We start from the raw sequence: 192,096 nt of genomic DNA on the forward strand, positions 1-192,096 counted from the left end.
TGTCACCCCGAGCGCAGTCGAGGGGCCGCGCGGCAGCAACCGCCAGCGCGAAGCCACTACAAACCACCAACCACAAACCTCTCTTACGCCATCGCGAACTTGTTCGCGTTGCGTTTGCGCTCGTTTTCGTCGAGGAAAATCTTACGGATACGCATCGATTTTGGCGTCACTTCGAGGTATTCGTCTTTCTGGATATACTCCATCGACTCTTCCAGCGAGAACTGGATCTTCGGCGCGATCTTCACGTTATTATCTGAACCAGACGCCCGCATGTTGGTTAACTGCTTGGCAGTCTGCACGTTAACCACAATGTCGTTCTGACGGTTGTGTTCGCCAATAACCTGACCGGCGTAGATTTCATCACCCGGATCGATAAAGAATACGCCCCGATCCTGTAGTTTGTCAATTGAGTAGGCCGTGGCCGAACCGCTTGTCATCGAGATCAGCGACCCGTTGATCCGCTCAGGAATCGCGCCTTTGTAGGGTTCGAAGCTCTTAAACCGGTGCGTCATGACAGCCTCACCGAACGTAGCGGTGAGCACGTTAGACCGCAGCCCGATCAAACCCCGCGACGGGATTTCGAACTCCAGGTGTTGCAAATCGCCCTTCGGTTCCATGATCAGCAGTTCGCCTTTGCGCTGCGTGGCCAGTTCAATCACCTTACCGGCGGTCTCTTCGGGCACGTCTACTACCAGGGTTTCTACCGGCTCCAGTTTCTGGCCGTTTTCGTCTTCTTTATACAATACCTGCGGCTGACCCACTTGCAACTCGTATCCTTCGCGACGCATGGTCTCGATTAGGACCGAAAGGTGCAGAATGCCCCGGCCAAATACCAGGAAGCGGTCTTCGCTGTCGGTGGTTTCTACGCGCAGGGCCAGGTTTTTCTCGATCTCCTTGTAAAGCCGGTCGCGGAGGTGGCGTGATGTCACAAACTTACCTTCCTTACCGAAGAAGGGCGAGTTGTTGATCGTGAACAGCATGTTCATCGTCGGCTCGTCAACGGCAATGCGGTCAATGGCTTCGGGGTTTTCCAGGTCAGTCACGGTATCGCCGATCTCGAAATCTTCCAGGCCTGTGATGGCGCAGATATCGCCGCAGGGTACCTCGGCGGCTTTCACCTTGCCCAGGCCCTCGAACGTCTGCAACTCTTTGATTTTCACGCGCTTCACCACGTTTCCTACTTTCACCAGGGCCATGCTGGCGCCTTCTTTCAGCGTACCGCGCGACACCCGGCCAATGGCGATCCGACCTACAAAGGCCGAATAGTCGAGCGAGGTGATCTGCATTTGGGGCGTACCCTCTACCACCGGCGCGGGCTTGATATGCTCCACGATGGTATCGAGCAGGTATGTGATGTCAGTGGTTGGCGTTTTCCAGTCGGCACCCATCCAGCCTTGTTTCGACGAGCCATATACGGTCGGGAAATCGAGTTGGTCTTCGGTGGCACCGAGGTTAAACATCAGGTCGAACACCTCTTCGTGTACTTCGTCGGGGCGGCAGTTTTCTTTGTCGACTTTGTTAATCACCACGATGGGCTTCAGACCGAGAGACAGAGCTTTGCCGAGTACGAAACGCGTTTGGGGCATAGCACCTTCAAAAGCATCGACCAGCAGACAAACGCCGTCGGCCATTTTCAGTACGCGCTCTACTTCACCGCCGAAGTCGCTGTGGCCGGGGGTGTCGATGATGTTGATTTTTACGTCGTTGTAGCGCACCGATACGTTTTTCGACGTAATGGTGATGCCACGCTCACGCTCCAGGTCGTTGTTGTCGAGAATCAGGTCCTGGAATTCCTGGTTGTCGCGAAACAGTTTCGAGGCGTGAATAATTTTGTCGACCAGCGTAGTTTTGCCGTGGTCAACGTGGGCGATAATCGCAATATTGCGGATGGATTGCATACGATGTCAGAAGTGCCTGAAAGGGTGCCTTTCCCGTCAGGAACAGCACCGGCTAATTTTCCCGCAAAGGTACGAAATCTTACACTGAAAAACAGTTATTTACAATTTATTAATCTGATTTCGCGCGTAGAGGCCCATGCGACTCGTATAAGTACAATTTGTTCCGGTAACCATCCAGTAAGCATAGAGCAAGTGGTTACTTAATAAGAGCAACCTCGCCGAACGAGTTGATTTTCAGTCACTCACTTGACTTGTTACGTCACTTGCCGTAGTTTTCGTCACCTACCGAAACCTACCTGCTTTTGAGACGACCGTTTTACCCAATTCTGGGTCTGCTGGGTTTATGTGCCCCCGCCGCCACAGCCCAGTCTATTTTCCCTGTCCTACCTGTTCAAACCCCCGGCTCAGTCCGCCCTGATGAGGCCCTGACGCGGCTGTTTCAGGTCTTATTTCCCGTACAAACCGACGGGATCGATTACGCTGCCGTGTTCGACAACCTGGCGCAGTTCTACACCAACCCGCTCGACCTGAACAGGGCCACCCACGACGAACTGGCGGCCACCTACCTGCTCACTGAACGGCAGATCAACAGCCTTATCAGCTACCGCACTGCCTACGGCGATTTGCTGGCCGTGGCCGAATTGCAGGCCGTACCTGAGTTCGACGTGGGCACCATTCAACGCCTGCGCCCTTTTGCCACCATCCGCACCGGCACCCTCACCGCCGACCTGCCCGCGCCCACCGACAACTACCTGATGCTGCGCTACGAACGGGTGCTGGAAGAGCAAAAAGGTTTTTCACCCGCCACGCCCGACTCAAAAGGCAAGCTGCCGCTACGTTATCTGGGCAGTCCGGGGCAGTGGTACGGGCGGTTTCGGCAAAGCAGGCCGGGCGTCTACAGCGTAGGCGTTACGATGGAACAGGACCCCGGCGAGGCTTTCCGCTGGAACCCCGATGGGCGGCAATATGGCATCGATTACGTCTCGTTTCATGCCCAGATCCAGAACCGGGGCCGGTGGCGGAACGTGATTGTCGGTGATTTTCAGCAGCAGGTGGGGCAGGGGCTGGTGTTTTCGGCGGGCTTTTCGCTGGGTAAAAACGCCGAAACCATCCTGACCGTGCGCAGGCCCACGCTGGGTGCCCGGCCCTACACCTCGCTCACCGAATATGGCTACCTGCGCGGTCTCTCGGCCACCTACGCCCTACTGCCCAACCTCGACATCACCCTGCTGGCCGCCCGCAACCGCCGCGATGGTAATGTGATTACGGGGGCCACCACCGCCGACGAAGACGTAGTTAGCTCGTTCGGCACGTCGGGTCTGCATCAGACACCAACTGACCTGCTCGATCTGCGCTCGGTGCTGGAAACGAACCTGGGCGGGCACCTGCATTTCCACCGAAATGGCTTACAAATAGGCCTCAGCGTACTGCAAACGGCGTTTGATAAGACCCTGAAGAAGCGCGATCAGACCTACAATCAGTACGAGTTTATGGGCAAACAGAACCTGGTGGCGGGCCTGCACGGGAGCCACGCCTGGCGCAGTATGAACCTTTTCGGTGAGGTGGCCTACAGCAGCGGGTCGGTGGTCAACAGCGGGGGCATCGGAGCCGTGGGTGGGGTGCTGGCCAGTTTGGGGCGGCGGGTAGACGTGGCGTTGCTGGCCCGGCATTACGACCGCAATTTTCACTCGTTCTACGCCAATGCCTTTGGCGAAGCGAGCAAAACCAGCAACGAAACGGGCGTGTATGGCGGGGTGAAGTACAGTATCTACCGTAGGCTGACCCTCAGCGGTTTTGTAGACTGGTTCCGGTTTCCGTGGTGGAAATACCTTATCGACGCACCCTCCGACGGGTTCGATTACCTGCTGTCGGCGCAGTATTCACCAGATCGGCAAACGCATTTTGCCTTGATTTTCCACGATGAACACAAAGAAAAAAACCGTCCGGGTGGCCTTCCGTCTGGTAGTAAGCTGACGCCCAAAGAAGTGGTGAACACGGTGCGCCGCAGCCTGACCCTCACCGCTGAATGGACGCCCGCGCCGGGGCTGACCCTGCGGTCACGTCTACAAGCTGGTTTGTACGGATATACCTCATCGTCAACGAGTTCGCAGGGGTTTGCCGTGGTGCAGGATGCCACCTACGAACGCGGACGGCTGAGCCTGAGTGGCCGCTTGGCCTATTTCAACACTGACGATTACGACAGTCGGCAGTACGTATACGAGCGCGACGTGCTCTACGCCTTTTCTTTCCCCGCCTACGCCGATCAGGGGTTCCGGCATTATTTACTGGCCCGCTACCAGGTCAACCAACACCTCGATGTCTGGTTCCGCTATGCCCGCACCGACCTGCTAAACCAACCCGACATCGGCTCTGGCCTGGACCTTATCAGCGCCCCCCACAAAACGGACCTGACCGTGCAGGGGCGGTGGCGGTTTTAGTGATTGATTGTATTGGTTGATGAGGTTGTAGTCTGGCTTGGCTTCGCGCTCTAGGCCCCGCGGCGGCGGACCGTCTCGACTGCGCTCGGAGTGACAGGCAAATAAGAGCATTCTCAAAGAGTTGATTCAAATTCGTTGTCACCCCGAGCGCAGTCGAGACGGTCCGCCGCCGCGGGGCCTAGGGCGCGAAGCCAACAACCCGCTTAGTCACTTCAACTAATCACTACTGCGCAGATATAATCTCTATATCAAACGCCAGCGGGGTATAGGGCAGAATGGCTCCGTTGGATGTGCCGGTTGACCCGTATCCGAGTGATGATGGGAAGATGATTGTCGCTTTTTCGCCCACTTTTAAGGCCTTGATACCCGCTTCGAAACCGGGTACAACCTGATTTCGACCCAGAGTCACGTCGTAAGGCAGCTTGGCGTTGTCGTCGAAAACGTTGCCCGACCGGAGGAATTTGCCCGAATATTTTAGGGTCACTTTTTGGCCATCGGTGAGAGCCGCGCCGGTGGTGGTGCTCACGGTTTTGCTTACCCGCAGGCCGGTAGTTTGCTTGTCAACGTTGGTCAGTTTGTTGCGTTTGATATAATCTTCAATCTGCGCATCTTCCGAACGCACCGCTTTCAAAAATACATCGAACCGGACGGGTGAATTGGCGAGTAATGCGCCCACCGGCCGGTCGCCGAAGGCCACGTAGGACGGAAACAGGAAAATGGCTTTTTCGCCTTCCCGCAACTTACCGAAACCGATTTCAAGCCCAATCAGCATTTTGCCCAGCCCAAACGGAAAATAAGCCGACGAGTCTTTTTTGGTGCTGTCGATCTTGGTATTGCTCAACGAGCGGATCACGTACGAGAACTCCAGTTCCTCGCCCTGGGCGGGAGCTTTACCCGCGGGGTTGGCCTGGGTAATCTGGTACCGTACGCCATAGGATGCCGACTGCGTGACAAGGCCGTTATTCTTGACGTAGACGGCAATGTCGGTGGTGTCTTTCGTAAAATTGGCTATGGCCGGGTCGATGTAGGTGTCTTTACACGACAAAAAGCTGGCAGCAATACATAGGGCGGCTACCAACGCCAAACTGAGATTACGCATAAACAAGAGTGTTGATTCCGGCCATCCTACCTGGTGAACAGAGCCATTGAGTGATACAAAGAATACCCCGTTTTCTGGCTAAACGTTGGAACAGACTTTAAAAATTTACGCTTTCCCCATTTTTCAGCGCCCGAAAACGAGCCGGGTCGATGCCGTTGGTGGCCAGTGCCCGCGCCAGGTCGGTAACGGGTTCGCCCTCACCATCGTCGGCGAGGGGGAAGGTGCCGAAGTGAATGGCCACGCTCTGCTGTGACTGTACGTCCTGATGCACCTGCACGGCCTCAGGCGGGCCAATGTGCACCGGCGACATAAACCAGTTAGGCTTGTAGGCACCAATGGGAATGAGCGCCAGCCGCAACGGACCAAACTGCTGCCCGATGGCCTTGAAGTGCGGCCCATAGCCCGAATCGCCCGCGAAATAAATCTTGCCAACGGCCTTATTATCAAGCACATAGCCCGCCCAGAGCGTGGCGTCGCGGTCGAACATGCCGCGTCCCGAAAAGTGCTGCGCCGGTACGCAGTGCAGCGTGGTTTGAGCGTTGATGGGGGCCGACTGCCGCCAGTCCAGCTCGGTGATGTTGGTGATGCCCTCGCCCTCCAGAAACGCCTTGATACCCAACGGGCAGTAGATCAGGGGTTTGTCGCGGGCGGCGAGCTTCTTGACGGTGCCAATTTCGAGGTGATCCCAGTGGTTATGACTCAGCAGCAGCACGTCAATGTGGGGCAGGTCGTCGAACCGGATGCCGGGGGGGCTATTGCGCGCGGGGCCAATGAATGAGAACGGACTTACGCGGTTTTCGTAGATCGGGTCGGTGAGGATGTTCAGCCCGTCGAACTGAAGCAGCACCGTGGAGTGGTTCACGTAGGTGACGCGCACGGGACCCCGAACGGGACCCTTCCGGGTCGAATCGACGGCTACGCGGTCGGCGGGTTTGGCCCCGGCGGCTTCGGTATGGAAGGGGGGCCAGGGTTCGGAGATGTCGTGGTTTAGCTGCCACTTAATCACGTCCATCAGGCCACGGGGCTGGGGAGCGCCGGGGGTAAAAAACGTTTTGCCGTTGAAATGGTCCGACACGGGACCGGTGTATTTGGGGGCCGAGATAAGATAGCCTATGAGCAGGGCCACCAATACGAACACCACAACAAGTACTAGCAAACCAAGCAGTATTTTTGAGAGCATAACTAGTCGGACATTTTTGGCCCAATGGGCTAACAGTGGCCTTTGGTTGGCAGTTCATCAGACAGAACCCCTTACGATGTAGTTATCCTCGCTATGGCCAATCACTCTATAGAAGCATTAGAAGACGCCCCCAAGTTTAAGTTCTGGAAAAAACAACTGGAACAAAACGGGCTGAAGATCAACAAGATAGATAACCATTTTATCCGTAGGCGGCACAATGGCGAAGTGCTGTTTGCTATGCTCACCGTAGATGCCGACACGCCCGAAGGCGACAAAATCCCGCCGGTTTGTTTCCTCAAAGGCCACGCTGCCTCAGTACTCGTCTGCCTCATTGACGACCAGACGGGCGACAAATTTGTGGTCCTGGTTCGGCAGCGCCGCATCTCCGACGGTTCGCACACCTACGAACACCCGGCCGGCATGGTCGACACCGACGACGACCCCACCGACACCGCCGCCCGCGAGGTAGGCGAAGAAATTGGCCTCGTCATCACGCCCGACGAACTAACGAAGCTGAACCCGCAGCTATGGTTTCCCAGCACCGGCACCAGCGACGAAGCCATGCATTATTACTTTGTGGAGAAGACCATGCCCCGCGCCGAGATCATGGCATTTCACCTGAAGAAAATAGAGAGTGATTCTGACTATGAGCGCATTACGTCGGTGATTGCCACCCTGCCCGAAGCCCATAAGCTGGTCACGAACGTCAACGGCCTGCTCATCCATTTCCTTTACCTTCACAACGTAGGCGACTACGAGACGATGAAGAAGCTGTGAGCGATTGCTTAGCGACAGACCACCTGGACAACGTTAAACTCCCCACCCTTGACACGCACCACTTCTTTCTACGCCATCATTGTGGCGGGCGGCAGCGGGAGCCGCATGAAAACCGACGTGGCCAAGCAGTTTTTGCTGCTACACGGTAAGCCCATTCTGCAACGCACCATTGAACAATTTCTGGCCTATTCGCCCGATATCCCCATCCGCCTGGTCCTGCCCGAACGTGACCTGACCGTTTGGGAATCGCTCTGCGTCGAACACGAATTTCATCCCGCCAACGTCACCACCGTTATTGGCGGGTCCACGCGGTTTCAGTCGGTGCGTAATGGCTTGGCGAATATCCCGACAGCCGCCGATGGTACGGGGCTGGTGGCGGTGCATGACGGCGTAAGGCCCTATGTATCAGCAGATACCATTGCCATCAGCTTTGCTACGGCCTCGCACAAGGGCAGCGCCGTTGCCTGCGTGGCGGCCAAAGATTCGGTCCGGCTCGTGGGCGAAAACGGCCACTCGGAAGCTGTTGACCGGGCGCGGGTGCGGCTGGTGCAAACACCCCAGACATTCCGCCTCGACTGGTTCCGACAAGCGTTTTCCGGCCCAGAACAACCCCACTTCACCGACTGCGCCAGCGTGCTTGAATTCGCAGGTTACCCCATCACCCTCATCGAAGGCGACTACGAAAACATCAAGATCACCACGCCGGACGATTTGACGTGAGTTCAAGGTTTGAACTCACCCTTCTATTGCATCCAGCAACGCTGCCAGATGCCCCGCCGTCGTAAGCGGATTCATGAGCGACACGCGAAGCCAGACGCGCTCCCGCAGGGTGGTCTGCACGATATAAAATTGGCCTTTGTGCAGTAAGCGCTGCCTGATCTGGCTATTTAGCAAATCGATCTGGGCGGGGTCTGATGTCTGGCCTGCATAGCGAAAACAGACAATGTTGCTCTCCGGCTCAACGGCCAGTTCAAAGCCCGCCCGCTCTCGAACCAGCGCGGCAAACTGTCGGGCCAGACCATAAAGTATTTCCACGTTTTGGGCGAAAAGCCCTTCGCCATAAGTACGCAGCACGGTGTATACTTTGGCGCTCATCATCAGCTTGGTACACTCGAACGCCCGCTTCCCCGAATTGAACCAATCCTGGGCATCGGCGTCGGCCCAGAGGTATTGTGCTTTCTGCTGAAACGTGCGGAACGAATCGGTGCCGCGCTGGTAAATCAGGGCCGTCACCAGCGCCGGAATCATCATCATTTTGTGAAAATCGACCACCACCGAGTCGGCTCGCTCTATACCCCGCACCAGCGGCCGGTAGGTATCGGATAAGGCCGCCACGCCGCCGTGTGCCCCGTCGGCATGAAACCAGAGGCCGTGCGCCTGGCAGAAATCGGCAATGGCCGTCAGGTCATCATATGAGCCGGTAGAGGTGGAGCAGGCCGACCCGATCACGGCAAACACGGTGAGGCCGTCAGCACGGGCTTTGGCCAGGTATGGTTCCAGCAAATCGGTACGCATCTGGAAGCGGTCGTTGGTCGGAATTTTGATGATACCCGCGCTACCCAAGCCCATAATCCGGGCGGCCCGGTCTACGCAATAGTGCGCTTCGTCAGACACCATAATAGCCAGCCGGTTGGTGGTGCCTTCTGTCCAAACGTCGGCTGGCGCAGCCACAGCGCGGGCCGTGAGCAGGGCCGTTAGGTTAGCCAGCGTACCGCCCGATGTAAGCAAACCGCCCGCCGCAGCGCCCAAGCCCAGTTTTTTGGCCAGCCAGCCCGTCACGATGCGTTCCAGCGCGTTGGCGGTCATGCCCATTTCATACACGGCCTGCCCCTGGTTGAGCATCCCCGTCAGCAGGCCCGTCAGTGCCGCCAGGGGCAAGGGCGGGGCCACCTGATGCCCCATAAACGCCGGATTGTGCAGGTGAATAGACCGCTGAATCATATTGGTCAGCAGGGGCAGCGGATCAGCGTTGGTGGGCTGGGCAAAGTCGGCTTGCCAGTAGGCAAGTTGCTCGTCAGGCTCAGCATATGTCAACACGGGCGCAGTTCCCGATTCGGCCTGAGCTAAATGGTCGGCCAGGAGGTCGACCAGCGCGTGGCCCTGTTGGCGGAACAGGTCGGGGTTGTAGGCATCGGCAAGGTTCATGGAACAAAGCAAGCCGTTAATATTGACACGTGGAAATGCTTATTTGTCATGGGGCGCTGTGTCAGGCGCACGGCTTTTTACCCCAAATTGCCTACTGCCACTGCCTACTGCTACCAAACAATGCGCCCCCGTCAACACCCCTCCTACTACATTGATGGCCTCCGGGCGGGCGACCGGCTAGTGCTAAGCCGGGCTATTACATTGGTAGAGAGCCGATTAGCAACTGATCAGGCGTTGGCGCAGGCAGTGCTGGAAGGGGTGCTGCCCCACGTGCCGCCAACGTCGGTGCGGGTGGGCATTACGGGCGTGCCGGGCGTGGGCAAGAGCACGTTTATCGAAGCCTTTGGCAAGCACCTCACGGGCCTGGGCAAGCAGTTAGCCGTGCTCACCATCGACCCCAGCAGCCAACGGTCGGGCGGAAGTATCCTGGGCGACAAGACCCGCATGGAAACGTTATCGATGGACCCGCTGGCCTACATCCGTCCCTCGCCCGCCGGTGATTCGCTGGGGGGCGTGGCCCACCGCACCCGCGAGACTATGCTCCTCTGCGAAGCCGCTGGATTCGACCTCATCCTGATCGAAACCGTGGGCGTGGGGCAGTCCGAAACGCTGGTGCACGGCATGGTCGATTTTTTCCTGCTGCTCATGCTAGCCGGTGCGGGCGACGAGCTTCAGGGCATGAAACGCGGCATTATGGAACTGGCCGACGCCCTGGCCATTACCAAAGCCGACGGCGACAACGCCGCCGCGGCTGACCGCGCCCGGCTGGAATACCAGCATGCGCTGCATCTCTTCCCCCCCACCGGCACCGGCTGGCAACCACCCGTATTGACCTGCTCGGCGCTCACTGGTATGGGTATCAGCGCGTTATGGGAGTTGATTGAAAAGCACCAACGGCTCATGAGTCAACCCAACCACGACGGTACGTCGGTGCGCACCCGCCACCGGCAACAACAGGCCCTCGACTGGTTCAAAACCCTGCTGCGTCAGCGGATCGAGCAACAGTTTTTTACCCAAAATGGACTGACCGATAAATTACAAGCTATTGAAAAACAAGTGATTAACGGCGATTTATTACCAAGCATAGCCATTACAAAATTGTTTCTATAACCAATTTATATTCTTACATCTGAATTAAATGTAGGCACATGTAAACCCTTTTCAATGGCTCTGTTGTTGTGCTTATGTCTTTGTACATACAACCAATAACGCATGGCAACGCAATTGTTTTCTCCAACTACGCTTGGTGCTATTTCATTGAAAAACCGGGTGGTGATGGCCCCCATGACGCGCAACCGCGCTACAGTCGGGCACGACGTAACGCCCATTATGGCCACGTACTATGCCCAACGGGCCTCGGCGGGGCTAATTATTACCGAAGGTATTGCCCCCTCGGCCAACGGCAACGGCTATGCCCGCGTACCGGGTCTGTATACTTCCGCACAGGTAGAAGGCTGGAAAGCCGTGACCAGAGCGGTACACGAAAAAGGGGGTAACATCTTCGCCCAACTCATGCACACGGGCCGCGTTGGTCACCCCATTCATATGGAGGCCGGTGCCAAAATAGTAGCACCTTCGGCCATTGCGGCGGCGGGGCAGATCTACACCGACGAGCAGGGCATGCTGGATCACCCCACGCCTGAGGTCATGACCAAAGCCGATATTGAGCAGGCGATTACGGAGTTTGTAACCGCCGCTCAAAACGCCATCGAGGCTGGTTTCGACGGGGTTGAAATTCACGGGGCCAATGGCTACCTGGTGGAGCAGTTTTTGCGCCCAACCACCAACCAACGCACCGACGAGTACGGCGGCTCGACCGAGAACTACGCCCGCTTTGCCGTGGAAGTAGCCACCGAAGTATCGAACGCGATTGGTGCTGACAAAGTAGGTATCCGCCTGTCGCCCTACGGTGTGTTCAACGATACACCCTATTCACCTGAATATGACGCCATTGCGCTGCACGTGGCCAAAAAACTGAACGGTATAGTAACGTACGTTCACCTGGTCGACCACCAGTCGATGGGCGCACCGGCGGTGGCCCAGAGCATTGTCGACGGTATCCGGGCCGCTTTCAAGGGGACATTGATTCTGAGCGGTGGCTACGACGCCGATCGGGCCGAAGCTACCCTAGCCGAAGGCAAGGCTCAACTGATTGCCTTTGGCCGTCCGTTTATTGCCAACCCAGATCTGGTAGAACGTATGGAAGCTGGCACCGACCTGAACCAGCCCGATTTCAGCACGTTCTATACTCCTGGCGAGAAGGGCTATACGGATTATCCGTCTCTGGCTGAAGCGACTGTTTAGGGGGGTAGGGGTTTGTAGTTTGTGGTTTGTGGTTGCTTCGCGCTCTAGGCGTCAGCAACTACAAACCACAAACTAAATTCTACTTACTGCATTGAATTTGTCGGGTTTTTTAGCAAAAATCCCTCTGCTCAATTATTTCTTCTGATTATCCTATATTCTATCTTTGTGGCCGTACAGTTTCCTATTCCTGACCCTTTCCTTTCTTTCTTACTGTCAGCCTGTTACTGCTTAGATTGACCAAACGATATTAAAAAACGAAGCGGATAGGGCAATGCCCTATCCGCTTCGTTTTTTCAGAGGCTAGCTTTAGAAAGCTATGCCCAGCCGAACAGCCAGCCGGTTATACACCCGGCTTTCGTCGCGGCTGATGTCGTTCCATTGCAGGGGTTTGGCAGCTTGCACAGCCTGCCGTTTGTAGCTCAGCGACAGCACAAAGGCACCTTTGCCGGGCTTACCCAGCCGCAGGCCAATGCCGGGGTTCAGCATCAGCCCGCCCTTGATTTCATTGTTGGTGCTGGATTTATCTAACCACGTGAAGCCATAACCCGCATCGGCCGACACAAAGACCCGTACGTTTTTGTCGTTGGGTTTGGCTAGGTCGTAGCGCAGGCCTGCTCCTACTGGCATAAGTAACGCCGCCGAATACCAGTCTACGGCCACCACGCCCCCCACCGCCAGTCGGGGGCATAGCTGCACCCCGTTGAACGTCTGGATTGTCAGGCTGATTTTATTGTCGACTTGCTCGCCGTTGTTGCCGTTCCAGGTATTGACGGTATAGGCTACGCGGCCAAATAACCCGCCCACTTCGGTGTAATTGACAAACGGATGACCCTGTTTAGTCACCGGAAACTGGGCCTGAGCAGCCGTCATACTGACCAGTAATGCCCACACGCATAAAAGCATTCGGTTGGGGTGCATGTCAGGTCAGGCTTGGACGAGTGACGGGTAGCTTGCTCAACAGGCGCAACCGACCAGCGGCGGTGTATTCGTACTGGTAAAAGCCATCGCGGCCAATGAGCAGTAACGTTTTCTGCCCCGAAACGCCACCCAACGGGATCACATCGTAGGCCTGTACGTCCTCGATGTGCTGCTGCAAATTCTTGTCGATCTGCATGGGATCGGCGACGTTGAACGACTTGACACCGTAGGCACCCTCACAAACAAACAGATTCGGAAAATCGACACCGAGGCCGTAGGGGCTGCGCATGGGGTAGCTTTTCAGCAGTTTAGGATTAGTGAGGCTACTAATATCGACCACGTCGAGTTGATTGCTGGCCCCGCCACAGCCGCCGCCACCCCGCAGCGTCACGTAGGCCGTGTTGTCGTTGACCACCACCGGGTCGCAACGGCGAGCGTGTTGAAAAACAGCTAATTGCTTCGGTTGCGCCGGGTTGGCGTTATCATAGATGAGCATGCCCGTCTGCGACCCCAGGAACAACTTGTCTTTGTAAGGAAAAATGGTTTCGATACCCCAGCCCAGGTTAATGGTGTTGCTGAGCGTGGGCGCGGCAGGGCTGCTGATGGTAAACAGCTTCATGTCTGATTGCCCCACGGCATAGAGGTAGTCATTGTAAAGAGCAAACCGGGCCATAGAACCGCTGGTGCCGCTGGTTGTGGTACTGCCGCCTGATCCCGTGCTTTTATCGGCAGAGGCCGACAGAAAACTCACCGGCCCCCACCAGCCGCCTGTAGTGGGCATGGCTTCGCAATTGGTTTTTACCGATTGGGTGATGTAGTCAACGCGCTGATCCTGAACGAGGTCATTATTGTTTTGGGGATTGTAGTACCACCAGCCCCCGTCGAACTGCCCCTGAACGAACACGTTTTTCGAGCGGCTCACCTCGTGAATGTCGGCGAGGTTGCTGATGTCGAACGTGACGAGATCCATGTAGCTGTCGGCATACAAAAAATTATTGCGGATGGCTACGTCACCATTGCCGGGTATGCTGATGAACGCCAGCGGCTTTGGGGCCGAGGGGTTGCGGTTATCAATGACGTGGATACCCTGCTTTAGCTCATTGATAAACAGGTAGCCGTCTTTCGTATAGATTTTTCCGGGGTTGACCATCCCGCGTGCCTTGTCGACACCCACCCCCAGACGAATCTGCGAAGTGGTTAGTGAAACGGGCGTAAACTGCCGGAATGTGCGGGTTTCGGTGCACTGATCCGTACACGACGAGTCGATCCAGATCAGGGGCAGCAACAGGAGAAAATAGATCAGTTTTTTCATGGTAAGGCGTTTTAACGTTCGTTAACACCATGAGCCTTAACGCGTGCTCATCGTTGGAACCGGGCACAAAAAAAATCACCCGGCAGCAAGGCCACCGGGCGATTCGGTCCTACACAAAATGTTGTTGAAGTTTCTGATGACTCAATTGACTCGCTGAAAAATCAGCCGTACCTGCAAATCTATACACCCCCCCAGCGTGGGCTCGCTGCGCAAATACAGTGCTCCCTCTTTCGTGATTGAGCCGGTTTTTACCCGACCAAGACGAGTCAAATAATCGTTAGAAGCCTGCGCCTGCTGAGGCGTCTCGGCAACTTTTGACGTCCAAAACACGGGGCTGAACTTCATATCAACTTCAGTGGCACTACTGGGCGCATAGTCGAGCGATGAGGTGTACCTGTTTACGGGGCCTTTTCCACTGACGCCGTAACTGTTTTTAGTGCCTGTACCAAAGGCAGTTGGCTCAATCGTCAGCGTGATTGGATAGGTGGCATCAGGCGCAACCAATACCCAATTACCAACAAATTGCGCTACCCTATTGGGGTTGACAGGCTCAACAGAGAAGGCCTGCTTTTTGGAACAACCTGCGAATCCAACCAAGGCTGTGCAGGCAATCAGCAGCGTTTTCATAGCGATTCTGTTGGGTTAGCGATTTTTCCCATGAACAAAATCGTGCCGGATGCTTTCTCGTGAATCACCACCACAAAGGGCCGGTCGCAGAGGTACGGTTGCGGCCCCAACGACGTGACGCCCACGCCAACGCTCGTAACAGCGGCTGCCGTAGTTCCTTTTTCATCCACAGCCACATAGGCTTTTTGCTTCACCGACGTCAGCAGCAGCCCGCCGTTGGGGTTAATACCCGTGAAATCGGCGCGGGGGGTGAAGGCGGTAGGCATACCCATCTGGCTCAGTATGTCGTTGAGTTCGGTTTCATATCGCAGCTTGAACCGGGGTAGGCCAATATCTATTTTGCCGCCCGTCATATCCGTTTGCAGTTGCGTCCAATCGGCGGGGGTAAGTGTACTCAAGAGCTTGTCGGCGGTGTTTTCGGGGGTGGGCAGCAGCACCGTCATGGCCGTGTTGCCACTACCGTAGGGCAATTCAAAGGCCGTGTAGGTGGGGCGAAAAGCACGGCGCAGGTCGGTGTCGAGGCGCATCATCTTCACCTGTTTCTTGCTGCCATTGGCCAGCGTAAAGGGCAAATCGACGGTTTTGGCGGGGTCGAACTGCGCTTTCCAGTCGCCTTTGAAATAAATAGCGTTCAGCAACAGCATCACCTCATCGGGGCGGAGCGATTCTAACACTTTCGGAATCAGGCCGTTTGTTTTGCTGCCAGCCCAGTCATTGATGATCCCTACGCTGGCCGGGGCGTTGAAATCGAGGCCACTTACGCTGGCCAGAAAACTAGTGGTCAGCGTGTTCTGAAACGCGGGCGTTACCGTAAATCCGTTGCGGTACCACACCGAGTTAGCCAGTTTGATTTGCACCTGCGGGTCCAGCAACGGCAGGTCCTGCATCAGTTGCGAATACGCCTGGTTCAGATCCATCAGCGACTGCCCGTCGGCGTTCAGGACCTTGAGCATCTCGGTTTTGGTAGTGCCGTTAGCACCGTTCAGCACCATGCCGAGGGCCATGTGAAGGCTCAGCGGCGAAAAAAACACGTCGCCACCAGTTGCCGACTGGTTCAACCGCTTAAAGGCATCGAACGCAAACGCCGACGTCTGTTGCACCAGTGGCGCAGCAATGCGCAGCTGCCGGGCCGACGGCGCAGGGCCGCAGCATTCCTTCACGCTGCACCCCGTTACCACCCACAGGCTTAGGCCCACGGTGGCTACCAATAAGAAACGCAACTTGTTCATAACGTGGGGGTTGGTCATTCGCTTCGCTGTCATTCATTGCCTTCACAACTAATGACGATTGAATGACAGCGAAGCGAAATGACTAATAGTTTAAAAATGCCTGTCAACGCTAAAACATACACCCATATTTTGGGGCAGGGCCTGCACGCCTACTTCGGGTTTGGTGATTGAGTGCAGGCTCTGCTGGAACGTACCGGCCAACGACGCCGACCAGTGTTTGTCGGGCCGGAAACGGAGCCGCATCCCGGCAGTGCCCGCCACCGTAATGGGGCGGTAGACACCGTCCTGCGTTTTCACGGTGATGGCATCGGCCACGGTGTTGCGCACAAACAGGTTCGAGACCATACCCGTCAGAAATGCCAGACCAAACTTGCGGCGGGGGCGCAGTTCATAGCTGAGCTGTACCGGCACCTGCACAAACTGATAGGTGTTGCTAACCCCATGAACCACTGCCCGGTCATAGCTGGTGCTGGTCACAAATGCGTTGCGTTGCGCGGTGGCCGTATAGCCATTATTACCATCCAGGGCACTATTTGCCACCATCTGATTGGCGCTGTTGCCCACCAGATCAGTATAGAGCGTAGGAGCGTTGGCAAAGGCAGCACTGTTTTTATCAGCCGATAGGGCCGACGAACGAACCGGACTTTGCACCACCGATTGCCCGTTGAGCAAGCCCACACCCGACTCCACCGTCCAGTGGTCGGATAGGGGTATGCCCACGCTCATTTGTAGGGCAATGGCCCGCCCGGCACGGCTATCAAGGGCCAGAGCAGGCACGGGACCGGCACCCGACGTCAAGGCGTTTGTTGGTGCGTTGTTGGTGTAGGCCAGGCCACTGACCGGCCGCATGGCCACCGACGGGTTAAACGACGACGCAGCCATACCAGCCGAAATCCACGCTTTCTGGCGGCCTTTTCGGGCGGATTTTGGGGCTTCATCCAGCATCTTTTCCGACTGTGGCAGTTCCGGCGAAAACCAGACAATGCGCTCATTGCCAACCACTTGCTTCGGCAATTCACGGATAGCTAATGACTGAATCATGGGCGTAAGCTGCTCATACAGTGCCACTTGCTCATTGGTTATTGCTGGCGCAGGTACTACGACCAATGCCGGGGCAAGCTGTTCTGCGCCATTCGGTACGGTTGGCATGGGGGGCACCACTGTTCCACCTGTTGCTGACGGCACAAAGCGTGAATGCATCGACTGCGAAAAGGCCAGTTGCGTCTGCATGTCCGAGACCGGCGCGGGCTGGTTGGCTGCGGCGCGGGTCAGTGTAGTGGGGCGCACGGCCTGATCCATGCCACTGGCCAAACGGGTGGTCTGTTGCACCGACACCTGCATCGAAATCGTCACTGATTCGCTCGACTCAAACTGGCTGATGGTGTCGGCCGACGCAGCAGCTTCGGAAGCCACTACCGAAGCCAGCACGTTGGGTTTTTCGCTAGCAACAGGTGGAGCTATCCGAGCAATATGGCGCGGGCTGGCGGGCCACTGAACGCCTGTCTTCGCCGCTGCGTGCGCATCTGATCGCGCCACCGACTCAGCCGCTGTAGAGCCAGTAGCAGGCGCGGGTGGAGTAGTTGGCGAGGTTGCCGGGGTAATTGCCTTTTGTTGCTTTTCAGCAGCCAACTGATTGCCATTCAATCTATTAGTGTCAGTAGTACGTAGACTCCACCAGCCCAGCAAGGCCAGGAGCAAGGCCGCGGCTATGCCCGCCACCCACCGCCCAAACACTACCGAACGGCTGGGGGCATAGGTCAGTAAGGGCAACACGCCGTCCTCATCGTCGAGGTCGAGCTGGCGTTCAATACCACTCCAGACGCGGGCGGGCGGGGCTTCGCTGGCGTTCTGAAAAGCCGATGCCCACGCGCTGTCGGGCGTGCCCGATGGCGGTGGTACGCCGGGGCTGCCCGATGGGGGGTTGTTAGACGAAAACGTGTTGGAACGATTCATGGCAAATAATCGGTACGAATAGGTTGGTCGGCCAGGAGCTTCTGTTGGAGCAGCCCCCTGGCGCGAAAAAATTGCGATTTCGATGTCCCTTCCGAAATACCCAGCAAGGCGGCAATTTCGGGGTGGGTATAGCCTTCTACGGCGTATAGGTTAAAGACGGTCTGGCAACCCGTGGGCAACTCCTGCACCAACTGAAGCAGGTACTGGTAGTTGAGCGTGGGCAGCACGTCGGCGTTTTGTGGCAAAAAATTCGCCACTTCCTCCACGTCTGTCATGTGATCGAAGGGTTTGTTTTTGCGGAGGTGTTTCAGCGCCGTGTTGATGGCAATGCGCTTCAGCCAAGCCTCCAGTGGGCATTCAAACCGAAACTGGTCCATATGCCGAAACACTTTCACAAACGAATCCTGCAACACATCGGCAGCTTCGTCGGGGTCTTTTATGTAGCGTTTACAGACGGCAAAGAGCTTTCCGGCAAACCGCTCGTAGAGCAGTCGCTGCGCAGCCCGGTCCTGATTCCGGCACCCGTCTACAAGCGTTCGTTCATCCAGCATACTGTGTAGGTACGTTAAAGACCCACCGACTACTGATTGCGTTGGAACGGTGGGTAAAAAAAGTTTGGTAGCCCTTTCTCAAGGTTAGAGCCGACAGGCAATAGCATAGAGCCAAGAGGTGAGAAGCAAGAGACAAGACGAAAGATTAGTTCGAACCAAACAAGTCTTGTCTCTTGCTTCTTATTTCTTGTTTCTTGCTTCTCATCTCTTGCTTCTTGTCTCTTGCTTCTCATTTCTCACTATGAAACAGACACGACGCCACTGGCTTAGTACAACGCTGAACATGAGCGCTTTAGCGCTTGCTACTCCGCTACTGGCCGAACGTGTAGCCACCCGCCCCGCCGTGCGCATTGGTGCCTGCGACTGGTCTATTGGTCCCGCCGCCGACATCGCCTGTTTCGACGTGGCCAAGCGTATTGGCCTCGACGGCGTACAACTCAGCTTCAACACGCCCGCCAAACCCCAGCACTTACAACAAACTGCCGTACAACAAGCGTACCTGGATGCCGCCAAACGTACGGGCGTTCGCATTGGCGGGCTGGGCATTGGCGCGCTCAACGAGGTACCCTACAAGTCGGACCCGCAGACCGAACAGTGGGTGCATGATAGTATTGGCGTGGCCAAAAGCCTGGGCGTGAAGGCCGTATTACTGGCATTCTTCGCCAAAAATGACCTCCGCAACGACCCTGCGGGCATTACCGAAGTGGTGCGTCGGCTGAAGGCGGTGGCACCCGTAGCCGAACGGGCGGGGGTGCAACTCGGCATTGAAAGCTACCTCACCGCCGAACAGCACCTCGACATCATTGACCGGGTGGGGTCGTCGGCTATTAAGGTCTATTACGACCCTCGCAACGCCACCGACGCGGGCAACGACATTTTCCGGGAAATTGCGCTGCTGGGCAAACGACATATCTGCGAACTACACATCAAGGAAAACGGCGTCCGCCTGGGCAACGGCACCATCGACTGGCCCCGCGTGCGGCAGGCACTGGCCGACGCGGGCTACGAAGGCGACGGCTGGATGCAGATTGAGTGGGCCAAAACCAAAGACGACGATACAGTGGCTGCCTACCAGCATAATCTGGCCTATGTAAAGCGTAACTTAGTGTAAACAAACACAACCATCATCCGTGAAAAAGTCTGTCAATCCGTTAGTTGCGTTTCTGCTGCTATCCTTGACCAGTTTGGCCCAAACAACGACACCCGCTGCTGGCATGGAGCAGGTAATCAACAGCCCATTCAACAACCAGACCCTTCGCCGGTTTGACCTGAGCGAAACGGGACTAAAAGGCACGCCTATGGCCCTGCCAGACTGGGCACCGGGTACGCTCACCTTCAAATCGGGCAACACCATTGCCAACGCGCTATTTAATTATGATGCCTTGCATCAGGAGTTATGGGTGAAGCGGTCACCAAAAGATTCGGTCCGCTATGCGGCGGCGGGTGTCAGGCATGTAATGATACAATTACCAAATGCGCCTCAACCAACTCGTTATGAACAGCTTACCGGCTTAACCACCGACGATGTTGCCCTAAAAACGGGTCTGGTCCGGGTGGTGTATCAGGGCGCTTACTCACTGGTGCAGTTGCCCGTCAAGCAGTTCTACAAAGCCCCGGCCAAGCAGGCATACGGCGAGACGCAGGTGTTTGATGAGTTCCGCGACGAGTCAGTCTATTATATTATCCGCCCCGACAAAACCGCCGAACGCGTGAAACTCAACCGGAAATCGCTGACGGCAGCCCTGCAAAGCAAAGGCCCGGCGTTTGAAACCGTATTGAAAGACAAGAAGTTAGACCCCAAAGTAGAAGCTGACGTAGCTACGGCGCTAACGGGACTTTAAACAAGTTTACTGTTTGCTGTAAACTAAAAGATATGAAACTCACCCTCCCCTTGTTCGCCGCCTGGCTCTGGACACTGCCAACGGGACAGCCGGAACCCGTTGACCCGAACCGGCTCTTCCTGCCCGACGACCTGGAGGCGACGCTCTGGGCTGAGGGGCCAATGTTTTATAATCCTACCAACATGGATCTCGACGCGCGGGGCCGCGTCTGGATCACGGAAGCCGTTGATTATCGGGACTTTAACAACAAGCCCGACACCCACCTGACCCACCCCAACGGCGAGCGCGTGATGATTCTGGAAGACACCGACCACGACGGCAAAGCCGACAAGTCGACGGTGTTTGTAGAGGACAAAGAACTGGTGTCGCCGCTGGGCATTGCCGTGCTGGGCAACAAAGTGTACGTCTCCTGCGCTCCCAGCCTGGTGGTCTATACCGACGAAAACGGCGACGACAAAGCCGACAAGAAAGAGATTTTTCTAACTGGTTTCGGCGGCCTGGACCATGACCATTCGCTGCACGCGCTGGTGGCAGGTCCCGATGGCAACTACTATTTTAACACGGGCAACGCCGGGCCGCACCATGTTACCGACAAGGCAGGCTGGACCCTGCGGTCGGGGAGTTTGTACGTGGGCGGCACACCCTATAACAAGCTCAACAAGGGCAATCAGGTAAGCGACGACGGGCGCGTGTGGGTGGGCGGGCTGGCGCTGCGCATCCGCCCCGACGGCACCGGCCTGAAAGTGATGGCGCACAACTTTCGGAACAACTACGAAACCGGCATCGACTCGTATGGCAACCTGTTTCAGAACGATAACGACGATCAGGTGGTGGCCTGCCGCACCAGTTTTCTGATGGAGGGCGCCAACGCAGGCTATTTCAGCAGCGACGGCACCCGCTACTGGCAGGGCGACCAACGCCCCGGTCAACCCATTCCCACTGCGCACTGGCACCAACAAGATCCTGGCGTGATGCCCGTTGGCGACATCAGCGGGGCGGGTTCGCCCACGGGCGTGGTGGTGTATGAGGGCGACGAACTGGGCGAGGCGTACCGGGGCACGCTGCTCAGCGCCGAGGCGGGCCGCAACGTAATTTTTGGGTATAAACTCAATCCGCAGGGAGCCGGTTACGACCTGAGCAACCGCCGCGATCTCATCAGCACCTTTCCCAAAGTAGATGAGAATTACAAGTGGAACGACGTCGGCGACGATCCGCGCAAGTGGTTTCGTCCGTCCGATGTGTCGGTGGGACCAGACGGGGCCATTTACATTGCTGACTGGTATGACCCCATTGTGGGGGGCCACGCCATGCACGACAAAAAAGGGTATGGACGCATTTTTCGTATTACGCCCAAAGGCAAAAACCTGACCGTGCCAACGCTGAATTTGACAACCACCAAAGGCCAGATTGCCGCGCTGCAAAGCCCGGCCATCAACGTTAGGCTGCTGGGATTCAATGCGTTGCGGATGCAGGGCGACAAGGTAGCTAAGCCCGTTTCCGAACTGCTCAACGCACCTAACCCCTACCACCGCGCCCGCGCTGTTTGGCTACTGAGCCAGCTTGGTCCCAAAGGCCATGAACTGGCAACCAACGCCCTGACCAACGCCGACCCGCAACTTCGGCTCACAGCGTTTCGAGCGTTAAAAGAGCAACCGGCCACTACCCTCGTTTCGCTGTGTAGGCAACTAGTGAATGACCCCTCCCCCGCTATGCGGCGCGAAGTAGCCATTGCCCTCCGCGACGTACCCGCCCCCCAGGCGGTGCCGCTGCTACTAACGCTCATGAACGGCTACGACGGCAGTGACCGCTACTACCTCACCGCCCTCGGCATTGGCGCACAAGGCAAGGAATCACCTATTGGTCAGGCAATTACGGCTCAGCTATCACCCGACCCTGCCAGCTGGAATCCCAAACTGGCCGATCTGCTTTGGGAACTGCACCCCGCCGAAGCCACTGAGCTATTCACGAAATGGGCTAGTAATCAAGCCCTTACCGCCGATGCCCGGCAGCAGGCCCTGACCGGGCTGGGCTTTGTGCGTACCCCCATGGCCGCCCGCGCTATGGTCGAACTGGCCAAATCGAGGGATACGACGCTGGCGAAGCAGGCTGCCTATTGGGTGGCCTTCCGGCGGGGAAACGACTGGGCTACGCTCGTGAATTGGGACGAATTGCTGCCCAATAAACTATCTGACGCTGAGCAACAGGTGTTGGCCCAACGCCAGCAATTGCTGGATGAATACGTATCCATAGCCGACAAGACCAAACTAGCCGTGAGCATGGCCCACACTCCCGAAGGTGGTCGTTTGCTGGTGGGCCTTGTAGCCGACAGAAAACTACCAAAAGAGCTTGTGGGGCCTGTTTCGGAGGTGATTTTCACCAATCCAGATCAGAGCGTGCGCACCATGGCGAGTGATTATTTCAACAAACCCGGCACAGCCCGCACAGTATCGATTCGGCAGATTGCGAGCCTCACCGGCAACGCCGAAGTGGGAAAGGCTGTCTTCACCACTAACTGCGCCACCTGCCACAAACACGGCGCGGCTGGTGCCGAAATTGGGCCGGAACTGACTAAAATCCACGAGAAATTCGACCGCAACGGTCTGCTTGATGCCATCGTGAATCCCAGCGCGGCTCTGGCGTTTGGCTATGAACCCTGGCTCATTACGACCAGAAACGGGCAGACCTACTATGGATTCCTGATCTCTGACGGTGCCCAGGCTATCGTAGTGAAAGACGCCGCCGGCCAAAAACACACCCTGCCCACGGCTCAGGTTGCTTCGCGCAAGCAATACACCACCAGCCTTATGCCCGACCCCGTTGCTATGGGCCTCACCGACCAGCAACTCGCCGATTTATCCGCGTTTTTGCTGAAGCGATGATTAGTAAAGGACAAATTGGTTGCGCCTTGTGGGTTGGCGCTCTAACGCCTGGCCCTTCGACTGCGCTCAGGGTGACAACGACCTTGAATCAACTTTACTAATCTGAATCAACTGCCCTGTCACCCTAAGCGCAGTCGAAGGGCCCGGGGCGCGGAGCCGTGCGACAGCAACTTAGAGCGCCAACCTACCAAAATTAACCCCACAAAAAATGCCCGCTCCTAATTCAGAAGCGGGCATTTTTTCATGGGAAATAACGTCTCTATTACGCCGTAACAGGCTCAGCGTGAGGCTGCACCATTTCGAGGTCTGGCTTCGATTGGTCGTCGAGGGTGACGCGGCCACGTTCTTTACGCACAATGCGCGAGTAAAGCGATACTTCCTGGCTAAACAAGAACGTAAACAGCAGCTTCACATACGAGGTGTGGTATTTCAGCGTGTCGTAATACTCTGGTGCCGAGTGCTTCACCTGGGGTAGTTTGTTCCAGGGGATTGAGGGAAAATCGTGGTGCTCGTTGTGGAAACCTACGTTCAGGTTCACGCCGTTGAGCTGACCGTAGTAGCTGTAGGTCTCCTGTTCAGGGTCAAGGGTAAGGTAGTGTTCCTGAATCCAGCGGGCACCCAGCGGATGCAGCCCTACCGAAAAGAACAAACACATCACCATAAACGCCAGGGCTTTCCAGCCGAAGAAAACCACAATCAGGGTATCGAAAATCAGTTGCGCCACAATGTTGGCTACTACCCACTTGTCAATCACGGCCAGCTCAATGCAGCGCAGGGTGCGAATGCCCTGGAAAACAGGAAATAGCAGCAGCCAGATAGCCTTACCAATGGCGTAGTTGTTAATCAGCTTGGCCTCGTACCAATCGGGCAGGTCGGCATCAAGCTCATGTACCCCCTGGAAGGCGTGGTGCTTGATATGGAAGTTTTTGAACGAAATAGCCGTGGGGAACACCGTAGGCAAATTGGCAAAAATACCCGTCCAGATGTTGGCGGCGGGCTTGCGGAAAATCAGGTTGTGGGCCGCTTCGTGAATACAGATAAACAGCGTATGGGCCGGAAACGCCCCAACAAACCAGGCAGCCGCCACAATGAGCCACCACGACTGGTCGCGCAGGAGCCACGCCATACCGATGAGCATAGCTACGCAGCCCAGGGCCACCCAAAACGTGACGGGATTTTTCTGACCAATCAGCTTTTTCACCTCCGGGTGAGCCTTCATGATCTGCCGGGTCCGCATCCGGTGCGGTTCCGCTTTGGTTGAATAAGTAAAGTCGTTCACTAATGTTGCCATATTCAGGGATTGATGAAAATCAGGGCTAAAGGCCAGGATTATAGTTTTTGCACTGTTACGAATAGACAAAAATAAACAGAATTGAGTGCCCCCCAACCGTCTGCTAGTCAAGATTTCAAATCTTGACCTAGTTAACATCTCAAAAAAAAGACGCACCAGCCAGGAGCCGGTGCGTCTAACCATTGGTTCGTAATCAAGACATTTATAGCGTAAACGCATACCCTACCGAAACGCCCACGGTGCGGTTGCGCACGGGGAGGTTCACGAGGGGCACTTGCAGTTGGCGCGTGAAACCGTAGTCGTAGCGGGCCTCAACAAAGAATTTGCCCGCGCCCATATCGGCAGAGAGACCTAGCCCACCTACGCCGCTGAAGTCCCAGTGGTTGATGGCCCCGCCAATGCCCAGGGGCACGTCCATGTTTTTGGTGGTAAACAGAGCTGTAGCGCGGGTACGAATACGGCCATCAAACGCGTAGCCAACGGCTGGTCCGGCGAAGATATAGGGCTTAACGGGGCCGTCGGACAGGTTTACTTTCAACAGCAGCGGCGTCTGGATAGACTGAATCTGGTAGGCCACCCGCGCCCCAATAGGAATGTCGAGAATGCCGAGATTGAGACTGGTACCTTCGCGCAGCAGAAAACCTTTTTGCACAAAAGCTACTTCGGGACGGAACGATACGCGCTCACTCAGGGGCACTTCCAGGAAAATAGCACCGGTAGGGCCGGGCGAAAATTCGGGTTGCACGGGCAGGTTTTGCAGCAGCGACGGCTCGGAGACGTTGCTCCAGGTGGCACCGCCCCGCACCCCCACCTGAACCTGGGCGAACGAAGCTGTGGTAACGAAGAAAAGGGCGACAAGCGAAAGGGCGGAAGCAAACAGACGGTTCATGGTATACTGAGGGTTAAATTGGGATGACCCCGATGAAAAACTGGGGAAGTAAACGGTCTGGTATAGGCGTCTTTCGGTTAATACATCGGTTGGATGCATTGACGAGCGCAGGGATTAATGACCCCGCCAAATTATTTTGGTAGGGCTTTCTGCTTTACTTGCACCCACCATAGCCGCCAGTTGCCTTCATCGCCTTACCTAACCCCATGAAATACGTAAAGCCTACCAAATTCAGCTACCTGCCCAAACCCCTCGACCGGCTCGATGTGATCGGCCTGTTTGAGTGCGATCCTTTTGGCAACTGGCTGTTGTTCAGGCGAATGATTATTGCTGTGGTAGGTTGGTTTACCTATTTCCGCTATACCACTGTCAACCGAATCAAGATTGAGGGCACCGAGCACCTAGAGACCCTACCAATCAACAATGTGCTGTTTCTGTCGAATCACCAGACCTATTTTGCCGACGTGATTGCCTTCTTTCACGTGTTCTGCGCCGTGAAATGGGGGTTTAAAGACACCATGCTGCCGCCTGTTTACCTCTTTGCCCCCCGCGCCCGGATGTATTATGTGGCCGCCAGCGAGACTATGCAGAAGGGGATTCTGGCCAAGATTTTCGCCCTCGGCGGTGCCCTAACCATCGAGCGGTCGTGGCGGGCCGACGGGCGTGATGTGAAGCGGGCCGTTGATACATCAGCCGTCGATAAAATCGGGACGGCCCTGCAACATGGGTGGGTCGTGAGCTTTCCGCAGGGCACCACCAAGCCTTATGCCCCCGTGCGCAAGGGTACGGGCCACCTCATCAAAGACAATGACCCCATCATTATTCCGGTGGTGATCAATGGGTTCCGCCGGGCATTCGATAAGAAAGGGCTGCGGTTTAAAAAGCGCAACACACAACTCTCCATCCGGTTTAAGCCCCCTATGGTCGTCGCCCCCGATGAGTCCGTAGAGTCCATCGTCGAACGCGTCCGCGCCGCCATTGAGCAGGACATCCCCGAAGAAATGGACTGGCTGGGGGAAAAAGAAGGGTAATGTACAATGCATAATGTACATCACCCTTCTACGTCTGCATATTCCCCACGTTAAATGACTTGGTGATGGGGGCATGATTGGCAGCTTCAATGCCGAGGGAGATATGGCGGCGGGTGTCGAGGGGGTCAATGACGGCGTCGAACCAGAGGCGGGCAGCGGCGTAGTAGGGCGATAGCTGCGCGTTGTACTGATCCGTAATTTTCTGTAAGAGAGCCTGTTCCGCTTCGGGGGTGATCACTTCGCCTCTGGCTTTTAATGAGGCCACTTGTATCTGCAACAGTGTTTTTGCCGCCGATGCACCGCTCATAACCGCCATTTGGGCTGTGGGCCAGGCCAGCATCAGGCGGGGGTCGTAAGCGCGACCGCAGAGGGCGTAGTTGCCCGCCCCGTAGGAGTTGCCGATGACGACCGTAAACTTCGGCACGACGGAATTGGCCATGGCGCTCACGAGCTTGGCCCCGTCTTTGATGATCCCCCCCTGCTCGGCGCGGCTGCCTACCATAAAGCCCGTTACGTCCTGAATGAACACCAGCGGAATATGCTTCTGGTTGCAGTTCATGATAAACCGCGCGGCCTTGTCGGCGGCGTCGCCGTAGATTACGCCGCCCATCTGCATTTCCACCGCCTGCCCCGCCGTAGCCCCACCCGGACCAACCCGATTTTTGGCTTTTACCACCTTTCGCTGATTAGCCACAATACCTACCGCCCAACCGTCGATACGGGCATAGCCACAGATCAGCGACTGGCCATAATCAGGTTTGTAAGGGTCGAAATCGGAGTTGTCAATGAGGCGGTTCAGTATCGCCATCATATCATAGGGCTTCACGCGGTCTTGTGGCAGGAGCGTGTAGATCTCGGCGGGGTCGAGGGTAGGCGGAGCGGGTGCTACGCGGCTGAAACCAGCGGTGGGGCTGCTGCCCGTTTTGTCTAAAATGCGTTTTATGGCGTCCAGACAGCTTTTATCGTCGGGATATTTATTGTCGATCACGCCCGAAATCTCGGTGTGCATGGCCGCGCCGCCCAGCGTTTCGGTGTCTACATCCTCGCCAATAGAGGCTTTCACCAGGTACGGTCCGGCCAGGTAAATGGAGCCGGTGCCTTCTACGATCAGGGCTTCGTCGCTCATGATGGGCAGGTACGCGCCCCCCGCCACGCAGCTGCCCATGATGGCCGCCACCTGCAACACGCCCATAGCCGAGAGGTGCGCGTTATTGCGGAACATCCGGCCAAAGTGGTCTTTATCGGCGAATACCTCATCCTGCAAAGGCAGATACACCCCCGCACTGTCGACGAGGTAGATGATGGGCAGGCGGTTCTCCATCGCAATCTCTTGCGCCCGGAGGTTCTTTTTGGCCGTAATGGGAAACCAGGCCCCAGCTTTTACGGTGGCATCGTTGGCTACAACCACACACAACCGCCTCGACACATACGCAAGCCCCGTAACCACACCGCCCGACGGACACCCGCCATGCTCGGCGTACATACCCTCGCCCGTAAACAGGCCGATTTCCAGAAACTGAGTATCGGTATCAGTCAGATAATCAATACGTTCGCGGGCGGTGAGCTTGCCTTTTTTGTGTTGATCGTCAATTTTTTTCTGCCCGCCACCCAGTTGTGTCTGGGCCGTTTTTTGGGCAAGGTTATCAAGGAGGGTTTGCATGATGAAGGTTTAGAAGTTGATGAAAAATTGAAATGACTTTTACTTATTGACGTACTTTTTCAAAGCAAATGACCCGTTTTGGGCGGGTCATTCGTTTATTATTTCGTGAAAATCTTTTTTGGAAAGGCCCAGTGAACGAAGTGCGTTCTGAATAATGAATTCTGGCACCGGATCAATGTGTGTCTGAAAGGTAATTGGTCGCGTTAATCCTTCTTTCCGCCAGTGTTCATGACCACTATTTATCTTATAAAAAGTACAACCAACCTTTTGCAGAAACTTGCGGTATTCACTTATCGAAATATTAGACAGTTTTTGCGTACCCATAACACTCAGGCAAAAGCTGGAATATGGGCAGGCTGATCAAATTTTTTAAATGGTCTGTTGGTAACGATATCTGTTAAGTGCTCATTCCCAGTCAATAAACTAGTCCAGAGCGGTACAGCCACGGTATGCGTTTGAGGGTCAACAAACCATCCTAAACGACGCAAATCGGCCAACAGCGTGTTTTCTTTTGTCGTATAAGAAAGATATTCTTCTAACGTAATAGCGAAACTCGACCGAGCTTCGAACTCGTCATTGCCATAGCCATATAGATCCAGCGCAGGCGAGTAAACGACGTGAACATCCTCTTCGATATATGACAGCAGCGCTAGCCGAATATCAGCACCCTGATCTGATTGATTCATGTGAGCAACCATTCTTGTTTGCGTAACAAAAATTTAAGTCCGTCAAATTAGAGCAAAAACATAGTATCACAATCCACTATTTCGGCGGAATCGAATCAACCTTCGTTGTGGTGGTCGTGATGACCGTGCCGGGCTTGGCGGCGGCGGGCTTGTCTTTCTTGCCGAATACGGAAAACGACACGTTGATGTATTTTTTGGGGTTTTGCCGGAAATCGGTCAGGAGCTTTTCGAGGCCACCCGCCGTGCGGCTCACGTTGATGTACAGTGAATCATCGGTGGTGAGTTTGCCCAGTGAGCCTTGCCCCTTTTCGATGTTGCCCAGTAGCTTCTGCAAATTATCAATCGACTTGTTGGCGTTGTTGAGCGTCTGCTTCAGTTGCAGCGCATTCAGCGAGTCGGCGAAGGTACCGGCCTTGTTCAAAATCGGCCCCAGGTCGCGGGTGGTTTTGTCGAGGGATTGTGAGAGGTGGTTTACGTTGGCCAGGGCGGCTTTGAGACCGGCGCGGTTTTCATTCAAAGCCGAATTGAGAGTACCTGTTACGCCATTGGCCCCACGCAGGGTCTGGTTTAATAGCCCGCCCGTCTGGTCGAACTGGGCCACCACATAATTGAGCCTGCGGGTAAGCGAATCCACGTTATTCAGTACCGGCAAGGTCTTTTCTTTAATCAGACTCGAAATGCCCTGCTCAGTCGAAGCAACCAGTGCCCCTTCGTCCATGACGGCCCCGGCGGGGTTTAGTTCGAGGCGGATGATCTTGCCACCCAGCAACCCACCGTCGGCCAGCATGGCTTTTGACCCCTGCCGGATCACCACGTTTTTGTTCATGTCGAGCGTGACAAGCAGCTTGTTCCCCCGGTCGGGCATGAGGTCAATTTTGGCCACCCGCCCCACGTTCAAGCCATTGAGCAACACGGGGTTAGAACTGGTCAGCCCATCGACGTTGTCGTAGATAACGGTGAATTGCTTATTCTTTTTGAAGATGTTGGTTCCCTTCAGGAAGTTGAACCCGAAGAAGAACATCGTGAGTGTGACGAGGGCCAGCAACCCTACTTTCGCCTCCTGTGAAAATTTCATGTAAAGTTTTGAATAATCTATGCCCGGACACCTGCGTTTCCGGCGCTACACTCTATAACCGGATTGGGGCAGGAATTGTGCCAAGACAGTATGCAGTTCGACAGTATGCAGTGGGCTGACGCACGTGTAGTTCGCGTCAGCCCACTGCATACTGTCGAACTGCATACTGTCTCACTCCCCCTCCATATCATGCTTATATTGCTCGAAAGCTTTGTAGACGGCGGTGGTGATGCGGTCGCGGCCTTCTTCCGAGGCCAGGAAGTCTTCTTCGTCGGCGTTGGTGAGGTAGCCGGTCTCAACCAATACGCTGGGCATGGTGGTGCGCCAGAGTACCAGAAAGCCCGCCTGCTTCACGCCGTTGCTCTTGCGGTCGGCGGTGCGGCGGAAGTTGCGCTCTACTTTTTCGGCAAAATTGATGCTACTACCCAAAAACGCGTGCTGGTAATTGGCCAGCATAATGTAGGCCAGCGGCGAGTTAGGGTTAAAGCCCTTGTAGGTCTCCTGGTAGTTGGTTTCTTTCAGGATAACGGCGTTTTCCCGCTTGGCCACGTCGAGGTTACCTTCTGTTTTGTGCAAACCCATAGTGTAGGTCTCGGTGCCGTGAACGGCCTTCGAGACGGGGTTGGCATTGCAGTGGATGGAGATAAACAGGTCGGCGCGGTTGCGATTGGCAATGGCCGACCGTTCGGCGAGTTCAATAAACCGATCAGTGGTGCGGGTGTAGATCACGCGCATACTGGGCATCTCTTCCTTGATCTTGCGGCCTATTTGAAGGGCAATTTTCAGGTTGAGGTTTTTTTCTTTGGCATAGCGCCCGTGAGTACCAGGGTCTTTGCCGCCATGGCCTGCGTCGAGCACGACGGTACGAATCTGGTTGGCCCGCCCAGCCTGCCGGGGTTGCCCGCTGGCAACGGTGTCGTCCTGCCAGGCCGGTTTGGGTAAGTTGGTGAGTGCCAGCAATGGGCCGAGCACCACCAAAAGTAGGACAATCTTAACAAGCCAACGGGCCATGTGTGTGTGGGGTGATTTAATAGTATTTAACAGCAAAATGCGATTCGGGGCAGTATTGGGTACCTGATCGTGGGTAACTTTGTCGAAGCCGCGTTTAGTAACCGAACCGGCAAATGTAATTTTTGATAGAACCCAAAATACGACTTATTATTTTACGGGTCATAAAATACACGCTGATTCTGTGGCTACTACCGTCGTTGGTGGCCGGTTTATACGCGCAGAATCAGCCCGTCAATCCCATTCGTTCGGCCCCGCGAACGGTGGCACCGCTGGCGCCCAAAGCCCCCCGGTCTACCACCGGCGTGGCCCCGCTGACGCTACCCCGCAAAGCGCTGGCCAGCACCGACACCAGCCGCCGCGACACCACCAAAGCCGCGCCCGACCAGTTTGCCACCGCCGTGAAATACGCCTCGCGTGACTCCAGCCTGGTAAGCGGCCAGATTGTAGAGTTGTGGGGCGACGCCCAGGTAGTATACGGCGACATTTCGCTCAAGGCCGACTACATCAAGCTCAACCAGGCTACCAACGAGGTATTTGCGCGGGGACGGTACGATTCGACGGCCAAAAAAGTGGTGGGTACACCCGTCTTCAAGGATCGCAATGAATCGTACGACACCAAGGAGATTCGCTACAATTTCAAGACCAAAAAGGCCCTGGTGTCGGGCATCATTACGCAGCAGGGCGAAGGTAACATTCGGGGGAAGACGGTGAAGAAAGACGCCGAAGATAACCTCTATATCCGGGGTTCGATCTATACCACCTGCAACCTCACCACGCCCCACTTCCACATCAACGCCCCCCGGCTGAAGGTGGTGCACAATAAACAGGTGGTGTCGGGGCCGTTCAACCTGGTCATCAACCAGATTCCGTTGCCCATTGGGTTGCCCTTCGGGTTCTTCCCGTTTCCGAAGAAAAAAGACATCGGCGTGTCGGGGATCATTATGCCGCAGTATGGCGAAGAACCCAATGGGCGGGGCTTCTACCTGCGCGACGGGGGCTACTACTGGGCGGTAAATGAGAACATTGGTATGCAGTTTACCACCCAGCTTTACTCACGCGGTAGCTGGGGCGCGGGGGTGTCGGGAGCTTACAACAAGAAGTACCGCTACGGCGGGTCATTCCAGCTTCGGTTCAACCGCAACTTACCAGGCCTACTCATCGATAAGTTGAATCAGGAGCAGGCGCGGAATGATTTTACCATCGCATGGTCGCACGCGCCGCAGAACATTGGGCGGCGGAGTTCGTTTTCGGCCAATGTCAACGTGTCGTCCAACAGCTATAACCAGTTCAACACCTACAGCGTGCAGCAGGTGAGTCAGAACGTGGCGGGGTCGTCAGTGCAGTACAGCCGCACGTTTGGGCAGTATGTGCGGGCGGGGGCCAATTTCCGGGTGAACCAGCAGTTTGGGCAGGTAAACCAGATCACGGGTGTCCGCGAAAACGGCAAAACCGACGTCTCCACAGATTTCAACCTGGCCGTAAACCAGATTGCGCCGTTTGCGCTGAAGGGTGGCACGGGCCGGTGGTATGAGAGCTTCCGCGTAGGTTTCCAGTTCGATGCCTCAGCGCAGGTGAACAACACCGTCCGCAACCGGATTGACACCAGCGGCCTGGGTTTTGCCATTGCCGTGCCAGTAGGCGTTACGCTCAACAACCGCGAGCAAATCGTGCGCGACAGCCTGGCCAACGCGGCCATTGTGAGGGCGGGTGGCACCGTGCCCGACCCCAACCTGATTGCGTTTTCGTTTGCCAACGCGGCCCGCATCTGGGACAACCGAAACGTGACCATGCGCTACAGCATTCCGGTGTCGCTGCCCAACTTCAAACTGGCCCGGTACATCAACTTCACCCCCGGCTTCAGCATCAACGGCGACATCTACAGCCGAAAGCTGTCTTATACGCTGCTAGATGATCAGAAGACGGTAAGGATCGACACTGCACGCAACTTGTTCCCGACCTACACGTTCTCCACCAATGCCAGCGTAAATACCCGCCTCTACGGGACGTATTTCATCCGCGGGAAGCGCATTGAGGCCATTCGGCATACGGTGGCTCCCTCTATAACACTGAGCTACACACCTGACTTTTCGGGCGCAGCATTCGGGTTCTACACCGTGCTGCCTGCGGTGGGCGCACTGGCGGCCCTGCCCGAATACCGGCGCACCCTGTCGAACTACCGGGGGCTGGGCGGCACGTATGGCAGCAGCCCGCCGGGGCAGTCGGCGTTTTTGTCGTTTGGTATTGTGAACCAGCTGGAGATGAAAGTCCGCTCACGCGATGACTCATCGGGGCAGGAATTCAAGAAGATACCCCTCTTCGACAACATCAGCATCAACGGCAGCTACAACCTGCTGGCTCCCGAATACAAACTGTCGCCGATTCAGGTGAGCGCCAACACGCAGATTTTCAAGAACGTCAACTTCAATATCTCGTCTACGTTCGACCCTTACGCGTACCGGGAATACGCTACGTCCTATATCAATCCGTACTCGCTCTACTTCCCTACGGCATCGCAGGGGCAGATTCCGGGCTACATTCAGGCCGCGCCCAACCCCGACAATGCGACCTATCCGCGCTACAACCGGCTGTCTATTTTTGCCGGGCAGGGGCTGGCGCGGCTCACCAACTTGCAGGCGTTTATCAGCACCCGGTTTGCCCCGAAAAAGGCCGATGCACCCAAGAAATCGGCCAACGCCACTGACGCCACCATGAAGGCGATCAACCAAAACCCGGACCTCTACGTCGACTTCAACATTCCCTGGACGGTCAACGTGAGCTATACCTTCGGCTATAGCAGACTTACGCCCATCCAAAGCTCGATTATCCAGACGCTGCAACTGACGGGCGATTTTAGCCTGACGCCGAAGTGGAAATTCACGTTCCAGACAGGGTATGATTTCCAGTACAAATCGCCGTCGCTGACTAACATCGGCGTGAACCGCGACCTGCACTGCTGGGAGATGGCCTTCAACTGGACCCCCTACGCAGGCAGCGCCTTCCGGGGTGGCACCTACTCCTTCGACCTGCGCGCCCGGTCGGCCATTTTGCAGGAGCTAAAACTCAGCCGCCGCCGCTCCTTCTACGACAGCGGTGGCTTCGGCGGCGGCTACGCGCGGTAATTCGGTAAAACCATTTCATGAGGTAGCGGATTTAGTAAGGTACCCGCGCCCCCAGCTCGGGTTTATCTCGACGCTATGTATAATCCGGTTGCTACTTACCGCGTGCAGTTGCACGAAAAATTCACGTTTGCCGACCTCGAAAAACGGCTTGCGTACCTTCAGAAACTGGGCGTGACCACGCTCTACGCTTCGCCTACGCTGGCCGCGACCCCCGGCAGTACCCACGGCTACGATGGTATCGACCCGCAGCGCATCAACCCCGAAATAGGCACCGTGGCGCAGTTGCGGGCCATTGGCCAGGGGCTAAAAGCGCAGGGGATGGGCTGGTTACAGGACATCGTGCCTAACCATTTGGCCTACCACCCCGCCAACCCCTGGATCACCGACGTGCTGGAAAAAGGCCACCAGTCGCTCTACGCGGGGTATTTCGATATTCCCGGCACCAACGAGCTGATGAGCGGCACGCTGATGGCGCCGTTTTTGGGAAAGCCGCTGATGGCCATTCTGGAAGCGGGTGAACTGAAGGTAGCCTACGGGCATCAACGATTGGTACTGGCTTATTACGACACCCATTTTCCGCTGGCTCCGTATACCTATGCTACTGTCTTGCGCACGGATACTACGCCCCCCGCACTGTCCCACTGGCTTGATCAGATCGAAGGTCTATATAGTCCCGAAGCCACGCATCCGCTGCGGTCGTTTGATTATGATAGCCCGCAACAGGCCTATGAGCAACGCGATGTACCCGGCGCGCTAACCCAGGCCCAAACCCCGGCCATTGCCGCCGAACCCGCCACCCGCTGGGACGCAGCCAGGCTGGAACTGGCCGCCCTGATGAGTGATAACGAGGCCGTACGCACGTTTGTAGAAGGCCGTCTGGCGCAGCTAAGCCAGTCGCTGGACGACCTGCACGCGCTGGCCGAGGCGCAGCATTACCGCCTCTGCGATGGCGACGAAACCCGGCGAAGGATTAATTTCCGGCGTTTTTTCACCGTCAATGGCCTGATCTGCCTAGCCGTGGAGCGCCCAGAAGTGTTCACGCAGGTGCACTCGCTGATTCAGGAACTGGTAGACGACGGCACCTTTCAGGGTCTGCGCGTGGACCACGTCGACGGCCTGTTCGACCCGGCGGGGTATTTGGACAGTTTGCGGAAAACGATGGGTGAGGACCCGTATATCGTGGTCGAAAAGATTCTGGAACCGGGCGAAGAACTGCCCAAAACCTGGCCCATTCAGGGCACGAGCGGCTACGAATACCTGGCGCTGGTAAATAACCTTCTCACCGACCCACAGGGCGAAACGCCGTTTACCGATTTCTATAACAAGCTGACTCAGACCAACACGCCCCTGCACGATCAGATCCGTAGCCGGAAAGCCTATATCCTATATCACGACATGGGCGGCGAACTGGCCAACCTGCTCAAATTTTTCCACACCCAAGATCTTGTTTCGCCCGACGAACTGACCGACGTAAACCCCACTATGCTGATGCTGGCCATTGGCGAACTGCTGGTGCAATGTCCGGTGTACCGGTACTACGGCAACCAGTTTCCATTGACTGAAACGGAGGCAAACGACCTTCGCGCCCTGCTGGCCGACGTCCGAAACCGGGCTGTGGAATTGGAAAAGCCCGCTGATTTACTAGAAAAAATTTGGCTTGAAAAGCCACAAACGGCTGACGACGAATACAATAGCCGAGCGTTGCGGTTCTATCAGCGGTGTATGCAGTTTACCGGTCCGCTGATGGCGAAGGGTGTGGAAGACACCTTGCTCTATACGTATTTCCGGTTTATTGGGCATAACGAAGTGGGCGATTCGCCGGAGGCGTTTGGCATGAGTCAGGCCGCATTTCACCAGGCTATGCAGGACCGCCAACAGCACTGGCCTCTGGCATTAAACGGCACCTCGACCCACGACACCAAACGCGGCGAAGACGTCCGCGCCCGGCTGAACGTGCTCACGGCCCTGGGCGATGAATGGACCCAAACCGCCCAACGCTGGCTTGACCAAACCGCCGATGTACGTCACAGTAACATGCCCGACGTGAACGACGCCTATTTCATCCTGCAAACGGTGGTGGGGGCCTACCCCTACGCCGAAAGATCGACCGCTTGGGCTGATGAAGAAAACTTCGCCAAACGCCTCCGCGACTACGTGACGAAGGCGCTTCAGGAAGCCAAGCGCAACACAAATTGGGTGAATCCTAACAAGGCTTACATGGATGCCGCTCATGCTTACATCGACACCGTCCTGGACAAAAACGGCCCAATCTGGCCTGAAATGGCCGATTTCCTAGCTCTTATTGCCGATTTCGGCATCGTCAACTCGCTGGCGCAGGTGCTACTAAAATTCACTACTCCCGGCGTACCCGACGTGTATCAGGGCTGCGAACTCTTCGACCTCAGCCTGGTTGATCCCGACAACCGCCGCGCCGTAAACTACGACCTCCGCGAACAGTTGCTGGCTGAAGTTACTGACGCTGGGGCACAGCCCATGACCCTCTGGAACACCCGCACCACCGGCCAAATCAAGCTCTGGCTTACCCAAAAACTCCTCACCGAACGCCGTAGCCATCCTGACTTCTGGGCTAACGCAGCCTATGTTCCGCTGACGGTTTCAGGTACGTATAGCGAGCATATTTTAGCCTTCGCCCGGCAGCATAATGGGGTGCAGTACGTGACCATTGTACCGCTTCATTTACCCCGGTTAACCCGCGACAATCCACTGGCCATCAACTGGCAGGACACCCGCGTAATCCTCCCCAGCAGTAGCTTATGGACGGACATATTGACCGGAAAAATGGGTAACAGTGCCGAATTAAGCCTGTCTGAGTTGTTTAGCAATGCGTTGCCAATGGCATTGGTACGGGTTGGGTAGTATTTTGACGCGACTAAAAAGTCGCCCTCTGGTGGAGGGATAGGGGCGTACCGTAGCGCCAAGCTGAAGCATGGCGTTAAGCCTCCGGGCCTGAACAGTTGAACGCCATGCTTCAGCTTGGCGCTACGGTATGCCCCTACCCCTCCACCAGAGGGCGACTTTTTAGTCGCGTTGGACCGAATGCCGTGATGGTTTACGGAGCCAATCAGACCGTCTATGTGTTTTGTCATGAGAGCGTCAGGGGCATGAAATTTCCAAATCCCCGTTATTTTTACCCAGCCACCGAACGCATTGACTTTGAACACTGTAACCTCCACCGTAAACGAACGCCTTGAACTGGCCCATAACTACGTCCTGCACACGCACCAAAACGTGTTTCTGACGGGGAAGGCCGGGACCGGAAAAACCACGTTTCTGCACCAGATTCGGCAGATTTCGGCCAAGCGGCTGGTGGTGGCGGCACCCACCGGCGTGGCAGCCATCAACGCGGGGGGCGTCACAATTCACTCGCTGTTTCAGTTGCCATTCGGGCCAATCGTGCCGGAGGTGATGCAGGAAAACCGCAAGTTCAGCCGCGACAAAATCAAACTCCTCCGCACCCTCGACCTGCTCATCATCGACGAGATCAGCATGGTCCGCGCCGACGTGCTCGATGGGATCGACGCCGTACTGCGGCGGTATCGGTATAACCAGGAACCCTTCGGCGGGGTGCAGTTGCTGCTCATCGGCGACATGCAACAGCTGCCGCCCGTGATTCGGGATGAAGACTGGGCCTTGCTGCAACCCCACTACGACACCGGCTACTTTTTTAGCAGTCATGCCCTGCAAGCCACTGATTATGTGTCGATCGAACTAACGCACATCTACCGGCAGGCCGATCAGCGGTTTATTGACCTGCTCAACGGCGTGCGTGAAAAGACCATCGGCCCCGACGGACTAGCCGACCTAAACCAGCGCTACCTGCCCGATTTCCAGCCCGCCGACGACGCGGGCTACATCACGCTTTCGACCCATAACCAAACAGCGCAGGCCATCAACGCCCAAAAACTCGCCGACCTCACCACGCCGCTGCACACCTTCGAGGCCGCCATTGCCGACGAATTTCCCGAACAGCTTTACCCCACCGAGGCTACGCTGAATCTGAAAGTGGGGGCGCAGGTGATGTTCGTTAAGAATGATTCGTCGCGCGAAAAGCTGTACTATAACGGCAAAATCGGCCAGATCAAAGCCATTGACGACGATGGCGTAACGGTGCAGTGCCCCGGCGAACACCACGACCTAACCATTGGCCCCGAAGAGTGGCAGAACATCCGCTACACGCTCGACCCGGAGACCAAAGAAATCAAGACCGATATCATCGGCACGTTCACGCAACTGCCCCTGCGGCTGGCGTGGGCCATCACGATCCATAAAAGCCAGGGCCTGACCTTCGAGCGGGCCATCATCGACGCGGGACGGGCGTTTGCGCACGGGCAGGTGTATGTGGCCCTGAGCCGCTGCAAAACGCTGGAAGGCCTTGTGTTGCGCACGCCCATTCCGGCCAGCAGCATCAAAACCGAGCTGAACCTGGAGCAATTTCACGCCGACGTGCAGGAGAAAACGCCGTCGGAAGAACACCTCCACGACGCCAAACGGGCCAATCAGGCGTTGCGCATCAACGAGCTATTTGCCTTTGAACCAGCCGCTTACCTGCTGGGTCGCCTCCGCAAAGTGGCCGATGACAACGCCCGAAGCCTGCCCGCCATTTTGCAAACCAAGCTCACTGAACTGGGCGAACTGCTCACCGACAAAGCCCGCGCCGTGTCGCACCGGTTTCGGCGGCAACTGCCCGACTACGTGGCCGAAGCGCCCCTGCCCGAAGCCAACGAAGTGCTTCAGGAGCGCCTTCGCAAAGCCGGTGATTACTTCCACGCCCTCCTTTCCGACGAGCTGCTGCCCCGCCTGCGCCAGCTTTTCGCCGAAACCGACAACAAGCAGGTGCGCCTGGACTGGTGCGAAGCGCTGGACGAACTGGAAAAAGAACTGGTGGTGAAGCAGGCCGTTTTTGGACAATGTCGCACTGGTTTCGACGTGGTCACCTACGGCCAAACTCGCCACCGCGCCGAGCTTGACTTCGTGCCCGACCGCAAGAAGGTAGGGTCGCAATCGGCGCGGCCGGGCGTAGGCGCAGGCGACCGACCCAGCAGTTTGTATTTCGCGCTGATGAAATGGCGGAGCGAAATGGCCAACGAACATAACGCCACCACCTACCAGATCATGCCGCAAAAGACGCTGGTGGAAATTGCCGAAAAGCACCCTAACAGCCTGGCCGAACTTGCGAAAATAAAGGGTATCGGCAAAGCTAAAGCCAACCGCCTCGGCCCCATGATTTTGCCGCTGGTACGGAAACACCCACCCGACGATAAGCCAAAAACAGCCTCCGCAAGCCGCATTGGCCTGTTGGCGGGCAACACACCCCGGCCTGTAAAAGACGACCTGAGCGGCACTCATGAACTGACGCTGGATTTATTTTTGACCGGAAAAAGCCCCGCCACCATTGCCACCACCCGCGGCCTGACGCTGCAAACGGTAGAGACGCACCTGGCCAAGTGCATCGCAGCAGGTCAGCTCCCCGTCGAAGCCGTCCTCTCCGCCGAAAAGCTCGCCCTAATCCTCGACACTCTCGGCCCCGACCGCCCCGCCAGCCTCACCGATGCCGTCACGAAGCTAAACGGCCAAGTCACGTTTGCGGAGTTGCGCTATGCGTATGCGGGGAGGTAAATCGAGTGGCGGACCAGTCCGCCCCCTACCCTGGCCTGTAGAGACACAGATCAGGGTAATATTGGCAGGAATGTAGGGAAATATTTGACTGATTATACAGCCTTCATCACTCAGCCATATAGGTGTATTTTATGGAATTAGTTGATGTACTACCGGTAGTTTCGACAAGCGTTGGATATCCCTGATTATTTGCTTCTTTTACAATGTAATCATTGACACGTATTGTATTATAACTGTCTTTATATTTGAGTAACCAGTTTTTAGAAACACCAACAAAACCTTCATTAGTTGATAAACTCGTAAGAATACGAAGCTCGTAATTGCTTGACTTGGGGTTTATTCGAGTGGGATCGTATTCAATATATTGAGTCACTAAAGAAGTTGAGTTATCAACTGTCTTAATCACATTATCAGCGGAATCATACAGTATTTCTTGCACAGCATAAGATTTTGTTTTCTTAACAGGCAATCTAATGGTATTCAATTCGATGTATGCTATTTCTACCCTTTTATCAGCGAACGTTGTTGTTGTTTCAATTAAATTTTCTGTCCATTTACACGAAATAACTGTTCCGCTACTTACTACAATCTGACTTATTTTATTTTCACTATTATATTGAAGTTGCGTACTATAACCCAGAACAAGACTACCGCCACCATCTTGGCGATAATCCTTAATTTCTGTCAAATGACCTGAACTATTATATGAGTAAACGTGATAGGCTACTATTTGCTGTGGAGCTGAAGGTTTACCATAAGGTGTTGACAAAAACTCTTCTTTTATCAAGTGGGTTGAATTTGTAGAGATATCATTACCCTTGCAGCAACAAAGCGCGTAGACTATCGTCATAAAACACACACATTTTTTTAGTAAGTCCATAATTAATATAAGCTTATTTTGCTGAATGCCTACCGTATTTTGAAAGCTCAGCAAAGGTAAAACTATACAACTAAAGTAGATTGATTCTGCTCAAATAGTGACACTAATATCTATTATCTGACAACCAAAGACGTACCGACACCATCACAAAATTGAACGGCCAAGTCATATATGCCGAGTTGCGCTATGCATATGCAGTGAGGCAAATCGAGTTTATGGTTCAAAGTCCAATGTTTAAAGTGCCTTTGGGTGATAAAAGGGCCTGTGCAAGAACACTTTAAACGTTGGATTTTGAACCTTAAACTCGATTTACTCCCGCACAATCACCTTCGATGTGTGACCGGATTGAGTCTTGATGGTTAGGATATACACGCCGGGGCCGGTGCTGAAGTCGGTGGCGGGCAGGGTGCGCTCGAAGAGACCTTCGGGTTGGGCGGGCCAATGGTGCGACTGGACCGGGCGTCCCTGCATATCGGTGAGGGATACCGTCACGTCGGTGGGGGCGGGCAGGGGCAGTTTAAGGGTTACGTCGCCCACGGAGGGGTTGGGACCGAGGGTGAAATTGGGTTCCTCACGGAGGGCGGTAAGTATGCCAAACGGCTCGATGTTGATGTCCATCCACGTAAGCCGCTGATCGATCCAGCGTTTCAGAAAATCGGTTTCGGCTTCGTAGGTGCGGCCCACAAAGCCGTTGGGCCAGACGTAGGTGCCAATAACGGGCCATTTGGCAAAGTTGCGCTGCCGGGCTTCGGTCAGCACCGTGGCCGTTGAATCGACAAAGGAGCCGAGGCGTTCGGGGGTGAGTACGGTCTTGCGCAGGGCTTTATATTTCTCTTTCACCTTACGGGCAAAATCGAGGTCCTGCAACAACCGGTCCCACCAGAAAGGAATGGCGAAATCGTCTTTGGGACACACGCGGCTGAAATTAAACGCCCAGCCCGCGTAGCTGTTACCCTCGCAATAATCAGCGTTGCCGTAGGTCAGGTTATAGTCCCAAATTGGTCCCATGGTGATCTTGCCGCCCTTGCTGTCGCGCTCTTTGTAGAAATAAGCACTCAGCCGGTAACCGTCTACGTTCTTGCAGACTTCGGTCAGAATGAGGTAGTCGATGAAGGATTGCTCATCTACAAACGCCCGAAAACCCTTGGTAGGATCGGCAAAATCGGGGCCGGCTAACGACGCTTCAAAATCAGTCACATACTTTTTGATGTATTGAAACTGCTCTTCGGCCAGGTCTTCGGGCTTGGGTCGGTCAATCTGAATGTCGAGGTTAATGTTGCGGGTACCCGACGGGTACGGTGATTTCCACGTCCGCGAGGTAGAGCCAACCGTCTTGTCGATCTTCAGGATGTAGCCCCCCGTCACGGCATCGCCGGTGATGTCGGTTTTCTTGATGCTCGTGATCGGCACGCGGTTTTTGTCGCGCTTCAGCCGTTCCATCACGATATAGATGCCCCGATATTCGCCGTTGACCACCAGTTCGCAATACCGGAATCGTGAAGCGTAATATTTGCTCATTTTCCGATAGAAATCGTAGGTCAACGTTTCCCGAATCAGCGTCTTGTCGTTGTAAGTGGCGTTGAGTACCCAGTCGCTTTCGGCGGGCATGCCCAACACCGACTTAGCCACTGAATTAACCCCCGACGAGTCGCGGAGTTCGATGCCGTAGGGCTTCTTGGGGAAGAACTGCTGCGAGGTAGCCCCCCGGTATTCGATACCCATCACGCTGGTAAACGAAGCCTTGTCGGTCAGTTTATTACGCTTACCTGCGCCGTTATCGATAATGCTTAGATCGGCCAGAATTTTGGGGTCATCCTGAATAACACCCCCACGGGTGTCGATCACTACAATGGGCAAGTCGGAGGATGTAAATACCTGACCAAAAGCCAATAGAGGGCTAACCAGTAGCAGGAAAACAAGTAAACGAGTTTGCATAGCGGAGTAGGTGTCTTAGAAAGAGCAACTTACTCACAATAGCGTAAATAAACCGCGATTTTTTTGGACTGAATTGCTGCTTATGCACCGACTCACACAATGGCCAACCACTAGACAGATGGTATATAAAGCCAACGCCCCGAACCAAACTTGGCGGGGCGTTGGACAGCAATTGATCAAGTAAATGCGTTTGTAGTTGGCGCTTGGCTGGCCAACTATTTAGTCACTTTAAACGAGTCCAGTTCTTTGCCGTTGGCATCTATTTGTCTGATGAACAACGTTTTACCAGTCACGTCGGCGATGGTCAGGGAGTGAACGTTGGAGAAGAATTTCTGGGTGAATTTCTGCCATGAGTCGGGGTCGTTGTTTTGTTCGGGGTTATAAAGCGTCTGGCCACCCGCACCCGTTACAACATAGATAATGCCGTTGGGCTTGGTTTTCCGTTTTCCATCAAACGCCTTATCCAGCGTCCAGCGGCCATTGACAACCCGGCCACGGGCGGTTTTAGCCCCCATACTCGCTACCAGCAGTACGCCTTTCCGGTCAGGAACAAACGTCAGCGGGTACGACCGCTGGTAATTGTGCACATGCCCGTTGAATACCACGTCAACCTTGCCCGCCTCGAAAACGGGGGCCATCAGCCGGGTGTGTTGCTGCTCGTAATGCTCCCGCGCCGAGTTGAAACCGGGGTGGTGAAACATCACAAACCGCCAGGTTGCGTCCTTTGCTTTCGCCAGATCAGCCGCCACCCAGTCCTGAAACGCTTTGTCAGTATAGTCTACGTAGGGGTTCGAATCAATGACCGTCCAGTGGGCGTTACCATAGTCGAAGGAGTAATTGGCCATGTTGCGGGCGTAGGCGGCACCGGCGGCCGCTTCAAACGCCTTCCGGTTATCGGCAGAAGCCGTGAGCGTAGGCATTAGCGGCCCGCCTTCGGTGCTGGCAGGGCCATTGAGGGGCTGATGCCAGTAGTAGAAATACGACAGTGCGTTGGGGTATTTGTCCAGGTCGCGGGTGTCGGTATCGTGGTTGCCGGGGGCCGTAATCATCGGCACCGACCGCAGCAGGGGTGCCCCGGCAGTGTCGAGTTTATTGGCGTTGTAGATGGGCCAGAACTTGGCGCGGTATTCCGAAATCAGGCCGCGTTCATAGACGATATCGCCTGGCACGACCACAAAATCGGGTTTAGCCTGAAACGCCCGACCGGCCAGCTTTTTCTGGTTCGGCGTTTCGGCCCCAATATCGGCAAAGGCCACAAACCGGTACGGCTGCGTGGCCGATTTGATCGCCTGCCCCTCTGAGATGAACACAACGTTGCCATCTTTTAACACCCGGTAGGTAAACTTGCCACCCGGCATGAGGCCCGTCAGCGAGGCGTTGTATACCCGGTGCGGCGCGGTACCCGCCACGGCCACCTGCACCACAGTAGGCACCTCGGCTTTTGTCCAGTCACCACCCAGTTGGCGTTGGTACTCCACCTGCCAGTTGGCCGTCGAATCGGGTGCGTGCCAGAGCACCTGCATCGTTTGTGGCGAAGGCGTCCGGCCAATTTGCAGGTAGGGCTGGGCAATAAAAACGCCGCTCGGCTGCCGATCCTGCGAATGAGCCAATTGGCTCAACGTGATGCAGAACAGGAAGGGTAGGAATAGTTTCATGGGAGGGGTGGGGGTTTTGGTCCAAGGTCCAATGTCTAAAGTCCAAAGTTGCTCCGCGCCTTGCTTGTATGCGGAGCGACTTTGGACTTTAGACATTGGACCTTGGACCTTGGACCTAATTCATTAGTGCAAATTCCCTTTTCCACTGGCGGGGTAGCAGCCCACGTCGGTGCTGGGCGGGGTGATCTCCGACGAGCCGAAGCGTTCGCTGACGGGCACCACCTGCAACGGCGTGAAACTCGTGGTGCCTTTGCCCAACGCCGGTGAACCCGGCTGCAAGCGGAAGTTGAACGTACCCACAAAGCTGGCATCGCCCACCTTTTTGGTGGCTGTGTAGGGCAACGGAAAATTGACGAATTGCGGGTTGTTTTTCTGCACAATGGCCGCGCCGTCGTAGGCCTGCCCTAGCTTATAACCGGCGGGCAGGAACGATGCTGGGGCCGGGAAGTCGGTGGGCTGTGGTTTGGTGGTGAAACCGACCGGATAAATCTGGTTGGCCATTTTCAGCGAATCCACATAGTTGTAATTGTAGCCGTACTTGATGTTGGCAGTGTCGGCCATCAGCAGGGCGTTGCCGGAATAGGTAGCACTGGCCCCCACAATGCGCGGCCCATATTTGCTGTTCACAATCAGGTTGTTATAGAAAGCCCCTTTTGCCCCGTTCTCGAAGTTGATCGAACCCCCACGACCATCTGCCGACCGGCGGAATCCGTTGGCTACCAGCGTGTTGTTGTAAATCAGGATGTTGGTTTGCGGCTTTGTGCCTGCTCCATCGTTAGAGGGTTTTGGACCGTTGGTAGCCGCGCCAATGACCAGGTTGTAGGCGAAGTTGCCCACCGTACCGCCTTTCACGTTGAAGGCTTCGCCGCCGGTGAAACCACACTTTTCAAACGTGTTGCGCATCACGTTGTATTTGCCGCCAAACGGACGAATCGGATCATCGACCGAGCCGTAAACCCACGAATCTTCCAGCACCACAATCCCGTCTGCGTTGACCGACGAGATGGTGTAGGCCACGCCCCCGTTGGCAACAAAACTAACCGGCGACGTTACCACGCGACCACCGCCAAACTCAAGGTGAGTCCACTTAATGATGATGTTTTTGAACGTCGTTTCGCCCAAAATGCCGCCCCACAGACCCGTGTAGGCCGGGTCTTTGGTCACGTCGGCACCCAGTACGTCGGTTTTGGTGGTGTTGGCAACCGTGAAATAAATGGGCTTGGCCTGCGTACCGAGTGACAGCAGCGACCCTTTCACGATGAAACTCCACACGCCTTTTCCGTCGAACAGGATTTTGGCACCCGGCTGAATCAGCAGCGTGTCGCCCTCGTTGATAAATACATTGTCGGAGACGCGGTAGGTCGAATCGGCCAGGAGAGTGCCTTTCACAATACCTGCTAGCGGCGTTTTGGTGCTGATGGCCGCCCCTACTTTAAAAATAGGGGCCGATACTTGTACGTCTTCTGATTTAGTGCAGCTAACCAGTGTGGCTGTGAAGCCGACGACCAGAAACAGGGCCAGCGAACGGAGATAAAACATGGTTTTCATTGGTCGATTGGGTATGTGTTTTATGGTTAACAAAGGAGCTACCGCCTGTACCGCACGCCCAGCAAATAGCTTTGCTGGAAGAGGTCCTTTTGCACCAGAATGCGGTCGGTACGAGTTTGTTCGGGGAGGTTGGTCAGGGTATTGGGCTTCAAAATCTCGGCGATGATCGGGTTGTTGAGCAGGTTAGTCAGCTTGACAAACACCGAAAACCGGGAGCCCAAACCCCGGCTGCTGCCGAAGCGGGGTGCCGCCCAGCGTTTTTCTGCCGAAAAATCCAGTTGCGACGTTCCCCGCTGCCAGTAGTCGAGGTCGAGGTAGGGCGAAACAATGTTGATCCGCTTGCCAGTGTACACCCACGCCAGTTGCGCGTCGAGGCCGTAAGTCTGGTTTTTGTAGATCAGCGACAGGTTGGCGATGTGGTCCGACTGCCCCTGCAACGGGCGCGTTTGCTGGGTAATGCTGCCAACGATGCTGCCGTTGGCATCCCGGCCATAGACCTGCTTGTTGGTCGTGATACTCGACTTGGTAAAGGTGTAGTTGCCTGTGATGCCCCAGTTGTTCCAGAACTTGGTAAAGACCACCTCGGCCCCGAAGTTGGTGGCCGTACCAAAGTTAAGCGGCGAGTATACCGTCACATTTTGCGTAATCTGGTTGAAGCCAAATTCGATGGGGTTCTGAATATTCTTGTAGAAACCGCCAATGAGCAACTGCTCGCTGCCTCGCGGGAACAGTTCGTACCGAACGTCGATGTTGTCGGCCACGGTATGCTTCACATACGGATTGCCCGACTCTGTGAAGTAGTCGCCGGGGAAACTGGCGGGGACCAACTCAAAATAGCCTGGTCGGCTGATGCCCTTGAAATAGGAAGCCCGGACGTTTTCGCGGTCCGACAGCCGGTATTTAAGGTGCAAACTCGGCAGGATATCCAGGTAGTTGATCGTGCCGCTCTTACCCACTGACGTGATGGGCAACGCCGACACGTAGGCCTGATTGGTGAGTTCGGCCCGCACACCGCCCACCAGTTGCCAGCGGTCAGCGAGCGTGATTTTGCCCTGCACATACCCCGCCGTGATCTGCTCGTTGGCGGTGTAGTTGTTGGCATTGGCGCTGTCGGCTAGCGCAAACGAGGCGGGGCGAAACGACAGAATCGCCCTGTCGATGGTGGTGAACACCTGCCGGTCGCCACCGGGCAGCACCGGCGACAGGCTGTAGCTGTTGAAGTAGTTTTGGCGGTTTTTATCACGGTACATCCCACCCACCGATACCTCGGCGTTGGGGGCTACTTTATAGCTCAGGTTCATGTACACGGCCAGATCGCGGTCGGTGTTGCGCGTCCAGATATAGCTCACGCCGTTGATGTATTGCGCCCCCCGCACCGGGTTGCCGCTCAGGTCGGGTTCCACGCGGTACGTCTGGCTAACATCGGTCCAGGACGGCGTCTGGCTTTTGGCTTCCGAATACACCGCCGACCAGTTGAGGGCTAGTTTGTCGGTCAGCTGATGGTCGCCCTGGAGTGTCCCGTTGATGACGTTTTGCCGCCGAAAAACCGACCGATCACTGTTGCTGACGTCGCCGAATTTGGCCAGCGAGACGCCCTGTACGCTGCGGTGCTGCTTGTCGTCGAGTTCCATAAACAGACCGTAGAGACTCAACTTGTGGCGGGCCGACAGCGTGTAGTCGAGTTTCAGGTTCAGGCCAAGCCGCCCCTGTTCGTTGGAATACAGTCGGGTCTGAATAGACTCAAAAGCAGGCGAATTGGGCACTGGGTCGGGGTTGGGCTGCCCGCTTGCCTGGAAAAACGACGACGTGCTGCCCCGGTACGTGTGCTGGTAGCTGCCCCCCAGCAAAAAGCCCAGCCGCTTGTTCAGAACCCGATTACCCACCGATAAGCTGAACAACCCGTTGATAGGCAGGGCTACGTTCTGGTAGTTGAGCATCGTCCGCGAAAACTCCTCCGGTTTGGCGTAGTACGTGTTGCTGCCCGCCACCTCTGCCGGCGACCGGAGGTTGACATCCTTTGTGCTAAATCCTGAAAACGGTTGCGTACTAAACAGCTGGCTATACCCGCCCGATGCCGTGGCCGTCAGCACCAGATAATCCGGGGCCGAGCGCATAATCATATTCATCGACCCGCCAATGGCGTCGCCTTCCATGTTGGGTGTCAGGGCCTTTACCACCTCCAGCCGTTCGAGGAGGTCTGCCGGAAAAATGTCCATCGGCACGTACCGGTTCTTGTTGTCGGGGCTGGGAATCTTAATGCCGTTGACGAGCGTGTAGTTGTATCGTTTGTCCATGCCCCGGATAATAGCAAACTGCCCGTCGCCGGTTGCGTTGCGCACTACCGACACGCCCGATACCCGTTGAAGTACGTTGGCCACCGTGATGTCGGGCAGGAGTGATATGGCCTTTGCGCCAATGATATTCAGAACGTTATCAGCCTTCTGCTCGGTTTTGCGCACACTTTGGTCGCTCTCGCGTTCGCCTTTCCCCGACACCACCACTTCCAGCAGATCAGTGCCCGCGCTGACCAGGGCTACGTTGTGGGTTATGACACCCGCAATGGCAATTGTTTTGGTACTAGTCTGGTAGCTCACGTAGCTCACCGTGAGGGTATAGCTGCCCTCTGGCACCGCCTTGAGAGTATAGCTGCCGTTGAGTCCCGTCACTACGCCCAACTCTACCGAGCCATTGAGCATGACGGTAGCTCCCACCAGCGATTCGCCGGTTTGGGCATCGGTAATGGTACCTTTCAACGTAGCGGCATGGGCCACCGACACTACGAGTGTAAGCAACAAGAGCAGGTACAGATGCTTCATATAGATTGGTGTTCATTACCCCGCCACGATAGGACAAAGCCGTACCCGACAAGACCCAAAGAAGGCTTTACGAGGCAACCAGGAAGGTTTGCAGTCGTTTATTGCTTCGCGGTCAACCCGTAGACCGACACACCGAAGGTGCCGGGCAGGATATCGCGGGTGCCTTCTTTATACTCAGCGCCACTCAGATACAGGTGGTGGGTAGCGCCCCGGTGCACGATGGTCTTCTGCCCCGGTTTGGTGATCAGTGTCTGCACCACGCGGTAGCTATCGGGGCTATCCTGCTGCACCACCGTCACGTTGCCTTCGCCGTTTGAGGTTATCACACGCTTCAGTTCCTTATCGAATACCACGCCATCGACACCCCCGCCAATAGGCAGCGTCTGGATAATCTTGCCCGACGTGGCATCGAGCACCACCAGAGTTTTGGTTTTGCGGCATACCGAAAACAGCCGGTTTGTGGCCGGGTCAATGGTCAGGCCGGTAGCTACTTCGCTGGGGGCCAGCGAGAAACGATTTTTGATTGTCCGCGTTTTCGCGTCGATCTCGATTACCTCGTTGGTGTCTTCGTTGTTGTTGAAAATACTGCCCTTATCATTGGTGCAGGCAAATTCGGGTGCACCGCCCATCTCAACTGTACCTACTACTTTGTCGGTCTTTGCGTCGATCACCACGGCGTTGCCGCTGCCGTTATTGAAGACGAAAATCTGTCCAGAAAACTTGTCGTAGAGCACCGCATCAGCCTTTTTGCCGGGTACCATCAGCGTTTGCAACACTTTAAACGTGTTGTAATCGAAAATGGTAATGGCGTTGGTGGTGCCATTGGTAATGTAGCCTTTATTGAGGTCTTTGGCCAACCCAATGCCATGTACCCCCGACAGGCTCGTGATCTCACCAATGGCCTGGTCTGTCTTGAGGTCAACTACGTGCACGCGGTCACCGTGCGAGACGAACAACCGTTCACGTTCGCCATCCATTTTGAGGTAATCCCACTTGCCGTCGCCAGGTAGGCTGATCTTTCTGATGAATTGGTAATCGGTAGCCTGTTGCTGCGCCAATGCGTGCAGGCTGAACAATAAGCAACTGATTATCAGGCAGTACAGACGATCAACAAGCGACTTATACATCGGTGAGTTTATAACTTGACCGTCAAAAGTAGACCGGCTTACTTACGGATTTTCACCTACGCAAAAGCTTCACGATACCTTAACGGCTAAGATACAATGAGGTAACGCCCTGTTCACATTTGGCTAAGATTAGAGTAATATGCAAGCGACGGGTCAGGCATGTTGCATCATCCCGACTCATATGCTGTCAGGTTGGGGCACCTCACAGCACCGGCGACGAAACAGAAAACGGTAAACAGCCAACAGAAGACTAAAAACCGCTATCTTAGTGAAGCATGATTGCTGAAAAACCTTCCCAGACCCTCATCGACCGGATTCGTGACATTGGCCAGCCGGAGGCCGTACGGCGGTTTTTTGGCTTGCTCAAAGAGCTGATCGACATTGTCAACCTGCCCAACGGCGACCCGCGGCTGGCGTTTTCGGTGCGCAAAGACCGCAAATCCATCTCAGCCGACGTTAACTTCTTTCTGGCGCTACGCCTGCACAAACCCCGCACCGGCGAGGCCGAATACTGGCTTACCGTGAAGCGCGACGCCCAGGACAAACTTCGCTCGTTGACCGAAATAGACTTCGCGCCCATCACCGAAAAAGCCGATTACGTGTCGGTGATTGTGGGTCATTCCAGTGCGCATTTGCTGTATCACCCCGTGTTGCGCCGCTGTTGGGAAGACTGTCTGCTCGAACTGCTGGAAACGCCCAAACGAGGCCCCCACGTGGCCCGGCACAACACCGACATCTACACCGCCGCCGAAAACGAAGGCTTCCTCACCGATCTGCTCCGCGTAGCCGACAACCCCGACCTGGCCTATGGCGCCCTCCGCGACGAGGATGGCACCCCAGAGGTAGCCGAAGATGAAGTGCCCTACGTGCCCACCCGGCCCGATTTTGCTCAAAACCTGATTCTCTACGGCCCGCCAGGCACCGGCAAAACCTACCGCGCCCGGCAGTTACTCCAGGGCTTCGACGCCGACGTGGTCACGTTTCACCCATCATATGGCTACGAAGAATTTCTGGAGGGCATTCGGCCTGAGGTGCTGGGGGGACAGGTAAGCTACAAAGTTCGGAAGGGGATTTTCTACAAAGCCTGCGTGTCGGCGGTGCAAAAGGCGGGCTACGGTACGCTGGCCGACTGCCTTAACGACACGTCCGAACGCCGACAACGCCGACTGGCCAACGCCCCGGCGCACATCTTGTTAATTGACGAAATTAACCGTGCCAATGTGGCCAAGGTGCTGGGTGACCTGATTTCGCTGCTCGAACCGGGCAAACGCCTTGGTGCTGTAGATGAACTCTGGCTTACCCTCCCCTACTCGCAGGACCGTTTTGGCATCCCGGCCAACCTCTACCTATTGGGCACCATGAACACCACCGATCGCAGCATTGCCCTGCTCGACGTGGCCCTGCGGCGGCGATTTTCGTTTGTCGAAATGATGCCGCAGTACACCATGCTGGGCACCGTAGCAGGCGTTGACCTGGCCGCCCTGCTCCGTACCATCAACGAGCGCATCGAATTTCTGTTCGACCGGGACCACCTCATCGGCCATGCGTATCTGCTTGGTGTTCAGTCGCATAGTGAACTTTGCGTAGCCTTCCGCGATCAGCTTATTCCGCTGTTGCAGGAATATTTTTACGACGACTGGCGCAAGATTCAACTGGTCCTGGGCGACAACCGCGCCTGGGGCAAAACACCCGACCAACGCCTGATCTGGACCAAAAAACAATACTCCACCGCCATGGAGCGCGACCTCTTCGGCGAATCGCCCGACGAGCAGCCCGACGTAACGACCTACGAAATCAACCCCCACCTCGTGGCCGGTGAATATGAAAAAGTGCCAGCGGAGGCGTTTGTCCGGGTATATTCGAAGAAGGAGTAGTTTAACGTTTAATGTTCAAGGTCTAAACGGTCCGCCGTCGCGGTTGCTTCGCGCTCAGCCAGGTAGTACGCGAAGCAACCGCGACGGCAGACCGTTTAGACCTTGAACATTAAACTCAATACCATGAAAGCCCTCGTTCTTACCGAATACAATAATTTCGAGCTACAAGACCTTGATCAGCCCACGCCCGGCCCCAATGAGGTGCTCATTCGGGTGCAGGCGGTGGGTATCTGTGGGTCAGACGTGCACGGCATGGATGGCAGCACGGGTCGCCGGGTGCCGCCCATTGTGATGGGCCACGAAGCATCGGGCATTATTGCCGGAATCGGCTCTGACGTGCGCGATTGGGCCGTGGGCGACCGCGTCACGTTCGACTCAACGGTCTATCAGCTAGACGATTGGTATAGTCGGCGGGGGATGTATAATCTCTCCGATGGGCGCGAGGTGGTGGGTGTTTCCACGCCGCTGTTCAGGCGAAACGGGGCCTTTGCCGAGTTCGTCACCGTGCCACAGCACATTCTCTACGCTATACCGGAGGGGGTTAGTTTCACGCAGGCCGCCCTGGTCGAACCCGTAGCCGTGGCGCTCCATGCCCTAAGTCTGACACCCCTGCAGGTGAACGAGTCGGCGGTGGTGGTGGGGGCGGGCATGATCGGGTTGTTCGTGATTCAGGCCTTGAAACTGGCCGGTGCGAATCCTATTATCGCCATTGACCTCGACGATGACCGCTTGGATCTGGCCCAAAAACTCGGAGCCACCCACGCCCTCCGCGCCGATGCTGCCGATGTACCAGAGCAGGTACGTGCCCTCACCCACGGGCGCGGTGCCGACGTAGCGTTTGAGGTGGTGGGCATTGGCGCCACGGTGCAAACGGCCATTAGTTGCGTACGAAAAGGGGCCACCATTACGCTGGTGGGCAATCTTTCGCCCAAGATCGAGGTTCCATTGCAGGCCATCGTCACCCAGCAGCTGCGGCTGCAAGGCTCCTGCGCCATCAACGGCGAATACGAAGCGGCCCTCAGCCTAATCGCCTCCGGCAAAATCAACGTCGAGGCCATCCTGAGCGCCGAAGCCCCCCTCACCGCCGGTGCCGACTGGTTCCACAGGCTCTATAACAAAGAGAAGGGATTGATTAAAGTGGTGCTGAAACCATAAATTTGACGGAAATTAAGTCCAATGTTTAAGGTCTAAGGTCTAAAGTTGCTTCGCGCCCGTACACACCGGATGCGAAGCAACTTTAGACTTTAGACCTTAAACATTGGACTCCTCTACCATGACCCTACACGAATTTATCCAATCGGCACTGGCCGAAGACGTCGGCGACGGCGACCACACCTCGCTGAGTACTATTCCCGCCGATGCGCAAAAACGGGCGCGGCTGCTGGTGAAAGAAGCGGGTATTCTGGCTGGCGTAACGGTGGCCGAGGCCATTTTCGCCGAAGTAGACCCCCACTTTCAGGTCGACGTACTCCTTGAAGACGGGGCGGCCATCAAACCCGGCGACATTGTGCTGACTGTGGTGGGTAACGCCCGCAACATCCTCACGGCCGAGCGGCTGGTGCTCAACGTGATGCAGCGCATGAGCGGCATCGCCACCCAAACCCGGCAGATGGTGAACATACTGCAAGGCACCCGCTGCAAACTGCTCGACACCCGCAAGACCACCCCGAATTTCCGCCTGTGCGAGAAGATGGCGGTGAAGATTGGCGGCGGCGTCAATCACCGGTTCGGGCTGTATGACATGATCCTGATCAAAGACAACCACGTCGACTATGCCGGAAACTTGACCAAAGCCGTCACGCAAGCCGTTCAGTACCTGGCCAATACGGGCCGAAACCTGCCCATTGAAGTGGAAGTGCGTAACCGCGCCGAAGTAGAAGAGGCCCTGGCCGTGGGTCACCTGACCCGGATGCTCCTGGACAATTTCCAGCCCGCCGACCTCCGCGACATGGTACGCCTCATCGACGGCCGGGTCATCACCGAAGCCTCCGGCGGCATCAACCTCGACAACCTCCGCGCCTACGCCGAAACCGGCGTCGACTATATTTCATCGGGAGCCTTAACCCACCACGTCAAGAGTTTGGACCTGAGTTTGAAGGCTTATTGAACGTACCACGGACTTCAGTCGGGGACGCCTAGTCCGTTTTTGGGTAGAGAAAAACGGACTAGGCGTCCCCGACTGAAGTCCGTGGTACGTTTTGCGGAGCCATTATTCATTCTACATTGTTCATTGTACATTAATTCTACCACCATGACCGAACTCGCCGCCCAACTACTGGAATCGTCGCAGGCCCCGCGCATTATTCAGCAGGTGCAGGCGATTTTAGCCGAAGAGCAGAACCGCCGCCGCGCCTTCTACGAATGGATGGACGAAGACATGAAAACCGAATTCATCAACGGGGAAATTGTCGTGCATTCACCGGCGTTGGACAAACACAACCTGGTTGTTATGCACTTGGGTACGTTGCTGAACGTGTTTGTCAGTGAGCACGAATTGGGCGTTGTGCGCGTCGAAAAAGCGTTAGTTGAATTAACCCGCAATAGTTATGAACCCGACATCTGCTATTTCGGTCTGGCAAAAGCCGTGCAGATTACGCCTGATCTGCTCTACTACCCAGCTCCGGATTTGGTGGTTGAGGTGCTGTCGGAAAGCACCAAAAAAAACGACCGGAACGTAAAGTTTGAGGACTACGCTGCCCACGGCGTCACCGAATACTGGATCATTGACCCCATGCGCCAAACCATTGAACCCTTCAGCATTGATGCCGACACACAGGAATACGCCGCTCTCGGCACGTTCCGCGTTGGGCAATCGGTCAGCAGCGTTGTATTACCCGGCTTCACCATCCCCGTCAAAGCCATTTTCGACAACGCCGCCAACGTAGCGGCGCTACGAACGCTATTGAGTTAATCCCGCGTAGCCTCAGCGGCGGACCCCATTGTTCATTGTACATTATTCATTGTACATTAAACCTAAGTACCCCTATGACGATGCCCCTTACCATTGAAGAAGAAGTTCGCCAGATTGGCTACGTAAGCCGGTCGGCGCCGAAAGATAAACAGGAGTTGATCGACGGGATTCTGCGGATGAAGCAGGAGAAAAGCGCCGTCATCCTGGCCCACTATTACGTCGACGAAGATATTCAGGACCTGGCCGATTTTGTAGGTGACAGCCTTGGCCTGAGCCAACAAGCCGCCGCCACCGAGGCCGACATGATTGTGTTTTGCGGAGTGCATTTCATGGGCGAGACCGCCAAGATTCTCTCGCCCCACAAAAAAGTAGTTATCCCCGACATGAACGCGGGCTGCTCCCTCGCCGACTCGGCCCCCGCCGATAAGTTCGTTGCGTTTAAGGCGCAGTACCCCGACCATATCGTGCTGTCGTACATCAACTGTTCGGCGGAGATTAAGGCCCTGTCAGACATCATCGTGACCTCGTCCAATGCGCTGAAGATTGTGCAGAGCCTGCCCGCCGACCAGAAGATTATCTTTGCCCCCGACGCTAATCTGGGCCGTTTTGTGGCCAAAAAGACGGGGCGCGACATGGTACTCTGGGATGGTGCCTGCATTGTCCACATCGACATTTCGCTCGAAAAGCTGAACGACCTGCGGGCCAAATACCCCAACGCCAAGTTCATCGCCCACCCCGAATGCCAGGAGCACATCCTGATCCACGCCGACTTTGTGGGATCGACCACGGCGCTGCTGAATTACGTGGTCGAGCAGCCCGAAACGGAGTTTATCGTGGGCACCGAAGCGGGCATTTTGCACAAGATGCGGCTGGCCGTTCCCGATAAGAAAATCATTCCGGCCCCTGCCAACGAAAACAACACCTGCGCCTGCTCGGAGTGCCCGTATATGAAGATGAACACGCTCGAAAAGCTGTATAACACCCTCTATTACGAACTCCCCGAAATTCACGTACCCGAAGACATTCGAGTCAAAGCCGAAGCCTCAGTGTTGCGGATGCTGGAGATGAGTAAGTAGTTGCCTAACAAACCTATAAGGTTTTGAAAACCTTATAGGTTTGTTAGCCTTAACATCGTGCAACAGATAACCTTACAGCCCCATAACGATCAGGAGATGCGCCTGATCAGGCAATTGGCGAAAACGCTGAAATTCAAAGCAATAGTGCAAAAGGAAACACCAAAGCAAAAGCGGGAACGAGAGTTTCTTGATAGTTTTGATAAGCGCGCAGAAGAAGTGAAAGCCCACCTACGTGATGACATAAAACTTCAGTCCGCAAAAGATTTCCTCGATCAGCTTTAAGGTCAATATCATCTCTGAAGCTAAGCGAGAAGCAAAACAACTGAGTAAAAAATATCGCCCGTTCAAACCGGATTTAGCCGAACTCATTTCTTCCCTTGAAGAAAATCCCCAACAAGGAGAACCGCTCAGCAAAGACTGCTATAAAGTTCGGTTAGCTATTAGCAGTAAGAATAAAGGAAAACGAGACGGAGCCAGAGTAATAACCTGCGTTAGGATAGTGGACGAGAAAGTATATTTAGTGGCCATTTATGACAAGGCAGATTTAGATTCATTGCCTGATAAACTCATTGACCAACGTCTGAAAAACGCAGGCTTGTAATTCCTATGTCTCACAAATTTGACTAATTCATTATTGGCTCCGGTATTGCGGGGCTGAGTTCCGCTACCAAACTTGCCCAGCAGCAGTGAGACTCAAGAAATAAACTGACCACACAGTTAGTCATGAAGACATCCTACTCTTTGGTGAAGCAGCGTTTCTGGCGTAGTACGTTCGCATGGGTGTTTCTGGCTATCTGTACAATGCGGGCGGGGTGTGGCCCCCGCGATTGTGGCACGATTGAAACTGACATTCGTCGACTCATCGTTACGCTGCTTACAAACGGCGGCGGAACACCACAGTCTCTACCACCTGGTGCCACAGTGTTGGCCAATGCGTTCGCGATTGAAATAAGCGTTCGCGATTCGGTGGTACGTACTATTGGCGGAAGCGGTGCCTGCGACAACATTCAACCCCGGCGCACAGTCACGGCATTGGCCGTATCGAGCCTACCGGGTACGTCGGCAACGAAAGTACCCGTGGGCGGGCAACTGTATGTGAAGCAAGGGCAAAAGCTACCGGTATTGTTGAGCGATTTTCTGAAGGCCAATCAACCACTCTTTCCCCAAACGCTGCTGTTGCTTAGCTACGGCGAGTTGCCCGTCTATGGGCGGCAGCGATGGCTGGTTGAAGCCACCCTATCCGATAACACACTGTTACAGGTCACTACTCCCGACATAATCCTGGTACGTTGATGATAGCGCCCTTTCTGATAGCAAGCCTGTCATTGCTCCCATTGCTAACTCCCCCTGATTCTGCGAACCGGTTGCCCCGATTTTCAGTGAGGTTTGCTTTTGGAGGGGAGGTGCAACTCACCCACAACCCGCTGCCTCTGACCGTAGGGGGACGTTACGTCGACAAAGCACGAAAAGGGAGTGATTACTTGATCGGGCAGATCGGTTTTCGGCTAACGAAACGCCTGTCGCTGCTCGGTCAGGTTGAAACAATGTCGATCTATAGCGGAGACCCTTTATTGTTCGATAATTTGTACAACATAGGAGGACCTGGAGAGGTATTTACTCTACCAGACTACCCCAACTATTACGTCGAAAACACCACCAGTAATTTCACAAACTACTACTCTCACCGACGGAGTCTGTTAGTTGGTCTTGGCTATGACGTGCTGCTGAGGAAGCATTGGTACCTGCGGTTGGCTGCGCTGGGCGGCATCAATTCGCTTAGTCCCCTAAGACAATCTATTTTGCTCAAAGAAAAAGGCAGTAATTACCTTCAAGCCGTTAATTACATCCCTATAGAAAAAATGGGCTACGCCGCCAATACAGAATTGATGCTTGGGTACAGCCTGCGCGTTGGGCAGCGGCAGGAAATTCGGCTGAGTTTCGACCATGCCCTTACCTATAACCAGCTTGCTATAGATTATTTAATACAGACAGCTAATCTGACGGGGAAGACGAGTCAGACAAGTACCCATGAATCATATTCGCTGTGGCTTCGGCGGGTCGGGTTCAGTGTGCAGTATGGGTTTTGACCAACCCTTCACGAACGGACTAAACAGATGCCAACCCTTACCCTTACTTTTGCCACTAAAGGAATCGGCGACACCAAGCCCTGAATATGCCCCATAAATTCGACTACCTCATTATTGGCTCTGGCATTGCGGGGCTTAGTTACGCTACCAAACTCGCCCGGTATTATGGTGAGAAAAATCAGGCCGTCCGAATCGGCGTGATTACGAAGGTGCAGGCCGACGAAACCAACACCAAATACGCGCAAGGCGGCATTGCGGGCGTATGGTCGCCGGATGATACGTTCGAGAAACACATTGACGATACGATGGTGGCCGGTGATTTTCTGAGCGACCGCCACATCGTGGAAATCGTCGTGCGCGAAGCCCCCGAACGCATTCAGGAGCTGATCGACTACGGCACGCGCTTCGACAAGGAGGCCGACGGCGACTATGATCTGGCCAAAGAAGGCGGGCACTCCGACAAACGGATTCTGCACTTCAAAGACGTGACCGGGGCCGAAATCGAGCGGGCGTTGCTCTCGGAAGTAGCACGGCACTCCAGCATAGAGGTCTTTACGCATTACTTTGCCGTGGACCTCATCACGCGCCACCACCTGGGCGAAACCGTGCACCGCTACGACAGCAACAACGAGTGCTTCGGGGCTTACGTGCTCGACACCAACACGGGGCAGGTAGACCGGTTTTTGGCCCGGACTACCATGGTGGCCACGGGCGGCATTGGGCAGGTGTATACCAACACCACCAACCCCGTCATTGCCACCGGCGACGGCATTGCGATGACTTACCGGGCCAAGGGCATTTGTAAGGATATGGAGTTTATCCAGTTCCACCCCACGGCCTTGTACGAACCCGGCAAAAAGCCCAATTTCTTGATTTCTGAAGCCGTACGGGGCTTTGGCGGCATCCTGAAAAACATAAAGGGCGAAACCTTTATGGAAAACTATGACCCTCGCCTCTCCCTGGCGCCCCGCGATATTGTGGCCCGCGCTATCGACTCGGAGATGAAAAAGTCAGGGTCGCAGCACGTGTACATTGACGTGACGCACCTCGACTACGAGAAATTTGTGGAGCATTTTCCCAACATCACGGCCTACTGCAAAGACCGATTGGGCATCGATATTCGGAAGGACTTTATCCCCGTGGTGCCTGCGCAACACTATATGTGCGGCGGGGTGCGCGTAGACGAGTTCGGGCGCACGAACCTGCATCATTTATATGCCGTGGGCGAATGCGCCTGCACAGGCCTACACGGTGCTAATCGACTGGCATCCAATTCGTTACTGGAAGCTATCGTATTTGGTCATCGGGCTTATGAAAAGTCCATCGAGGCCTTTGAACAGACGAGTGTGCGCGACGATATTCCGGCCTGGAATGACAGCGGCACCACCCACCCCGAAGAACTGGTGCTGGTGACGGAGATCAAGCGCGAACTGGAAGCCATCATGTCGAACTACGTGGGCATTGTGCGCTCGAACCGGCGTCTGAAACGGGCGATGGACCGACTGGAATTGCTGCACATTGAACACGAGGAACTCTACCGGCAGTCGAAAGTATCGGTGCCGATTTCGGAGCTTCGCAACATGATTGAGGTGGCCTATCTGGTCATCAAAGCCGCCATGGCCCGCCGCGACAACCGGGGGTTGCATTTTAATATTGACAACGTGAAATGAATGATGTGATTGGTATTCTCGGCGGGGGGCAATTGGGCCTTATGCTTATTCAGGCGGGCATCGACTGGAACCTCGTCATCCATTGCCTCGACCCTGATCCACAGGCATCCTGCAAAGACCTCTGCACCCAATTCACAGTCGGGTCACTCACCGATTACGATACCGTATACCAGTTCGGGCAGGGGGTCGATGTGCTCACGATTGAGATCGAAAAGGTAAACGTCGATGCGCTGGAGGCACTGGAACGTGAAGGTAAGCGCGTGTATCCGCAGCCGTCCGTCATTCGGCAAATACAGGACAAGCGCGTCCAAAAGGCCTTTTTTCGCCAATACAACCTCCCCACCGCCGACTTTGTCCTGACCGACGACCGCGCCCATGTGGCCCGCATCGTGGCGGAACAACCCGATTTACTCCCTGCCTTTCACAAGTTGGGCCGCGATGGCTACGACGGTCGTGGGGTGCAGCGCATAGCCACCCCCGCCGATGCCGACAAGGCTTTCGGCGCGCCGGGTGTGCTAGAAAAAGCCGTCGATTTCGATAAGGAATTGGCCGTGATCGTGGCCCGGAATGAGCGGGGTGAGGTGCAGACGTTTCCTACCGTAGAGATGGTGTTTCACCCCGACCTGAACCTGGTGGATTATCTCTTCGCCCCCGCCGACATCGCGCCCGACGTGAACGAGCAGGCGCAGAAGCTGGCCCGCCGCACCGCCGAGGCGTTTGGCATTGTGGGGTTGCTGGCCGTAGAACTGTTTCTGGATAAAGCGGGCAATGTGCTCATCAACGAAGTGGCCCCGCGCCCGCACAACAGTGGCCACCACACAATCCGGGCCAACCGCACCTCGCAGTTCGAGCAGCACTGGCGGGCCATCCTGAACCTGCCCCTGGGCAACACCTCCGCCCACGGCCCCGCCGCAATGATTAACCTCCTGGGCGAACCTGGCCACACCGGCCCGGCCGTGTACGAAGGGCTGGAAACGCTATTGGCCATGCCCGGTGTGTCGCCGTTTTTCTACGGCAAAGCCCAGACTCGCCCCGGCCGCAAAATGGGCCATATCACGGTGTTGGATGAGTCGCTGGACGGATTGAGGGAAAAGGCAGAGGTAGTGAAAGCGAGTATACGGGTGGTGAGTAACTTGACGGCTTAAACCCATCCGTCATGCAATTTGATTCACTGCTAACCACCTTAACCGACGTACACACCCAACTTAGCCAACAAGCCGCTCGTCAGACCGATCAGTTGATGACCATCCGAAACTGGCTGTTCGGGCTATACATTGTCCAGTTTGAGCAACACGGCGAAGACCGCGCCGCCTATGTGCAAGGGCTGTTAACCCGAATTGCAGCAGACCTTGCCCAGCGTGGCATCAAAGGTTCTACTGATCGCAACCTCCGCCATTATCGGCAGTTCTATTTGACCTACCCAGAGATTCGGAAATCAGTGATTTCCAAATTAGGGCCAGCCTATGTGCCTTTAGCTCAGGCAGCATTACCAGATACCGATCAGCTTCCAAGTCTGGACTCAGATTATATGCTCAATAAGCTGACCTTCACGCACTTCCTGGAATTAACAAAAGTCAACAATCCGCTTTACCGCCGTTTTTATGAAGTGGAGGCGATCAAAAACAACTGGTCGGTGCGCGAACTAAATCGGGCTGTGACTACCTCACTGGCCGAACGAACTGGGCTTTCCACAGACAAGGCCACCGTTATTGCCCGCGTAAAGGGAGATAAACCAGTTGGGCTGGAAGATCTGATTCGGAACCCGTATGTGCTGGAGTTTCTGGGATTAGACGAGAAAGCTACTTACACAGAGAATGACCTCGAAGCAGCGATTATCGACCATTTGCAAGACTTTCTGATTGAATTAGGTCGTGGCTTTTGCTTCGAGGCCCGCCAAAAACGCATCACCTTCGACAATCGACATTACCGCATTGACTTGGTTTTCTATGGCAGCGGCCAACCGCACCGCGTCTTGAAATGCCATGTGTTGATTGACCTCAAAATCGGCGAGTTTGACCACGCCGATGCAGGTCAGATGAATCTCTATCTGAACTACTTCAGCGAAAACGAACGAACCAGTGGCGATAACCCGCCCGTTGGCCTTATTCTGTGTGCCAGCAAAAACGACTCGTTGGTGCGATATGCCACAGCAGGACTTGCGCAGGACGTGTTTGTATCGCGTTACCTAACCGAACTGCCCAATGAGGCACAATTACAGGCATTTATCCAACGCGAAAGTCAGTTATTGCCTTAAGGCGATCAGCGCAACCGATTAAGAAAGAAATAAGGATTATCGAGCGGAGTAATTGAGCAGTGATCACGCCATAAATATGACGTATGGAAACTTCTTCCAACTAACAATCGCCGTTAGCTAATAGCCTGGCGCCTGCGCTTCTGCAACGGTTGACAACCAGCGATGCCATTGGTACGATACAAGCTATACGAGACACCTATGCTACAAAACCTATCGAAACAAGCTGGTTCAGGTCCTTTTTTGCCAAGCCACCCGCCCCGCCTACGCCCAAACCGGGTGCCTACGCCTGGTTAACCCTGGCCGACTTGCTGGATGAACAGTTCGAGCCGCAACAGGTAGCCGACGCACACCCCATTCCCACCGATACCGATTACGTGGCTGAATTAAATGAGCTTGGCCGCGTATTACGCTGGGTGGAGCAGGCGGGTACAGTTGCCCAGTTTGAGGATCGGCTTGCCGAGTTGTTGCTTGGTATGGCCTATATGGCGGCAGAACACATCCGCGCCAACAATAACAACTATCCCAGCAACAGTATTTCGGCGAAAATTTGGATGGATGGTGCGTCCTTGCGTGGCTTTTGCCAAACGTTAACAGACTACAAACTCCGTCAGGACGATAGGCATAAGGCTATCGATGCTGCCTATTACAAAGCACGGATCACCCTGGCTATCATGGGCCATTACCCTAGCGAAGTAGGTCCAGACATGGTGCAAGTGGGGCGATTATATGAGCAATGTGACGACGCCGAAATGGCCGAAACCTTTTACCAGCCTGTCGTAAACGACTTTGCTTCGTTTCTGGCTGACTACGAAGCCTGGCCTGCTGTTAACCCGGCAAACTACAATGAAGACAGTGACGACGTTGGCCCACTTGGCGATAACGAGCGCCTGACGCTACAAGCGCTTATCGAGGCCTGTGAAGGCCTGATTCGTGTGGGCGTTTATGGAAACAACAGTGATCTAATTCGCCGGGCCGAGGCCGTTCTTCGTAAGCATACGTTTGATTGATCCCAGCGTTTCACACCGGAATAGCCACGACAAACTCGGTGCATTCGCCGGTTTCGGTGGTGACGGAAAGGGTGCCGTTGTGGCCTTTGGTGATGATGTCGTAGCTGAGGCTCAGGCCCAGACCCGTGCCGCTGCCGCTGGGTTTGGTAGTGAAAAAAGGCTGGTAAATCTTGTTCAATAATTCAGGAGCAATGCCTGTGCCGTTGTCTTTCACTACTAGCTCTACCCGTCCGTTTTTTAGCTGCGTCGTTACCCAAACCTGGGGTTGGTAGGCCGTGGAGGCCTGTTTCGCTTTTTCCTGCACGGCATAGAAGGCGTTATTGTACAGGTTCAGCAGCACCCGCGCTATTTCCTGCGGCATCAGATCGACCAGGCCCACGCCGGGGTCGAAATGGGTAGTGAGCGTGACATTAGCCTCGCCGTTTTTAGTCAAGGTAATGGCCCGCCGCATGCCCATGTAGGCCAGGCGCAGGTATTCGTCGGCCAGGGCGTTGAGGTCGGTGGGTTCGCGGTTGCCGCTGCTGCTCTGGGCATGTTGTAGCATCCCACGCACAATACCGTCGGCGCGTTTGCCGTGGTGGGTGATCTTCCGGAGGTTCGTCGTTAGCGAATCGGCGATATCCAGCACGTCTTGTTTGTGGTCGGCGGCCAGTTCGTCTTTTAGCTCAGCCAGCATATCGGCGCTCACTTCGGCGAAGTTGTTGACGAAGTTGAGTGGGTTCTGGATCTCGTGGGCAATACCGGCCATGAGTTCACCCAGCGAGGCCATCTTTTCGCGTTGCACCAGTTGGTCCTGTGTGCTGCGCAGTTGCACCAGCGTGGTTTGTAGGTCTTCTTTTTGCTCGTTTAGCTCCACCGTGCGCAGGGCCACCTGCCTTTCCAGCATGGCATTCTGGTTCTCCACCAGTTGCCGGTTGGTCTCGGCCAGCCGGAGTTGTTCGCGCACGGCTTCTTCCTGCTGCTGCTTCAGCAAGTTCACTTTGTAGGTTAAGGCCAGCGTGAAGAGGATAATCTCGATGCCCGACCCGATGTGCATACTGTTGTAGGTCCAGAACGAATGGGGCAGCTTGCCGAAGGCGTAGAGCAGAAAAAAGAAGATTGACAGGAAAAAAACCAGGTTGCCGATGATGTAGAACATGGCAGGCCGGAACCCCCCTCGGTAGGTGATCACCCCCGCCCAGACGCTAAAAACACCTTCGACCAGGGCCACTATCGGCACAAAATCAATTTGCCGCCCTTCTCTTCCAAACGCACTGATCGACAGCACGTTAATACCAATACTAACGGCATAGAGCAGCAGAATACCAACGCCTATTTTGTGAAATAGCGGTGCCTGTTGCCGCAGCCGCAGGAACGCTAGCGTAAAGAGCACGTGGGTCAGGCCCGTGATGCCTGCCAACACCGTAGCGTAGCGTTCGATGGACGGGTTTTCGGGCCACAGAAACTCGCCGGTATGCCCCCGGAAAAGGGCCATTTGCAAACCAATGATGAATACCCAAACGGCGTAGCGAAGGGTGTCGGTTTCGCGCAGCCGGAGAAACAGCAACAGGCTGTAGACCACAATCATCAGGATAAACCCGTAATACAGTCCGTAGAACAGGTCGGAATAATGCAGGTACTCCATCAGGTTGACCGCCGACCGGCAGTAAATGGGCCAAGTGGTGGTGTAGATGCCGGCTACGTATACATAGACCTGATGGGTCTGCCCCTGCCCTACCATCAACGGACAAACCTGGTTACTTTTCAGGAACGGAAACACGCGCTCGGGCTGTAGCATACCCGACAAACGACTATTTACCACTTGATTATCAGCCACTTCGTAGATTAAGATGCGTTCAGTACCGGTATACAGAAAGTGCATAAACAACCGCTCAGCTGTCTGGTTGGTGATAGTCAGCCGCAGCCAATAGCCATAGCGCCGGTCATAGGGCTTGATGAGGCTGTTTTGCGTAGGCACAAACCGGTACGCGCCCGGCTGCTTCAGAAGCTGGCCAATACCCACGCTACCCGCTGCCACCTCTAGTAACTCGCTCTTATTAAACAGGTTACTGGCTTCGGTGGGGTCAGTTAGTACGACTGGCGCACTGCTGGCGGGAGCGGCACAGAGGTAAAAAAGAAGAAGCAAATAGAGTTGTTTCATAGAAATAGTGCTGTCAGGTCGGAATGCCGCACCACCCCCTACACTACAACCGGCAGCATGGCGGTGCGGAGCATGACATCTACTTTGTTGGCGACGGTGCCGAACTCACTTTTGGCAATCAGTTCGAGCGGGATGCGCAGCAGGGCAAATGGTTCGGTGATTTGTTTGCCGGCTTCGGTGGCTTCGGCTTCCAGGGTGGTAATCAGTTGTTGCCGGTCAGCGTCGGTTTGGGCCTGTTGCAGTTGCTTTGCTTTCTGCCACGATACCGCCCGACTTTGCTGCATAATGGCTTTTTCTTTGGCTTTTAGTTCGTAGGCAAAGTGCTCTACAGCCACGCCAAACGGCTTGTAGATACGGCCGATGTTGTCGTTCATCTGATCGAACATGCCGTCGAAGAGGTCGTTCATTTTGTCGAAATCGGTGGTGAACGCGTCCATGTCTTTGCCAGCAAACACCTCGGCCATCACGATGGGCAAATCGAAAGCGATGTGGGCGTTGGCAGCGGCAAAAATGTGCTGATCGGTGGTGATCGTGGTTTGGGCCGCATCTATCGTCACCTGCCAGGGGCCAGTAGCTTTCGTGCCGTCGAAGAAGTGGTTGATGGCTGTGAAGTACCGGTTGCTGAACGCCACGTCTACCTGCTCCATATCGGCAGGGTTGGCAAACAGCCCCAGGCGGATACCCTCGGCCACACGCTGCGTCACGAGCTTATACACCGCACAGAAATAGCCCATCGGGTTGTTTTGCGACCGAAACTGCCGCGCCACTTTGTCGAGGTAGCTGATCACGTCGGCGATGTGTTCCAGCGGGGGGATGCGGAAGTCGGGCATGTTGGCTTCCCAACTGTCGGTGAGGGCCGAGGGCAGGTAAAACTGTTCGCTTTTGGCGGCGTTGGTGAAGGCCAGAATCTGCCCGATGAGGTTGCTGCTAAACGCCCGCCCCATGGCCGCCATCAGCAGGTTGGTGTCATTCAGCCCGCGCACACCGTTGTCGAACCAGGCTACAGCCTTCATAATAAGCGAGTTATCAGATTCCGCAGGCGGCACACTGAGCATGTCGGCATAGGCATCGCCCACGAAAAAGCGCACGAACGAGGGCGTTAGCCGTTTCAGCGGACCGATCACCAACTTACTGTTCATCAGCTCGATACAGGCCTCGGTCAGCTCCGCCCCCTCCATCGACGGGCCGGACTGATGCACCAAAATGGCTTCCATCAGGGCGCGGCATTCGTCCTCATCGTCGGTCAGCAGGTCATCGTCGATGCCCATCATATGGCCCACCACGCGCCAGAGGTGCAGGTAGGCGGCGCGTTGTTCGGGCGTGAGCGTGATGCCCAGTTGCGCCAGGCCGTCCAGGATCACCACGCCAAACGAGAGCAACGTGCCCACGAGGTCTTCCTGGTTGATGGGTACGCCCAAAGCGGCCGCGTCCCAATTCCGTTCCTGCGCAAAATGGCGGATGGTGGCGTGCATGAGCCGTACTTTCTGCGTGGCTACTACCGCCGTGCCGTCCTGCTCGAAATTGTTGACGGTCATCATATCGACCACAAACTGCGCCGTTTCCATCAGGCGGCGGCTGAAGGCATAGAGGCTGCCGTCGTGCACCCGCAGGCGACCGGTGCGGTAGAGCACTTTGGCCCCACGCCAGCAGGTGTAGCAGGTGGGCAGCGACTTGCAGAGCAGGATGAGCAGAATTTTGGGGCCGTGCTGCGTGAACACATCGGCGGCGGTCATGAGCTTGAACGGCTCGGCGTAGGGGGGCAGGTGGCGGGTTTGCACGAAATAATCCTCTACCACGCGCTTTACCCCGTCGGGCAGGACATCAAACGCGGGGTTTGGAAACTGCCGGTTGCGTACCAGCATCTGAAAAATCTGATCGACCTCACCCTTCTGATTATCAGCCAGTAACGTCGTGATCACGCCATCGGCCAGGGGGTCGCCCATACCGCGTTTGGTTTGCAGAAAAGCTTCCGGCCAGCGCGTCACCGGGGCAGATTCAGCCGATGTGGAAGGTGGCTGCCCCGCCGCCGCCCGGAGCGATTCGGGGGCCGTAACGGCGGGCGGGGGCACAGCAGGGAGCGGTGTTTTTTTGCCCGAAATAGCCTCGATAAACTTGGTAGACAGGCTCAGGAAACCCTTGTCGTTGGGGTGAATTTCGTCGTACCAGTAGTCGGCCAGGCGGTCGGTGCGACGCAGAGTGCCGCGCAAATCGAGGTAGGTGACGTTGGGGTATTCGGCGGCTATTTTCGCCAGTTCGGCGTTGAACGAGTCGATGATAAATCGGGCAATGCCTTCGCGCTCAGCCCCATCGGTAATACCCCGCTCCGTCAGCGTGTCGCCCATCCAGCTACTCGACCCCGGCAGTGCGGTATCGCCCCCCGACGGGATCACATAATCGTAGCCGTGTACCAACACCCGTACCTGCGGATGCCCCAGTTGCACCAGCCGCAAAATGCGTCTATACCGTTCACAGACAGCCGTTAACGTTTGAGCAAAGGCTTCCGTAAAGTAGCGTTGGGTGCCTGTCTGCACGGCGTCGGGTGTCTCGCGAATCAGGCCCGCGAAGGCTTCACCCAGCAGGTCGTTACCCCCGCCACTGAGCAGGAAAAATGCGGGTTTCACCTGGGCAATGGTCTCTAGAAACTCATTATTTTCCAGGTAATCGGCCAGCGTGGCACCCGCCGCCGCCACACTCTTCAGGTTATACACCCCCGACAAATAATCGAGAATGTCGCGCAGCAGAAACGGGTACTGAAACCACGAATCGCCTTCGGCCACAATCCGCAGCCGGTCGGGGTAGCGGATCAGGCTTTGTTCATACTGCCGGTTCTGCACTCGGTGCGCCACGGCGTTGACCACGCTCAGTTTCAGGTTGGTCCAGAAGCCGCGCTGCCCCTCGGCGGGTTCAATCACCCGGATGCCCTCACGCAGTTTCAGGCCCGGCCGCATGGGGTTGGTCAGGTCGGGTTGGTAGTAGAGACCCAGGGCAAAATCGGCCAGCATGTCTTCATACTGTATCCCGGCGGGGGCGGCCAGCATTTGGCTTAGTTCGTCGGCCCGGACGGTATTGTAGAGCGGGTTGACCAGGTGCATGGTCAGGGTCTGCGTACTCCAGTCGGGCAGGGGTTCGGCCTCGGCGGCAACGAGGCTGAAACCGCCCCGTGCGTTGGTGGGTCTGAGGGTGTCGGTCAGTACAGGCGGCGAGGGCAACGCAGCCAGGTTCAAAAACCCCAGCGTGGTTTCAGACAGCGGGTCGGTCGTGACCAGCAGTTTGATGTGTTCGGTGGCGTAGGGCCAGTTGTATTGCCGGATTACCTCTTCCAAACTCAGCCGAAACGTAGTCTGACGACCCGTAGGGGCCTTTTTGTCGGCCAAACCCAGGGTAACCGTCTGCCCCGGCTCGAGGCGGCAGTTGATGGGCAGAAAGCCCGGATACGCCATAAAATCCCGCGACAGATACAGCGCCGTGCAGTAAACGGGCTGGTTGGTGGGGTTGGTCAGTTTAACGGCCAGGGTGGTAGCCCATCTGCCGGTCTGGTTTGAAAACGTCACCGGAATAGGGGCCGTGTGCGAATCAGTCAGGACGCGGGGGGCGGCGTTTTCGGGGGTCAATTCCAGCGTCAGAACAGGCTTGCTGACGGCAGGGTTATTCAGGTTTTTGAGGTACTGCCACTGACTCAGATGATGCAGGTAATCGGCCAGGATATCAAACGCCTGCGGGTCATCGGCCCGGACCGGACGAATTAGGGGCCGGTTTTCGTTGTTGGGGTCCGGCGTTCCAGGGTGGGTGATATAAAGCAGGCCGTTGCGCACGTGGAGGGTGTAATCGGCTCTGATTTCATCGTCTTCGGGAATGAAGACCGTCTCTGGTTGCCCGGTCTGCTGCCCCGTACCTGGCCGCGAAATGAGCCGTTGCAGCAGGTCGGTCTGGTCGGCAGCGGGGCCGCCGTGGTTGACCAGGTGCACCCGAATGGGTTGGTATATCAGGCCTGCTACCGTGGCCCGATATACCAATGCTGGGTTCAGGTTTGCGACCACGTCGGCGGGTATGTTAAGCACCGTGTAGTCGGCCCCAACCTGACCCGTGCTTACGGGATACGTTGTTTTTTTGGCTGCGTCATAGAGCAAAACCGGCGCGTCGGCGGGGTGGGAAGCCATGCCATGAATGGCCCCCACGTCGAGCAGCCAGCCTTTTTGCGCGTTGAATGCTGCCGAAACGGTCAGGTTGTTGGCGTCGATGCTGGCGTTCAAAAAGCCCCGCATCAGCACCGTATCATCTTGACCATCAGGTACGTATACGCGGGGTCGCTGCTCATAGCCGAAGCGCATGTACTGCCGCACCCGGCTGTGCAGGTCGCGATACGACACCTGCCCGTGGGCGGCGTTGAGCACCGCCAGCAGGTTTTTGGTGAAGATGCCTTCGCCGTTAAACTCCTCGGCTAGTTCTTCGGATTCACAGGCGGCAAGCTGAATATGATTTCCAGGCGGCATCGCCACCGCCAGCCCCTGCGCCTGAATTTGACTGGCCGGTATGATGTCGTGGAAAATGAAGCCCTCATAAGGTCGCTGGGGGGCGGGGTCAACCAGGCGGCGTTCGCGGATATCCTGGTCCGGTTGGGTGAGGGCCAGCAGGTCAACGGCGCGGGTATTGTCGCCGGCGTGGCAGCAGTCGGCCATCACCACCACGTGGGCACCCGTAGCACAAACAAGAGACAGCAGGTAACGGAGTTCTTTGTCGGCCAGCAGGAATTCCCAGGGGTTAACCGTCCCGCCATCATAACACACCAGCGATTCCAACTGCCCGTCGGCTTCGTCAGCCCAAACGGTGGTGTCGGCGGCTTCCTGCGCCCCGTGGCCAGAGAAATAAAACAGCACGGTATCAGCCGGACCGGCCTGCGCCAGGTGGTTCTGAAACCCGGCGATAACGGCCGTTTTAGTAGCCTGCTGATCCGTGAGCGCCAGCAGTTTCAGGTCGAAATCAGTCTGTTTTTGCAGGTAGCTGGTCATGGCCTGCACGTCAGCCACTGGACCGCGCAGGGGGCGTACCCGTGTGTAAGCACCTACGCCCACGAGCAGGGCATATAATTTGGGCGTGTTGATAATAGAAGCAGGTGTAGTAGTGGCTGTCATAGGCAGGTAGGCGGCGGTATACTAGCGGTAAAGTAATTGACAATCAGCCAAAAGGAGGCATTTATTTGCTGTGCGGCGAATGCGTTGCAGCGCAGGCTCCAGCCAGAATGCGCCCCCTGTTTGCAGGATGTGGTGGGACTTTTAGCCGAAACTGCTGTTCTTGTTTCTATGAAGGCAACACCCCCCGCCATTGCGTTGCAGGCCGTCACCAAACGGTATCAGAATCGCCCCGTGGTCGATAACCTCTCGCTCACCATTGCCCCCGGCGAAACGCTGGTGTTGCTGGGCACCAGCGGCTGCGGCAAAACCACCACGCTGCAACTCATGAATCGCCTCATCGACGCCGATGCTGGCACGGTGCTCATCAACGGCGTAGACGTGCAGCAGCAGCTACCCCACGACTTGCGGCGGCATATTGGCTACGTGATTCAGGACGCGGGGTTGTTTCCGCACTATTCCGTGGCCCAGAACATCGCCGTGGTGCCGCGCCTGCTCCAGTGGGATACCGCCCGTATTACCCAGCGCACCCACGAACTGCTCACCCTGTTGCGTCTGCCCGACACCATCCTCGACCGCCTGCCCGATGCCCTTAGTGGTGGGCAACGGCAGCGCGTAGGCCTCGCACGTGCCTTGGCCGCCGACCCACCCATTATCTTGATGGACGAACCCTTCGGTGCCCTCGACCCCATCACCCGCGACGATATTCGGCGGGAGCTAAAAGAACTGGAGGTGTTCAGGCAAAAAACGGTGGTGCTCGTCACCCACGACGTGCGCGAGGCCTTCATACTGGGCGACCGCATCGTGCTCATGGATGCGGGCCGCATTGTCCAGACCGGCACCCCCGACCTGTTCCGTCAGCAACCCGCCACCCCGTTTGTGAGCCGCTTCCTCAAAGCCAGCGGCGAAGGATGATTCGCTCAGTAATGGTTAGCCATTCTGAATGACCTTCCGTATTTTTGCACTTTCCTAAGAAACACGCCGGGTGGTGGCATATTAGTTGCTGCCTGTAAACTGCAAATTGATACTTATGCAAACGTCAACGTACGTACCCTACAAGGTCGCCGACATTGCGCTGGCCGAGTGGGGCCGCAAAGAAATCCGCCTCGCCGAGGCCGAAATGCCGGGCCTGATGAGCCTGCGGACCGAATATGGTCCTACCCAGCCGCTGAAAGGTGCCCGCATTGCCGGGTGTCTGCACATGACCATCCAGACCGCCGTACTCATCGAAACCCTCGTGGCCCTCGGTGCCGACGTTACCTGGTCGTCGTGTAACATTTTCTCGACGCAGGACCACGCCGCCGCCGCCATTGCCGCCGCTGGCATTCCGGTCTACGCCTGGAAAGGCATGAACGAAGAAGAGTTCAACTGGTGCATCGAGCAGACGCTGTTTTTCGGCGAAGATCGTCAGCCGCTGAACATGATCCTCGACGATGGCGGCGACCTCACCAACATGGTGTTCGATGTGTATCCTGAGCTGATTTCGGGCATCAAAGGTCTGTCGGAAGAGACTACCACGGGGGTTCACCGGCTATATGAGCGCATGAAAAACGGTACGCTCCACCTGCCCGCCATCAACGTCAACGACTCGGTAACGAAGTCGAAATTCGACAACAAATACGGCTGCCGTGAGTCGCTGGTGGACGCCATCCGCCGCGCTACTGACCTGATGCTGGCTGGTAAAGTGGCCGTCGTAGCCGGTTACGGCGATGTGGGCAAAGGTTCGGCTGAGTCGCTCCGGGGCGCTGGTTGCCGCGTACTGGTAACCGAAATTGACCCGATCTGCGCCCTACAGGCCGCTATGGACGGTTATGAGGTGGTGCCAATGGACGAGGCCGTTAGCCGCGCCAACCTGTTCGTAACCGCCACCGGCAACGTACGGATTATCAAAGACCGTCACTTCAAAGCCATGCGCGACAAGTCGGTGGTGTGTAACATCGGCCACTTCGACAATGAGATCGACATGGCGTGGCTAAACGAGAACTACGGCCACAGCAAGAGCCAGATTAAGCCGCAGGTAGACATGTACGAGATCGACGGCAAGGAGATCATTGTACTGGCCGAAGGCCGGTTGGTAAACCTGGGTTGCGCCATGGGCCACCCCTCGTTTGTGATGTCGTGCTCATTCTCGAACCAGACCCTGGCACAGCTGGAGTTGTGGGAAAACCCCGATAAGTACGAAAACAAGGTGTACGTACTGCCCAAGAAACTCGACGAGAAAGTGGCTGCCATGCACCTTGCTCACGTAGGCGCCCGCCTGGAGCCGCTGGAACAGGAGCAAGCCGACTACATCGGTGTGCAGGTATCGGGTCCGTTCAAATCGGAACTGTACCGGTACTAAAGCAGTGATGAGTGATAAACGATGGGTGATGAGTTTGCTTCCGCAGGTGTAATCTTGCGGAAGCAAACTCATCACCCATCGTTTATCACTCATCACTAGTTCAACACTCCTCTGTCTACATACCAGAATGTGACTGGTGACCTACCTGACCCCACCCAGGTGTTCAGGTCGTAGGTGTCCGTGCCTTGTGTAGTGCCCTGAATGACATCGACCCGCAAGGCTTTTTTGTTGGCCAACCAAGTAAGCGGTTTTCCGAGAGTGCACTGTTCAGGGTTGGTTGTGGCAGCGGGAATGACAAAATAGGCTTTCCCTGAGCCAAAAACGGCCGCCATGCCGGTGTGGTCGATGCAAACCGCCGTTTTTTCACTTACACCAATACCCCGCCCAGTCACGTTCCAGTCGGTACGGATGCGGGCCAGAAAAGCCACCAGCCGCCCCTGCCTGCTGCGCTCGGCAAAGTGGGTGTCGGTGATGGTATTACCCAAAAAAGGCGCGTTGATAAAGTCGTTTCGGCCCAGCATCAGGTTGGGGTGGTAGGGGTCCGATAGGCCTTCGGCGGCAGTCAGGCTTTGGTTCAGGGCAGGGTAATACAATTGCCCCAGTATGGCACAACCCGCACTGGTGCCGCCCACAGGCACCTTTTTGGTATTGATCAGGTAGTTGATCGCCTCGGCCACCTTCGATCCTTTCCAGTAGTTGACATAATCGGCCTGATCACCACCCGCAATAAAGAGTGCCTCGGCGTTTCTGATTTTCTGAACCGTAGCCTCATCGTTCACCCACTCCCTTGAGTTGAGCAGTATGGTCTCTACGGAATTGACCGCTTCGCCCAATTCAGAAAATAGGTACGAGTTGTAGCCGCTTGAACCACTAGCTCGGAGCACCACCACGTCGCCCCCACCCGATTTTTTCAGCAGCCAGCGCATAGCCTCGTCCACGTCGGTGCCGCCCCCCGTCAGCACCAGGCCTGGCGTGGTTGCCTTGGTCACATCGGCGGCGTCGCCGGTGAGCCAGGTGGTGGGTCCTTTGGGTAGGCTCGGCGCAACGGGCGCAGGATCAGGTGTTTTTTGTCCGCAGGTGACCAGCACGGTACAGGCCAGCAATACAAAAGACAACATCGGTATGGAAGAAGGGCGGGTCGACATGAACAGTAGCGGTGTGTTGGGGTTGGCCATAAAGTTAACTACACACAAAAGCCCGACGCTAGTGAGCATCGGGCTTTCTTACTTATGTATCTGAATCAGCTTAGTCGCGGCTCCGGCCACCAAACAAAATGCTGGCGTAGTAGAGCAGCGTACCCAGCGAAGCCAATGCAGCCACCACGTAGGTCATAGCCGCCCAGTGCAGGCCGTCTTTAGCCATTTCGTGTTCGCGGGGGGTAACAATGCCCCGGCTGTCGATCCAGGCGAGGGCGCGCTTGCTGGCGTCGAACTCAACGGGCAGCGTGATAAACGAGAACAGCGTAGTGATGGCAAATAAGCCCACCCCGATAGTCAGGGGCAACGTGGTGGTCTGGATCAGCAGAATACCCGCCAGCAGCACCCACTGCAAATACCGCGACGACACACTCACAAACGGCACAATAGCTGACCGCAGTTGCAGCGGCGCGTAGGCCACCTTGTGTTGCACGGCGTGCCCGCATTCATGCGCGGCCACCGCCGCCGACATAATGCTGCGGCCCGCATACACGTCGGGCGAGAGGTTTACGGTCTTGTCCTGTGGATTATAGTGATCCGTCAGTTGGCCATCTACAGAGAGGACGCGGACGTCATAGATGCCGTTTTCATTCAGCATTTTCTGCGCCACTTCGGCTCCGGTCATGCCGTTACTGAGGGCAATCTGAGAATACTCGGTGAACTTGCTCCGCAGCCGCCACTGAATATACATGCTGGCGAGCATGGGAATAATAATGAGCAAAAAGGGACTGTTCATGGTCTTTGTTTCGGTGTTCGATCGGTTGGTTTAGTGAAGCAACCTACGAATAAAACAATGTGTTGGCTAAAAATGTCCCAATGGCCATACCACTCATCCACTACCAATGCCACTAGTCACCCCCGTAGGCCGCCACGATTTTCTGAATCAACCCGCTGGTTGAATACCCCGGCACCAGGGCCACGGTCTGCACCAATCCACCCCGCGCAAGTACCACGTCGGCCCCCACAATGGTAGCCACGGTATAGTCGTTGCCCTTCACCAGAATGTCGGGTTGCAGGGCGGTAATGAGTTCCAGCGGCGTGGGTTCATCGAAGAGCGTGACAAGGTCCACAAACTGGAGGGCTGCCATGAGCCGGGCGCGGGCGTTCTCATTCACTACGGGCCGCAGCGGGCCTTTTATACAGGAGACCGAGGCGTCGGTATTGAGGCCCAGCACCAGGACGTCGCCCAGGGCGCGGGCTTTTTCGAGGTAATCGATATGGCCCAAATGCACAATGTCGAAGCAGCCATTGGTAAACACCACGCGCTTGCCCTCGCGGTGCCACTGCGCTACTTGCTCAACAGCCTCAGCACGAGAGCGGATTTTATCGGCGGTCATTAAATAAGGTTTATTCTGCGCAAGATCTCATTTCTATCCTGACGTTGATGAAGTATACCCAATACAACAACAATCTGATCTAGTTCGTCAATTCTATAAAATATGGAATACGGGAATTTGGCTAATCTGGCACCTCTGATGAATACCAAATTTTCAGCATAATAAAACGGGTTCTTCGCAATTGTTTCCTCAATACGCTTGTAATCTGACCACCATTTCTGCCCTAAGCTTGGCTGAATGGCTTCGTACCAGTCAATGATTGCTTCTTTATCCTCATTTGCTCCTTCCGTTAGCAATACGCTGAATAAACCATCACCAGCCATATTTTGCCTTTATTCTGCGATCAGATTCTTCAGCCGACATAGCCGTTTCCGGCGACTGTTTATAGTGATCGTACCGTTTAGTCAATAGTTCTCCTACCAATCTTTCATAATCTGCTTTGTCTTCTTCAGAAAGTGGCGGTAGAAAACTATCATATTTTACCACAATGTACTGCATGAGTTCTACCCGCTCCTGTTCTGGTAAGCTATCAACTACTTTGTGCAATGTCTCGACCGTGCTCATAACCGTTTCTTTCGATTCATATTTTCAAATATAATCAATTATTGCCCTACACCCACCGGCTCAGCACTTACCGCTGGTCCCGCTTTTTTGCGCCGGTTGAGCACAATCAAAAACGCCAAACCGCCGAAGATGATGGTCACGGCCCACTGCGAGAGCAGCATGAGCGTAGCCAGCGTTTGTCCATCTTGCTTAGTGAGGCCATACAACGCCAGCGCCGACCCCACCATGATATTGAACGCCCCCAGCCCGCCCTGCGTGGGGGCCGCCATACCAATGCTACCCATCATCAGGATGGTGAGGCAAGCCAGCAACCCCAGTCCGGCGGTTTGGGGCATGGCAAAAAACAGAATGTAGGTAGAGAGGTAGTACAACACCCAGATCAGAGCCGTATAAACCACAAACAAACCCGGTTGCCGCAACTTACGTACGCTCAGCAGCCCGTCGATGAGGCCCAGCACGAAGGTTTCTACTTTGGCGAAGAGGGTGTTTTTGCGCAGGGCTTCTTTGTATTTCTGGTACAGGAACCACGCCACTACGGCCCCCGCTAGCCCCACGGCCAGCAACAAATAAAGCCCCGTGCGGCTTCCAGTGCCCCCTTTTTGGGCGAACATACCAAATACCAAATCGCTGATCCGGTCGAACTCGAGTACCAGCGTGAGGCCAATAACCACCACCAGCATGACCACGTCAAAAATGCGTTCGGCCACTACCGTGCCCAGGCTCACGTTGACAGGTACGCCCTCCAGCCGGTTCATGGTGCCGCAGCGCGTTACCTCACCCATACGCGGCACCAGCAGGTTGGCAAAGTAGTTGGTCAGCACCGACAGCATGGTGTTGCCGGGCGTGGGCCGGTGCCCCGCCACAGGTTCAAGCAACATGCCCCACCGCAAACCACGTATGTAGTGCGCCACCAGCAAAATAGCGGCATAGGCCCCCACCCACAGCCAGTTAGCCTGTCCTATAGCCGCAAACATGGCCTTGAGGTCGATGTCTTTAAACACGAACCAAAGCAGCCCCCCCGCCACGGCAAGGGAAATAACGTAAGTAAGGATATTTTTCATAGGGAGGAAGTTCAATGTTTAACGTCTAAGGTCTAAAGTTGCTTCGCGCATTACACACTAAGCGCGAAGCAACGTTAAACCTTAAACTTTAGACGTTGAACATAAAAGTTTACCCCCTTGCGGCTTGCCCACCCGTCACGAGCCGATTGTTGTCGTCGGGGAAGACCACGAGGGGTTTGTGAACTTTGGCTTCGTCGGGCGTGAGCTGGCAATACGCAATGATGATGATCACATCGCCGGGTTGAGCACGGCGGGCGGCGGCCCCGTTGAGGCAGATGATGCCCGTGCCCCGTTCGCCGGTGATGACGTAGGTGATGAGGCGTTCGCCGTTGTTGTTATTCACAATGTGCACCTGCTCGTTTTCCAGCAACCCGGCGGCGTCCATCAGATCTTCGTCGATGGTGACGCTGCCTACGTAGTTGAGTTCGGCCTGCGTGACTTTCACGCGGTGCAACTTCGATTTCATTAAGGTAAGCAACATGGTGTTCAGTTGATGATGGCAAAAGTAGGGCCTGCCCTGTGCCCCACAAAACAAGGAGCTATTTGGTAACGTTCGGCAGGGTTTTGCTATAAAGCCACGGTATGCGCCGCAAACCAAGCCCGGCACTCATCCAGGCTTGATTCGCCGGAGGCTACTTTGATAATGAAATCGTAGAGATCATCCTGCGGCAGTGCACGATTCAGTCGCCTGCCATTTAGCTTTAGAAAGGCGAGTGCAGCTTCTAGACCAGTACGTTTATTTCCGTCCGAGAAGATATGATTACCGATGATGTTGAAACAGTACACCGCTGCCCTGTCGGCCAGGGTTGGGTACATGGGTTCACCAAACAAATGTGCCTGAACGGCTTCAACTAGGAAGTCAAGGTTTTCTTCGTGAAGGAAATTGTGGGGCGGCATGAAGTTGCCGCCATGCGCTGCTACTGTACGCTGATTAATGAAGGCAATGTCTTCTTTTTCTAAATAGATCATGCCAACTTCCTGAACACGGCATCATACTCAGCGAAATCTTCAGCAACGATTCGCTCTAATTTCTGCCTTTTCGTTAACCCTTCTGTCTTATTTATCAGATGAGCGTGAGCACTAACAACCACTAATGCCTCATGATCAGTTGCCTGCGTCGCCTCGTTTTCGCCTTCCGAAGCGACCTCGTTCAACAGCGTGCGAAAAAAGTCTGGTTCTTCCTGCATAAGCTCCTTTAGAGCTTCTTTGACCATCTCTTTGCTAACTACAGTCATGGCAATCACTGGTTAAATACATTGTAATCTACTCAACACCGCCCGATTCTCAAAAGTTGATACTCAGAACGGCACCACCACTTTCAGGCTTATGTTGCGACCCATGTTGAACACGCCCACGCGGCCCGTGGCGTTGTTGGCATCGAGGTATTTGAGGCGGCTTTGGTGGGCCTGGTAAATCACGTCGAAGAGGTTGGTGGCCGACACGTAGACCGAAAACACAGTCCGTTTGGCGTTGTTGGTGATGTCGCCGCCTGCGCCGAGGTGCACCAGCGTATAGCCAGGTGTAGCCGTTTCGGTGTTCGAGGCCGCCAGAAAACGGTCTTGCTGTTGGGTGATTTCCACATCCAGCGTGGCATAGAGGTTGCGGAAGCGGTTGCCCCAGCGGTCGCGGCTGAGGCGCAGTTGCGTTACCCAGCGCGGGGCGGGCATGAAGGGCAGAAACTGAGCATCGTCGGTGGTGGCCGAGAGGTTGCGGCCAAACACCGCCGAGTAGGTCTGCGTCAGCGAAAACCACCGCGCCGCTGCCGGGTTGTAGGTCACGGTGCCTTCCATCCCCTGCAACCGGGCATCGCCCTGGGCGTAACGAAACACGGGTATGCTGCCCTGATAGAGCGAATCGGTACCCGCCCGGTTCAGCACCCGCTCTGAATAGATGTACTGCTCAATGCTATTCTGAAACAAACTGGCGTCGATATACCAGTCGCGGCTTTCGTAGGTCAGGCCCACATCACCTTGGTAGGCCACCTCCGGCACGGCATCGACCTTGCCGATCTCATACCGAAACGTGCCCGCATGAACCCCGTTCGACGATAGTTCGGGCACGGTGGGCGCCCGGAAACCCCGCGACAGGTTGGCCCGGACATTCAGCTTGTCGGTGAGCGAATAGACCGCACCCAGGCTGGCCGACACGTTGCGATAAGTTTTGTCTACGCCCGCAAACCGCTCAGAACCAGGCCCCTGCGGACGTACCTGAAACGCACCGTCGCCGTCGATGTAGAGTTTGTTGATGCCTAGCAGCCGAATATCGTAGCGTAGCCCGCCGCTGATTTTCAACGGGCCAATGACCTTTTTAGCAAACCCAAACACGCCATTATCAAACAGCGAATAGTTGGGATACAACGCCTGATATCCCTGATTGTCAAGCGATTGTAACATACCGTTGCTACCCATGGTGATCTCCCAGTTGCGGCGCACGGGCAGGTTGTAGCGCACATCGTAGTAGTTGGTGTGGAGCAGCAAACCCAGTTGCGCCTGAAACGGCCGGGCCACGTCGGCAAATTCGTCGCGGTTGTTGCGGGCGTAGCTCAGGTTTAGGGTGAGCGACCCGCCGTTTTTGAACTGCAACAGGTTGTTGAGCGACAGCTTACCGTTGATCAGGTGCTGCGAGTTATAAGGCAGAAAGACCCGGCTCGTCAGTTCATCGTCTGTAACGGGGCGGTCATTGGCCGAGCCGTCGGGCAGGAGGGTCTGGGTGGTGAAGCGGCCCGTACGCGCATCGCGGGTGCCGTTGATGATGTTGAACCGCTGCTCTGTGCGCAAAAAATACAGCCGCGAATAACCCCACCGTTTGTTCAGCCCGATATACCCACTGATATCGAACAGGTCGGCGTAGTTAGAGGAAAAAACACGCCCATCGGCCTGGTTTCTGTAGTTATTGGTCGATTTGGTCGAGGCTGTGGCCAGCCAGACAAACCCGTTTTGGTTGCCCGCCGCCTGTACTGACAGCCCCAGCAGGTTGTGGTTGCTCTGGTAGTTGGTCAGTACCCGCCCGCGCACCTTGCCTTCTTCTACCGGGCGCGGCGACAGGGCCGTAACCACCCCACCCAGGCCGTCGGAGCCATAGATGAGGCTGCCCGCCCCCCGGATAATCTCGTAGCGGTCTACCGAATATTCATCCAGTTGAATGCTGTGTTCTTCGCCCCATTGGTTGTCTTCCTGCCTGATGCCGTCGTGCATGGTGATGACCCGGTTGAACCCCAACCCCCGAATGATGGGCTTGCTCAGCCCCGCCCCCGTAGTCACCTGCGACATGCCCGGCATTTTGGCCACGGCGTCGATGAGGTTGGTGGAGCTTTGCTGCATCAGCCGCAACTGCGACATAGCCGCAATGGGCACCGGACTGTCGCGAATAATGGTCTTGGTCGATGCCCCCGACACGATGACCTCTTCAAGCATCTGGGCGGCGTTTTCCATCACAAAATCCTGGGTGGTGGCTTCGGCAACGGTAACCGTGCGCACCAGCGTTTTATGGGAAATGTAGCTTACCTGTACCGTGAACGTACCCGCAGGTAGGTTGGTGAGGCGGTAGGTGCCGTCGGTGAGGGTAGTAGCTCCCAACCGTAGATCGGGCAGGTAGATAGCGGCACCAATGACGGCCTCGCCCGATTCGCCGTGGGTAACGCGACCCGATAGATTGTGTTGAGCAACGCACGTAAGTACAGATAGCCCATAGCAGGCTATCACTACGCAGAACTGTTTCATAAATGGATTCCCTTTAATTAAATTGATCTATTGACATTCAATAGATTATATTCTGGGGGACCCCTGCGTGAAAAATAAACAAACGTGTGTATATATTTACCCAACAACAGTTTTGTCACCTGTTTGGCGGGCCAGCTAAAAATTACGTTCGGTATAAACTTGACTGCAGTTACTTCCTGAAAAAGAGCGGGTGTGTGGGCAACGGCATCAAGCCAAACCAGTTCTTGCCTACTATGGTCGAGTGGTTGAATTGGCCCTGGTGCTTTAGGCAGAAAGGGGTGTGCATGTACAACTAACGTTCCATTTGGCAACCGGTGTGCATGCCTGAAGACAACGGCATTGGTCAGCATAAACAGCTGAACTATCAGCAGTAGGCGGGCAATGATAGAGCGTTGGCGACGAACGTACTGCATAGTTAATACAAAAGTAGGTGTTGGTCCCCTACCTTTTGGTCCGTTCAAGCGAAGATTGAACCGTGTGGACTAGAATCACCCTATTATACGATTATTGAGTATTTCTCCAATTAAAATTTAGCGAAAGTCAGATTATTGAGCAGGCGGCTGTTGTTTTAGTATTAAGTCAAGATTAACTTTGATCACATTAAGACAACTAACCGTAACATAGTTGGCATGACATTTGTAACGGGACTATTAACTCCTGCTTATCCAGGTGTCTGACCCATAAAACTGACTGAGAGATGAAAACGATTCGGTTCTATATGATTCTGCAATGGGTACTGTTTCTGCCCGTTATTTTGCCCCTGTGCATGGTTTTCGGTGCATTGCGTGGCGCTGTTCTGATGGCCGAACGAGTTATCGAGCAGATGGGAACAGACATTAGCTACAAAGCAACCAACGCACCTGTTCAGCCCGAAGCGAAGGCCGGCTGGTAAGCCACTCGCTAGTAATTTACGTATATTCAGTAACGACTTGTCTAGTCAATAGATAGGCAACGAGGCGCATGACCAGACTGGTTATGCGCCTCGTTGCATTTTGGTGACAGCAGTGGGGTTTCTAACTAGTAGGTAGCCATTTCGGGTTCAATCTGCTGCGCCCAGGCATGAATACCCCCCTCCAGGTTGTAAAGATTTGTATAGCCACCCTGCGTATAGAGGTAATTGGCTACGTTGGCACTCCGAATGCCGTGATGACAATACACCACCACGGGCCTGTCGGTTGGAATACGCTTCCTGTTTGACGAATTGGCCGCAATAAGCCCCACTGGAATGAGCACAGCCCCCTCCAGATGACACACGTCATACTCTTCGCGCTCCCGCACGTCGAGCAGGAAAATAGCTTCTCCCTGCGCCAGTCGGTCGGCCAGTTCCCTGGCATTAATCAGCTTGGGCGCTTCCGTAGCCGATTTAGCGGGCAGGGTTCGTCTGGCCAAACCAGCCGTAGCCAGTTCCAGCGCGTCGGCGCGTCGGCGCAGGCGGATAGTGCGGCTGCTGTGAGTAAGCAGGTCGGTAACTAGCAGTTTGTCGGTCAGTGATTCGCCAATGCCGGTAAGCAGTTTCAGCACTTCGGTAGCCTGGTAGGTGCCAATAACGCCGGGCAGCACACCCAGAACGCCCGTTTCGGCGCAGTTTGGGATCTCCATCTGGCTTGGCTCTTCGGGAAACACGCAGCGGTAGGTGGGTCCCCGGTCGCCGGTGGGTAGCAGGGCGTTGAAAATAGCCACCTGACCTTCGTAGCGGTGAATAGCCCCGTAGACAAACGGTTTATCAAGCGTGACGCAGTGGTCATTAATAAGGTAGCGTACGCCGAAATTGTCGGTGCAATCAACCACCACGTCGTAGGCGTTGATGAGCGCACGGGCATTGCCCGCATCGAGCGCCTGCACGTGAGCATCGAAGCGAAGTTCGGGGTTAATGCGTTGCAGATGCCCTACGGCCACTTTGGCTTTGGGTTGCCCCACGTCGCCGGTAGTGTAGAGCACTTGCCGTTGCAGGTTGCTGAGGTCCACCACGTCGGGGTCTACTACGCCAATGCGCCCCACGCCCGCCGCCGTCAGGTACAGCAGCACCGGACAGCCCAGCCCCCCGGCACCCACCACCAGGACGCTGGCATTTTTGACAATAAGCTGCCCATCCACGCCCCATTCGGGTAGCTTCAGGTGCTTTTGATAACGCGTTTGTTCAGAGGGAGTCAGCATAGCAATGGTATAAGAACAGACTTACCAATGAACGCAAAAAGGGCCAATTATTTCGCCAGGCGGCCAACTATTTTTATAGACGCTAGACAGGGGACGCTGGACATTGGACGTTAGATGCTAGTATCCAGCATCCAATGTCCAATGTCCAACGTCCAGCGTCCAGCGTCCGATATCCAACGTCCATCTAGAATCCCAGGCCCAGCGCAAAGCCGCGCACAACAGGGTTACCTGGCAGCGAGGCACCGGCTGTGGCAGCACCGCTAGTGAGGTTGATGCTATACACGCGCGTAGTGCCGCCCACGCGCAGCAGCGCATAGGCTATGCCCGTTGTGCCGCCAATGTCGAATCCGTTGGCCGCTTCAGCCGTTACGCCCAATGACCCTACCGGCACCTGAGTGCCATTATTGGGTGGATTCTGTTGTGTCAGCATCGCCATAGCGCCCTGATTGTCAATATTATACAGCGTTGTAGTGGTGGCTCCGGCGAAGTTGTTGGTATAGGCCGAACCTGTCACGCTGGGTGTACCGGGGTTCAATGCACCATCTACGGCGGCAACGGTGCCGTCGTTGGGGTTCAACCGCAGGTTCTGCCCGGTATTGCTCACTACCCGAATCCGGTCGACGGTGGGGTTGAAGTCGAAACCAAAGTCAGTACCGGTCAGTGAGGTGGCAAATGCTGAGCCAACCACCGCAGCGGCACCCGTGGCGGTGTTGATGGTATAGAGTCGGCTGGTGCTGCCCAGCGCATACAATTGCCCGTTTACGGGGCGGAAATCAAGGCCATAAATCGTTTCGCCCGCCTGCAAACCCGTGATGGCTTTCGAGATAGGCGTGGGACTCATGGGATTGAAAACCAACAGATTAGGCGTGGCATCTACCGCATACGCAACGGGGTCGGTGGGGATAGCCAGGCCGATAATGGTGCTAGACAGATCGCCTAGTTTCTGCAACCGACCCGTGGTGAGGTTGATCTGCTGAAGCTCTGGTTTGCCACCAAAAATAACGGCTACCAGGCCCGTACCGTTGGGCGCAATGTCGAAGCCGGCGGCACCCGTAATGTCGAGGCCCAGCGGACCTACGTCGGTGAGTGTGCCGTTGTTGGGTGGGTTCTGGATGTATAGCCGGTCGGTGGCGGGGTCAATGTCGTAGAGGGTGGTAGTGGCTGCGCCCGCCTGGTTATTGGTATAGGCCACTTCCGAAATCATGGCCCCGGCCACGCCGTTGATGTTGCCATCGGTGGCGGCTACGGTGCCCGTTTCGGGGTTGAGACGCAAGTCCTGTCCGGTGTTTGTTACCAGCCGAAGCCTATCAACAGTGGGGTTGAAATCGATGCCGACAACGGCCCCCGAAATAGCGGGCGTAAACGGAGCAGTGCCGATGGCGCGGGCCGCACCGGTGGCAGTGTTGAGCACCACAAGGCGGCTTTGGTTAGTTACGCCGTAGAGCTGCCCCGTGGCGGGCCGAAAATCTATCGACAGCACCTGTTCACCCGCCTGAAGGCCGGTAATACCCATTGTTGCCTGGGGAGCCGAGGTGTTACGAATCGACAGCCGGATGAGCTGGTTGGCGTCGTTGATGGCGTAAACGGTGGCGTCGGGCAGGGTTTGTGGGTCGGGCACCATGCGGTGGTCCTGGCAGGCGTTGAGCGTCAGCAAAGCGCCAGCAGCCAACAAACGGAATGGTTTTAAGTAGCGCATAATCATAGTCTTTTTTGGTTGAGACAAAAGCCCCCCTGGGCGGGCACAGGAGACTATACGGTAATAATGGCTGGACGGATGTGGGTTATTAAAAAGAAATTAAACGCCGCTCTTCGCTGGCCATCAGGCCATTGGCCGCACTACCCACCGTCTGAAACGAGCCTGTATCTTTGCCCGGTTATCTACTAACCCCCTACTGTACCCATGCCCGCCCTATCTGCCGACCTGAAACGCGCCGTTGTCGAGATGCCCGAAAAGGAGAAAGACAAGCTCCTGCTGCGGCTTATCACCAAAGATCCCATCCTGACCGAACGCCTTGATTATGAATTGGTTGAAGAGAAATCAACCCTCGACCACCGCCGTCAGCTGATTCGCGATCTGACCAACCGCACCGCCAAACTCGACCCCGACACGGCGGGCTGGCTCATGATGGATATGCGCACCGTGAGCGGCTACATCACGCGCCACGTGAAGGTGACCAAAGACGCCTACGGCGAAGTAGACCTGACGCTCCACATGCTCACGGCGTTTCTCAACAACCACATTGGCCTGCTGAAAACACTGAACGGCCGCACCGAAAAATGCGCGCAGTACGTAGCCAAACGCACCGACATGCTGCTGAAAAAGCTCAACAAGCTGGACCCTGACTATTTCATGGAATTTGAGGAAAGCACGAACCGCCTCCTCCAACACGCGCACACCGGCGCCATAGCTCACTTCGCCAAACAGCTGGGCATTCCGAAGACGTGGGGCTGAATAATGTACAATGAATAATGTACAATGTACAATGGAGTCATACACCCGTCAGCTTTGCGCTCAAAATGTGCTAGCAGCGAAGCCCATTATTCATTGTACATTGTTCATTGTACATTATCCTTATCTACATGGAAACCGTACTCATCACCGGGGGCACTGGCACGATTGGCCGCCGCCTTACGCAACTACTTCAGGAACAGGGTTATGCCGTTAGCCTGCTGAGTCGTTCACCCAAACCACAGCCGGGCGTGACTACCTACGCCTGGAACGTAGACGCAGACGAGTTGGACCCCCGCGCCATTGAAACCGCCGACCATATTGTGCACCTGGCCGGGGCGGGCATTGCCGACGAACGCTGGACCGACGCCCGCAAACGCGAGATCATGGACAGCCGCACCCGCTCGACCGAACTGCTGGCCGAAGCTCTGCGCACCACCAAACACCATGTCAAAAGCTTTGTAAGCTCCTCAGCCATTGGCTATTACGGCGGCGACACTGGCGACCGGCCCCTGTCGGAACATAGCGCGGCAGGTACCGATTTCCTGGCCAAAGTGACGCGGGCCTGGGAGCGGTCTGTGGAGCCGATTGAAGCCATGAAAATCCGCACGGTGCGCATCCGTACGGGCGTGGTGCTGACCATGGAAGGCGGGGCATTGCCCAAGCTGGCGCAACCCGTGCGGCTGGGAGCGGGCGCACCCATCGGCACGGGGCAGCAGTACATTTCCTGGATTCATATCGACGACATCTGCGGCCTCTATATCCAGGCCCTGCGCAACCCCGTCTGGAGTGGTGTTTACAACGGCGTAGCCCCCAACCCCGTCACCAACGCCGATCTGACTCACCTGATTGCCAAGGTATTGAACCGCCCCATGATCCTGCCCAACATACCGGCGTTTGTGATCAAGCTGATGTTCGGCGAACTGGCTATTACGGTCCTGGGCGGCAGCTTCGTCCTCAACCGCCGCCTCACCGAAGAAACCACGTTCCAATACAAATTCCCCGACTTGCGCAAGGCGTTGGAAGATCTGTTAGGGTGATGGTCGGGATCTCGTTTTATAATTTAAGGTTTACAATCTCAAAAAATTCTTTCGGCGACACAATTTTTGTCCCTTTATATTCAGCTATCGTAAAATCATTTGTGTTGCCTGTGATAAGATAATCCGCACCGCAGGTTTCAGCAAGTTCCAAAAGTCGGTTGTCAGGCTCGTCCTTTATAATATCAACCTTTGTGGTTGGTGTAAACTTTACGCCGTAAGTCTCAATATCGCTCAACAGGGTTTGTGCTCTTGAATGAAAGTCCATGAATTTTGCAAACTTCTCACGGTTAAGCACGTCTACATACTCAGCGAAGAGTTGTTCAGAAATGCAAATCACAAGCTCAGGGTCAGTTAAAACACGGTCTACAATAAAGTAGGGATAACTTCTCTGAATAGTTGCTGAAACAAGCACGTTAGTATCAAGAATGAGCCGCATTTTTATTTCTTACGGCTTTTATCTCCTGGGAAATTTCATCCATTGTCATGTTAGACAGTCCGTAGCGTTCAGCAAGTTCTACCGCCTTGGCTAAATTCTGGCGGCTAAGTTCACGGCTTACCATATCCAAAAAATCCGAGAAAGAAAGCCTATCGGCTTTAAGCCCAAACTTTTGGTATTCAAGGTCTGAAATATCAATGCTGATTGTACGCATAGCCAAAATGTTTTTAAGCCTGAAAATTACAAAATTTTGCTGGTTTGACGTTACACTACCGCATAACACACAACGAACAGAGCTTGTGGTCAGGTAGGGGACTTGAAACTCGTCTGCCCGAACGTCTGCCGATATAAATTACTTATGCTGAGTCACTTACAAATGTTCAATAGGTTTCCGGCCGCCGAAAACAAAAGTACAATAAAATTCCTACTGTTCAATAACTTCCGTAAGTTCCCACTTGCCACAATACTATGTTGGGTGCTGTTTTTTCTTCGTCGTTAGTAATGAATTGTCAATTTAAGTGTTAAAAATTCTGTCGCCAGTCCTTGCTTTCCGTTGTCAAATGTTAAGTTCAACCAAGTCCTGTCCGACTTTATAAATTCAATATTTTGTTCTCGTTCAAAAAAGTTGATAAATTTTGCCTTAATGCTCTCTTGATGTTCAAAGGTCGTTTTAGTCAGTAAGCCAATCCCGTTTTTATGCTTCGTTGGTTCATTATTATTTTTCTTTTGCCCTTTAATAGGTAACCTAAATGTCCAAGGCAAACTTGACTGGTTTTCATTCTTCAAAATATCAATAGTCTGTCCTTGTGGAAAATAGTCAGGCTGATATTTAAACGCATTTTCAAAAAGTTCGTCTGTCTCGCTGGTATTTATTATGCAAAGTCCAAAAGGCGAAAAATTATTTATTTTGAATTCTGCTCTCTGCCAAAGCCCTATGGGTTTGATTTTTTCGCTTTCAATTTCGTTTGTGTCATGAACCCAAAGTATTTCTAAGAAAAAGTTGTCAAAATAGAATTTCCTGTTTGTTGTTCCTTGTCCAACGTGAACACGATTACTACCTTCTGTCAGTCCAAATTCAACAAGTTGGTCCGCCGTTTTGCCGTTGTCGTCTGTGAATATAAAAATATGGTCTGCGTCCACTTTGTCGTCAAATTTTCGGTGTTTTTTGGTCGTCAAAAATAGCACACAACTCGTAAATAAACGCGCTTTTTGGTACAGGTCCTAAAAGTAGCGCATAACAAAATAGGCTACTGTCAAAAACACACAATATACTGTTTGTCAGACGATTAGTAAGCTGCTTCTATGTAATCCTGTCGGCAAACAATACAAAATACGCCACACGCATGTTGTATTGTTTATCTCCCGCAGTTTGTATTGGCGCAACATCTATTTTTTCGTTAAAACCGACGCTTCAGAATTTCTACCAGTTCGCTTACCTCGTCGCTGTCCATGTTCCACATAAACTGGTTGGCGTAGCGGTATGAGATCAGGTCGAGGGCCTGCCCGTAGCTGGTCATTTGGTCGAGCTCGGCGAGGGCCTCGTTGTAGGCGTCGACGTTGCCGTTGAAGAGCTGGTTGATGAACCGGAACTTCTGGTTGAGCGAAATACTGCGCGACAAACTGCCCGTGCTCACTTTCTGGAGCGTATCATTCAGCGTAGCCACCGTTTCCGTTTCGGGCAGCAGGGCCGATGATCCCGCTGATACCGACAGCGACGGTGCACTAGACTCGGCGCTCACAATGTTGGGCACGTTGTTAGGTCCCGTCACCGCACTGCTCGACGCTTCGGGGTCGGCATCGGCGAAGGAAATGCCCGATGGCTGCTCTTCATCTACGGGCTGGGGCACGGGCATGGGCAGGGCTGGGGCGGGTGGTGGCGTAGGGGCGGCAGGCGCGGGAGCCTCAGCTACGGGGCGGGCGGCCAACAGTGGGGGTTTGGGTGGGTCTTCGTCCAGATCGAAAAACGACTTCGCCGCCGTCGACTGGTAGTTGTCCAGCGTTTGGCCGCGCAGCAAACTGGCCAGGTCGACGGCCACTTTTTCCGAGAACATAGCCACGTATTTGTCGGGTCGTTCCAACTCCTGCGCCCGCCCGCTCAGGATCTCGTCGAGGTAGCCAAGTGCCTGATTGACATACACAAACGGGCGACCGTTCATCTTCTGTTCCAGGGCCAGCGGCACAAATTTGTTCACCTGCGTGTAGCGCGTAATGTGCTTGAGGCTGTCGGCGGTGAGGGTGAAATCGGGTTGGTTGCGGAGCAGGTCGTCGTAGTAGTAGCGGGGGTCGAAGAGGGCCACCAGGGTGCGGCGGCTGGCATCGGCCAGGAGGGGTTCGAGGTGTTCGCGGCGCACGGCAATATGCTGCGATACCACATTCATAAACGCCCGCAAACCTTCTTCTACTTCGGGGTTGCTAAAGTCGAAGTAGGGGCTGCGAAACCGCTCCACTTCACCTTTCCACTTGTCGAATAAACTGCTGACAACGAATAAGTTAACCTGTTGAATAGGCGTCAGGTTCAGAATTTGTTTACCCGAAATGGTGGGGTGAGCATGGTAAAAATCAGCCGCGACGCGCCGGGCGTATGACTTGCTGTATTCGTTGAGGGCGTTGGAATTGAACTTGTTCGACATTGGTAAAAGTCTTTGCCTGTAAAGATATTGATTTCAGCCAACGTCGTAGATTTACGCCCTTAAATTTAAGCCAAAGGCGATTTTAAGGATTCACGAGCGGTCCGCCGCGGTTACGATTTGTGGCTGTCGCAAGCGTACTCTAGCCGCACCGGAATGCTGGTGGTGCGGCCGGGCCACAAATGGCATTCCGACCACGGCGGACCGGTCAGCAACAAATCGTAATTCGTAAATCGTACCTCGTAAATCCCTACTTTCTTGTTTATCGAACCTGCCCGCCGCCGCGAACCACCCCACCTCCGAACCGGATGGATTGAACTCATTTGTGGTTCTATGTTTTCGGGGAAAACAGAAGAACTGATTCGGCGGCTCAACCGCGCCCGCATTGCCAAACTCAACGTGGGCATTGTGAAACCCAGCCTCGATACCCGCTACGACGTCAACGACATTGTCTCGCACAACGCCTCGGTAATTCCCTCAACGCCCGTTGCCACCGCCGCTGAAATCCTGTCACTAGTGACTGACTGTGAAGTAGTTGGTATCGACGAAGCCCAGTTTTTCGACAGTGCCATCGTAGACGTTTGCCAGCAACTCGCCGACGGTGGTAAGCGCGTGATCGTGGCCGGCCTCGACATGGACTTTTCGGGTAAACCCTTCGGCTGCATCCCGCAGTTGATGGCCATTGCTGAATTCGTGACCAAAGTCCATGCCATCTGCGTAGTCTGCGGCGACGTGGCCCACTATTCCTATCGCCTCGTGCCCTCGCAGGAGCGCGTCCTCCTCGGCGAAACCGATTCCTACGAAGCCCGCTGCCGCCGCTGCTTCAACCTCGGCCCAAATGCGGTGGGCAAAGAGTGGGTGTATGAGTGATTTACGATGTACGACTGACGAGTTACGATTTGTTGCTGACGCCAGCGTAAACATGCTCTGGCGTCAGCAACAAATCGTAATTCGTCAGTCGTACATCGTAAATCCACTGTACGTTCATTCCTTCCCGCTCCAGCTTTCTGAAAAACGTCATCTGGCGTTTGGCGAACTGATGAATGGCGGTTTCCAGCTGCGTAACCACCTCGTTATATGTGAGTTGACTTTGCAGATATTCAGTCACGAATTTGTATTCGAGGCCGTAAAAGATCAGCTTTTCGGGCGAAATTCCCTGGCCTAGCAGGCGCTGTACTTCCTCCATCAGGCCATGCTGAAGGCGGTCGCGGAGGCGGCGGCTGATGCGCTCACGACGAACAGCCACGGGTGGGTCGAGGCCAATGACGCGGTAGGGCGGCAACGGCGGGCGGGGGGCGGGTTGTGCATCGGGATGTTCATTCAGGTACTGCCCAATCTCGATGGCACGGATCAGGCGTTTGCGCGTCGAGGTATCGGCGAGGGGTGAATAGGGCGAGGGGTTTTGGGTAAATAAATCCCGCAACGCGCTGTCTGTCAATGGTTCCAACCGGGCGCGAAGGTCGGCGTTGGTGGGCACGGCGAGCATGGCCGTGGGACGGAGAGCCGCTTCGATATACATACCCGATCCCCCGCACAGAATGGGCGTTTTGCCCCGACTCAGAATATCCTGCAACGCCCGATCAAAATCTTGCTGATACCGAAACACGTTATAGTCGTCGCCCGCGTCTACGATATCGATGAGGTGGTACGGAATCACCTGACCGTCAACAACATACTCGGCCAAATCTTTACCCGTGCCGATGTCCATACCCCGGTACACCTGCCGCGAGTCGGCGCTGATGATCTCGCCGTTATGCTGCTGGGCCAGCTGTACCGCGAGGCGCGTTTTGCCACTTGCCGTAGGGCCGATGATAACAAGCATTGATGAAAGGGCTAGTGTGGTCATTGGTCATTTCGCTACGCGCCCCGGGCTAATGACCGCGCAGCGAAATGACCAATGACCTAATACAGCGCAAAGATGGCCGATTTATAAGCAAGGCAGCGTGATTACGTGACGTTGTGTCTAGCTTCGCGCCGGATATCAAAATCAGAAGCCAACGCAAACAGGAGAACGCTAACTAGAATTGTCAATGCTACTCAACAAAAGTCTTATAATCAGTCTGTTAGTTGTTCTATCGTTGCCCCTACTGGCTCAGAAAAAGACACCCCGCTCAGCCCGGCTCAACCCCTACCGCCACGCCGCCGACAGCCGTACCCTGGCTGATACCCTGCCCCTGATGATGCCCTACAACCGCCTCATCAACGCAGCCGGTGCGGCCCTCACCTTTGGCGACTCCAGGCTGGAAAACCACGCGCTGGATGTAGCGGCCATGCCCGGCACACAGCTGGTGGTAGTTGAAGATCGGTATGGGGTGGCGGTGCTGGACCGGGCCACGCAGAAGATTACCTACCGCTGGAGTCTGCGCGACAATGCCGCTACAAAAGGCATGATGAGCACATTTTCAGGCATTGAGGCGGTGGTTTTTCGGGAGAAAACGTACCTGATCTGGGGAGCCTCGGAGCGCGAAAAAGGCAAGTCGGGCGTGGTGGTGGCCACCTGGGCGGGGGGTAAGATTGAGACCGTCGACGTGATCGCTTTTGCGCCCGTGGCTCCTTCGCCGCTGGCCCTGCCCAACGACGTGGCCGTGCAGGTGGAAGGCGATGAAGCTTTTTTATACGTAGCCCTGAACGGCAACAACCAACTTGCCAAAGTGCGGTTATCAGACCGCCAAACCGTCTGGACGGCCTCTGTGGGTGTGGCTCCCTACGGCGTGGCGCTGGCGGCAGGACGGGTGTTCGTGACCAACTGGGCAGGACCGGTGCCTGTGGTTGACTCGACGGGGGCAACCAGTCAGGCCGAAACGGCGGGCGTACCCTGGGGGCAGGCCTACATTGACCCTCGCACGGGGGCCATGTCGCGCGGAACGGTGTCGGTCATCGATCAGGCAACAGGGCGGGCAGAGGCCGAAATAAGGGTCGGACTGCATCCAAACGCGATTTTAGGCAGTGCCGACGGCAAAGCCTTGTACGTGGCCAACGGCAACAGCGACTATGTTTCGGTCATTGACCCGCAAACGCGGCAGGTGACAGACTCCATCTTCGTAGGCCTGTTCGACACCACCAAACAATACGTCGGCAGCACTCCCAACGCCCTGGCACTCGACTCGGCGGGCACCACGCTATACGTAGCCAACGGGCTTGATAATGCCGTGGCGGTGGTGTCGTTGACCGGGCCAAAAACGGCCAATCGGGTGCGCGGCTATATACCTACGCAGGCCTACCCGGCGGGGCTAATTTTACTAGACAACCAATTGATCGTCTGTAATTTAGAAGGCAACGGTGCTCGTGCATTGACGCCCGTTGAGCAAGGCGGGCAGGGCCGAAACCCGCGCATTAGTCAGGATGCCTACACCGCCCACCGGCAACTGGCTACGGTCTCGATGATTCCCCTGCCAACCGATGCCCAATTGCCTGCCTACACCGAACGTGTTCGGCAGTTGAGCCTGCAATTCCGGCTGGCGCTGGCGGCGCGGCTGCCCCGCCCCGGCATTCGGCCCCGGCCCGTACCAGAGCGTATTGGCGAGCCGTCGGTGTTCAAGCATGTGGTGTACATCATCAAAGAAAACCGCACCTATGACCAGGTCCTGGGCGACATGCCCGAAGGCCGCGGGATGCCCTCGCTCTGTGTCTTTGGCGACAGCATCACGCCCAATCAGCACCGGCTGGCGCGGGAATTTTTGCTGCTCGATAACTACTACGCCTCCGGGAAATCATCGGCCGAGGGGCACCATTGGGTCGACGCTGGCATGGTGACAGACTACACCGAAAAGAGCGTTCGGGCCTGGTTCCGCTCCTACCCGCACGTGCTGTATGATGCGCTGGTGTACAACAAAAATGGCCTGATCTGGAACAACGCCCTCGACCATGGTAAATCGGTACGCATTTATGGCGAAGCCTGCACCTGCCTCTTCGACAAGAAACAGTACAACTGGCAGAAGCTCTACCAGCTGCGCGAAGCCGGACAGCCGTTTTCCTACACCAATACCACCACCATCTCGCGGGTACGGCCCATCCTGGCCCCGAACTTCCCCGGCTGCGACGACGAGATCATCAACGACCAAATGCGGGCCGACGCCTTCATCCGCGAGCTAAACGAGACCGCCGCCAAACCCGGTGACACCTGGCCCAACCTGATGGTGATGTCGCTACCCAACGACCACACATCGGGCCTGAGTCCGGCCTTTCCCACACCCCGCGCTATGGTGGCCGACAATGACCTGGCCGTGGGGCGCATTGTGGAAGCGATTCAAAAAAGCCGTTTTGGGGCCAATACGGTCATTTTCATCACCGAAGACGACTCGCAGGCGGGTTGGGATCATATCTCGGCCTACCGCACCACGGGCTTTGTGATCAGTCCCTATTCACGCTTGAAACGCACCGTCACAACCAACTACAACCAGACGTCGATGCTGCGGACGATTGAGCAGATTTTGGGCCTGCCGCCCATGAACGTGATCGACGCCACGGCCCAGCCCATGTTCGATTGCTTCGGCGACCAACCCAATTTGGCCACCTATGCGGCCCTGCCCAACCGAGTGCCCCTCAACGAAATGAACAAACCCCTAACGGCCCTGCGCGGCAAGGCCAGACAATACGCCCGCGAGTCGATGGAGCAGGCCGAGGAGGGTATCGACACCGGCGAAGACGCCAAGACTAACCAGATTCTTTGGTTCTGGGCGCGGGGCAATAAGCCCTATCCAAGAAAGTAATACTACATAACAGGGCCACTACAACGCCCCAACTAATGCGGCACTAAAGCCAGGCAGGCTGTGGACACATTTTCTGTAAAACAATAGAGTGTATAAATACTCAATCAGCTTTGAGTATAATTCATTATCAGTTAGTTACGATTATTCGATAATCCATTTTTTCCGATTTTACTGAGAAGTATATCCGGTGGATCTGCGCACTTTTAATCACTAATTAATGCCTATTCATCTTAGCTTTTCTTTAAAACGGACTTGGAAAAGTCCTTCATGAATTATGCACAATTCTACGTTATCCAGTTGGAGGAACAGAGCGCCCAGGGCACGGACCACCCGGTTGCTGATGCTACTCATCACGGTCTGCATAAGGCTGACCTACGCCCACGCTTCGGTCGGTGTCACACCACCCACCTACCCCAGCGCAGTGATGCTTGACCGAACCATTTCGGGGCGCGTTGTCGATGAAAACAGGCAGGGGTTGCCGGGCGTGAGCATTGTACTAAAAAACACCACGCGCGGGGCCATCACCGATGCCCAGGGGCAATATAAGCTCGACATTCCCGATGCCGGGGCCACGCTCGTCTTCTCATTTGTGGGCTACGTGGCGCAGGAGATCGAAGTAGGTACACAGACAACGGTAAACGTGACGCTGGTTACTGACAACAAGCAACTGACGGAGGTAGTCGTTATCGGCTACGGTACCGCCCGCAAGTCAGACCTGACCGGTTCGGTGTCGAGCATCAAGGCCGACCAGATTCAGGAACGGCCCGCACCGTCGCTCAACCAGGCCTTAGCGGGGCGCATGGCCGGGGTACAGGTGAACACCAATTCGGGGCGGCCCGGTGGGCGCACTACGGTGCGCATCAGGGGCTTTAGCTCCATCAACTCGTCGAACAACCCGCTTTATGTAGTAGATGGTGTGCAATTGCCGGTGGGTAACCAGAACCAGTTTACCACAGCCATCGACTACATCAACCCTAACGACATTGTATCGGTGGAGGTGCTGAAAGATGCCTCATCGACAGCCATCTATGGGGCACGGGGTGCCAACGGCGTGATCCTGATTACGACCAAAAAAGGCAAAGCAGGTGAAGGCCGTATCTCGTACAACGTCGACGCGAGCATACCCACCATTGGCCCAAACCGGCCTCAGGTGCTCAACGCCAAAGAGTACCTGGCGGTGGAGGATCTGGCCTACGCCAATATTGCCAAGTATGACCCGGCGGGCTGGGCTAGTGGCAAGTACGCCAACCTGAACCCCAAAACCCGGCGTGAAGCCTTCCGGACACTCCACCCCGACGTATTTGATGCTAACCTGAACCCGCTCTACGACACAGACTGGTACAAAGAAGCCACCCAAAACAGGCCCTCGCAAAATCACCAGCTCAACTTCAGCGGCGGCAACGAACGTACTCAGTATTCGCTCTCGGTGGGTTACCGCGACGACCAGGGACTACTGAAAACATCGTACCTGAAACGCTATTCGGGTCGGTTCACCATTGACGACCAGGTGAAGCCGTGGCTGAAACTGAGCGGTACGCTGAGCTACAACAACCAGGGAGAAAACCTGGTCGACATCAACGACGCGGTGCCCCGGCAGATCGTGGAGGACTTCCCGTTTCTGCCCGTAACCTACCCCGACGGCACTTATGCCAACAACCGCGACTATCCGCAGGCTGAAGGCTCGTTTAGCTCTGTTCACCGGCTCATGGGCCGGAAGTACATCCTCAATACCCAGACCATCACGGGTAGCCTGGCGTCCAACATCACCTTCGCCAAGGGGCTGTACCTGCGCTCTATCGTAGGGACCAACGTGCTGACGCAGGAGAATAACCAGGTCACAACCAGAACGCTGGACATTGGTGGGCAGGGTAACGCCGCCGTGAGCAACCGCCGCGACAGCTTCTGGTCGTTCGAGAATTTTTTGAACTACGACCGGCAGTTTGGTGGTCGGCACTCCATCACGGGCCTGTTGGGTATTTCGTGGCAGGCGCAGACTATCTTCGGCATCAATGCCAACGTGCGCACCTTCGCCACCGACTATTTCGAGTATAACAACCTCGGCGCGGCGGCAGTATTGGGCGGCATTGGGTCGTTCGCGCAGCGCGAGGCGTTCAACTCCTATTTTGGTCGCTTTAATTACAGCCTCGACGAGAAGTATCTGTTTACCGTAACGGGCCGGGCCGACGGGTCGAGCAAGTTTGGGGAGAATAACAAGTTTGCCTTTTTTCCCTCAGCAGCCGTGGCCTGGCGTGTATCGGAAGAGCCATTTCTGAAAAATAATCAGGTGATCTCGAACCTGAAAGTTCGGGCGAGCTACGGCCTCACGGGTAACTCGGAGATTCCGCCCTACACCTCGCTGCCGCTGATTAGCTCAACCTACGCTACCATTTTCAACGATGCGCGGGTGGCAGGCACAGGTATTGCCCGCTTGGCTAACCCCGACCTGCGCTGGGAAAAAACGGCCCAAAACGACGTAGGCGTCGAGCTGAGCCTGTTTAAAGGACGCATTGGGCTGGAAGCCGACTACTATTACCGCAAAACCACCGACATGCTGCTCGATGCCCCCGTGCCGCAGACGAGCGGGTATGCCACGATTCGCCGCAATGTGGGGTCAATGGAAAACAAAGGCATCGAACTGACCCTGAACACAGTCAACGTGCAGACGCCCAACCTGACCTGGACCTCCTCGTTCAACATTTCGATGAACCGCAACAAAGTACTGTCGCTGGCCACACCGTCGGATATTTTTGGGGTGGGCGGACCTAATTTCATTAACCAGACCAACATCATTCGCATTGGTGAGCCGGTAGGGTCGTTCTGGGGTCTTACGCGCCTGGGCGTCTGGAGCGAAGCCGAGAAAGAAGAGGCCGCCAAGTTCCGCAGCTATCGCAATAACCTGACAATTCTGCCCGGCGACCTCAAGTACCTCGACGTAGACGGCGACAAGGCCATTACCGACGCTGACCGCAGCATTATTGGCAACGGCAGTCCCAAATCATGGGGGGCATTTACGAACACGGTCAGGTACAAAAACATCGATCTAACGCTGGAATTGCAGTATTCATATGGCAACCAGATCCTGGACATGTCGCTGCATTCCAGCGAAGACCGGCAGTCGATTGCCAACAGCTACAAGACGGTGCTGGGGGCCTGGACGCCCACCAATCAGGGGTCGCAGATTGCCGAAATTCGGGAAACGCGGGCAGGCTACGTCACCAACGTAGATAGCCATTGGGTAAAAGACGGATCGTTTGTACGGGGCCGCAACCTGCTGCTGGGCTACACATTCCCCGCCGAGCTAACCAACCGGCTGAAGATGAGTCGGTTCCGGGTATATGCCACGGCGCAGAACTTTTTCCTGGTAGTGGATAAAGCCGTTCAAGGCGACCCTGAGATAACCCCCACTAACCAGGGCGACGGCAGCAGCGCATTCTCGCAGGGTCAATTCTGGCACAGCTACCCCCGCCCCACTACCTACCTCGTAGGCCTGCAAATTGGCCTTTAAACACCAGACATGACCATGACACTTTCCATACACAAAAAGCTGAGTACGTTGCTGCTGGGAACTACCCTGCTGCTGGGCCCCACGAGCTGCTCTGATTTTCTGAGCGAAACCGCCCCCTCGAACCTAACGGCCAGTGAATTCTATACCCTCCCCGACCATGCCGAGGCCGCCATTGCGTCGGTCTATGCCGATTTGCGGTTTGTAGGCAACGGTAACGGAATTTTCTCGTCGAACTGGCAGTTGCTGGAAGCCCTGACGGGTACAACCACGACCGAAACGGCCCAAAACTCAGACCTCAACAACCTCTATTCGCTGGTGCAGGATGGCAACACGGGCCACGTAGTAGCCTGGTGGAATGGCCTCTACCGGGTTATTGCGCAGGCTAACCTGGTGCTCGACAAGGTGCCGGGGATCACTATGCCAGCCACGCAGAAAGCCAAAATCCTGGCCGAAGCGCGTTTCCTGCGGGCGTGGGCCTACCTGCACGCCGTGCGGCTCTGGGGTGATATTCCGCTCATTACCAAGCCGCAGGCTATCTATTCCGACGATTTCCAGCCAACCCGTGCGCCACAGGCACAGGTCTATGATTTGATCGTGGCCGATATGGTTGAGGCTGAAAAACTGGCTACCACGGCCAACCTGCCCTGGATCGATGGGTCGGGCCGGGTGGGCATGGGGGCTATCAAAGCGCAGTTGGCGCGGGCATACCTGACCATGGCGGGCTTTCCGCTCAGCAAAGGAGCCAGTCACTACAAACTGGCTGCTGACAAGGCGTTTGAGATTATCACCTACGCCAACGCCAACCCCGGCGTGATCAACTTGTTTCCAACCTACCTGGAGGTGCACCGCGAAAACCTGGAAAACCGGATCGAACACCTGTTTTCGCTTCAGTATAACACCGCGGTAGCCGCTAACCCGATGGACAATATGTACCCCAACTTTCAGGCCGTCACGTATGCCGGACAAGGCGGCACGGGCAGTACCGTGCCGACGTCGTCTTTCTACGAGTCGTTTGAGGCGGGCGATCTGCGGACAAAGGATCAGGAGGGCTGGTTCTACACGACCTATTTCACCAATGGCAACGGTGCCAGATTTAACCTGGGCAAGCCTTACATTTTCAAGCACTTCAACGTCATCGCCAACGGTACGTCGGGCGTGGCTGGTACGCGCCTCAATAACCTGAACGTGCCCCAGATTCGCTATGCCGAGGTGCTGCTCCTATTTGCCGAAGCCCAAAACGAGTTGGGTGCGCCCACGCAGGCGGCCTACGATGCCTACAAGCGCATCCGTGACCGAGCCAAGCTAACCACACCCGCCCTGAGTACGTTCTCGCAGGCGAGCTTCCGCGAGGCCGTCTGGCGCGAACGCTGGTGGGAACTGTGCTTTGAGCAGATCACCTGGTATGACATGGTCCGGCTGCGGAAAGTGTTCAACGAGAAGACCAAAGGCTTCGACAATTTCGTGGGCCACGTCAACCTTAATTCTAACGCGACCCTCCAGGAAAAGCACCTGCTGCTACCCATTCCAAGGCAGGAACTGCTCAACAACCCGAACCTGAAAGACCAGAATCCGGGCTACCCGAAGTAGAAGGGTCATAAGCCGTACCCGAAGAAGTGAGTAGTAGGCAGTGCTTGCTGCTCACTTCTTCATCCACTTGGCGGGGTTCACTATTGGCATGGGGTAATCTTCGCCGAGGGCCACGTCGTAGTCGGTTTGTTGCTGCCGGGTCAGGGTCGAGACTACCTGTATTTTGTCGGCGGGGACGTTGGCCAGTTCGGGGAGCCAGTGTTTTACATAGTCGCCGCGTTCGTCGTAGCGGCTGGCCTGAGTCAGGATATTAAAGTAGCGGTCTTCGCGGGGGTCATTGCCCACGCCCGCCACGTAGTTCCAGTTGCCCCAGTTACTACAAGGGTCATAATCGACTAATAAACTCTCGAAATAAGCCGCACCCCAGGTCCAGTCGATGCCCAGGTCTTTGACCAGAAAGCTACCCACGTTTTGCCGACCCCGGTTGCTCATAAAGCCCGTGTGGTTCAGCTCGCGCATGTTGGCGTCGATGAAGGGAATGCCCGTTTCGCCCTCGGCCCAGCGTTGAAAGAGGTCGAAATCGCGCCGCCAGTGTTTTTGCAGGTCGTGCTTGATACCGCTTGGTTTGAATAGCCGCGTCCCGAATTTGAGGGCTACAAACCGGAAAAAGTCGCGCCAGATCAGCTCGAAAATAAGCCAGTAGGTCGAGTCGTTGGCGATGCGTTCCTGCTCATAGCGTTTCACTTCGTGGAAAACAAAGCGCGGCGACAGGCAGCCGTGCGCCAGCCAGGCCGAAAACTTGCTCGAATAGTCTTCGCCCAGCATACCATTGCGGGTGTCTTTGTAGGTGCGGATCAGGTCTTTCTCCCACAAGTACCGCTCCAGCCGGGCCACCGCCGCGGTTTCGCCGCCTTTGAATGGCACTGCCGCCCGCACGTCGCTTTTCAGCGCATTGTCGAACCCAAACGTGCTCAGCGTGGGCATGTCGCCAGAGTCAACATCGTCGGGGAGTTGAAGGGCATCGGGCGTGGGCACCAACTCACGCACAGGGGCGTACTTCTCCACCCGATTCCGAAACTGGGTAAATATGTCGGGCAGTTTAGCCACGCCAAACGGCAAATCGCGGACATGGTAAAGGGTGCTGGTCCAGAAAAACTCAATGTCGATGTTGAGCGGTTTCAGCCGTTTGGACAGGGCCGATTCTACGTCGGTTTCTTCGGAGGTCACTTCCTTGCTGGCGTAGATGGCCTGTGCGTCGATGGTTTCGGCCAAGTCGGCCAGAATTTGGGACGGCTCACCTACCCGGATAATCAGGTCGGCCCCGCGGGCGCGGAGGCTGGCCCGCAGGTCGGCCACGCATTCGATGAGGAAATTGGTGCGGAAAATACCCGTCTTTTTCACCCCGATGGCGGCCAGTTCACGGAACTGCCGGGGGTCGAATACATAAACGGGTAGCACCTGGGTAGCGTCTTCACAGGCAGCAGCAAAACCGGCATTGTCGTGCAGGCGAAGGTCATTTCGGAACCAGTACAGGATACGGTTGTGGGTAGGCATAACGGGTGTTATAAGCTATGTATGCTCAACCTGGTCAGGTCCGAAATGTTGCGATTATGATACCATAAGTGGCCAAACAATACATCCTGCTACCGCTTGCTCATCAACAAATCACAACATACAGTTATAGCCTTTACTTTTAGCTACTACAATTTACTAACTACCAGACTCTTATGAGAATCCTTACCTGCCTATGCTTTAGTCTAGTTTGTTTCGTCGGCCGTGCTCAGGTGCGCATCTACGATCCCGCCCGCACCGTAGAGCGCAGCGTGGAATACCGCGCCAACAGTCGGGTGAACCAGAGCATAGACCGGGGGCTGGACAAAGTGGAGGAAGGCATCATCAACGCGTTTAAGAAGAAGCCCGCTAAGCCCCAGCCGCAAAACCAAAACGGCCAAACCAGCACCACCGACGCCGACAACCCACCCGCCGACGATACCTACGCCCGCCCCGGCAACAACCGGACCTCCTCGACCAACGCCAGTGAGGCACCTACCACGCTGAAAGCCTACAGCCGGTTCGACTTTGTGCCGGGCGAAAAACTCCTTGTGGCCGACGATTTCATGCAGGATGCCGTGGGCGATTTTCCGGCCAAATGGAACGCCACCGGATCAGGCGAGATCGTGACCATCGAAGGTGTACCGGGGCATTGGCTGGCCCTGGGCAAGAAAGGGCAATACCTGCCCGAATACATCAGCAACCTGCCCGACAACTTCACGCTCCAGTTCGATCTGGCCTGCTCCAATCCCTTCAATTTCTATTCAACAAGCCTGCATACAGCCTTTGCGGCCCTGAAAAATCCGGCCAAAGAGTTTGCCGGCTGGGGCGTTTTCAAGCATAACATCGGCACGGGCACGTCGGTATCTATGCACCCCATGGCGGCAGGTGCCAAATCGGGCAGCAGCCACGTCGAAGTGTTTGAAAACGGCGAACGAACCATGAATAACGACCTGTTGGTGAACCAGTTCTGGGCGGGCGGACGCAACCTGGTGAAGGTGTCGGTGTGGCGGCAACGGCAGCGGCTGCGCGTGTATGTAAACGAAGAAAAGATCTGGGACCTGCCCCGTGCGTTCCTACCCGACGTGGCCTATAACTCAGTAGTGTTTGCCCTGGGCGACATGCACCGGCCCGAAGACAGCTATTACCTGGGCAACCTGCGCCTGGCCGTGGGGGCACCCGACACCCGCAACAAACTCGTGACCGAGGGCAAGTTCGTGACGAGGGGCATCCTCTTCAACGTAGGGCAGGCCACGATCAAACCCGAATCGTTTGGTGCGCTGAAAGACATTGCCAACGTGCTCACCGAAAACGCCGACCTGCGGGTGCTCATTGTGGGCCATACCGATGCCGATGGCGACGATGCCACCAACCTGACCCTATCCAAACGCCGCGCCGAGGCCGTTAAGGCCGCGCTGAGCAGTGATTTCGGCATCAACGCCAGCCGCCTCACCACCGACGGTAAAGGCGAAACCCAGCCCGCCACGCCCAACACCACCCCCGAAGGCAAAGCCAACAACCGCCGCGTCGAGTTCATCAAACAGTGAGGGATTGCCCCAGCGGGGCAAAAGAGCGCAGCGTCGGTAGAGACGACACGGCATCAACATCAAAAGTCCCGTCAGGGACGAGACATCGTAGCAGCAGGTACAACCCAACGCTCCGTTGTCTCGTCCCTGACGGGACTTTTGATGTTGATGGCGTGTCGTCTCTACCGACGCTGCGCTCTTACGTCCCTGACGGGACGACAAATAACATCAATACGCCCTGACCACTTTGCCTTCCATGAAGTTGACGAAGGCGCGGTTAACGCTGAAAGTAGATTATTAACAATCAGGGTTAAATAACCTTACTTTTAGGAAACTCTTGTTTAAACGTTGTGGAAAGAATGAGTGCTAAGGCATTTACGGCTAGTTATAACCGTACCAATCCTAATTTTATCATTCAGAACCTGCCTAGTAACTACGTAACAGACGTTTTTACACCGACAATTTGTGTTCTCAAAAATCTGCTTCAACGTGGTAAACCAACTGGTCTGAGCCAGTTTCTTGAAGGCAGGTTAGGGAGTGATGCTCAAGACCAAAATCAGTTCGCACTCATCGACAGCGACCTACCTAATTGGGAGCGAACCATTCGGGGCGATGAGAAAAACGACTTTTATCCAGCCCGCGATTTCTACGAAACCATCATTCCCGGCTACCTGCCTGAGTACGCATTTATCAGGTCATTGATCTTACCAGAGGCGTTCATCAGCGACATAATACCCGAAAGCGATACAGACAAGTTCACCCAGCAGCAAGTTGATTTTTACCTTCCGCAGGCGTTTGTCGTCATCGAAATTGACGGTAGTCAGCACAAAGAGTCCGCGCAACAGTGGGATGACCAACAACGCGATACCTATCTGCAAGCACACGGGGTCAAGGTCATTCGTTTTGTCGTAGCTGACCTACTGGCAAAAAATGAAGCGTTTGCCAAAAGCATCAGCGACTTGTGTCAGCGGCTGGCTGAACACGAAAGTCGGCTCAGGCAATACCGCCTTAATGCCGCAATGCCACTTACCGAACAGCCCAAAAGAAAGCTCCAGTTGGCCGCCATCATGCGGTTTCAATTACTCATGCTGGAGTTGTTGCACCGGGGGGAAATCCGCCTGACCGATAAGCAATGGCGGTTTAATCTGCGTGAACATGACGCCACCGACTTTGCTAAACTTGCCCTCGATGATCTGTTTATCTGGTTCGGGCATCTGCTCAAACTCCAGGCTCCCCACAAAGTTGGCAAAACATACAAACTGAGATTTGATCCCGAACTGCGCCCTGCCTACATCATTAATCCGGTGGCTATTAGGGAAGCCTTTCCCGCAGATAATGGCATTAACATCGACTTTAGTGTTCTAAAACGGTGGACCGACGAAGCCGATACCAACTCCAACACGCTCTTTGTACGTACCGATTACATCGATGAGTACCACGCGGTTATAGGTAAGCAGCTTAGTTGTCCCCTTCTTACCAATCATTTCCGGGTTAGCACAGCCTCGCCGGTTCAGTACCATATCGTTTATGAGGGCAAACACAAAAACGAAAACAGTCTGGATTTTTTCCTGAAAAACCTCTTCGACTACCCCAAATTCAGATCGGGCCAACTTGGCATCATTGCCAACGCCCTGAATCTGCGCACCACCATTGGTTTATTGCCGACCGGCAGCGGCAAATCGATTTGTTTTCAACTGCCTGCGCTGCTTCAGCCAGCCCTCAGCTTTGTGGTTTGCCCCATTAAAGCCCTGATGCGTGATCAGGCACAGGATTTACAGAAAGCGGGCATCAACCAGATTGCTTACATCAATAGTGAGTTGAGTGCTACAGAGAAAGCACGGGCTCAACAACAATTTGGCGAGGGCCGCTATTTCTTCGTCTTTGTTTCGCCCGAACGGTTTCAAAGTCAAACCTTCCGCGATGCGCTTACAGCAGCCTATGCCGAAAACCCAATTGCCTACGGAGTGATTGACGAAGCTCATTGCCTGTCGGAATGGGGCCACGACTTCCGCACGTCTTACCTGAATTTAATCAAAACCATCAAGTCGCATTGTCCCGCCGCTACGCTAGTGGGTTTAACAGCCACGGCCTCACTAAACGTACTCAAAGATTTAAAGGCTGAAATGGGCGTTGATGACAGCAACGACGTTAAAACATTACCCGATTATGGCCGCGAGGAGTTGACATTTGAAGTTATCGACGATGGAGGAAAGAAACTAGACTATTTGACCAAACGACTAAAATTATATCAGGGGAAATCGTTAGGAAATTCTCAACGAGAAACTGCGGGCGAACTGAGCGATAAATTTGGTTGTGGCTTAATTTTTACCCCGAATGTGAACGGCGGAAAGGGGTGTTACAGCGTTGCCAATAGCCTGGCAACTACACTCAATGAAACTGTTAAATGGTACGCTGGTAGCATACCGACAATCACCAGTTATAGCAAAAACAGCGAAGGACAGTCTAAAAAAGAAGTGAGGGGCATTATGGCCGAGTCAGAATTTGATATTTATAAGCAGAACGTTCAGGACGAATATAAGAAGAATGGATTTTCGTTGATGGTTGCTACCAAAGCATTTGGCATGGGTATTAACAAACCCAATATTCGCATCACGGCACACTATGGTTTACCTGCATCAATGGAATCGTTATATCAGGAAGCAGGTCGGGCCGGGCGTGATAAAGGCGACGCAAATTGCCTAATATTCTTAACGAAAGAGAGATACCCTGATGTAATCAGTACAATTCTATCGAAGGATACGTTTTTGGAAGATATCAAATCAGCGTGTGATAATTTAGGACCAGAAGAACAATTTGACGTGTTTTCTCAATTATTTTTACTTACTAATGGATTAGGCACTGTACTTGATGACGTAAAAGACCTCAAAGAATTAACTCTGAAATTAATTGATAATCAAGATAAAGGAAGTATAGTTATTAGAGTCGACGGAGAAACTAATGCGGGTAAAACCGAAAAAGCAATATACAGGCTCATGCTGCTTGGACTAGTAGAAGACTGGACAGTTACCTGGAAATTCCCCGGCAGAACTTTTAAGGTCATTCTCAAGCCCGAATGGAACGCTGAGTACTGTCAGAAAGCACTTATGGAGCACATAGTGAAGTATGAACCTGATTTTCAGCTTAACCAATTCGCAAAACAATACCCGGCCTATTTCGCGAATTACGACGCTGATAAGTTTAACCAAAAAGTACTAAAACTATATATGAAAGTACTGGTTGTCTGGACGTATGTCAGCATCGTAGCCAATCGAAAACAGTCGCTTAAAACGGTTTACGAAAACTGCCTGAAAGAAGTGGAAGGCCATTACAAACCGGGTGAATTTAAGCGGGCGCTAGAAGATTATTTTAAGTTCGATGATGTCAGCTACGTGCTACAAGGAATCTCTGAACAAACACTTATCGACCTTACTGTCAAGCAGATACAAAGTTGGTTCTATAATTTCTTCCGGTTTACTGCCCCAGCGCGTTCATCGCTATCGACGGACAAAACCCGTTCTCTGATTCCAACGGATGAAGTAGAGTTCGGCAAAAGCCGTTTCATTTTAACAGATGAGATTAAAACAATGCAGGCGCAACTAAGCCGTGTTCTGGAAGCTCGCGGAAATAACACTGGCTTAAATATGATGAGTGGCCTAGTACGAGCATTAAATGACGATTACGAAGACAATGACGGACGCGTTCGTTTTGAAGAAGCTTTGAGTGCATTAAAGCAGACAAATATTGTGAACACTTTCTTCATCGGATGTCAGCGCGTAGCTAGTCATATCGCAAACAGAGAGGGGCGATATGAAATAGCGCAATCCATCCTCCGTGTCTTTCCTGACCAGCAAAAACATATTGAACAATGGGCCGACAGCCTGCAACTTCCCGAACTATTATTCACTGACTATCGGCAGCGACTAAACCAAATCAAACGCCTTAATCGGCAACTACATGAGCAAACTACACGAGTTAGATAAGCTAATCGGCGAATTTGAAAACGAATTAGTCCTGACTAAATCAATTAATCAGTTGGCTACCCGTTTGCAGCAAGAAAGTCGGGATCAGTCGGGCAAGCTCAACGAAGCACGGGAGCAATTGATAGCTACGTCTTCTTCACTTATAAAGGCAACTCAGAAGTTCAATGAGATTAGCTTTACGTCTGCCTCATCTACCAAAGAACAACTTGACAATTTAGAAAAGCAACAGAACGAAGGTAGAATCCAACTAAGCAAACAGTCAACCGACCAATTCAACAAATCGCGTGATCAGCAAGACAAGAATTTCGTTGAACTGTCTAACAACGTAAAAACAAAAATGGATGGCTATCATTTGGAAAATAGACATTTCATTACTCATCAAAAAGAGGCGCATAAGCAATTAAACGACCATCTCGATAAGTCGCTCAGTCAACAGAATAAACAGTTAGATAACCACTCAAACATTGTACAAATAAAACTGGATGATCAACAATTAGTATTTAAGCGGTTTGGTGAGCAACAAAACGAAGCAGTCAAGCAGCAAAATAGATTGTTTACTGACCAGTTCAGCGAACTTCATATTCGGCAAAACAAGCACTTTGTTGACCTGTCAGGCACCATACAAACGAGACTGGATAATCACCGTTCGGAGATCAGGCAGATCGTTGAACGCGAGGTGGAGAAACTCAGTAGCCTGTTTGTTGGAAGAGTAGGTGAATTGGAGACGACCCTCCAAAGTCAAAGTAAGACCCTGAAAATTCTGTCGTACACGGCCATCGTGCAAACAATATTGATCTCGTTTGCAGTGGTAGCTAAGGTGCTGCGTTGGTGGTGAGCATGTCTAATACGCCCGGACCACTTTGCCTTCCATGAAGTTGACGAAGGCCTTATTCACCACTTTATTGCCGCCGGGGGTGGGGTAGTTGCCCGTAAAATACCAGTCGCCGGAGTGGTTGGGGCAGGCCATGTGCAGGTTCTCAACGGTTTGGTAGATCACCGCTACTTCGGCTTTCAGGTCTACTACGTCGTTGCGGCGGGGGGTGATGATATCGGCTACTTTGCGCGAAATCTCGTCGTGGGTGAAGGGGGCAAACAGTGCCTTCACGTAGTTCTCCTGCATGGCATTACCCGACTCAATAGCCGCCACCGCCTGGGCATACACCTCGTCGGCGATGTGGTTCAGGCCGCGCTCATTCAGCAGTTGTAGCACCGCCCGGAAGGCCACAAAATCTTTCACCTTCGACATGTCGATACCGTAGCAGTCGGGGAAGCGAATCTGCGGGGCCGACGATACGATCACAATTTTTTTGGGTTCCAGCCGGTCCAGCATCCGCAAGATGCTCTTTTCCAGCGTGGTGCCGCGCACGATGGAATCGTCGACCACCACCAGGGTGTCTACGCCTTTTTTAATAACCTCGTAGGTCGTGTCATACACGTTAGCCACCATCTCGTCGCGGTGGGCATCGTCGGTGATGAAGGTGCGGAGCTTGACGTCTTTAGACACCAGCTTTTCTATCCGGGGGCGGAACGAGAGCACCCGTTCCAGGTCCTGCTCGAACAGAATACCCTCCATGATGGCCTTCTTGCGCTGCTTGGCCAGGTATTCTTCAATACCTTCCACCATACCGAAAAAAGCGGTTTCGGCGGTGTTCGGGATGTAGCTGAAAACTGTGTTTTCGAGGTCGTAGTTGACTTCCTCCAGAATCTGCGGCACCAGCAACCGGCCCAGTTTTTTGCGTTCGTTATAAATATCGGGGTCGGTGGCGCGGGAGAAATAAATGCGCTCGAAACTGCACGACCGCTTCTCGATGGGCTTAATGAACTCGTATTCGCCATATTCGCCGTACTTATCGATAACCAACGCATGACCGGGTTTAACTTCCTGTATCTCAGAATACTCGACATTAAACGCCGTTTTGATGGCGGGCTTTTCTGAGGCCACCACCACCACTTCATCGTCGGCGTAATAATAGGCGGGGCGGATACCGGCGGGGTCGCGGGCCACAAACGAGGCCCCAAAACCGGTCATACCCACCATGGCATAGCCCCCGTCGAAATCGCGACACGAGCGGTGCAGTACGCGCTGCAAATCGAGGTTGTCTTCAATGATGTCTGAGAGGTCAGGGTTTTCGTAAATACCCTTAAACCGGTCGAACACGCGCTGATTTTCTTCGTCGAGAAAGTGCCCGATTTTTTCCATCACCGTCACTGTGTCGACAAAGTCTTTGGGGTGCTGCCCCAACGACACCAGCTTGTTGAACAACTCATCGACGTTGGTCATGTTGAAATTACCCGCCATGACCAGGTTGCGACTGCGCCAGTTGCTTTGGCGGAGCATGGGGTGACAGTTTTCAATGTCGTTGGCCCCGTGGGTACCGTAGCGCAGGTGGCCCATCCAGACTTCGCCGGTGAAGGCTACGTTTTCCTGGAGCCATTTGGCATCATTGGCGCGGTCTTTATTTTTCTTCAGCGCCTTACTAAACTTCTTGTTGATCTTGCCAAACACGTCGGCCACGGGCTGATTTTCGACGGACCGGTAGCGGCTGATGTATCGATGGCCGGGCGGCACGTCGAGCTTGATGTTGGCGACGCCTGCCCCATCCTGACCCCGGTTCACCTGCTTTTCCATCAGCAAAAACAGCTTATTGGCCGCGTAGAGGGGTGTTCCGTATTTGTCGATGTAGTACTGGTAGGGCTTGCGAAGGCGTAGCAGCACAATGCCGCACTCGTGTTTAATGGCGTCGCTCATAAGAAGCTTTACCCGTTTGGCACTGGCGCAAACCAGCGCAGTTGGAAGTGTACGTAAGCAGAGGGGTAACGCCGCCACCCCCCAGAATCGTTCGGAACGGCGGTGGTGTAAAGGTAGAAGAAAAAGGAGGAAAGGAGGAAAGAGAGGAAAGGAGGAGGGTGCTGACGCAGGCATATTACTCTAGCGTCAGCACCTTCCTCCTTTCCTCCCTTCCTCCCTATCTTTGTATTATGATTGAGCAATTAGAAGCCATACGCGAACGCTTTAACGAAGTGGCCCAGCAGATTGTGCAGCCGGAGGTGTCGGCAGACCCCAAACGCTTCATGAAACTGAGCAAAGAATATAAAGAACTCGACAAGATGGTGCAGCAGTATATGGCCTACCGCCAAACGCTGACCGAAATTGAGAATGCCCGTGAGGTAATCGCCACCGAGAAAGACGAAGAATTTCGGGATATGGCCAAGCTGGAACTGGACGAGTTGGTGCCCCGTCGCGATGAGCAGGAATCGGTGTTGAAAGAGATGCTGATGCCCAAAGACCCCAACGACAGCCGCAACATCATTCTGGAAGTCCGCGGCGGCACCGGCGGCGACGAAGCAGCCATTTTTGCGGGCGACATTTTCCGCATGTACCAGCGGTTCTTTGAAAAAATGGGCTGGAAAATGACCCTCGTCGACTTCACCGAAGGCTCGTCGGGAGGGTACAAAGAAATTGTGGTGGAGGTGGAAGGCGAAGATGTGTACGGCAAGATGAAGTTCGAGTCGGGCGTGCACCGGGTGCAGCGCGTACCCGCTACCGAAACGCAGGGGCGCATTCATACGTCGGCGGCGAGCGTGGCGGTACTGCCGGAGGCTGAAGAAGTTGACGTGGAAATAAACATGAACGACATCCGCAAAGACACGTTTTGTTCGTCAGGAGCGGGTGGTCAGTCCGTCAACACGACGTATTCGGCAGTGCGGCTCACCCACATCCCCACGGGGTTGGTGGTGCAGTGTCAGGACGAACGGTCGCAGCTTAAAAACTTCGACAAAGCCCTGACGGTGCTGCGCTCGCGGCTGTATGAGATCAAGCTGAAAGCCCACAACGACGCCATTGCCTCGCAACGCAAAACGATGGTGGGCAGCGGCGACCGGTCCGACAAAATCCGCACCTACAACTACCCTCAAAGCCGCGTCACTGACCACCGCATCGGCCTCACGGTCTATAACCTCCCCGCCGTCATGGAAGGCGACATCACCCAATTCATCGAGCAACTCCGCATCGCTGAAAACGCCGAACGGTTGAAAGAAGGCGCAACGATTTAGGTTTAAGGTTTAATGTCCAAGGTCTCGGCGACCCCGTCCAATGTTGTCTGACGCGAGCGTACTCCTGCGTCAGCCAACATTGGACGGGGTCGCCGAGACCTTGGACATTAAACCTTAAACTGTTTTGCTTATGTTTCGGGTAGCTAATTCCTACCTGAACCATGTTATCTGAACCAACGCTACAGACTCCTGCTACTGCCCCCGTACGTTCTAACGGCCTACTAATCAACTCGATTGCGCTGATTATCCTGACCAGTTTGCTTACAACAGTGCTGCACGAATGCGCTCATTTCGTGCCCGCCTACCTGTATGGGTTCAACCCAGTGCTGCACCATAATTATGTGGCCTACGACTCGGCGGGGCGTTTGGTGAGCCAACAACTACTGATTGCCGCAGCCGGACCAGGGTTTTCGCTGCTGCTGGGGGTGGTTTGCCTATGGCTGTCTACGCGCCTGACAGAAAAGGGACTACTCAGCCTGTTTTTGCTTTGGATGGGTTTGCAGGGGGTGCTTGCCTTTTTTGGCTACCTGTTTGCCGCGCCCTTTTTCACCTACGGCGACACAGGGTTTATTTTTGCTAAACTGGGCCTGCCTACGTGGCTGGTCATCGTTATTTCGGTGAGCAGCTTTGTCGTGCTCAATGTGATTCTCAAGCGAATGGCCTTTGCATTTCGCTTTTATGGCAGTATAGGGCAGTCTGTTCAGCAACGCGCCAACGCCCTGATCCTGTTTCCAATGCTGGCCTCGGTGGCCTCGGCGGTGTTGCATCTGCCCGTTACTACCCCGTTAAGTATCATTGCCCCGGCGATTACACCAACTATATTCTTGAGCATCTACGGCACCTTCCGCCGTACTGACCCCGGCCAGCCCACTGTGCCCCTGAGCCAGATTTCGTGGCTTCTTATGGGCCTCACTGCAGCCATGATCGTCGTGTTTCGGCTACTAAATTAAGTGTAAAGTGTAAAGTCCAATGCCTAAGGTTGGCTGACGCGAGCGTACTCCCGCGTCAGCCAACCTTAGGCATTGGACTTTACACTTCCTTCTTACAACGACACCGTTACCCGGCCAAACAAGAACCGGCCATTGTAGCCGCCCTGGTTGGGTTGATAGAGCAGTCGGCCCCGGTTCGAGGCGTCGCGGCCCGACACGTAGTCGAGTGAACCCGGCGCGTTGCGGGGGTCGATGTAGATCTGATCGGGATACACGTCGAAGATATTGTTAGCCCCAATAGAGACGTTCAGGGTCTTGTTGAGGCGGTAGCCCAGCACCAGGTCCGTAATCCAGACGGGGTTAAACGTCTGGTCGATGAAGGCGCTGCCGTCGGTGTCGCGGGCGAACTGCGTGTTCCAGTAGGTGCCGTCGGCCTTTTTCACGGTGGGGTCAACGTTGTGGATATACCTGATTTCGCCAAAACGCACCGTCCGGGCCGTAATATCAAACTTACCAATGCTGTAGCTCGCGCTCAGGTTCAGCTTGTTCTGGGGCTGGAATACCTCGATGCGTGAGCGCTGCTGCCGGTCGAATAGCAGGGTGCGGAACCACTGATCCGGGCTGCGGCCGCTGGTTTCGTTCTGCTTCGGATCGTCAATGAGCGGGGTCGAATTGATGGCCGTTACTTCGTTTTTGTTGAAGTTCACCGCCCCCGTCAACGTCAGTTGGCCTTTGCCCAGTTGAAGCCGTTCGTTCAGCACAATGTCGATACCGCGGGTGCGGGTGTTGGCGGCGTTGGCGAAGAAATTGACGTTGTTCACGCCCACATATTCATTTGCCGTGAAGCCCAGCAATGCCCGCGAAAACGCCCCCGAATACACAATCCGGTTGGTGATGTCGATCTGGTAGGCGTCAATGGTAGCTGAGAACCGGCCAAACTTGGCCGTGGCCCCCACCGTCATGTTTACCGACGTTTCGGGCTTGAGCGCATCTACGCCAATAAACGTGCGGGCAATCGGGTTTTCGTTATTGACCGTCAGCGTGTTAGAGGGGTTTCCGCTCACAAACTGGGTGCTGGTATTTTGGAAATAGCGCTGGTGCAGGCTTGGTGCGCGGAAGCCCGTGCTGATGGCCGCCCGCAGGTTGATGCCCTCCAGAATACCAAAGCGGGCAGCCACTTTGCCATTAATGGTCGACCCGAAATCGCTGTAATTCTCGAAACGCCCGGCCAGATCAACCAGCAGTTTGCCGATTTCGCTTTCCACGTCTATATAAAGCGATTGGCTCGTGCGCGATTTGTCGATGGCATCACTTTTCTGGAAACCGGGAAACACCTGCGCACCGGGCAGGGCCAACGCCGTACCATTGGCGGGACCGCTGATGAGCAACGGGGCTGCTGGTACCGATTTCTTCAGGTCACCACCAATGTAGGAGTTTGGTTCACCTTCCGTAATGGCGTAATTCTCGAACCGCGCTTCAGCACCGAAGGCCAGGTTAATCGATGAAAATGCCCCCGGTCTCGCAAACAGCCGGGCAAAGTCGAGGTTGACGGTGTTTTGCGCAAAGCTCAGCTTACCCGCATCGAAGGTAGTTTGTGGCGTACTGGTATTAGGCAGTGAGGCATTGCCCGAATTGAAGACCGAGAACGCAAACGAGTTGTGGCCGTAGGTGTTGCTTAGGTCCATGGTAAGCGCCCCAAACCGCGTTTTAAACCCAGCAATCAACGACTGGTCCTGCACTGTAGAGCCAATGCCCGGCAAAAAACCGTCGGGGTAAAACAACGTCCCGTCGGCGTTGAGGGGTTGTTGCGCGCGCGACACCGGCACTCTGTTGTTGCCGTAGCCCGTGCCTTTGCGGTAAGTAATGCCACCAGCGGTATAGATTTCGCTGTTTTTACCCACTGGCAGTGAGCCGTTTATGAACAAGCCCACGTTTTCTGAGGCCGAGTTGCCGATGATCATGTTTTGCCGGTTGTAGTTGCGTTGCTGCACCAGCGTGGCATCGTCGGCAATGAGTTTGGTACGGAAATCATTTTGCACCTGTCCCGTGGGTGTGCCCGGAAAACCACCCGACGCGCCAAGGTAGATCGTGGGGGCGTTGTCGAGACCGCTGCGGTTGCTCCGGCCCCGGTTGTTGTATTGGCCGCTCACGGTGAGGTAGCCTTTGTCGCCCAGCCGGAACCCTTTCGAGATGTCGAATTGTAGCACCTGCCCATCGCTAATGCTCTGGCTTATGCTCCTCGATCCGCCACCCAGCACCGGCACGTTGTAGCTTAGGTTGGTCACATTCTGCCCGCCCGTGAGTGAAGCTGTCAGGCCAGTATAGTCTTTCTTGAGCACCACGTTGATCACGCCCGCAATGGCATCGGAGCCGTATTGGGCCGCTGCTCCGTCGCGCAGCACTTCGATGCGCTCAATGGCCGCCACCGGAATCACGTTCATATCCGTCCCCACCGACCCGCGACCTACCGTGCCGTTGATGTTGAGCAGGGCCGAGGTGTGGCGGCGTTTGCCGTTGACCAGCACCAGCACCTGGTCGGGGCCGAGGCCGCGAAGCGACGCCGGGTCAACGTGGTCGGTACCATCGGCCACGGTCTGGCGGTTGGAGTTGAACGAGGGGGCCACAAAGTTCAGAATCTGCCCCACGTCGATCTGCGAGAAGCTTTTCATCTCCTTAGCGGTGATTACGTCTACGGGGGCTACGGTTTGTACGTTGGTGCGGGCGGTGGCGGCACGCGAACCCGTGACGACCACTTCGGTCAGGTTACTGGCCGATTCGGCCAGGCTGGTGTTAATCTCGGTTTCGCCAGTGGCTGGCACGATGGCCGGCTGGGTATTGGTTTTGTAGCCGACAAAGCTGGTGGCAATGCTATAGGTACCGGCGGCAACCTTAATCTGGTAATTACCGTTGGCATCGGTGGTGGCTCCAATGTTGGTGCCCACCACCACAATAGTAGCGCCGGGTATGGCGACATTGGTGGCCTTGTCGGTCACGCGGCCCCGGATGCCCTGGGCCAGTAGCGAAGAAACGGTGAGCAGACAGGCAACCAAAAAGAGGCTTCCAGTCCTTATAGTAAATGAAACGTGCATAGGTAATATTGGTTAGTTTAACCCAAATATAAAATATTATTTGCCTTATGAGTAGATATACAAATTAATATGCTGAATAATATCATAAACAACCCATCTGTTTACTAAATTAATGCCAAAAACTTTCCCTATGCTTATAGCGTATATCTTACAAAAACGATCACTACTTATGAAGATCTTACTCGTTCTGGGCCTGGCCGTTGGCCTTTGCTTCGGCTTTGTTTCCTACAAAACCAATGTGAACCTGCCGGTAAGCACTGCCGCGGCCCCCAGCCATGCCCAATTCAGCAAACTGCTCAAAGAACATGTCGACGGCAAAGGCATGGTTGATTATAAAGGTTTTGCCAAAGACAAGGCCGAACTGAAAAGCTACCTCGACCTGCTGAGTAAAAATGCGCCCGCTGATAGCTGGAGTAAAGATGAACAGCTCGCCTACTGGATCAACGCCTACAACGCTTTCACGATTCAGCTCATCCTGGACCATTACCCTGTGAAAAGCATCAAAGACATTGGCGCAAAAATCAAGATCCCGTTTGTGAACACGCCCTGGGACGTGAAGTTCATCAAGATCGGCGGGGAGACCTATGACTTGAACAACCTCGAACACGGCATCATCCGCAAGAAGTTTTCAGAGCCGCGCATTCACTTTGCGCTGGTGTGTGCAGCCAAGTCATGCCCCCGCCTGCGCAACGAGGCTTATGAATCCGGCAAGCTGGATGCCCAACTGGACGATCAGGGCAGCGATTTCATGAACAACCCCGCCAAAAATTCGATCACGGCCAAGCAGGCGAGCCTCTCGAAAATTCTGGACTGGTACGGCGGCGATTTCAAGAAAATGAAAGGCATGTCAGTAAGGGATGTGGTGAACAAGTTCTCGAAAACCAAAATCACCGACGACACCAACATCTCGTACCAGACCTACGACTGGGCGCTGAATGAGCAGTAAGCAAAGAGGTGAGAGATAAGAGCCAAGAGATAAGAGTTAAGAACTTTTGCGTGAATGGGTTTACGTCAGTTTCTTGGCTCTCATCTCTTGGCTCTTGGCTCTTGGCTCTTAGCTCTTGGTTCACCGCGCCAATTCATTAGTCGACCATCGCTTCAGTAACGCTACGGCTACGGCGCAGATCAGCGTTTTTCGTTGGTCAGACAACCCATTATCTAACCACATTTTTCCGTCAAGGCTGTTTAAGTGGCCAATGAGCGTGTCGTCTTCATAAAAGTTATAGCCGATCTGCATACGCCCCATCAACCCTGGCAAACGGGCTAGCTCGTCGGTAGCCTGATTAACCACCTCCGTCCTCATCGACGGACTAATGAGGATCAAACTGCGTTCGTTGGTCAGGATACCTTGCTCCAGGGCCTCTTCGGGTGGCATGCCCGTTTGCCAGTTACTGGCCAACGCAAACTGCCATTTGGCGCTGGTGCTATCTGTTGGGTAAGCAACCGTACCGGCAAACTCAATAGTCTGTCGGGTATTGTCGGCCCACCGAAGCAAACCACCTGCGCCCGTTGGAATGATAAGCTGATTGATAGCCTATGCATTCACTTCGTCGGTAGCCACCACCCGAACAGGCAGCTCATCAAATCCAATAGCCTCAAAATCAAGCACCTGCGCGTATGTTGTGCGTATTGCCCGGCGGCGGCCCACCCATATGTTGCGTGGTCCAACTGCTGCCGTGCGCGAACGGCTCCCCCGGCGGTCGGTATGTACGGCGGTGAGGCGGAATGCCCCAATCTGCATGTTTTTGCCCGACGTGATGCCCCAATAACCTTGAACGGGAAAAGCGGTGCTGTGGCCAATCAGGGAGCGGGGTGGCGCAAACGTACCGGAACTGGTGCGGCAGCCAAGCAGCAACCAGAGGCCGCTTAGCACTAGCAGAGTCTGTTTCATAACAAGGTAGGGCGGGGGTTAACCGATATCAGGCTAGAGTTGTCGGATGGGCAGATTGGCAAACTCACAGGTTAAGAATAGCTGGTATGCTCCCTTCGATGGGCTATGTATTCTATGGATTAAGCTTAAAACGAAAAAGGCCGGTAGCTTTGAGTAAACGGTCGTTACGTATATATTATGTTGATTGTTGCTATTTTTTTGTATCCTCAACCAATTATCATTTAACTACTTATCTACGAAGATTCTTTATAGTGTGTGTAGGTCACTGCTGCTTTGTTCACAAAAGCGTCAAGCGTGGCATTAATGACCATCAGTTCACGGAGGGACCTGGTAGCAGGCAGTGATCGTTCTTCGCTATCCCTGGTCCCAATCCCCTACCGCTGGCTCGCTCACCCATTTATTTCTGCCATCTCATCTACACGACATAATCGGCTGCCCTCTGGCGGTTCGTTGTGCGGCTTAACCGGCGGGTCCAGGTTTAGGTCAAAACCCACATCATCTAATGATTAACCGACCATTTGTAACAACGCAACGCAGCACGAACTGTGTAAGCGGTAAGGTGTAGAGCGAAAAATACCCTGTTCAGGGGAGGTATGCCCCCGCTACCCTATCGAATTTTGACCTGTCCAAACAAGCTCTCGGCGGCAGGTAATCCGTAGTAGCGCTGTCTGGGCACCAAATCCACACCAACAAGAACCTGTTACCCCAAGTGCCCATTACTGCCGGGTTGTCCCCTTTTTATGGGACGCGGCAGCCTGCCTTTACCTAGTACGTTTGTCTTGAGCAAAGAGCAGGGGGCGAAGAGCCTGGAACGCTGATTAGCCCATACGCTTTGCCCCCTGCCCTACGCTCCAGGCTCTTTGCTGCTTTGCCCTTTGCCCAGTACCACACATCCACACCTTCAAGTCATTATGCTTTCACTCGCCTACACCGACGAACTACGTCAGGCTGTGCAAATTGCGCAGGCCGTGGCCCGCGAACATCAGCACCCCGCGCTGGCTCCGGGGCATTTGCTGACAGGGGTACTGCATAATGATGTGGGCCTGGCCTCACAATTGGTGCTCTGGGACGTTGACGTAGCCTACCTCCGCGACTGGGCCGACATTAGGGTGGAAGCCAGCCCCAAATCGGCCCGGCCCACCGAAGACCCCCGCGCCGACGAAACCACCCGCGCCCTGCTGGAAGTAGCCGATGTGGTGCGCATGAAACTCGGCGAGACAGCCCTTAGCCCACTGGCGGTGCTAACGGCTATGACCAAACCCAACCTGGCGTTTTCGGCCGATCAGCTTAAGTCCTTTCCCCTCACCGAAAACCAACTGCTCGAATTCGCCCTGCGCGATGCTGTGCTTCAACAGGCCGTGGGTAGTAATGGACATAGCAATGGTAAAGCCGCCCCCCATAACGGCGCAGTTGCGGCAGTTGACAAATCGGCCAAATCCATTTTTAAATACTGCACCGACCGCACCGCCGCCGCCCGCGATGGTAAGCTGGACCCTATTGTGGGCCGCGACCGCGAAACAGGGCAACTGTTGGAAATTCTAGGCCGTCGGCTGAAGCCTAACGTGCTCATTGTGGGCGAGCCGGGCGTGGGTAAAACAGCACTGGTAGAAGGCCTGGCGCAACAGATTGTGGCTGGCAATGTACCCCCACAGCTTCAGGAAGCCACTTTACTGCAACTGGATGTTGGTTCGCTGGTGGCGGGGGCCTCGTATAAAGGCGAGGTAGAAGAGCGGCTCAAAACCATCCTGACCGAGCTAAAGACGTTCGATAAAGCCCTGCTCTTCATCGACGAGATACACACGCTGCTGGACCCCAACGGCGGGGCGGTGGGCACCGTCAACCTGCTGAAACCCGAACTGGCGCGGGGTGAGCTGACCCTGATTGGCGCCACCACCAACGACGAATACCGGAAGTACATCGAGAAAGACGAGGCCTTTGCCCGGCGGTTCGAGGTGCTCACCGTAGACGAACCCGACGAGGCAACCGCCACTCGCATGGTGAGTAAGGTGGTGCCGGCTTTCGAGGCCTACCACGGCGTGAACCTGGCCCCCGGCACCGTGGCCGAGACCGTGCGGCTGGCGAGGCGCTACCTCAAAGACCGCCGCCTGCCCGATGCGGCCATTGACCTCATCGACCGCACGATGTCGGCCTTGAAACTGGCCAACGCTACTACTGCGCCCGAACTGGAACGCCTCCGCGCCGAGCTGCACAGCCTGACCGACGGGCAAACCGAGGCCCTGCCCGAACTAGCCCTGACCGACCTCCGCTGGTTTGAACGGCAGTTGAACCACCGCCTCAGCCCGGTGCTGCTGGGTAAGATCGAAGACGAAACCGACACTACCGACTTTATCCTGCCAGAAGCCCTTGCCGACCACCTGAAGGCACTTTTGGACCACCTCGACAGCCTCAGCACGGCCCTGGGCGAACAGGTTGGCTCCGCCGAAATTGCCGCCGTAGTGGCCCGCCGCACGGGTATTCCGCTGGGAAAAATCCAGTCGAAAGAGCGGGAGAAATTGCTGGTGTTGGCCGAACACCTGCGGCAGCGCGTGGTGGGGCAAGACCACGCCACTACCATCATTGCCGACGCCATTCTGGAAAACCGCTCTGGCCTGAGCCGGGCCGGTCAACCCATTGGGTCGTTCTTTTTCAGCGGCCCCACCGGCACCGGCAAAACCGAGCTGGCCAAGTCGATGGCTGATTTCCTGTTCAACGACGAGCGCGCCCTGATCCGGTTCGACATGTCGGAGTTCAAAGAAGAGCATTCGGCGGCGCTTTTGTATGGTGCCCCTCCCGGCTACATAGGCTACGAAAATGGCGGCTTGCTCGTTACCAAAATCAGGCAGCAACCCTTCGCCGTGGTGCTCTTCGACGAGATCGAAAAGGCCCACCCGTCGGTGTTCGATCTGTTCCTGCAAATCCTGGACGAAGGTCTGTTGCACGACCGCCTGGGCCGCGAGGGCGACTTTTCCAACGCCATTATCCTCTTCACGTCTAACATTGGCTCGGACTGGGTGGTGGAGAAAGCCGCCAACAACGAACTGGCCACTTCGGGCGAGTTGCTGGACATCATGGGTCGTTTTTTCCGGCCCGAATTCCTGGGTCGCCTCACAGAGATCATCCCGTTCCTGCCTATTTCGGAAGCGGCGGTGATGAGCATCTTCAGCATTCAGCTGAAACCCTTGCTGGCGGCGCTGGCCAAGCAGGGCATCACGCTCACGGTGTCGGACGAGGCGCGAAAGCAACTGGCTTTGGAAGGCTACACGCCCAAATACGGTGCCCGGCCCCTGCGCGGCGTGATCCGCAACCGCCTCCGCCGCCCCCTTTCGCGCATGATTATCGCCGGCGAAATCGGCAAAGGCAGTGTGCTCAATCTGACGGCAAATGAAGCGGGTGAACTGACATTTGAAACGGTTCACGGGATCGGGTAGTGGTTTTTACGATGTCAACTATATCCACACGAACAACATAACTGGTAGCTCATGGCACATTTCTTCGATGCAGTTTCATACTCCCCTCTGGTGACCTATGAAATTCACCCCGGCGAAACAAGAACAGTTGGCCTGTGGGGCGGCGATTTCCTAGGGAATGATCTCGGCGTAGTTGTCGATCAGGATCTGGTAAAAATGCAGGAAAAAAGACGGGTCAACGGCTCCCGTTACTTTGACCTGACCGGACTAAAAATCGGGCAAACCAGCCTGCGAGCTTTTGCGGGTCTCTACGACTTTGCCTTTCCTATTGAGGTTAAGGTGACCAAGAAACTCTCTACCCCACAAGGTAAACTGGCCGAGCGTAAAGCCATTGTCGACGAAGCGCTCAGTCACGTTGGCAAAGCGCACTACGTGTGGGGCGCCGCCGGTAACACGCCCGGCCTGGCCGACGGAGCCAGCTTCCGACGTGACCTGGTTAAACTATTACCCACCTCGTTCAGTCAGCAGGAGCCGCTGGTGCGAACGGCCTGGACAGGCATTGAGGGCGTAAACACCTGCGCCGGTTGCTCCAGCAAGTATTCACAACAATCGAGTCAAAGCATCAGCAACTACCTGAAGGCGGGCAAAGACGAGCCAGGTAAAAACGGCCTGTTTCCCCGAATATGGAAGTTTAAGGGTAAAGTGCAACCCCGTGGTGCCAGTGGCAACGGGCTTGTGTGGGGCGAGTCGTGTATTGGCAAAAGACACTTCGACTGTATTGGCTTTGTTGAATACTGCATTGGCAAAGTATGGAGTCAAACCACTGTCTTCCAGATAGATATCGCCGTTTTGTTCAATAATCCAGGCCACTATGGGTTCGCCATTGTCACTGACCCAACCGATATCCTGAACGCTGATTTGGTGAGTCACGATGACGGCGGTGGCAAGTGGCACCACATCGGCATGGTGTATCTGGATGAGAAAAATCAAGCCAAAATCGTGCAGGCTGCCGATTCAGACATCGGCGTTACGAGCGGCGAAATATACGTACCGAGGCAGTGGGGGCACCGGATTCGACTACTGGATTCAATGGTCAAAACGCCTGTAACGGCCAGGCGCTGATAACACGTAAACTCAATCAATAGCTATATGGCAGTCAATAAACCTCAGATCGGGGGTGTGATCATTCCCGAAGAAACCAGCGAGGCCATCAAATTCCTCCAGGAGAACAAAACCGCGATGGTCGGCAAGTTCACTACCGACTCGCTGAGTCAGGCCCCCGTTATGGGGGTGCAGAAATTACAGGAAGCCTTCGACACCTTTCAGCCGCAGGTGGAGGTGACCCACGAAACCGAAGGCGGCGAAGAAGTAAACGAAACCTTGTTTTTTCAGAACCTGACGGCCTTCAGCAAGCAGGGCATCATTGACCAGAGCGCGTTTTTGCAGGCCCTGCAAGCCCAGGAAGACAACTACCAGACCCTGATAAAGCGGCTCATGTCGAACAAGACATTCCAGAAAGTGCTGGCCGACCCGCAGGCGAAGCAGGCATTTATTGACGCCCTCAACGTGATGGCCGACGAGCTTGAGAGTAACGATAAAAACGCCAACTAACCTCTACCCCCTCACAACCTCTCCCAACGCAGCAAACCGATGGCACAGGAAGAACAACATCTGGCAAATGCGCCCCTCGTGAAAGAGCGGGTGGCGGCCCCGCCCACCCGGTCACTGGCCGAGAGCATTCAGCAACTGACGAAATACGGTGGTTTTGACTTCATCAAAACCGTGGTGGACGGCACCGAAAACATGGACCCCACCAAGAAAGCCCGCAAAAACATTTTCCTGTCGGAAGAAGACAACAAGGCCGACCGGAAGCAACTGAAAAAACGGCTGCGGGACTTCGCCCAGCTCTTGGCCGCCCACGACAACGTGGCCGATATGGTGGCCGAAGCCCAGGAAAAAGCCACGTCGGCCAGCCAGACGCTGAAGAAAAATGTGGCTAGTGCCCTCACCCACACCGAAGAGCTGGAAGCCTCGTACCGGTCGCTGTCGTTGTTTTTTGAAAATACCGAAGCCGAAAAGGTCAAAAACCTGGTGCTCTTCGATGCGGGCAACGACATGACCACCGATGCTGATGGGTTTAGCAACCCCACGGGCATTTACGAGCAGATTGCCAAAGAACTCCGCGACAATTACGACAAAATGGACCTCTCGGAGAACTATTCGCTGCTGGTGCTGCCGGGCTGGCTCAAGAAAAACGTCATCGTTGATAAATGGGCGGCGCTGGCCCACCAAAATAAGGTCATGCTGCTGACCGACTACCGCCACCTCGACGACCCCGACAGCGTGGAGGCCACCTTCGAGCGCGACAAGCTGTCGGGGGCCGATGCTCACAAAGCTAACGTAATGATGCCCTGCAACTGGATCGTGGGCCGCGAAGCTTACACCGAACTGGGGCAGGAAGAACACCTCTACGTATCGCCGGCCATGGCCCTGGCCGGCATGCTCTGGGGAGGCCACATTGCCCAGCCCTCGGCGGGGGTGCAGCATGGTAAGCTCAAAATGGCCAGCGGGGTGCGGTTCAGTATGCGCAAAGGCGAAATTGCCCAGCTTGAAGACAAAGGCCTCATTCCGATGGTGTATGAATATGGCCGGGTGATTCCGTTTTCGGCCAAAACGCTCTTCAACGGCGACAACGTGGGCCTGCAAACCTATAGCGTAGTCCGGGTTTTCGACTGGATCGGCAAGGTGTTTCAGGACTTTCTGAACCGCCGCACCTTCGAGAACATCGACAACAAAATGATCGAAGAAATCAAAGGGCAGGTGGCCAGTTTCCTGAGCCAGATTCGCGGGCCGGGCAAGATCATCGAAGACTTCAGCAACCTCGACATCCGGCGGCATCCCGACAAGCCCACGCACGTCATCGTCAACGTGAAACTGCGGCCCTTTTTCCCGGCCAAAGTGTTCGAGATCAACCTTACGGGCACCAAAGGCCAGTGGGATTCGGACTTAAAACAATAAACCAATTTCTGTCTCAAGTTAACCAACCAACACAATGGCACACAAATCCAGTTTGAAAATCGACGGCAAGGACTACGAAATCCTCTCTTGCTCGTACAGCTTCCACCAGCACGTGAATCCCAACACCAACGAAACTACGTCGGAGGTATTTGGAGGCAACATCGACGTATCTATTGAAACCCGCAACGCCGATGCCAAGATCATTGAGCTTATGGTGTTGCCCCACAAAGACGACATCAGCGGCAGTATCGAACTGAAAAACCAGAAGGGCGAAGAACTGCGCACGATCAAGTTTTCGCACTCGGCGGTCATCAATTTCAGCGAATCGTTTAGCCTGTCGGGCAGTGGCACGGGTACGCAGAGCTTCACGATCTGCTCACGCGATATGGACGTGAACGGCCAGAAGCTGAAACTCCAGCGGGAGTAGCGCGTAGGATTATGCCCCGCACTGCCTGCTGCTAACCAGCCAGACAGGCAGTGCGGGCTTAAGTTTTCACCTGTCAATAGCCAGCCAATGGTACTCAATGAAGATCTCCGCTTTGATCAACTCCCCGCCAGCGTACGTAACTCGTTCAACGGCTTGGTAGCGAAGCATGAACGTATAAAACCGGGCACCCTCCTCTACAAATTCACGGACTGGGACGTGTTCAATGCGTACACAGATAAAAACGGATTGCCAAGGGAATCAACGTCGGCCTTTTGGGGCACCATTGATGACCTGCTCGACGTGCTGGATTATTGTCAGGAAACTGGTAAAACATTGCCAGACTGCATTCGGCAACGAAACGCCGTACTGCACAACTGGAACGGCCTTAACTCGCTGCTGGTCATCCGCATCAGTCAGGATGTCTACGGATTCACGGGCAACATTGGTCCACAAACCGAGAAAGGGTACGCCCGGGAAGGCAAAGCGTATGCCCGGCCTTTCACCGCTCCCGTTTCCTTTTGGGGTGGTGCCAGCCAGGTCTACCTACCGGGCTTGCAACGCAGCCACATTTCCGAGGTAGTACCCGCCGAAACCGTACTGATTCGCGACGACACAACGGCCATTGTTGACTTTCTAACCAGTCTGGTACTGGTCTAAATCCACATGAGTCCACTCTTTATCATCGGCAAACAGACCCTTATTGCGCTGATAATCAGCTTGTTTCTAACAGAATCGGCCCGACCACCAGACGCACTCTTCGGCGATTATAGCCGTCGGCTGACTACCTCAGTCAAAGGCAGACATACCCATCAAAACAAGGTCGGTCAGCCAGATAGGGTACGTATACTGCGTAGTCAGGACGGCGATGCCAACGTGGTGGTGAGCCTCACCTTCGATCAGGGGCAGGTCTGCGAACTAGAGGGCAGGGCAGTATGGGCCAAGGGGCAATTGACACTAACGGCCGACGGCCTCGACGAAACAAAACCCTGCCAGCTGGTGCTGCGCCTGAACGGGTCGGTGCTGACGTTGCAGGACACCGAACTGCGCTGCCAGGGGGCCTATTGCGGAACGCGGGGAGCCTTTGACGGTGCCCGCTTTCAAAAAATCCGACGCACTCATTAACAGGAGTTTTCGGGCAGTTTACCACTCACACGATAAGCATTTACAACTATGCACACCAGCGTCAATCAGTCATTCCGGGGGTTTAACGAACCATTTGAAGGTGTAGTTAAGTACATGTATCTCGACATTCTGGGGTTGGTAACCGTGGGAGTTGGTAACCTGATAGACCCCATCAGTGCGGCCCTGAGCCTACCGTTCCAGTACCAAAACAAACCGGGCATTAAAACCCCGGAGGCCCCGGCTAGTCGGGCCGTTATTGAGGCTGAGTGGAAGTTGCTGAAAAGCCACCAGGAGTTAGCCAAACTAGGCCACCGGGCGTGCAAAAAATTCACCAACCTTGAACTGAGCGAGACGGCCATCGACAACCTGATTCAGCAGCGGCTGCTTCAGAACGAGGCCTTCCTGAAACGGCAAAAGCCATTCAGGAATTTTGATAACTGGCCCGCCGACGCCCAAATGGCTATTCTGAGCATGGCATGGGCCATGGGGCCGGGCAACTTGCACAAGTGGACGCTCTTTGCTGGTGCCTGCGAACGCATGGATTTCGACACCGCCGCCGAGAACTGCCGCATCCGCGAGGCTGGTAATCCGGGCGTGATTCCGCGCAACAAAGCCAACAAGCATTTATTCAACAATGGGGCTTCGGTGGTGGCGGGCGAGGCCGATGGCTTCTACCAGCTCAGCACGTTGTATTACCCCATTTGGGCCATGAAACCACAGGTCGTTTAACCATGGAAGAGTCAGGACATTACTATTCGGTGTATTACGTGTCAATTGCCGTTGGCTTTTTGAACCGCATTGCCCGGCAGCACGCTTTTTTCGCCCAAATGCCCGACGAGGTAAGCATGCTCGATGCCACCGACCTTGAAGTAAGCTACCTCTTTCGAACGGGCGACATACCGTCTTCGCGTTTAGTGCCTAACAGTTGGCGGCTTCGCGTTGAGCATGGCCTTCATGCACTCACCGGCCGCAGTGCTGCGGCTGAACAAGAACGAACCCGGCAATTGCTGCTGGCCACCCGCGACACTGATTTTGTCCGGTTGGGTTTGCTGCTCCACCGCTTTGGCGATACCTACGCCCATACGCAGATTGACCATCCAGACATACTTTATTTTGCAGACCCCGCCTTTCCGCTGACCGACCGGGCGGGGCACGGGCACCTACGGCACGGTCATACACCCGACGAACCCTGGGGCCTGGGACGACGGGCCTTGATGAGGCGTTACCTGACCGATTTGTATCAGCTCTTCGATACGATGGCACAACGTAATCCCATGAACCTACGGCCAACATTAGCCACGAACAAAGTATCGCTGGCGCAGGTGATAGACGATTTTTCAATGGCCGAACAAGCCGTTGATATCATGATCCGACGGCGGCAGGAAGCCTGCGTGGACTCCGTTTACGACGGACGGCGGAGCATTCCGATGGCCTGTTTTAACCAGGACGCCGGGGCGCAACGTGAGTACATCACCGTGCTGCGAAGACGGATTACGGAACGTACCGGCGGCATATCATTCGACCCTTACGAACCGGAAGATCAGGACTTGCTCACCTGGCAGGAGTTCCGGGAGCGATATAGAGCCTCTTACCCAGAGCTAAATCAGTACAACGACCAGACTATTCGGGACGCCGTTCGGCAGATAAATGCGGAAACGAACACTATTCCTTCACCTGCTTTCTAGGAAATGCCATGCCTGCCAACAGCAACACGTATATCGCCTCTGCCGAAATTACCAGTAAGGCTACCACCTTGAAACGGGTCAACTACGTGCAGATCAATCAGCAGTTCGACACGCACCACACGTTCGAGGTCAGCGTATCGCCCGATATGCTCCCTAACCCGGCGAGCAAGCTGGAGGAACTGGCCGACAAACTGGTGGGCGAAGAAATCACCATCAAGCTAAAGCAGGGGCGGGTGGGGGCCGCTGAGCAGACCATGACTTTCGTTGGCCTGATTATGAACGTCCGCTTGGTTAAAGAGCAGAATAATACCACGACCTATCTCATTTCGGGCCTGAGTCCCACGGCCCTGCTGAACGCAGGTCGCACCACCCGCTCGTTTACGGAGATGTCGCTGTCGGCCATTGTGGGCAACGTGCTTCAACCCTTCGGTTCGATGCAGAAAACGGTCTCACCATCCTTTGGCGGCACTATACCTTATATCACGCAGTATGAAGAAGATAACTTTCATTTTCTGCAACGGCTGGCCGAAAAATATGGCGAGTGGATGTACTACGACGGAAAGCAACTAGTGTTTGGCAAAAGTGGCCGGGCATCGGCACCCGCAGTACAACTGTGGCAAGGCGTCAACTTCTTCGACATGGAGTATGGCGTGTGCGTTACGTCCCTGAATTTTCAGGCCAATTATTACAACTACGAAACCAACATTGGCTCCGAACATCTCTCGAAAGATGCCGCTGTGGCTGGCCTTCAGGCTATGGCCCGTATTGGCTACGACAAATCGGAGAAGCTGTTCAAAGACGAACTCCAGCAATTTGATTTCCACGAAAGTGGCCCGGCACTTCAGCAGGCCGTGAAACTTAAGAAAAGCGAACAGGCTAACAAACTGGCTGTGCTACAGGGGCGAACCCCCGAAATGGAAATCAAACTGGGGGGCCTGATTAAAGTAAAAGACAATATCTACGCAACCACCGATGCCCGGCAGGGGGCTACGCTCCAGGACACCATCGACTACGGCACGTTTGTAGTAACCCGGCTCAATCACTCGCTCGACTCGCGGGGGGTGTACCGGGCTACCTTCGGGGCTGTTCCCCACGACGCTGACTTTGCACCGGTCGATTACCGCATTGTGGCACCCGTGGCCCGCCCGCAGGTAGCTGCCGTGAAAAAAGTGGCTGACGAAAGTAGCCTGGGCCGGGTGAAAGTGCAGTTCTACTGGCAAATCGCCGACGACAAAACCACCCCCTGGATCAGGGTTACCAACCTCATGAGCAGCCAAGATCAGGGGGTTTATTTCGTGCCTGAAATGGGTGAACTGGTGTTTGTCGATTTTGAACACGGTGACCCCGACCTGCCTTTTGTGACGGGGAGCACGTATAAGAAAGACGACGCACCCGGCCCACTCTTCAACAAAGACAACAACATCAAGGGCATCATTACGCGGGGAGGGAACCACATCATCATCGACGACACAGACGGTAAGGAAAACATCAGAATCTATAACAAAGCCAACAAAAACGAGATCGCGCTCTCACTCGACGGCGACACGACGATCAATATTAAGAGCGAGGGCACGATCAATATCGAAGCCAAAGACACCATCTCGATGAAGGCCAAAACCATTGAGATGAAAGCCGACCAGGCGATGCTGCTCAGAACCGGGTCGGGCGACCTTGAACTGAGTTGCGGCAAAGACCTCACCCTGTCGGCCATGTCAAACGCTACCCTGGGCGCTACGGCCAAGCTGGCGGTCAGTGCCGCGCAGATTGCTATAGAGGCCGACGCCACCGCTACCCTCAAAGCCAATGCACAACTGGCCCTGGAAAGCAGCGGGCAGGCCTCACTAAAAGGAACCGTCGTCATGATTAACTGACCGCCAACCCATGACCGACTACTATGCCATTCCGCCCTCCTTTGGTGCGCTCACCAAACAGCAGGTGCTCGACAAGTTGCCACTGCAAGAATCGGTGGCGCAAAATATTGCGCTCTACCTCGCCACGCGCCCCAACGAATACCACTACGACCCCACCTATGGCTGCGTACTGCACAACTACGAGTTTCAGGAACTCAACGACACGCCCAGCAAAGACCAGATCAAGCGGGCGGTAGAGGAGTTCCTCCACAAGTTCGACAAGCGCATTGAACCGGAGCGCGTGACGGTAGACGTGGCCGACGTAGAAGAGAAAATTGATGGGCGCAACCCTCGCATCTGCCGCTACGTGCAGATTATAGTGCGCTGCCGACTGGTGCAAACCCGCGAGTTGCTGCCCGACATGAAGTTTCGGGTAGTACGCTACTCTTAATCAACCCCGATGATGACACCACAACGCCAGCGATCACGCGAAAACATCCGTAGCGAAATGATTCGGGAGGTAGCCCGGCTCTGGAACTACGACGAAACCGACATGGCCGTCGAGCGGTTCGACCCGCTCGTGGGGTTGCTGCTGGGTGCCTTCGCCACGGGTATTGAGGGGTTGCACCACGAGTTGCAGAACTCCCGCAGCCGCATTATTCAGCGGCTGGCTCAGTTGCTTACGCCCGGTACGCTAACGGGTGCTCAGCCCGCCCATGCCGTTATGCGGACGCGCGTAGTTGACCCTCAGTTTACAGTGCAGCCTACCCACGTCTTTAGCTGCAATACGGGGGGGCGCGAGGTGCACTTTTCGCCCGCAGGCACCTTCCAACTCAGCAACGTAGCCCTTAAAACCAGTATCATCCAAAACAAAGTGCGCGACTATGGGGCGGGGGCTAAAGAGGCCTTTCTGAACCAGGTGCTCCCCGGCGATGCCTGCTGGCTGGGGCTGACCGTAGATGAAGACACGACCGCCCTGACCGATATGACGCTGTTTTTCGACTGGCGCAACGACCCGCTACGCCTGGCCCATGCCGACAAGATGGTGGACGCACGGGTGTTCATGGCCGATACCGAGCTTACCTGTCAGCCTGGTCTGCCCGACATGCCTCTGGCCGACACCAACTCGCTTGCCGGGCAGATGCACGAACACACCCAGCGGTTTTATGGCAGTCATTTCCTGACAATCAGCAGCATAGCCCAAAAGACCGGGCAACCCATTTCGCTGATAAATGGTCAGGGGTGCTTCCCGGCTGAATTAGACGGGGCATTCACGCCCGAAGAACTGGCCAAACACTTTGTCCAGAACCTGCTGTGGCTGAAGATCGTGTTTCCGGCTAGTCTGCCCGCCGAAACAACCTACCGCACCCACATCGAGGTCAACGCCTTTCCGGTGCTAAACCGGCGGCTGTGCGTAGACACGCATGAACTGCGACCGCTGTTCAACGTTTTTCCGGTTCGGGTAGAGGCACAGGAGGCTTTTTTGGAAATAGCCAGCGTAGAAACGCCAGGGGGCGGTAGCATTAGTCAGGCTCAGCAACTGGGCCGCGACAGCCAGTACCAGTACGTGTTGCGGCAGGGGGGCATCACCCGGTTCGACGAGCGCGACGGCTACGATATGCTGACCTACCTCACCACCCTGCTGCGCGACGAGAGTGCCATGTTTATGACGCTGGGGCGCAGCGAACTGGAAACCGAGATCGAAGAGATACGAAAACGGCTGGAAAAAATAAACGCGGCCATTGGCACCGGGGGCGAACAGCGCAGTTTTGTGACGGTGAAAACCCCCGAAAAAGCGGGGCGGCTCACTATTAAATTCTGGAGCACCTACGCCGAACAGGCCAACAGGATCCCTTTCGGCACCAAGCTGAGCAAAGACCGGAGCCAACTGGCATTTGTCGACGACGAATCGGTACTGCTGACCACCACCACCGGAGGCCGAAACGCGCTGACTCCCGACGACACCCTACCGGCTTTTCGGCAGGCCCTGCTCACCCGCGGGCGCATCGTGACCGTGGCCGACATCAGGGCGGTTTGTTTTGCCGAACTCGGCGATAAGCTCAGTGCCGTGGCCGTGACAAAAGGCGTTACGCCGGGCGTGTCGAAAAGCCAGGGGCTGGTCAGAACTATCGACGTGGTACTGACGCCCAACCCCGCCAAAGCAACCCCACCCGACCAATGGGACGAATACTGCCACCGGCTGAAGCATATCATTGATCAGCAGTCATTTACGATTTTACCCTACCGGGTGCTGGTATCTAAACAAGCGTCTCCCGTAGCTGGTGTCCGCCTAAACGAACGAGGTTATGATACCGGTCGATGAAGTAGAGGCACTCCTGAATCAGATGGCCACCAGGCGGCTGCGGTTCGAGACCATCGTAGACGACCTGCTGTCCAACGGGCTGATTGCCAGAACGGGGTTGGTGATACAGCCAGAAGCATCGTCGGCTTATCAGTTTGAGCGCGACGTGCTGACAGTGACCAACCGGGCGGGTGACCAAACCGAACCCCGCTGGCAGGTGACCATCCCCCGCGACGGGTTCTACGATACCCTGCCGGAACGCCTGTTTCACCGGGCCAAGAAACGAACGAAAGACGAAGATGAATGGGCTGAAATTCGACAGAAAGAAGAAAAACAGGAGCAGGAATCGCGGCATTTTTTCCTGCCTTTCGACAATGCATTCAACCATCAGAAAGTAAAGATTGCCCAGTTTGAAACCAATACACTTTCGGGCGATGACGACCAGCTACTCACTGATTTACTGCACGTTATGGCCCCTGAGATACATACCAAAACGCTAACCATGTCCCAGAAACTAACCCTCTTTCTGATTATCATCGGTGCCTGGCAAACCGTGGGCAACTGGGAGCAGACGGCTGCCTGCTTCAGCCAGTTTCTGGGGGTTCCAGTGCAGGTTCGGTTTGGGTGGCAGGCGGGCAGTGGAATGCCCGCCCCTATGCCTGTTGCCACCTGGAATCCGGCGCGACTGGGCAGCGGGCGGGTAGGTATCGACTTTGTACTTACCCAGCCTCCCAATGCCACCCTGGGCGGTCGTATTCACCTGCTCATTGGTCCGCTAACCAACAGCCAACTTACCCACTACCTACCGGGGGGCGTTGGATTGCAGCAGGTGCGTATGCTGGCCGACTACCTGCTGCCCGCCGAAGCCGATTATACCATACAACCCCTGGCCAACCCCGCTGCCACGGCCTTCCGCCTCTCGAAAGAAGCAACCACGGGACGGCTGGGCATGACAACTGAACTTCCATGACTACCGACCTCCTCCTCACCCTTGTTAGCCTGCTAAGCGTAGCGCTGGCGGCGTTGACAGTGCTGCTGTTGCGGCGAAAACCCGACGTGCTCAACAAAAAGATGGGCCTGTATCTGCTGGCCGGGCTGGTTATTGCTGGTGCGCTGGGGGCTGCCCTGGCCAGGGTAGAGTCGGTAACCACGGGGTTCTATTGGCTCGAAGGCATGGTGCTGGTGCTGGGGGTGGCCCACCTGGTAATGGCCAGGCAGCAGTTTGCCTGGTTGCGCGATGCCTTCATCGGCGACGAACTGGCTCTGCTTACCCTTACGGCCACGCTGCTGGCCATGGCCCAAACGCTGGGCTACGGCCTCCTGCGCACCACCGGCCCGTTTTTGCCCGCCATGTCGCTGGGGTGGCTACCGTTTTATCTGCCCACCGTGTTTATGCTGGCCTACGAAGCATTTGCGCTGATTCCGGCGCGGGTGTACCGCAAATGGTTCTACCCCGTAGACCGCGAAGTGCCTCTTATTGAGTTAGTTGACACCATCCGGCTGCATGTGCAGGTGAGCAAAGCGCCCGATAATCCGCAGCTGACCACCTACACCGTGAAGGCCCCCATAGACCGCACCCTGCACGATCTGTTTCACTACATGATCTATTCGCACAACCACGAAGAGGACCCCGAAAGTCCCATTCAGTACCACGAGGTAGACACAGAGGGGAGCCTGCTGGGCTGGGTCTTCTACCGACCCAAACTGCGCGGCCTCGTGAAATCATACCTCGACCCCAGCCTCTCCCTAAACCGAAGTCAACTCAAGTCAGACGCCGTTATCGTAGCCCGCAGCTATGTGAGCAGCGTAGAAAAAGAGCAAAGGCCGTAGGGCAGAGGGCGTAGAGCAATCCGCTCCCTGCCCTACGCTCCCTGCCCCGCGCCTAAAACTGAAAACTCCCTTAGAAAATGCTTCCCTCAATCACCCACTGGCCTGTAAACTGGGCCGACGGCATGAAGATCACCCGGGGCCACCTGCTGGCCACCGACGATGCCACCCGCGACATGGCCCGCGACGCAGCGGGGACCATGCTGTCGGGACTTGATTATGGCCTGCTACCGCCCGCCGCCGGGCAGGATACGCCCCTGCGTATCACCTGCGACGGGCAGTCGGTGGTGCTGTCGGTGTGCCGGGCTATCACGCCGGGGGGTGCCCGCATTGAACTCAGCACCGACCCTGCCGATGCCTTAACCCTGCCCCTGACCGCCGTGCGGGAGGCGTGGGTGCGCATGGGGCAGTCGGTGGGGTATGTGGTGGTGGAGGCCAACCCGTTTGATCCCCAGCCCCACGGGCAGCCCGACCCCGACGAAGAGCCGCTCCGCTACCCCTTTGTCTGGACGGGTCTGCGGCTGAGCGCCGTGCCCGTAGCCAGCCTGCACACGACCCTGGCGGCGGCCTATCACCTGCCTGTAGCCAAGTTGCTGCTGGCCAACGGGGTGTTCAGCCTGGCCGAAGGCTACCTGCCGCCCACCCGCATGGTAGGGTCCGTGCCTGACTACCGCGACCTCTACCACAGCCTTCGCAAGCGGCTGAGCGAACTGCTCACCCACGCCACGGCCATTTTGGTGCGGGTACGCACCAACGCCCGGTCGGGGCAGCCCAACGCCCTGGCTACCAGCATCGGCTACGTGGCCGAGGCCTGTCTGCACAGCCTCGGCAACCAGCTCGATTCGTTTCAGTTGCGGGGTATGCACGAGTCGCCGGTGGGGCTGGCCGAGGTGGGGAAACGCCTGGCCCGGAGCCTGCAAATAGCCATCCAGAGCACCCCCGACCGGGAGCGTGAGGCCATGTTCAACTACATCAAAAACTGGACGCCCGTAACACCCGTAGAGTGGGAAACGACCCTTCAGGAGATGCTCGACACTACCTACGAACACGCTGACTGCCAACCCATTATGGCGTCGTTCATCCGCATGAACGACTGCCTGTATCGCCTCTTCTCGAAGCTGAGCGACCTGAATTATCTGGAACGCTCGAAAGATGAATTTTTCGTGGAAAAACAAGACATCGTAACCCCAAAACCCGCCGCTAAAGTGGGCTTCTGGAGCAAGTAGTGAACGAGTGAATGGCGAAAGAGTGAAAGAGCGAAAGTTGCTGACACCAGCCTTTTCCGCACCCTGGCCTGTGGGGACACAGGCCAGGTGCAGAACCGTCTCACTCTTTCACCATCCACTCGTTCAATCTTTCACCATTCACTCGTTCACTCATGGGACAACCCGCTGCTCGCATTGGCGATAACCACCTCTGCCCGATGGTCACACCGGGCCTGCCGCCCATACCCCACGTGGGTGGGCCAATTTTGCCGCCAGGCACCCCAACGGTGCTTATTGGTGGCATGCCCGCCGCCTGCATGGGCGATATGTGTCTGTGCGTTGGCCCGCCCGATTCCATTTTGCTGGGGTCGAAAACGGTGCTGATCGGAGGTAAGCCTGCCGCCCGCATGGGCGACACCACCGCCCACGGAGGCACCATCATCATGGGGTTACCCACGGTGCTGATTGGGGGGTGAACAGAAAACTCAAAACTCCAAATTCCCCTTCTCCCATGAACGCATCATTTGTCAAATTTTTGCTCGTCACGCTGGTCCTGGGGGCGGGCGTGGTGGGCGGTATGTATTGGGTGGCCGGGCGCGGCAGCGGGGGGCGGCAGTCCATCACCGCCGAGCAGGAAAACCAGTATATCGCCGATGCCCAACTGGCCGACAGCCTGTTTCGGCAGTTGAAAAAGACCGACCCTGTGGAGAAAGCCAGCGAGTTTTCGTCGGTGCGGTTTCAGCTCGAAGAAACCATTGGGCGGCTAGGGAAAAGCTATGCCCCCGACAGCCTCTTTAGCCAGATAACCGGCACCACGGGCCAGAACTACCAGAAACTGCTGGACCTGGTGGCCCTGCAAACCACCAATCGCCAAAGTCAGACCTCGGCCAAAGCGCAGATAAAAAGCCAGCTCGACGGTCTCACCGCCGGGGTGCAGGCCCTGCAAACACAGGTGATGCTGAAACAGGCTAGCCTCGATAACCTCCGCGCCATGAAAGCCAGCCAACGCCCATGAAACCCGAGAACCACACCGAACGCCGCCGCCGACAACTCCGCTTTGGGTTGTCGTACCTGATGCTGCTAGGCCTGCTGGCCCTTTGTAGCTGGGTGTCTTTCCGCACCATCCCGGCCCTGTCAGACGCCCAGCAGAGCCAGTCGGCGGGGCGGCTGGCCATGTACCGCAACCAGCTCACACGGACCGACCTGCACCTGGCTGCGCTGAGCAAGGGTACCCCTATTGATGCCCCGTGGCTACGTACCTTCTTCGGGCAGGCCGACGCCCTCGACGGGCAGTTTACCGACCCCACTTTCCGGACCACTACGCTTAGCTACCGCCGACTGGTGGCCGAATATGAAGATGGCAAGCAAAACGGCGATCCCGAATTGCAACAGCTGGCCGCGCAACGTACCGAACTGCAAACCAAGCAGGCGGGTCTTCAGGCAGCTCTGGGATCGCTGAACAAGGCTATTGCGGCGGTAGCTGGTGGCGGCGGAGGTGCTCCACCCCCACCGCCACCTACGGGCAAGGCCACCAACCTGCACCCCGCCATTTTCACGGGCCATTATGGGCCATTCAAGCCGTTACTAGTTCGTGGTTCGGGCGAGTTTGGGGGTAGCAATCCGCAGGTGAACGCCTCGGCGCAGGTGATCGTGGTCGATGAGGCGCGGGTGATTCTGAGCGTCTATTTCGAGGTGGGCGACAACAGCACCTTCGCCAAAACCACGGAGCGTTATGAACTCTATACCGCCCCGCCAGGCCTGCGGATCACGGCTATCTCGGCACCGCAAAACACCCCCTGGCGCATCAACTACACCGACCGCACGCAACTGGACGACCTGTTTTCGGTGGCCGACGGGCTGTTTACGTTTCAGGTGCAGGCCAACACCCCTGGCCTCGACGTGGGTGGGCCGGGCGGCAGTGCGCTCACCATCAAACTCAACCGACCCATCCGAATCGACCTGGCCAAATAAGCCCTGTCGTTCAGCCTACTACCGTTTAATCAGTAGGCCGAAATATCCCCCTTTCGTGGGATTCGCCCGGTCGTTGATGCACCGACATTTGACCCATGCTTACCCTAATCAGCACCCCTGCATGCTGCCTGGCACTATCTACACCATAATCTGTTTTTACCATGAACCATGCCCGTACCCTACTGACGCTGAGCCTGTTACTTGGCGGCCTATTTGTGCAACTGACCAGCTATGGCCAAACCAGCCGCCGCCCAGACCAGATTGTGCGCTATGACAATACGGTGATCGACGCGCTGATCAATGAAATCAGCGAGACGTCTATTTCGTACCGCAAGGCGTCGGCTCCGCAAGGCCAGCTATATCAGGTAAAAAAGAGCGACGTCAGCTACGTGCGCTATGCCAACAACGATGTGGAGCGGTTCGACGGCAAAGGTAAAGCCAGCCCCAACGGCCGCCCCGTTGCCTCACCCGCCCGCAACCAGTCCACCGCCCGGCAGGCCACGCCAGCCCGGCAAGCCCCCGTGGCTTCCTCAACCGATCCACGCACCCGCTTTGGTCTCACGGTTGGTGGGGGTGCGGGGCTGTTCCTCATCCCGGCTCCGGGCGAAAACTCAGATATGGGTATGGTCCTGCGCGGGGGGCTTACCGCCGAAATTCCGCTGGGCAGCCGCGTGGCCCTGGCCCCTTCTGTCGAGTATATGCGGTTTTCACGCACCGAAAGCAAGATCACCACAGCCCTCAACTACGGTGTAGCTACCCTGGCCATTGTGCCGCTCTACAATGAAGCCAAGGGCGTCAACCTGTTCTATTCGCTGGGGGTGTATGGTGCCTATGGCTTCAACATAACGGCCGAAGGCGAAAGCGCCACGTTTAAAGAAGTGGGTCTGAGCGACTTTCACGCGGGGGGCGATTTGAAACTAGGTGCCCGCTTTAGCCAGGCGCTGACCGTTTATGCCCAGGGCGACTACGGCCTTATGACCATGATAGCCAACCCGCCGACGGGCGCACCCAAGGTTACCCAGGCTACGTTTGGCGTTGGCCTCCGCTATCTATTTGGCCAATAGTATTTCTCATACCACACCATGATCCGATACCTGTTTTTCGCCCTGGCGGGGCTGTGCTTCGTGTGCACAGTTCACGCCCAAACCACCAACAAAGCGCTCGGTGATGCCATCTATTTCGCCAATGGCGACCGTTTCAAAGATGCCCAGCTAGAATCGGTTACAGCCGACAAAGTGAAGTTTACCGTGAAACGCGGCGAGGTACTGACCAACTACACCTATGGCCGCGACAACGTGATTATGGCCTTTACGCAGGAAGGCAACTACTTGATTATCAAAGACCTCAGTAGCGATTTCGACCAGGCCGGGCAGCAACTCAAAGATTTCCTGATGGCCCCCGCCCGCACCGCCCCCACCGATCTGATGGTACGGCGCGTACCGCTGGAAGTGCTTCGGGGGGTGATCTCCTACGAAAGCGACGACGTGATCAACTACCAGCCCACCACGGGCGGCGCGGCGTCGATCAGTAAGACTGAACTCCTGGTGATCCTCCACCGCGACGGTAAGCACCAAATCCTGGGCGACCCCAACGAGATTGCCCCGATCCTGACCGAACTACGCCCGCAACTGCTGGCCCCCAACGTGGCTCCACCCGAACCGGCTCCGGCCCCGGTAGTGGCTCCTGCGTCCGAACCAGTGACGGTGGCCCCGGCAGCACCCGCTCGGCAGGCCAAAACAGCCCCCAGCCGCCCCGCCCCGGCTCGCCCTGACCCTGCGGCCACATCCACCCCTCCGCCCGGGGTGGCAAGTCCCGCCCCGGCAGCGGCCGCCAGCGGTGCCAAGGCATCGCTCAACGAGTCGGAGTACATCACCTACCGCGCCAAGGCCATGCAGCGGGTAGACGAGTTTGTATCGTACATCAACATCATCACCGACAAAACCCTGACGGGCGATGACAAAGACCGGGCCATTGACCAGGCCGTACGGCTGTTTATGCCCGGTGCCACGGTGGCGGTAACCTCGGCCAGCAAGCCCAATCCCCCCCGCACCCTCGACGTGCGCACGTACCTGACCCGGCTGAAACTGCTGCCCTACACCTACACCAAAGTGAGCTGGTCGGAGGTGCAGTATGTGAAAGAGCTGACCCAGGCCCCCGACGGCAATTACTACGGCGTCATCACGGGCCAGCAAACCTTCACCGGCTATGGCAAAGCCGACGCGGTGAGCTACAGCGACGTGACCCAAAAAAATGTCCGGGTGAAGTTGCAGCCCTACCAGAAAATGATTGAAGGCCAGGCCGAAACCAACTGGCAAGTCCTGCTCGGTAACGTCGGCGTGGGGTCAAACTGAGGCAGTGAACAGTGAACAACCAACAGCGAAGAGTTAGTAGTTGGTTGTTCACTGCTAACTCTTCGCTGTTGGTTGTTCACTGCTTACTGCTACTTCCTTATGCGACTACTGCTACTTTGTGGGTTTACGCTGCTACACACACTGGCTGTTCGGGCGGGGGTGTGCGTGCGGCTGGTGGGCGTGGTGCAGGACTTCGCCACGCACCAGCCCTTGTCGGCGAAGCTGTCGGTACGGGTGGGGGCCGGGCGCATGGCGCTGGGTACCAGTGCCGACGGTACCGGTCAGTTCACCGTCGACGTGGCGTGTACGGCTACGGCGCTACTGATTGAACGAACCGGCTATCGACCCCAGCGGCTGCCCCTAAACCTGACCATGTTTTCAGCACCGGCCGAGGTGTATGTGGTGATTCCGCTGGTGGCCGTAGACCGGCAGGGTACCGACCGCCCTTACCTACAGACTGAGCAAAAACACTACGTACAACCCGCAGGGGGCCTTTCGGCGGGGCAGGTGCAGCACAGCACCTTTGCCGTGGCCGATGCCCTGGCGGGCGCCCCCCTGCGGGCGCAGGTCTGTTTCTTCTTTACCAAAACCGGCAAAAAAACCTGCCTCGATACGGACGCTGCGGGCCTGTGCACCATTGATTTCACTGACAAAGACATCGTGGCCATAGAAGTGCAGGCGGCGGGTTATCAGGCCTATCAGGGCAACATCAGCGTAGAACAACTGGGTGGCCCGGCCCTTCGGCACGAGGTGCGGCTGCTGCGCGAACTAACCATCCTGGCGGTGCAGAGCGGGCCTGTTGGGCCGGGCCTGTTGCCACAGGGCGAACTACAGCGCGAAGGTACCTCTACCCCCCAACGGCTGCTGGCCGTGGCGGGCAGGGCGGGGGTGTTCACGGCCAACGACCTGGTGCCCGGCCGCTATGAACTACGGCTGGTAGATCAGGCATCCAATGTGCTTCAGCGCCGACCCATCAGCGTGGTGACCGGCCTGAATGTGCAGCCGGTTACGATGGCCACGCGGCCGGTTTCGGTCACGGCCGCACCTACTGCTCCCCTGGCAACTCCCTCTGCCGCCCCGGTATTGGCCGATAACCTGCCCGTTGTTTTTTTCGACGAAGGCAGCTATGCACTCACCGGAGCCGCCCGCGCCACGCTGCAACAGGTGGGGGCTTACCTCCTGCAACACCCCGACGTTCACCTTCGGCTGGTAGGCCATACCGACCGTCTCGGCGACGAAAACCTGAACAAATACCTCGGCGAGTTCCGGGCAAAAGTGGTCGCCAACTGCCTCCACTGGCAGGGCGTGGCCGACGACCGGCTGCACATCGAAGGCTATGGCAGCCGGTTTCTGGTAGGCGCGCAGGACAACGCCGAGAGCCGGGGCCGCAACCGCCGCGTTACGCTGAAACTGATTCCCGCCCAGCCGCAAACGGCTACCGTAAGTAATTATAAGTAAGCACGTTATGAACCGATCTGTACTTCTTTGTTTCGTGGGTCTGCTACTGCTTGTGGGCTGCCATCAGGAGCCGGAGTTGAGCGGCGCGGCCATACCGCAACTGTGCCGGATTGGGCTGGTAGAGGTGATACAGGAGGGCGGAAACGTGCGGCGGCAGGGGTACCTCTACAACAATTTTGGCAGCCTGACGCAGTATTACGAAGAAAACCAGAATGGCCGCATCCTGACCCAGACCTACACCTACGACACCACCCACTACGCCATCAGCCGCGAAGACAAAACCGCTGGTGGCACCGTGCGCTACACCTACGCCTACGAGGGGTCGCCGAAGCGGATCGTGAGCATCACGCCTACGCAGGGAAGTGGCACTACCTGGGCCTACGCCTACGACGGCGACCGGCTGAAAACCATTACCAAGACAGGCGGCGGTACCACCGAAGTACTCACCTACCAGGCTGACGGCAAGCTGGCTTCCCGCACCAAAACCGGCGAACGCTATGCCGTTGACCCCGCCACGGGCTACGTAACTTCCTACACCCATACCGACGGCGTAGTTGAGACGTTTACGGTCAACGCGCAGGGCAACCACCTCGTGAAAACGTATAACGAACCGGCCCTAAGCAAGTTCACCAGTTCAACGTATACCTATATCACTGACGACGATAAAAAGTTCTATGGCGAAACCCAGCTGCTGTTTCGGGGTATTCCCAACGTGACTGATGGCGGCGGAAAACCAGGTCTGCTCACGGCCTACGTACTCAACCAGTCCATACAAAATGTGCTCAGGCTAACGCAGCAGGGCCTATTTCGCTATACCTACAACAGCTCAGGCTATGCCCTGGGGTATGCCTGCACCACCGGCGAACGGGCCAAGTTTTATTACACCAACTGCCCCGCGCCATGAAGACCAACCCACGTTCCAGCGCAGGCACAACCATAAGCCAAATCAGCGGCATACTGCTGATTATCAGTTTTTTGTTGTTAAAAACAGGATCAGTACAGGCGCAGACACAGGCATTGACCGAGAGCGACAAACGCGAAATAAAACGGCAGGCGCTGCTTCGTATCTCGAAAGATCTGCCCGATAAAATAAACAACGTCACCTCCGACGCTATCACCGAAGCCGACATTACTTACATCATTCAAAACAGCTACCTGCCCAACAGTGCCGGGCAACAGCTGTTCGTCAATGACGAAGTCATCATCGAAGACGACGTTGACCCCACCCGCATCGATCCCGCCGGTCACGTAGACAAGCAGGTGGGGCAGTACCTGAGCGATCTGGTGAGTTTTTACCCGAAAAATGAGGACCCAATCCGACCCATTTTTACGGTTTCGGTGCCACGCACAATTGAACCTAAACCCCAAAGTCCTACCACCGCCACCATCGACGTGTTCTACAGTTCGGCCTACAAGGGCAACGACAAAAAAGGGCGTAGTTACCAGACTGTCAACCGGGTAGCTACGCTGCTGGCTACCAAAGTGGGCAAGAAGTGGGAGGTCTACATTCAGCAGATCATCTTCGAACGGCGCGGCGCAGGCCTGGCCCAGACCACGGCCCCCACCGTAGCCACCGTAGCGACTACTGATGCACCGCCGCCCCTGCTGGAGATTCGTGAGCCAACGGTGGTTTTTCGGCAGGAAGATTACGAGTTCAACGCCACCATCCGCTACAACAGCAAGGCCCTCGACGTGGTCAAATCTGAGCTGCCCCGCTTGCCGCTGGGGCAGTATCGCCGCCGCGACGATGGTGCCTACGAATTGGATGGCAACCGCATTGTTTTCGAGGGTAAAAACAAGTTTATGTTCACCAACCGCGACCGGAATCTCCTCATTTTTTCGCGGGTGGAACCGGCCAAGCCCCGGCCCGACACCACCCGCGCGCTGGCCACCAAACCCGCGCCCACAGTGGTGACACCCGGCTACCTCCCCCCCGACGAAAGCCAGCGCCAACGCAAGGTCAAACCCGCCGCCGACACCGTTAAATCAGCCCCTGCCCTAGCCATTGTCACACCAAAACCGGCTCAGGAAACACCCCGGCCAGCCCCGGAAACGCCAAAACTAGCTCCTAAGCCACAGCCGGAACCGCCAAAGACAGTGGCCAAAACGCCGGTTATCGAAGCGCCCACCCGCCCTGAAAACAAGCCCGTCAACGACCCACCTAAGCCCACTGTGGCCGAGACTAAACCCATAGCGATAGAACAAAAACCGGTTAGTTCCGACACGAAACCGGCGGTAGCTGAGACCAAAGTAGTTGAGGCCAAACCCGCACCGGCCCTGGCGAAGGCCCCTGAGCCAAAGCCGCCCAAACCGGTAGTGCAGAAGCCCGCTGCCCTGTCTGTCTCGCCCGCTTTAACGAAGTCGCTCAACAACGAACAACGCCGTCTTGTAGCTGGCATGCGGCTGCGGGGCTGGCTTCAGGTGGTGGGTGGCCTGGCGGCACTGGGCGGTAGCTACGTGGTGTATTCGGGCATCAAAAAAGACTACGACGTCTACCAGGCCAAAGCCAGCGTCCTCAACGCCAACTACACCATTTTCCAAAGCCTGTCGCAGCGGCCGGTACCCCCCGCCCCCGAACCCCTGTCGATGACAGCCTACGGTGCCCCGGCTATTTACGGGGTCTTTGGTGGCGGCGTTGTTGGCATTGGCCTCACCGTCAACGGCATCCGTACCCTGTTCCGGGCCGGAAAAGTTGGCAAAAAGAAGTAAGCATGCACTCTGTTACACCTCCACACCATGAAAACGATTATCGCCCTCACCATCACCCTTTCGCTACTGATTCCGTGGCGGCTGGCAGCGCAGCAATATCCCACCACCACACCCGATGCCCTGCCGTTCAGCACCATCTGTCAGGGTGCTGCCGTTGATTTCAACGCCACTGTAATTGATGACGGGAGGCAAAACGGCAAGTATCTGGTGGGTCTCTATTCGCCCGCCCTGCCCAACGGCCTTCGCATTGTCGAAAACGTGGGTACCTATACCGGTGTGGTTAGTACGCGGACAGCAGGGGTAAACTCGGCCACCAACCGTATCCGGGTGCAGTTTACCATGCCCCGAACCCTCACGGCAGGCAGTGGCTATTACATCCAGTTATTCGGGATGAATTTCGAAAAATCGGTCCCGGCCCAAAGTACCACCTTTACTATCAAACCCCTCACCACGCTGACCATTTCGGGCAACCCAACCATAACAGCGGGCACCCCTGCCCCTATCAATTTTACATTTACAGGAACGCCCCCTTTTACCGTCGACTACAACGATTATTCCAGCGAATATGCCAGCGTTGGCTTTCTGCGCAGCAACCAGACCTTCAACGCCTATACGGCCACGGTAACGCCCCGAATGCCCACGTTTGATGTGCAGCGGAACTATGACAACGTCTTTGTCAGAAACCTGCGCGATGCCAGTGGGTGCCCCGGCCCCAACACCGTTGGCGGCAGTGCCACTGTCACGTCAACCCCCCTGGAACTGACCACGTTTCTGGATAAATCGGCTGTCTGCGCGGGTGGTACGCTCAATGCACAATATGCCACGGGAAATAGCAGCATTCGCCTCCAGTCCGATTTTAAACCACTCGTTCAGCTATCTGACGCGAGCGGCAACTTCGGCAACCCTATCGACCTGGCAACGGGCGTACAAGGCACCGCTACTACCAACGTTACCATTCCGGGCAATGTAGCGGCGGGCAACGGCTACCGGATTCGTATTATTTCGCCCCGCGCCGATTACAATGCCCTGATTAGTCCACGTTCGGCAGCTGTTACCATCACCAAAGCCGACAAGCCCATCGTAACCAACACCAACCCGACGGTTTGCCAGGGCGACCCCAGCGTCACGCTCAGCGCCACGGGGTCGGGTACGTTGAGATGGTATGATTTTAATGGTACGCTTCAACCCGGCGCTCCCACGCAAGGGACAGGTAGTGCCGGCGACTACGGCTATTGGGTAAAACAGGTGGTTGGGTCCTGCGAAAGTGACAAGGTAGACATTACCGTCAAGGTGAAGACTAGGCCCGGTGCCCCCAGCGTATCACCAAAAGAGATCTGCCAGAACGGTCCCAGCTATACGCTGGAGGCGGGCGGCAGCAACCTGCGGTGGTACAACAGCAGCGATGCCCTCTGGAACGGCAACGGCAGCACCCCTGTGGTAAGCACCGGCAGCGCGGGGCCGCAGACGTTTAAAGTAGACCAACAAAAGGACGGCTGCTACAGCGACAAAGCCACCGTGACTGTCACCGTCAATGCCCTGCCCGGTAAGCCCGGCGTGAATAACCCCGGTGCCGTTTGTCAGTATACCGACGTGCCCAATTTGACGGCCAGCGGTAATGGTCTCAAGTGGTACACCGCCGCAACAGGGGGCAGCGGCCAAAACACTATAAAGCCTAATTCAGACCAGCCCGGCACGACCAGCTACTGGGTGAGCCAGTCAGACAAAGGTTGCGAAGGCCCCCGTGCCCAGGTTGACCAGGTAATCAACCCCGCCTCGCCCGACCCCGTTACCAGTACGGTGACGCTGTGTAAAGACCAGCAGGCCAGTTCATTAACCGCAAACGGGCAGAACCTGATCTGGTACGATGCCAACAACAATAAGCTGGGTGCCGCCCCTACCCCACCAACCAACCAGGTGCGCGACATCATCTATCGGGTAACACAGACCAGCAACGCGGCCAACTGCGAAAGCAAAAAAGTAGACCTAAAAGTGGAAGTGAAAGACCGCCCCGGTGCGCCGGTCGTAGCCACCATCAGCGCCTGCCACAACGCCACAGCCCCTGTTTTGTCGGCGCAGGGTACCGGTTTTCTCTGGTACCTGGCGGCTACGGGGGGCAACGGCACCGAGAGTCCCCCGCCTGTGTCGACGGCGCAGGTAGGCGATCAGAGCTACTGGGTGAGCCAGCGGTTTGGTGCCTGCGAAGGTCCCCGCGCTCAACTCACGGTAAAGATTATTGCCCTGCCTGACCAACCAGTTGTTGTGCCGCCCGCGCCTATTTGTCAGTCGGTGAGTGTGCCCACCCTGACGGCCAAAGGGCAGGACCTGCGCTGGTACCGGGCCAAAACGGGCGGCAATGCGGAGGGGGCTATTACCCCGGCCAGCGACAACGCGGGCACGACGTCTTTTTGGGTAAGCCAGTATGTAAACGGCTGTGAAGGTCCCCGCGCCCAGATTGACCAGGTTATCAACCCTGCCTCGCCCGACCCCACGTTTACCACCAACCCCGTGCTGCTCTGCAAAGATCAGCAGACAACGCCCCTGGCGGCGGGCGGGCAGGGTCTGAAATGGTACAATGCCAACAGCAACACACCCCTGGCCAGCGCCCCCACCCCGCCCACCAACCAAACCGGCGACTTTAAATACCGGGTGTCGCAAACCAGCAATGCATTCAACTGCGAAAGCAAGAAGGTAGACCTGCTGGTACAGGTACGCAATACCCCTGGTGCGCCAGGCGTGGTACCGGTGTCGCTCTGTCAGAATCAGACGCCCAAATCCCTTACCGCTGCCGGCGACGGCCTCCTGTGGTATGACGTAGAAACCGCGGGCACCTCTCAAACGGCCCTCACGCCCCAGACAGTTACCCTGGGCGAAAAAGCCTACTGGGTGAGCCAGCGGTTCGGCAGCTGCGAAGGCCCTCGCGCCAAACTGCTCACCACGGTCTTTGCCGTGCCTGCTGCCCCCGTAGCAGCGGGCAAAGACTTCTGCATTAACGACCCCAGCACCGCCCTAATAGCCGCAGGCGATGCCCTCCGCTGGTACACCACCGCCGACCGCAGCACCCCAGCCCAGGCCAGCATTACGCCCCCCACCGACAAAAGTCAGAACCTGACCTACTACGTCACCCAGACCAGAAATGGCTGCGAAAGCGCCACCACCGCCGTGGCGGTGCGGGTACGAGCCAAAGCGGTTGCCAAGCTCACCGGCGACGATACCGTGCTGGCCTACGACAGCACGGCCATCCGTATTAACCTCGAAGGCGACGGCCCCTGGTCGTTTACGCTCTGGAGTGGGCAGTCCATCACCACCAGCAACAAGCTCTTTGTGAAGTGGGAAACCCCAAACCCCACCGCCGCCACGGCCACCTACAAGCTCCAGGCCCTGCGCAACGACTGCGGTACCGGCGACGTAGGCAACACCTATACCCTTCGTATTCAGCAACCCCTGGCCACCCAGCCCGACCCCAACTCCACCCTTTCGCTGCTGGCGTACCCCAGCCCCGCCGCCAATCGGGTTACGCTGAGCTGGCAGGCCCCGGCGGGCGTGGGCGTTACCCTGCGGCTGGTTACGCTGTTGGGCCGGGTAGGCTGGCAGGCACAGCGCACCGGCACCGGATTCGGCCAGAAAGAAGAAGTAGACCTAAGCACCTTCGCCACCGGCCACTTATTTTTCGACATACAAACAACTGATAATCAACGAAAAACAAGCAGCTTACTCAAGCAGTAGGAGTCATTGGCCAATCTAAAAAACCACACCATGACCACACCCCAGCGTATTCTCATTGCCGACAATCACCAGCTTTTTCTGGATGGCCTGCGTATGCTCCTCGACCGTATCGACACCTGCGAGGTGGTGGGCGACGCCAAAAACGGTCGCGAAGTGCTCGATTTCCTGGCCGAAAACCAGGTCGACTGCGTACTGATTGATGTGGAAATGCCCGAACTCAACGGCATCGAAGCTACTCAGATCATCAAACGGCAATGGCCCGACGTGCGGGTGCTGGCCATTAGCATGATGGGCGACTACACCACCGTGCAGCAGATGCTGAAAGCGGGGGCCGATGGGTATTTGTTAAAAGACATGGGCAAAGCCGAACTGGTTCGGGCGCTGGAGAGCGTGGCCGTAGGGCGCATTTTTATCAGCCCCGCCCTATCGCCGGTGCTCGTACACGGCGTTGCCGAACGGCCCATCAACCGTCAGGCCTATGCCGAGCCGCTCACCCGCCGCGAACGCGAGATCATGCTACTCATTCTGGATGGACTCACCAACGAACAAATGGCTCTGAAACTCTGCCTTTCGCGCACCACTATCGATACCCACCGGAAACATATTATGGGTAAGACCGGCTGCAAGAACTCAGCCGCCCTGGTACGTTACGCCCTGGAACGGAACATGCAGATTTAGGAGCGAACCGCTTCTACTACGGTGCCTTCGTTAGCATAAATGCGGAAATGACCGCCCAGCTCTTCGGTGCGGCGTTTCATGTTACTAATACCGTAATGGCGTTCGCCCGTGTCGGCATCATCGGGCGAGAAGTTAAGGCCCTGCCCATTATCTTGGATCGTGAGGCAAAACGTGCCGTCGTTTTGAGTTTTCAGGCGTACGGTGGCCTCAGTGGCGTGGGCGTGTTTCACCACGTTGCTCAATGCCTCCTGCACAATACGAAACAGGTTCAACACCTGCGCCGACGTAAGCGGCTGCCCCGAATCGCCCTCAATCTCGATGTCTACCTCCAGACCGTCGGTTTGCTGAACGTAGCGGTTTACGTACTGATTCAGGCGTTCGTCGAACTCGGCCAGGGTAAACCGCTCCTGCTGAATGGCCCAGATCGTTTCGCGCAGGGTGCGGATGGCATCGCGGGCGTAGCCCACGATGGTGCGCAGTTGATCGGCCTGGTTTTTCCCGTTCACGATGGGCTGCTGTTCCACCTGCCGGCCAATGTGCAACAGGCTGGTAATCATGAATGCCAGTTGTGCCCCCACGTTGTCGTGCAGGTCGCGGGCAATGCGTTCGCGCTCTTCCAGCAAGCTGTTTTTCTGCGCCAGCGTCTGTACCTCAGAGGCGTAGGTGGTGCGTTCCTGCTCGCGCTGACTACTCAGCAGGCGGTCGGTATGGTCGCGCATGAGCTTGTAGCGGAAGGCCAGCCCGAAGGTGAGGGCCAGCACTTCAAACAGGCCCATGGCGGCGTAGATGTCGAAATTGACCAACGGCCTGTAGGTAGGAATCAGCCCGAAGTTGGCTATCACCTGCCCAAAATTAAGCACGTAAAACGGGGTAATGGCTACCAGGTAGAGCCAGGCGGCACTGCGGTAATAGCGCCGGTAGAGGCTCATGAACACATAGGCGGCCATCACGGGCATGGGTAGCCAGTAGAACAGGGTAAACAGCCGCAGAAAAACAGTCTCAATCCAGGGCGACAGCTGCACCCAGTTTTCAATTACCAGCAGCAGTACACAGAAAAGCCCCGCCAGCAGTACGCCCGCACTCAGCCGGTGCAGCCAGCGGAGGGGTGTTTTCTTAAGCGGCAAAAACGTGCGCACAAACACCAGGTTGGAATAGAACAGCAGCAGCGGAAACAGGAAGTAGCAATTTTGGCGGGGCACCCAAAACTGCATCGATGGGGCAAACTGGTTTAGAAAGCCGTTGTTGATGACCATAAAGCCGATGAGGCAGATCACGCACAGCAGGTAGGTCCAGTAGATAGAGTCGCGGGTGGTGGCGAAGAAAAACAGGCTCATCAGGGCCACAAACAGCAGTGTCATGAGCACACCACCCCAAAACAGGTAGTCGCGCTGCATCCAGGTTTCGTAGGCGCCCTGCCGGAGCAAGGTGATGGGCACCACCTGCGCCCCCCGCACTTTCACCACCCGTAGATAGATGGTATAATCGGCACCAGCGGGCGCGGTAAAGGGAAAGAAAAAGTGCCGGTTATGCACCGGTCGCTGAGCCACCGGCGTACGCCAGCCCACCACCGGCGAGGCCGACACCAGCCCCGGTAAGGCGCTATTATCCGGCAAAAAAATGGCCTGCGTAGCCCCACCGCCCGTTTGCGTCACAAACAGTTGCAGCGACTCGAAGCACCAGAAATTAACGCGCACATACAGGGGCACGGGCTGACCCGTCACGTTCTGCACCCGAAACCGCAGCCAGATTGGGTTGGCCTGCCGCTGTTCGCTGGTGTAGCCTGCGTTGGGCACGGTTTTGCCAACGGGGCTAAACGTTAGCATCTGTATGTCACGCAGGTTGCGATGATGCAGCGAGTCGATATAGACGCTCAGCGAACGCTCGATGGGCAGGTCGGCCAGTACGTCGTCGGTGGGGGTTAGGGTGACTACGTCTGTTGTCTGAGCATACATATCGGGGCCGCCTGCCAGTAGCCACAGCAACAAAATCAAGATCATTCTCCCCTTCCGTACCATTCCCGCACTGGGCTGCTTTATCTGATAAACGAACATGTGTGGACCAATTGGATACCCGCCCGCCAGTGTCTTGCAACCGGTAACTGTATTGTCAGCTTAGGCCGATAGACTTAATAACAGAATTAGACGATCAGGCCTTGTTAAAGTAATGACAACCAATTGTTGAGGCCCATTTTTTTATGTAAGTGGCACACAAACACCACCTTTCACCCACAGCCGCACATTCCCGGCCCACTTTTTGCCGTTATTTGGTTGATAGTCATTTTGCTGCGCGGTCATTTGCCTGCGGCGTCATTGGCTTCGCGTCATTCAATAGCCACAACGAATGACCACCCAATGACGCCGCAGGCAAATGACCGCGCAGCAAAATGACCAATACCCCAACCATAAATCCGTATGCGCCGTTTTGCCCTGCCCCTGTTAGTTATCTGCCTGTTAGCCACCACGTTGTCGAGCTTCAAATCAGGTTTCGTGCCCAAACCGACCGCGTCTAAAATCAACTGGATCACGTTTAAAGAGGCTTATGAGCTAAACAAAAAAGCCCCCCGCAAAGTGATCGTCGATGTCTTTACCGACTGGTGTGGGTGGTGCAAAGTGATGGATCAGCGCACGTTCAGTCAGCCCGCCATCATCGACTACGTCAACGCGCACTATTACGCCGTGAAGCTCAACGCCGAAATGAACGAAGACGTAACCATCGGCGACCACACGTTTAAGAAGCAGGGCAACGCCCACGAACTGGCCATATCGCTGCTGAAGGGACAGATGGGCTACCCCACCACGGTGTTCATGAACGAAAAGATGGAGTTGATTCAGCCCATTTCGGGTTTTCTGGAGCCGCGTACGTTCCACCAGATCATCACCTATTTCGGCGGCGATTTTCAGACCAAAGAGAAATTCGACGATTTCAAGACCGGCACCTACGTCAAGGATTTTCAGCCGGCCATGCCCACGCCCGGTACGGGAAAATAAGTCAGGGTGGGTGAACGGCGTCTGTCGACTATTTTTGCCCCCCTTATGCTCGAGTTTTTCAAAAAGCCGCTCTTCAGCGATTTTCGTTTCATTTTCGGTGTGATCGCCGCGTTGGCCCTGTTCATCAGCATCCGCACGGTCTTTATCAGCCAATCGAACAATTACCTTATTTTCTACCACACCCTCGACCACCTCGTTGAGGGCACCGACCTCTACGCCAAGTACCCCGCCGAATACGAAGACCGCAACCATTACGCCCCCAGCTTTGGGGCCTTGTTTTCGCCAATTTTTGCGCTGCCCTATTCGGTAGGGCTGTTCGTCTGGCATTTTCTGTTTGCCGCCGTCTGGGTATATGCCATCTACCGCCTGCCGCTGACGCACCGCCAAAAAGTGGTTTGCTACTGGTTTTGTCTGCATGAGTTGTTTACGGCCCTTGCCAACAGCCAGACCAACCCGCTCATTACGGCCATTCCCATTTTCACGTTTCTGAGCTTCGAAAAACGGCAACCTCTGTGGGCGGCTTTCTTCCTTATCCTGGGTTTCAACATCAAGATATACAGCCTGGTGGGTGGTGCGCTCTTTTTGCTGTATCCACAGAAGGGGAAATTCCTGCTCAGTATGATTGGCTGGGCCGTGGTGATGGCCTTGTTTCCGCTGCTCTTTACTACGCCCAGCAGTCTGCTCTGGCAATACCAAAACTGGCTCACCGAACTGCTCAATAAAAACGACGTCGACAAGTGGGTGAACACGTCTACCCACCGGCTTGTGCACCAGACCATCTCGCCCGACATTTCTGGCTCGGTCATTATCGGGGTGGGCGTGGTCATTTTTTGTTCGGTGTTTGTGCATGTGCGGCACTACGGCGAACGTTGGTTCAGGCTCCTGCTGCTGGCCTCGGTGCTTATTTTCCAGGTCATTTTCAACCCCGTAGCCGAGTCGCCCGCCTACATTATTGCCGTTACGGGCGTGATGATCTGGTGGTCTGTCGGCCCCAAAACCTGGTATGACCGGGTGCTGCTCATCAGTTGTTTCGTGTTTACGGTCCTCTCCCCATCCGACCTGTTTCCGAAGACTCTGCGCGATGAATTTGTGCGCCCCTATGTGTTGAAAGCACTGCCCTGCGTGCTAATCTGGTTCCGACTGATTTATTTAGTACACACGTACACACCCGAACGCCAATCGTTGCAGTCGGCTTAATATCTTAGCGGTTTCTATTAAGTAGATTCCGTTTATGACCGAAACCGCTACCTGGATTGATTTTTGGCAAGGTGAGAACGCCTTCGACCAGTCGATGTCGATGAATTACGCGTACTTCCTCGACCGTGTTGAACAATACATCACCCTTACGCCGACTACCTCCGTGCTCGACGTTGGTTCTGGCCCCGGCCACCTGGCCGATGCCTGGCACCACCGGGTGGGTCGATTAACCGGCCTCGACATCGCCAAACGCTACAATGATATTGTCCGCGCCCGCCATGCCGACCACCCCAACGTGACGGTGCATGACCTGCCCGCCGACGACTTCCTGCACTTCCCGATGCTCGACGGCCACACCTTCGACGTAATCATCGTGATGAGTGTGTTGCAGTATTACCCCAACATCGAAGCGGTGGAAACGCTGCTCACCAACCTGAAAAGCCTGGCCAAACCCGGCACGAAAATCCTGCTTTGCGACCTCATCGTGGGCGAGGCCATGCTGAAAGACGTGGTCAGTGCGCTGGGACAGTCGTTGCGGCAGGGGCGGCTGGCAAAGATGCTGTCGCTACTGTTCCGGTTGCGCTTTTCGGCCTACTACGGCGTTCGGCAGCAGAATGGCTTTCTGGTCATTCCCCCCAACGAGTGGCTGGCCCTCTGCAAGCGCCTGGATCTGAAAGCCTACTTCCTGCCCGAACCCATCACGCTACAGCATGACCGCATGACGCTGCTGATCGATTTTTGAGGTGCCAGGGTCAGGGCAACGACAGGTATTGCGCAGATTGACGATATTGCTGTATGCAAAAATTTCTCCGCTTCACCCTCCTTTGTGCCGTATGTTTCATGGCTGGTGCCTTTTTCAACGCCCACAACGACCCCAAGCAACCCCTCACCGCCGAAGTCGCCGACGTAGCGTCGCGGCTGATGGACCTCTCGTTCTCCCCCGCCGAGCGCGATTCTATGCTCGACAACCTGAACGAACAGCGCCGCGACTACGAAACCATCCGCACGGCCAAGCTCACCAACGACGTTGCTCCGGCGCTGTATTTCAACCCATTACCTACGGGCTTTCAGCTACCACAGGGCACCGACTCGTTTGTGCCCCCCCTACCCACCGGTATTAAGCTACCCACCAACCGCGACGAACTGGCCTTCTACACCGTAGCCCAACTGGGCGAACTGATTCGGACGAAACAGATCTCGTCGGAAGCACTGACGCAGTTTTTCCTGAACCGACTGAAGACCCACGGCCCTAAACTATTCAACGTCATCACGCTCACCGAAGACCTGGCCCTGAAGCAGGCCCGCCAGGCCGATGCCGACCTTAAGGCCGGTAATTACCGGGGGCCGCTGCACGGCATTCCCTACGGTGCCAAAGACCTGCTGGCCCAAAAAGACTACAATACTACTTGGGGTTCAGTGCCTTATAAAAACCAAACCCTCAACTACGACGCTACGGTGATCCAGCGCCTCCAGGCTGCCGGGGCCGTACTCTGCGCCAAACTGGCCATGGGTGAACTAGCCATGGGCGACGTCTGGTTTGGGGGGAAAAGTCGCAATCCCTGGAAGCCCGAAAACGGGTCGAGCGGGTCATCGGCGGGGTCGGGGAGCACGGTGGCGGCAGGATTGCTGCCCTTTGCCATTGGCACCGAAACGCTGGGATCAATCGTCTCACCCTCAACGGTCTGCGGCGTCACAGGCCTGCGTCCTACCTACGGGCGCGTGAGCCGGCACGGGGCCATGGCCCTGTCGTGGTCGATGGATAAGATTGGCCCCATGACGCGTTCGGTAGGTGATTTGGCCCTGGTGTTCCGCGCCATTCAGGGACCCGACGGCTTCGACCCTACCGTACTGAACGTGCCCTTCCGGTATGCCCCCAAAGCGTCGCTCAAGGGGGTTCGGGTAGGGGTGGTGCAGAAAGCGTTCGACGGCGAATACCCTAACAAAGCCAACGACAAAGCCACGCTCGACATGCTCACCAAACTAGGTGCCACGCTCGTACCCATCGAACTGCCCGCCTTCCGTTACGGTGCCCTGACCATGATCATCGGCGTGGAAGGTGCCGCCGCCTTCGACGAGCTTACCCGCGACGGCCGCGACGACATGCTGGTGCGGCAACAGAAAAACGCCTGGCCAAACCGGTTTCGCTCGGCGCGGTTTATCCCCGCTGTTGAATACGTGCAGGCCAACCGCATCCGTACCCAACTCGTCAACCAGATGTATGCCGTCCTGAAGAAAGCAAACGTTGACGTGTATATGTCACCGACCTACGCGGGTGGCAACCTCACGCTCACCAACCTCACCGGCCACCCCTGCGTGGTGCTGCCCAACGGCTTCAACGCCGAAAAAACGCCCAGCAGCATCACGTTCAACGGCCAGCTCTTCGCCGAAGGTCAGATCCTCGCCGTGGCCAAAGCCTACCAGGAAGCCACCAACTGGCACAAGCAACACCCGGCTCTGTAATGTGGGCAAAAGAGTAGCGGAGTCTGGCGGCTAGCCTGATGGCATCATCAGACTCCTTGCCAGACTCCGCTACTCTTTTGCCCAACCCCTTACTTCCGCGACATAGTCACGGGGTTACTGGCGGCTGCCTGCGCATTGATCGACACGTTTTGAGCGGCGGTCAGGAGCCATTTACCGTCTTTTTTCACGAAAACAAGGGTAGCCAGATCGTCGCCTTCGGGCCGTTTGTTGGTGCCGTGGTCGATACCGTCGGGTGGGTAATAAGCCCCGATATGCCACAAAAGGTGCCCAATGGCCACTTCGGGCGTGACGAAGCGGATGGTCAGGCTTTGCTGAGTCAGGGGGGTGGTCTTGAAAAACATGTCGTGAAACACCTGGTGAGCCAGCCGTACTTCTTCGCGGCCTTTCCACCACATCCCTACCACGTTTACCCAGTCGGCATCGGGCGTGGCCCAGGTGGCAATGTCGTTGTAATTGTGCGTATGCCAGCTTTTCAGCATGGCATCTACGGTGTTTTGAATGGCCTTTTCATCGGCCGCCATGGTACTTTTCTGGCCGTAGGCCGTACCGAAGAGCAATGTCAGGAGCGCCGCTAGCATGAGGTATCGGTTCATAACCGGGTTGGTTTTTGTTCGGCACAAACCTAGCGCTACCCAATGGGCCACCGACTGTAAAAAAACGACATCCTTACAACCCCGTTTTCCGGTCGGGCGAGGCGGCTTCCTGGGCCAGGAGCATGGCGGGTGTCACCTCGGCAAACTGCCGGAAGTCACGCATCAGGTGGGCGTAGTCGTAGTAGCCGCAGGCATAGGCCACGTCGAGCCAGTCGAGTTGAGGGCGCTGCGTTTTAAGTTTAAACGCCCGGTCGAACCGCACAACGCGGGCGTAAAATTTGGGACTCATGCCCATACGGGCCAGAAACCGGCGCTCAAACTGGCGGCTGCTCAGGCAGGCCTGATCGGCCAGCCAATCTAAAGAAAGCGGTTTTTCAGCCATCCGCAGGGCCACAATAGCCCGGTCTATTGGCTGCATACCGAGGCGAAGACGGCCTATTTTCTTCAATAAGTAACTGTCAATCAACGCGATCATCCGATCATAATCGACCTCTTCGCGCAATCGACGGTTCAACTCGTTGATGTCGGCATCGGGCAGGTCTTCGGCGCTAATTTCTTTTCCCTGAAACGCGGTGATGGGCATTTCACCCAAAAACTGGTGCAAAAACCCCGGCCTGAAACAGACCTGAATAATGAGGTGATCCTGCCCAAACTGGATGTTGATCCGGGACGTCTGCTGCCCCACAAAAATGCTGGTTGCGCTCAGGCGGGTCTCGTCGGTGCTGTTGGTAATCACCCGCACCTCGCTGCGGGGGTAAAAGAAAAGCGACTGCTCGGCATCGGGCGGAACGGGCTTGATACGCTGGCGGTCAGGTACGTTCGTAAGGTCTACGTGCAGGAGCAAATAATGCCGTATGTAGGGGCGCAACGCCGGATGTGGCCGTATGTTGGGCTGAAAAACCATGGTTAAAACTCCTGATTTACAGCCATTTTATCAACTCATTTTTAGGCCCCGGTCAGGCTGTCAGCGCAGCTACGTCTCGGCCCGGCCAAACGTACGTTCGGGGGCGTGGGCATCCTGTTGCAGAAACTCGTTGGGTGTCAGGTACGTAAACTCCTTGAAATCGCGGACAAGGTGCTGGTAATCGTAGTAGCCTAGTTCCAGCGCCACACTCAGCCAGTCTTTGGCAGGCTGCGCGTTTTTGAGTTTCATTGCCTGCTCGAAACGGGCAATTCGGGCATACACTTTAGGACTAATACCCTCACGTTCAAGAAACTGCCGGTAAAACTGCCGCTGACTCAGACACGCCTGATCGGCCAGCCAGTCGAGCCGGACCGTGCCGGGATGCTGAAGCAGAAACTGGCCCACCCGGTCAATGGGGCGCAGCTGTTTTCTGGCCCGGCCAATGAGGTAAAACAGAAAGTCTTCCACAATAGCCACCATCTCGGTATAGTGCCGGGTGTAGCTCAGGCGCTCATTCACCAGCCTGATCTCGCCCGAAAAAACGGCTTCGGCATCTACAAACGTGTTGGTCAGTTCGTGCGCCGGAATGCCCGTGAGCCGAAACAAGGCCCCCGGCTGAAACTGCACCTGAAACACCATAAAATCGCGCCCCACGTGCCGGTTCGTGACAACCGTGTGCTGGCCGTAGAGCCGCGACCGGGCGCTCTCGATGGGGTTGCCGTCAAGCCCGTAAGCTACTTTTTCGGGGTCTTTCGGGAAAAACGACAGGCAGTTTTCGGCCCGGGGCCAATAGGCTTTAACGGGCAATACAGGCATCGTGGCCGGAAATTCGCAGCCTACAATCTGCAACAGCCGCACATACTCGCGCAGGGGCGGACTGGGAAGCCGGTAATCGAAAATGGCGACCATAGCACAACGGTTTACCTACGTCAAAGATAGAGGTGGGCCAAGCACCGTCATGCCGTGGTCAGCGTGAATTCTCTGAATTAATGCCTCGGTTGGCGGACCCTTTAACTCGTTCATTACCAGAAAGAAGTCCTCCAGTTTGCCCGCCGGTTGTACCTGATACAGCAGCTTACCGACGTCGGTCAGTTGTATCCAGGTATGGGGCATGTTGCGCGGGCCAAACACGGTATCCCCTGCCTTGACCGTGAAGGTTTCTTTGCCCACCTGAAACCGGTATTCTCCCTCAACCACATAAAACAGTTCGTCCTGATCGGTATGGACATGCAGTGGTGGTCCTACCTTCTGATGGCCCATGTATTCAAACACGGCGAGCATCCCGCCCGTGTCCTTCCCCGACACTTTCAGGTCGTTGGCGTTGACACCCTGAAAAGGCGTGTGCACACCAAAGCGGGCCTCCCCCGCTTTTACCGTAAATGGTTTGGCCGGAGCAGGCTTACCGGGCGCGGCCTGTGCCAGCAACGAAGTAGTCGCCAGGCTGGAAGCAAGAAATGTTCTGCGTTGCATAATCCATTGGTTTAAACGTGATTATGCAAAAGTCTGCCCCTGGCAGAGGAGTCTGGTGGTAAAAAACGGACATACTTGCCCGACCAGCCGTCCTTAACCGATTCTTCATTTTACCGCATCGGCCGACCGATTCTACATTATTCATTTTACATTATTCATTATTTTTGCACTAAATACATTGGAAACAGGGCCTTAGGGCCTAAAACGGCTTTATAAAGTGGATTTATTTGAGAAACTGCGCACCAATCTCGGCCCTATTGGCTCGACTTCCCGCGAATTTAACGCCCATCATTATTTTGTTTTTCCTAAGCTCACTGGTGATCTGGGACCTTACATGACGTTTAAGGGTAAGCAGGTGCTGAACTGGAGTCTGAATAACTACCTGGGCCTGGCCAACCACCCTGAGGTGCGCGAAGCCGATACCCAGGGCACTGCCGACTGGGGCCTTGCTTACCCCATGGGTGCCCGTATGATGTCGGGCAACAGCGATATGCACGAAGAACTCGAGCAGCAACTCGCCGAGTTTGTGGGCAAAGAAGATGCGTTTCTGCTCAACTACGGCTACCAAGGCGTAATGTCGGCTATTGAAGCGCTCGTTGACCATCGCGACGTGATCGTGTATGACGCCGAATCGCACGCCTGTTTGATCGACGGCATTCGGCTGCATAAGGCTAAAATGGGCGAGTATTATAAGTTCAACCACAACGACATGGCCAGCCTGGAGAAAAACCTGGAGCGGGCTACCAAAAAAGCCGCCGAGAAAAACGGTGGTATTTTGGTTATCACCGAAGGCGTTTTCGGTATGTCGGGCAAAGTGGGTAGCCTCGACAAGATTGTGGCGTTGAAAGAAAAATACAACTTCCGCCTGCTTGTCGACGACGCTCACGGATTTGGTACGATGGGCGCCACCGGCGCGGGCGTAGGCGAAATGCTGGGTTGCCAGGATGGTATCGACGTGTACTTCTCTACGTTTGCCAAATCAATGGCCGCCATTGGTGCGTTTGTAGCCGCCGACCGCGACATCATCATGTACCTGAAATACAACATGCGGTCGCAGACCTACGCCAAGGCCCTGCCCATGCCGTATGTAGTAGGTGCCATGAAACGCCTCGAACTGATTAAGAAACACCCTGAACTCCGCGAGAAACTCTGGGAGAACGTGCGGGCGTTGCAGGATGGCCTGCGTGAGCGCGGCTTCAACATCGGCGAGACGGAATCGCCGGTTACGCCGGTGCTATTGCAGCACAACGGCGGTTTGCCAGCAGCTACGGCCATGGTGCGCGACATGCGCGAGAACTATGGTGTTTTCTGCTCAATCGTGCACTACCCCGTTGTTCCGAAGGAAGTAGTAATGCTCCGTATCATTCCCACGGCGGCCCACTCGCTCGACGACGTACAGTACACCCTGAAGGTGTTTAGCGAGATCTACGCGAAGCTGGTAAATGGCGATTATAACGGCGAAAATGGGCCAAATTCGGCTGAATTGGCCGAAATAGCCGTCTCCGAGTCTGCCGCTGAGTAATCTTATCAGCCTTTAGTTGCATTATTCGGATATTTTTTTGACACCTCTCTTGCGGTGTATGTGAGAATAGTTATATTTCGCCCAAATCCGCGTTTTTAGCGTATTTAAGCACATTTTCACACATAAACCCCAATCGTATGACACGCTTTGAGGAAGTAAAAAACCTGATTATGTCACTCGAAGGTGACTTCGACAAATTTTACGACAAAGAGAATCAGGCCGCCGGAACTCGTGTACGGAAAGGTATGCAAGACCTGAAAACAATGGCGCAAGACATTCGGGCTGAGGTTCAGAATAAAAAGAATGCCGCGACCGCACCCGGTTCGGCAAAAAAGTAATCCCGTTCTGTTTGCCCAGAACCCACCCTGTTGCTCTCAGCAGGGTGGGTTCTGTGTTTATAGGGCTGACAGTCACGGCAAAAACAAAAGTCGATTCAGGCAGTGGGCTAAAGTTCTCTTTAATTATCCCTACTTTTGTGTGCATTTTTGGAGACAATCCGTAAAGCGCAGAAAACAAGACTCATTGACCAGTTAGCAACGGCTGTTTCTTGGGTACAGGAAGCTGTTTTATGCGCCTTATCATTTGCTCTCATCCTCTCTTAGTAGCCAAACAACGCATCCGATACGTAACCAGCCTGAAATGGGACTTTTTAATTTTTTGACCAGCGACATTGCCATCGACTTAGGCACCGCCAATACACTCATCATTCATAAAGACCGGATTGTGGTCGACGAACCGTCGATCATCGCGATGGACAAGGTCAGCGGTAAAGTGCTGGCCATTGGGCATAAAGCGATGCAAATGCACGAAAAGACCAACGAAAACATCAAAACCATTCGTCCCCTTAAAGACGGCGTAATTGCCGACTTTACGGCGGCGGAACTGATGATTCGGGGGTTGATTAAGATGATTGAGTCGGGCAACCGGTTGTTTTCTCCCTCACACCGGATGGTCATCTGCATTCCATCGGGCATCACTGAAGTAGAAAAACGCGCCGTTAAGGACTCAGCCGAACACGCTGGTGCTAAAGAAGTATACATGGTGCACGAACCCATTGCAGCCGCTATCGGTATCGGGATAGATATTACTCAGCCCAACGGCACCATGATTGTCGACATCGGGGGGGGGACCACCGAAATCGCCGTGATTGCGCTGTCGGGCATTGTTTGCGAACAGTCGATCCGCATTGCCGGCGACGTGTTTACGCGCGACATTGTCGACTACATGCGTCGCGAGCACAACCTGCTCATTGGTGAGCGCTCGGCCGAACAAATCAAGATGGAAGTAGGCTCGGCCCTGCCCGAACTCGACAACCCACCCGCCGACTACGAGATTCGGGGTCGTGACCTGATGACGGGTATTCCTAAAGAGATCAAGGTTACCTACAGCGAAATCGCCTACGCACTGGATAAGTCAATCTCTAAGATTGAAGAAGCCGTGATGAAAGCCCTCGAAGTGTCGCCACCCGAACTCTCGGCCGACATTTACACCAACGGTATTCACCTCACGGGCGGCGGTGCGCTGTTGCACGGTCTCGACAAGCGCCTGGCCAGCAAAACCAAGCTCCCTATTCACGTAGCCGACGACCCGCTCAAGGCCGTGGTGAAAGGCACCGGCGAGGTCATCAAAAACCTCGATCTCTATAAGTCAGTATTGATATCATAAGAGACAAGAGGTAAGAGACAAGAAGCAAGAAAGCAACATGCAGGACGACGAAGGCGATTCATCTTGTATCTTGCCTCTCGCTTCTTGTCTCTTTTTTAACAGTGGAACAACTCTTTGCCTTTATAGCCCAAAGCCGCAACTTCATCCTGTTTGTGTTGCTGGAGGTGCTATGTTTTTACTTCATTGTCAATACCAACAACTACTGGAGCGCGAGTTTCTTCAACACGTCTAACCGCTACGCCGCCCAGATGCTGGCCTGGTCGAACACGGCGCAGGAGTATACCAACCTGCGGCAAGTAAACGCCGACCTGGCTTCGGAAAACAAGCAGCTACGCCAGCAGCTTACCAAATTGCAACAGGGATCGCCCAGCGCGCCAGCCGCTTACCGCGCCGACTCAGTTTTTGCCAACCGGTTTAAGTTTACGGTGGCCAAAGTGATTAACAATACCACTACGCTGGCCAACAATTACCTAACCATCGACAAAGGCACTGCCGACGGCCTTAAGCCAGGTATGGGGGTTATCTCGCCAACGGGCATTGTTGGTAGCGTGAAATCGTGCAACGACCATTTCTCGGTTGTCACGTCCATTCTGCACTCTAAGTTCTACGTGTCGGCCAGTTTAATAAAAGCCAATGAAATTGGTACGGCCCGCTGGATGGGTGCCGACCCCACCCGCATGAGCCTGCTCGACATTCCACGCTACAAGCCAGTGGCCAAAAATGATTCGGTCGTCACCTCCGACCATAATACCGTGTTTCCGCCGGGTATTCTTATTGGTCGCGTGCGGACCATAGGTACACAAACCAACCAGCCTTTCCACGAACTGACCATCGATCTGTCGACTAACTTTGGCAATCTTTCGTTCGTCTACGTGGTCGACAATCAGTTACGTGCTCAGCAGGAACAAGTTGAGCAGCAAGTTGACAGCGACCGATAGGCCCGCCGCTGTTGTCCCCGCCCATGACCTTACGCGAAATCATTTCCACCATTCTGCTTTTTGTACTGTACCTGACGCTCCAAATTCTGATTGTCAGAAACCTGGTGTTGTTCGACTATGGCTTCTGCTTTCTCTATGTAGCCTGTATTTTGCTGTTGCCCAATGAGTTAAGCCAAACACTAGTCCTGCTTATTGCCTTTGCCACCGGCGTTATCGTAGACACGTTTTACAATACGCTGGGAATGCACGCCGCCGCCACGGTGCTTATGGCCTATGTGCGGCCCTTGGTGGTGCGGGTGCAGATGGCGCAACGCATTCAGGAGGCACGAGTGCTGTTTACGCTTCAGGAGTTGGGTTTCGCCGAATTCTTCCGCTACGTGATCGTGCTGGTGTTCATCCACCACAGTGCCCTTTTTCTGATAGAGGCAGGTAGCTTGAGTCTGTTGCTGCCCACGCTGTTTCGCATTGGTGCCAGCGCCTTATTTACAACGATTAGCATTGTACTAATCCAGTTTTTCACCCGTAATTAAGCCTGGCGTTACTGGCAAAAGCGCATAACAACACAAAGCCTATCTTGTTGGTTCTGCCATTTTGGCCGATTCGCGGGAATATTAAACAAAGGTTTGGTTTTTGCGGTATAGTCTCTGTCGGCGACTCTCTCATAGGAACGATTGATGTGCTTTCCACAAATCAATCAGTAGTCGTGGCTGAACGTTTTTTAACGCCTACTTTTATGTCGACAATGCCCGAAACCATGTCAGACACCACGCCCACACGCGGATACACCGACGATCAGAAATACCAGATCTTCAACAAGGAGTTCATGCCCCACATCGACTCCATGTACAACTTCGCGTTCCGTTTGACGATGGACGAAGACGACGCCAACGATCTCGTGCAGGACACGTATCTGAAGGCTTTCCGCTTCATATCGTCATTTGAGCAAGGAACTAACGCCAAAGCATGGCTGTTCAGAATCCTGAAGAATAGCTTCATCAACGACTATCGGAAGAAAAGTAAGGAGCCTGCAAAGGTTGATTACCAGGACGTTGAGACGACCTACAACTCCGAAGACTCAGAAACCGAACACACCGTCGACCTGCGGGCCGAGACCGTGTCGGACCTGATTGGCGATGAAGTGGCAACAGCCCTGAACTCGTTGCCGGTTGACTTCCGTACCGTCATTATTCTGTGCGACATTGAAGGATTTACTTATGAAGAGATGGCCAAAATTCTGGACATTCCCATTGGTACGGTTCGGTCGCGGTTGCACAGGGCACGTAACTTATTGAAAGAAAAGCTGCGCGATTATGCGGCGTCAATGGGATACAACGAAAATATTGACGACTAAAGCGAACTTTTACGATACATACGTTGGTTAGACTGATAGCAACAATATCACTAATCTTGGAATAAATAACATTTTTCCAATGCAAACGTCTTTGCCAAAATCGCCGTCGGAGGTCCCGAGGAGTATGAAACACACGTGTGAGCATCAGTCCGACTGCCTGAAATTTATTCAGATGGTTCTTGATGGTGCTGCGACCGAGAAGGATCTTGACCAACTTCAACGTAATCTGGAATCCTGCCAACCGTGCATCGAGATGTATCATCTTGAAAAAGAAGTGAAAGCATTGTTGCAAAACCGGATGGAGAAACGATGCTGCCCTGAGCAGCTAATCGAATCGATCCGAACGCGCATCGCCACATTTAGCTAAGTAAGCCGCCACAGGCATCAAATCGGGGTAAGTGACTAGGTTGAGTTTTCAACCCATTCACTTACCCCGATTCGTTTTTTGTACTTTTGACCAAAAAACCGGCTTTGAAAGGTAAACTCATCATCTTCTCGGCTCCGTCTGGTTCGGGCAAGACCACCATTGTTCACCACCTGCTGAACACTAACGCCAACCTGGGCTTCTCTATCTCGGCCTGCACCCGCGACCGCCGGGGCCGCGATGAGCAAAACGGCAAGGACTACTACTTCCTGACCCCCGAAGAGTTTAAGCAGAAGATCGACGCCAACGAGTTTGTGGAATGGGAAGAGGTCTATGTGGGTGCGTTCTACGGCACGTTAAAGGCTGAGATTCAGCGCCTTTGGGATTCGGGCAAGCATGTGCTATTCGACGTCGACGTGCAGGGAGGGCTAAAATTGAAAGAATACTACGGCGATCAGGCGCTATCTGTGTTTGTGAAAGTACCCGACGAAGAAACCCTGCGCCAGCGACTCATTGGCCGGGGCACCGAAACCGAAGACAGCCTCTCGAAGCGCCTGTTTAAAGTCCACTTCGAAATGTCGTTCCAGGATCGTTTCGACGTGGTGCTGGTCAACGACGAACTGGAAGAATCCTTCCTCAAAGCCCAGAAACTCATCGACGATTTTATTCAACATGACATCGTCCCGCCCAAAGCGACGGTCATTTAACAGTTTACTGTTCACTGTCTTCTGTTGCTTCGCCGCACCGGTCAGCAGTACGCTTGCGAAGCAACAGAAGACAGTAAACTCCCTTCCCATGAACATTGGTCTTTTTTTTGGATCGTTCAACCCTATTCATGTTGGGCATTTGATCATTGCCAACACCATGGCCACGACCACAGACCTAGGTCAGGTATGGTTTGTAGTATCGCCGCAGAATCCGTTTAAGAAGACCAAGAGCCTGTTGCACGAGTTCGACCGGCTCGACATGGTGGAACGAGCCATTGCCGACAACAACCGCCTGAAAGCCACCGACGTTGAGTTTTCGATGCCCAAGCCCAGCTATACGATTGACACGCTGGATAAGCTACGTTCAACATTTCCGCAGCACACATTCCGGCTCATTATGGGGGAAGACAATTTGGCACAGTTTGCCAACTGGAAGGCCCACGAGCGCATCCTGACAGAGATTGGCCTCTACGTATATCCCCGTCCGGCGCGTGAGTCAGTAACTATGCCCAGCCCGTTTCTGACACATGCTAACGTGCGGCTGGTGAGTGCCCCCCTGCTCGACATTTCGGCCACGTTCATCCGCGAGGCCATCCGCACCAACCGGTCGATCCGCTACATGGTGCCCGACGTGGTAGAGGAGATGATTACCCGTAAGAAATTCTATTTGTAGCGCTCCACTCTTTCACTCATGGTACCCCTGCCTGCACACTAATTTCGGTGACGAGGCCGATGGCGCTGACCTTCAGAGCAACACTTTTGGCTCTTGATTTCGCTCCGGTATTGTCGCCAACACACTGCGGGCCTTTTTCCACGTAATAGACGTAGTACTTCTGGTTCCGGTCTTCGATCTGATTCACATCCGGACGACCCAGGTATTTGCCCAAATCGTTGGCGTGCATACCCTTCAACTGGTCTTTAACCTGTTGAAAGTTAGCCAGTTGACTTTGTCGATCTCCCTTACAGCCGCCCCGGTCGTTGCGCCACGCTTTCAGGTTTAACGTACCCAGCGTATCGGGACCAGCGCAACCCAAACTGAGCAAAAGGCTCGACAGAATAATTCCTCTACGTAGCATCAAATAGGTGGTGAGTGAACGGGCATATAAGGCCGCTAGTACTAAACTCTTTTACAGGCCTTTTGGATTGAACAAGGTTGGTACCCGGCGACCAAACTGGGCATTGTGTCGTCGTATGGCTCTCGTTGTGTTAACTATCGAGGTAATGTTGAACGTGGCCGAGACAACAACGCCCACCATTGCCGTGGCCCCTGACACAATAATAAGTGGCTTTGGGTCATCACGCTGATAGGTTTGTCCGCTCACTACCACAAGTGGAGCAGCAGCCAGCCGGACAACCGAATAACTCAAAACCACCAACGGAACAACCGAAGCTATTCCCGCAAAAAGCCCTCTTCTACTCTGCCGGTTTGCACGTTTGGCGGGTACGCTGACCAACGAATCAGGAGAGAAAACGAGCGGGAAAGCCCTGTCCGTAATTCTGAAGACACCTTCCTTGAACCTGAAGACAGGGATATTAACAAGCGAGAAGACATGCTCGGCGGGGCCTTGTCTGTCGTTGAAGCTCCGAGTAGCGTTTAAATAAGCGTTGGTGTCTGCTGATACCCGTAGCGAATCGGCTTGTTGCGCCATCGCGGGTATGGTCAGTAGCAGAAAACAGCAAAAACGGTAAACTAACTTCATGGTTCAGACCCGTTTGTTTCCCTGCTGACCCTTTATTGCACCTGTTCGTTGTAAACGGCTTGCACCAGCGTTTGCCCCACGGCCTTGAGCGTGTTCTTGTCGATGTTGCGCATGTCATCTTCTGCGGTGTGCCAGTCGGGGAAGAAACTGCCCGTGGTGGTGCTGAGGTGGATGATATCGACGGTGGGGATTTTAGCAATCAGGTTGGGGGCCATATGGTCGTCGGTGATGGGCGTGGCGTTTTGTTCCAGAAAATACTGGCCATAGCCCAACCGGCTGGCGGTATTCCAGAGCGTTTGCACTACGCTGGGGGCATACTGCATAGAATAGCCTTCGCGCTGGAATGTAGCTCCTTTGGCACCCACCATATCGAGCAATACGCCATAATAGGCTGTGTAGCCAGGTTTATGTGGATTTTTGGCCCAATGCCGCGAACCCAGGCAAAAGCCAATGTAATCGAACTGGCCACTGGCAGGTTCGGTGTCGCCAACGGCTTTGTCGCCGTCACCCCAGTCTTCGGCGTCGAAAAAGATGAGATCGACACCCACAGCGGGTTTGGTTTTGGCCTGCTGAATAGTCCGGGCCATTTCGAGCAGCACCGCCACGCCACTGGCCCCGTCGTTGGCGGCGGGCACGGGCTTCTTCACATTGGCAGGAATGCTATCATGATCGGAAAAGCGACGCGAATCCCAGTGAGACGAGAAGAAAATGCGCTTGGTGGCTTTGGGATTAATGACGCCAATAATATTGCGCCCTTTTACCATGATGCCGTCCCACCCTTTGGCCGTGAAGGGTTGTTCAATCACCTCCACACCATACTGCTTCAGTTTGGCCACGATATAGTCACCACCGCGTTCGTGAGCAGGCGTATTGGGCACCCGCGGACCAAAAGCCAGTTGCTGCTCGATGCTCTTGTAGGCCGAGTCACCCACAAAGGTAGGTGCAGCCACCATAGCCGGTTCGGACGAGGTAGATTCCGTTGATTTTTTGCCGCTATCGCCACAGGCGAAAAGGGTAACTGCCAGCGTAGCAGCAAGGAGATACTTTATCATGTTGACTTATTAATGAGGCAATTTACTCTTCATATGTCCAGTCGATGCGGTGTTTCATGTCGCGGATGACCAGGCCTTAGCTTTTGAAGTAAGAATGTACCTGATCAAGCTACAGCGTAGCCAGTTAAAGCCCGGTATTGTGGTGGATGAAAACCTAGTACAATAGCCTCTCTGGCAATGCCCCGGCTCACCAGATCTTCGGCAACGTGTAATTCGGTAGTATTTTCCAGAAGCCAGACTTTACCGTCTGCTTTTAGTTGAATATGAATAAGCAACGTATCAACGAATCGGCTAGGGGTGGCCCAACCCATTGCTACCAGTTGATAATGATGGTTGTCACGATCTGCGATAACCAACCGCCGATACTCTTCGCCACTGGTTTCCTGATCCTGGTGTTCAGCCAAATACTGACTGATAATCAAGGCATAATGACTTATTTGTTGTGCGCTATCCATTTCACAATCTGCTTATTGAGTGGTTCATAAACAACAAAATTGAGCTTATACCGCTCGGCAACTACCTCAAAAACGCGTTGACGGCTCATTCGTTCATAGGTTGGTTCAGGGATGGCGAGGTATAAAACACGGTCTGGCTCCTGCAAGTCAAGATTGACCTGATAGACCAGCATCTGACCTACAGCACTGTGAAAATCGTAGATCAGCGAATCACCAAGGAAGCTCTTTACCTCGACGGCTATTTTTTCGATTCCTCGTTCAGCGGTAATCAGCTTCTCAGCACCAAGATCCACTGTCAATGCATCTTTGAGTAAATCGGTCATGAGCCGGTACCCGTCGTGCGTAACTGACCACCCGTCAGTAAGTAAGGCCTGCCGAACGGCCTCGTGAAAGAGATCTTTCGCCATTACTCTTCATACGCCCAGTCGATGCGGTGTTTCATGTCGCGGATGACCAGGCCCTGGCTTTTGAAGTAGGAACGTACCTGATCTACTTTGTCGTACAGGCGCTGGGTTTTGTACTCACGGTAGAGGTCAAGCATACCGCCTACCATCGCAGTCTGATCACGGCTGGTCTCTTCTTTCAGGCCTAACACTTCCTCGAAAAACTGGACGAACGTAGTCTGCAACTGCGCAAACGCGGCCTCGCCAAACTGCTCCATCGAGACTTGTTTGGTGTCGAGTTGATTGATCTTTTTCAGCAGACTAAACAGATGCCCGATGGCCACAGCCGTGTTCAGATCGTCGTTGAGCGCATCGTACAGTGCCTGATTGTCGCGGGCCACTTCCTCGCCGTGCTTTGGCTCGACAACGGCTCCTTCTTCCGCCTCAAACGTCATTGATTTTAGCAACCGAAGGCCGTTTACGAGCCGCCGGTAGCCTTTTTGAGCTGCTTTGAGGGCATCGTTAGAGAAGTCGAGGGTGCTGCGGTAGTGCGACTGAAGCATGAAAAACCGCACCGTCATGGGCGAATAGGCCTGATCAAGCAGCGGGTGCGTACCGGCAAACAATTCCGATGGCAGGAATGAATTACCCAGCGACTTGCTCATCTTCTGGCCATTCACGGTCAGCATGTTCGAGTGCATCCAGTAGCGCACGGGGTCGTGGTTGTTGAGGCCGTGACCTTGGGCAATCTCGCATTCGTGGTGCGGAAATTTCAGGTCCATGCCCCCGCCGTGGATGTCGAACTGCGTACCCAGGTACTTAGTGCTCATGCAGGTACACTCCAGGTGCCAGCCCGGAAAGCCCATGCCCCAGGGCGATTTCCAGCGCATGAGGTGTTCGGGCGAAGCGTTTTTCCAGATCGCAAAATCCAGTGGGTTGCGCTTTTCGCTTTGTCCGTCCAGCTCGCGGGTTTCGTTGAGCAGGTCGTCCAGAATTCGACCCGACAGCTTGCCGTATTGCCCCCCTTCGCGGTTGTACTGTTCAATATCGAAATACACCGACCCGTTCGATTCGTAGGCTAACCCCTTGTCGATCAACTCTTTCACGGCCTCGATCTGCTCGATCATGTGGCCCGTGGCGGTGGGTTCGATGCTTGGCGGCAGGGCGTTGAAGGTTGCCATTACATTGTGGAAATCGAGGGTGTAGCGTTGTACGATTTCCATCGGTTCCAGCTTTTCGAGCTTGGCCATCCGTCCAATTTTGTCTTCACCTTCGTCACTGTCGCCCACGAGGTGACCCACGTCGGTGAGGTTGCGCACGTAGCGGACCTTGTAGCCAATGTGGGTCAGGTAGCGGAACAGCGTATCGAACGACAGAAACGTGCGGACGTTGCCCAAATGCACGTAGTTATAAACCGTTGGACCACAAACGTACAGGCCCACGTGGGGCGCACTGATGGGTTCAAACCGTTCTTTCTGCCGGGAAAGCGTATTATAAAGCGTGAGAGGTTGCATAAGGCAAAGTTAGTGGTAAGTGCTGAACGGTGAGTGGTAAGTAGGCTGTCGCGAACGAATACACTTGCGACAGCTTACTTACCACTCACCGTTCAGCACTTACCGTTACTTTTGCCCTATGCAATTGCTTGAAGTAGGCACTGATGTTGCCCTCCGTCGTGAGTTTCTCGAACTGCCCGTTCGGCTCTATACCAATGACCCCTGCTGGATTCGTCCGCTCGATGATGACCTCGAAAGCGTGTTCGACCCGAAGCGGAACAAGCTGTTTGAGACCGGCGAGTGCATTCGGTGGGTGCTGAAAAATGAGGCCGGACAGACCATTGGGCGCGTGGCGGCGTTTGTGAATGGCAAAACGCTGAAGGCCGAAAAAGACCAATCCGGACGCGGAACCGCAACGGGCGGCATGGGCTTTTTTGAGTGCATCGACGACCAGAAAGCCGCGTTTTTTCTCTTCGACACCTGCCGCGAATGGCTGGCCGCGCGGGGCATGGAAGCGATGGAAGGCCCAATCAATTTCGGTGACCGCGACCGGTGGTGGGGCTTACTGGTAGAGGGGTTCGACAAGGAGCCAAACTACGGGATGCCCTACACGAAGCCTTACTACGTCCCGTTTTTCGAGGCGTATGGCTTCCAGGATTATTTCCAGCAGCACACGTTTTCGTTGGCCATCAACTACGACGAACTGATGGAAAATGGGATGCAGCAAAAGGTGCTCGACCGGGCGCAGGCCATTCTCGACAACCCTGAATACACGTTTGAGCATATTCAGAAAAACAAGCTGCCTCAGTACGCCGCCGATTTCGCCGAGATCTATACCAAAGCCTGGGCAAAAATTCTGGGCACGCCTGATATGACCACCGAGAAGGCCCTGAAGCTGATGCAGCAGATGAAGCCGGTGATGGAAGAAAACCTCGTCTGGTTCGGCTATCACGGCAGCGGTCCTACCCGGCAACCGGTAGCGTTTTTCATTATGCTACCCGAACTGAACCAGTACTTCAAGCACGTCAACGGCAAGATGGATTTGAAGGGCAAGCTGACGTTTTTGTACCATAAGCTCCTGAAACCCACCAACAAAGCCTTCGGCGTGATTTTCGGCGTGGTGCCCGATTTTCAGGGAAAAGGCATTGAATCGGCCATTGCTATTGCGTATCCCTCGCGGGAGGTATGGGGCGGAAAGAAGCACCAGTTTAACGCTTTGGAGCTAAACTGGATCGGCGATTTCAACGTGCGCATGATTCGTTTCTCCAAAATGCTCGGCGGCAAAATCAGTAAACGGCATATCACCTACCGCTATCTATTCGACAGAGAAAAAGAGTTTAAACGACATAAGGTAATCTGAGTTTACTGTCTAAAGTTTAAAGTCTAATGTTGCTCCGTGATCTACACAGTTCGCGGAGCAACATTAGACTTTAAACTTTAGACATTGAACCACTTCCTATGGTTGGTCGCCACCTTGATATTGCGCTTGATAGGGGGTATTTTCGGATGCACCAGTACGTGTTTACGTGCCAGTACCTGATGCTCGACGATACCGTTTGCCCCGTGCATTGGCTGCGGGTCGACCTCCGGCGGGTGCAGTTTGGCAAAAGTCAGCGGCAGTTGATCAACCGTAATAAGGCTTTTTCGGTATCCGTAACGCCCCTGGTGCTGACCCACGAGCTAACCGACCTCTACGCCCGCTACCGCGCCAGTATCGACTTCGACGCGCCCGAATCTATAGAGGCGTCGCTCTTCGACGGTGCACCCACCGATAGCAGCGCGTTTGACACCTACGTGATGACCGTCCGCGATGGCGACCGGCTGATTGCGGCGGGCATTTTCGACAGGGGGATGCGGACTATTGCGGGCATCATGAATGTCTATGACCCCGATTATAAACGCTATAGCCTCGGCAAGTACCTGATGTTGTTAAAAATCAATTTCGCTCAGCAACAGCGCCTCGACTATTACTACCCTGGCTATGTGGTGAGCTACTACCCCAAATTCGATTACAAGATTGCCGCCGCCGAATCGGCCACCGAAGTCCTCGACACCACCAACGACCGGTGGCTACCCTTTTCGTGGGAAACTGTCAAGGAATTGGCTCAGGAATTGATGCGGGAGGATTAACCTGCTCAACCTTACCTTTGCCGTTTCAATTAAGATACACAGCATGAGTTTACTAACGGTTGGGTCCGTGGCGTTCGATGCGCTGGAAACCCCCTTCGGCAAGACCGACAAGATCATTGGCGGGGCCGCCACCTACATCACCCTCTCGGCATCGTATTTCACCAAAGACAATAACCTCGTGGCCGTGGTTGGCGACGATTTTCCGCAGTCGATGATCGACACGCTCGTGAGCCACGGCGTGAACGTCGACGGGCTGGAGATCAGGAAGGGCGAGAAAACGTTTTTCTGGTCGGGCAAGTACCACGACGACATGAACACCCGCGACACGGTGGAGGTGCAGTTAAACGTGATGGAGCACTTCGACCCCATTATTCCCGACCAATACCAGGATTGCCAGTACCTGATGCTGGGCAACACCGCCCCGGCCATTCAGCACATGGTGGTGAAGCGGATGAAAAACCGGCCCAAGCTGATCGTTTTGGACACGATGAACCTCTGGATCGAGATTGCCAACGCCGACCTGAAAGCCCTGCTCCGCGACGTAGACGTGCTGGTGCTGAACGACGAAGAAGCACGCCAACTCACCGGCGACTATGCCCTGGTACGCGCCGCCGCCACGATCAAGGCGATGGGGCCTAAGACGGTGATCATTAAAAAAGGCGAACATGGCGCCCTGCTCTTCCACGAAGATCGAATTTTTGCCGCCCCGGCCCTACCGCTGGAAGAAGTGTTCGACCCCACCGGCGCGGGCGACACCTTCGCGGGTGGATTCATCGGCCACCTCGCCAAGACCGACGACATCTCGTTCGACAATATGAAACGCGCCGTCATCTACGGATCAGCCATGGCTTCGTTCTGCGTCGAGAAATTCGGAGCCGAACGCATCCTGAACCTATCTAAAGAAGAGATTCAGAACCGCGTCAATGAGTTTGTAAAGCTTTCAGCGTTTAGCGTGGAAATGTGAAAGGGGTTCAAGGTTTAATGTCTAAGCGGTCCGCCGCCGCGGGTCTAAAGTTGGCTGACGCGAGAAGGTGCTTGCCGCACCGGCGGACCGCTTAGACATTAAACCTTGAACTCGCTTCATTGCTTTTCAAAAAACCGCAACGCTTCCAGGTGCACGTCGATGTCGTGGGGGTAGTCGTGTTTACCGCCGATGACTTTTAGGAGGACCACGTCGGGTTTGCCGGGAGCGTGGTAGGCGTAGCGTTCAATGGTGCGGCCATCGGTGGGGTCGGTGTCGGGGAGTTTTTCCAGGGTCGGCTGGCCGCTGTATTGTGCCAAATCAGCCCAATAGGCCAGGGTACGGTCGGTGGAAAGCACGTTACCCATGTTCATGTTTTTACCCAGAATGACTGGGCCGCCGTTGTAGGGATTGATGGGGTCCTGGGTGCCGTTGATGATCATTATTGCCACGGGTTGGCCCGTTGCCACGCAGTCGGAATTGGTAGAATCGGGCAGGTTGGCAATGATGGCGGTGATAGCCCGGAAGGCATCAGGCATGGTCATGGCCAGTTTGTAGGTCATATGTCCCCCACCCGACGTACCTACGGCAAAGACCCGTTTGGTATCTACGTCATACCGTTTTTTTAGCCGCTGAATCATGCCGTCGAAAAAGGCCTGCTCGTCAACGTCTTCTACGTTGGCCTGCGCGGGCGACGCTTTGCGGCACTCATTCCAGAAGTTTTTATAGCCATTTGGGTACACCACCAGCGTATTAGTAGCGCGCGCGGTGCTATCCATCGCCACCGCAGCCTGCATCATCTGCTGCCCATTGCCACCCGATCCATGCAACACAAAAACAAGGCTTGGCTTCCGCAGGGGGCTGGTTGGCGTATTGTACTGAAACGATCGGTAATGCCCCTCAATCAGCACCGAATCACTGACGATCTGTGCGCGCGAATGACTGATTATCAGGGATATAAATACGAGGAACAGATATTGTTTCATGGAGCAAAGGGTTGGTTTGACTTTTTTTAACATATATGTGTAGCTTCATGCTGTAGGCTACGCGCTTTAGGCCCTTCGACAAGCTCAGGGTGACAGGGAAGTTGACTCATGTTCACTAGCTTGATTCAACGTCGTTGTCACCCTGAGCTTGTCGAAGGGCCTAAAGCGCGTAGCCATAACTCTCTATTCCCGTTTACTCACCCCAATTCGGCCAAGCATGACGGCCAAGCCGACGAAGGCCAGCGCGCCCAGCAACATGTAGCCGCCTTCGCCCAGGGCACCGGCCAGGGCGGGTTCGAGCGAGAGCTTGGCTAAGGAGTTAAACACGTTGTCGTTAACAGACAGCAGGGCCACCAGCACCCCCGCCAGCGCACCACCTGCTACGAGGCCCGTGGCAAAGAGATTACCCCGGCTGAGGTCTTCGTCTTCGGCCGATTTATTGGCACTCTTGGTTCGCCAGTCGGTGAAGGCTTTCACGCAGCCACCAGCGAAAATGGGCAAGGTGGTCGACAGCGGCAGGTAGAGACCCACCGCGAAGGCCAGCGCACTCACGCCCACCAGTTCAAACACAAACGCCAGCACGGCCCCCACCAGCACAAACTGCCAGTCGAGGTTGAACGAGAGCAGGCCTTTGATGAGCGTGGCCATGAGCGTACCCTGCGGGGCCGGAAACTTGTCGGTGCCAATGGCGTGGGTGACGCCCTTCGCCACGAGGTCGGGCGTGGGGATGTCGAGGAGTTTGACCGTGGCCCCCACCACCAGCGACGATACCACCACGCCCACCAGCAGGGCCAGTTGCTGCGACCGGGGGGTGGCCCCCACCAGGTAGCCCGTCTTTAGATCCTGCGAGGTGGCCCCGGCGTTGGCAGCGGCCACGCAGATGAGGCTACCCACTACCAACACGGCAGGTTCGTAGGTACGTCCCGTGAGGCCTATGCCAATGAATATCAGGGCCGTACCCATAATGGTGGCGATGGTCATGCCCGACACCGGCGACGAACTTGACCCGATCAGGCCCACAATGCGGCTGGCTACGGTGACGAAAAAGAAGCCAAACACCAGCACCAGAATGGCAATCAACAGCTTGGTCAGGTAGGTGTCGCCGGGAATTTGGGGGAGCAGTACCATCAGCAGAGCCAGTACCACGCAGCCGATGACCACAAACCGGCCACTCAACTCACGGTCGGTACGTAGCACACCACCGGGCTGCCCGGCCAGTTCGGCATTAGAACCAGTCCCTTTGCCAATGGAGGCTTTGAACGACGAAACAATCGTTGGAATGGTTTTCAGCAGGGTCATAAAACCACCCGCCGTAACGGCCCCCGCCCCGATCTGACGGATATAGGCACGGTAGATGGCGGCGGCGGTGTCGGTAAAGGTTTTGGTTTCGGGGTGCCAGCCGCCGGGACCGCCCGCTTTGGTGAGGTCGGCCAGGTAGCCGAGCTTGTTTAGTTGTAGCGCAATGGTTTCGCCGGGAACGACAGAGGCCAGCAGCGGAATAATGCCCAGCCACGCCAGGAAACCGCCCCCCACCAGCACCGCCGATATGCGAAAACCGATGATGTAGCCCACACCCAGGTACTCTGGCGTGATCTCGCCCGCCACCTGCGCCGAGGGAAAATACCGGTTCGCCTGCTTTGTGGCCCAGACCGGCACTTCAGCAATAATGTGCAATACTTTTTGCAACGCGGCATACAAAAAAGCCACCCCCAGGCCCAGATAAGCCGTTTTGGCAAAGTCGCCGCCTTTTTCACCCGCAATCAACACCGACGCACAGGCCGTGCCTTCGGGGTAAGGCAGGGTGTCGTGTTCCTGCACAATCAGCGACCGGCGCAGGGGCACCATCATGAGTGTGCCTACCAGCCCGCCCACAATAGCCAGGGTCAGAATGGTCCAGTAATTGAAAAAGTCGGCCGAGGCCCCGTCGGTGAGAAACAGGAAGCCGGGCATGGTAAACACCACCCCCGAAGCAATGCTTTCGCCTGCCGAACCGGTGGTCTGGATGATGTTGTTTTCGAGGATAGTGGTGCCCAAAAACCGCCTACCCAACGAGATCGCCAGCACGGAAATGGGGATGGATGCCGACACCGACAGGCCCGCTTTGAGGGACAGATAGACCGTGGCGGCCCCGAAGAGTACGCCAAAGAGCGCACCCACGATAACGGCCTTCACCGAAAGCTCGGCGGGCGATTCAGACGCAGGAATGTAGGACAAGGAGGAAGGCGTTTAAAGTTTGATGTCTAAAGTTTAAAGTTGGTTCGGCTTGTGGTAATTCCAAGCGAATGCAATGCAACTTGGTGCATCAAAAATGCATCGTTTAGTCATCCGCGCTTTCCTATGAAAAAGCTACCCTTTATTTTACTACCCCTGCTGATCGCTTGTCATACAGCCACAGTGACCCCGGCACCCGTGGCCCCGACGTATGATTTTGCTGCTGTTGATCAGCTCGTTACGGCCAACATTGGCCTGTACAATAACAACGTGATGGTGTTGGTGTCGCAGAATGGGCAGATCATTTACCGAAAAAATATTGTTTTCGACGAGACTACGTCGCGCAGTATTGCATCGGCCTCGAAATGGCTGTCGGGTGCGGTGATTATGACGCTAGTAGATGAGCAGAAAGTAGCCCTCAACGATACGCTGGGCAAGTTTCTGCCCATTTTCACGAAGTATAGAAAAGGCGGCATCACCATCCGGCAGTTGTTTTCGCACACCTCCGGCTTTCCCGGCGACTCGCCGCAGGGCTACGAAAACAGCCGACTGCTTAGTCTTGCGCAAGCCGTAGATTCACTGGCCGTCTACACTAAACTAATTAATCCACCGGGAACAGCCTTTTATTATGGCGGGGTAGGTATGCACATTGCCGGGCGGGTAGCCGAGGTGGTGTCGGGCAAGTCATGGCAGGCGCTTTTCAACGAAAAAATTGGTACACCCTGTGCACTTGTAGCTACATATAACCCAGGCAATCCAACTAACCCGCTTATTGGCGGTGGCGTGGTCACGTCGGCACGGAGCTATCTGAATTTTCTGGAGATGCTGGTGAACAATGGCCTTTACAATGGCAAACGGGTGCTGAGCGAAGCTGCCGTGAAGACCCTGGTTACTGACCAGACCAACGCCGCTACGATCCAGTATACGCCCTACCCGGCCAACCCCTATTCGCCCTACAAAACGGCACCCGTGCGCTACGGTATCGGCAACTGGCTCGACGTAGTCGATGGCTCCGGGACCGTCATTGAAAGCAGCAGCCCCGGCGCGTTTGGTACGCACCCCTGGATCAACTACAAAACCAAGACCGCCGGTATCATTTTCACGATGGCCGATTTCAAAACCTCCCAACCCGCCAGTCTTCAAATCCGTGAAGCCATCCGGGGCATTGTCAACTGAGTTCATAGTTGGCTTGTTCCAGCGAATCGTCTGGTACTACAGCCCATGCCGGATGGATGCGCCGGGGCTGACTTTCAGCCTGCCCGTGGCTTCATACATCAACTGTTGCACCTGCCCGGCATAGTTGGCTGGCACCGTAACGAGATGCCGCAGCAGTACCGTACTTCCCGCTGTAGGCACGCAGGCACAGGACCAGGTATTGGGACTGGTCCACAAACCAGCCACCACACTGCGAATGCGGTCGTCAGTGAGCGTAAAGGAACTGGTTGTCTGGTAGCCCGATCCACCCGCGCATAACCCCCGCACCTGCCAGTCGTAGGCAACGCCCATTGTAAGGCCAGTAAGCACGTAGGCTGTGGCGGTTAGGTTTGAAACGGTGGTCCAGGCGTTGGTGCCCGACACCCGCCATTGCAGTTCGTAGGCCACGTTTTCGCTGGTAGCCGCCCAGCGCAGCCGCGCCGACGACGCCGTTTTTTGGTCAACGAGATGCCCCACCGGTGGCACACAGGCTGTTTGGAAGCTATAGGTATCCCCAAAGGCAGGCTGACATTCGTTACGTAGCTGATAGACGTAGGTGGTATTGTTGGTCAGACCAGTGAGTGAAAAGGGCAGGGCGCTCCCCGTTGCCAACAGCCAGTTGCTATTGCCCTGCGGACGGTACCGAATGGTATACTGACCAATAGAGCCCGAACTACTGAATGACAATTGTACCGACGTTGACGCGGGATTGGTAGCCGTGCCACCGTAGAGCGTTGTGGCAGGGCAGCTTAACTGAAATGATGGTCCCACCACCGCCGGGTCGTCGGGTTGGGTACAGACTGTGCGGAGTTGCCATTCGTAGGTGATGTTGGGCAACAGACCCGTTAGCTTATACGAATCGGTAACGCCAGGGACGGTGGTCCAGGTAGAGGCACCTTTTACCCGCCATTGCAGCGTGTAGACCGCCCCGCCGCCTGTCCAGTACAGGAACGCCTGGTTGCGCGTCAGGTCGGGCATGTAGGTTGATGCCTGCAAAGCGGACGGTGCCGCGCATTGCGTAGCGAAGTAAGCAGCACCGCTAAAAATCAGTGGGCTTATGCATTCAGTTGCCACGGCCCATTCATAGACGTTGTTGGGCAGCAGGCCAACGAGTGCATAAGTCGCGCTGGTTATACCCGTTACCGTGGTCCAGGTGGTCGTGCCCGTCAGGCGATAGCGAACCGTATACTGGCCACCTGGTATCAGACTTCGCCACGACAACTGGGCGGTGGTACGGGTAACAGGCGCGCTCAGAAGCTGGTCGGGAGGCAGGCAAACCGTCCGGAAAAACAAGGAAGCCAGTGTACCCGTTTCGCAGGATGTTTGCAGCCGCCATTCATACAACGTACTGGCTGTCAAGCCAGTTAATTTGTAGGTCGTCGCCGTCGTACTGAGCGGTACGGACGTCCAGGTGGTGGCTCCAGCCACTCGCCACAGCACGGTTTGCGACGCAACAGGGCTGGCCCAGGACCAACTCAGCAGGGCATCGGTACCGGTGGTATACTGAACCGTGCCGGTAGCCGATGGACATGTCATATACGCGGTCGCTTCGGGGCTGTAGGTAAGGCTGCCGTCGGCTTCGGTCACGTAGATACGGAGTTTATAAACGCCCACCGGCTTCAGATTCTGAAGCTGATATTTCGTCGCGGTGAGCAGGCCCGTGCTGAGCCAGTTAGGACTAGCGTCTTCGCGCCACTGCAACACATACGGTTTATTGTCAACACCTTCTATCTGGGTTGTGAGGGCGCCTGTGCCTGTAGACTGAACATACACACGAGGTGAATTAGTGGTGGTTGACTGCGTATTGAATATGGTGCTGCTAGCCGACGACCGGTCTGTGGCCGAACAAACCGACTGCCAGCTTGCGTCGTAGGTCAGGGTTGGGCTTAAGCCCGTCAGGCTCAGCACCGTGCCCGACATTGCCGTCACCACAGACCAGGCGTTGGTGCCTGCTACCCGCCATTTGAACTCAAAAACGGGGTTTCCGGTGGCAGGTGTCCAGCTTACCGTCACCGATTGAGGCGAGTTTCGGATGAAACTAACAGAAACCGGCGATGGACACTGGGTTGTGAAATAGTTGGTCCCGTACCAGGTTGCCCCAGTGCATGTGCTGCGACTCCGGTATTCGTAGCCCGAACCAGGACGCAAATTGGGTAACGTCAGGGTGTTTCCCGGTAAGCCCGCCAATAACGTCCAGGGAACTGAACCCGCCAGGCGATACTGAACATCAACACTGGGGGCGTCGGCTGGCTGACTCCAGGTGAGTGTAGCCTGATTGTACCCGACCTCATTCGCTACCACACCACCGGTCAGGGAGCAGGCCAGCCGGAAAGGTTGAGCGGTGGAATAAGTTACGGAATAGGGTGCGCCACAATCAGAGCCAACGCGCCATTCATAATCGGTGTTGTTGGTCAGGCCCGTGAGCGATATTGTCGAGGTTGCGCCTGCCTCACCAGCCACGGGGATGGTGGTCCAGGTACCCGCGTCCACGGCCCGCCACTGCACCTGATGCATACCCGTTATGTTAGCCTGCCACGACAGGCTGGCCGTTGTACCCCTTGCCTCTGTGACAAGGTTGGTGGGCCGCGGGCAGGTTAGATACAGGCTGGCCGTAGCGTAATTTGTTGTGGCACACGTACCGCCAACCCGACACTCATAGGTCTGGCCGGGGGTCAGGTTGGGGATGGTATAGCTGTAGCGTACTTGTTTGACATTCGTGTTTTGGTAGGATGCATTTACATAAATACCTGTCAATGAGATAGTTTTCGAGACCCATGCGGTAGCTCCAGCTACGTGATAGTCAACGACATAGGTATCTGTCAGTGGTGGGTACGCCTGATAGCTGTCGACTATCCAACTCATGGTCAGCGACGAAATCGTGGGCTGGCTAAGATTCAGGCTTGACCCGAAATAGCAGGCCGTTTGGGCGGTGGTGGTCGGGGAGAAATCGCTCTGCCTGGTTGTTGAACAAAACTGCCGGACCCGGTACTCGTAATTTGTCCCGCTGGCGAGGTTCGTGATGGTGTGATTTACCCCCGACAGACCAGTCTCCGACTGCCAGTTGGGACTGCCCACGGGCCGCCAGTTTAACTCGTAACGGCTACCGGGCAGGGGAGAATCCCATTGCAGGGTGAGCGATGACCTTGTGCTACTATATACATAGACGGTAGGTATCTGACAGGTAGTACTGAAGGTGGGTCCATTGTAGAAATCCCCGTAGATACCTGCGGAACAGACCGATCTTGTGCGCCACTCATAGGTTTTGTCGGCCAGCAAACCAGCCAATACATAGCCATTGTTCAGGTCCTCTCTGGTCAGCATGCGGCTTTGCCAGGTGGTTCCTCCTGCCTCCCGAAACTGAAGCTCAATCCCCATTGGCCTGCCTGACGACGCAAAACCACTCAGCCGGGCCGATTCCGGGCTGACGTTGGCAACGGCCAAATTGCTGATCGGGGCACCACATCGGGTGGTGAACGTCTGGATGGCTGCATAGCCCGTTTCGCCGGCGGGCGTACAGAAAGATCGCACCCGCCATTCGTAGGTGGTGGCGTTGGTGAGGCCGGTCAGCGAATACCCGTTCGTAATAATCCCGTCGAGCTGTTGCCAGGCCGACTGCCCCGCTACCCGCCATTGAACCGTATAGGGCGTATTGGCTATCGACTCGTACCAACCCAGGTTCGCAGCCGTGCCTCCATCAGCATCGGCGTACAGGTTGCCGACGATGGCACAGGGAATCTGGAAGGTCTGTACATCCGAATAATTGCCGCCGACGGTGGCACTGCACATCCGACGGGCACGCCATTCATAAGGTGTGGCCGGAACAAGGCCGGTCAGCGTGTAGGGCGACGTGCTCACGGCGGGAACAACCGTCCAGTTAGTAGCCCCCACGGCCCGCCACTGAATCTCAACGGTGATGTTGAAGTCATTGCTCCAAAGGAAGTAAAGAGCTGCCGTCGATTTTGTTAAGTTACCGGTACTGACATACGGTATTGCCCCGCAGGGCGTCGTAACGGTGTTGATGGGGGTATAATCGGAGGCTACCGTGGCCGAACACGCCTGTCGGATGCGCCATTCGTAGGTTGCGTTGGGAACCACATTGGCCAGCAGGTACGTGTTCGCGTCTGTAATGCCCGTTACTTCTGACCAGGACGTTGCCCCGGCTAACCGCCATTGCAGATCAACGGAAGCAGTGCCAGAGGCCCAGTAAAAAGCCAGCTTGTTATTGGGCCGGTAAGAGGCCGACGGGCTAGCCGGTGCAACGCATTTGGTTGTAACCGTCTGACTAGCTGAGTAATCCGAATCAACGTTAGGGAGGCATCGTGCCCGCATTCGCCATTCGTAAGTAGTGGTGTTAGTTAGTCCCGTCAGCGTAAGGGGCGATGTTGTTGCCGGGTAGGTGGTCCATGTCGGGGTATTGACCGGACGAATTTGCACCTCAACCGGACTGGCGGCCTGCCAGCTTACCGTAATCTGGTTGTGGTTAACGGCTATCAGGTTTGGATTAGCTGGCACGTCGCACTGCGTCGTAACTGTGTTGGAGGTCGTATAAGCCGACTTCTCGGTGGCTGAACACACCGACCGAACCTGCCATTCGTAGGTGGTGCTGGGCAACAGTCCCGTCAGTGTATAATCTGTATCGGGCAAGTTATCGGCTGTATTCCAGACAGTTGCACCAAGTGCCCGCCAGCGGAAATCGGTCTGGAGGTTGAGCAGGGCAGGTTGCCAGCGTACCTCGGCGGCATTAGCAGTATAACGCAGGAGTTGTGGGCTTGTAGGCGGCGCACACTGCGTCTGAAACTGGATCGTTGGGCTAAAATCTGACTGTGCCGTAGGTGAGCAGCTAGCCCGTACTCGCCATTCGATGTAGGTGTTGTTGGGCAAATCGGTCAGCACATAGCCAGACGCATAGGCGTCGATTCCCGACACGACGGTCCAGTCGGTAGTCCCCACGGCCCGCCAGTGTACTTCGTATGTTGTACTCGAAACCGCGTAGTTTGACCACGATAGCCGGGCCGACCGGTGCGTGACCTTGTTTGTTGCTACGCTGGTTGGAGTTAGGCAAACCGTGCGAAACGGACTGACGGTCGAAGCTGCTGAAGTATCGCCCGCAGCACAGACTGAACGTACCCGGAGCTCATAGTTGGTGTTGTTGGTCAGGCCTGTCACCGTCCCGTAGGTTGACGTTTGCAGTGGTTTCGACTGCCACGCCGCTTCCCCCACCACCCGCCACTGAATCTGATAGCCAAGCGATGGTGTGTTGTTGGCGTACCAGTTGAATTCGGCCCGGTCGTGAGTGATGGTGTAGATGTAGGGCGTCGAAGGTATGTCGCAAGCCAACGCGCTGTTGGTCAGGCACGTAGCGAGCAGACTGATAATAAAAAGAACGTAGCTGTTTCGCATAAATACGCAGCAGGAACACCTTGCCGTAGGTTGAGTGTTGGTGGATAAATGGTGTCTGCGTAAACTTAACTGTATACACTATTCGATTGACAAACGAGGGCCATGTAGGCAACATTTCGCTTGATGAATGTTGCCCACATGGCCCCTTAACCATAAACCGTCACGATAGAATCTTACTTATAGATACCCCGCCATTTCCTGCTGCATCACCTTTGCTTCGGCGGCGGCGGCCTGGGCGAAATCGCTCCCGGATGAGGCGTAGAGAATGCTGCGCGAGGCGTTGACCAGCAAGCCACCATCGGGCGTGAGGCCGTTTTTAGACACCTGTTCCAGCGAACCACCCTGCGCTCCTACGCCCGGCACGAGCAGAAAATGCCTGGGTGCCAGTTCGCGGACGTGGGCAATTTGTTCGGCCTGTGTAGCCCCCACCACAAACATCAATTGCTCATGCGTAGCCCAGGATTGCGCTTTTTCAATGACCGTCTCGTATAACTCCTGCGTCTCATTGTCAACAAGTTGTCGCTGGAAATCGGCACTACCGGCATTGCTGGTCAGTGCCAGAAGGATCACCCATTTACCGGGGTAGTCCAGAAACGGCTGCACCGAATCATGGCCCATGTAGGGCGATACCGTGATGGCATCGAAGTCGAGACCGGCGGCGCTTTTGTCGAAGAAAGCGCGGGCGTAAAGGCCTGAGGTGTTGCCAATGTCGCCGCGTTTGGCGTCGGCAATGGTGAAGCAGTCTTTCGGAATGTAGTCCAGCGTTTTTTGGAGGCTTTCCCAGCCGCGGGGTCCCTGAGCCTCGTAGAACGCAATGTTGGGTTTATAAGCCACCGCATACTCGGCCGTGGCGTCGATGATGGCCTTATTAAACGCAAAAACGGGGTCTGGGTCGCCCAGCAGATGTTTTGGCAGTTTGGCCAAGTCAGTGTCGAGGCCAACGCAGAGGTATGATTTTTTGGCTTTTATAGCCGCCGAGAGTGCCTGGTAGTTCATAGAGATAGGGCTGTATTCAACGCTTTTCCACTGCCAAAAGTACAAACGTAGGGCAGGGAAGTCTATTTTTGCGGTTAGTTCGTCATCAATAACCACCGCATGCAAGTACGCCAAACTGCCATCGACGGCCTCATCGAATTGACTCCCCGCATCTTCCACGATGAACGCGGCCACTTTTTCGAGTCTTACAACAAGACACTGTTTACCTCGCTGGGGTTGCCCATGGACTTTGTGCAGGACAATCAGTCGTTTTCTACCAAAGGTGTGCTACGCGGGTTGCACTTCCAGAGTGAGCCGTTTGCGCAGGGTAAGCTCGTCCGCGTGATCACGGGCAAGGTGCTCGACGTGGTGGTTGATATTCGCCCCGATTCGGCCACGTTCGGGCAGCACGAGACGTTTGTGCTTGACGCCACGCTGGCCAACATGGTGTGGGTACCCGAAGGTTTCGCCCACGGCTTTGTAGCGCTGGAAGACAGCATTTTCAGCTACAAATGCACCAACATTTACAACAAAACCGCCGAAGGTGGCCTGCTTTGGAACGACCCCGACCTGGGCATCGACTGGGGCATCACCAACCCCAATGTCTCGGAAAAAGACCAGATTTTGCCCACGTTTAAGGCACTGTTTTCGGGGGTGATGTAACGGGTTTCTTGGAGACGCCACTATCACTATATGTACTGAGACGCAAGGGATTGCGTCTCTACTTTTCAAACATCTCTTCCACTACTTTGCGACCTACTTTTCGGGCCGAGAGGGGGTTTTGGCCGGTGACGAGGCGTTCGTCGACCTCGATATAGGGCATATACGGAATTAGGGCTTTGCTGTAGGCGGCACCGCGCTGCTTAAGCGCGTCTTCCAGCAGAAACGGAACCTCTTCGGTCAGGCGCACCAGTTTTTCTTCCATGTTGGAAAAGCCCGTCACCTGCTTATTCGCAATAAACAACGACCCGTCAGACAACGTCACGTTGAGCAGCCCCGCCACCCCATGGCACACTGCCGACACCATGCCGCCGTGTTCGTAGATGTAGCGCGTGATAGTCTGTAACGTGGCATTATCCGGGAAATCCCACATGGTACCGTGCCCACCCGTGAAGTAAATGATCTGATAGTCAGCAGGATTGATCTGATCGGGCCGTAGCGAATTGGCTAGTTTGTCGGCAAACGTCGGATTATGCAGCCACTTCTCGTTGGTCGTATCCCGCGACTCTACGCTGCGTTCGTCCAGCGGAATGGGGCCGCCGTTGGGGCTTACAAAATCGAACTGGATGTTTCGATCCTGTAACTCATCGTAGAAATGGGTGGCCTCGCTGAGCCACAAACCCGTCTTTTGGGGCTTGGTAGGGTAGTCGGTGTGGTTGGTGCAAACGATCAGCGCTTTCATACGTAGCAGGGTAGGCAGATGGAAGGGCAAGATAAAGCATATTGGTCATTAAGCCCTGCGGGCGTCATTCGCTTCGCAGTCATACCATTGTCATTCGTTGCAAAATGACTACTGAATGACAATGGTATGACTGCGAAGCGAATGACTTGTCCGCCGGTGCGGCCGCAGGCCAATGACTACACTTTCCCCTTCAAAAAATCAGCCGTGTAGCTCACCCCTTCTTCCAGTTTCACCATCTGTTCAGGTGTGCCGGTGAAGGTGACGTAGCCACCCGCGTCGCCGCCTTCTTTACCCAGATCAATAACATAGTCGGCCGATTTGATCACTTCCATGTTGTGCTCGATGATGATCACCGAATCACCCTGATCGACCAGCGCGTTGATGGCTTTCAGCAGCTTACGGATGTCATGGAAGTGCAGGCCCGTGGTGGGTTCGTCGAAAATAAACAGCGTCTGCCCTTTGTTGGGGTTACCTTTTCCGAGAAACGACGCCAGCTTCACCCGCTGCGCCTCCCCGCCACTTAGCGTATTGGCCGACTGACCCAGGCCAATGTAACCCAGCCCAACCGCCTGCAACGGCGCCAGTTTGTCGGCCATTTTCGGGTCGGCGGTGCGAAAGAAATCAACGGCCTCGTCGACGGTCATGTCCAGAATATCCGACACGTTTTTGTCCGAAAGCGTCACCTCCAGCACTTCCTGTTTAAAGCGTTTGCCGCCGCAGCCTTCACACTTCAGGTAGATGTCGGCCATAAACTGCATCTCTACTTTCACCTCGCCTTCGCCCTGACAAACCTCGCACCGGCCACCGTCTACGTTGAACGAAAAGTGGCTTGGCTTATAACCGCGTGATTTCGAAATGGGCTGATCGGCCATCACCTGCCGGAGGTAGTCATAAGCTTTGATATACGTCACCGGGTTCGACCGGCTCGACTTACCAATGGGGTTCTGGTCGATCATCTCGATGGCCGAAATTCGGTCAAGCGACCCCTTCAGTTCGTTGTACTTACCAGCCTCTTCGCCGCCATCGCCTTTCAACCGGCACAGCGCCGGAAACAACACCCGCCGAATCAACGTCGACTTACCCGACCCCGATACGCCTGTAATGACGGCCATGGTATTGAGCGGAAACTTCACGTCAACGTCCTTAAGGTTATTTTCGCGGGCACCCGTCAACTCCAGCCAATGCGTCGGCACCCGCCGGTAGGTAGGCACCTCCATCTTCTCGCGCCCCGTGAGGAAATCGAGGGTATAAGAGCGAAGAGCTGAGAGCGTAGGACTAAGAGCTGATTGCTCTACCCTGTCTGCTCTTTGCTCTACGATCTCCCCCATTTCCTCCCACGTTCCCTGCCAGACCAGGTGCCCCCCCTGCGAGCCGGCTTCGGGGCCGATGTCGATAATCTGGTCGGCGGCGCGCATGACTTCCTCTTCGTGTTCCACCACAATTACGGTGTTGCCCATGTCGCGGAGGGTTTCCAGCACACTCACCAGCTGCTGCGTGTCGCGGGGGTGGAGGCCAATGCTGGGTTCGTCGAGAATATACATCGACCCTACCAGCGCCGATCCGAGGGATGTGGCCAGCTTAATGCGCTGATACTCACCACCAGACAACGTATTTGTGAGGCGGTTCAGGGTCAGATAGCCCAGCCCCACACGTTCCATGTAATCGAGGCGGTTCTGGATCTCGACTAGAATCCGGTCGGCCACGCGGCGTTGGCTAGTGGGCAGTTCGAGGTCGCGGAAGAACTGGGCCGTGGTGGCCAGGGGCATCAGCACCAGGTCGGTGATGCTCTTGCCGCCAACTTTCACAAAGCTGGCATCGCGGCGCAGGCGTGACCCTCGGCATTCGGGACAAACAGTTTTGCCCCGGTAGCGCGACATCATCACCCGGTACTGCACCTTAAATGACTGACTTTCCACGAAGTCGAAGAAGCCGTTCAGACCCGTAAAATATTGATTGCCCGTCCAGAGCAGTTCCTGTTGCTGGGGCGTCAGTTCTTTATAAGGCCTATGAATAGGAAAGTCGAACCGGATGCCGTTGCGTAGCAGGGGTTTCATGAACTCTTCGCTCATTTTCTCGCTCCGCCAGGGCGCAATAGCCCCTTCAAAAATCGACAGGTTTTTGTCGGGAATAACCAGGTCGGGGTCAATACCAAGCACCTTACCGAAGCCATCGCAACGGCGGCAGGCACCGTAGGGGTTGTTGAACGTAAACAGGTTTACGCTTGGCTCTTCAAAGGCGATATCGTCCAGTTCGAACCGGTCCGAAAACGTCCGCGATTCGCTCGATCCCATCACCTGCACCCGGCATGACCCATCGCCTTCGCTAAAGGCGGTCTGCACCGAATCGGAGTAGCGATATTGCGTTTCCTCATCGGGTTGGCCATTTTCATCAAAAATAACCGTACCCCGATCTATCAGAATTTCGAGGGTTGCGTCTGGCGAGGGCAGTAACTCAAGGACAAGATCACCCTCACGACCTTCGGCGGATAGTCTGCTGGCTCCTTCCAACAGGTCTTCAATCTGGAACACCTCGCCATCGGCTACCAGACGTGAATAGCCTTTTTGAAGTAGAATTTTCAGTTCACTAACCAGCGTCCGGTCTTCGCGTGGGCGAAGCGGGGCCATAATCAATACGCGCTCGTTTTCGGGTTGGGCGAAGATGAAATTGACCACGTCCGTAACGGTATCTTTCTTCACCTCCCCGCCAGAAATAGGTGAGTAGGTAATGCCTACACGGGCGAAGAGCAACTTCAGGTAATCATAAATTTCGGTCGACGTGCCTACGGTAGAACGCGGGTTGCGCGAGGTCACTTTCTGCTCGATGGCAATGGCCGGCGACACACCCTTGATGTACTCCACCTCCGGCTTTTCCATGCGGCCCAAAAACTGCCGGGCGTAGCTGCTGAGGCTTTCTATGTACATCCGCTGCCCTTCGGCGAAGAGGGTATCAAACGCTAGCGACGACTTGCCCGACCCTGATAACCCCGTGACCACCACCAGCTTGTTGCGGGGTATGGCCACGTCAATATTCTTTAGATTATGTACCTTCGCCCCCTTAATAATGATGAACTGTTTGGGGTCGAGGTGATCAACCGAACCGTTTTGTACTGCTGGCAAAACGTCGGTTTCAGTAGGTTGCATCATGCGTTGGATTGGGGTAATCGTATCTAATTTTCAACGGAAATTCACGGCGGTAGGTTCTATTTCACCCATGTCATTCTACCAGGAAGATATGTATCGGTTGCTGGCGGCGCTGCTTATTGGCGGGCTGATCGGGGCCGAGCGCGAGTACCGGTCTAAAGCCACCGGATTTCGCACCATGATCATGATTTGTGTGGGTGCGGCCCTGTTCACTATGATCTCCAGCCGCTTCGGCGACAGCCGCATTGCCGCCAACATTGTACAGGGCATCGGTTTTCTGGGCGCAGGAATTATTTTCAAGGAAGAAAGCCGCGTGAAGGGCCTCACCACCGCAGCCACCGTGTGGTCGGTGTCGGCACTGGGCATGAGCATCGGCGGGGGATATTACGACATTGCGCTGGTTGGTTTTGTGCTTATCATGGGGTCGCTACTGTTTCTGAGTAAACTGTCGTATCGAATTGCCAAGCTAAACCAAACCCGTGAATACAAGGTTGTTACGCTATACAAACACAAAACGCTGGATCAATACGAGCGCATGTTTACCGATGCCGGTCTGTCGCCACGAAGAGGCCCACAACAGCGTATAGGGAATGAAATCAGTGGTCGCTGGCGGGTGTCGGGGCCAGAGAAAGCGCACGAAAAATGCATCAAACGCCTACTCAACGATCCCGACGTAAAGGAGTTTGTGTTTTAACCCCATTCTCATGCGAAACACTGTATTTCTAACGTTATTCATCTTGATTTTTGACTAATAACCGCCCCGGCGGACAACCATGAGATCCATTTATCGTTTACTCCTGCTTATATCGCTGTTGAGCAGTAGCGTTGCTTACGGCCAGATTTCGGAAGATCCCGAAGAACGCCGCGACCAGGGCCAAAGCCCGCTTAAATCGCAAACACCAGAAGGCCAACCATTACCGTTTAAAGACCGACTACGCTTTGGGTTAGGGATACCGTCGCTCCAAATTGGCAACCCGTTTAGCATTGGTATTTCACCCATTGTTGGTTATCAGGTGTCTGAACACTTTGTGGTAGGTATCAGCGTAGGCTATATCTACACTCGGCAAAAGCTACCCTACTACATCCCCGCTACCATAAACCAGTTATCGGGACGTGCTTTCGGTATGTACGAGTTCATTCCGGGTATTTTGCCCAACCTCTACCTACATGGTGAATTAGACCAACGGTCTTACACGCAAAAGATCGACGGGCAGGCAAATAGCTTCACGGGTAGCGGCACGGCCACACTGGTTGGACTGACATACGCACAACCGATTGGCAGGCTTTTTTCAGCCAACATCAGTGCACTATATAACCTGTCCTATTCAAACTATTCCAATACATCTCAGTCACTCTACGGTAACTCACCGCTTGTGATTCGGATTCAGTTCTTCTGATTTGTTGTGCCGCGTTCACAAACAAATAAGGCTACTCACTGAGTGGCCTTATTTGTTTGTGGTTTATTAGAGACAATCAACGCCTGCTCAGTAAGCGTTGGTATCCAGCCTGCTGGCATTTGCCGGAGCCAGCCCAAGCGGTACGTGCCAGGCTTCAGCATGACCGGCACCACAATTGATTTGGCCCCCCGGTTGGGTAACCAGGGTTTTAAAATTGGTTTGGGCAGCGGCTGAGCAGGTAACAGATACCAGTCGGTGGCTGATCGTATGTAAAGGAACCGAGGCGTGGGCAGGGTGTCTTGCTGAAGAAACAAGGCGTCATTATTCAGAAAGCCCAATCGCTCGGTTCGGGTAATGAAGCGGGTAATAGAATCTTGGGTCGGCACTGTTTTCATAGCCGCCTCCACGCTTCTTATTTCGGGCAAATCGGGCACCTGGTAAATGCCCCGGTTCATGGCCGTTTCCCAGCGCTGCTGCCAGTCACGGTCCAGCCCAAATGTCTGGCTTATAATAGAGTAATGGTAATGCTTCAGCGACATTGCCTCGGCCACCTTAGCATCGTAGTGTTCGCTCAGCAGCGGGCCGTAGTAAAGCCAGGCATTGAGCCAAAACCAGCTCGTAAACCCCACGCCCACCAGGCCAACCGTAGTTTCCCAACGTTGGGGCAGTTGCAACAGCAGCAGTCCGTAGACCACCAGCAGGTAGGCAACACAAAAAAGCTGGTAGCGGTCGGGCAGCATTAGCCCCCCGTCGCTACGGGTTATAGCCGACGCCCCCGTGCTACAAGCCAGCACAAACGCAATACCTAAAAACGGCACCAGCGACGCAGAAAGAACCTTTTTCGACCCAAACAACGCGCGAATCCAACTGATTGTGATGACTAGCAACACCAGTATGCCCAAGCCCATTACGGCCCAGAGCATAGGCACCAGCAGCCATTTGCGCCCGTCGAAATAAGCCGCGCCGCCCATGGCACTGAGCACGCTTTTCACCACCCAGCCAGGATGTTCAGCCGCCACCGCCAGCGAATTTTTCGAGACAAACGTGTAGTCGACCCCAAAGTAGAGGCCAATCAAGACCACACCTCCCAGCCCCCAGGCCAGCGCCCAGCGCCAGCGTTCCATCAGCAGTAACAGCCCCACCGCCGCCACCCACATAAACAGCCCGTTGCTGTTTGAATAGAGCACCAGCCCCCCCAGCGCCAGTGCCCCCGCCTGCGCCAACGGTTCGGGCCGGGCCAGCAGTCGAAACACGATGATGGTCAGCCAGAGGGTTACGGTATGTTGCAGAAGGCACAAAACACCCCAGACATCTTCCTGGTACGAAGGCTGAAACAGCACCAAAGCGAAGGGCAACACCAGCCAGCGCGACAGCCCGGCTTGCCGAAAAATCTGGTACAGTTGCCAGCCTATACCCGCCACACTCAAGCTCCCCGCCAGGGTCAGCGTCCGGTAGTTTACCTGCCCTTCCAGCCAATAATCGGTCAGCACCAGCAGCCGTGAAAGCAAAATGCGGTGGTCATTGTGCTGCTCCACCAGCACCCGCATTTGCTCAGCAAACCCCGTTCCGGGCGTAGTAATTCGTCGGATGCTGTCTATGTATAGCAGGTCATCGACAACCGGCACGTTGATGGCGTACCGGTAGATGGCTGCGTAGAAAAGAGCCGCCAATAGCCCAATAAAGCCCAAAACGAGCCGATCAACGGTGGTAGTAGATAGGGATAGCGAACGGTTCATGCACAAAAAAAGGGCCTTGCAGCCCCAAAAGTAACCTTAGTAAGGTCAGTTTACGCCGTAGTTGCCTGGCGGTTTGCCACTTTGGCCAATTCACGACCTAAAATAAGGTCAGCGGCTTTTTCGGCTATCATGATTACGGGCGCGTTGGTATTTCCTGACACAATAGTTGGCATAATCGACGCGTCCACCACGCGTAGGCCTTCCACGCCCCGCACCTGAAGCCGGTCGTTGACTACCGCGCCTTCGTCGGCCCCCATCCGGCAGGTACCTACGGGGTGATAAACCGTCTCCACAATCCTGCGAATATGCGCCATCAGTTCATCATCCGACGCCGATTCTGCTGGTATCAGTGCCCGCTGCCGGAACTGACTAAATGCCGTGGCCCGGTTAATGTCCATCGCTAGTTTAGTGCCCGTCAGCAGCAACTGCCGGTCCTTGTCTGTCGACATAAAATTGGGTTGAATCACGGGCGCATCCAGCGCGTTGGCCGAGCGCAGGCCTACGTAGCCCCGGCTGGTAGGTTTTAGTAACGTAGGCAGAATAGACCAGCCATCACCGTTTTTTGGAAACGTGTTGACGTCGTAAAAATCAGCCTCGTAGGTATCGCCTACATGTATAGGTGCAAAATGCAGTTGTAAATCAGGCTGGCTCAGGTGGGCTTCGGTGCGCACAAAGGCGTTGGCCTCTAGTGGGCTGGTTGTAAATGGCCCTTTCTTCGCCATCAGAAACTGCCACAGCCCCTGCAATTGCTTATGTGGCCTCAGCCAGTTGTTCGACCCCACCAGCCCGTTGGCCAGCGTGCTTACCCCCGCAAACAAGTGGTCCTGCAAGTTCTGCCCCACGCCCGGCAGATCCAGCCGCACGTCGATCCCGTGCCGACGCAGTTCATCACCCGCCCCAATCCCCGATAGCATCAGCGTCTGCGGCGAGTTGAATGCCCCCGCCGAGAGAATTACTTCACGCGTGGCCCGGATGGTTTCGGTAGTTTGTTTGCCCGTAAATACCTCAACGCCCACTGCCCGCCCGTTTTCCAGTATAATCCGTTTGGTGTGCGCCCTGGTGCGTACGGTCAGGTTAGGCCGCCGCATAACGGGTTTCAGAAAAGCAGTTGCCGTACTGTGGCGCTTGCCGTCTTTAATGGTAAACTGGAACAAACCAGCACCTTCCTGTTCGGCCCCATTAAAATCATGGTTTTCCTGAATACCCGTCTCCACGCATGAAGCCACAAACGCATCGGCCAGGGGGGTCTTAAACCGGGTAGCGTAGGTCACGTTCAACGGCCCACTACCACCGTGATAATTAGCGTTTAGCCTATCGATCTGCTCATTATGTTCCGACCGTCTGAAGTAAGGCAGGATATCGTCATAGGCCCAGCCGACATTACCCTCTGCTGCCCAGGCGTCATAATCGGCCCGGTTGCCGCGGATGTACGCCATCGCGTTGGTGGAACTGCTTCCACCCAGGGTCTTGCCACGGGGCAGGTACATACGCCGCCCGTCGACGTGCTCCTGCGGCTCGGTCCAGAAAGCCCAGTCTACCGACGTCCGGTTGAGTTTAGAATAGGCGGCTGGCACGTGGATCTCCAGTTTTTTATCTGGTTCTCCTGCCTCCAGCATCAACACCGATACACCCGCCTCCGCCGACAGGCGATTAGCCAACACGCACCCCGCCGATCCGGCCCCAATGATGATATAATCGTACGACATGGCTTGTCTTTTTTTCGTACTAAATTTTCATCAATTTACTTAAATCGAATCAGGCCACCAATTCTTAGCTGTTTAATCGATCCAATCAAATGACCGCTGAACTGCCTTATGCCATGACGTCAGTAATTGGTTGCGTTGGGCTGCCTCCATGACAGGGCTGAACGTAGCCTCGACGCCCCAGTTGGCAGTTAAATCGGCCTTAGATGCCCAGTAGCCCACGGCTAGTCCAGCCGCATATGCCGCGCCCAATGCTGTCGTCTCTGTAATGATAGGCCTGTCGACAGGGACATCAGCAATGTCGGCCTGAAATTGCATGAGCAGTTCATTCACCACCATACCACCATCTACCCGCAACGCTTTCAACGTCACCCCTGAATCTTCCTGCATAGCTTTCAATACGTCATACGTTTGAAAGGCCGTGGCCTCAAGCACGGCGCGGGCAATGTGCTGTTTGGTCACAAAACCGGTAAGTCCGGCCATTACGCCCCGTGCATTACTCTTCCAATAAGGTGCATAGAGGCCAGAAAAGGCCGGGACAATGTAAGCACCGCCGTTATCGGATACTTCGGCGGCCAGCGTTTGCACCTCGGCACTTGTCTGAATAATACCCAAGTTATCGCGCAACCACTGCACTAGTGCGCCCGCGATGGCCACACTACCCTCCAAGGCATAATGAGGCGGTTCATCACCAAACTGATACGCCACCGTAGTCAGCAGCCCGCAGGTAGATGGGCGGATGGCCGTGCCGGTATTCAGCAGCAAAAAACAGCCCGTGCCATAGGTGTTTTTGGCCTGCCCTGGTTCAAAGCAAGTTTGTCCTACCAGAGCCGCCTGTTGATCCCCCAGAACACCGGTAATTGGCACCCCCGGCAGCACTTCCGATTTAACCTCGCCAAACAGACCACTGCTGGGCTTAATGTCAGGCAGCATGGCGCGGGGAATAGACAGTGTTTCGAGCAGCTCATCATCCCACGCCATCGTGTGGAGGTTCATCAGCTGCGTACGACTGGCATTTGTCACGTCGGTCAGGTGCTTTCCCCCATGAACGCCGCCCGTAAGATGCCAGATCAGAAAACTGTCGATATTACCAAATAACGCATCTCCTGCTTCGGCATCGGCCCGCAGACCAGGTACATGATTGAGTAACCAGCGGAGCTTCAACCCACTGAAATAGGTAGCCAGGGGTAAACCTGTTTTATCCCGAAACCGATCAATTCCACCATCTGCTGCAAAAGCCGTCACGTCATCAGCCGTGCGCATATCTTGCCAAACCAGCGCATTATGATACGCCTTACCTGTATGCTTATTCCAAACTACGGTTGTCTCCCGCTGGTTGGTAATACCCAACGCGGCAACGTCCTTCAACTGTAGGTTTAGGTCAATGCGAGCCTTTGCAATTACTTCCAGCGTGTTTCGCCATATTTCTTCAGGGTCATGTTCTACCCATCCTGGCTTCGGATAATACTGGGTATGCTCTTTTTGAGCTACTGAAATGATAGTGCCCTTCTGATCGAAAATTATGCAGCGAGTGCTGGTTGTTCCCTGGTCAATTGCTGCAACGTAAGATGCCATGTTATGGGGGTTTAGGCGGATTACTTTTTGTAAACGATTTGTAAAGAAAGCAGAAAATAGCCGTCGTTATAACTAGCATCACCTCGTTGCGCTCCCACCCGATTGGCAGCGATACCCAACTCTGACCGCCGATCTGCCAGCTTCTGAGCTAAGAGTGACCCAGTTGATTTATCCACATAAACGGTGCTAACATCATCCAAATAATCACTCAATACATGCGTATAGCGGCCTTCCAAACGAAGCTGAACCTTTCTACTTATTCGCAGTGGAAGGCCCACGCCATAAGAAATCGCACCGGCCCAGTCGGCATACGTTACGTTTTCAGTCTTTAAATCAATTAACGAAATGCGTTGGCCATTACATAGAGTAGTTGGATTGATACTTATTACGCCAAGACTCAGCCACCCATATGGAATGTTGTATTGGGGATAATCTATTGAACGAAAATCAACCTGAACACCAACTGAAACTGATGTGTTAATTGACGAAAAAGACAAATTGTTAAGCTTATTTTTTGTGTACTGCTGATCTCCTCTTAGGTGTGTTAAACCTACATCGGCTCTCAAACTCATATATTCATCAAAGCGATATTGAACCAACCCACCCACACTCCAACTCAATTGTAGATGAGCAACATTACAGCGCTCGCTGAGGTCACCGCAATAACGACTTGTTGATGTATTAAATCCCAAATACCAATCGCCTATATTTTCGCGCCATCGAAAAAAACGGCCTTGCGCTTTCATTAAAAATGGACAAATTAGTAAAATCACAATTATTCTTACAGTCAAGGTCATGATAAGGTTAGGTTACGGAAACCAAATTTTATCATTTATTTGATGTACACTATCTATTCTTAAGTATTTTTTCTGAGTGTTGGCCACAAAAGTTCAGGATTCTTATAGGAACAAGACACAAAAAAAGTCTCCCTGCATAGCAGGGAGACTTCAT

At 55.3% G+C, this 192,096-nt stretch carries 151 protein-coding genes; 83 read left to right on the forward strand and 68 right to left on the reverse strand.

The genetic code is table 11. The features are described from left to right. Positions 1-83 precede the first annotated feature (83 nt). A complete protein-coding gene (gene typA, locus J2I48_RS15215) occupies positions 84-1,898 on the reverse strand; it encodes a translational GTPase TypA (protein ID WP_207336327.1) in 1,815 nt (604 codons plus the stop codon). A gap of 302 nt (positions 1,899-2,200) precedes the next feature. On the opposite strand from typA, the gene J2I48_RS15220 reads away from it, so the two are divergent. Then, positions 2,201-4,336 (forward strand): ComEA family DNA-binding protein, encoded by a 2,136-nt coding sequence (locus J2I48_RS15220; RefSeq protein ID WP_229376309.1) that lies wholly within the window; start codon positions 2,201-2,203, stop codon positions 4,334-4,336. Positions 4,337-4,559: 223 nt separating this feature from the next. Here the strand turns inward: J2I48_RS15220 and J2I48_RS15225 are convergent, their stop codons facing one another. Together J2I48_RS15225 and J2I48_RS15230 are read right to left on the reverse strand one after the other, a co-directional pair. Further along, the gene (locus J2I48_RS15225; RefSeq protein ID WP_207336328.1) at positions 4,560-5,435 is read right to left on the reverse strand and encodes an FKBP-type peptidyl-prolyl cis-trans isomerase; all 876 of its coding nucleotides are present in this window, start codon (positions 5,433-5,435) and stop codon (positions 4,560-4,562) included. 97 nt (positions 5,436-5,532) lie between these two features. Beyond that, positions 5,533-6,591 carry an MBL fold metallo-hydrolase gene (locus J2I48_RS15230; protein ID WP_229376316.1) on the reverse strand — a complete coding sequence of 353 codons (1,059 nt, stop codon included), beginning with the start codon at positions 6,589-6,591 and terminating at the stop codon, positions 5,533-5,535. A 117-nt stretch (positions 6,592-6,708) separates the two neighbouring features. Between J2I48_RS15230 and J2I48_RS15235 the strand changes: the two genes are divergently transcribed. After that, entirely contained in the window at positions 6,709-7,392 is a 684-nt protein-coding gene (locus J2I48_RS15235) for an NUDIX hydrolase (protein WP_207336330.1), read from the forward strand. 48 nt (positions 7,393-7,440) lie between these two features. After that, complete coding sequence (locus J2I48_RS15240) at positions 7,441-8,112, forward strand: 2-C-methyl-D-erythritol 4-phosphate cytidylyltransferase (RefSeq protein ID WP_207336331.1); 672 nt, start codon at positions 7,441-7,443, stop codon at positions 8,110-8,112. Between the two features lie 15 nt (positions 8,113-8,127). Here J2I48_RS15240 and J2I48_RS15245 read toward each other — a convergent pair whose 3' ends face one another. Further along, positions 8,128-9,537 carry a pyridoxal phosphate-dependent decarboxylase family protein gene (locus J2I48_RS15245; protein WP_207336332.1) on the reverse strand — a complete coding sequence of 470 codons (1,410 nt, stop codon included), beginning with the start codon at positions 9,535-9,537 and terminating at the stop codon, positions 8,128-8,130. A gap of 120 nt (positions 9,538-9,657) precedes the next feature. Here J2I48_RS15245 and meaB point away from each other — a divergent pair, with 120 nt between their 5' ends. Both meaB and J2I48_RS15255 read left to right on the forward strand, forming a co-directional pair. Then, positions 9,658-10,647: a methylmalonyl Co-A mutase-associated GTPase MeaB gene (gene meaB / locus J2I48_RS15250; protein WP_207336333.1), complete on the forward strand. Its 990-nt coding sequence runs from the start codon at positions 9,658-9,660 to the stop codon at positions 10,645-10,647. 102 nt (positions 10,648-10,749) lie between these two features. Beyond that, the gene (locus J2I48_RS15255) at positions 10,750-11,841 is read left to right on the forward strand and encodes an alkene reductase (RefSeq protein ID WP_207336334.1); all 1,092 of its coding nucleotides are present in this window, start codon (positions 10,750-10,752) and stop codon (positions 11,839-11,841) included. Positions 11,842-12,147: 306 nt separating this feature from the next. Here J2I48_RS15255 and J2I48_RS15260 read toward each other — a convergent pair whose 3' ends face one another. The 6 genes from J2I48_RS15260 to J2I48_RS15285 all read right to left on the reverse strand — a co-directional run bounded on the left by J2I48_RS15260 (position 12,148) and on the right by J2I48_RS15285 (position 18,431). Next, complete coding sequence (locus tag J2I48_RS15260; protein ID WP_207336335.1) at positions 12,148-12,759, reverse strand: hypothetical protein; 612 nt, start codon at positions 12,757-12,759, stop codon at positions 12,148-12,150. Between the two features lies 1 nt (position 12,760). Further along, on the reverse strand, positions 12,761-14,071 hold the full coding sequence (locus J2I48_RS15265; RefSeq protein WP_207336336.1) for an LVIVD repeat-containing protein: 1,311 nt from the start codon (positions 14,069-14,071) through the stop codon (positions 12,761-12,763). 141 nt (positions 14,072-14,212) lie between these two features. Beyond that, the gene (locus J2I48_RS15270; RefSeq protein WP_207336337.1) at positions 14,213-14,698 is read right to left on the reverse strand and encodes a hypothetical protein; all 486 of its coding nucleotides are present in this window, start codon (positions 14,696-14,698) and stop codon (positions 14,213-14,215) included. Then, complete coding sequence (locus J2I48_RS15275) at positions 14,695-15,927, reverse strand: serpin family protein (RefSeq protein ID WP_207336338.1); 1,233 nt, start codon at positions 15,925-15,927, stop codon at positions 14,695-14,697. Before J2I48_RS15275 ends, J2I48_RS15270 begins: the two co-directional genes overlap by 4 nt. Positions 15,928-16,017: 90 nt before the next feature. Beyond that, positions 16,018-17,880, reverse strand: coding sequence for a hypothetical protein (locus tag J2I48_RS15280; RefSeq protein WP_207336339.1), 1,863 nt, complete (start codon positions 17,878-17,880; stop codon positions 16,018-16,020). Continuing rightward, on the reverse strand, positions 17,877-18,431 hold the full coding sequence (locus J2I48_RS15285) for an RNA polymerase sigma factor (protein WP_207336340.1): 555 nt from the start codon (positions 18,429-18,431) through the stop codon (positions 17,877-17,879). The genes J2I48_RS15280 and J2I48_RS15285 overlap by 4 nt, the downstream gene beginning before the upstream one ends. Positions 18,432-18,672: 241 nt before the next feature. Between J2I48_RS15285 and J2I48_RS15290 the strand changes: the two genes are divergently transcribed. The 3 genes from J2I48_RS15290 to J2I48_RS15300 are packed head-to-tail and all read left to right on the forward strand — an operon-like array spanning position 18,673 to position 23,151. Beyond that, entirely contained in the window at positions 18,673-19,542 is an 870-nt protein-coding gene (locus J2I48_RS15290) for a sugar phosphate isomerase/epimerase family protein (protein WP_229376325.1), read from the forward strand. A 19-nt stretch (positions 19,543-19,561) separates the two neighbouring features. Further along, positions 19,562-20,272, forward strand: coding sequence for a hypothetical protein (locus J2I48_RS15295; protein WP_207336341.1), 711 nt, complete (start codon positions 19,562-19,564; stop codon positions 20,270-20,272). Between the two features lie 32 nt (positions 20,273-20,304). Further along, on the forward strand, positions 20,305-23,151 hold the full coding sequence (locus J2I48_RS15300) for a PVC-type heme-binding CxxCH protein (RefSeq protein ID WP_207336342.1): 2,847 nt from the start codon (positions 20,305-20,307) through the stop codon (positions 23,149-23,151). Positions 23,152-23,413: 262 nt separating this feature from the next. Here J2I48_RS15300 and J2I48_RS15305 read toward each other — a convergent pair whose 3' ends face one another. Continuing rightward, complete coding sequence (locus J2I48_RS15305; RefSeq protein WP_207336343.1) at positions 23,414-24,442, reverse strand: fatty acid desaturase; 1,029 nt, start codon at positions 24,440-24,442, stop codon at positions 23,414-23,416. A gap of 202 nt (positions 24,443-24,644) precedes the next feature. Further along, positions 24,645-25,331, reverse strand: a complete 687-nt coding sequence (locus tag J2I48_RS15310; protein WP_207336344.1) for a porin family protein — start codon at positions 25,329-25,331, stop codon at positions 24,645-24,647. Between the two features lie 206 nt (positions 25,332-25,537). Here J2I48_RS15310 and J2I48_RS15315 point away from each other — a divergent pair, with 206 nt between their 5' ends. Then, complete coding sequence (locus J2I48_RS15315) at positions 25,538-26,362, forward strand: lysophospholipid acyltransferase family protein (RefSeq protein WP_207336345.1); 825 nt, start codon at positions 25,538-25,540, stop codon at positions 26,360-26,362. A gap of 28 nt (positions 26,363-26,390) precedes the next feature. Here the strand turns inward: J2I48_RS15315 and J2I48_RS15320 are convergent, their stop codons facing one another. The 4 genes from J2I48_RS15320 to J2I48_RS15335 form a co-directional block, all read right to left on the reverse strand. Then, entirely contained in the window at positions 26,391-28,022 is a 1,632-nt protein-coding gene (locus tag J2I48_RS15320) for an acyl-CoA carboxylase subunit beta (protein WP_207336346.1), read from the reverse strand. A 329-nt stretch (positions 28,023-28,351) separates the two neighbouring features. Next, positions 28,352-28,708: a hypothetical protein gene (locus J2I48_RS15325; RefSeq protein ID WP_207336347.1), complete on the reverse strand. Its 357-nt coding sequence runs from the start codon at positions 28,706-28,708 to the stop codon at positions 28,352-28,354. Between the two features lie 76 nt (positions 28,709-28,784). Continuing rightward, positions 28,785-29,783: an MlaD family protein gene (locus J2I48_RS15330; protein ID WP_207336348.1), complete on the reverse strand. Its 999-nt coding sequence runs from the start codon at positions 29,781-29,783 to the stop codon at positions 28,785-28,787. A gap of 171 nt (positions 29,784-29,954) precedes the next feature. Further along, on the reverse strand, positions 29,955-30,794 hold the full coding sequence (locus J2I48_RS15335; RefSeq protein WP_207336349.1) for an N-acetylmuramoyl-L-alanine amidase family protein: 840 nt from the start codon (positions 30,792-30,794) through the stop codon (positions 29,955-29,957). Between the two features lie 200 nt (positions 30,795-30,994). On the opposite strand from J2I48_RS15335, the gene J2I48_RS15340 reads away from it, so the two are divergent. The 3 genes from J2I48_RS15340 to J2I48_RS15350 all read left to right on the forward strand — a co-directional run bounded on the left by J2I48_RS15340 (position 30,995) and on the right by J2I48_RS15350 (position 39,550). Next, entirely contained in the window at positions 30,995-33,913 is a 2,919-nt protein-coding gene (locus J2I48_RS15340; RefSeq protein ID WP_310587278.1) for a putative LPS assembly protein LptD, read from the forward strand. Positions 33,914-33,988: 75 nt separating this feature from the next. Beyond that, positions 33,989-36,790 carry a malto-oligosyltrehalose synthase gene (gene treY, locus J2I48_RS15345; RefSeq protein ID WP_207336351.1) on the forward strand — a complete coding sequence of 934 codons (2,802 nt, stop codon included), beginning with the start codon at positions 33,989-33,991 and terminating at the stop codon, positions 36,788-36,790. A 297-nt stretch (positions 36,791-37,087) separates the two neighbouring features. Next, positions 37,088-39,550 carry a helix-turn-helix domain-containing protein gene (locus J2I48_RS15350; protein WP_207336352.1) on the forward strand — a complete coding sequence of 821 codons (2,463 nt, stop codon included), beginning with the start codon at positions 37,088-37,090 and terminating at the stop codon, positions 39,548-39,550. Positions 39,551-39,656: 106 nt separating this feature from the next. Here the strand turns inward: J2I48_RS15350 and J2I48_RS15355 are convergent, their stop codons facing one another. The 6 genes from J2I48_RS15355 to J2I48_RS15380 form a co-directional block, all read right to left on the reverse strand. Continuing rightward, positions 39,657-40,337: a hypothetical protein gene (locus J2I48_RS15355; protein WP_207336353.1), complete on the reverse strand. Its 681-nt coding sequence runs from the start codon at positions 40,335-40,337 to the stop codon at positions 39,657-39,659. Between the two features lie 402 nt (positions 40,338-40,739). Next, positions 40,740-42,365, reverse strand: a complete 1,626-nt coding sequence (locus J2I48_RS15360; protein ID WP_207336354.1) for a CotH kinase family protein — start codon at positions 42,363-42,365, stop codon at positions 40,740-40,742. 215 nt (positions 42,366-42,580) lie between these two features. After that, the gene (locus J2I48_RS15365) at positions 42,581-44,020 is read right to left on the reverse strand and encodes a purple acid phosphatase family protein (RefSeq protein WP_207336355.1); all 1,440 of its coding nucleotides are present in this window, start codon (positions 44,018-44,020) and stop codon (positions 42,581-42,583) included. 123 nt (positions 44,021-44,143) lie between these two features. Continuing rightward, complete coding sequence (locus J2I48_RS15370; protein ID WP_229376327.1) at positions 44,144-45,568, reverse strand: right-handed parallel beta-helix repeat-containing protein; 1,425 nt, start codon at positions 45,566-45,568, stop codon at positions 44,144-44,146. Positions 45,569-45,606: 38 nt separating this feature from the next. After that, positions 45,607-48,384, reverse strand: coding sequence for a TonB-dependent receptor (locus J2I48_RS15375; protein ID WP_207336356.1), 2,778 nt, complete (start codon positions 48,382-48,384; stop codon positions 45,607-45,609). Positions 48,385-48,482: 98 nt separating this feature from the next. Continuing rightward, positions 48,483-49,511, reverse strand: coding sequence for a YncE family protein (locus J2I48_RS15380; protein ID WP_229376329.1), 1,029 nt, complete (start codon positions 49,509-49,511; stop codon positions 48,483-48,485). A 275-nt stretch (positions 49,512-49,786) separates the two neighbouring features. On the opposite strand from J2I48_RS15380, the gene J2I48_RS15385 reads away from it, so the two are divergent. The 12 genes from J2I48_RS15385 (at position 49,787) to J2I48_RS15440 (ending at position 62,390) form a co-directional block, all read left to right on the forward strand. Next, positions 49,787-51,385 carry an McrB family protein gene (locus J2I48_RS15385; RefSeq protein ID WP_207336357.1) on the forward strand — a complete coding sequence of 533 codons (1,599 nt, stop codon included), beginning with the start codon at positions 49,787-49,789 and terminating at the stop codon, positions 51,383-51,385. Positions 51,386-51,508: 123 nt separating this feature from the next. After that, positions 51,509-52,540 (forward strand): galactitol-1-phosphate 5-dehydrogenase, encoded by a 1,032-nt coding sequence (locus J2I48_RS15390; protein ID WP_207336358.1) that lies wholly within the window; start codon positions 51,509-51,511, stop codon positions 52,538-52,540. 118 nt (positions 52,541-52,658) lie between these two features. Continuing rightward, positions 52,659-53,492, forward strand: coding sequence for a carboxylating nicotinate-nucleotide diphosphorylase (gene nadC / locus J2I48_RS15395; RefSeq protein WP_207336359.1), 834 nt, complete (start codon positions 52,659-52,661; stop codon positions 53,490-53,492). A gap of 144 nt (positions 53,493-53,636) precedes the next feature. Further along, a complete protein-coding gene (locus tag J2I48_RS15400; protein ID WP_207336360.1) occupies positions 53,637-54,296 on the forward strand; it encodes a Uma2 family endonuclease in 660 nt (219 codons plus the stop codon). Between the two features lie 74 nt (positions 54,297-54,370). After that, positions 54,371-55,372, forward strand: a complete 1,002-nt coding sequence (nadA, locus tag J2I48_RS15405) for a quinolinate synthase NadA (RefSeq protein ID WP_207336361.1) — start codon at positions 54,371-54,373, stop codon at positions 55,370-55,372. A gap of 57 nt (positions 55,373-55,429) precedes the next feature. Next, positions 55,430-55,654, forward strand: coding sequence for a hypothetical protein (locus tag J2I48_RS15410; RefSeq protein ID WP_310587279.1), 225 nt, complete (start codon positions 55,430-55,432; stop codon positions 55,652-55,654). 441 nt (positions 55,655-56,095) lie between these two features. Further along, the gene (locus tag J2I48_RS15415) at positions 56,096-56,665 is read left to right on the forward strand and encodes a hypothetical protein (RefSeq protein ID WP_207336362.1); all 570 of its coding nucleotides are present in this window, start codon (positions 56,096-56,098) and stop codon (positions 56,663-56,665) included. A 110-nt stretch (positions 56,666-56,775) separates the two neighbouring features. Next, the gene (locus tag J2I48_RS15420) at positions 56,776-57,459 is read left to right on the forward strand and encodes a hypothetical protein (protein ID WP_207336363.1); all 684 of its coding nucleotides are present in this window, start codon (positions 56,776-56,778) and stop codon (positions 57,457-57,459) included. An 86-nt stretch (positions 57,460-57,545) separates the two neighbouring features. Beyond that, a complete protein-coding gene (gene nadB / locus J2I48_RS15425; RefSeq protein WP_207336364.1) occupies positions 57,546-59,129 on the forward strand; it encodes an L-aspartate oxidase in 1,584 nt (527 codons plus the stop codon). Beyond that, positions 59,126-60,274, forward strand: coding sequence for a 5-(carboxyamino)imidazole ribonucleotide synthase (locus J2I48_RS15430; RefSeq protein ID WP_207336365.1), 1,149 nt, complete (start codon positions 59,126-59,128; stop codon positions 60,272-60,274). Before nadB ends, J2I48_RS15430 begins: the two co-directional genes overlap by 4 nt. An 11-nt stretch (positions 60,275-60,285) precedes the next feature. Further along, positions 60,286-61,383, forward strand: coding sequence for a PDDEXK nuclease domain-containing protein (locus tag J2I48_RS15435; protein WP_207336366.1), 1,098 nt, complete (start codon positions 60,286-60,288; stop codon positions 61,381-61,383). A gap of 149 nt (positions 61,384-61,532) precedes the next feature. After that, the gene (locus J2I48_RS15440; RefSeq protein ID WP_207336367.1) at positions 61,533-62,390 is read left to right on the forward strand and encodes a hypothetical protein; all 858 of its coding nucleotides are present in this window, start codon (positions 61,533-61,535) and stop codon (positions 62,388-62,390) included. A 10-nt stretch (positions 62,391-62,400) separates the two neighbouring features. On the opposite strand, the gene J2I48_RS15445 is transcribed toward J2I48_RS15440, so the two are convergent. Together J2I48_RS15445 and J2I48_RS15450 are read right to left on the reverse strand one after the other, a co-directional pair. Further along, the gene (locus tag J2I48_RS15445; protein ID WP_207336368.1) at positions 62,401-64,530 is read right to left on the reverse strand and encodes a sensor histidine kinase; all 2,130 of its coding nucleotides are present in this window, start codon (positions 64,528-64,530) and stop codon (positions 62,401-62,403) included. Between the two features lie 38 nt (positions 64,531-64,568). Continuing rightward, positions 64,569-69,659, reverse strand: coding sequence for a DUF5995 family protein (locus J2I48_RS15450; RefSeq protein ID WP_207336369.1), 5,091 nt, complete (start codon positions 69,657-69,659; stop codon positions 64,569-64,571). A 168-nt stretch (positions 69,660-69,827) separates the two neighbouring features. On the opposite strand from J2I48_RS15450, the gene J2I48_RS15455 reads away from it, so the two are divergent. Together J2I48_RS15455 and ahcY are read left to right on the forward strand one after the other, a co-directional pair. Further along, positions 69,828-70,571, forward strand: coding sequence for an ATP-binding cassette domain-containing protein (locus tag J2I48_RS15455; protein ID WP_207336370.1), 744 nt, complete (start codon positions 69,828-69,830; stop codon positions 70,569-70,571). A gap of 115 nt (positions 70,572-70,686) precedes the next feature. Beyond that, on the forward strand, positions 70,687-71,997 hold the full coding sequence (gene ahcY, locus J2I48_RS15460) for an adenosylhomocysteinase (protein ID WP_207336371.1): 1,311 nt from the start codon (positions 70,687-70,689) through the stop codon (positions 71,995-71,997). A 95-nt stretch (positions 71,998-72,092) separates the two neighbouring features. Here the strand turns inward: ahcY and J2I48_RS15465 are convergent, their stop codons facing one another. From J2I48_RS15465 to J2I48_RS28750, 11 genes are all read right to left on the reverse strand, one after another. Then, positions 72,093-73,142: a cyanophycinase gene (locus J2I48_RS15465; RefSeq protein WP_229376332.1), complete on the reverse strand. Its 1,050-nt coding sequence runs from the start codon at positions 73,140-73,142 to the stop codon at positions 72,093-72,095. A 100-nt stretch (positions 73,143-73,242) separates the two neighbouring features. Further along, positions 73,243-73,929, reverse strand: a complete 687-nt coding sequence (locus J2I48_RS15470; RefSeq protein ID WP_207336372.1) for a zinc metallopeptidase — start codon at positions 73,927-73,929, stop codon at positions 73,243-73,245. Positions 73,930-74,041: 112 nt separating this feature from the next. Beyond that, entirely contained in the window at positions 74,042-74,530 is a 489-nt protein-coding gene (rfaE2, locus tag J2I48_RS15475) for a D-glycero-beta-D-manno-heptose 1-phosphate adenylyltransferase (protein ID WP_207336373.1), read from the reverse strand. Further along, entirely contained in the window at positions 74,530-74,853 is a 324-nt protein-coding gene (locus tag J2I48_RS15480) for a type II toxin-antitoxin system RelE/ParE family toxin (protein ID WP_207336374.1), read from the reverse strand. The genes rfaE2 and J2I48_RS15480 overlap by 1 nt, the downstream gene beginning before the upstream one ends. Then, the gene (locus J2I48_RS15485) at positions 74,843-75,094 is read right to left on the reverse strand and encodes a hypothetical protein (protein ID WP_207336375.1); all 252 of its coding nucleotides are present in this window, start codon (positions 75,092-75,094) and stop codon (positions 74,843-74,845) included. The genes J2I48_RS15480 and J2I48_RS15485 overlap by 11 nt, the downstream gene beginning before the upstream one ends. A 38-nt stretch (positions 75,095-75,132) precedes the next feature. Beyond that, entirely contained in the window at positions 75,133-76,155 is a 1,023-nt protein-coding gene (locus tag J2I48_RS15490) for a lysylphosphatidylglycerol synthase transmembrane domain-containing protein (RefSeq protein ID WP_207336376.1), read from the reverse strand. A 109-nt stretch (positions 76,156-76,264) separates the two neighbouring features. Beyond that, the gene (gene panD / locus J2I48_RS15495) at positions 76,265-76,636 is read right to left on the reverse strand and encodes an aspartate 1-decarboxylase (protein ID WP_207336377.1); all 372 of its coding nucleotides are present in this window, start codon (positions 76,634-76,636) and stop codon (positions 76,265-76,267) included. Between the two features lie 86 nt (positions 76,637-76,722). Then, on the reverse strand, positions 76,723-77,124 hold the full coding sequence (locus J2I48_RS15500) for a type II toxin-antitoxin system death-on-curing family toxin (RefSeq protein ID WP_207336378.1): 402 nt from the start codon (positions 77,122-77,124) through the stop codon (positions 76,723-76,725). Further along, positions 77,121-77,390 (reverse strand): hypothetical protein, encoded by a 270-nt coding sequence (locus J2I48_RS15505; protein ID WP_207336379.1) that lies wholly within the window; start codon positions 77,388-77,390, stop codon positions 77,121-77,123. The genes J2I48_RS15500 and J2I48_RS15505 overlap by 4 nt, the downstream gene beginning before the upstream one ends. A gap of 63 nt (positions 77,391-77,453) precedes the next feature. Then, a complete protein-coding gene (locus J2I48_RS15510) occupies positions 77,454-79,874 on the reverse strand; it encodes a TonB-dependent receptor (protein ID WP_207336380.1) in 2,421 nt (806 codons plus the stop codon). 17 nt (positions 79,875-79,891) lie between these two features. Further along, positions 79,892-80,287, reverse strand: coding sequence for a DUF8478 family putative metalloprotein (locus tag J2I48_RS28750; RefSeq protein ID WP_510186081.1), 396 nt, complete (start codon positions 80,285-80,287; stop codon positions 79,892-79,894). Between the two features lie 284 nt (positions 80,288-80,571). Between J2I48_RS28750 and J2I48_RS15515 the strand changes: the two genes are divergently transcribed. Beyond that, entirely contained in the window at positions 80,572-80,766 is a 195-nt protein-coding gene (locus J2I48_RS15515) for a hypothetical protein (protein WP_207336476.1), read from the forward strand. A 125-nt stretch (positions 80,767-80,891) separates the two neighbouring features. Here the strand turns inward: J2I48_RS15515 and moeB are convergent, their stop codons facing one another. Both moeB and J2I48_RS15525 read right to left on the reverse strand, forming a co-directional pair. After that, positions 80,892-82,028: a molybdopterin-synthase adenylyltransferase MoeB gene (moeB, locus tag J2I48_RS15520; protein WP_207336381.1), complete on the reverse strand. Its 1,137-nt coding sequence runs from the start codon at positions 82,026-82,028 to the stop codon at positions 80,892-80,894. A gap of 184 nt (positions 82,029-82,212) precedes the next feature. Beyond that, positions 82,213-83,730 carry a DUF4394 domain-containing protein gene (locus tag J2I48_RS15525; RefSeq protein ID WP_207336382.1) on the reverse strand — a complete coding sequence of 506 codons (1,518 nt, stop codon included), beginning with the start codon at positions 83,728-83,730 and terminating at the stop codon, positions 82,213-82,215. Positions 83,731-83,928: 198 nt separating this feature from the next. On the opposite strand from J2I48_RS15525, the gene J2I48_RS15530 reads away from it, so the two are divergent. Continuing rightward, positions 83,929-84,480: a hypothetical protein gene (locus J2I48_RS15530; RefSeq protein ID WP_207336383.1), complete on the forward strand. Its 552-nt coding sequence runs from the start codon at positions 83,929-83,931 to the stop codon at positions 84,478-84,480. A gap of 128 nt (positions 84,481-84,608) precedes the next feature. Beyond that, the gene (locus J2I48_RS15535) at positions 84,609-85,517 is read left to right on the forward strand and encodes a TIGR01777 family oxidoreductase (RefSeq protein WP_207336384.1); all 909 of its coding nucleotides are present in this window, start codon (positions 84,609-84,611) and stop codon (positions 85,515-85,517) included. Positions 85,518-85,533: 16 nt separating this feature from the next. Here J2I48_RS15535 and J2I48_RS15540 read toward each other — a convergent pair whose 3' ends face one another. From J2I48_RS15540 to J2I48_RS15555, 4 genes are all read right to left on the reverse strand, one after another. Next, a complete protein-coding gene (locus J2I48_RS15540) occupies positions 85,534-85,953 on the reverse strand; it encodes a putative toxin-antitoxin system toxin component, PIN family (RefSeq protein ID WP_207336385.1) in 420 nt (139 codons plus the stop codon). Further along, the gene (locus J2I48_RS15545) at positions 85,937-86,167 is read right to left on the reverse strand and encodes a hypothetical protein (protein ID WP_207336386.1); all 231 of its coding nucleotides are present in this window, start codon (positions 86,165-86,167) and stop codon (positions 85,937-85,939) included. Before J2I48_RS15545 ends, J2I48_RS15540 begins: the two co-directional genes overlap by 17 nt. Before the next feature lie 281 nt (positions 86,168-86,448). Beyond that, entirely contained in the window at positions 86,449-87,093 is a 645-nt protein-coding gene (locus J2I48_RS15550) for a VOC family protein (protein ID WP_207336387.1), read from the reverse strand. Positions 87,094-87,350: 257 nt separating this feature from the next. Next, on the reverse strand, positions 87,351-88,583 hold the full coding sequence (locus J2I48_RS15555) for a DUF8457 domain-containing protein (RefSeq protein WP_207336388.1): 1,233 nt from the start codon (positions 88,581-88,583) through the stop codon (positions 87,351-87,353). 255 nt (positions 88,584-88,838) lie between these two features. Here J2I48_RS15555 and J2I48_RS15560 point away from each other — a divergent pair, with 255 nt between their 5' ends. Beyond that, positions 88,839-89,450 (forward strand): thymidine kinase, encoded by a 612-nt coding sequence (locus tag J2I48_RS15560; RefSeq protein WP_207336389.1) that lies wholly within the window; start codon positions 88,839-88,841, stop codon positions 89,448-89,450. Positions 89,451-89,472: 22 nt separating this feature from the next. On the opposite strand, the gene miaA is transcribed toward J2I48_RS15560, so the two are convergent. Continuing rightward, positions 89,473-90,402, reverse strand: a complete 930-nt coding sequence (miaA, locus tag J2I48_RS15565) for a tRNA (adenosine(37)-N6)-dimethylallyltransferase MiaA (RefSeq protein ID WP_207336390.1) — start codon at positions 90,400-90,402, stop codon at positions 89,473-89,475. Between the two features lie 208 nt (positions 90,403-90,610). On the opposite strand from miaA, the gene J2I48_RS15570 reads away from it, so the two are divergent. The 3 genes from J2I48_RS15570 to J2I48_RS15580 all read left to right on the forward strand — a co-directional run bounded on the left by J2I48_RS15570 (position 90,611) and on the right by J2I48_RS15580 (position 98,381). After that, on the forward strand, positions 90,611-93,289 hold the full coding sequence (locus J2I48_RS15570) for a bifunctional YncE family protein/alkaline phosphatase family protein (protein ID WP_207336391.1): 2,679 nt from the start codon (positions 90,611-90,613) through the stop codon (positions 93,287-93,289). Between the two features lie 340 nt (positions 93,290-93,629). Then, on the forward strand, positions 93,630-96,794 hold the full coding sequence (locus J2I48_RS15575; protein ID WP_207336392.1) for a SusC/RagA family TonB-linked outer membrane protein: 3,165 nt from the start codon (positions 93,630-93,632) through the stop codon (positions 96,792-96,794). Between the two features lie 15 nt (positions 96,795-96,809). Next, complete coding sequence (locus tag J2I48_RS15580) at positions 96,810-98,381, forward strand: RagB/SusD family nutrient uptake outer membrane protein (protein WP_207336393.1); 1,572 nt, start codon at positions 96,810-96,812, stop codon at positions 98,379-98,381. 51 nt (positions 98,382-98,432) lie between these two features. Here J2I48_RS15580 and J2I48_RS15585 read toward each other — a convergent pair whose 3' ends face one another. Then, a complete protein-coding gene (locus J2I48_RS15585) occupies positions 98,433-99,875 on the reverse strand; it encodes a DASH family cryptochrome (RefSeq protein ID WP_207336394.1) in 1,443 nt (480 codons plus the stop codon). A gap of 173 nt (positions 99,876-100,048) precedes the next feature. On the opposite strand from J2I48_RS15585, the gene J2I48_RS15590 reads away from it, so the two are divergent. The 3 genes from J2I48_RS15590 to J2I48_RS15600 all read left to right on the forward strand — a co-directional run bounded on the left by J2I48_RS15590 (position 100,049) and on the right by J2I48_RS15600 (position 106,213). Further along, entirely contained in the window at positions 100,049-101,419 is a 1,371-nt protein-coding gene (locus J2I48_RS15590) for an OmpA family protein (protein ID WP_207336395.1), read from the forward strand. Between the two features lie 338 nt (positions 101,420-101,757). After that, positions 101,758-105,378, forward strand: coding sequence for a DEAD/DEAH box helicase (locus J2I48_RS15595; RefSeq protein ID WP_207336396.1), 3,621 nt, complete (start codon positions 101,758-101,760; stop codon positions 105,376-105,378). After that, a complete protein-coding gene (locus tag J2I48_RS15600) occupies positions 105,353-106,213 on the forward strand; it encodes a hypothetical protein (RefSeq protein ID WP_207336397.1) in 861 nt (286 codons plus the stop codon). The genes J2I48_RS15595 and J2I48_RS15600 overlap by 26 nt, the downstream gene beginning before the upstream one ends. A 6-nt stretch (positions 106,214-106,219) precedes the next feature. Here the strand turns inward: J2I48_RS15600 and J2I48_RS15605 are convergent, their stop codons facing one another. Next, entirely contained in the window at positions 106,220-108,127 is a 1,908-nt protein-coding gene (locus J2I48_RS15605; protein ID WP_207336398.1) for an amidophosphoribosyltransferase, read from the reverse strand. A 230-nt stretch (positions 108,128-108,357) separates the two neighbouring features. Between J2I48_RS15605 and prfA the strand changes: the two genes are divergently transcribed. Beyond that, a complete protein-coding gene (gene prfA, locus J2I48_RS15610) occupies positions 108,358-109,431 on the forward strand; it encodes a peptide chain release factor 1 (protein WP_207336399.1) in 1,074 nt (357 codons plus the stop codon). A 161-nt stretch (positions 109,432-109,592) separates the two neighbouring features. Further along, complete coding sequence (locus J2I48_RS15615; protein ID WP_207336400.1) at positions 109,593-110,381, forward strand: hypothetical protein; 789 nt, start codon at positions 109,593-109,595, stop codon at positions 110,379-110,381. 92 nt (positions 110,382-110,473) lie between these two features. Here the strand turns inward: J2I48_RS15615 and J2I48_RS15620 are convergent, their stop codons facing one another. Next, positions 110,474-113,449: a TonB-dependent receptor gene (locus tag J2I48_RS15620; RefSeq protein ID WP_207336401.1), complete on the reverse strand. Its 2,976-nt coding sequence runs from the start codon at positions 113,447-113,449 to the stop codon at positions 110,474-110,476. Between the two features lie 169 nt (positions 113,450-113,618). Between J2I48_RS15620 and J2I48_RS15625 the strand changes: the two genes are divergently transcribed. Beyond that, positions 113,619-114,395 (forward strand): DUF547 domain-containing protein, encoded by a 777-nt coding sequence (locus tag J2I48_RS15625; protein WP_229376336.1) that lies wholly within the window; start codon positions 113,619-113,621, stop codon positions 114,393-114,395. A gap of 120 nt (positions 114,396-114,515) precedes the next feature. On the opposite strand, the gene J2I48_RS15630 is transcribed toward J2I48_RS15625, so the two are convergent. Together J2I48_RS15630 and J2I48_RS15635 are read right to left on the reverse strand one after the other, a co-directional pair. Further along, positions 114,516-114,944 carry a hypothetical protein gene (locus J2I48_RS15630; RefSeq protein ID WP_207336403.1) on the reverse strand — a complete coding sequence of 143 codons (429 nt, stop codon included), beginning with the start codon at positions 114,942-114,944 and terminating at the stop codon, positions 114,516-114,518. Positions 114,945-114,983: 39 nt separating this feature from the next. Next, entirely contained in the window at positions 114,984-115,340 is a 357-nt protein-coding gene (locus tag J2I48_RS15635; RefSeq protein ID WP_207336404.1) for a hypothetical protein, read from the reverse strand. 911 nt (positions 115,341-116,251) lie between these two features. Here J2I48_RS15635 and J2I48_RS15640 point away from each other — a divergent pair. From J2I48_RS15640 to J2I48_RS15760, 25 genes are all read left to right on the forward strand, one after another. After that, positions 116,252-118,768, forward strand: coding sequence for an ATP-dependent Clp protease ATP-binding subunit (locus J2I48_RS15640; protein ID WP_207336405.1), 2,517 nt, complete (start codon positions 116,252-116,254; stop codon positions 118,766-118,768). 51 nt (positions 118,769-118,819) lie between these two features. Further along, complete coding sequence (locus J2I48_RS15645; RefSeq protein WP_207336406.1) at positions 118,820-119,869, forward strand: hypothetical protein; 1,050 nt, start codon at positions 118,820-118,822, stop codon at positions 119,867-119,869. A gap of 27 nt (positions 119,870-119,896) precedes the next feature. Continuing rightward, positions 119,897-120,358 carry a hypothetical protein gene (locus J2I48_RS15650; RefSeq protein ID WP_207336407.1) on the forward strand — a complete coding sequence of 154 codons (462 nt, stop codon included), beginning with the start codon at positions 119,897-119,899 and terminating at the stop codon, positions 120,356-120,358. Between the two features lie 39 nt (positions 120,359-120,397). Continuing rightward, entirely contained in the window at positions 120,398-121,765 is a 1,368-nt protein-coding gene (locus J2I48_RS15655; protein ID WP_207336408.1) for a type VI secretion system contractile sheath protein TssC, read from the forward strand. A gap of 34 nt (positions 121,766-121,799) precedes the next feature. Further along, on the forward strand, positions 121,800-122,192 hold the full coding sequence (tssD, locus tag J2I48_RS15660) for a type VI secretion system tube protein TssD (protein WP_207336409.1): 393 nt from the start codon (positions 121,800-121,802) through the stop codon (positions 122,190-122,192). A gap of 87 nt (positions 122,193-122,279) precedes the next feature. After that, positions 122,280-122,849, forward strand: a complete 570-nt coding sequence (locus J2I48_RS15665; RefSeq protein WP_207336410.1) for a hypothetical protein — start codon at positions 122,280-122,282, stop codon at positions 122,847-122,849. Between the two features lie 6 nt (positions 122,850-122,855). Further along, positions 122,856-123,314: a hypothetical protein gene (locus tag J2I48_RS15670; protein ID WP_207336411.1), complete on the forward strand. Its 459-nt coding sequence runs from the start codon at positions 122,856-122,858 to the stop codon at positions 123,312-123,314. Positions 123,315-123,362: 48 nt separating this feature from the next. Then, positions 123,363-124,043 carry a lysozyme family protein gene (locus J2I48_RS15675; protein WP_207336412.1) on the forward strand — a complete coding sequence of 227 codons (681 nt, stop codon included), beginning with the start codon at positions 123,363-123,365 and terminating at the stop codon, positions 124,041-124,043. Between the two features lie 2 nt (positions 124,044-124,045). Further along, positions 124,046-124,999, forward strand: coding sequence for a hypothetical protein (locus J2I48_RS15680; protein WP_207336413.1), 954 nt, complete (start codon positions 124,046-124,048; stop codon positions 124,997-124,999). Between the two features lie 8 nt (positions 125,000-125,007). After that, entirely contained in the window at positions 125,008-126,870 is a 1,863-nt protein-coding gene (locus tag J2I48_RS15685; protein ID WP_207336414.1) for a type VI secretion system Vgr family protein, read from the forward strand. A gap of 10 nt (positions 126,871-126,880) precedes the next feature. After that, positions 126,881-127,300, forward strand: a complete 420-nt coding sequence (locus J2I48_RS15690) for a GPW/gp25 family protein (RefSeq protein WP_207336415.1) — start codon at positions 126,881-126,883, stop codon at positions 127,298-127,300. A gap of 9 nt (positions 127,301-127,309) precedes the next feature. Continuing rightward, positions 127,310-129,172 carry a type VI secretion system baseplate subunit TssF gene (locus J2I48_RS15695; protein WP_207336416.1) on the forward strand — a complete coding sequence of 621 codons (1,863 nt, stop codon included), beginning with the start codon at positions 127,310-127,312 and terminating at the stop codon, positions 129,170-129,172. Then, positions 129,156-130,121: a type VI secretion system baseplate subunit TssG gene (locus J2I48_RS15700; RefSeq protein ID WP_207336417.1), complete on the forward strand. Its 966-nt coding sequence runs from the start codon at positions 129,156-129,158 to the stop codon at positions 130,119-130,121. The genes J2I48_RS15695 and J2I48_RS15700 overlap by 17 nt, the downstream gene beginning before the upstream one ends. Then, a complete protein-coding gene (locus J2I48_RS15705; protein WP_207336418.1) occupies positions 130,118-130,981 on the forward strand; it encodes a TssN family type VI secretion system protein in 864 nt (287 codons plus the stop codon). Before J2I48_RS15700 ends, J2I48_RS15705 begins: the two co-directional genes overlap by 4 nt. A 77-nt stretch (positions 130,982-131,058) precedes the next feature. Then, positions 131,059-132,204 (forward strand): hypothetical protein, encoded by a 1,146-nt coding sequence (locus tag J2I48_RS15710; RefSeq protein ID WP_207336419.1) that lies wholly within the window; start codon positions 131,059-131,061, stop codon positions 132,202-132,204. Positions 132,205-132,356: 152 nt separating this feature from the next. Then, a complete protein-coding gene (locus J2I48_RS15715; protein WP_207336420.1) occupies positions 132,357-132,659 on the forward strand; it encodes a PAAR domain-containing contractile injection system baseplate protein in 303 nt (100 codons plus the stop codon). A 35-nt stretch (positions 132,660-132,694) separates the two neighbouring features. Continuing rightward, positions 132,695-133,198, forward strand: coding sequence for a hypothetical protein (locus J2I48_RS15720; RefSeq protein WP_207336421.1), 504 nt, complete (start codon positions 132,695-132,697; stop codon positions 133,196-133,198). Next, complete coding sequence (locus J2I48_RS15725) at positions 133,195-134,154, forward strand: hypothetical protein (RefSeq protein ID WP_207336422.1); 960 nt, start codon at positions 133,195-133,197, stop codon at positions 134,152-134,154. The genes J2I48_RS15720 and J2I48_RS15725 overlap by 4 nt, the downstream gene beginning before the upstream one ends. Positions 134,155-134,315: 161 nt before the next feature. Continuing rightward, positions 134,316-135,218 (forward strand): hypothetical protein, encoded by a 903-nt coding sequence (locus J2I48_RS15730; RefSeq protein ID WP_207336423.1) that lies wholly within the window; start codon positions 134,316-134,318, stop codon positions 135,216-135,218. An 18-nt stretch (positions 135,219-135,236) separates the two neighbouring features. Further along, positions 135,237-136,505 (forward strand): hypothetical protein, encoded by a 1,269-nt coding sequence (locus J2I48_RS15735; RefSeq protein ID WP_207336424.1) that lies wholly within the window; start codon positions 135,237-135,239, stop codon positions 136,503-136,505. 99 nt (positions 136,506-136,604) lie between these two features. Continuing rightward, entirely contained in the window at positions 136,605-137,963 is a 1,359-nt protein-coding gene (locus J2I48_RS15740) for an OmpA family protein (RefSeq protein ID WP_207336425.1), read from the forward strand. 7 nt (positions 137,964-137,970) lie between these two features. Continuing rightward, positions 137,971-138,867, forward strand: a complete 897-nt coding sequence (locus tag J2I48_RS15745) for a hypothetical protein (protein ID WP_207336426.1) — start codon at positions 137,971-137,973, stop codon at positions 138,865-138,867. Next, on the forward strand, positions 138,864-140,672 hold the full coding sequence (locus J2I48_RS15750) for a hypothetical protein (protein WP_207336427.1): 1,809 nt from the start codon (positions 138,864-138,866) through the stop codon (positions 140,670-140,672). Before J2I48_RS15745 ends, J2I48_RS15750 begins: the two co-directional genes overlap by 4 nt. A gap of 27 nt (positions 140,673-140,699) precedes the next feature. Further along, the gene (locus tag J2I48_RS15755) at positions 140,700-144,395 is read left to right on the forward strand and encodes an Ig-like domain-containing protein (RefSeq protein WP_207336428.1); all 3,696 of its coding nucleotides are present in this window, start codon (positions 140,700-140,702) and stop codon (positions 144,393-144,395) included. Positions 144,396-144,425: 30 nt separating this feature from the next. Further along, positions 144,426-145,073: a response regulator gene (locus tag J2I48_RS15760; protein ID WP_207336429.1), complete on the forward strand. Its 648-nt coding sequence runs from the start codon at positions 144,426-144,428 to the stop codon at positions 145,071-145,073. Here the strand turns inward: J2I48_RS15760 and J2I48_RS15765 are convergent. Next, positions 145,070-147,070 (reverse strand): sensor histidine kinase, encoded by a 2,001-nt coding sequence (locus J2I48_RS15765; protein ID WP_229376339.1) that lies wholly within the window; start codon positions 147,068-147,070, stop codon positions 145,070-145,072. The two genes, J2I48_RS15760 and J2I48_RS15765, sit on opposite strands and share 4 nt — an antisense overlap. A gap of 414 nt (positions 147,071-147,484) precedes the next feature. On the opposite strand from J2I48_RS15765, the gene J2I48_RS15770 reads away from it, so the two are divergent. Genes J2I48_RS15770 through J2I48_RS15785 form a run of 4 tightly spaced genes read left to right on the forward strand, consistent with a single transcriptional unit; the run spans position 147,485 to position 151,717 of the window. Continuing rightward, complete coding sequence (locus J2I48_RS15770) at positions 147,485-148,060, forward strand: thioredoxin family protein (RefSeq protein ID WP_207336430.1); 576 nt, start codon at positions 147,485-147,487, stop codon at positions 148,058-148,060. A gap of 45 nt (positions 148,061-148,105) precedes the next feature. Next, positions 148,106-149,257 (forward strand): glycosyltransferase family 87 protein, encoded by a 1,152-nt coding sequence (locus tag J2I48_RS15775; RefSeq protein ID WP_207336431.1) that lies wholly within the window; start codon positions 148,106-148,108, stop codon positions 149,255-149,257. Between the two features lie 34 nt (positions 149,258-149,291). Further along, a complete protein-coding gene (locus tag J2I48_RS15780; protein WP_207336432.1) occupies positions 149,292-149,999 on the forward strand; it encodes a class I SAM-dependent methyltransferase in 708 nt (235 codons plus the stop codon). A 53-nt stretch (positions 150,000-150,052) separates the two neighbouring features. Continuing rightward, on the forward strand, positions 150,053-151,717 hold the full coding sequence (locus J2I48_RS15785; protein ID WP_207336433.1) for an amidase: 1,665 nt from the start codon (positions 150,053-150,055) through the stop codon (positions 151,715-151,717). 89 nt (positions 151,718-151,806) lie between these two features. Here the strand turns inward: J2I48_RS15785 and J2I48_RS15790 are convergent, their stop codons facing one another. The 4 genes from J2I48_RS15790 to J2I48_RS15805 all read right to left on the reverse strand — a co-directional run bounded on the left by J2I48_RS15790 (position 151,807) and on the right by J2I48_RS15805 (position 154,705). After that, positions 151,807-152,331: an SgcJ/EcaC family oxidoreductase gene (locus tag J2I48_RS15790; RefSeq protein ID WP_229376348.1), complete on the reverse strand. Its 525-nt coding sequence runs from the start codon at positions 152,329-152,331 to the stop codon at positions 151,807-151,809. 73 nt (positions 152,332-152,404) lie between these two features. Further along, positions 152,405-153,235: a helix-turn-helix domain-containing protein gene (locus J2I48_RS15795; protein WP_207336434.1), complete on the reverse strand. Its 831-nt coding sequence runs from the start codon at positions 153,233-153,235 to the stop codon at positions 152,405-152,407. A gap of 69 nt (positions 153,236-153,304) precedes the next feature. Then, the gene (locus tag J2I48_RS15800; protein ID WP_207336435.1) at positions 153,305-154,144 is read right to left on the reverse strand and encodes a helix-turn-helix domain-containing protein; all 840 of its coding nucleotides are present in this window, start codon (positions 154,142-154,144) and stop codon (positions 153,305-153,307) included. Between the two features lie 15 nt (positions 154,145-154,159). Next, positions 154,160-154,705, reverse strand: coding sequence for a cupin domain-containing protein (locus tag J2I48_RS15805; protein ID WP_207336436.1), 546 nt, complete (start codon positions 154,703-154,705; stop codon positions 154,160-154,162). Positions 154,706-154,922: 217 nt separating this feature from the next. Between J2I48_RS15805 and J2I48_RS15810 the strand changes: the two genes are divergently transcribed. The 8 genes from J2I48_RS15810 to nadD all read left to right on the forward strand — a co-directional run bounded on the left by J2I48_RS15810 (position 154,923) and on the right by nadD (position 161,925). After that, positions 154,923-156,227: an aminotransferase class I/II-fold pyridoxal phosphate-dependent enzyme gene (locus tag J2I48_RS15810; protein WP_207336437.1), complete on the forward strand. Its 1,305-nt coding sequence runs from the start codon at positions 154,923-154,925 to the stop codon at positions 156,225-156,227. 137 nt (positions 156,228-156,364) lie between these two features. Continuing rightward, complete coding sequence (locus tag J2I48_RS15815; RefSeq protein WP_207336438.1) at positions 156,365-156,565, forward strand: BF3379 family histone-like protein; 201 nt, start codon at positions 156,365-156,367, stop codon at positions 156,563-156,565. A 301-nt stretch (positions 156,566-156,866) separates the two neighbouring features. Then, positions 156,867-157,892: a rod shape-determining protein gene (locus J2I48_RS15820; protein ID WP_085411377.1), complete on the forward strand. Its 1,026-nt coding sequence runs from the start codon at positions 156,867-156,869 to the stop codon at positions 157,890-157,892. A 101-nt stretch (positions 157,893-157,993) separates the two neighbouring features. Beyond that, positions 157,994-158,830: a rod shape-determining protein MreC gene (gene mreC, locus J2I48_RS15825; RefSeq protein WP_207336439.1), complete on the forward strand. Its 837-nt coding sequence runs from the start codon at positions 157,994-157,996 to the stop codon at positions 158,828-158,830. Between the two features lie 23 nt (positions 158,831-158,853). Then, on the forward strand, positions 158,854-159,360 hold the full coding sequence (locus J2I48_RS15830; protein WP_207336440.1) for a hypothetical protein: 507 nt from the start codon (positions 158,854-158,856) through the stop codon (positions 159,358-159,360). A 203-nt stretch (positions 159,361-159,563) separates the two neighbouring features. Continuing rightward, complete coding sequence (locus J2I48_RS15835) at positions 159,564-160,181, forward strand: sigma-70 family RNA polymerase sigma factor (RefSeq protein ID WP_207336441.1); 618 nt, start codon at positions 159,564-159,566, stop codon at positions 160,179-160,181. A 471-nt stretch (positions 160,182-160,652) separates the two neighbouring features. Continuing rightward, on the forward strand, positions 160,653-161,252 hold the full coding sequence (gmk, locus tag J2I48_RS15845; RefSeq protein WP_207336442.1) for a guanylate kinase: 600 nt from the start codon (positions 160,653-160,655) through the stop codon (positions 161,250-161,252). Between the two features lie 88 nt (positions 161,253-161,340). Beyond that, positions 161,341-161,925 (forward strand): nicotinate (nicotinamide) nucleotide adenylyltransferase, encoded by a 585-nt coding sequence (gene nadD, locus J2I48_RS15850; protein WP_207336443.1) that lies wholly within the window; start codon positions 161,341-161,343, stop codon positions 161,923-161,925. Positions 161,926-161,941: 16 nt separating this feature from the next. Here nadD and J2I48_RS15855 read toward each other — a convergent pair whose 3' ends face one another. The 6 genes from J2I48_RS15855 to cysS form a co-directional block, all read right to left on the reverse strand. Then, complete coding sequence (locus J2I48_RS15855; RefSeq protein WP_207336444.1) at positions 161,942-162,328, reverse strand: hypothetical protein; 387 nt, start codon at positions 162,326-162,328, stop codon at positions 161,942-161,944. A gap of 51 nt (positions 162,329-162,379) precedes the next feature. Beyond that, on the reverse strand, positions 162,380-162,952 hold the full coding sequence (locus J2I48_RS15860; protein ID WP_207336445.1) for a hypothetical protein: 573 nt from the start codon (positions 162,950-162,952) through the stop codon (positions 162,380-162,382). A gap of 32 nt (positions 162,953-162,984) precedes the next feature. Further along, positions 162,985-164,004, reverse strand: a complete 1,020-nt coding sequence (locus tag J2I48_RS15865; protein WP_207336446.1) for a M28 family peptidase — start codon at positions 164,002-164,004, stop codon at positions 162,985-162,987. A 104-nt stretch (positions 164,005-164,108) separates the two neighbouring features. Then, positions 164,109-164,459 carry an element excision factor XisI family protein gene (locus J2I48_RS15870; RefSeq protein WP_207336447.1) on the reverse strand — a complete coding sequence of 117 codons (351 nt, stop codon included), beginning with the start codon at positions 164,457-164,459 and terminating at the stop codon, positions 164,109-164,111. Continuing rightward, positions 164,438-164,866, reverse strand: a complete 429-nt coding sequence (locus J2I48_RS15875) for an element excision factor XisH family protein (protein ID WP_207336448.1) — start codon at positions 164,864-164,866, stop codon at positions 164,438-164,440. Before J2I48_RS15875 ends, J2I48_RS15870 begins: the two co-directional genes overlap by 22 nt. Then, the gene (cysS, locus tag J2I48_RS15880; RefSeq protein WP_207336449.1) at positions 164,866-166,356 is read right to left on the reverse strand and encodes a cysteine--tRNA ligase; all 1,491 of its coding nucleotides are present in this window, start codon (positions 166,354-166,356) and stop codon (positions 164,866-164,868) included. Before cysS ends, J2I48_RS15875 begins: the two co-directional genes overlap by 1 nt. A 118-nt stretch (positions 166,357-166,474) precedes the next feature. Between cysS and J2I48_RS15885 the strand changes: the two genes are divergently transcribed. The 3 genes from J2I48_RS15885 (at position 166,475) to J2I48_RS15895 (ending at position 169,429) form a co-directional block, all read left to right on the forward strand. Then, positions 166,475-167,695: a hypothetical protein gene (locus tag J2I48_RS15885; RefSeq protein ID WP_207336450.1), complete on the forward strand. Its 1,221-nt coding sequence runs from the start codon at positions 166,475-166,477 to the stop codon at positions 167,693-167,695. 98 nt (positions 167,696-167,793) lie between these two features. Beyond that, positions 167,794-168,465 (forward strand): GNAT family N-acetyltransferase, encoded by a 672-nt coding sequence (locus J2I48_RS15890; RefSeq protein WP_207336451.1) that lies wholly within the window; start codon positions 167,794-167,796, stop codon positions 168,463-168,465. A 43-nt stretch (positions 168,466-168,508) separates the two neighbouring features. Beyond that, the gene (locus tag J2I48_RS15895) at positions 168,509-169,429 is read left to right on the forward strand and encodes a PfkB family carbohydrate kinase (RefSeq protein ID WP_207336452.1); all 921 of its coding nucleotides are present in this window, start codon (positions 168,509-168,511) and stop codon (positions 169,427-169,429) included. A 116-nt stretch (positions 169,430-169,545) separates the two neighbouring features. On the opposite strand, the gene J2I48_RS15900 is transcribed toward J2I48_RS15895, so the two are convergent. Together J2I48_RS15900 and J2I48_RS15905 are read right to left on the reverse strand one after the other, a co-directional pair. After that, a complete protein-coding gene (locus J2I48_RS15900) occupies positions 169,546-170,412 on the reverse strand; it encodes a CE1 family esterase (protein WP_207336453.1) in 867 nt (288 codons plus the stop codon). Positions 170,413-170,595: 183 nt separating this feature from the next. Then, on the reverse strand, positions 170,596-172,626 hold the full coding sequence (locus J2I48_RS15905; protein WP_207336454.1) for an OPT family oligopeptide transporter: 2,031 nt from the start codon (positions 172,624-172,626) through the stop codon (positions 170,596-170,598). A 123-nt stretch (positions 172,627-172,749) separates the two neighbouring features. Here J2I48_RS15905 and J2I48_RS15910 point away from each other — a divergent pair, with 123 nt between their 5' ends. Further along, complete coding sequence (locus tag J2I48_RS15910; protein WP_207336455.1) at positions 172,750-173,799, forward strand: serine hydrolase domain-containing protein; 1,050 nt, start codon at positions 172,750-172,752, stop codon at positions 173,797-173,799. Between the two features lie 36 nt (positions 173,800-173,835). Here J2I48_RS15910 and J2I48_RS15915 read toward each other — a convergent pair whose 3' ends face one another. Beyond that, positions 173,836-179,217, reverse strand: coding sequence for a fibronectin type III domain-containing protein (locus J2I48_RS15915; RefSeq protein WP_207336456.1), 5,382 nt, complete (start codon positions 179,215-179,217; stop codon positions 173,836-173,838). A 177-nt stretch (positions 179,218-179,394) separates the two neighbouring features. Continuing rightward, complete coding sequence (pyrF, locus tag J2I48_RS15920; protein ID WP_207336457.1) at positions 179,395-180,213, reverse strand: orotidine-5'-phosphate decarboxylase; 819 nt, start codon at positions 180,211-180,213, stop codon at positions 179,395-179,397. Positions 180,214-180,312: 99 nt separating this feature from the next. On the opposite strand from pyrF, the gene rfbC reads away from it, so the two are divergent. Continuing rightward, positions 180,313-180,855 (forward strand): dTDP-4-dehydrorhamnose 3,5-epimerase, encoded by a 543-nt coding sequence (rfbC, locus tag J2I48_RS15925; protein ID WP_207336458.1) that lies wholly within the window; start codon positions 180,313-180,315, stop codon positions 180,853-180,855. A 58-nt stretch (positions 180,856-180,913) separates the two neighbouring features. On the opposite strand, the gene J2I48_RS15930 is transcribed toward rfbC, so the two are convergent. Beyond that, complete coding sequence (locus J2I48_RS15930) at positions 180,914-181,594, reverse strand: type 1 glutamine amidotransferase domain-containing protein (protein WP_207336459.1); 681 nt, start codon at positions 181,592-181,594, stop codon at positions 180,914-180,916. 176 nt (positions 181,595-181,770) lie between these two features. Continuing rightward, positions 181,771-184,737, reverse strand: a complete 2,967-nt coding sequence (uvrA, locus tag J2I48_RS15935; RefSeq protein WP_207336460.1) for an excinuclease ABC subunit UvrA — start codon at positions 184,735-184,737, stop codon at positions 181,771-181,773. A gap of 67 nt (positions 184,738-184,804) precedes the next feature. Here uvrA and J2I48_RS15940 point away from each other — a divergent pair, with 67 nt between their 5' ends. Together J2I48_RS15940 and J2I48_RS15945 are read left to right on the forward strand one after the other, a co-directional pair. Next, entirely contained in the window at positions 184,805-185,428 is a 624-nt protein-coding gene (locus J2I48_RS15940; protein ID WP_207336475.1) for an MgtC/SapB family protein, read from the forward strand. Between the two features lie 79 nt (positions 185,429-185,507). Then, a complete protein-coding gene (locus tag J2I48_RS15945) occupies positions 185,508-186,131 on the forward strand; it encodes a hypothetical protein (RefSeq protein ID WP_207336461.1) in 624 nt (207 codons plus the stop codon). Between the two features lie 35 nt (positions 186,132-186,166). Here J2I48_RS15945 and J2I48_RS15950 read toward each other — a convergent pair whose 3' ends face one another. The 4 genes from J2I48_RS15950 to J2I48_RS15965 form a co-directional block, all read right to left on the reverse strand. After that, the gene (locus J2I48_RS15950) at positions 186,167-187,867 is read right to left on the reverse strand and encodes a hypothetical protein (RefSeq protein WP_207336462.1); all 1,701 of its coding nucleotides are present in this window, start codon (positions 187,865-187,867) and stop codon (positions 186,167-186,169) included. Between the two features lie 50 nt (positions 187,868-187,917). Next, the gene (locus J2I48_RS15955) at positions 187,918-189,573 is read right to left on the reverse strand and encodes a GMC family oxidoreductase (protein ID WP_207336463.1); all 1,656 of its coding nucleotides are present in this window, start codon (positions 189,571-189,573) and stop codon (positions 187,918-187,920) included. Between the two features lie 72 nt (positions 189,574-189,645). Beyond that, entirely contained in the window at positions 189,646-191,145 is a 1,500-nt protein-coding gene (glpK, locus tag J2I48_RS15960; protein ID WP_207336464.1) for a glycerol kinase GlpK, read from the reverse strand. 20 nt (positions 191,146-191,165) lie between these two features. Continuing rightward, positions 191,166-191,942, reverse strand: a complete 777-nt coding sequence (locus tag J2I48_RS15965) for an outer membrane beta-barrel protein (RefSeq protein ID WP_207336465.1) — start codon at positions 191,940-191,942, stop codon at positions 191,166-191,168. Positions 191,943-192,096: the final 154 nt, after the last annotated feature.

Source organism: Fibrella aquatilis (genome assembly GCF_017353255.1).
GTDB lineage: Bacteria > Bacteroidota > Bacteroidia > Cytophagales > Spirosomataceae > Fibrella > Fibrella aquatilis.

Coding starts and splice junctions, on each gene's coding strand:
- J2I48_RS15940 (WP_207336475.1), top strand. CDS start 184,805: ATGTCATTCTACCAGGAAGATATGTATCGGTTGCTGGCGGCGCTGCTT.
- J2I48_RS15665 (WP_207336410.1), top strand. CDS start 122,280: ATGGTACTCAATGAAGATCTCCGCTTTGATCAACTCCCCGCCAGCGTA.
- J2I48_RS15455 (WP_207336370.1), top strand. CDS start 69,828: ATGAAGGCAACACCCCCCGCCATTGCGTTGCAGGCCGTCACCAAACGG.
- J2I48_RS15770 (WP_207336430.1), top strand. CDS start 147,485: ATGCGCCGTTTTGCCCTGCCCCTGTTAGTTATCTGCCTGTTAGCCACC.
- J2I48_RS15915 (WP_207336456.1), bottom strand. CDS start 179,217: ATGCGAAACAGCTACGTTCTTTTTATTATCAGTCTGCTCGCTACGTGC.
- J2I48_RS15515 (WP_207336476.1), top strand. CDS start 80,572: ATGAAAACGATTCGGTTCTATATGATTCTGCAATGGGTACTGTTTCTG.
- rfbC (WP_207336458.1), top strand. CDS start 180,313: ATGCAAGTACGCCAAACTGCCATCGACGGCCTCATCGAATTGACTCCC.
- pyrF (WP_207336457.1), bottom strand. CDS start 180,213: ATGAACTACCAGGCACTCTCGGCGGCTATAAAAGCCAAAAAATCATAC.
- J2I48_RS15360 (WP_207336354.1), bottom strand. CDS start 42,365: ATGCAAACTCGTTTACTTGTTTTCCTGCTACTGGTTAGCCCTCTATTG.
- tssD (WP_207336409.1), top strand. CDS start 121,800: ATGGCACACAAATCCAGTTTGAAAATCGACGGCAAGGACTACGAAATC.
- J2I48_RS15890 (WP_207336451.1), top strand. CDS start 167,794: ATGGTTGGTCGCCACCTTGATATTGCGCTTGATAGGGGGTATTTTCGG.
- J2I48_RS15870 (WP_207336447.1), bottom strand. CDS start 164,459: ATGGATAGCGCACAACAAATAAGTCATTATGCCTTGATTATCAGTCAG.
- treY (WP_207336351.1), top strand. CDS start 33,989: ATGTATAATCCGGTTGCTACTTACCGCGTGCAGTTGCACGAAAAATTC.
- J2I48_RS15435 (WP_207336366.1), top strand. CDS start 60,286: ATGCAATTTGATTCACTGCTAACCACCTTAACCGACGTACACACCCAA.
- J2I48_RS15690 (WP_207336415.1), top strand. CDS start 126,881: ATGACCGACTACTATGCCATTCCGCCCTCCTTTGGTGCGCTCACCAAA.
- J2I48_RS15780 (WP_207336432.1), top strand. CDS start 149,292: ATGACCGAAACCGCTACCTGGATTGATTTTTGGCAAGGTGAGAACGCC.
- J2I48_RS15895 (WP_207336452.1), top strand. CDS start 168,509: ATGAGTTTACTAACGGTTGGGTCCGTGGCGTTCGATGCGCTGGAAACC.
- J2I48_RS15510 (WP_207336380.1), bottom strand. CDS start 79,874: ATGAAACAGTTCTGCGTAGTGATAGCCTGCTATGGGCTATCTGTACTT.
- J2I48_RS15785 (WP_207336433.1), top strand. CDS start 150,053: ATGCAAAAATTTCTCCGCTTCACCCTCCTTTGTGCCGTATGTTTCATG.
- J2I48_RS15615 (WP_207336400.1), top strand. CDS start 109,593: ATGTTATCTGAACCAACGCTACAGACTCCTGCTACTGCCCCCGTACGT.
- uvrA (WP_207336460.1), bottom strand. CDS start 184,737: ATGATGCAACCTACTGAAACCGACGTTTTGCCAGCAGTACAAAACGGT.
- nadD (WP_207336443.1), top strand. CDS start 161,341: ATGAACATTGGTCTTTTTTTTGGATCGTTCAACCCTATTCATGTTGGG.
- nadA (WP_207336361.1), top strand. CDS start 54,371: ATGACGATGCCCCTTACCATTGAAGAAGAAGTTCGCCAGATTGGCTAC.
- J2I48_RS15830 (WP_207336440.1), top strand. CDS start 158,854: ATGACCTTACGCGAAATCATTTCCACCATTCTGCTTTTTGTACTGTAC.
- J2I48_RS15275 (WP_207336338.1), bottom strand. CDS start 15,927: ATGAACAAGTTGCGTTTCTTATTGGTAGCCACCGTGGGCCTAAGCCTG.
- J2I48_RS15325 (WP_207336347.1), bottom strand. CDS start 28,708: ATGAATCAATCAGATCAGGGTGCTGATATTCGGCTAGCGCTGCTGTCA.
- typA (WP_207336327.1), bottom strand. CDS start 1,898: ATGCAATCCATCCGCAATATTGCGATTATCGCCCACGTTGACCACGGC.
- J2I48_RS15415 (WP_207336362.1), top strand. CDS start 56,096: ATGAAGACATCCTACTCTTTGGTGAAGCAGCGTTTCTGGCGTAGTACG.
- miaA (WP_207336390.1), bottom strand. CDS start 90,402: ATGCTTGTTATCATCGGCCCTACGGCAAGTGGCAAAACGCGCCTCGCG.
- J2I48_RS15260 (WP_207336335.1), bottom strand. CDS start 12,759: ATGCACCCCAACCGAATGCTTTTATGCGTGTGGGCATTACTGGTCAGT.
- J2I48_RS15545 (WP_207336386.1), bottom strand. CDS start 86,167: ATGCGTACAATCAGCATTGATATTTCAGACCTTGAATACCAAAAGTTT.
- J2I48_RS15740 (WP_207336425.1), top strand. CDS start 136,605: ATGCGACTACTGCTACTTTGTGGGTTTACGCTGCTACACACACTGGCT.
- J2I48_RS15695 (WP_207336416.1), top strand. CDS start 127,310: ATGATGACACCACAACGCCAGCGATCACGCGAAAACATCCGTAGCGAA.
- J2I48_RS15655 (WP_207336408.1), top strand. CDS start 120,398: ATGGCACAGGAAGAACAACATCTGGCAAATGCGCCCCTCGTGAAAGAG.
- J2I48_RS15670 (WP_207336411.1), top strand. CDS start 122,856: ATGAGTCCACTCTTTATCATCGGCAAACAGACCCTTATTGCGCTGATA.
- J2I48_RS15265 (WP_207336336.1), bottom strand. CDS start 14,071: ATGAAAAAACTGATCTATTTTCTCCTGTTGCTGCCCCTGATCTGGATC.
- J2I48_RS15805 (WP_207336436.1), bottom strand. CDS start 154,705: ATGCAACGCAGAACATTTCTTGCTTCCAGCCTGGCGACTACTTCGTTG.
- J2I48_RS15335 (WP_207336349.1), bottom strand. CDS start 30,794: ATGGCCCGTTGGCTTGTTAAGATTGTCCTACTTTTGGTGGTGCTCGGC.
- J2I48_RS15860 (WP_207336445.1), bottom strand. CDS start 162,952: ATGAAGTTAGTTTACCGTTTTTGCTGTTTTCTGCTACTGACCATACCC.
- glpK (WP_207336464.1), bottom strand. CDS start 191,145: ATGGCATCTTACGTTGCAGCAATTGACCAGGGAACAACCAGCACTCGC.
- J2I48_RS15835 (WP_207336441.1), top strand. CDS start 159,564: ATGTCGACAATGCCCGAAACCATGTCAGACACCACGCCCACACGCGGA.
- J2I48_RS15525 (WP_207336382.1), bottom strand. CDS start 83,730: ATGATTATGCGCTACTTAAAACCATTCCGTTTGTTGGCTGCTGGCGCT.
- nadB (WP_207336364.1), top strand. CDS start 57,546: ATGCCCCATAAATTCGACTACCTCATTATTGGCTCTGGCATTGCGGGG.
- J2I48_RS15735 (WP_207336424.1), top strand. CDS start 135,237: ATGATCCGATACCTGTTTTTCGCCCTGGCGGGGCTGTGCTTCGTGTGC.
- J2I48_RS15820 (WP_085411377.1), top strand. CDS start 156,867: ATGGGACTTTTTAATTTTTTGACCAGCGACATTGCCATCGACTTAGGC.
- J2I48_RS15965 (WP_207336465.1), bottom strand. CDS start 191,942: ATGACCTTGACTGTAAGAATAATTGTGATTTTACTAATTTGTCCATTT.
- ahcY (WP_207336371.1), top strand. CDS start 70,687: ATGCAAACGTCAACGTACGTACCCTACAAGGTCGCCGACATTGCGCTG.
- J2I48_RS15625 (WP_229376336.1), top strand. CDS start 113,619: ATGAAGATCTTACTCGTTCTGGGCCTGGCCGTTGGCCTTTGCTTCGGC.
- J2I48_RS15710 (WP_207336419.1), top strand. CDS start 131,059: ATGCTTCCCTCAATCACCCACTGGCCTGTAAACTGGGCCGACGGCATG.
- J2I48_RS15760 (WP_207336429.1), top strand. CDS start 144,426: ATGACCACACCCCAGCGTATTCTCATTGCCGACAATCACCAGCTTTTT.
- J2I48_RS15945 (WP_207336461.1), top strand. CDS start 185,508: ATGAGATCCATTTATCGTTTACTCCTGCTTATATCGCTGTTGAGCAGT.
- J2I48_RS15490 (WP_207336376.1), bottom strand. CDS start 76,155: ATGAAAAATATCCTTACTTACGTTATTTCCCTTGCCGTGGCGGGGGGG.
- J2I48_RS15530 (WP_207336383.1), top strand. CDS start 83,929: ATGCCCGCCCTATCTGCCGACCTGAAACGCGCCGTTGTCGAGATGCCC.
- J2I48_RS15635 (WP_207336404.1), bottom strand. CDS start 115,340: ATGAAACAGACTCTGCTAGTGCTAAGCGGCCTCTGGTTGCTGCTTGGC.
- J2I48_RS15285 (WP_207336340.1), bottom strand. CDS start 18,431: ATGCTGGATGAACGAACGCTTGTAGACGGGTGCCGGAATCAGGACCGG.
- J2I48_RS15605 (WP_207336398.1), bottom strand. CDS start 108,127: ATGAGCGACGCCATTAAACACGAGTGCGGCATTGTGCTGCTACGCCTT.
- nadC (WP_207336359.1), top strand. CDS start 52,659: ATGACCCTACACGAATTTATCCAATCGGCACTGGCCGAAGACGTCGGC.
- J2I48_RS15730 (WP_207336423.1), top strand. CDS start 134,316: ATGAACCATGCCCGTACCCTACTGACGCTGAGCCTGTTACTTGGCGGC.
- J2I48_RS15620 (WP_207336401.1), bottom strand. CDS start 113,449: ATGCACGTTTCATTTACTATAAGGACTGGAAGCCTCTTTTTGGTTGCC.
- J2I48_RS15540 (WP_207336385.1), bottom strand. CDS start 85,953: ATGCGGCTCATTCTTGATACTAACGTGCTTGTTTCAGCAACTATTCAG.
- J2I48_RS15705 (WP_207336418.1), top strand. CDS start 130,118: ATGACTACCGACCTCCTCCTCACCCTTGTTAGCCTGCTAAGCGTAGCG.
- J2I48_RS15755 (WP_207336428.1), top strand. CDS start 140,700: ATGAAAACGATTATCGCCCTCACCATCACCCTTTCGCTACTGATTCCG.
- J2I48_RS15320 (WP_207336346.1), bottom strand. CDS start 28,022: ATGCAAACCCTCCTTGATAACCTTGCCCAAAAAACGGCCCAGACACAA.
- J2I48_RS15750 (WP_207336427.1), top strand. CDS start 138,864: ATGAAGACCAACCCACGTTCCAGCGCAGGCACAACCATAAGCCAAATC.
- panD (WP_207336377.1), bottom strand. CDS start 76,636: ATGTTGCTTACCTTAATGAAATCGAAGTTGCACCGCGTGAAAGTCACG.
- J2I48_RS15430 (WP_207336365.1), top strand. CDS start 59,126: ATGAATGATGTGATTGGTATTCTCGGCGGGGGGCAATTGGGCCTTATG.
- rfaE2 (WP_207336373.1), bottom strand. CDS start 74,530: ATGACCGCCGATAAAATCCGCTCTCGTGCTGAGGCTGTTGAGCAAGTA.
- J2I48_RS15315 (WP_207336345.1), top strand. CDS start 25,538: ATGAAATACGTAAAGCCTACCAAATTCAGCTACCTGCCCAAACCCCTC.
- J2I48_RS15955 (WP_207336463.1), bottom strand. CDS start 189,573: ATGTCGTACGATTATATCATCATTGGGGCCGGATCGGCGGGGTGCGTG.
- J2I48_RS15225 (WP_207336328.1), bottom strand. CDS start 5,435: ATGCGTAATCTCAGTTTGGCGTTGGTAGCCGCCCTATGTATTGCTGCC.
- J2I48_RS15365 (WP_207336355.1), bottom strand. CDS start 44,020: ATGAAACTATTCCTACCCTTCCTGTTCTGCATCACGTTGAGCCAATTG.
- J2I48_RS15400 (WP_207336360.1), top strand. CDS start 53,637: ATGACCGAACTCGCCGCCCAACTACTGGAATCGTCGCAGGCCCCGCGC.
- J2I48_RS15245 (WP_207336332.1), bottom strand. CDS start 9,537: ATGAACCTTGCCGATGCCTACAACCCCGACCTGTTCCGCCAACAGGGC.
- J2I48_RS15775 (WP_207336431.1), top strand. CDS start 148,106: ATGCTCGAGTTTTTCAAAAAGCCGCTCTTCAGCGATTTTCGTTTCATT.
- J2I48_RS15950 (WP_207336462.1), bottom strand. CDS start 187,867: ATGAACCGTTCGCTATCCCTATCTACTACCACCGTTGATCGGCTCGTT.
- J2I48_RS15390 (WP_207336358.1), top strand. CDS start 51,509: ATGAAAGCCCTCGTTCTTACCGAATACAATAATTTCGAGCTACAAGAC.
- J2I48_RS15300 (WP_207336342.1), top strand. CDS start 20,305: ATGAAACTCACCCTCCCCTTGTTCGCCGCCTGGCTCTGGACACTGCCA.
- J2I48_RS15465 (WP_229376332.1), bottom strand. CDS start 73,142: ATGTCGACCCGCCCTTCTTCCATACCGATGTTGTCTTTTGTATTGCTG.
- J2I48_RS15255 (WP_207336334.1), top strand. CDS start 10,750: ATGGCAACGCAATTGTTTTCTCCAACTACGCTTGGTGCTATTTCATTG.
- J2I48_RS15385 (WP_207336357.1), top strand. CDS start 49,787: ATGATTGCTGAAAAACCTTCCCAGACCCTCATCGACCGGATTCGTGAC.
- J2I48_RS15645 (WP_207336406.1), top strand. CDS start 118,820: ATGGCACATTTCTTCGATGCAGTTTCATACTCCCCTCTGGTGACCTAT.
- J2I48_RS15500 (WP_207336378.1), bottom strand. CDS start 77,124: ATGATCTATTTAGAAAAAGAAGACATTGCCTTCATTAATCAGCGTACA.
- J2I48_RS15790 (WP_229376348.1), bottom strand. CDS start 152,331: ATGAACCGATACCTCATGCTAGCGGCGCTCCTGACATTGCTCTTCGGT.
- J2I48_RS15270 (WP_207336337.1), bottom strand. CDS start 14,698: ATGAAAACGCTGCTGATTGCCTGCACAGCCTTGGTTGGATTCGCAGGT.
- J2I48_RS15800 (WP_207336435.1), bottom strand. CDS start 154,144: ATGGTCGCCATTTTCGATTACCGGCTTCCCAGTCCGCCCCTGCGCGAG.
- J2I48_RS15375 (WP_207336356.1), bottom strand. CDS start 48,384: ATGAAGCATCTGTACCTGCTCTTGTTGCTTACACTCGTAGTGTCGGTG.
- J2I48_RS15535 (WP_207336384.1), top strand. CDS start 84,609: ATGGAAACCGTACTCATCACCGGGGGCACTGGCACGATTGGCCGCCGC.
- J2I48_RS15480 (WP_207336374.1), bottom strand. CDS start 74,853: ATGGCTGGTGATGGTTTATTCAGCGTATTGCTAACGGAAGGAGCAAAT.
- J2I48_RS15765 (WP_229376339.1), bottom strand. CDS start 147,070: ATGATCTTGATTTTGTTGCTGTGGCTACTGGCAGGCGGCCCCGATATG.
- J2I48_RS15930 (WP_207336459.1), bottom strand. CDS start 181,594: ATGAAAGCGCTGATCGTTTGCACCAACCACACCGACTACCCTACCAAG.
- J2I48_RS15595 (WP_207336396.1), top strand. CDS start 101,758: ATGAGTGCTAAGGCATTTACGGCTAGTTATAACCGTACCAATCCTAAT.
- J2I48_RS15575 (WP_207336392.1), top strand. CDS start 93,630: ATGCTACTCATCACGGTCTGCATAAGGCTGACCTACGCCCACGCTTCG.
- J2I48_RS15685 (WP_207336414.1), top strand. CDS start 125,008: ATGCCTGCCAACAGCAACACGTATATCGCCTCTGCCGAAATTACCAGT.
- J2I48_RS15640 (WP_207336405.1), top strand. CDS start 116,252: ATGCTTTCACTCGCCTACACCGACGAACTACGTCAGGCTGTGCAAATT.
- J2I48_RS15380 (WP_229376329.1), bottom strand. CDS start 49,511: ATGTATAAGTCGCTTGTTGATCGTCTGTACTGCCTGATAATCAGTTGC.
- meaB (WP_207336333.1), top strand. CDS start 9,658: ATGCGCCCCCGTCAACACCCCTCCTACTACATTGATGGCCTCCGGGCG.
- J2I48_RS15715 (WP_207336420.1), top strand. CDS start 132,357: ATGGGACAACCCGCTGCTCGCATTGGCGATAACCACCTCTGCCCGATG.
- moeB (WP_207336381.1), bottom strand. CDS start 82,028: ATGCTGACTCCCTCTGAACAAACGCGTTATCAAAAGCACCTGAAGCTA.
- J2I48_RS15855 (WP_207336444.1), bottom strand. CDS start 162,328: ATGCTACGTAGAGGAATTATTCTGTCGAGCCTTTTGCTCAGTTTGGGT.
- J2I48_RS15900 (WP_207336453.1), bottom strand. CDS start 170,412: ATGAAACAATATCTGTTCCTCGTATTTATATCCCTGATAATCAGTCAT.
- J2I48_RS15815 (WP_207336438.1), top strand. CDS start 156,365: ATGACACGCTTTGAGGAAGTAAAAAACCTGATTATGTCACTCGAAGGT.
- J2I48_RS15450 (WP_207336369.1), bottom strand. CDS start 69,659: ATGACAGCCACTACTACACCTGCTTCTATTATCAACACGCCCAAATTA.
- J2I48_RS15330 (WP_207336348.1), bottom strand. CDS start 29,783: ATGAAATTTTCACAGGAGGCGAAAGTAGGGTTGCTGGCCCTCGTCACA.
- J2I48_RS15505 (WP_207336379.1), bottom strand. CDS start 77,390: ATGACTGTAGTTAGCAAAGAGATGGTCAAAGAAGCTCTAAAGGAGCTT.
- J2I48_RS15675 (WP_207336412.1), top strand. CDS start 123,363: ATGCACACCAGCGTCAATCAGTCATTCCGGGGGTTTAACGAACCATTT.
- J2I48_RS15600 (WP_207336397.1), top strand. CDS start 105,353: ATGAGCAAACTACACGAGTTAGATAAGCTAATCGGCGAATTTGAAAAC.
- J2I48_RS15585 (WP_207336394.1), bottom strand. CDS start 99,875: ATGCCTACCCACAACCGTATCCTGTACTGGTTCCGAAATGACCTTCGC.
- J2I48_RS15555 (WP_207336388.1), bottom strand. CDS start 88,583: ATGTCGAACAAGTTCAATTCCAACGCCCTCAACGAATACAGCAAGTCA.
- J2I48_RS15725 (WP_207336422.1), top strand. CDS start 133,195: ATGAAACCCGAGAACCACACCGAACGCCGCCGCCGACAACTCCGCTTT.
- J2I48_RS15885 (WP_207336450.1), top strand. CDS start 166,475: ATGCAATTGCTTGAAGTAGGCACTGATGTTGCCCTCCGTCGTGAGTTT.
- J2I48_RS15370 (WP_229376327.1), bottom strand. CDS start 45,568: ATGAAAACCATGTTTTATCTCCGTTCGCTGGCCCTGTTTCTGGTCGTC.
- J2I48_RS15470 (WP_207336372.1), bottom strand. CDS start 73,929: ATGAACAGTCCCTTTTTGCTCATTATTATTCCCATGCTCGCCAGCATG.
- J2I48_RS15680 (WP_207336413.1), top strand. CDS start 124,046: ATGGAAGAGTCAGGACATTACTATTCGGTGTATTACGTGTCAATTGCC.
- J2I48_RS15235 (WP_207336330.1), top strand. CDS start 6,709: ATGGCCAATCACTCTATAGAAGCATTAGAAGACGCCCCCAAGTTTAAG.
- J2I48_RS15745 (WP_207336426.1), top strand. CDS start 137,971: ATGAACCGATCTGTACTTCTTTGTTTCGTGGGTCTGCTACTGCTTGTG.
- J2I48_RS15290 (WP_229376325.1), top strand. CDS start 18,673: ATGAAACAGACACGACGCCACTGGCTTAGTACAACGCTGAACATGAGC.
- J2I48_RS15445 (WP_207336368.1), bottom strand. CDS start 64,530: ATGAAACAACTCTATTTGCTTCTTCTTTTTTACCTCTGTGCCGCTCCC.
- J2I48_RS15280 (WP_207336339.1), bottom strand. CDS start 17,880: ATGAATCGTTCCAACACGTTTTCGTCTAACAACCCCCCATCGGGCAGC.
- cysS (WP_207336449.1), bottom strand. CDS start 166,356: ATGCAACCTCTCACGCTTTATAATACGCTTTCCCGGCAGAAAGAACGG.
- J2I48_RS15795 (WP_207336434.1), bottom strand. CDS start 153,235: ATGGTTTTTCAGCCCAACATACGGCCACATCCGGCGTTGCGCCCCTAC.
- J2I48_RS15700 (WP_207336417.1), top strand. CDS start 129,156: ATGATACCGGTCGATGAAGTAGAGGCACTCCTGAATCAGATGGCCACC.
- J2I48_RS15875 (WP_207336448.1), bottom strand. CDS start 164,866: ATGGCGAAAGATCTCTTTCACGAGGCCGTTCGGCAGGCCTTACTTACT.
- J2I48_RS15910 (WP_207336455.1), top strand. CDS start 172,750: ATGAAAAAGCTACCCTTTATTTTACTACCCCTGCTGATCGCTTGTCAT.
- J2I48_RS15720 (WP_207336421.1), top strand. CDS start 132,695: ATGAACGCATCATTTGTCAAATTTTTGCTCGTCACGCTGGTCCTGGGG.
- J2I48_RS15305 (WP_207336343.1), bottom strand. CDS start 24,442: ATGGCAACATTAGTGAACGACTTTACTTATTCAACCAAAGCGGAACCG.
- J2I48_RS15570 (WP_207336391.1), top strand. CDS start 90,611: ATGCTACTCAACAAAAGTCTTATAATCAGTCTGTTAGTTGTTCTATCG.
- J2I48_RS15580 (WP_207336393.1), top strand. CDS start 96,810: ATGACACTTTCCATACACAAAAAGCTGAGTACGTTGCTGCTGGGAACT.
- J2I48_RS15590 (WP_207336395.1), top strand. CDS start 100,049: ATGAGAATCCTTACCTGCCTATGCTTTAGTCTAGTTTGTTTCGTCGGC.
- prfA (WP_207336399.1), top strand. CDS start 108,358: ATGATTGAGCAATTAGAAGCCATACGCGAACGCTTTAACGAAGTGGCC.
- J2I48_RS15650 (WP_207336407.1), top strand. CDS start 119,897: ATGGCAGTCAATAAACCTCAGATCGGGGGTGTGATCATTCCCGAAGAA.
- J2I48_RS15310 (WP_207336344.1), bottom strand. CDS start 25,331: ATGAACCGTCTGTTTGCTTCCGCCCTTTCGCTTGTCGCCCTTTTCTTC.
- J2I48_RS28750 (WP_510186081.1), bottom strand. CDS start 80,287: ATGCAGTACGTTCGTCGCCAACGCTCTATCATTGCCCGCCTACTGCTG.
- J2I48_RS15485 (WP_207336375.1), bottom strand. CDS start 75,094: ATGAGCACGGTCGAGACATTGCACAAAGTAGTTGATAGCTTACCAGAA.
- J2I48_RS15865 (WP_207336446.1), bottom strand. CDS start 164,004: ATGATAAAGTATCTCCTTGCTGCTACGCTGGCAGTTACCCTTTTCGCC.